This window comes from Xanthomonas sp. NCPPB 1325 (assembly GCF_041477645.2).
Classification (GTDB): domain Bacteria; phylum Pseudomonadota; class Gammaproteobacteria; order Xanthomonadales; family Xanthomonadaceae; genus Xanthomonas; species Xanthomonas cannabis.
Genome location: NZ_CM192985.1, coordinates 3378447 through 3609132, shown reverse-complemented (window position 1 = coordinate 3609132; position 230686 = coordinate 3378447). Strand labels below are relative to the sequence as shown.

General features: G+C 66.0%; 191 protein-coding genes, 6 pseudogenes and 1 riboswitch (2 of these 198 only partly in view). Of the genes and pseudogenes, 80 read left to right on the top strand and 117 right to left on the bottom strand.

Features of this window, described 5'->3' with window-relative positions:
* The 7 genes from ACCQ10_RS15410 to pqqA form a co-directional block, all read right to left on the bottom strand.
* A protein-coding gene (locus ACCQ10_RS15410; RefSeq protein WP_372361173.1) for a PhoPQ-activated pathogenicity-related family protein crosses the window boundary here: on the bottom strand, positions 1-1106 show its 5' portion. The gene continues 385 nt to the left of window position 1, outside the view; 1106 of the gene's 1491 nt are visible here — the first part of the coding sequence; its start codon is at positions 1104-1106; the stop codon falls past the left edge of the window.
* 212 nt (positions 1107-1318) lie between these two features.
* Positions 1319-1831 carry a hypothetical protein gene (locus tag ACCQ10_RS15405; protein WP_372361172.1) on the bottom strand — a complete coding sequence of 171 codons (513 nt, stop codon included), beginning with the start codon at positions 1829-1831 and terminating at the stop codon, positions 1319-1321.
* Positions 1832-1894: 63 nt separating this feature from the next.
* Complete coding sequence (gene pqqE, locus ACCQ10_RS15400; RefSeq protein WP_184438763.1) at positions 1895-3022, bottom strand: pyrroloquinoline quinone biosynthesis protein PqqE; 1128 nt, start codon at positions 3020-3022, stop codon at positions 1895-1897.
* Complete coding sequence (pqqD, locus tag ACCQ10_RS15395) at positions 3019-3408, bottom strand: pyrroloquinoline quinone biosynthesis peptide chaperone PqqD (RefSeq protein WP_506191962.1); 390 nt, start codon at positions 3406-3408, stop codon at positions 3019-3021. The genes pqqE and pqqD overlap by 4 nt, the downstream gene beginning before the upstream one ends.
* Entirely contained in the window at positions 3294-4046 is a 753-nt protein-coding gene (pqqC, locus tag ACCQ10_RS15390; protein WP_372361170.1) for a pyrroloquinoline-quinone synthase PqqC, read from the bottom strand. Before pqqC ends, pqqD begins: the two co-directional genes overlap by 115 nt.
* A complete protein-coding gene (gene pqqB / locus ACCQ10_RS15385; RefSeq protein WP_372361169.1) occupies positions 4043-4942 on the bottom strand; it encodes a pyrroloquinoline quinone biosynthesis protein PqqB in 900 nt (299 codons plus the stop codon). The genes pqqC and pqqB overlap by 4 nt, the downstream gene beginning before the upstream one ends.
* Positions 4943-5025: 83 nt before the next feature.
* Positions 5026-5106 (bottom strand): pyrroloquinoline quinone precursor peptide PqqA, encoded by an 81-nt coding sequence (gene pqqA, locus ACCQ10_RS15380; protein ID WP_002812057.1) that lies wholly within the window; start codon positions 5104-5106, stop codon positions 5026-5028.
* Between the two features lie 315 nt (positions 5107-5421).
* Here pqqA and ACCQ10_RS15375 point away from each other — a divergent pair, with 315 nt between their 5' ends.
* Positions 5422-7581, top strand: a complete 2160-nt coding sequence (locus tag ACCQ10_RS15375) for a RelA/SpoT family protein (RefSeq protein WP_372361168.1) — start codon at positions 5422-5424, stop codon at positions 7579-7581.
* A gap of 350 nt (positions 7582-7931) precedes the next feature.
* The gene (locus tag ACCQ10_RS15370) at positions 7932-9446 is read left to right on the top strand and encodes a hypothetical protein (protein ID WP_372361167.1); all 1515 of its coding nucleotides are present in this window, start codon (positions 7932-7934) and stop codon (positions 9444-9446) included.
* A 78-nt stretch (positions 9447-9524) separates the two neighbouring features.
* Here the strand turns inward: ACCQ10_RS15370 and ACCQ10_RS15365 are convergent, their stop codons facing one another.
* Positions 9525-11627, bottom strand: coding sequence for a glycosyltransferase (locus ACCQ10_RS15365; RefSeq protein WP_372361166.1), 2103 nt, complete (start codon positions 11625-11627; stop codon positions 9525-9527).
* A gap of 231 nt (positions 11628-11858) precedes the next feature.
* Between ACCQ10_RS15365 and mrcB the strand changes: the two genes are divergently transcribed.
* The 5 genes and pseudogenes from mrcB to ACCQ10_RS15340 all read left to right on the top strand — a co-directional run.
* Positions 11859-14303, top strand: a complete 2445-nt coding sequence (gene mrcB, locus ACCQ10_RS15360; protein WP_372361165.1) for a penicillin-binding protein 1B — start codon at positions 11859-11861, stop codon at positions 14301-14303.
* Between the two features lie 13 nt (positions 14304-14316).
* Positions 14317-14841 (top strand): tetratricopeptide repeat protein, encoded by a 525-nt coding sequence (locus tag ACCQ10_RS15355; RefSeq protein ID WP_372361164.1) that lies wholly within the window; start codon positions 14317-14319, stop codon positions 14839-14841.
* 435 nt (positions 14842-15276) lie between these two features.
* Positions 15277-17274, top strand: a complete 1998-nt coding sequence (gene yoaA, locus ACCQ10_RS15350; RefSeq protein WP_372361163.1) for a DNA repair helicase YoaA — start codon at positions 15277-15279, stop codon at positions 17272-17274.
* Between the two features lie 316 nt (positions 17275-17590).
* Positions 17591-18310 (top strand): tRNA (adenosine(37)-N6)-threonylcarbamoyltransferase complex dimerization subunit type 1 TsaB, encoded by a 720-nt coding sequence (tsaB, locus tag ACCQ10_RS15345; protein WP_372361162.1) that lies wholly within the window; start codon positions 17591-17593, stop codon positions 18308-18310.
* A 35-nt stretch (positions 18311-18345) separates the two neighbouring features.
* Positions 18346-18521 (top strand): annotated as a pseudogene (locus tag ACCQ10_RS15340) (ADP-ribosylglycohydrolase family protein); the annotation flags it as partial.
* Between the two features lies 1 nt (position 18522).
* Here the strand turns inward: ACCQ10_RS15340 and ACCQ10_RS15335 are convergent.
* Together ACCQ10_RS15335 and gshB are read right to left on the bottom strand one after the other, a co-directional pair.
* Positions 18523-19398: an energy transducer TonB gene (locus ACCQ10_RS15335; RefSeq protein WP_166749097.1), complete on the bottom strand. Its 876-nt coding sequence runs from the start codon at positions 19396-19398 to the stop codon at positions 18523-18525.
* Positions 19395-20345 carry a glutathione synthase gene (gene gshB, locus ACCQ10_RS15330; RefSeq protein WP_039413878.1) on the bottom strand — a complete coding sequence of 317 codons (951 nt, stop codon included), beginning with the start codon at positions 20343-20345 and terminating at the stop codon, positions 19395-19397. Before gshB ends, ACCQ10_RS15335 begins: the two co-directional genes overlap by 4 nt.
* 237 nt (positions 20346-20582) lie before the next feature.
* On the opposite strand from gshB, the gene pilG reads away from it, so the two are divergent.
* From pilG to ACCQ10_RS15285, 9 genes and pseudogenes are all read left to right on the top strand, one after another.
* Complete coding sequence (pilG, locus tag ACCQ10_RS15325) at positions 20583-20984, top strand: twitching motility response regulator PilG (RefSeq protein ID WP_005913706.1); 402 nt, start codon at positions 20583-20585, stop codon at positions 20982-20984.
* Positions 20985-21001: 17 nt separating this feature from the next.
* A complete protein-coding gene (locus tag ACCQ10_RS15320; RefSeq protein ID WP_039413898.1) occupies positions 21002-21364 on the top strand; it encodes a response regulator in 363 nt (120 codons plus the stop codon).
* The gene (locus ACCQ10_RS15315; protein ID WP_039413900.1) at positions 21364-21894 is read left to right on the top strand and encodes a chemotaxis protein CheW; all 531 of its coding nucleotides are present in this window, start codon (positions 21364-21366) and stop codon (positions 21892-21894) included. Before ACCQ10_RS15320 ends, ACCQ10_RS15315 begins: the two co-directional genes overlap by 1 nt.
* A gap of 39 nt (positions 21895-21933) precedes the next feature.
* On the top strand, positions 21934-23970 hold the full coding sequence (locus ACCQ10_RS15310) for a methyl-accepting chemotaxis protein (RefSeq protein WP_372361161.1): 2037 nt from the start codon (positions 21934-21936) through the stop codon (positions 23968-23970).
* A 113-nt stretch (positions 23971-24083) separates the two neighbouring features.
* A pseudogene (locus ACCQ10_RS15305) lies at positions 24084-28383 on the top strand (Hpt domain-containing protein); the annotation flags it as partial.
* Between the two features lie 65 nt (positions 28384-28448).
* A pseudogene (locus tag ACCQ10_RS15300) lies at positions 28449-31295 on the top strand (hybrid sensor histidine kinase/response regulator); the annotation flags it as partial.
* A 7-nt stretch (positions 31296-31302) separates the two neighbouring features.
* Entirely contained in the window at positions 31303-32490 is a 1188-nt protein-coding gene (locus ACCQ10_RS15295; RefSeq protein ID WP_372363140.1) for a chemotaxis protein CheB, read from the top strand.
* A gap of 33 nt (positions 32491-32523) precedes the next feature.
* Positions 32524-33003, top strand: coding sequence for a chemotaxis protein CheW (locus ACCQ10_RS15290; RefSeq protein WP_184556662.1), 480 nt, complete (start codon positions 32524-32526; stop codon positions 33001-33003).
* Between the two features lie 444 nt (positions 33004-33447).
* Entirely contained in the window at positions 33448-34020 is a 573-nt protein-coding gene (locus ACCQ10_RS15285; protein ID WP_372361160.1) for a GNAT family N-acetyltransferase, read from the top strand.
* A 436-nt stretch (positions 34021-34456) separates the two neighbouring features.
* Here the strand turns inward: ACCQ10_RS15285 and ACCQ10_RS15280 are convergent, their stop codons facing one another.
* Genes ACCQ10_RS15280 through ACCQ10_RS15270 form a run of 3 tightly spaced genes read right to left on the bottom strand, consistent with a single transcriptional unit; the run spans position 34457 to position 38321 of the window.
* On the bottom strand, positions 34457-36223 hold the full coding sequence (locus ACCQ10_RS15280) for a hypothetical protein (RefSeq protein ID WP_372361159.1): 1767 nt from the start codon (positions 36221-36223) through the stop codon (positions 34457-34459).
* Complete coding sequence (locus ACCQ10_RS15275; RefSeq protein ID WP_372363139.1) at positions 36220-36792, bottom strand: sigma-70 family RNA polymerase sigma factor; 573 nt, start codon at positions 36790-36792, stop codon at positions 36220-36222. The genes ACCQ10_RS15280 and ACCQ10_RS15275 overlap by 4 nt, the downstream gene beginning before the upstream one ends.
* 29 nt (positions 36793-36821) lie before the next feature.
* Positions 36822-38321 (bottom strand): vWA domain-containing protein, encoded by a 1500-nt coding sequence (locus ACCQ10_RS15270; RefSeq protein WP_372363138.1) that lies wholly within the window; start codon positions 38319-38321, stop codon positions 36822-36824.
* An 823-nt stretch (positions 38322-39144) separates the two neighbouring features.
* Between ACCQ10_RS15270 and ACCQ10_RS15265 the strand changes: the two genes are divergently transcribed.
* Positions 39145-40209 (top strand): glycosylasparaginase, encoded by a 1065-nt coding sequence (locus ACCQ10_RS15265; RefSeq protein WP_372361158.1) that lies wholly within the window; start codon positions 39145-39147, stop codon positions 40207-40209.
* Complete coding sequence (locus tag ACCQ10_RS15260) at positions 40206-40943, top strand: copper homeostasis protein CutC (protein ID WP_372361157.1); 738 nt, start codon at positions 40206-40208, stop codon at positions 40941-40943. Before ACCQ10_RS15265 ends, ACCQ10_RS15260 begins: the two co-directional genes overlap by 4 nt.
* A 43-nt stretch (positions 40944-40986) precedes the next feature.
* On the opposite strand, the gene ACCQ10_RS15255 is transcribed toward ACCQ10_RS15260, so the two are convergent.
* From ACCQ10_RS15255 to ACCQ10_RS15195, 13 genes are all read right to left on the bottom strand, one after another.
* Positions 40987-42498, bottom strand: a complete 1512-nt coding sequence (locus ACCQ10_RS15255; RefSeq protein WP_372361156.1) for a DASS family sodium-coupled anion symporter — start codon at positions 42496-42498, stop codon at positions 40987-40989.
* 164 nt (positions 42499-42662) lie between these two features.
* Positions 42663-43058, bottom strand: a complete 396-nt coding sequence (gene atpC / locus ACCQ10_RS15250) for an ATP synthase F1 subunit epsilon (protein ID WP_372361155.1) — start codon at positions 43056-43058, stop codon at positions 42663-42665.
* Between the two features lie 334 nt (positions 43059-43392).
* Positions 43393-44496 (bottom strand): sialidase family protein, encoded by a 1104-nt coding sequence (locus ACCQ10_RS15245; protein ID WP_372361154.1) that lies wholly within the window; start codon positions 44494-44496, stop codon positions 43393-43395.
* Positions 44497-44931: 435 nt separating this feature from the next.
* Positions 44932-45132: a hypothetical protein gene (locus tag ACCQ10_RS15240; RefSeq protein ID WP_372361153.1), complete on the bottom strand. Its 201-nt coding sequence runs from the start codon at positions 45130-45132 to the stop codon at positions 44932-44934.
* A 318-nt stretch (positions 45133-45450) separates the two neighbouring features.
* Positions 45451-47286: a glycoside hydrolase family 35 protein gene (locus ACCQ10_RS15235; RefSeq protein WP_372361152.1), complete on the bottom strand. Its 1836-nt coding sequence runs from the start codon at positions 47284-47286 to the stop codon at positions 45451-45453.
* A 300-nt stretch (positions 47287-47586) separates the two neighbouring features.
* A complete protein-coding gene (locus ACCQ10_RS15230; protein ID WP_372361151.1) occupies positions 47587-49929 on the bottom strand; it encodes a GH92 family glycosyl hydrolase in 2343 nt (780 codons plus the stop codon).
* Positions 49930-50065: 136 nt separating this feature from the next.
* Positions 50066-51529 (bottom strand): glycoside hydrolase family 125 protein, encoded by a 1464-nt coding sequence (locus tag ACCQ10_RS15225; protein WP_372361150.1) that lies wholly within the window; start codon positions 51527-51529, stop codon positions 50066-50068.
* A gap of 483 nt (positions 51530-52012) precedes the next feature.
* Positions 52013-54673 (bottom strand): glycoside hydrolase family 3 C-terminal domain-containing protein, encoded by a 2661-nt coding sequence (locus ACCQ10_RS15220; protein WP_372361149.1) that lies wholly within the window; start codon positions 54671-54673, stop codon positions 52013-52015.
* A 444-nt stretch (positions 54674-55117) separates the two neighbouring features.
* Positions 55118-57820, bottom strand: a complete 2703-nt coding sequence (locus ACCQ10_RS15215; RefSeq protein WP_372361148.1) for a beta-mannosidase — start codon at positions 57818-57820, stop codon at positions 55118-55120.
* A 21-nt stretch (positions 57821-57841) separates the two neighbouring features.
* Positions 57842-60277 (bottom strand): family 20 glycosylhydrolase, encoded by a 2436-nt coding sequence (locus tag ACCQ10_RS15210; RefSeq protein ID WP_372363137.1) that lies wholly within the window; start codon positions 60275-60277, stop codon positions 57842-57844.
* A gap of 261 nt (positions 60278-60538) precedes the next feature.
* Complete coding sequence (locus ACCQ10_RS15205) at positions 60539-61606, bottom strand: glycosyl hydrolase family 18 protein (RefSeq protein WP_372361147.1); 1068 nt, start codon at positions 61604-61606, stop codon at positions 60539-60541.
* Between the two features lie 3 nt (positions 61607-61609).
* Positions 61610-63295 carry an alpha-L-fucosidase gene (locus ACCQ10_RS15200; protein ID WP_372361146.1) on the bottom strand — a complete coding sequence of 562 codons (1686 nt, stop codon included), beginning with the start codon at positions 63293-63295 and terminating at the stop codon, positions 61610-61612.
* A 206-nt stretch (positions 63296-63501) separates the two neighbouring features.
* Complete coding sequence (locus ACCQ10_RS15195; RefSeq protein WP_372361145.1) at positions 63502-66180, bottom strand: TonB-dependent receptor; 2679 nt, start codon at positions 66178-66180, stop codon at positions 63502-63504.
* Between the two features lie 716 nt (positions 66181-66896).
* On the opposite strand from ACCQ10_RS15195, the gene ACCQ10_RS15190 reads away from it, so the two are divergent.
* Entirely contained in the window at positions 66897-67895 is a 999-nt protein-coding gene (locus ACCQ10_RS15190) for a glucokinase family protein (protein ID WP_372363136.1), read from the top strand.
* Between the two features lie 369 nt (positions 67896-68264).
* Here the strand turns inward: ACCQ10_RS15190 and ACCQ10_RS15185 are convergent, their stop codons facing one another.
* Positions 68265-68999: a 16S rRNA (uracil(1498)-N(3))-methyltransferase gene (locus ACCQ10_RS15185; protein WP_372361144.1), complete on the bottom strand. Its 735-nt coding sequence runs from the start codon at positions 68997-68999 to the stop codon at positions 68265-68267.
* Positions 68990-70408 carry an adenosylmethionine--8-amino-7-oxononanoate transaminase gene (bioA, locus tag ACCQ10_RS15180; protein ID WP_372361143.1) on the bottom strand — a complete coding sequence of 473 codons (1419 nt, stop codon included), beginning with the start codon at positions 70406-70408 and terminating at the stop codon, positions 68990-68992. The genes ACCQ10_RS15185 and bioA overlap by 10 nt, the downstream gene beginning before the upstream one ends.
* Positions 70409-70449: 41 nt before the next feature.
* Here bioA and nudE point away from each other — a divergent pair, with 41 nt between their 5' ends.
* From nudE to gcvH, 8 genes are all read left to right on the top strand, one after another.
* Positions 70450-70998, top strand: coding sequence for an ADP compounds hydrolase NudE (gene nudE, locus ACCQ10_RS15175; protein WP_039408877.1), 549 nt, complete (start codon positions 70450-70452; stop codon positions 70996-70998).
* Positions 70995-71795: a 3'(2'),5'-bisphosphate nucleotidase CysQ gene (cysQ, locus tag ACCQ10_RS15170; protein ID WP_372361142.1), complete on the top strand. Its 801-nt coding sequence runs from the start codon at positions 70995-70997 to the stop codon at positions 71793-71795. Before nudE ends, cysQ begins: the two co-directional genes overlap by 4 nt.
* 310 nt (positions 71796-72105) lie before the next feature.
* On the top strand, positions 72106-72963 hold the full coding sequence (gene mazG / locus ACCQ10_RS15165; RefSeq protein WP_372361141.1) for a nucleoside triphosphate pyrophosphohydrolase: 858 nt from the start codon (positions 72106-72108) through the stop codon (positions 72961-72963).
* Positions 72960-73295: a YnfA family protein gene (locus ACCQ10_RS15160; RefSeq protein WP_104579833.1), complete on the top strand. Its 336-nt coding sequence runs from the start codon at positions 72960-72962 to the stop codon at positions 73293-73295. The genes mazG and ACCQ10_RS15160 overlap by 4 nt, the downstream gene beginning before the upstream one ends.
* A 131-nt stretch (positions 73296-73426) precedes the next feature.
* Positions 73427-74392 (top strand): SPFH domain-containing protein, encoded by a 966-nt coding sequence (locus ACCQ10_RS15155; protein ID WP_372361140.1) that lies wholly within the window; start codon positions 73427-73429, stop codon positions 74390-74392.
* A 3-nt stretch (positions 74393-74395) separates the two neighbouring features.
* The gene (locus ACCQ10_RS15150) at positions 74396-74830 is read left to right on the top strand and encodes an NfeD family protein (RefSeq protein WP_039408890.1); all 435 of its coding nucleotides are present in this window, start codon (positions 74396-74398) and stop codon (positions 74828-74830) included.
* Between the two features lie 155 nt (positions 74831-74985).
* The gene (gene gcvT / locus ACCQ10_RS15145; protein ID WP_228333976.1) at positions 74986-76095 is read left to right on the top strand and encodes a glycine cleavage system aminomethyltransferase GcvT; all 1110 of its coding nucleotides are present in this window, start codon (positions 74986-74988) and stop codon (positions 76093-76095) included.
* Between the two features lie 149 nt (positions 76096-76244).
* Positions 76245-76640, top strand: a complete 396-nt coding sequence (gene gcvH, locus ACCQ10_RS15140) for a glycine cleavage system protein GcvH (protein ID WP_104579830.1) — start codon at positions 76245-76247, stop codon at positions 76638-76640.
* A 433-nt stretch (positions 76641-77073) separates the two neighbouring features.
* Here the strand turns inward: gcvH and ACCQ10_RS15135 are convergent, their stop codons facing one another.
* Positions 77074-77412: a hypothetical protein gene (locus tag ACCQ10_RS15135; protein ID WP_372361139.1), complete on the bottom strand. Its 339-nt coding sequence runs from the start codon at positions 77410-77412 to the stop codon at positions 77074-77076.
* A 223-nt stretch (positions 77413-77635) separates the two neighbouring features.
* On the opposite strand from ACCQ10_RS15135, the gene ACCQ10_RS15130 reads away from it, so the two are divergent.
* Positions 77636-78103, top strand: a complete 468-nt coding sequence (locus ACCQ10_RS15130; RefSeq protein WP_039408902.1) for a hypothetical protein — start codon at positions 77636-77638, stop codon at positions 78101-78103.
* A gap of 778 nt (positions 78104-78881) precedes the next feature.
* Here the strand turns inward: ACCQ10_RS15130 and ACCQ10_RS15125 are convergent.
* Complete coding sequence (locus ACCQ10_RS15125) at positions 78882-80261, bottom strand: serine hydrolase domain-containing protein (RefSeq protein ID WP_506191961.1); 1380 nt, start codon at positions 80259-80261, stop codon at positions 78882-78884.
* Between the two features lie 330 nt (positions 80262-80591).
* Between ACCQ10_RS15125 and ACCQ10_RS15120 the strand changes: the two genes are divergently transcribed.
* Positions 80592-81962, top strand: a complete 1371-nt coding sequence (locus tag ACCQ10_RS15120) for an NTP/NDP exchange transporter (RefSeq protein WP_372361138.1) — start codon at positions 80592-80594, stop codon at positions 81960-81962.
* A gap of 395 nt (positions 81963-82357) precedes the next feature.
* Positions 82358-82711 (top strand): DUF1304 domain-containing protein, encoded by a 354-nt coding sequence (locus ACCQ10_RS15115; protein WP_372361137.1) that lies wholly within the window; start codon positions 82358-82360, stop codon positions 82709-82711.
* 322 nt (positions 82712-83033) lie between these two features.
* Here the strand turns inward: ACCQ10_RS15115 and ACCQ10_RS15110 are convergent, their stop codons facing one another.
* Both ACCQ10_RS15110 and ACCQ10_RS15105 read right to left on the bottom strand, forming a co-directional pair.
* On the bottom strand, positions 83034-85508 hold the full coding sequence (locus ACCQ10_RS15110) for an acyl-CoA dehydrogenase (protein ID WP_039565375.1): 2475 nt from the start codon (positions 85506-85508) through the stop codon (positions 83034-83036).
* Positions 85505-86428 carry an alpha/beta fold hydrolase gene (locus ACCQ10_RS15105; RefSeq protein ID WP_372361136.1) on the bottom strand — a complete coding sequence of 308 codons (924 nt, stop codon included), beginning with the start codon at positions 86426-86428 and terminating at the stop codon, positions 85505-85507. Before ACCQ10_RS15105 ends, ACCQ10_RS15110 begins: the two co-directional genes overlap by 4 nt.
* Before the next feature lie 136 nt (positions 86429-86564).
* Between ACCQ10_RS15105 and ACCQ10_RS15100 the strand changes: the two genes are divergently transcribed.
* From ACCQ10_RS15100 to ACCQ10_RS15090, 3 genes are all read left to right on the top strand, one after another.
* Positions 86565-87173, top strand: a complete 609-nt coding sequence (locus tag ACCQ10_RS15100; protein ID WP_039413419.1) for a TetR/AcrR family transcriptional regulator — start codon at positions 86565-86567, stop codon at positions 87171-87173.
* A gap of 315 nt (positions 87174-87488) precedes the next feature.
* Positions 87489-90449, top strand: coding sequence for a TonB-dependent receptor domain-containing protein (locus ACCQ10_RS15095; protein ID WP_372361135.1), 2961 nt, complete (start codon positions 87489-87491; stop codon positions 90447-90449).
* Between the two features lie 210 nt (positions 90450-90659).
* Positions 90660-92456: a tetratricopeptide repeat-containing sulfotransferase family protein gene (locus ACCQ10_RS15090; protein ID WP_372361134.1), complete on the top strand. Its 1797-nt coding sequence runs from the start codon at positions 90660-90662 to the stop codon at positions 92454-92456.
* Here ACCQ10_RS15090 and ACCQ10_RS15085 read toward each other — a convergent pair.
* From ACCQ10_RS15085 to hslO, 4 genes are all read right to left on the bottom strand, one after another.
* Positions 92436-93098 (bottom strand): 2OG-Fe(II) oxygenase, encoded by a 663-nt coding sequence (locus ACCQ10_RS15085; RefSeq protein WP_372361133.1) that lies wholly within the window; start codon positions 93096-93098, stop codon positions 92436-92438. The genes ACCQ10_RS15090 and ACCQ10_RS15085 overlap by 21 nt on opposite strands.
* Positions 93052-95979 carry a TonB-dependent receptor domain-containing protein gene (locus tag ACCQ10_RS15080; RefSeq protein WP_372361132.1) on the bottom strand — a complete coding sequence of 976 codons (2928 nt, stop codon included), beginning with the start codon at positions 95977-95979 and terminating at the stop codon, positions 93052-93054. Before ACCQ10_RS15080 ends, ACCQ10_RS15085 begins: the two co-directional genes overlap by 47 nt.
* A gap of 193 nt (positions 95980-96172) precedes the next feature.
* A complete protein-coding gene (locus ACCQ10_RS15075; protein WP_047697435.1) occupies positions 96173-97009 on the bottom strand; it encodes an XOO1806 family protein in 837 nt (278 codons plus the stop codon).
* 152 nt (positions 97010-97161) lie between these two features.
* Positions 97162-98052 carry an Hsp33 family molecular chaperone HslO gene (hslO, locus tag ACCQ10_RS15070; protein ID WP_372361131.1) on the bottom strand — a complete coding sequence of 297 codons (891 nt, stop codon included), beginning with the start codon at positions 98050-98052 and terminating at the stop codon, positions 97162-97164.
* A gap of 75 nt (positions 98053-98127) precedes the next feature.
* Between hslO and mtgA the strand changes: the two genes are divergently transcribed.
* Genes mtgA through ACCQ10_RS15055 form a run of 3 tightly spaced genes read left to right on the top strand, consistent with a single transcriptional unit; the run spans position 98128 to position 100302 of the window.
* Positions 98128-98865 (top strand): monofunctional biosynthetic peptidoglycan transglycosylase, encoded by a 738-nt coding sequence (mtgA, locus tag ACCQ10_RS15065; protein WP_184556597.1) that lies wholly within the window; start codon positions 98128-98130, stop codon positions 98863-98865.
* Positions 98866-98867: 2 nt separating this feature from the next.
* Positions 98868-99914 (top strand): glycosyltransferase family 2 protein, encoded by a 1047-nt coding sequence (locus tag ACCQ10_RS15060; RefSeq protein WP_372361130.1) that lies wholly within the window; start codon positions 98868-98870, stop codon positions 99912-99914.
* Positions 99874-100302 (top strand): CBS domain-containing protein, encoded by a 429-nt coding sequence (locus ACCQ10_RS15055; RefSeq protein WP_104579822.1) that lies wholly within the window; start codon positions 99874-99876, stop codon positions 100300-100302. Before ACCQ10_RS15060 ends, ACCQ10_RS15055 begins: the two co-directional genes overlap by 41 nt.
* A 162-nt stretch (positions 100303-100464) precedes the next feature.
* On the opposite strand, the gene ACCQ10_RS15050 is transcribed toward ACCQ10_RS15055, so the two are convergent.
* The 4 genes from ACCQ10_RS15050 to ACCQ10_RS15035 form a co-directional block, all read right to left on the bottom strand.
* On the bottom strand, positions 100465-102411 hold the full coding sequence (locus ACCQ10_RS15050) for an AsmA family protein (RefSeq protein ID WP_372363134.1): 1947 nt from the start codon (positions 102409-102411) through the stop codon (positions 100465-100467).
* Between the two features lie 63 nt (positions 102412-102474).
* On the bottom strand, positions 102475-103119 hold the full coding sequence (trhA, locus tag ACCQ10_RS15045) for a PAQR family membrane homeostasis protein TrhA (protein WP_039413436.1): 645 nt from the start codon (positions 103117-103119) through the stop codon (positions 102475-102477).
* A gap of 75 nt (positions 103120-103194) precedes the next feature.
* Entirely contained in the window at positions 103195-104799 is a 1605-nt protein-coding gene (locus ACCQ10_RS15040) for a peptide chain release factor 3 (protein WP_184374892.1), read from the bottom strand.
* A gap of 127 nt (positions 104800-104926) precedes the next feature.
* Positions 104927-105823 carry a M23 family metallopeptidase gene (locus tag ACCQ10_RS15035; RefSeq protein WP_372361129.1) on the bottom strand — a complete coding sequence of 299 codons (897 nt, stop codon included), beginning with the start codon at positions 105821-105823 and terminating at the stop codon, positions 104927-104929.
* Between the two features lie 129 nt (positions 105824-105952).
* Positions 105953-106073: riboswitch (SAM riboswitch) on the top strand.
* A 71-nt stretch (positions 106074-106144) separates the two neighbouring features.
* Between ACCQ10_RS15035 and metX the strand changes: the two genes are divergently transcribed.
* Genes metX through ACCQ10_RS15020 form a run of 3 tightly spaced genes read left to right on the top strand, consistent with a single transcriptional unit; the run spans position 106145 to position 109475 of the window.
* The gene (gene metX, locus ACCQ10_RS15030; protein ID WP_123137288.1) at positions 106145-107176 is read left to right on the top strand and encodes a homoserine O-succinyltransferase MetX; all 1032 of its coding nucleotides are present in this window, start codon (positions 106145-106147) and stop codon (positions 107174-107176) included.
* Positions 107173-108390: an O-succinylhomoserine (thiol)-lyase gene (locus tag ACCQ10_RS15025; RefSeq protein WP_372361128.1), complete on the top strand. Its 1218-nt coding sequence runs from the start codon at positions 107173-107175 to the stop codon at positions 108388-108390. The genes metX and ACCQ10_RS15025 overlap by 4 nt, the downstream gene beginning before the upstream one ends.
* Entirely contained in the window at positions 108387-109475 is a 1089-nt protein-coding gene (locus ACCQ10_RS15020; RefSeq protein WP_372361127.1) for a homoserine dehydrogenase family protein, read from the top strand. The genes ACCQ10_RS15025 and ACCQ10_RS15020 overlap by 4 nt, the downstream gene beginning before the upstream one ends.
* Before the next feature lie 199 nt (positions 109476-109674).
* Here ACCQ10_RS15020 and ACCQ10_RS15015 read toward each other — a convergent pair whose 3' ends face one another.
* Entirely contained in the window at positions 109675-110682 is a 1008-nt protein-coding gene (locus tag ACCQ10_RS15015; protein WP_372361126.1) for an alpha/beta fold hydrolase, read from the bottom strand.
* A gap of 505 nt (positions 110683-111187) precedes the next feature.
* On the bottom strand, positions 111188-112570 hold the full coding sequence (locus ACCQ10_RS15010) for an L-serine ammonia-lyase (RefSeq protein WP_228314183.1): 1383 nt from the start codon (positions 112568-112570) through the stop codon (positions 111188-111190).
* Between the two features lie 86 nt (positions 112571-112656).
* On the opposite strand from ACCQ10_RS15010, the gene ACCQ10_RS15005 reads away from it, so the two are divergent.
* Complete coding sequence (locus ACCQ10_RS15005; RefSeq protein WP_184374896.1) at positions 112657-112890, top strand: glutaredoxin family protein; 234 nt, start codon at positions 112657-112659, stop codon at positions 112888-112890.
* 94 nt (positions 112891-112984) lie between these two features.
* On the opposite strand, the gene ACCQ10_RS15000 is transcribed toward ACCQ10_RS15005, so the two are convergent.
* From ACCQ10_RS15000 to ACCQ10_RS14985, 4 genes are all read right to left on the bottom strand, one after another.
* Positions 112985-113560, bottom strand: coding sequence for an excalibur calcium-binding domain-containing protein (locus ACCQ10_RS15000; RefSeq protein WP_372361125.1), 576 nt, complete (start codon positions 113558-113560; stop codon positions 112985-112987).
* Between the two features lie 130 nt (positions 113561-113690).
* Positions 113691-114260, bottom strand: coding sequence for a YceI family protein (locus ACCQ10_RS14995; protein WP_184438857.1), 570 nt, complete (start codon positions 114258-114260; stop codon positions 113691-113693).
* Between the two features lie 9 nt (positions 114261-114269).
* Positions 114270-114833 carry a cytochrome b gene (locus ACCQ10_RS14990; RefSeq protein ID WP_184367173.1) on the bottom strand — a complete coding sequence of 188 codons (564 nt, stop codon included), beginning with the start codon at positions 114831-114833 and terminating at the stop codon, positions 114270-114272.
* Positions 114830-115486: a YceI family protein gene (locus ACCQ10_RS14985; protein WP_372361124.1), complete on the bottom strand. Its 657-nt coding sequence runs from the start codon at positions 115484-115486 to the stop codon at positions 114830-114832. Before ACCQ10_RS14985 ends, ACCQ10_RS14990 begins: the two co-directional genes overlap by 4 nt.
* A gap of 96 nt (positions 115487-115582) precedes the next feature.
* On the opposite strand from ACCQ10_RS14985, the gene ACCQ10_RS14980 reads away from it, so the two are divergent.
* From ACCQ10_RS14980 to ACCQ10_RS14965, 4 genes are all read left to right on the top strand, one after another.
* Entirely contained in the window at positions 115583-119152 is a 3570-nt protein-coding gene (locus ACCQ10_RS14980; RefSeq protein WP_372363133.1) for a hybrid sensor histidine kinase/response regulator, read from the top strand.
* Positions 119153-119236: 84 nt separating this feature from the next.
* Complete coding sequence (locus ACCQ10_RS14975; protein WP_372361123.1) at positions 119237-119446, top strand: hypothetical protein; 210 nt, start codon at positions 119237-119239, stop codon at positions 119444-119446.
* A 109-nt stretch (positions 119447-119555) separates the two neighbouring features.
* Positions 119556-123173: a hybrid sensor histidine kinase/response regulator gene (locus ACCQ10_RS14970; RefSeq protein WP_372361122.1), complete on the top strand. Its 3618-nt coding sequence runs from the start codon at positions 119556-119558 to the stop codon at positions 123171-123173.
* A gap of 377 nt (positions 123174-123550) precedes the next feature.
* The gene (locus ACCQ10_RS14965) at positions 123551-127045 is read left to right on the top strand and encodes a hybrid sensor histidine kinase/response regulator (protein WP_372361121.1); all 3495 of its coding nucleotides are present in this window, start codon (positions 123551-123553) and stop codon (positions 127043-127045) included.
* 240 nt (positions 127046-127285) lie between these two features.
* Here ACCQ10_RS14965 and mdtD read toward each other — a convergent pair whose 3' ends face one another.
* Entirely contained in the window at positions 127286-128713 is a 1428-nt protein-coding gene (mdtD, locus tag ACCQ10_RS14960) for a multidrug transporter subunit MdtD (protein ID WP_372361120.1), read from the bottom strand.
* A 439-nt stretch (positions 128714-129152) separates the two neighbouring features.
* On the opposite strand from mdtD, the gene ACCQ10_RS14955 reads away from it, so the two are divergent.
* Entirely contained in the window at positions 129153-130691 is a 1539-nt protein-coding gene (locus ACCQ10_RS14955; protein WP_372361119.1) for a helix-turn-helix domain-containing protein, read from the top strand.
* Here ACCQ10_RS14955 and ACCQ10_RS14950 read toward each other — a convergent pair.
* Genes ACCQ10_RS14950 through ACCQ10_RS14925 form a run of 6 tightly spaced genes read right to left on the bottom strand, consistent with a single transcriptional unit; the run spans position 130688 to position 136397 of the window.
* Positions 130688-132472 (bottom strand): hypothetical protein, encoded by a 1785-nt coding sequence (locus ACCQ10_RS14950; protein ID WP_372361118.1) that lies wholly within the window; start codon positions 132470-132472, stop codon positions 130688-130690. The genes ACCQ10_RS14955 and ACCQ10_RS14950 overlap by 4 nt on opposite strands.
* A 40-nt stretch (positions 132473-132512) precedes the next feature.
* Positions 132513-133199, bottom strand: coding sequence for a glycoside hydrolase domain-containing protein (locus ACCQ10_RS14945; RefSeq protein WP_372361117.1), 687 nt, complete (start codon positions 133197-133199; stop codon positions 132513-132515).
* Positions 133200-133255: 56 nt separating this feature from the next.
* Positions 133256-134311, bottom strand: coding sequence for an NUDIX domain-containing protein (locus ACCQ10_RS14940; RefSeq protein ID WP_372361116.1), 1056 nt, complete (start codon positions 134309-134311; stop codon positions 133256-133258).
* A gap of 4 nt (positions 134312-134315) precedes the next feature.
* Entirely contained in the window at positions 134316-134963 is a 648-nt protein-coding gene (locus ACCQ10_RS14935; protein WP_372361115.1) for a hypothetical protein, read from the bottom strand.
* Entirely contained in the window at positions 134960-136030 is a 1071-nt protein-coding gene (locus ACCQ10_RS14930; protein WP_372361114.1) for a hypothetical protein, read from the bottom strand. The genes ACCQ10_RS14935 and ACCQ10_RS14930 overlap by 4 nt, the downstream gene beginning before the upstream one ends.
* A gap of 19 nt (positions 136031-136049) precedes the next feature.
* Entirely contained in the window at positions 136050-136397 is a 348-nt protein-coding gene (locus ACCQ10_RS14925) for a hypothetical protein (protein ID WP_372361113.1), read from the bottom strand.
* 95 nt (positions 136398-136492) lie between these two features.
* Between ACCQ10_RS14925 and ACCQ10_RS14920 the strand changes: the two genes are divergently transcribed.
* Complete coding sequence (locus tag ACCQ10_RS14920; protein WP_349776353.1) at positions 136493-136708, top strand: hypothetical protein; 216 nt, start codon at positions 136493-136495, stop codon at positions 136706-136708.
* A 262-nt stretch (positions 136709-136970) separates the two neighbouring features.
* On the opposite strand, the pseudogene ACCQ10_RS14915 reads toward ACCQ10_RS14920, so the two are convergent.
* The 11 genes and pseudogenes from ACCQ10_RS14915 to ACCQ10_RS14865 all read right to left on the bottom strand — a co-directional run.
* Positions 136971-137132: pseudogene (locus ACCQ10_RS14915) on the bottom strand (RebB family R body protein); the annotation flags it as partial.
* Entirely contained in the window at positions 137129-137374 is a 246-nt protein-coding gene (locus tag ACCQ10_RS14910) for a RebB family R body protein (RefSeq protein WP_039414362.1), read from the bottom strand. The gene ACCQ10_RS14910 and the pseudogene ACCQ10_RS14915, both read right to left, overlap by 4 nt.
* A 22-nt stretch (positions 137375-137396) precedes the next feature.
* Positions 137397-137732 carry a hypothetical protein gene (locus ACCQ10_RS14905; protein WP_039414365.1) on the bottom strand — a complete coding sequence of 112 codons (336 nt, stop codon included), beginning with the start codon at positions 137730-137732 and terminating at the stop codon, positions 137397-137399.
* Between the two features lie 106 nt (positions 137733-137838).
* Positions 137839-138117, bottom strand: a complete 279-nt coding sequence (locus tag ACCQ10_RS14900; protein ID WP_022973268.1) for a RebB family R body protein — start codon at positions 138115-138117, stop codon at positions 137839-137841.
* Positions 138118-138169: 52 nt separating this feature from the next.
* Positions 138170-138436 carry a RebB family R body protein gene (locus ACCQ10_RS14895; protein WP_039414371.1) on the bottom strand — a complete coding sequence of 89 codons (267 nt, stop codon included), beginning with the start codon at positions 138434-138436 and terminating at the stop codon, positions 138170-138172.
* A gap of 30 nt (positions 138437-138466) precedes the next feature.
* Complete coding sequence (locus ACCQ10_RS14890) at positions 138467-138736, bottom strand: RebB family R body protein (protein WP_022973269.1); 270 nt, start codon at positions 138734-138736, stop codon at positions 138467-138469.
* Between the two features lie 35 nt (positions 138737-138771).
* Positions 138772-139059 (bottom strand): RebB family R body protein, encoded by a 288-nt coding sequence (locus ACCQ10_RS14885; RefSeq protein ID WP_039414376.1) that lies wholly within the window; start codon positions 139057-139059, stop codon positions 138772-138774.
* Positions 139060-139881: 822 nt separating this feature from the next.
* On the bottom strand, positions 139882-140946 hold the full coding sequence (gene hemE, locus ACCQ10_RS14880) for a uroporphyrinogen decarboxylase (RefSeq protein WP_372361112.1): 1065 nt from the start codon (positions 140944-140946) through the stop codon (positions 139882-139884).
* Between the two features lie 14 nt (positions 140947-140960).
* Positions 140961-141212: a WGR domain-containing protein gene (locus ACCQ10_RS14875; protein WP_039414382.1), complete on the bottom strand. Its 252-nt coding sequence runs from the start codon at positions 141210-141212 to the stop codon at positions 140961-140963.
* Positions 141213-141443: 231 nt separating this feature from the next.
* The gene (gene aroB / locus ACCQ10_RS14870) at positions 141444-142556 is read right to left on the bottom strand and encodes a 3-dehydroquinate synthase (RefSeq protein WP_372361111.1); all 1113 of its coding nucleotides are present in this window, start codon (positions 142554-142556) and stop codon (positions 141444-141446) included.
* On the bottom strand, positions 142553-143095 hold the full coding sequence (locus ACCQ10_RS14865) for a shikimate kinase (protein ID WP_372361110.1): 543 nt from the start codon (positions 143093-143095) through the stop codon (positions 142553-142555). The genes aroB and ACCQ10_RS14865 overlap by 4 nt, the downstream gene beginning before the upstream one ends.
* A 217-nt stretch (positions 143096-143312) precedes the next feature.
* On the opposite strand from ACCQ10_RS14865, the gene pdxH reads away from it, so the two are divergent.
* From pdxH to ACCQ10_RS14825, 8 genes are all read left to right on the top strand, one after another.
* Positions 143313-143912: a pyridoxamine 5'-phosphate oxidase gene (gene pdxH, locus ACCQ10_RS14860; RefSeq protein ID WP_184556528.1), complete on the top strand. Its 600-nt coding sequence runs from the start codon at positions 143313-143315 to the stop codon at positions 143910-143912.
* 306 nt (positions 143913-144218) lie between these two features.
* Positions 144219-144635, top strand: a complete 417-nt coding sequence (locus ACCQ10_RS14855; RefSeq protein ID WP_039414395.1) for a YjfI family protein — start codon at positions 144219-144221, stop codon at positions 144633-144635.
* A gap of 12 nt (positions 144636-144647) precedes the next feature.
* Positions 144648-145421: a PspA/IM30 family protein gene (locus ACCQ10_RS14850; protein ID WP_039414398.1), complete on the top strand. Its 774-nt coding sequence runs from the start codon at positions 144648-144650 to the stop codon at positions 145419-145421.
* Between the two features lie 27 nt (positions 145422-145448).
* On the top strand, positions 145449-146528 hold the full coding sequence (locus ACCQ10_RS14845; RefSeq protein WP_372361109.1) for a potassium channel family protein: 1080 nt from the start codon (positions 145449-145451) through the stop codon (positions 146526-146528).
* Positions 146525-147202 (top strand): YjfK family protein, encoded by a 678-nt coding sequence (locus tag ACCQ10_RS14840; RefSeq protein WP_204243605.1) that lies wholly within the window; start codon positions 146525-146527, stop codon positions 147200-147202. Before ACCQ10_RS14845 ends, ACCQ10_RS14840 begins: the two co-directional genes overlap by 4 nt.
* A gap of 34 nt (positions 147203-147236) precedes the next feature.
* Positions 147237-147641 (top strand): DUF350 domain-containing protein, encoded by a 405-nt coding sequence (locus ACCQ10_RS14835; protein ID WP_372361108.1) that lies wholly within the window; start codon positions 147237-147239, stop codon positions 147639-147641.
* Between the two features lie 13 nt (positions 147642-147654).
* On the top strand, positions 147655-148230 hold the full coding sequence (locus ACCQ10_RS14830) for a DUF1190 domain-containing protein (RefSeq protein ID WP_039414410.1): 576 nt from the start codon (positions 147655-147657) through the stop codon (positions 148228-148230).
* Between the two features lies 1 nt (position 148231).
* Complete coding sequence (locus tag ACCQ10_RS14825; protein WP_372361107.1) at positions 148232-149398, top strand: glutathionylspermidine synthase family protein; 1167 nt, start codon at positions 148232-148234, stop codon at positions 149396-149398.
* 530 nt (positions 149399-149928) lie between these two features.
* Here the strand turns inward: ACCQ10_RS14825 and ACCQ10_RS14820 are convergent.
* Positions 149929-151297: pseudogene (locus tag ACCQ10_RS14820) on the bottom strand (MFS transporter).
* A 98-nt stretch (positions 151298-151395) separates the two neighbouring features.
* Here ACCQ10_RS14820 and soxR point away from each other — a divergent pair.
* The 6 genes from soxR (at position 151396) to ACCQ10_RS14790 (ending at position 161932) form a co-directional block, all read left to right on the top strand.
* Positions 151396-151842: a redox-sensitive transcriptional activator SoxR gene (gene soxR / locus ACCQ10_RS14815; protein ID WP_372361106.1), complete on the top strand. Its 447-nt coding sequence runs from the start codon at positions 151396-151398 to the stop codon at positions 151840-151842.
* 394 nt (positions 151843-152236) lie between these two features.
* The gene (locus ACCQ10_RS14810; protein ID WP_372361105.1) at positions 152237-154216 is read left to right on the top strand and encodes a M1 family metallopeptidase; all 1980 of its coding nucleotides are present in this window, start codon (positions 152237-152239) and stop codon (positions 154214-154216) included.
* A gap of 749 nt (positions 154217-154965) precedes the next feature.
* Positions 154966-158121, top strand: a complete 3156-nt coding sequence (locus tag ACCQ10_RS14805; protein WP_039409335.1) for a TonB-dependent receptor — start codon at positions 154966-154968, stop codon at positions 158119-158121.
* 307 nt (positions 158122-158428) lie between these two features.
* A complete protein-coding gene (locus tag ACCQ10_RS14800) occupies positions 158429-159187 on the top strand; it encodes a SapC family protein (protein ID WP_372361104.1) in 759 nt (252 codons plus the stop codon).
* Between the two features lie 4 nt (positions 159188-159191).
* Positions 159192-160238, top strand: coding sequence for a cupin-like domain-containing protein (locus ACCQ10_RS14795; protein ID WP_372363132.1), 1047 nt, complete (start codon positions 159192-159194; stop codon positions 160236-160238).
* Positions 160239-160414: 176 nt separating this feature from the next.
* On the top strand, positions 160415-161932 hold the full coding sequence (locus tag ACCQ10_RS14790) for a tryptophan halogenase family protein (RefSeq protein ID WP_372361103.1): 1518 nt from the start codon (positions 160415-160417) through the stop codon (positions 161930-161932).
* A 48-nt stretch (positions 161933-161980) separates the two neighbouring features.
* On the opposite strand, the gene ACCQ10_RS14785 is transcribed toward ACCQ10_RS14790, so the two are convergent.
* From ACCQ10_RS14785 to ACCQ10_RS14770, 4 genes are all read right to left on the bottom strand, one after another.
* Positions 161981-162988: an MBL fold metallo-hydrolase gene (locus ACCQ10_RS14785; RefSeq protein WP_372361102.1), complete on the bottom strand. Its 1008-nt coding sequence runs from the start codon at positions 162986-162988 to the stop codon at positions 161981-161983.
* A gap of 224 nt (positions 162989-163212) precedes the next feature.
* Positions 163213-163614: a hypothetical protein gene (locus ACCQ10_RS14780; RefSeq protein WP_039409344.1), complete on the bottom strand. Its 402-nt coding sequence runs from the start codon at positions 163612-163614 to the stop codon at positions 163213-163215.
* A 197-nt stretch (positions 163615-163811) separates the two neighbouring features.
* A complete protein-coding gene (locus ACCQ10_RS14775) occupies positions 163812-165209 on the bottom strand; it encodes a trypsin-like serine peptidase (protein WP_372361101.1) in 1398 nt (465 codons plus the stop codon).
* A 465-nt stretch (positions 165210-165674) separates the two neighbouring features.
* A complete protein-coding gene (locus ACCQ10_RS14770) occupies positions 165675-167057 on the bottom strand; it encodes an APC family permease (RefSeq protein WP_372361100.1) in 1383 nt (460 codons plus the stop codon).
* 184 nt (positions 167058-167241) lie between these two features.
* On the opposite strand from ACCQ10_RS14770, the gene ACCQ10_RS14765 reads away from it, so the two are divergent.
* The 6 genes from ACCQ10_RS14765 to cydB all read left to right on the top strand — a co-directional run bounded on the left by ACCQ10_RS14765 (position 167242) and on the right by cydB (position 175822).
* Positions 167242-168006: a LuxR family transcriptional regulator gene (locus ACCQ10_RS14765; protein ID WP_372361099.1), complete on the top strand. Its 765-nt coding sequence runs from the start codon at positions 167242-167244 to the stop codon at positions 168004-168006.
* Between the two features lie 408 nt (positions 168007-168414).
* Positions 168415-169356 carry a proline iminopeptidase-family hydrolase gene (locus tag ACCQ10_RS14760; RefSeq protein ID WP_179454343.1) on the top strand — a complete coding sequence of 314 codons (942 nt, stop codon included), beginning with the start codon at positions 168415-168417 and terminating at the stop codon, positions 169354-169356.
* 910 nt (positions 169357-170266) lie between these two features.
* Positions 170267-171328, top strand: coding sequence for a pectate lyase family protein (locus ACCQ10_RS14755; protein WP_039409313.1), 1062 nt, complete (start codon positions 170267-170269; stop codon positions 171326-171328).
* A 276-nt stretch (positions 171329-171604) separates the two neighbouring features.
* A complete protein-coding gene (locus ACCQ10_RS14750; protein WP_372361098.1) occupies positions 171605-172993 on the top strand; it encodes an amino acid permease in 1389 nt (462 codons plus the stop codon).
* 412 nt (positions 172994-173405) lie between these two features.
* Positions 173406-174806 carry a cytochrome ubiquinol oxidase subunit I gene (locus tag ACCQ10_RS14745; RefSeq protein ID WP_372361097.1) on the top strand — a complete coding sequence of 467 codons (1401 nt, stop codon included), beginning with the start codon at positions 173406-173408 and terminating at the stop codon, positions 174804-174806.
* Positions 174806-175822 (top strand): cytochrome d ubiquinol oxidase subunit II, encoded by a 1017-nt coding sequence (gene cydB, locus ACCQ10_RS14740; protein ID WP_047693860.1) that lies wholly within the window; start codon positions 174806-174808, stop codon positions 175820-175822. The genes ACCQ10_RS14745 and cydB overlap by 1 nt, the downstream gene beginning before the upstream one ends.
* Before the next feature lie 147 nt (positions 175823-175969).
* On the opposite strand, the gene ACCQ10_RS14735 is transcribed toward cydB, so the two are convergent.
* From ACCQ10_RS14735 to ACCQ10_RS14715, 5 genes are all read right to left on the bottom strand, one after another.
* Positions 175970-176707: a carboxylesterase family protein gene (locus tag ACCQ10_RS14735; protein ID WP_372363131.1), complete on the bottom strand. Its 738-nt coding sequence runs from the start codon at positions 176705-176707 to the stop codon at positions 175970-175972.
* A gap of 175 nt (positions 176708-176882) precedes the next feature.
* Positions 176883-178244, bottom strand: a complete 1362-nt coding sequence (gene mgtE / locus ACCQ10_RS14730; protein ID WP_039409298.1) for a magnesium transporter — start codon at positions 178242-178244, stop codon at positions 176883-176885.
* Positions 178245-178545: 301 nt separating this feature from the next.
* Positions 178546-180285 (bottom strand): phosphoenolpyruvate--protein phosphotransferase, encoded by a 1740-nt coding sequence (ptsP, locus tag ACCQ10_RS14725; RefSeq protein ID WP_372361096.1) that lies wholly within the window; start codon positions 180283-180285, stop codon positions 178546-178548.
* A gap of 58 nt (positions 180286-180343) precedes the next feature.
* Positions 180344-180613 carry an HPr family phosphocarrier protein gene (locus ACCQ10_RS14720; protein WP_039409292.1) on the bottom strand — a complete coding sequence of 90 codons (270 nt, stop codon included), beginning with the start codon at positions 180611-180613 and terminating at the stop codon, positions 180344-180346.
* Positions 180606-180929, bottom strand: a complete 324-nt coding sequence (locus ACCQ10_RS14715) for a PTS sugar transporter subunit IIA (protein WP_355508476.1) — start codon at positions 180927-180929, stop codon at positions 180606-180608. The genes ACCQ10_RS14720 and ACCQ10_RS14715 overlap by 8 nt, the downstream gene beginning before the upstream one ends.
* Here ACCQ10_RS14715 and ACCQ10_RS14710 point away from each other — a divergent pair.
* A pseudogene (locus tag ACCQ10_RS14710) lies at positions 180813-181070 on the top strand (hypothetical protein); the annotation flags it as partial. The gene ACCQ10_RS14715 and the pseudogene ACCQ10_RS14710 overlap by 117 nt on opposite strands.
* Here ACCQ10_RS14710 and ACCQ10_RS14705 read toward each other — a convergent pair.
* The 11 genes from ACCQ10_RS14705 to ACCQ10_RS14655 form a co-directional block, all read right to left on the bottom strand.
* Entirely contained in the window at positions 181008-181277 is a 270-nt protein-coding gene (locus ACCQ10_RS14705; protein ID WP_372361095.1) for a hypothetical protein, read from the bottom strand. The pseudogene ACCQ10_RS14710 and the gene ACCQ10_RS14705 overlap by 63 nt on opposite strands.
* A 206-nt stretch (positions 181278-181483) precedes the next feature.
* The gene (gene rapZ / locus ACCQ10_RS14700; protein ID WP_039409288.1) at positions 181484-182356 is read right to left on the bottom strand and encodes an RNase adapter RapZ; all 873 of its coding nucleotides are present in this window, start codon (positions 182354-182356) and stop codon (positions 181484-181486) included.
* Positions 182353-183303, bottom strand: coding sequence for an HPr(Ser) kinase/phosphatase (hprK, locus tag ACCQ10_RS14695; RefSeq protein WP_005993219.1), 951 nt, complete (start codon positions 183301-183303; stop codon positions 182353-182355). Before hprK ends, rapZ begins: the two co-directional genes overlap by 4 nt.
* Complete coding sequence (locus ACCQ10_RS14690) at positions 183300-183758, bottom strand: PTS sugar transporter subunit IIA (protein WP_372361094.1); 459 nt, start codon at positions 183756-183758, stop codon at positions 183300-183302. The genes hprK and ACCQ10_RS14690 overlap by 4 nt, the downstream gene beginning before the upstream one ends.
* A 21-nt stretch (positions 183759-183779) precedes the next feature.
* Positions 183780-184097: a ribosome hibernation-promoting factor, HPF/YfiA family gene (hpf, locus tag ACCQ10_RS14685; RefSeq protein WP_005913379.1), complete on the bottom strand. Its 318-nt coding sequence runs from the start codon at positions 184095-184097 to the stop codon at positions 183780-183782.
* A gap of 87 nt (positions 184098-184184) precedes the next feature.
* Positions 184185-185624 carry an RNA polymerase factor sigma-54 gene (locus ACCQ10_RS14680; RefSeq protein WP_506191960.1) on the bottom strand — a complete coding sequence of 480 codons (1440 nt, stop codon included), beginning with the start codon at positions 185622-185624 and terminating at the stop codon, positions 184185-184187.
* Positions 185625-185664: 40 nt separating this feature from the next.
* Positions 185665-186384 (bottom strand): LPS export ABC transporter ATP-binding protein, encoded by a 720-nt coding sequence (gene lptB / locus ACCQ10_RS14675; protein WP_039409264.1) that lies wholly within the window; start codon positions 186382-186384, stop codon positions 185665-185667.
* Positions 186384-186938 carry a lipopolysaccharide transport periplasmic protein LptA gene (gene lptA, locus ACCQ10_RS14670; RefSeq protein ID WP_081422339.1) on the bottom strand — a complete coding sequence of 185 codons (555 nt, stop codon included), beginning with the start codon at positions 186936-186938 and terminating at the stop codon, positions 186384-186386. The genes lptB and lptA overlap by 1 nt, the downstream gene beginning before the upstream one ends.
* Positions 186916-187491 carry an LPS export ABC transporter periplasmic protein LptC gene (gene lptC / locus ACCQ10_RS14665; protein WP_184438913.1) on the bottom strand — a complete coding sequence of 192 codons (576 nt, stop codon included), beginning with the start codon at positions 187489-187491 and terminating at the stop codon, positions 186916-186918. The genes lptA and lptC overlap by 23 nt, the downstream gene beginning before the upstream one ends.
* Positions 187488-188036, bottom strand: a complete 549-nt coding sequence (locus tag ACCQ10_RS14660; protein WP_039409257.1) for a KdsC family phosphatase — start codon at positions 188034-188036, stop codon at positions 187488-187490. Before ACCQ10_RS14660 ends, lptC begins: the two co-directional genes overlap by 4 nt.
* Positions 188037-188084: 48 nt before the next feature.
* Positions 188085-189086, bottom strand: a complete 1002-nt coding sequence (locus tag ACCQ10_RS14655; protein ID WP_166751921.1) for a KpsF/GutQ family sugar-phosphate isomerase — start codon at positions 189084-189086, stop codon at positions 188085-188087.
* A 53-nt stretch (positions 189087-189139) separates the two neighbouring features.
* On the opposite strand from ACCQ10_RS14655, the gene ACCQ10_RS14650 reads away from it, so the two are divergent.
* From ACCQ10_RS14650 to ACCQ10_RS14640, 3 genes are all read left to right on the top strand, one after another.
* Positions 189140-189367, top strand: a complete 228-nt coding sequence (locus ACCQ10_RS14650) for a BolA family protein (RefSeq protein ID WP_046964476.1) — start codon at positions 189140-189142, stop codon at positions 189365-189367.
* A 233-nt stretch (positions 189368-189600) separates the two neighbouring features.
* Positions 189601-190875, top strand: a complete 1275-nt coding sequence (gene murA / locus ACCQ10_RS14645; protein WP_047693843.1) for a UDP-N-acetylglucosamine 1-carboxyvinyltransferase — start codon at positions 189601-189603, stop codon at positions 190873-190875.
* Positions 190872-191195 (top strand): hypothetical protein, encoded by a 324-nt coding sequence (locus tag ACCQ10_RS14640; protein WP_047693841.1) that lies wholly within the window; start codon positions 190872-190874, stop codon positions 191193-191195. Before murA ends, ACCQ10_RS14640 begins: the two co-directional genes overlap by 4 nt.
* A 542-nt stretch (positions 191196-191737) precedes the next feature.
* Here ACCQ10_RS14640 and ACCQ10_RS14635 read toward each other — a convergent pair.
* The 6 genes from ACCQ10_RS14635 to purM form a co-directional block, all read right to left on the bottom strand.
* Positions 191738-192424 (bottom strand): DUF3108 domain-containing protein, encoded by a 687-nt coding sequence (locus ACCQ10_RS14635; protein ID WP_372361092.1) that lies wholly within the window; start codon positions 192422-192424, stop codon positions 191738-191740.
* A gap of 2 nt (positions 192425-192426) precedes the next feature.
* Positions 192427-193254: a DUF3108 domain-containing protein gene (locus ACCQ10_RS14630; RefSeq protein ID WP_372361091.1), complete on the bottom strand. Its 828-nt coding sequence runs from the start codon at positions 193252-193254 to the stop codon at positions 192427-192429.
* Between the two features lie 64 nt (positions 193255-193318).
* Positions 193319-193987, bottom strand: a complete 669-nt coding sequence (purN, locus tag ACCQ10_RS14625) for a phosphoribosylglycinamide formyltransferase (RefSeq protein WP_372361090.1) — start codon at positions 193985-193987, stop codon at positions 193319-193321.
* The gene (locus ACCQ10_RS14620) at positions 193974-194591 is read right to left on the bottom strand and encodes a DUF2238 domain-containing protein (protein WP_372361089.1); all 618 of its coding nucleotides are present in this window, start codon (positions 194589-194591) and stop codon (positions 193974-193976) included. The genes purN and ACCQ10_RS14620 overlap by 14 nt, the downstream gene beginning before the upstream one ends.
* A gap of 22 nt (positions 194592-194613) precedes the next feature.
* Complete coding sequence (locus ACCQ10_RS14615; RefSeq protein WP_372361088.1) at positions 194614-195072, bottom strand: hypothetical protein; 459 nt, start codon at positions 195070-195072, stop codon at positions 194614-194616.
* 13 nt (positions 195073-195085) lie between these two features.
* Positions 195086-196219 (bottom strand): phosphoribosylformylglycinamidine cyclo-ligase, encoded by a 1134-nt coding sequence (purM, locus tag ACCQ10_RS14610; protein WP_202902997.1) that lies wholly within the window; start codon positions 196217-196219, stop codon positions 195086-195088.
* Between the two features lie 22 nt (positions 196220-196241).
* On the opposite strand from purM, the gene ACCQ10_RS14605 reads away from it, so the two are divergent.
* From ACCQ10_RS14605 to hda, 3 genes are read left to right on the top strand one after another with little or no spacing between them, the layout of a single operon-like run.
* Entirely contained in the window at positions 196242-197354 is a 1113-nt protein-coding gene (locus tag ACCQ10_RS14605; protein ID WP_372361087.1) for a DUF2066 domain-containing protein, read from the top strand.
* Entirely contained in the window at positions 197351-198517 is a 1167-nt protein-coding gene (locus tag ACCQ10_RS14600; protein WP_039404666.1) for an AI-2E family transporter, read from the top strand. The genes ACCQ10_RS14605 and ACCQ10_RS14600 overlap by 4 nt, the downstream gene beginning before the upstream one ends.
* Positions 198514-199215, top strand: coding sequence for a DnaA regulatory inactivator Hda (hda, locus tag ACCQ10_RS14595; protein WP_372361086.1), 702 nt, complete (start codon positions 198514-198516; stop codon positions 199213-199215). The genes ACCQ10_RS14600 and hda overlap by 4 nt, the downstream gene beginning before the upstream one ends.
* Before the next feature lie 392 nt (positions 199216-199607).
* Here hda and murU read toward each other — a convergent pair whose 3' ends face one another.
* The 4 genes from murU to ACCQ10_RS14575 form a co-directional block, all read right to left on the bottom strand.
* Positions 199608-200318 carry an N-acetylmuramate alpha-1-phosphate uridylyltransferase MurU gene (murU, locus tag ACCQ10_RS14590; RefSeq protein ID WP_372361085.1) on the bottom strand — a complete coding sequence of 237 codons (711 nt, stop codon included), beginning with the start codon at positions 200316-200318 and terminating at the stop codon, positions 199608-199610.
* Positions 200315-201334 carry an aminoglycoside phosphotransferase family protein gene (locus tag ACCQ10_RS14585; protein WP_372361084.1) on the bottom strand — a complete coding sequence of 340 codons (1020 nt, stop codon included), beginning with the start codon at positions 201332-201334 and terminating at the stop codon, positions 200315-200317. Before ACCQ10_RS14585 ends, murU begins: the two co-directional genes overlap by 4 nt.
* 47 nt (positions 201335-201381) lie before the next feature.
* Positions 201382-201654 carry a GlsB/YeaQ/YmgE family stress response membrane protein gene (locus tag ACCQ10_RS14580; RefSeq protein ID WP_039404677.1) on the bottom strand — a complete coding sequence of 91 codons (273 nt, stop codon included), beginning with the start codon at positions 201652-201654 and terminating at the stop codon, positions 201382-201384.
* Positions 201655-202167: 513 nt separating this feature from the next.
* Positions 202168-203661, bottom strand: a complete 1494-nt coding sequence (locus tag ACCQ10_RS14575) for a M20 family metallopeptidase (protein WP_372361083.1) — start codon at positions 203659-203661, stop codon at positions 202168-202170.
* Between the two features lie 157 nt (positions 203662-203818).
* Here ACCQ10_RS14575 and ACCQ10_RS14570 point away from each other — a divergent pair, with 157 nt between their 5' ends.
* Together ACCQ10_RS14570 and ACCQ10_RS14565 are read left to right on the top strand one after the other, a co-directional pair.
* On the top strand, positions 203819-204193 hold the full coding sequence (locus tag ACCQ10_RS14570) for a ComEA family DNA-binding protein (RefSeq protein ID WP_005993268.1): 375 nt from the start codon (positions 203819-203821) through the stop codon (positions 204191-204193).
* 314 nt (positions 204194-204507) lie between these two features.
* Positions 204508-205239 (top strand): HutD/Ves family protein, encoded by a 732-nt coding sequence (locus ACCQ10_RS14565; protein WP_372361082.1) that lies wholly within the window; start codon positions 204508-204510, stop codon positions 205237-205239.
* Positions 205240-205248: 9 nt separating this feature from the next.
* On the opposite strand, the gene ACCQ10_RS14560 is transcribed toward ACCQ10_RS14565, so the two are convergent.
* The 15 genes from ACCQ10_RS14560 to ACCQ10_RS14490 form a co-directional block, all read right to left on the bottom strand.
* Positions 205249-206904: a sulfite reductase subunit alpha gene (locus ACCQ10_RS14560; protein ID WP_372361081.1), complete on the bottom strand. Its 1656-nt coding sequence runs from the start codon at positions 206902-206904 to the stop codon at positions 205249-205251.
* Positions 206901-207875: an FAD:protein FMN transferase gene (locus tag ACCQ10_RS14555; protein ID WP_372361080.1), complete on the bottom strand. Its 975-nt coding sequence runs from the start codon at positions 207873-207875 to the stop codon at positions 206901-206903. The genes ACCQ10_RS14560 and ACCQ10_RS14555 overlap by 4 nt, the downstream gene beginning before the upstream one ends.
* Before the next feature lie 360 nt (positions 207876-208235).
* On the bottom strand, positions 208236-209039 hold the full coding sequence (locus tag ACCQ10_RS14550; RefSeq protein ID WP_104579797.1) for a DUF4198 domain-containing protein: 804 nt from the start codon (positions 209037-209039) through the stop codon (positions 208236-208238).
* A gap of 160 nt (positions 209040-209199) precedes the next feature.
* A complete protein-coding gene (locus tag ACCQ10_RS14545; RefSeq protein WP_184387912.1) occupies positions 209200-209715 on the bottom strand; it encodes a DUF2271 domain-containing protein in 516 nt (171 codons plus the stop codon).
* Between the two features lie 21 nt (positions 209716-209736).
* A complete protein-coding gene (locus ACCQ10_RS14540) occupies positions 209737-210375 on the bottom strand; it encodes a PepSY-associated TM helix domain-containing protein (RefSeq protein WP_372361079.1) in 639 nt (212 codons plus the stop codon).
* Between the two features lie 6 nt (positions 210376-210381).
* Entirely contained in the window at positions 210382-211140 is a 759-nt protein-coding gene (locus ACCQ10_RS14535) for a tetratricopeptide repeat protein (protein ID WP_372361078.1), read from the bottom strand.
* Positions 211133-211819 (bottom strand): Fe2+-dependent dioxygenase, encoded by a 687-nt coding sequence (locus ACCQ10_RS14530; RefSeq protein WP_372361077.1) that lies wholly within the window; start codon positions 211817-211819, stop codon positions 211133-211135. Before ACCQ10_RS14530 ends, ACCQ10_RS14535 begins: the two co-directional genes overlap by 8 nt.
* 46 nt (positions 211820-211865) lie before the next feature.
* Entirely contained in the window at positions 211866-214184 is a 2319-nt protein-coding gene (locus ACCQ10_RS14525) for a TonB-dependent receptor (protein WP_372361076.1), read from the bottom strand.
* Between the two features lie 336 nt (positions 214185-214520).
* Positions 214521-214850, bottom strand: coding sequence for a non-heme iron oxygenase ferredoxin subunit (locus ACCQ10_RS14520; protein ID WP_039404706.1), 330 nt, complete (start codon positions 214848-214850; stop codon positions 214521-214523).
* Positions 214847-215386 carry a GNAT family N-acetyltransferase gene (locus ACCQ10_RS14515; protein ID WP_372361075.1) on the bottom strand — a complete coding sequence of 180 codons (540 nt, stop codon included), beginning with the start codon at positions 215384-215386 and terminating at the stop codon, positions 214847-214849. The genes ACCQ10_RS14520 and ACCQ10_RS14515 overlap by 4 nt, the downstream gene beginning before the upstream one ends.
* A gap of 325 nt (positions 215387-215711) precedes the next feature.
* Complete coding sequence (locus tag ACCQ10_RS14510) at positions 215712-216956, bottom strand: cysteine desulfurase (protein WP_372361074.1); 1245 nt, start codon at positions 216954-216956, stop codon at positions 215712-215714.
* Positions 216953-218215 (bottom strand): Fe-S cluster assembly protein SufD, encoded by a 1263-nt coding sequence (gene sufD / locus ACCQ10_RS14505; protein ID WP_372361073.1) that lies wholly within the window; start codon positions 218213-218215, stop codon positions 216953-216955. Before sufD ends, ACCQ10_RS14510 begins: the two co-directional genes overlap by 4 nt.
* Entirely contained in the window at positions 218215-218979 is a 765-nt protein-coding gene (gene sufC / locus ACCQ10_RS14500) for a Fe-S cluster assembly ATPase SufC (RefSeq protein ID WP_166751907.1), read from the bottom strand. The genes sufD and sufC overlap by 1 nt, the downstream gene beginning before the upstream one ends.
* A gap of 156 nt (positions 218980-219135) precedes the next feature.
* Positions 219136-220593 carry a Fe-S cluster assembly protein SufB gene (gene sufB / locus ACCQ10_RS14495; RefSeq protein WP_047693797.1) on the bottom strand — a complete coding sequence of 486 codons (1458 nt, stop codon included), beginning with the start codon at positions 220591-220593 and terminating at the stop codon, positions 219136-219138.
* A 15-nt stretch (positions 220594-220608) separates the two neighbouring features.
* The gene (locus ACCQ10_RS14490) at positions 220609-221067 is read right to left on the bottom strand and encodes an SUF system Fe-S cluster assembly regulator (protein WP_039404723.1); all 459 of its coding nucleotides are present in this window, start codon (positions 221065-221067) and stop codon (positions 220609-220611) included.
* A 171-nt stretch (positions 221068-221238) separates the two neighbouring features.
* Here ACCQ10_RS14490 and ACCQ10_RS14485 point away from each other — a divergent pair, with 171 nt between their 5' ends.
* Both ACCQ10_RS14485 and ACCQ10_RS14480 read left to right on the top strand, forming a co-directional pair.
* Positions 221239-221706, top strand: a complete 468-nt coding sequence (locus ACCQ10_RS14485) for an SET domain-containing protein (protein WP_039404726.1) — start codon at positions 221239-221241, stop codon at positions 221704-221706.
* A gap of 104 nt (positions 221707-221810) precedes the next feature.
* The gene (locus tag ACCQ10_RS14480; RefSeq protein ID WP_372361072.1) at positions 221811-222353 is read left to right on the top strand and encodes a type 1 glutamine amidotransferase domain-containing protein; all 543 of its coding nucleotides are present in this window, start codon (positions 221811-221813) and stop codon (positions 222351-222353) included.
* A gap of 128 nt (positions 222354-222481) precedes the next feature.
* Here the strand turns inward: ACCQ10_RS14480 and ACCQ10_RS14475 are convergent, their stop codons facing one another.
* The 7 genes from ACCQ10_RS14475 to ACCQ10_RS14445 form a co-directional block, all read right to left on the bottom strand.
* Positions 222482-223078: a YceB family lipoprotein gene (locus ACCQ10_RS14475; RefSeq protein WP_166745298.1), complete on the bottom strand. Its 597-nt coding sequence runs from the start codon at positions 223076-223078 to the stop codon at positions 222482-222484.
* Between the two features lie 55 nt (positions 223079-223133).
* Positions 223134-223655: a hypothetical protein gene (locus ACCQ10_RS14470; RefSeq protein ID WP_372361071.1), complete on the bottom strand. Its 522-nt coding sequence runs from the start codon at positions 223653-223655 to the stop codon at positions 223134-223136.
* 78 nt (positions 223656-223733) lie between these two features.
* Positions 223734-224036: a DUF3861 family protein gene (locus tag ACCQ10_RS14465; protein WP_184438957.1), complete on the bottom strand. Its 303-nt coding sequence runs from the start codon at positions 224034-224036 to the stop codon at positions 223734-223736.
* A gap of 91 nt (positions 224037-224127) precedes the next feature.
* Entirely contained in the window at positions 224128-224730 is a 603-nt protein-coding gene (locus tag ACCQ10_RS14460; RefSeq protein WP_052210287.1) for a M23 family metallopeptidase, read from the bottom strand.
* A gap of 132 nt (positions 224731-224862) precedes the next feature.
* The gene (locus ACCQ10_RS14455; RefSeq protein ID WP_039404742.1) at positions 224863-225282 is read right to left on the bottom strand and encodes an HU family DNA-binding protein; all 420 of its coding nucleotides are present in this window, start codon (positions 225280-225282) and stop codon (positions 224863-224865) included.
* 555 nt (positions 225283-225837) lie between these two features.
* A complete protein-coding gene (gene proC, locus ACCQ10_RS14450) occupies positions 225838-226692 on the bottom strand; it encodes a pyrroline-5-carboxylate reductase (RefSeq protein WP_104579947.1) in 855 nt (284 codons plus the stop codon).
* A gap of 42 nt (positions 226693-226734) precedes the next feature.
* Positions 226735-227427 carry a YggS family pyridoxal phosphate-dependent enzyme gene (locus tag ACCQ10_RS14445; protein WP_184384946.1) on the bottom strand — a complete coding sequence of 231 codons (693 nt, stop codon included), beginning with the start codon at positions 227425-227427 and terminating at the stop codon, positions 226735-226737.
* A gap of 326 nt (positions 227428-227753) precedes the next feature.
* Between ACCQ10_RS14445 and ACCQ10_RS14440 the strand changes: the two genes are divergently transcribed.
* The 3 genes from ACCQ10_RS14440 to ACCQ10_RS14430 all read left to right on the top strand — a co-directional run.
* Complete coding sequence (locus tag ACCQ10_RS14440; RefSeq protein ID WP_104543511.1) at positions 227754-228791, top strand: type IV pilus twitching motility protein PilT; 1038 nt, start codon at positions 227754-227756, stop codon at positions 228789-228791.
* 160 nt (positions 228792-228951) lie between these two features.
* Positions 228952-230082 (top strand): PilT/PilU family type 4a pilus ATPase, encoded by a 1131-nt coding sequence (locus ACCQ10_RS14435; RefSeq protein ID WP_005990431.1) that lies wholly within the window; start codon positions 228952-228954, stop codon positions 230080-230082.
* A gap of 311 nt (positions 230083-230393) precedes the next feature.
* Positions 230394-230686, top strand: partial view of a YitT family protein gene (locus ACCQ10_RS14430; protein WP_039566430.1) — the beginning only. Its footprint extends 382 nt past the window's final position; only the first 293 of its 675 coding nucleotides appear in the window; the start codon lies at positions 230394-230396; the stop codon falls past the right edge of the window.

The window sequence follows — 230686 nt, the reverse complement described above, 5'->3', positions numbered from 1 at the left end:
TGCTGCAGCCGCGTCACGAAGGGCACCAAGGTGTCGACGACCGCGGCACGGATGCCGTTGTGCGCGCTGTTGGGCACCACACGCAAGGCCTTGCTGCCAGGCAGCGCCGCATAGAAGAACTGCGTATTGTCGGGCAGGAAAAAATCATCGCCGCTGGCGTTGACGATGTATTTGGGCACCGACAGCCGCTTGCGGTACGGCGAGTGCAGGTAGCTCAGCGGGTCCTGCAGTTGCACCAGCTGCGCAAACGCCGGCGTCTGCAGCTGCGTGGTGATGCCTTGCCGGGCGTAGGCATTGAATGCAATCGGCCAGTTGCCCCCGTATGTCCGGTACATGTGGTCCAGCACCGCCGGCATGTTGAGGATGTCGATCACGAACGGCACCACGGCTTCGACGCGCGGGTCGGCGATCGTGGCATGCCAGCTGGCCCAGCCGCGCTTGGACGCACCGGCAAGGATGAAGCGGTGGATCTTCAGCGGCGCCAGCTCACGCTCGGCCAGGCTCATGGTGCGTGCGATCGCCGCGGCCATGGGCACATGCAGCGGCATGGTCTTGCGTTGCTGTGGCGCCTTGAGAAACAGCGACCAGGTGTAGGCGACGCTGTCGTCCTCGCGCCGTGGCGCGGCGTCGCCCTGATAGCGCAAGGCCTGATTGGGAATGTCGCTCAATGCGATGACCACGGTGCGGCTGCGTTGCGCCAGCGCAGCCAGCGCCTCCGGCGGCAACTCGCTGGCCGGCTGCGCCGCGCCGCCGTCTGCCGGGTGACGCGTGCCGTTGGTGGAGATCAGCACCGCGCGGGTCGGCAAGGTATCGGACGGCACATAGATCGCCACATCGTGCTGCCAGACGGTCGGCGTGACACGCGCCTCGGGCGACCAGGTCTGCGAGGTGAGCAGGTAGTCGCGCCGTTCCACGCCAGCAACGCGGCTGGTGCCCACCCGCGTGTAGACCAGCGGCTGCTGTTCCACCGCGTCGTGATAGCAGACCAGGGCCTGATCAAACCCGATCTCCGGCGAGGTGGCGCATCGCTCGGCCGCGGTAGAGGCCAACGCCGGGCAGGAGAGCAGGGCCAGCAGGGCAAGACCGCAACGTGTCATCAAGCGCATCGGTGTCCTCCGGAAGCGGTGCAACGCGCCAGCGCAGTCATGGGCAGGTCGAGCGGAAAGCACATGGCGCGCCGGGACGTGATGGCAAGTCTTGCACGTTACGGACGTCCGGGTCGCGGTGCCAAGGCCGCCAGCGGGGTGGGACGAAGGCCACGCTGCCGTTGCACGGCAGGAGGCACCCATGCCGCGCAGTTACCAGTGCTTACTTGTGCTTACTTGATTCGCCGTACCTTGGCCGGTGTGTTGTAGCCCTCGATCTGCAGATACCAGACGCCGACCAGGCCGGGCTTGATCCTGACCTTGGGTGCGTCCTTGCGCACGCCGGACAGGCTGGCGGCATCGGTCTGTTCCCAGTCCTGACCGTTGGCCAGCGTGTAGACGCGGCCCTTGGAGAAGCCCTTGAACTCGCCGACGATGCTGCTTTCGATCGGCTCCTTGCTGCCGAAATCGAAGAAGCCGCGGTTCTTGACGATGACTTCCTGGCGGCCGGCCTCCTTGGCCTGCTCGACCACCACGGCCGCTTCCTTGGCCACCTTGCCCTGCAGCCAGTCGTTGAGCGCGGCCAGTTCGCTGGCGTCGAGCTTGTCCAGGCCGGCGGCCTTGAACTGCTCGGCGCTCATCTGCGACTGCAGATCGCCCTGGACGGCACGCTGCGCCAGGGCCGGGGTGGCAGACAACGCAAGGGTCAGGTAGACCAGCAGGGGAATGCGGCGCGCAAGCGACATGGAAGCCATCCAGGAAGAAAGAGGTGGCTAGTGTAGACGCTGTTCTGCGCCGGCCACCGCAGGTCAGTCCGTGCTGCCTGCAGTGGCGGGTTGTGCACGCGCGGGGCGGGCCGGCCGGCGATAGACGAAGTCCGGCGCTGGCGCGGCGGCTTCGCGTTCGGCGGTGGCACGCACCTGCGCGTGGGTGGGCGAGCGTTCGCACACCGGGTCCAGCGTGGCGGCATCGCCGCTGAGCGCCAGCGCCTGGCAACGGCAGCCGCCCCAGTCGATCTCGCGCTTCGGACAGCCCTGGCAGACCTCGGGCATCCACGCGGTGCCACGGAAGCGCACGAACGCCTCGCCGTTGTTCCAGATATCGGCCAGCGAGCGCTCGCGCAGATTGTCGAAGCGCATGCCGTCGATGGTCTCGGCGGCATGGCAGGGCAGCACGTCCCCGCGCGGGGAGATGTTGACGAAGCGCTGGCCCCAGCCGCCCATGCAGGGTTTGGGCTGGCGCGCGTAGTAGTCGGGGGTGACGAAGTCGATCGCCAGGCGGTCGCCGAGTTCGCGGCGTGCGGTTTCCACTGCCTCGATGGTGGCCATCAACTGCTCGCGGCTGGGCATCAGCGCCGCACGATTGCGCAGGCCCCAGCCGTAGTACTGGGTATGGGCAACTTCGATACGCTCGGCCTGCCATTCCAGCGCGAGCGCGATCATGCCGGGCACGCGCTCGGCGTTATGCCGGTGCAGCACCGCGTTGAGGGTCAGCGGCAGGCCACGCACACGCACGGCGCTGGCGAACTCGCGTTTCTTCGCCAGGCTGTTGCGATAGCCGGCAATGCGGTCGGCGCCGGCCGGGTCGACGTCCTGCACGCTCAGTTGCACGTGCTCCAGCCCGGCGGCCTGCAGCTGGTCCAGCATCGGCTCGCCGCCCGCCACGCCGGAGGTGATCAGGTTGCTGTACAGCCCGAGCGCGCGCGCATGCGCCACCAGTTCGGGCAGGTCCTTGCGCAGCATCGGCTCGCCTCCGGAAAAATGCGCCTGCAGTACGCCCATGTCGGCGGCCTGCTGCAGCAGCGAGCGCCAGCCGGCGGTGTCCATCTCCTCGCGCAGTGCGGCCAGTGCAATCGGGTTGGAGCAATACGGGCACGCCAGCGGGCAGCGATGGGTCAGCTCCAGCAGCACCGACAACGGCGGCGGTGCGCTGTTCATGGCCGCAGCAGACGCTTCTGATGCAAGGTGGTCGTCAGCTCGATCACATCGGCTTCGATCTCGGTGGCGTCGGCGTCGAACTCGGCGGCCAGCTCCACTGCAATCTGCGCCAGCGACCGGACGCCATCGAAGCGCTGCGCCACCACCAGGGCGATCTCGTCCAGCTCGACCACGCGTTCGGGTGCGAGCAGCACCCATTGGTCGCGTGCGCGGTCATGCTGCAGACGTACGCCTGCGCGCAGGACCGGCTGGCTGTCGCGCGTGATGCTGCTCACGCGGCGGCCCGGGTAGCGTCGCGCGCCGGCACGAAGGCGTCCGGCCACACGATGCCGGGCGCAACATAGGCCACGTGCAAGGCATCCAGCTGCGCCCAGAGCACCGAGCATTTGAAATGCAGCGCGTCCTTGACCAGCTGTTGTTTCTCGATGGTGTCGGCGTGCTGCTTGACGTAGTCCAGCGCGAAATCCGAATCGCGCGGCGCTTCGGTCAGGCGATGCTCGAAGTAGGCCAGCGCCTCGGCCGAGACGAAGTCGTAATGCGTGAGCATGCCGGCCACGCGCTGGCCGATGATGTTGGGCGCGAACAATTCCGTCAGCGACGATGCGATGGCCTCGAGAAGGCTCTTTTCGCGCACGAAGTGCAGATACGCCTGCACCGCAAAGCGGGTGCCGGGCAGCAGTGCACGCCCCGATTCCACCAACTGGCGGTCCAGGCCGAGGGCATCGGTCAGATGCAGCCAGCGGGCGATGCCGCCATCGGCCGCGCTATTGCCGTCGTGATCGAGGATGCGCTGGCGCCAGATGCGCCGCAGCGCCGGGTCTTCCATGCGCGCCAGGATCGCAGCGTCCTTCAATGGAATGCAGCGTTGGTACTCGAAGCGGTTCAAGGCCCACGCCTGCACCTGGCCGCGATCGAGCTGGCCGTCGTGCAGCAGCGCGTGGAAGGGGTGCTGGTCGTGATACAGGCGTGCTCCGATGGCACGCAGGTCTGCTTCCAGCTGGTCGGGGGTGAGCAGGGCGGTCACAGCGTGATCTCCAGGCCGTCGTGGGCGACATCCCAGCCGCTGGCACGCGCGCTGGCGTACTCCGGGGAGTGGATATCGAGCACGGGATTGGTGGTGTTGAGATGGATGAAGATCTTGCGCGCCACGTTCAGCGCTTCGAACGCGGCGATGGTGCCCGCGGGTCCGTCGATGCTGAGATGGCCCATGCGCTGGCCGGTCTTCTGGCTGACGCCCAGCTGCACCATTTCATCGTCGCGCCACAGCGTGCCGTCGAAGAACACGAGTTCGGCGCCTTGCAGGCGCGCGCGCAGTGCATCGGTCATGGCGGCGCAGCCGGGAATGTAGTGCACCCGGTGCCGGCCATCGTCGATGGTGAGCCCGAGGGTTTCCTCGTTGGAGCCGGCCAGGTCGCCGCCACTGCGCGATTCCATGAACAACGGCACCTTGCCCGGCACCGAGAACGGTGTGAGCTGCAGGCCGAGCAGCGGTAAGGGTGTATCGAGCGCGAAGGGCGTGCGCGTGACGTAGTGCGGGTTGACTGCGTCGAAGATCGGATTCTGTGCCAGCAGGTCGAGCACGCGGCTGCTGGCATGCAACGAGAATGGTTGGCTCTCGCGCATCGACAGTAGCCCGGCGATGTGGTCGATTTCGCCGCTGGTCAGCAGCACTGCCTCGATCGGCGAGTGACGCAGCCCCTGCTGTGGCCATAGCGCGGGCGTGGCAAGGATCTGCTGGCGGAAATCAGGAGAGGCGTTGATCAGCACCCAGCGCTGGCCATCTGCACTGACGGCGATGCTGGCCTGGGTACGACGTTGGGCACCGTCTGCTTGTTGCCACGCCCGTTGGCTGGCGGGTGTGTGGCAATTCCACTGCGGGTGCCCACCGCCGGCCGCCGATCCCAGAACAATGATGCGCATGGAGAACTGTTACCTAATCTGCCGGCAACTGCCGGACATGCATCAAGAAGGAAGGGCGGCAGGTGTGTGTGAAACGGGCCGGATCAAAACTCGCCGGAGACGTAGCAGTTGATTTCGGCGCCACAGTTGACTTCACGAACGACAGGCTTCTTCCAGGTCTTCATCGGCTACCTCGCAGTTGGGTGAGTGACGTCGCCGCTGCGCACGGCAGCGGCGACGTGCAGGGAGCATAGGCAGCCGATTTGGGCGAGTTGTAAAGAGCACGTAAAAAGCGGCGGATGCGGCGCAGATGGACCGTGATGGCGCCTGCCGCATTGCGCCGAGCAGTTGCGAATCAAGACGTTGGCGCGTGAACCGACCATAAGCACGGCGGTCGTGCGGCAACGCACGGGCACCGAAATTTCGCGTTGTGGAGAAGGTGACGCGCACGTTACCGTAGCTGTCAGCCCCTTGTTGTTGCCGCCACCGTGTCCACCGTTGTGACCAGTTCCTCATTTGAACGCCTGCAGGCAGTGCTGCAGCGCCCGGCTGTCGCCTCGATCGCACCCGCCCTGCGGGACGCGCTTGCGCAGGCCTGGCAGGACATGCCGCCCGCGCCAGCCGACAGCGTGCCGTGGTCGCTGCTCGGCGACACGCTGGAGGCGCTGGCCCTGCTGGCGGCCGACGAGGCCACCCTGATTGCGGCGCTACTGTTCGACCTGCCGGCGTTGCGCGGCACCGTTGCCGCCCTGCCGTGGCAACCGGCGGAGCGGCGCGTGGCGGTGGAGGGCCTGCTCGATGGCCTGGATGCGGCCGACCAGGTCTGGGCGCTGCATGCCGGGCGCGAGGCCGGGCGCAACAGCGAGGGCCTGCGCCGCTTGTTGCTGTCGATCATCCACGACCTGCGGGTGGTGCCGATCCTGCTGGCCCGGCAGTTGGCGCGCATGCGCGTGGCCGACCGGCTCAACGAGGAACAGCGTCGCGCGCTGGCCCAGCTCACCCGCGACATCCATGCCCCGCTGGCGAACCGGCTGGGCATCTGGCAGGTGAAGTGGGAACTGGAAGATCTGGCGTTCCGTCACCTGGAGCCGGAGACCTACCGCCGCATCGCCCGCGAAGTGGATGAAACCCGCGTTGCACGCGAGCGCTATATCGAAGCGGTCAAGCGCAGCCTGTCCAGCGCGTTGGCCGGGCAGGGGCTGCGGGCCGAGGTGAGCGGGCGGCCGAAGCACATCTACAGCATCTGGCGGAAGATGCAGAAAAAGCGCTTGTCCTTCGACCAGTTGTATGACGTGCGCGCAGTACGCGTGATGGTGGACGACGTGGCGGCCTGCTACGCGGCCTTGGGTGCGGTGCATTCGCTGTGGGCACCGGTGCCCAGCGAGTTCGACGATTACATCGCCCGTCCCAAGGCCAACGACTACCGCTCGCTGCACACCGCCGTGGTCGGCCCGGAAGGGCGCACCATCGAAATCCAGATCCGTACCTTCGAGATGCATGCCCAGGCCGAACTTGGCGTGGCCGCGCATTGGAAATACAAGGAAGGCGGCAAGGGCGCCGAAAAGGCCTTCGACCGCAAGATCCTGTGGATGCGCCAGTTGCTGGAGCAGGTGCAGGAAGGCGAGCACGGCGAGCTGGCCGGTGCGCTGGATGCCGAGCTGATCGAAGACCGCGTGTACGCGCTGACCCCCAAGGGCGAGGTGATCGATCTGCCACAGGGCGCCACGCCGCTGGACTTTGCGTATCACGTGCACACCATGGTGGGGCATCGCTGCCGCGGCGCGCGCGTCAACGACCGCATCGTGCCGCTGACCTATCGGCTGCGCAGCGGCGACCGCGTGGAGATCATGACCGCCAAGGAAGCCGACCCGCGCCGCGACTGGCTGCTGGCGTCCAACGGCTTTCTGGCCAGCGGGCGGTCGCGCGACAAGGTGCGTGCGTGGTTCCACAAGCTCGACCGCGCGCGCAACGTGCAGGCCGGCAAGGATCTGCTCGATCGCGAGCTCAAGCGGCTGGGCCTGCAGCATGCCGATCTGGGCGTGGCGGCACGCAAATTCCACGCCGAGAACATCGACGAGTTGTATATCCAGGTGGCGCTGGGCGATACCGGCCCCAACCAGGTCAGCCGCGCGTTGCTGGAAGCCGAGCGCGCCGCGTCGCAACCGCCGGTGCCGGCGCCGCCACGCCCGACTGCGCGTCGCGATGGATTGGGCAAGTCCAAATTCACCGTGCAGGGCGTGGGCAACCTGCTGGTGCAGCTGGCGCGCTGCTGCCAGCCGGTGGCCGGCGAGCCGATTGCCGGCTACCTCACCCGCGGCCGCGGCATCACCGTCCACCGCACCGATTGTGCGGCATTGGCGCGGCTGGCCGCCGCCCACCCGCAACGCGTGTTGCCGGTGGAGTGGGGCAAGGCCGGCAGCGGCTACGAGGTGGATGTGCAGGTGCGTGCGGTGGACCGCCGTTGGCTGCTCAAGGACATCACCAACCTGATCGCGCAGGAAGACGCCCACGTGCTGGAGATCAACAGCGACAACGTGCGCGACACCGGCAGGGCGCAGTTGCGGCTGCGGCTCAAGGTCAGCGACTACGACCAGTTGTCGGCCCTGCTCGGCAAGCTGGACGCCTTGCCCGGCGTCAACGAGGTCCGGCGCCTGGGCTGAGGCTGGGTAACAAGGCAGTGGCGTTCGCTTGACGGGCGCCGCACAGACGAGCAGCGTCATCGTCACAGCGCATGCCGTGGCATCCATCGATGGTCAGCAAGCGGACGATGGAGGTCATGCAGTGCAAGTCGCTGCGCCGCCATGCTGTCCGTGTCGCGACCGTTTATCCGTGGATCTGCAAAGCCCATCAGCCGATCAGCCATGTTTGCCTGACGATTCCCGATTCCCGATTCCCGATTCCCGATTCCCGATTCCCGATTCCCGAAACGCACATCGTCTTCGCAGCAGGCAGCTACCATAGTCGGGTGAACGCGTCCCCGTCAGGTCGCGCCAAGGATGGACGCCACCGCATGTTTCCGCTGCCGCGCTGGGCCAGGTCGCCCCGCCTCTGGGCGCCGTTGCGCAGCCGCGCGCTGTGGCGCGTGGTGTTAGCGCTGTCCGCCTGCCTGCTCCTCAGCGTCATCGTGCTGCGCAAGCCGCTTGCCGACTGGCTGTGGCCGGATACGCGCATCCAGCAGCTGCTGCAACGCGGCGATGCGGCCTTGCTGCGCGGCCGGCTCAGCGCAGCCGACGGCACCGGGGCGCGCGAATTGTTCAACGCTGCGCTCGCGCTGGACAGCGATCGCACCGAGGCGCGGACCGGTCTGGCGCGTACCGGTGCCGCCGCCGTGGTGCAGGCACGTGCGGCCATCGCGGCCGGCGATGCGCCCGGCGCGCAGCGCGCGCTGACACTGGCAGGTGCGCTGGAGGTGCCGCAGGCGCAGACCGCCCCGGTCGCGCTGCGTCTGCGCGACCTGCAGGCGCGCCGTGCCGGGCTCGATGCCTTGCTCGCACAGGCGGTGGTCGCCCAGCAACAGGGGCGCCTGGATGGAACCCCCGACAGCGCGCTGCCGCTTTACCAGCGCATCCTGACCCTGGCCCCGGACCGCACCGACGCGCTGGAAGGACGCGAAGATGCCCTGACCGATCTGCTGGCGCAGGCGCGCCATGCGCTGGCACGCGACGCACTTGCCGATGCCGCCGCCCTGCTGGCCGCTGCCAAGCGCTACGACGCCGGGCATGCCGACCTGCCGCTGACCGAGGGGCACTATCACCGTTTGCTCGAACAGCGCCGTCAACGTGCTCAGACCTTGCTGCGCCGCGGCCGGTTGGCCCCGGCAGCGCGCGATTTTGCCGCGGTGCTGGCCGCCGAGCCGGCAGATGCCGGGGCGCAGCGCGGGCTCGAACGAGTGGCCGGCGAATACGCCGCGCAGGCGGGTCGCCAGGCTGCGGATTTCCATTTCGATGAGGCCTTGCAGTCGCTGCAACAGGCGCAGGCCCTGGTGCCGGGCGCTGCATCGATCGCGCAGGCCGAGCAGGCGATCGCGCGTGCGCGCGATGCGCAACGCGGCCCGCAGACCGGTCTGTCGCGCGCAGTGCGCGAGCGCCGCCTGCGCGTATTGCTGCAACGCGTGGCCGACGCCGAAGCACGCCAGCAGTGGATGACGCCGCCCGGGGCCAGTGCATACGATGCCGTGCGCGCGGCACAGGCGCTGGCGCCGCGCGATCCACGCGTGGTGCAGGCGGCCGCGCGGGTGGTGCCTGCCAGCCAACGCTGCTTCGAAGACGAACTGCGCAACAACCGCCTGCGCGCGGCGCGCGGATGTCTGGATGCCTGGCAGGCGCTGACGCCCAACGGCGACGCGCTGGCCGGCGCACGTCGGCGCCTGGCGCAACGCTGGGTTGCGGTCGGCAGCGAGCGGCTGGGGCAGGAGGATGCAGCGTTCGCCCGACGTGCCCAGGACCAGGCGCATCAGCTGGATCCAGGCTTGCCGGAGCTGGCCGAGTTCACGCGACGGGTGCGGGCGGTGGCCGAGCAGCGCTGAGGCGTGCATCGGTGGGGAGTGAGTGAAGGTCGGCCGCAGAGCCCCGGCCGGCCAGGCGACACGCGCGACACCGCCCAGTCAAGGCGCGATAAACAACGCGCGCACCGTGTCGCGTGCGGCCTCCAGCGAGAAATGCCGGGCCACGTTGCGCAAGCCGTTGTCCGCCAGGCGCTGCCATAACGCCGCATCCTGATACAGCCGCACGATGGCGCTGGCGAACGCGTCGGCGTCGTCGGCCACGCAGACATCTTCGCCGTCGCGCAGGTGCATGCCTTCCACTGCACAGGTGGTGCCGACCACCGGTTGGCCGTGCGCCATGCTCAGGTTGATCTTGCCCTTGACGCCTGCGCCAAAGCGCAGCGGTGCCACCGACAGGCGCGCGCTGTCCATGAACGGCACCAGGTCCGGCACATGCCCGTGCAACTGCACTCCCGGGCACTCGTCGGCCAGCAGCTTGAGCGCTTCGGGCAGGTCGGCGCCGATGCAATGAAAGACCACGCCGGGCAGTTGCGCGCGGACCTGCGGGAAGATGGCGCTGATGAACCACTGCACCGCGTCCACGTTCGGCGCGTGACGGAACCCTCCGACGAACACCAGGTCGCGGCGTTGTTCGAAACGATGGCCGCTGCCGGCGACATCATGCAGGTTGGAGAGCAGGGCGGTGCGGATCTGCGGTGCGTCCGCGCGCAGCTGCGCCTGTTCGGCGGCAGACACCAGCAGGGTGACATCGGTGGCAGCCATGATCTCCAGTTCGCGCACCCGGGTGCGCTCTGCGCTGCGCAGCAGGTTGGCATCGCCGGCAAGCTCGGCGCCGCGGCGTTCGCGCAGGTAATGCAGGTCGACGGTATCGAACAGGGTGCGTGCCTGGGGCGCGTATTGCTTGAGCAACGGCAGGCAGGCATGCGCCACGTGATGACGCACCAGCAGCACCACCGCAAACCGCGACCCATGCGTGCGCAACCAGCTGCCGATACCCTCCAGGAACGGCGCGTACCAGACCTCCACGCCCAGCTGCTGCAGCGCCTGGGTGTGGCGTCCGGCATGTTCGCGGCGGGTCGGCACGAACACCACGTGCGCGCCTTCTTCGCAGAGCAGACGGATCAGGTTGAACTGCCGCAACGAGCCGGAGTCGCGGTCCGGCTGCGGCACGCATTCGTCTAGGATCAGTACCTGGCGCTGCCCGCGATGCAGCTGCGCGGGGCCGGGCACGCGGCCGACCGGCAACTGCCGGGTCAGCACCTGCTGCCATTTGTCCGCAAAGACCGCCTGATTGCGGACCTGGTAGGCCTTGACCCCGGTACGGGTGTCGGTGCCGTTGCTGGTGCCTTCGTCATGCACCACCACGCTGGCCGGTTGCACCAGCACCTGATGCCCGGCGGCGCGTACGGCGAAAGCCAGGTCGGTGTCTTCGTAGTAGGCCGGCATGTAGCGGCGATCCAGCCCGCCCAGTGTCTGCAACAGCGCGCGTGGCAGGGCAATCGCCGCACCCGAGCAGTAGTCCATCGCGCGCACATAGGCGTAGCGCGGGTCCTCGGCCGATTCGAAGCGGCCGTAGCTCCAGGCGCTGCCATCGGCGAACACCACGCCACCGGATTCCTGCAGGCGTCCGTCCGGGTACACGAGTTGCGCGCCGACCAGCCCGGCAGCCGGGTGCTGGTCGAACGTGGCGATCAGCCGGTCCAGCCAGCCGGGCTGTGGGATGGTGTCGTTGTTGAGCAACACCACGTAATCGCCGCGCGCAAGGCCAATGCCATCGTTGCAGGCTGCGATGAAACCGCCGTTGCTGGCGCGCAGGTGATAGTGCAGGCCCTCGATCTGCGGCAACTGCACTGCGGTGGCATCGCTGCTGCCATCGTCCACCACGATGATCTCGATGGCGAGCCGTGGCGGGTGCGCGGCAAGCGCGCGCAGGCAGGCCAGCGTATGGACGATGTGGTTGTACACAGGAATCACCACCGTCACCCGTGGTGCGGCGCTGTGCGGTACCGCAAATACGTCGAACGGCGTGGCGTCCGGCAACCAGAGCGGGGTGCCGAGCGCGACCGGCGGCGCCTGCGTGTGCACGCGAATGCGCTGCCAGGTGGCGCGCCACCCGCGGGTGCGCATGCTCGCCACGCTGCGGTGGATCAGGCCAAGCACGCGATTGAACAGGTAGCGCGCATCGGCCAGGGACATCGACATTCCGTTGGAACTCCAGCGTAGAGACGGGTGACACAGGGCGAGCCGTCGCCGGATGGGGCAAGGCGGGCCTGAGCGCGCAGTGTACCGAGCGGGCCATGCCGCGCCGAGCATCGCCGGACCACAGCGCAAGGTGTCGGCGTTTGTTAGCCGCGCTTAAGTCGCCAGGCCCGGTGAACCGCAACCATGACACCGCTGCGCTAGACTCGCCGGACTCTACATTCTCGCATTCCCGTGCCCCGACGCTACGACCACGACGATTCCGACGATTTCCAGGACGACACCGACGAGCAAGGCTCCCGCTGGCAGCGCAGACTGATTGTTTGGGGCTTTGCCGGCATCGCGCTGGCGCTCGGTTTCCTGATTCCTTACACGGTGTATCTGAACAAGCAGGTCAGCCAACGGTTCGGCGAACTGCGCTGGCAGATCCCGACCCGCGTTTACGGGCGGCCGTTGGTACTGGCGCCCGGCAATGCGCTGGATGCGGCCACCTTGAAGACCGAGCTGGATGCGGCGTCGTACCGCGACGACGGCCAGGCCAAGCTGGCTGGCACCTATCAGCAGGACGGCAGCCGCTTCACCATCGCCAGCCGCGGCTATGTCGACGTGGACGGACGTGTGCCCGCGCGGCGTGTCGAGGTGGCGCTGTCCGGTGGCCGCGTGGCCAGCCTGCGCGATGCCGGCGACCGCAAGGCGCTCAAGAGCGCACGTCTGGACCCGGCACGCATCGCCACGCTGTACGGACAGAAGCAGGAAGAGCGCCGCCTGGTGCGCATGGAGGAAGTGCCGGAGTTGCTGGTGACCGGCCTGCAGGCGGTGGAAGACCGCGACTTCAACAGCCATCACGGCATCGATCTCAGCGGCATGGTGCGTGCGGCCTGGATCATGCTGCGCTCCGGCGGCCAGGTGCGGCAGGGCGCCAGCACCCTGACCCAGCAGCTGGCCCGCAGCGGCCTGCTCGGCATCGGCAAGGAGCAGACCCTCACCCGCAAGTTCAACGAGATCCTGTACGCGGTGATCATGGAGGCGCGCTACGACAAGCGCACCATCCTGGAGGCCTATCTCAATCAGGTCTACCTGGGCCAGCGTGGCGGGCAAGCCATCCACGGGGTGTCGTCGGGCGCGGAGCTGTGGTTCGGTCGTGAGTTGAATTCGATGACCACCGAGCAGATCGCCCTGCTGATCGGGCTGGTCAAGGGGCCGTCGTATTACGACCCGCGCCGCAACCCGGAACGCGCGCTGGACCGGCGTAATTTCGTACTGGGCAAGCTGCACGAAAACAGCCTGATCAACGATGCCGAGTACAAGCGCGCGCTGGCCGCACCGTTGGGCGTGCCGCAGGAGCCGGGCCTGGTCGCGGCCAACCGCTTCCCGGCCTATGTAGATCTGGTGCGCCGCCAGCTGGCGCACGACTACCCGGAAGGCGTGCTGCAGGGCGCCGGCATGAGCGTGCTCACCGGTATGTCGCCGTCTGCGCAGGCGTATGCCGAAGGCGCGGTGACCGGCACCATCAAGCGCCTGGACAACAAGAAGCGCCCGCCCTTGCAGGCCGGCCTGGTGCTGACCGATGTGCACAACGGTGACGTGCTGGCGGTGGTCGGCAGCCGCGACGTGGCCAAGCCCGGGTTCAATCGCGCGGTGGAAGCGCAGCGTCAGGTCGGCTCGCTGCTCAAGCCGTTCGTCTACCTGCTGGCCCTGGCCTCGCCGGATCGCTGGGCGCTCTCCAGCTGGGTCGACGACTCGCCGGTGACCGTGCAGCTCAGCCGCGGCAAGACCTGGTCGCCGGGCAATTCCGACAACCGCAGCCACGGCACGGTACGGCTGATCGATGCACTGGCGCATTCCTACAACCAGGCCACGGTGCGGGTGGGCATGCAGGTCGGTGCCGACCGCATCGCCCAGCTGATCCAGGTGCTGGCCGGGATCAAGGCCGACCCCAATCCGTCGCTGATCCTGGGCGCTACCGACCAGAGCCCGTACGGCATGGCGCAGCTGTACCAGTTCCTGGCCGCCGGCGGCGAGATCCAGCCGCTGCATGCGGTGCGTGGCGTGCTCGACCCGCAGGGCAAGCTGCTCAAGCGCTATGACAAGACCCCGGCACCGGCACAGGAAGGCGATTCGGTGGCGGCCAACCTGATCAGCATCGCGCTGCAGCAGGTGGTCAGCGGCGGCACCGCGCGTCAGTTGCTGAGCGACGGGCTGGGGCGGCTGTCGCCGGCCGGCAAGACCGGTACCTCCAACGATGGCCGCGACAGCTGGTATGCCGGCTACACCGGCGATCATCTGGCGGTGATCTGGATGGGCAACGACCAGAACGAGCAGACCGGCCTGTACGGCGCTACCGGTGCGATGCGGGTGTGGTCGAGCATCTTCGCGCGCCTGCCCAGCGCGCCGCTCAAGGTCAGCGGCAAGGGGCTGGACTGGCAGCCGGTCGATGCCGCCGGGACCGGCGTGACCGACGCTGGCTGCCCCGGCGCGCGGCAGTTCCCGTTCGTGGTTGGCTTCACGCCCGCGTATGCTCCCTGCGCCGGCAATGCGCCGTCGATCGAGGGCGTTCCCGGTGAGGCCACCGCGCCCGCCGAGCAATCCAGCGGTGGCGGCTGGCGCCGCTTCTTCGGTCTGGAGAAGAAGCCCGAAGAACCCGCCCCCGCACCTGCCACGGCCCCACCCGCGCATTGACTGGAGTGACCCCATGATCCGAATCCACCGCTTGCTTGCCCTGGTTGGCGTGTTGACCGCAGTCACCGCCTGCGTCAGCGCGCCGCCGCCTCCGCCGCCGGCCCCGGTGGACCCGACCACCCCGACCCAGCGGTTGTTGCTGATCGAACGCGAGGCCGGTATGGACGACACCGAACTGTCGGTGCAGCCGCTGCGCGACCCGCAGGTGGACGATCTGCGCGAGACCGCCAAGAGCAAGCGCCAGGCCGGCGATCTGCCCGGCGCGGCAGCCGCGCTGGATCAGGCGCTGGGACTGGTGTCCGGCGACCCGGCGATCCTGCAGGAGCGCGCGGAAGTGTCCGTGCTGCAGGCCGACTGGCCTGCCGCCGAGCGCTTCGCCAAGCAGGCGATCGCGCTTGGCTCCAAGACCGGCCCGCTGTGCCGTCGCCATTGGGCCACCATCGAGCAGTCGCGGCTGGCACGGGGCGAAAAGGAAAATGCAGCCTCCGCCAAGGCGCAGATCGCCGGCTGCACCGTGCCGGGCGTCAAGCGTTACTGAGTGCGCACGCTCGCGGTCATGCTGCCAGCAGCGCGACCGGCTCGGTCGGCTGCCTCCTGCGGGTGGGCAGCGTCGGTTCGTGGGCCAGCCTGCGCAGCACAACGCAAGACGAGCGCCCTCGGCCTCCTTGGTCCTGGTCTGAAATGCCTGGATGGGGCGGGGCATCTGTAGCAACGAAGGTGCAACAGCCTGTCGGACCACGCGGATGACGCAAGCGCCATCGCGTGGTCCGGCATCGAAAGGCGCCTGAACCTTGCTGGCAATCATCGCCCGCTGTCGCTGGCATGGCGCAATCACGAAGCCGATGCGCCCCGCGTCCACCGTAGTCTCCTCGCTGCGATGACGTGTTTGCCGGCTGCTGCAAGCCGGACCCAGGCAGCATCACTGCGCACGCGCTAGGCTGTCGTGCTTCCTGTCCGCTCTTCGTTCGGTCCCATGTCCCAACTTGTCACTGCCAGCATCGAGGCGCTCAGCGAGGGCGGGGCGCTGGCGCGTCAGCTCGATGCGTTTGCGCCGCGCACGGCGCAGTTACGCCTGACCGGCGCCATTGCCGAGGCCTTCGAGCAGCGCGATGTATTGCTGGCCGAGGCCGGCACCGGCACCGGCAAGACATACGCGTATCTGGTGCCTGCGCTGTTGTCCGGGCTCAAGACCATCGTCTCCACCGGTACGCGTGCGCTGCAGGATCAGCTGTTCCATCGCGATCTGCCGCGCGTGCGTGCCGCACTGGGTGTCGGGCTGCGCAGTGCGTTGTTGAAGGGCCGCGCCAATTATCTGTGCAAGTACCGCACCCAGCAGGCGCGGGGTGAGCCGCGCTTTGCCACGCCCGAGCAGGTATCGCAGTTCCAGCGCATCGTGGCCTGGAGCGGGCGCACCCAGTACGGCGACATGGCCGAGCTCGAAGCCTTGCCGGACGACTCGCCGCTGCTGCCGATGGTGACCTCCACCGTCGACAACTGCCTGGGCACCGAATGCCCGTTCTACGGCGAGTGCTTCGTGGTGCAGGCCCGTCAGCGCGCGCAGGCGGCCGATCTGGTGGTGGTCAACCACCATCTGCTGCTGGCCGATCTGGCGCTCAAACAGGAAGGTTTCGGCGAAATCCTGCCGGGCGCGCAAGCCTTCGTCATCGACGAGGCGCACCAACTGCCAGAGCTGGCGGCCAATTTCTTCGGCGAAAGTTTCGGCATGCGGCCGTGGCAGGAGCTGGCGCGCGATTGCATGGTGGAAGCGCGGCTGGTGGCCGGCGCGCAAGCCAGCCTGCAGGCACCGATCCTGGCGCTGGACGAGGCCTTGCGCGCGCTGCGTGCCGGCATGGAGGGGCTGCCGCCACGTGGCACGCAATGGCGTGCACTGGCCAAGCCGCAGGTGCGCGAAGGCTTCGATGCGGTGCTGTCGGCCCTGGCGCGGTTGGGAGAGGCGCTGCTGCCGCTGCGCCAGGCGTCGCCGGGTTTCGATGGCTGCACGGCGCGTGCGCAGGAGGCCTTGAACCGGTTGTCGCGCTGGCTGGGCGAGGATGTGCCGATCCCCGATTTTGCGCAGGATCCGCCGGAAGAGACGGTCGACAACGATGTGCTCTGGTACGAACTGAGTCCGCGCGGATTCCGTTGCCAGCGCACACCGCTGGACGTCTCCGGCCCGCTGCGCGAACACCGTGAAAAATCGCACGCGGCGTGGGTGTTCACCTCGGCCACGCTGGCGGTGGGCGGGGAGTTCGACCACATTGCGCTAGGGCTGGGCCTGAGCGACCCGGTGACCCTGCTGCAGCCCAGTCCCTTCGACTGGGCGCGCCAGGCGCTGTGCTATCTGCCGCCGAATCTGCCCGACCCGGCCGCGCGTGGTTTTGGCACTGCCTTGATCGCGGCACTGACGCCGGTGCTGGAAGCATCCAACGGCCGTGCGTTCTTGTTGTTCGCCTCGCATCGCGCGCTGCGCGAAGCGGCCGAGGCCTTGCGTGGCGCGCCGTGGCCGTTGTTCGTGCAGGGCGAAGCGCCGCGCGCAACCTTGCTGCAGCGCTTCCGCGATTCCGGCAACGGCGTGCTGCTGGGCTCGGCCAGTTTCCGCGAGGGCGTGGACGTGGTCGGCGATGCCTTGAGCGTGGTGGTGATCGACAAGCTGCCGTTCGCCGCACCGGACGATCCGGTGTTCGAAGCGCGCCTGGATGCGATCCGCCGCGACGGCGGCAACCCGTTCCGCGACGAGCAACTGCCGCAGGCGGTGATCGCGCTCAAGCAGGGTGTGGGCCGCTTGATTCGCAGCGAAACCGACCGCGGCGTGCTGGTGCTGTGCGACCCGCGGCTGGTGAACAAGAGCTACGGACGCACCTTCATGAAGTCGCTGCCGCCGTTTGCGCGCACGCGCGAGATTGCCGACGTGCAGGCGTTTTTTGAGCCGCAAGGGGCGGGACCGGGGACTGGGGACCAGGAACCCGGATAAACGCAGGGCGCGCTGGTGGTGGCCGTCGCATGTGTCGGGTTGCTGGGTTGCCGGCGCGGTGCGATCTGCAAGCCGCGACTCGCCGGGAACCCGGCTAGGCACAGAGCGAAGTACGCAGAGGCAGCCGCGAATGCCGCATCGATGTGCAATGGCCGTCGCGGATGTCGCGTTGCCGGTGGGCCGCGCAGTCGCTTGCGCACAAGTACCGCATGGATCGGTTGGCACGCGCGGGCACGGTCCCGGCCCCTCGAATCGATCAGTTAAACTTTGCCCCTTTCCGGGTTCCCAGTCCCGGGTCCCCGGTTCCGGCTCTCCCATGAACATCCTCGCATTCGAAACGTCCACCGAAGCCTGCTCCGTTGCGCTACATGTGGATGGCCGCGTGATCGAGCGTTTTGAACTGGCGCCACGCCGCCATGCCGAACTGGCACTGCCGTGGGCCGAGCAGCTGTTGGCCGAGGCAGGTATCGCGCGCCGCCAGCTCGATGCGATTGCAGTGGGCCGTGGTCCCGGTGCGTTCACCGGCGTGCGTCTGGCGATCGGCATCGCGCAAGGCATCGCCCTGGCGCTGGATCTGCCAGTGCTGGCCATCTCCACGCTGCAGGTGCTGGCGTTGCGCGCGCCGGCCGATGCACCCCATGTGCTGGCCTGCATCGACGCGCGCATGGGCGAGGTGTATGCCGGCGTGTTTGCGCGCAGCGGCGACACCTTGCTGGAACTGGCGCCGGAAGTGGTGTGCGCACCGGACGCGCTCGTGCTGCCCGACAGCGCCGCGCGCATGGCCGGTGTCGGCACCGGTTTCGCCGCGGCCGACGCACTGCTGCAACAGCGTTTTGCGGCCTGCCTGACCAGTGTCGATGCCACCGCGCTGCCACGTGCGGCCGATCTGCTCACGCTCGCGGTGCCGGCGTTGCGGCGCGGCGAAGGCGTGGCGCCGGAGCGGGTGGAGCCGGCTTACCTGCGCGACAACGTCGCACTCACCCTGGTCGAGCAACAGGCCGCCCGCGCCGCCAAGGCGGCCGGCGCGACGCCATGACCGACGCTGCATAACGCAGCCGTTTTCGCAGGTGCCTGCTCGGCCTGGCACTCGGCGATGCGCTGGGCACCACGCTGGAATCTGCGCGCCGGGTAGCTTCACGCCGATCGACGGCATGCGCGGCGGCGGCCCGTTCGCATTGCGCGCCGGGCAGCACCGTCACCCCATCCGCAGCGCGGCACCGTGCGCGTACCGATCAGGCGCGCACCGCCTCAACGGTCGTCGTGTAGCTCGCCACCGGGCAGGAACAGCCAGGTGCGGGTGACTTCCAGGATGTCCACGTCGTCCTTGGTCGTGGGAAGCGGCGGGAACGGCTGTGCCAGCTGCACCACGCGCAAGGCGGCATCGTCCAGCGCCGGCACGCCGCTGGAGATCAGCACGCGGCTGCTTTCCACGCTGCCGTCGCGGCGCACGCCCACGCTGATCACCACCTTGCCGCCCAGCCGGCGGCGCCGCGCCTCGTCGGGGTAGTTCAGGTTGCCCACGCGCTCGGCACGGTCCACCCAGGCGCGCAGATAGTTGGCGTAGGCGTATTCGCGGGTACTGGCAGAGACGAACTTGCGGTTCGGGCGCTTGGCGTACTGCTCGGAGCGTAGATGCACTTCGGCAGCCAGCCGGGCCATTTCTGCATCGCGCTGCACGCGTTGCGCATCGGCCGGGGTGAGCGGGTCGGTCTGCGGATTCGGTTGCGGGTTCGGCACCGTCTGTTCGCCGCGGCGGCTGCTCACCACCCGGGTCTGGGTCGGCTCCGGCGCGTTCACGCTGGTGGCGCGTTGCGCCTGAGGGGCCAGGCCAGTGCGGTCCTGCGGCACCACGCCTGGCTGGCTGTCGCGTGGGCGCTGCGCGGTGGCGTGGTCGCCGCCGCCCTGCTGGTTGGCCTGGGCCAGGAAGTCGGCCTGCTTGGGCGTCAGCGGCGTGCTGGTCTGGCTGAAGATCACATCCAGGGTCGGTACCAGCGGCGCGTCCTCGCTGACCGCAAAGCCCACGCCCAGGATCAGCGCGCCGTGCAGCAGCAACGAGATCACCAGCGTGGTGGTCAGCCGCCGGCGTTCGTCCATGGAAGCAGGCAGGGCCGCCGCCGTGCTCATTGCGCGGCGCCGGCCTCGATGGCGTCGAACAGCAGCCCGGCGATGTTCAGGCCGAACTGCGCATCCAGCTCGCGCACGCAGGTGGGGCTGGTGACGTTGACCTCGGTGAGGTAATCGCCGATCACGTCCAGGCCGACGAAGCGCATGCCGCGGCGGCGCATTTCCGGGCCGACCTGCGCGGCGATCCAGCGGTCGCGCTCGGACAGCGGGCGGCCTTCGCCGCGTCCGCCGGCGGCCAGGTTGCCGCGGAACTCGTCGCCCTGCGGAATCCGTGCCAGGCAATAGTCCACCGGCACGCCGTCCACCAGCAGGATGCGCTTGTCGCCGGCAGTGATGTCGGGGATGAAGCGCTGCGCCAGGGTCAGCTTGCGGTTGCCGTCGGTCAGCGTTTCCAGGATCACGTTGAGGTTGGGATCGCCGGTGCCGCTGCGGAAGATCGAGCGCCCGCCCATGCCGTCCAGCGGCTTGAGCACTGCCTGGCCGTGCTCCAGCACGAAGGCCTTGAGCGCGGCCGCGTCGCGGCTGACCAGGGTCGGCGGGCAGCACTGCGGAAACAGCAGCGCGGCCAGCTTCTCGTTGTAGTCGCGCAGGCCCTGCGGGTCGTTGACGATCTGCGCGCCGGCGCGCTGCGCCACGCTCAGCACCTGGGTGTCGTAGACGAACTCCGCATCCACCGGCGGGTCCTTGCGCATCAGCACTACCTGGCCGGGGCCGAATGCCAGCTCGGCGAACTCGCCCAGGGTGAACCAGCTGGTCGTGTCCTCGCGCACGCTCAGCGGCGCAACCTGCGCCACCGCGCGGCCTTCGCGCAGGCTGAGTCCGCCGGGGCGCACGTAATGCAGGCGATGCCCACGACGCTGGGCTTCCAGCAGCATGGCGAAGGTGGTGTCTTTTACGATCTTGATGGAGGCGATGGGATCCATCACCACAACGACGTCGAGCGACATGGGGCTAAACCTTTCGAACAGGCTGCCGATGGTAACTTCAAGCGGTGGGCGATGGCGTGCCTGGGCGGTCGCAGATGCGCGACTCGTCGGTTTGGACGCGCCCAGACGTGGTCGGAACGTCCGCCTGGCGGGGCCCCGGCAATGCGCCCTTGACAGTCGATGCGGGTCTTGGGATATACATGCAGTTTCGTAGCGACGTCGGAAGGGATGAAGCGTCGCGCGCCCGGGGATATTTGCATGAGTGAAAACATTGCTGCGGGTGGGGAACTCGCAGGACTGAAGGTGATGGTGATCGATGATTCGAAAACCATTCGCCGCACCGCCGAAACGCTGCTGAAGCGGGAAGGGTGTGAAGTAGTGACAGCAACGGATGGTTTCGAGGCACTGGCCAAAATTGCGGACCAGCAACCTCAGATCATTTTTGTCGACATCATGATGCCGCGCCTGGATGGGTACCAGACGTGCGCGTTGATCAAGGGCAACCAGCTCTTCAAGTCGACGCCGGTCATCATGTTGTCGTCCAAGGATGGCCTGTTCGACAAGGCACGCGGCCGCATCGTCGGTTCCGAGCAATATCTGACCAAGCCGTTCACCCGTGAAGAACTACTGAGCGCGATCCGCACGTACGTCCACGCCTGACCAGGGGGAAAGGCAACATGGCTCGAATTATATTGATCGAGGACTCGCCCACCGATCGGGCAGTCTTCAGTCAATGGCTGGAAAAAGCTGGCCATACGGTCGTCGCCACCGACAACGCCGAAGCGGGACTTGAGCTGGTTCGCAGCCAGGCGCCCGATCTGGTGCTGATGGATGTGGTGCTGCCCGGCATGAGCGGCTTCCAGGCAACGCGTGCGTTGGCACGCGACCAGGCCACCAAGGACATCCCGGTGCTGCTGGTCAGCACCAAGGGCATGGAAACCGACAAGGCCTGGGGGCTGCGACAAGGTGCCAGCGACTACATCGTCAAGCCGCCGCGCGAAGACGATCTGATCGCGCGCATCAAACAACTGGTGCGTTGATGCGTTCTCCATTCGATATTCTCGAAGACTACGAGCGTCGTAGTCTTGCGCACGCCACGCCGCTGCCGGAACGTCAGTTCTCGGCCGATATCTGGCGTGGTGTCGGCTATCGCGTCGGTACCCGGCGCCTGGTCTCGGACTTCCGCGAGGTAGCGGAAATCGTGCCGATGCCGCCGGTCACCCCGGTGCCGGGCGCACAGCCCTGGCTGCTGGGCGTGGGCAACCTGCGCGGCAATCTGTTTCCGGTGATCGATTTAAAGCAGTTCCTGGAGGGCCGTCGCACGGTGCTGCAGGAAGGCCAGCGCGTGCTGATCATGCGTCAGAGCGGCGGCGACGTCGCGCTGACCATCGATGAGCTCTACGGCCAGCGCAGTTTCGAACAGGCGCAGGCAGTCGAGCCCGGCGAGCTGGCCCAGGGCCGCTACGCCCACTTCATCGAGCGTGCCTTCCGCAACGAGACGCAGGACTGGGGTGTGTTCTCCCTGGCATTGCTGTCGCGCACTCCTGAATTCCGGCAGGCCGCGGCCTAAGCCGCGACCCCGCCACGTCATACAGATCGAGGTCGAACCATGAGTACCGCCCCGGACGCCCGCAAGACCAACAAGCTCGGCAGCGTCAGCACCAGCTTCTGGCTTGGCTTGCTGGTGTTGTCGATGATCGTGTTTGGCGCCAACACCGGCGTCGCCACCTGGCAGGGCAGCCGCCTGGCCGGTGCCGGCACCGGCGCGGCCGACCTGCAGGTGCTCTCGCAGCAGCTGGCCAACCAGGGCCGCGAAGCGGTGTCCGGCGACGCCAAGGCATTCGCCGCGTTCAAGGAGACCAAGGGCCGCATCGACAGCACGGTGAGCGAACTCGATGGCCGCTACGGCCAGGAAGGTTCGGTGGCCAGCGCGATGGCGCAGCTCAAGGCGACCTGGGTGCCGCTGAGCAAGAACGCCGATCAGGTCATCGCCAGCGAACCAGCGGTGCTCGGCCTGGCCGGCAACGCCGAACGCTTCTCCGGCAGCGTGCCGCAGCTGCAGGCGCAGTTGAACGAAGTGGTGCGCGCGATGACCGTCAGCGGCGCGCCCGCCGCGCAGATCTACAACACGCTGCAGCAGGTCGTGGTCGCCGGCACCATGGCGCGCCGGGTGACCGAAATGCGCGCCGGTGGCGCCAATGCGGCCGCCTCGGGCGACGCGCTGGCGCGTGACTCGGTGGTGTTCACGCAGATGCTGGACGGCCTGCGCGCAGGCAACGAAGAACTCGGCATCGCTGCGGTGCGCAATCCGGCCGCGCTGGCGGCGCTGGAGCAGTCGCAGGCGCAGTGGGCGACGATGAAGAAGGACATCGACGCCATCCTCGCCAGCTCGCGCAACCTGTTTGCCGCGCAGTCGTCGGCGGCCGCACTGACCGCCGGCTCCAACAAGATGCTCGACGACAGCAAGAAGCTGTTCGATGCGTTTTCGGCGTTCGGTTCGGTGCGCGACACCCGCCTGTTCCCGAATTTCTGGCTGGGCGTGGTGTCCGGCCTGGTCGCCTTGCTGGCCATCATCGGCTTCGTATGGAGCTCGGTGCGGGTGCGCACCCGCGAGCAGGACGTGCGCTACCAGGCGCAGGTGGAATTCAACAGCCGCAACCAGCAGGCGATCATGCGGTTGCTGGACGAAATCAGCTCGCTCGGTGAGGGTGACCTGACCGTCAAGGCCTCGGTGACCGAGGACATGACCGGCGCGATTGCAGACGCCATCAACTACGCCGTGGACGAACTGCGCCACCTGGTGACCACCATCAACGACACCTCCGCCAAGGTGGCCGTGTCGACCCAGGAAACCCAGGCCACCGCGATGCAGCTGGCCGAAGCGGCCGGCCAGCAGGCCAACCAGATCACCACCGCCTCCGAGCGCATCAGCGAAATCGCTGCCAGCATCGAACAGGTCTCGCGCAACTCCACCGAATCGGCCGAAGTGGCGCAGCGCTCGGTGGTCATCGCTGCCGAGGGTGCCGGCGTGGTGCGCGAGACGATCCAGGGCATGGACCAGATCCGTGACCAGATCCAGGAAACCTCCAAGCGCATCAAGCGCCTGGGCGAATCCTCGCAGGAGATCGGCTCGATCGTGGAACTGATCAACGACATTTCCGAGCAGACCAACATCCTGGCGCTCAACGCCGCGGTGCAGGCCGCCTCCGCAGGCGAGGCCGGTCGCGGTTTCGCGGTGGTGGCCGACGAAGTGCAACGCCTGGCAGAGCGCACCTCGAGTGCGACCCGACGCATCGAAGGCCTGGTGCAGACCATTCAGGCCGATACCAACGAAGCGGTCAGCTCGATGGAGCAGACCACCTCCGAAGTGGTGTCCGGTGCGCGCCTGGCCGAAGACGCCGGCACGGCGCTGACCGAAATCGAGCGCGTGTCCAACGCCTTGAACAACCTGATTAAGAACATCTCCATCGCGGCGCACCAGCAGTCGGCCGCGGCGACGGACATCACTCAGACCATGGGCGTGATCCGACAGATCACCAGCCAGACATCGCAGGGTGCGGAGCAGACGGCCGAGTCGATCGGCAACCTGGCCGAGCTTGCTGCCGATCTGCGCCGTTCGGTCGCCGACTTCAAGCTGCCGGCGTGACCACGACGCGGAACGGGAAAGGATCAGCAGATGGCGCGTAGTCGCATTACGTCGATGCAGGAAGTGACCGGTGACCGCAGCAGCGGTGAGCCGGCCGTTGTCAGGGGGCTGCAATGAGCGCGCTTCGCGATGCGATGAGCCACGCCGCACTGGGCTGGGTCAAGCCGGAGCTGGACGAGACCTTGCGCCAGGCGCGCAACGAGATCGAATACTTCGCCGAAGAACCGTCCGATACCAGTCGGATGCGCTTCTGCGCGGGCTATCTGCACCAGGTGCAGGGCACGCTGCGCATGGTGGAGCTGTATGCGCCGGCCATGGTGGCCGAAGAGCTGGAACTGCTGGCCCAGGCCGTGCAGGTCGGCGAGGTCGCCGACCGCGACGAAGCCTGCGCCATGCTGATGCGCGGCACCGTGCTGCTGCCCGATTATCTGGAGCGCCTGCAGAACGGCCACCGCGACATTCCGATCGTGCTGCTGCCGCTGCTCAATGAAATCCGCGCGACCCGTGGCCAGCCCGGTCTGAGTGAAAGCGTGTTGTTCGCGTTCGACCCGCAGGCCGGTGTTGCCACCGAAGCCGAGCTGGATCACGCCCGCGGCAGCCTTTCCGGGCGTAACCGCGAGCTGCTCGACACCGTCGGCAGCGCGGTCAAGGAAGAACTGCTGCGCGTCAAGGACGCGCTGGACCTGCATCTGCGCACTGGTGGCGACATCGCCGAGCTGCAGACCCAGGTCAAGGATCTGGGCAGCGTTGCCGACACGCTGGGCATGATGGGCCTGGGCGTTGCGCGCAATGTCGTCGTGCAGCAGCGCGACGCGTTGGCGCGCGTGGTCGACGGCCAGGTGCAGATGGACGAAGGCGTGCTGCTGGATATCGCCGGCGCGCTGCTGTACGTGGATGCGTCGCTGGACGATCAGGTCGCCAGCCTTGGCGCCGATCTCGGCGATGGCAACGAAGCCAGCAACAGTGCCACCTCCTCGGAAGTGCGCCGCACCGTGGACGTGCTGGCGCAGGAAGCGATCGCCAACTTCGGTGCGGCGCGCGAACATTTCGTCGCCTTTATCGAAACCAATTGGGACCACGCGCGCCTGGCCGATGTGCCGCATCTGCTGGGCGAAGTCGGTGGCGCACTGCGCATCCTCGAATTGCCGCAGGCCGCCGATTACCTGGAAGGCGTGCGGCGCTATGTCGATCTGGAGTTGATCGGCAAGCAGCGCGTGCCCAGCGGCCGTCAGCTGGACACCCTGGCCGATGCGATGGCCAGCCTGGAGTACTACCTGGAAGCCCTGCGCGAGCGCCGTCCCGGCCGCGAGGAGATTCTGGACATCACCCGCAACAGCCTGGAAACGCTGCGGTATTGGCCGCTGCCGTCCGGGCAGCCGTCCGAATTGCCGGTCGGCACCGACCAGCCCGGCAGCGTTGCCGCATTGCAGCCGCTGGCAGCATTGCCTGCTGCGCACGCCGGCACGCCGGCTGCGGCGGCCAACGATGCGGTGCCCGCCGCATCGCTGGAATGGGCCAATGAAACCGTGGTCGAGACGCCGTTTGCCGCCAGTGTCGTGCACAACACCGGCGCAGCGGCCACCGATACGGTGTTCTCGTTCGACCCTGTCGCTGCGGAAGAAACTCGCTCCGGTCAAGGGCACGTGCCGTTTACGGTCGCACCGCTGGAATTGTCCGACGACGACGGTGCGCAGGCGCCGGGCGACTGGCACCTGGAGACCACCGGGCAGACTGCGCCGATTGCAAGCTCCGCCTTCGACCCGGTCTCGGCCGAGCAGGACAGCCACGTCGCGAGCGAGGCCGCGCAGGTCAGCTACACCGTGGACCTGAGTGCGCTGGAACAGGAGCAGGCCGCTGTCTCCGTGCCGGCCGACGAGGCACCGCTGCAGATCACGCACATCGATCTGCCGGGCGATGCCGACCAGGCCGACGCGCCGCTGGACTTCATTGCCGACAACCAGGCGCGTCGCGCGCAGGTCAGCATCGACGATGCGTTCTCACCGCCGCCGAGCCCGCCGGTTGCACCGCCGGAACACGACGACCCGTTCGTCGAGTCCACCCCTGAGGCAGACGAAGCACCGGCCGAAGCGAGCGCCGGGCAGACGCCCGCGCGGGTGCAGCAGGCCACGGTCAGCGAGTTCGAGCTGGACGATGCCTCGGCCGCGTTCCTGGCCCAGCTCGACGCCGCTGCTGCGCAATTCGATGTGGAGCGGCCGCAGGATGCGCCCGTGCGCAAAGACCAGGCTGCGGAGGTCGCGGTCGGCGAGCCGGCTCCGGTGGCGGCCGATGCCGGCATTTTCGGTGGCTTCGGCGACAGCGATATCGATGACGACATCCGTGATGTCTTCCTTGAAGAGTTCGACGAGGAACTGGTCAACCTCGGGCAGTTGCTGCCCATCTGGCGCGCCGCCCCGAACAGCCTGGACAACCTGCGTCCGATCCGTCGCGTTTTCCATACGCTGAAGGGCAGTGGGCGACTGGTCGGTGCCAGCGTGCTCGGCGAGTTCAGCTGGAAGATCGAGAGCATGCTCAACCGCGTGCTCGACAATTCGCGCCCGGCCAGCCCGGCGGTCGTGGCGATGGTGGAACTGGCCTACGAGGTGCTGCCGCAGTTCAATGCCGCGCTGCGCGACCAGGGCCGCATCAGCGCGGATCTGCCTGAAATCCAGGCCATTGCCGAGCGCGTTGCAGCCGGCGAAGAGGTCTATTACGTGCCCGCACCGGCCACGCCGGCCGTGCCCGAGATCGCCGCGATCTCTGCACAGACCAGTGCGGTTGCGGCCAGCGGTGGCACGCCGGCCTCGGTGGACAGTGTGCTGCGCGAGATCCTCGAAGCCGAGGTGGCCACGCATCTGGACACGGTCAATGCCTGGCTGCAGGCCACCCGCGTCGCGCCGCAACTGGCGACCGAAGAATTGCTGCGCGCCGTGCACACCATGAGTGGCGCGTTTGCGATGACCGATGTGCCGGAAATCACCCTGGTGACCACGCCGGCCGAAAGCTACGTCAAGCGCCTGCTTGCTGCATCGGCCACACCGTCGTCCGAAGGCATCGACGCGATCGCAGCCACCGCCGCAGCCATCGCCACCACGGTCACTGCACTGCGCGCCGACGCGCCGTTGATCCCGTCGTTTGCGCCGTTGACCGAACGCCTGCGCGCCCTGGTCGAGACGTTGCCGGAAGCGCAGTGGCCGCCGCAGGCGTTCCTGGAAGAGCTCGACGACCTCGACGCGACCAGCGATGCGGCTGCCGGGCACGCTGCGCCGGTCGAACTGACCGGCGTGGAAGATCTGTCGCAGTACCTGGATTCCAGCGCGCTGCTGCCCGAGACCGCCGCACCGACGCCCGATGCCGAAGACGCGCAGCCGCAGTCGGCCGATGCGCCGATCGCAGTGGACGAACTGGCCGAGGCTGAAGCCGAGCACGATTCGGCCCTTGCATTGGACGCGCCTGCACCGCACGCCGTCGACGATGCCGGGCACGCTGCGCCACACGAACACGAACACGAACACGAACACGTCGACGCGACTGCCGACGCTGCCCACGCAGCGAGCGATGATGCGCTGCTACCGGTTGCCGATTCCGGGCAGCTTGCCGATGCGCTGCATGGCGATGCCGCGCAGCACGAGCAGCCAGACCAGGCCGTAGCGCAGGGTGCCGACGCACACGACACGCCGGCCGACGAGCCGCTGGTCGAGGCCGACGCCTGGGATGCGACCGAGCTGCAACATGCGCAGACCGCGCCGCACGATCAAGCACCGGGCGAGCACGCTGCAGAGGCGCCGAACGAGGCAGTTAATGGCGTGTCCAGCGAGCACGACACTGATGCGATCAGCGCGCGGGCAGACAGCGTTGCGGTAGACGAGCTGGCCGACGCAGAAGCTGCGTTGGGACGGGCGCAGACGCTGGCCACGGCAGATGCCGATGCCGAGCAGTCAACGGATGCGCAGGCCGCGCACGCGCAGACGCACGACGAGCACGTAGCAGCACGCCCGGACGATGCGGTCGAGACCATCGAAGCATTGGAAGCCGTGCACGCCGACGTTGCGTTGGACGCACAGCCGCAGGCAACCACCGCAGAAGACTGGACGCCGGAAACCGCGGCGCTGGACAGCGTGCCGTCCGACCAGGACGTGCACGCACAGGCCGACACGCAGGAATTGTCTGGCGAACAGCCGGCGGACGAGGCCTTGCAGCACAGCGACGCAGCACTGCCACATGCTGGTGAAACGCTTGCGGGCGAACCGCCGCATTCTGCGGACCTCGCGCAGTCTGACGAGCATGCAGCGGCGGCAGAACACGCGTCGACTCAGCACGCGGATGCGGACCAGGACGCGTCTTCGGACGCGCAGCAGTCCGCAGGCGCGCAGGTGCAGGCGGAGCAGCACGTCGATGCCGGCGAGCAGTCGCAGCCGGACACGTCTTCGCACGAACATGCGGCCGAAGGCGAGCAGACTGCCGCGCACCAGCACACCGACGCCGAGCAGTCCGAAGCACGGCACATCGAGGCCGAGCAGGCCGACGCGGAGCTTGCGCACGCCGAGTACGCACAGACTGCGCAGGCCGACGCCGACGCCGACGCCCTGCCTGATCACACCATCGAATCGGTGCAGGCGTTCGAAATGGCGCATGCGGCCGACCAGGTCGAAGAGACAGGCGATCCGCAATCGGACACCGCGCCGGACCTGCACGACGCATGGGCTGTCAGCGCCGACGCTGCAGCACATGCCGACGCGGATGTCGCCGGGGACGTGGTTGCCGCGACCGGGCATGCAGCACATGCCGATCACACGGATGCCGGCGTCCACACCGACGCCGATCAGCATGCCGGCGCCGACGACGCTGCAGACCAGCACGCAGCCGCCAGCGCGCACGAGCCAACCGACCACAGCGCCGTCGTGCCGGAAGACACCGCCGCCGCCTTCAGCGCACCGGTGGAAGATGCCGCACGCGTGGAGACCGCAGCCAACGACGTGGGCGCTGCGTTCGATATCGGCCCGCTCAACTTCGATCAGCTCGATGGCGAATTGGTCGACATCTTTGTCGAAGAAGGCCGCGATCTGCTGGACCATTGCGATGGTCTGATCGCCCGCATGCGCGAAGTGCCCGAAGACCGCGACGTCCTCAACGGACTGCAGCGCGATCTGCACACGCTCAAGGGCGGCGCGCGCATGGCCGGCATCAATGCCATCGGCGACCTGGGCCATGCGATCGAATCGCTGCTGGAAGCGGTGGCGGCCAACCGCACCGACATCGACCGCGATGACGTGCGCCTGTTCGAGCGTGGCTTCGACCGTCTGCATCAGCTGCTGACCCGTACCGGCATGCACCGCGCGGTGGCGATGCCGACCGACCTGGTGGAAGCCTTCGAAACCCGTACCCGTGGCCGTGATGCGGCCCCGCCCAGCGACGCCGATGTCCGCGCGATCGCCAAGGCGTCGGTGGAGCCGGCACCGTTGTCGGCTCCGATCCCGGTCGAAGGCCAGGCCGAAGAAGAGCTGATGCCGCGTACCCAGCAGGAACAGGTGCGCGTGCGCGCCGACCTGCTCGATCGCCTGGTCAACCACGCCGGCGAAGTGGCGATCTACCGCTCGCGTCTGGAACAGCAGATGGGGGCGTTCCGTGGTGCCATGGGCGAACTGGATCGCACCAACGCCCGTCTGCGCGACCAGCTGCGTCGTCTGGACCTGGAAACCGAAGCGCAGATCGTGGCGCGTTACCAGCGCGAGCAGGATCAGGGCGATCGTACCTTCGATCCGCTGGAACTGGATCGCTTCTCCACCCTGCAGCAGCTCAGCCGTGCGCTGAACGAGTCGGCAGCCGACCTGGGCGGTTTGCAGGGCGTGCTGGAAGATCTCTCGCGTCAGTACGACGGCCTGCTGCAACAGCAGTCGCGCGTCAGCTCCGAGCTGCAGGACGGCCTGATGCGTGCGCGCATGGTGCCCTTCGATGGCCTGGTGCCGCGTCTGCGCCGTGTGGTGCGCCAGGCGGCCAGCGACACCGGCAAGCAGGTGCATCTGGTGCTGGAAGGCACCCAGGGCGAACTCGATCGCAACGTGCTCGATCGCATGGTCGCGCCGTTGGAACACATGCTGCGCAACTCGGTCGCGCATGGGCTGGAAAGCCCGGAACAACGTCGCGACGCGGGCAAGCCGGAAGAAGGCAGCATCGCGATCCGCCTGCGCCGCGAAGGCTCGGAAATCGTGCTGGAAGTGGCCGACGACGGCGCCGGGCTGGACCGCGAGGCGATCCGTCGCCGCGGCGAGCAGCGCGGCCTGATCGAACCCGGGCAGGAGCTCAGCGATGTCGAACTGGATGCATTGATCTTTGCCTCCGGCTTCAGCACCTCCGAGCAGGTCAGCCAGCTGGCGGGCCGTGGCGTGGGCATGGATGTGGTGCGCAACGAAGTGCGTCAGCTGGGCGGCTCGGTGGATATCCACTCGGTGCGTGGCCAGGGCGTCACCTTCACCTTGCGCCTGCCGCAGACGCTGGCGGTCACCCAGGCGGTGTTCGTGCGCATCGGCGAGACCACCTTTGCGGTGCCGGTGGCGTCGGTCAGCGGTATCGGCCGTATCTCGCGCACCCGCTACGAGTCGGGCGAGGGCGGTTATCACTACGCTGGCGAGGAGTACGTGCTGCACGATCTCGGCTCGCTGGTCGGCCAGGCCGCCGCGCGTGCCGATGGGCAGGCGCAGGTGCCGTTGCTGCTGGTGCGTGCGGGCGATCTGCGCGCGGCGGTGGCGATCGACCAGGTGCTGGGCAACCGCGAAATCGTGGTCAAGCCGGTGGGCCTGCAGATTGCGTCGGTGCCGGGCATCTACGGCGCCACCATCACCGGCGATGGCCGCGTGGTGGTGATCCTGGACGTGGCACCGCTGGTGCGTCGCTACCTCAGCCAGCCGGCGCGTCCGGCGCTGGAAAGCCCCGCCGAAGCGCAGCGGCAGGTGCCGTTGGTGATGGTGGTCGACGACTCGCTGACCATGCGCAAGGTCACCAGCCGCGTGCTGGAACGCCACAACCTGGACGTCACCACCGCCCGCGACGGTGTCGAGGCACTGGAATTGCTCGAAGAGCGCGTGCCCGACCTGATGCTGCTGGATATCGAAATGCCGCGCATGGACGGCTACGAGCTGGCGACCGCGATGCGCGCCGATCCGCGCTTCAAGGCGGTGCCGATCGTGATGATCACCTCGCGCAGTGGCGAGAAGCACCGCCAGCGCGCCTTCGAGATCGGCGTGCAGCGTTACCTGGGCAAGCCTTACCAAGAGTTGGATCTGATGCGAAACGTGTATGACCTGCTGGGGATCGCCCGTGTCCGAGACTAATGGCGCAATGGGAACTCCGGTTGCCCTGCTGGGCCGGCCCGGTCAGGCGCGCGAGCGCCTGCGCGAAGCGCTCGGCCTGGCCGGTGCGCAGGTGGTGCTGGAAGACGAACCGTCTGCAGTCGACGTGCAGATGCTGCGCGACGCCGAGCCGGTGGCGGTGCTGGTTGCACTGGAGCCGTCCATCGAAGATGCGCTTGAAGCGCTGGAGCCGGCCTTCAACATGCCCGGCGTGACGGTGATCTTCGACGAAGCCGAGCTCACCGTGCGGCGCGAGGGCTGGGAAGCGCAGCGCTGGGTGCGCCATCTGGCTGCCAAGCTGCACGGCCACGCCGACGTGCTGCCGCCGGGCACCGAAAGCGAACCCTCGCTGCAGCCCGAGCCGGGCCTGGCGCTGGAACCACGCCAGCATTCGGACCTGCAGCTGGATCAGCATCTGGAAGCTGCCGCGCACGCATTCGAGAACATGCCGGGCGATGCGTTGTTTGCGCGCACGGCCGCGCAGGCCGGGACCCCGGCCGCCGCCGACACGCCCGGCCTGACGCTGGGCGATTCCAGTACCTGGGGCCTGGTGGACGACGTCACCGTGGTGGTGCGCCCGCGCGCCGAGCTGGACGTTGCAGCCTTGTCGACCGGCGGATTGTCGCTGGTGGACCTGGAACACAGCGGCGAGGTGACCGGCGCGGTGCTGGTGATGGCCGGGATCGGCGGACCGGATGCGATCCGTCGCCTGCTGGCCGCGTTGCCGCCGCAGTTTCCACGCGCGGTGCTGGTGCGCATGACCCTCGATGGTGGCCAGTACGGCAACCTGGTGCGCCAGATGGGGCGCGTGTCGGCGCTGCCGGTGGAGCTGGGCGAACCGGGCCAGGTGGTCGCCCCGGGCAAGGTCTATGTGCTGTCCGACGACGTCGGTGTGCAGCAGCACGCCGGCGCGCTGGCCTTCGTGGCGCACAGCGATGCTGCCGGGCTGATTGCCGCGCTGCCGCCCGGCGACAGTGCGGTGCTGCTGCTCAGCGGCGCCAACGAGGCGCTGGTGGACGCATCGTTGGCATTGGCCGGGCAGGGCGGCTGGCTGGCGGGTCAGTCCGCCGATGGCTGCTACGACCCGGCCGCTGCCGCGCGCCTGGCCCGGCAAGGCATTCTGACCGGCGATCCCGCGCAGTTGGCGCAGGCGTTGGCACAGCGTTGGCCGGCGTAAGCCGGGCGCTCCCTTTCAGATCGGAAACCTGCAATGAGCTACGCCAACAATGACGAAATCCGCGGCGTCCTGATTCAGGCCGGCACCGAACGCGTGCTGCTGCCCAACGCCACGGTGGCCGAGGTGATGTCGCGCGTGGCGGTCGAAGCGCTGCCGGACATGCCGCGCTGGGTGGTCGGGCGTATCGATTGGTACGGCTGGAAGGTGCCGCTGCTGTCGTTCGCGCGCTTCAGCGGCCTGGGCGATGAACCCACTGCGGTCAACAACAAGGTGATCGTGCTGAAGGCGCTGGGCGGCAATCCTGCGCTGCCGTATTTCGCCTTGCTGACGGCTTCGTTTCCGCAGCTGATCTCGGTGCCGCGCGACGGCCTGCTGGCCGACGCCTCGGAAGAGGCGCTGCCGGACGGCGTGCACATGCGCGTGCTGCTTGGCGAGCAAAGCGCGTTGCTGCCGAACCTGGATGCCATCGAGTGGCAGGTGGCGCAGGCGCTTGGATCGGCTGCTGCCGCCTAAGAGCGTCCAACAAGACCACGGCGCTCGCCGCCATGCGGGCGCGGCCGGCGCGTGGAGTGGGCATGGACCACGCGTACACGGCGGTCCTGTGCGGCGTGCGCAGGTGGCTGGCGACGGCTGGATGGGTTGTGTCGGCCGCTTCAGGGTGGCAGGCAACAGCTCCGCACCGCAGCTGCCAAGCCTGCGCAAACGCGGCCCGCAGCGGGCACGGCTCATCTGCACGGCGCGTCTGACGCACCGCCCTCGTGCCGCGCTGGCCGGTGCCGACCAGGCGTTGCCAGCCACCCCGTTTGAAATCCGGATCGTTACGGCGGGTGCATGCCGGCGCGCAGGCGTGTGCCCGGGTAGCCGGCGCAATGGCCGTGTCGTGGCCGCATCTACGGCGGGCTGGTTGGTGGATGCCGGGCGTCGTGGAGCAGACAGTCAACACTGCAGGGGACGGCCATGAGCCTGCCCGCTTTTCGGCCGGTGTGCCGCGACGATGGCGTGGTGCTCTCCGACCTGTCCGGTGTGGATCCGCTCACCGTGGCCGGGTATCACGCACGCAACCGGGCGCACCTGGTCGAGGCGATGCCGTTGCGGCCGCCTGCGTTCTACACCGCCGACGGGTGGCGCCGGATATGCAGTGCGTACCGCATGTCGGTGCCCGGCGAGCGCGAGTTGCAACTTGTCCTGCAGGCCGGGCAGGAAGTGATCGGCACGGTGGGGTTCACCCAGATCCAGCGGGGCGCATTTCAGGCCTGCCATCTCGGTTACGGGCTGGATGCCGGCTGGCAGGGGCGCGGTGTGATGCAGTGGGCGGCAACGCAGGGCATCGCTTTCGTGTTCGGCCCGCTGGGGCTGCACCGGGTCATGGCGCAATACGTGCCGGACAATGTGCGTAGCGCCCAGGTACTGGCGCGGCTGGGCTTCCAGATCGAAGGCCGCGCGCGTCGTTACCTGCAGTTGAACGGCGTCTGGCGCGACCATGTGCTGACCAGCCTGTTGCGCGAGGATGCGGAGGGTGGCGAGGGCTGATGCGCGGTGCGCATCGTGCGACCGGTAGATCGCGCCGATGGCGCAGCTCCACAAGAATCGTAGAGGAAGTGCTGATTTGCGTTTCGCGTGTGCCGCGTGCGCTTGGGCAACTGCTTGGCTTTGATGACGAGGTGGCGCAGCGTGCCCGCGCAAGGTTGCGCGCAGGTCCGGCGGAGGTGCGTCGACGGCAGTCCAGACGGTACGCTGCATCGTGATTCGGGCGCTGCATCCTGCGGGTCCCGCATCTCGGTATGGTCGAACATAGACAGCCTGGTTGCAGCGATGCTGCGCGCGACATCTACCAACTCGGGGTCACTGCGTCGCAAGAACTGGATACGGCAGCGCTCCACGCATCGGTAGACGCATCGCGCTTAACTGCGCCACATTCGAGCAGCGCGCATCCGCCCGTACCTGCGGCCGGCCGGATCAGGCGCGCTTATGGTTGCGCCGTGCTGATCACTTCGATGCGGACCCGGTCTGGCGGCAGGCGTGGTTCACGGATGACGTCCACCGGCGTGGACCAGTCGTGTTGTCGAGCCGCCGCGCGCAGTCGATCGAGCCACTGCCTGAAGGCAGTGGCCTCCGGTTCGCCTGCCCAGATGCGCAGCCGCGCGGGTGCACCAGGGTGGGTATGCAGATACTGGTCGATCCACGCATCCGGCGGCGCCGATAGTGCCACCAGCTGTATCGATGTGCCCGGCGTGGAGACGCCGCTCTCAGTAGCGGCTGTCGTGGAGGTGCCCGCTGGCGCCGCCGGCTTGGCAGCAGCGGATGCTTTTGCATCTTCCGGAGCGCCCGGCTGCGCCGCAGCCTCCTTCGGCACCGGCATGCGCTCGTGCGGCGCCGGCAGCGACAAGCGCCGCGCGTCCTGCAGTGCCTGCGGTGTGGTCGCGCCGTGCTGCGCGGAGGACACTGGGGTATTGGGGTCCAGTGCCTGGGAGCGTTGCACATCGATGGCCGCTGCCGCATTGCTCCGCGTGCGAATCGGCATCGGGGCTGCCTGGGGCAACGCAGTACGCGGCGACGCCAGCGTGCCATCGGTCATCGACGCAGGCGCAACACCGTCGGTAGTTGAAGACTGCCTCTGCTCGACCGTGGTGCTGGCGATCGGCGCTGGCGGTGCCGGCAGCGCTGGCGGCGCCAACGCAGCTTCAGGTGGCGGTGCAATCGGCGCGGGCGCGGCAGCAGGCGCGGCAGGCGCTTCGCGCGCGATGCCGATGGGCGCCGCGCGCGAAGCGGGTGCAGGCATCGGGGGGGATTCCGCAACCGCTGCGGGTGCAGGCATCGGCGGCGGTGCAGGCATCGGGGAGGCAGGCGGCGAGGGCGCAGGTTGGGGCATGCGCTCAACCGCCTCCCCCTGGTCTGGTGGCGCGGGCAGGCGCTGGCCCGTCGCAGGCTGCTTGCCGTCGGCCGCCGTCGCCGTTGCTCCGGTGTCGGCTTCGACTTGTGCTGAAGCCGGCGCTGGCTCGTACGCGTCGGCCGGGGGCTGCTGCGGCGCAGTTGCCTGCCAGCGCAGGCCGACACCGACCACCAGCGTGACCGAGGCGGCCAGTGCCACTGCCGGCATCCAGCGCTGGCGGCGCGCGCGACCCGGGGCATGGCCGTGCAGCGCAGTTTGGGGCGGCGCGGTGCCACCGGGCGCCGCCGCTGGCGAGGTGAACGACGGCGTCGCCGCGGCCTGCGGCGGAGCCAGCGAAGCCGTGCGGGGCGCGCTATCGGACGACGCGCGATTCGCCGCCTGCTGTACACCGGCTGGCGCAGTGTCGTCGCCGGCCGGTGTCTGGTCACCAACGCGGCCCTGCAACACCGGCGCCACAGGCACCGCGGCCGTGGGTGGCGACGGCGTGTGCTGCTGCAGCCACGCACGCGTGGTGTCGTGCAACGGGGCGCCCAGTGCCTGCGCTGCGTCTTCGCCGTCGCTCATGCGTGCGTGAATGGCTGCACGCTGTGCAGCCTGCGCCTGCTCGGCCTGCGCGGCTGCGGCAGCGAAGACGGCGTTCATCGATGCGGGCGGTTCGAACTGCAGGGTGCCGGGATCTTGCGCTGATCCAGATCCAGCGGCGCTGCGTGCACGGTCGGCATGCCTGGCGGCTTGCGCAAACCATGCCTGCATGCTGGCCGGCGGTGCATGGGCGGGCAGGGCACGCAGCAGCGTGGCCATGCCGTCTTCGCCCGCGATGAAACGTTCGACGACCGGCTTCATTGCGCAGCGTCCAGGCTCAGGCGCAGCTTGGCAAACGCATAGCGCAGCCGGCTCTTGACGGTTTCGAAGCCTTCGCCGACCACCTGCGCGATGTCTTCGACGGACAGGCCGGCGAAGAAGCGCAGCACGATCACCTCGCGTTGCGCGTCGGGCAGCGCCATCACCGCGGTGCGCACGCGCTGTTGCTGCTGGCCGAGCATCGCCATCTGTTCGGTGGACAGGTCCTCGTCGGGCAGTTGAAGGTGGCTGTCCTCCAGCGGCACCGAGGTGGTGGTGTCGGCGCGACGGCGCGTATCGATCCAGGCATTGCGCGCGATCTGGAATAGGAAACTGGTGAATGCGGATGCGCCGGGGCGGTAATCGCTGCAACGGGTCATCAGCTTGACCCAGGTTCTCTGCGCAAGGTCTTCGGCCTCGCTCAGATTGCCTTCGCACAACCAGGCCAGAAAGTTGAACAGGGCGCGGTTGTGGCGCGTGAACAACTCGGTTGCCGGTTGTTCGACAAAGCCATTGGCGACGAGGAGCATGAGCTCCTCGTCGGGAAGATGCGCAAGATCGGCCGGTTGCATGCGCGCAGTATAGGCAAGCGCCGCGCGCATCAGTCGGTGGTGGCGACTGGCCGGGTGCTCAGCGCGTTGGCCTGCTGCACCATCTGCAGGAAGTCGGCGCGATAGCCGAAGCGGTCCTCGCCCAGACTGCTGGCGGCCAGTGCGCGTACCTGCGGGTAATCCCAGCCACGCAGTTGCTTGCCACCACGCAGACGCTGCCCGAACCCGGCCACCGCTGCAGAAAACCGGAAGTCATCGCTGGTGGCGCTCAGTGCCCGGCGTTGATCGCGGCGGACCACCGTGTCCAGCAGCCGGCTGCGCTGCGCATCGGGCAGTTTGTAGCGCAGTTTGACGTGCGCCAGCTCGCCATTGAGGGCGCGCGCCTGCGGACGTGCCGCGGCGCTTGCATAGCGCAACGGGTCCACCGATGCGTTGCCGTTGGTGGGGGTGATTTCGTACAAGGCGGTGACGGTATGGCCGGCGCCGATGTCGCCTGCATCGACCTGGTCGTTATTGAAATCCTCATCGCGCAGCGCACGGTTTTCATAGCCGATCAGGCGGTATTCCTTGACGGTTGCAGGGTTGAATTCCACCTGGATCTTGACGTCGCGGGCGATGGTGGCCAGCGTGGCGCCCAGCTCGTGAGTGAGCATCTTGCGCGCTTCCAGCGGTGTGTCGATGTAGGCATAGGCACCGTCGCCGGCATCGGCCAGCTGCTCCATCAGCGTGTCGTTGTAGTTGCCGGTACCGAAGCCGAGCGTGGACAGGGCGACGCCGGAGCGGCGCTTTTCGGCGACCATGCCCTTGAGCTGATCGAAATCGGTGACGCCCACGTTGAAGTCGCCATCGGTGGCGAGCAGGATGCGGTTGATGCCGCCACGCAGAAAACTTTGCTGCGCAGCTTTGTAAGCGAGTTCGATGCCGCTGGCGCCTGCGGTGCCGCCGCCCGATTGCAGGGCGTCGATGGCTTCGACGATCCGGGCTTGCTGGTCGCCCGGCGTGGGCGGCAGCACCACCGCGGTGTTGCCGGCGTAGGTCACCAGGGTGATGCGATCTTTGGCACGCAACTGACGCACCAGCAGTTTGAGCGAGGCCTGCAGCAGCGGCAGCTTGTCCGGCGCGTCCATCGAGCCGGAGACGTCGACCAGAAAGACCAGGTTGGCCGGCGGCAGATTCGCGGTGGCGATGTCGCGGCCGGCGATGCCGACGCGCAGCAACAGGCTGTCTTTATTCCACGATGTGGTCGCCAGTTCGGTGCGCACGGCGAACGGTTGGCCATCGGTAGGCGCCGGGTCGTCGTAGCGGAAGTAGTTGATCAGTTCTTCCACGCGCACCGCATCCACCGGCGGCAGGCTGCCAGCGCTGAGGAAGCGCCGCACATTGCTGTAGCTGCCGGTATCCACGTCGATGCTGAAGGTGGAAATGGGCTGTTGGGCGGCCTGCACGATGGCGTTGTCGTCGATGTGCTGGTAGCGCTCACGGTCTTCGGCAGGTGCCGGGATCACCGGTGGCATCGGCATGCGGTTATCCAGTACCGGGCGATGCGCCATCAACGTGGCGGCGGGTGCCTGACGTGACAGGCTGCTGCTGAGCGGCGCAGGCATCGCTGGCATCGCAAGGACGGGCGGCTGCGGCGGGCTGGGGGCTGATGGCGTTTCCAGGACATGTGCAGGGGCGGGTGCTGCGAGCTGCGCTTGCGGCCTGACCTCCGGGAGCGAGTCGATCTGGTCGAGTTGCTGCGGTTGCGCGGGCTGTGGCAAGGATTCGGCGCGTGACGGCTCGTCGATCGCTGCAGTGGGTTCGTGCGAGCAGGCGCTCAGCAACAAGGCGAGCGCGATCAGGCTATGACGTGGCATGGGAAATCCTTTGCGTGACGAAGTGGGATGAGTGAACTACCGGGCAGCCCGAGGTCGCCGTGCACTGCGCCTCTGTCAGTGAAACGGGCCAGCGCAGCGAATGGGGTTAACCGGACGAAAGATTTTTTCGCCGGCCCTGCATGCGCTGCGGCAGGGCAGCTGGACCGTTGCCGGTAACCGTGTCATGACCGGCCTCACTCCCTTCTCCCACCGGGAGAAGGTGGCGCGCAGCGCCGGATGAGGGTGCGGCGAAGAGGACAGCGTCGGCTGCCTCATCTGCGCGGCCAGGCGCGATTCGGCATCGCTGCGCACGGCCCCCTCCGTTGCCGGCCGCGTGTTCGATCCACGCATCGAACACGCGGCGGCCCAGGCAGGCTCGGCCCAGTCACGCAACAGTTGTGCGCGGATCCGCACACGACAGCGCCGCAATACGGTTTATCCGCACGCCACGCTGCCGCATGATGGAAGGCTGGTGCCGCACTGCGCGGCCGTTCGTTTCCATCATGGAGTTGCCCGGATGATCCAACGTCGTCACTTCCTCAAGAGCGCCACGCTGGGCGCGATCGCTTCCGGGCTGGCCGGCTGGGGCGCACGCGCGCAGGCCGCAGTGGGCGCGACGCCGGGTGTGCGGCCGTCAGCGCTGCCGCGTGGTGCGGCGCGGGTGATTTCCACCTGGGACTTTGGCGTTGCCGCCAATCAGGAGGCCTGGAAGATTCTCGGCAGCAGCGGCATGGCGCTGGATGCGGTGGAAGCCGGTGTGCGGGTGCCAGAAGCGGACCCGACCAATCCCACCGTCGGCCTGGGCGGCTATCCGGACCGCGACGGGCGGGTGACGCTGGACGCCTGCATCATGGATCACCTGGGCAATTGCGGCGCGGTGGCATCGCTGGAAGATGTGGTGCACGCCATTTCGGTGGCGCGCGCGGTGATGGAGAAAACGCCGCACGTGATGCTGGTGGGCGATGGTGCGCGTCAGTTCGCGCTGGAGCAGGGCTTCCCGAAAACCAGGCTGCTCACCCCAAGCTCGGAAGCCGCCTGGAAGGAATGGCTGAAGACGTCCAAGTATTCGCCGGAAGCCAATGTCGAAAACCGCGCCTGGCGCGATGCCAAGTTGCCCGGCGGCAAGGACAACCACGACACCATCGGCATGCTGGCGCTGGATACGCACGGCAACCTGTCCGGTGCCTGCACCACCAGCGGCATGGCGTGGAAGATGCACGGCCGGGTCGGCGACAGCCCGATCATTGGTGCGGGTTTGTACGTGGACAACGAGGTGGGTGGTGCGACCTCCACCGGCGTGGGCGAGGAAGTGATCCGCAATGTCGGCAGTTTTGCGGTGGTGGAAATGATGCGGCAAGGCAGGTCACCGGCCGACGCATGCCGCGAGGTGGTGATGCGGTTGATCCGCCGCAAGCCGGAGCTGACGCGCACCTTGCAGGTCGGCTTTCTGGCGATGAACAAGCGTGGCGAGGTGGGAGCATTCGCCATCCAGAAAGGCTTCAGCTACGCGGTGTGCGATGCGCAGCGGCAGGATCTGCTGGTGCCCGGTGAAAGCCACTACACCCAGGAGCCCGCGGCATGAGCGCGGCCGGCCTGGAGGTGGCTGCCGATTCCATCGGTTCGGCAGTGGCAGCGCAACAAGGCGGCGCGATGCGCGTGGAACTCTGCGGCGGCCTGGACGGCGGTGGGCTGACGCCCTCATTCGGCACGTTGGCGGTGGTGCGCGAGCGCCTGCAGATTCCGTTGTATGTGCTGATCCGTCCGCGCGTGGGCGATTTTGTGTTCAACGCCGACGAGGTGGAAGTGATGCGCCGCGATGTGGAGCAATGCGTGCGCATCGGCTGCGACGGCGTGGTGCTGGGGGCGCTGGATCGTGATGGCCAGGTCGATCTGGCCACGATGCGCGTGTTGATCGCCGCGGCGGGCACGCTGGGCGTGACCTTTCATCGCGCGATCGATGTCAGTGCGGACCCGGCGCGTGCGCTGGAGGATGCGATCTTGCTGGGCTGCGAGCGTGTGCTGACTTCCGGTGCGCGTCCCAGCGCCGTGGAGGGGGGGGACGTCATCGCCGCGCTGGTGCAGCAGGCGGCCGGCCGCATCGGCATCATGCCGGGTGCCGGCGTGTCCGAACACAACATCGCTGCCTTGCGGACCCGGACCGGCGCCTGCGAATTCCACGCCTCCGCACGCGGGGCGGTCGCGGCGCAGGTGCCTGGGCCGCATCCTCATATCACCGATCTCGGCGGCGACTATCAGCGCACCGACGTGGCGCGCGTGCGGCGGATGGTGGAGCTACTGCGGCAGCCGGGGGATTAGAGCGTCCCCGCCACGCACCCGCCGCAGCAGGCCGGTCTTGCCTCTACCAGATGCCCAGCAGCTTCCACCATGCATTGCCTACCGTTGCGTAGATCACCAGCTCGACCACGCACATGGTCAGGCCGACGCGCCACCACATGCCAAGCGGGACGTAGCCGCTGCCGAAGATGATGGGGGAGGTGCCGGTGGCGTAATGCGTGAGCGTCATCATGATCGTCGAGCCGGCCACCATCATCAGCAGGAACGGGATCAGATAGGCAGGGGGCACCAGCGCGGCGCCAACTGTCAGAAACGCAAGCAGCATTGCGCTGATATGCGCGGTGGTGCTTGCAAAGAAATAATGGGAGAACACGAACAGCAGGACCAGCACCGTCGCTGCGGTCTCCCATCCCATGCCCGAGGCCTGGATACCGTCGCGCAGCAAAGCGGAAAACCAGGCGATGACGCCGGTTTTGTTCAGTTGCTCGGCCAGCATCACCAGGGCACCGAACCAGATCAGGGTATCCCACGCGCTTTTCTCGGCGAGCACGTCGTCCCAGTCGATGGTCCCGGTAATGAGCAGCACGAACAGGCCTGCGAAGGCCACGACGGTGGGGTCCAGGGTCAACGCCGGTCCGAACAGCATGGCCGGTACGTTTGCCCACAGGGTGAGCAGCAGCAGGAAGGTCGCGATCATGACCCGCTCCTTGCCCGACATCGGGCCCATGCGCGTGAGCTCGGTCTTGGCATATACGACGGCATCGGGCGTGGATGTGACTTCCGGCGGCGCAATATGCAGCAACAACAACGGCATGAGTGCGAGGCAGAGCAGGCCCGGCAGTGCCATGCACAATGCCCACGTTGTCCATGACAGGTGGAAGGTCTGGTTGGTGACTTTCGCCACATAGTCGACCACCAGCGGATTGGGCGCCGTTGCGGTCAGAAACATGCCGGAGGTGATGGTGTTGGCGTGCATGTTCACCAGCGACAGATATGTACCCATCTTCCGTTCGGTCCCTTGCGCCGGCTCGGAGCCAAATGCGGTCGCAATGGATTTCATGATGGGGTGGACGATGCCGCCGCCCCGGGCGGTATTGCTTGGCGTAAAGGGCGCCAGGATCAATTCGCATGCAGCTAGTCCATAGCCGATGCCCAACGTCCTGCGCCCGAGCAGCGAGATGAAGATCAGGCCGATCCGGTTTCCCAATCCCGTCTTCTTCAACCCTCTTGAGATCAGCACCGCCACCACGATCAGCCAGATCAGCGGGTTGGACAGGCTGGCCAGTGCGTCGGCGATCGCCCCCTTCGACGACTCCGAGGTGACCTCGGACAGCGCGATGATCGTCATGGCCATCATCGCCATGACACCAATGGGCATCACCTTGAGCACGATCGCAACGATGGTGGTCAGGAAGATCGCCAACAGTGACCAGCCGTTCTCGCTCAGCCCCTGCGGTGTGGGGATCAGCAGCAAGGTGATCAAGACTCCCGTGGTCGCCACCGCAGGTGCGATGCGAAACGGGACAACACCCGAAAAATACTGCACGGCAGCCTGCAGACGCCGGGGGATTTTCATATGCGGTTCCTCATGGAGTATCACGGGATGCACGCCTGTCCGCGAGGCCCCGCCATAGCGTCTGGTCTGCGCGGATCGGCGCATCGCGCACGACCGCAACGCGTCGGTCGCATGCCGTCAGGCGGTCTGTCATCGTGGAATGAATGCCGGGTCCGCCGATTGCTTCAGGCAGTCCGCTCGCCGGTTGCCCTGCCCGCAAGGGCACCGGCCATCGGTGATTGATCCATCGACGCTGCCACTGCCAGGCGGCCCTGCGCGATGGTCTGCGATGGAGCGGCAAGTTCCGCGATGACCGTGACCTTGTCTGGCTGCACTTCCACCAGTCCTCCAGACACGTAGATCCAGAACGCCTGCGCGTCGGGCAGGCGGATCATGGTCATGCCTTCTTGCAGGGTTGCCAGCATGGGCGCATGCCCGGCCATGACACCGAAGCGGCCGGCCGTACCGGGGAGCTCCACTTGCCGGGCCTGGCCCGCCCACACGGCGCCCCCCAGGCTGACGATTTCGACGGCCAGCGTCGGCCTGTCCTGCGAAACAGGAGGATGAGGGACTGTCGACATGTTCGATCCTGCGTGGAGGGGAATTCCAAGCTACGTCGCCGGATCGCAGCCCGCATTGATCGAACGCAAGTCGGTGGCCTTGCGCATGCCTTGTCGTGCGAGGGGGCTTGCCGAACCCGATCCGGACTGCGGCAGCCGGCTTGCCCATCCTTTGGTCTGCCGTCGCGTGGCCTGCGTGGCGAAGGCGTCGCGGGTGCGCGTGATGGATCGGGCAGTGCCGTGTTGCTGGCCCAGCCGGGCCACGCATGACCAACATTCCCCACGGCATGCACGCCTGCAGGCGGCACCTACGAGCGATCAGGGCATCGCGTGTGCCGCGATCACGCAGGCGCGATCACCGGCGTAGCGGCGGTGCAGCGCCGTTGGCAGCGCTGGCATTGTCGCCAGAGCCCAGCCGTGCCGGATCGATCACCACATGCCTGATGCGCTGGCGTTTCCAGGTGTAGCTGATGTGCACCAGGCCATCGCGGGTCTGGATCACTGCGGGATACGAGAATTCGTCCTTGGCGCTGTCTTCCAGCGTCAGCACGCGCCGCCATTGCAGGCCGTCGTCAGAGACGGCCACGGCCAGGGTGCCGCGTCCCTCCCACCAGTCCTTGCCGGCAACTGCCGGGTTGTAGACCAGCAGGGAGCGGCCATCGCGCAGCAACACCGCATCGGTGCCGGAATTGGGGTTTTGCACATCGAGCAACTGCATTGGCTGCCAGTGCATGCCGCCATCGTCGGAGAACGTGCTGAACAGCTTGTTCTGCTGGCTGCGGCCCAGCGCCTGCACGCGGCCATTCGCATGCAGCAACAGGCTGGGCTGGATCGCGCCGATCAGCGCCGGGTCGTTGAGCGGCATGCCGCGTTGCCAGTGCGCGCCATCGTCGTCGCTCCATTCCAGATGTGCGCGCCAGCCGCGGTCTTCGCTGCTGCTGGGTGCCAGGATGCGCCCGCCGGGCAGTTGCACCGGCTTGTTCTTGATCGGCCCGAGGATGCCGTCGGGCAGGCGCTGCGGAGACGACCAGTGCGCACCGTCGTCGGTGGAGGTCATGCGCAGGCCCCACCACTGGCGCGGGTTGGGGCCGAGTTTGTAATACAGCTGCACCGGCCCGCTGGCCGACTGGAACAGCACCGGGTTCCAGGCCGGCACAGTCGCGCCACCGGTGCCGGCACGCGCGCCGTCGGCGATGCGGCGGGGTGACTGCCAGTGCTGCGCGTCGCGCTGGCTGAGCCAGATGCAGACGTCCGCTGCGCCTTCATGCGCGCCGCCGAACCAGGCGGCCAACAGGTGGCCGTCGCGGGTTTCCAACAACGTGGAGGCATGCGCCTGCGGTGTGGCTGCGGGGTCGGCGATGAACTCGCTGAGCACGATTGGCGACAGCGGCGCCTGCGCCTGCGCAGTGCATGCGGCAAGGCTGGCAACAGCGCTGATCAGCAGGCATGGCAGACGCATCGTGGTCGAGTCCTGTGCGGATGTGAAGCCTCTTATCATCCACCAAAGATCGCGTGTAGTGAGCATCCCCGGAGCAGGTGGTCGCCGACCACGGCGCACGCCACGATCGCATGACACCCGCTCATTCCGCTGCGCTGCTGGTGGCACGCGGCAATGGCGTGCGTCGCCGTCAGCGTCGGAATGAAAACTCCATTGCATGAAGCGCGCAGGCAGGGCGATGCCCCGGGCAGTCGTCGCCGGTCGCTCTCGATTGCGGTGAGGTGACTCGCGCGGCCGTCACCGTGGCTGGACGTGCTGGCCGTCAGCACGCTGGGCCATCGTCAACGCCTGTCTGCACGCGCCGTGTTCAAGCACGGCGTTCGTGCGTGGGCGTGTGCCGCCCACGCACCGCCCGCCACAGGCCTGGCCTGCGGCGTCAGTGATCGAGACGACTGCTCAGGCGTTGCTGTCGTCGCGCACTTGCGGCGGCAACAGTGTCTGCGGCTTCCTGGCCGACTGGGTCTGGCACAGGAAGGTCATCATGTGCGCCGCTTCGGTGCTGCCCATCGGCTTGCTGTGGACCTGCTCTGCGAACGCGTGCTGGGTGTGCTCCGGGCCTGCGGGAACGGATTCTTGCGTAACGGTGGACGAGGACATGCAACGCTCCTGGAACCTGCAATCAAGCCGTCCACGTAGCAACCAGAGCGCCCCCGTAACGGTGTCAGCCGGTGATCTTGCCTGGAATCTGCGCCGTCCGATACCTGGTGGTACGGGCGGCGCAGCGGCACCGGACGTTCTGTTAACGGCGGGTGCGACGCGGTCTGAAGGCCGCGTCGGGCGCTGCTGTTGCGGCAGTTGCCTGGCGTTGGGGGTGGCGTGGGTGCCTGGGTACGCCGGCTGCTGCGCGTGCGCCGGGTTTCACCACTAGCCAACCACCGATAGCCGCAGACCTTTAGCGCGCGATTTCGCCGGGCTTTAGTCCTTCGGTTTGATCCACACCTGCTGCTTCACGCCGCGCACGACCGGCTTGACCGTGCTGTCCAGGTCGAACACCACCACGGTGTTGTCGCCCTTGCGCTGGAACGGCGCAGGGAAATACAGCGCGGTCTGCGGGCCGATGGCCCAGTGGCGGCCGAGGTTGACGCCGTTGGCCCAGGCGAAACCCTTGCCGAAGGCGCGCATGTCCAGGTAGGTGTCGGTGGGCGTGCCGATGCGCAGCGTGCCGCGATGGAAGGCCGGGCCTTGCACCGGCTTGCGGGTCCAGCCGCGGATGCTGTCGGGGGCGCGCATCGGCAGCGGGAAGGCCTGCCAGCCAGTGAGTGGCTGGTTGTTTAACAGCACCGGGTCGACCAGGCCGGCGCGGCCGTCGGCCATGCGCGGTCCGTAGTTGATGCGGCCGCTGTTTTCGACCAGGACATCGAGGGTGTGTTGGCCGGCCGGAATATCCACGTCGGTGGACACCTGCTGCAGCCGGCGTTCGACGCTGCCGACCGGTTGTTGATCCACATACACGCGCGCCACGTCGCGCACGTCGCCCAGATACAGCGGGCCCTTGCGCGGGCCAGTGATCGTGGTGCGGTAGAGGATGTAGCCGTAATCCTGGCCGAAGTGCTCCATCGGCTGCGGGGTGTCGATGGCGATCGGGGCGGGCAAGTTGTCCCACAGCGAGGCGGATTCGCGCAGCGGGGTTTCCGGCAGGGCGGCCATGGCGATCGGCGCGGGCAATGCGGGCGGTTGTACGCCGGTGACGCGGGTGATGGCGTCGCGCATCAGCGCGAACTTGGGCGTGGGCTGCCCGGCCTCGTCGAGGATGGCGTCGTAGTCGTAGCTGGTGGTCTGCGGCGCGTAGTGATCGCTGGGATTGCCCTGGAAATTGGCGCCATTCATGAAGCCGAAGCTGGTGCCGCCGATGAACATGTAGAGGTTGGCCGAGTGGCCCTGGCGCAGGATCCATTCCAGTTCTTCGGTCTGTTGCCTGGCATCGGTTGCCGCATGCGGCTTGCCCCAATGGTCGAACCAGCCGGCCCAGTATTCGCCCACCATGCGCGGTTGCTCGGGGCGGAACTTGATCAGCTTGTCGAATGCGCTCTTGGCTTCGCCTGGCGCAAAATTCACCACGGCCAGGGTGTCGGGCAAGGTGCCGTTGGCGAGCATGTCGGCGCCATCGGAGGTGAACAGCAACGCCTTGTCGAAGCCGGCCTTGACGTACATGGCGCGGTTGTCGGCCATGTAGGCGTGGTCGTCGTCGTAGGAGCCGTATTCGTTCTCCACCTGCACGGCGATGATCGGGCCGCCGTTGTGGTTGAGCAGCGGCTGCACCTGTTTGGCTACTGCGTCCAGATAGGCCTGGCTGGCGGCGAGGAAGCGCGGGTCGCGGCTGCGCACGCGGATATTGTCCTTGCCGAACAACCAGGCCGGGTAGCCGCCGGCTTCCCACTCCGCGCAGGCGTAGGGGCCCGGGCGCAGGATGACGTTGAGGCCTTGCGCGGCGGCCTCGCGCACGAACGCGGCGACATCGTTGTTGGCGTCGAAATCGAACTGGCCTTGTTGCGGCTCCACCAGGTTCCAGAACACGTAGGTCTCCACGGTGTTCAGGCCCAGGGCGCGCGCCTTCAGCAGGCGGTCTTTCCAGTAGGCACGCGGAATGCGCTGGAAATGGATGGCGCCGGAGAGGATCTGATACGGCTTGCCGTCGCGCACGAACTGCGTGCCCTGCGTGCCGAAGGCGGGCCAGGATTCGGGCGTTGCAGCAGCGGCGGGCAGCGCGAGCGCCAGGGCCAGGACCAGGGGAGCAAGAGTGGTGCGCAGCATGGAGGTCTCGATGTAGGTGGGGCCGGTGGTGCGGGTGGATGGAGGCGCTGGTGTTTGCGTTCTGCCCTCATCCGCCCTGCGGGCACCTTCTCCCGCTTGCGGGAGAAGGAAAGGCAATGCCCCGCTTGCGGGAGAAGGAAAGGCAATGCCCCGCTTGCGGGAGAAGGAAAGGCAATGCCCCGCTTGCGGGAGAAGGGAGAGCAATGCCCCGCTTGCGGGGGAAGGGAGAGCAATGCCCGCTTGCGGGAGAAGGACGCGCAATGCCTGCTTGCGGGAGCACGCGGCAGTTGTGCAATTACGTTACGCAAACGACGGTGGCAGATCCTTCTTGTCTGCGCCGAAGGCCGGGTTCGGCTTGGGTCCCATCGCAAATTCCAGCGTGCCACCGGCAGCCAGCTCGGTGTGGCGCAGCCAGGCGCGGGTAAGCGGCTTGCCGTTCCAGGTCAGCGATTGCACGTACACGTTCTGCGCGCCGTTGTTGTTGGCCACGATGCGCAGGGTGCGACCGTTGCCCACATCCAGCGTGGCGCGCTTGAACAGCGGGCTGCCCACGATGTAGTTGCCGCTGACCGGATCCACCGCATACAGGCCGAGCGCGCTGAGCACGAACCACGCACTCATCTGCCCGCAATCTTCATTGCCAGACAGGCCGTTACGCGCGTCGTGGTACTGCTCGCGCAGCAAGCGGCGCACCATCGCCTGGGTCTTGTACGGTTGCCCGGCATAGGCGAACAGATACGCCACGTGGTGACTGGGCTCATTGCCGTGCGCGTACTGGCCGACCAGGCCGTCGATGTCCGGCGGTGCATCGGCGGGCAATTCGGAGCTGGTGGAAAACAGCTCGTCCAGCTTGGCGACAAAGCCATCGCGGCCGCCGTACAAGTCCATGTAGCCGTACAGGTCGTGCTGATTGAGGAAGGTGGCCTGCCAGGCATTGGACTCGGTGAAATCGCGCCACTTGGCGATATGCCCCATGCCACGCGGGTCGAACGGTGTGGCCCAGCTGCCGTCGGCAAGCCGCGCCTGCACGAAGCCGCTGTCGCGATTGAAGACATTGCGGTAATTGCGCGAGCGTTCGCGCAATGCGCGTGCATCGTCGCTGGCGCCTGCGGCTTGCGCCAGGTGTGCGCAGGCCCAGTCGTCGTAGGCATATTCGAGCGTGCGGCTGACCGCTTCGTCCACCTTGTCGGCCGGGATATAACCGAGTTTTCGGTATTCGCCCAGGCCGTGCGTGGTGTCGTCCATCGCACGTTTGCGGTACGCGGGCCACGCGGCCTTGTAGTCGATGCCGGTGAAGCCCTTGGCATGCGCTTCGGCCAGGACCACGGCCGAGTGGTAGCCGATCATGCAGCCGGTTTCCACGCCTTGCAGCGGCCAGATGCCCACGCCGTCCGGGCATTCGTTGGCGCCGCGCACCAGGCATTGCACCAGGTCGGGCACGCGCTCTGGCTGCACCAGCGTGAGCAGCGGATGCGCGGCGCGGTAGGTGTCCCACAATGAGTAGGTGCTGTAGTTGTGGTAGCCGGCAGGCGCGGTGTGGATCTGCAGGTCCATGCCGCGGTAGCGGCCATCCACGTCGGAAAACAGCGTGGGCGCCAGCAGGCTGTGATACAGGCCGGTGTAGAAGATGCGCCGTTGCGCGTCGTCGTCGCTGTCGATGCGCACGCGGGCCAGTTCTTTTTCCCAGGCGGCCACGGCTTGCGCATGCACGCGGGCGAAGTCGAAGTCGGGCAATTCGGCGTCGAGGTTGGCCAATGCGTTGTCGGCACTGACCGCGGAAATGCCGACCTTGATCAGCAGCGGTGCGTCGGATGCATCGGGGAAGTGCAGTGCGGCCTTGAGATGCGTGCCGTCGCTGCTGCGCGCATCGGCAGCCAGCGGTTGGTCTTCGTTGTACAGCTGCACGCGCGCGAACGGGCGCGAGACGCGCAGCGCGAAGTAGATGTAACGCCCCTTGGCCCATTGATACACGCGACGCCCACCGGTGAGGGTCTGTGCGTCGACCACACGCAGCTGCGCATCGCTGACGCGGGTGGGAATGCCCGGTTTGTCCTGCATGCCGTGGCACAGGTCCAGCAGCACGTGGGCCGGCTTGCCCTTGGGGAAGTGGTAACGGTGCAGGCCTGCGCGCGCGGTGGCGGTGAGCTCGGCATGCACGCCGCTGTCCTTGAGGCGCACGCGGTAGTACCCGGGCGATGCGGCTTCATCGGCATGGTCGTAGCGCGAGCGGTAGCCGGCGTCCGGATTGTCGAGCGGGCCGGGCACCAGCCTGACCTCGCCGGTGGCGGGCACCAGCAGGAAGTCCAGCATGTCGCCGATGCCGGTGCCGGACAGATGCGTGTGCGAGAAACCCATGATCGAGCCGTCGGACTCGTGATAGCCCGAACACGAATCCCACACCGCGTTGTAGGTGTCCGGGCTCAGCTGCACCATGCCGAACGGCAGCGTGGCGCCGGGGAAGGTGTGGCCGTGGCCACCGGTACCGATGAACACATCCACATGGCGGGTGAGGTCGGCGCGGGTGCGCGTGTCGGCCGGTAGCGCGTAGTTGCCGGCGCGCGCGCGGGCCATGCCGGGCAGGCCGACGCTGCCGAACAGGGCGGCAGCGATGGCGCCTTGGAGAAAACCGCGTCGTGTTGCCATGTGTGTGGTCTCTGATGTCGCGAAGTGGGTGCGCCGTCCCCTCATCCGCCCTTCGGGCACCTTCTCCCGACGGGAGAAGGGAAGATCAAGCGCTGCGCGGTGACGCATGCGAAGGGCGGTCGAGCCCTTCGCAACATCAGGCGCTACGCAGCAGCTGGGGTTTGCGTTGATGCAGGTCGATGATCAGTTCGCCGAACAAGGTGTTGGCCCAGGCGAACCAGTCGCGGGTGAAGGCGCTCGGGGTGTCCTTGTCGAACGCCTCGTGCATGAAGCCGGTGCCGGCGTGTGTGGTTTTCAGCCATTGCAGGCATTGGCGCAGCTGTGCGTCGTCGTCGCTGACCAGCGCGTACTGCACGATGGACATCGGCCAGATGGTGCCCATGCCGCTGTGCGGGCTGCCGACGCCTTCTGCGGCGGTACCGCGCGAGAAATACGGGTTGCGCTCGCTCCAGGCCAGCTGGCGGGTGCGCAGGAACACCGGGTCGGCGCGATCGCAGCAGCCCAGGTAGGCCAGGCTGAGCAGGCCGGGGGCGTTGGCGTCGTCGATGAAGAGCTGGTTGCCGAAGCCGTCCACTTCGAATGCCCAGTACGCCTGCCCATCGCTGTCGCGCAGCTGCCCGAACCGGCGGGTGGCGGTTTCCACTTCATCGGCCAGTGCGGTGCAGTCGGCGGCGAAAGCCGTGTCGCGATGCAATGCCGTGCTCATCGCGGCCAATTGCCGCAGCGAGGTCACCGCAAACAGATTGGCCGGCACGAACAGCGGAAACACGCAGGCATCGTCGGACGGGCGGAACATCGAGTGGATCATGCCGTTGGGTTTGGTCGGCTGGCCGTAGCCTTCCAGCACCAGGGTTTCGGTGGCCAGCGGGGAGGGGCGCTGGAACACGTACGGGCCGCGGTTGTCCTTGCGCTGCTGCTCGCGGAAGGTGCGCACCACCACGTGCATCGCTTCGCGCCAGTCGTCGTCGAACGGTGCGGCATCGCCGGTGGCGCGCCAGTATTCGTGCGCGATGCGGATCGGGTAGCACAGCGAATCCACTTCCCACTTGCGCTCGCCCACGCCGGGTTTCATCTCGGTGATGTCGTTGAGCGACCACTTCAGGCGCTGGGTCTGGCCATCGGGGAGGAAGGCGTTGGCGTAGGGGTCGAGCTTGATGCACGCGGCCTGGCGCTGGATTAGGCCATGGAACATGCGCCGCAACGCTGGGTCGCGCTTGGCCAGCGGCACGTACGGGTGCACCTGCGCAGATGAATCGCGCAGCCACATCGCATGGATGTCGCCGGTGATGACGAAGGTGTCCGGCTTGCCGTTGCGGGTGCCGGTTTCCACGGTGGTGTCGAGCGTGTTGGGGTAGCAGTTCTCGAACAGCCAGGCCAGTTCCGGGTCGGCGATCTGCGTCTTGATCTGCACGATCTGTTGCTCGACCGCCTTGCTGACGAAGCGGCGCTGCGCCTTGGGCGGGCGCTTGCTGACGAAGGCGCCGCCGGCAGTGGACGCACGTGCAACAGGCGCGGCCGCGAACGCGGGCAGGGCGCTGGCCAGCAAACCGGCACCGGCGCTGGCGCCGAGCAGCTGAAGGATGTCGCGGCGGGTATGCATGACCTCAAGACTCCATGGGTTCGACCGGCGATCCGCACGACCCTCATCCCTGCGCTGGCGGCCGCCACACGGCAGCCGGAGCGATGAGACCTATGCATGACCAATTCCCGATGACCATACAACGTGTTCGCCGAATGTGCATAGTGCGCCCGCACAATTCGTTGCCGTATGCGGGCCGTTTCGATGGTGGAGTGGCGGGCTGGTCCGCGGCCTGCCACTCTGCACGCAGGCTGCGAACCATCTTCGGGAACGCCCGCCGGGCGCCACGGCCTCCGCCCTGCAGCCCGCACGTCGGCACTCGCTCCGGCCGCCTTGCAGCGGGCATCGTCAGTACCGATCAACACGCGACAGGGGGGCGTAGGCATGCACGGCGCTGCCTCCAGCAGGCGTGGTGCGCCGTCGACACTTCACCGACGTCCGCGTACCTGATGTCCACCTGCGCCGGTATGGCCGGCGACTGCATGTGTCCGCTCGATGCGGCGCTTACTTCGGCAACGGCGAACGCCCTGAGATCGAGAACGCCGCCGCATCGCCGGCTACGCCGGTGCCCGGCTGCCCGCCGCCGACAAACAGCGTGTAGTTGCCGGCTTCCACCGCGCGTTGTCCGGTGCGGTCCACATCGCTCAGGGCACGCGCATCCAGCGTGAAGGTGAGTTCGCGTTGTTCGCCCGGTTTGAGGTGCACACGTTGGAAGCCGACCAGGCTGCGCAGCGGCGACTGCGGGCGGTCCGGGTATTGCAGGTACACCTGCGCCACTTCATCGCCGGCACGCGCACCGGTATTGCGCACGGTGGTGGTCACCTGCAGCGTGCTGCCGGCCTGCAGCGTGGTGGTGGACAGGCGCGGCGCCGCATACGCAAAGCTGGTGTAGCTCAGCCCGTAGCCGAACGGAAACAGCGGCTCGCCCTTGAAGTAGCGATAGGTGCGGCCCTTCATGTCGTAGCTGACGTACGCCGGCAGATCCTTGGTGGAGCGGTAGAACGTCACCGGCAGGCGCCCGCCGGGGTTGTCGTCGCCGGCCAGCGCACGGGCAATCGCGGTGCCGCCGGACTGGCCCGGGTACCACGCGGCCAGGATCGCATCGGCGTGGGTCTTGGCCCAGTTCACCGCCACGGCGCTGCCGCTCATCAACACCACCACCAGCGGCTTGCCGGAGGCCTTTGCGCGTTCCAGCAGGGCTTGCTGCGGGGCGGGCAGGGCGATGTCGTTGCGGTCGCCGCCGTCGAAGCCGGGCACATCGATGCGCAACTCTTCGCCTTCCACATCCGGCGACAGGCCGACAAAGGCCACCACCGCGTCGGCCTGTGCCACGGCCTGCTCGGCTTCGGCCAGTTGCGCCGCGGCAGGGGCCAGCCATTCCAGGCGCACGCCCTGGTCCTGGCCGCGGTGCTCCATTTCCAGGCGGATCTTGCGCGGGCGGGTGTCGTCGAAATGCAGCACGGTTTCCACGCTGCGGCCGTCGGCGTTATGCATGCCGGCCGGCACGTGCTTGTCTTCGGCATTGCCGGCAACCACCAGCTTGTCGTCGATGTACAGCCGCACCGGGTCGTGGCCGCTGCAATCGAAGCAGCGCGCCACGCGCACCGCCAGGGTGTAATCGCCGGCACCGGGCGGCAGCAGTTCGCCGCTCCAGCGCACGGCGTAACGATTCGCCGGTACGCCCTTGGCCGGGGCGACCTGGTCCCAGTTGAAGCTCACCACGCGGTCCTGCCGCACCACGCGTGCCGCGCCGCTCATGTCCACGTTGTCGAAATATTCGCCACGCAGCCCCGGTTTGCCGTCGCTGCGCAGTGCGGTCTCCGGAATCATGCCCGGCACGCCGGCAGCCAACGGCGCGCCTTGCGCGTAGCGCACCTGCTGGGTGCCGAAGCGCTCGCGCAGGCCGAGCAGTGGCGTCACCGGCGCAGCGGAGGTGCCCTGGTAGTTGGCCTCCAGCGCGGCCAATGCATCGGCATTGGGGCCGACCACCGCCAGCCGCGTGCCGGCTTTCAGCGGCAGCGTGGCATCGGCGTTCTTCAGCAACACGATCGATTCGGCGGCCGCCTGCAGGGCCAACGCACGGTTGGCGCGGTTGTCGATGTCCTTGGCACCCAGCCGCGCGTACGGATCCTTGCGCGGGGCTTCCAGTTCGCCCAGCCGATAGCGTGCGGAAAACAGGCGTACTAGCGATTGATCCAGCAGCGCCTCGTCCACTTCGCCGCGTTCGATGGCGGTCCCGAGGTCGCGATAGGCATGCCCGCAGTTGAGATCGTGCCCGGCCTTGAGCGCTGCGGCGGACGAGCCGGCATTGTCGGGGCGGAAGTAATGGAACTGGGTCATGTCGTCCACCGCATCGCAGTCGGACACCACAAAGCCCTTGAAGCCCCAATCCCCACGCACGCGGCCGTTGAGCAGCCAGTCGGCCGCGCACGCCGGGGTGCCATGCAGCGAGTTGTACGCACACATCACCGAGCCGGCCTGGCCCTCGACCAGCGCCGCGCGGAAGGCCGGCGTGTAAGTCGCTTCCACATCGCGCGGCGAGACATCCACATCGAACCCATGCCGGCCCGGCTCCGGGCCGCTGTGCACGGCGATGTGCTTGGGCGTGGCGATCGTGCGCGGATGGTCGAGATCATCGCCCTGCAAACCGCGGATGAAACCGACCGCCAGTTGCCCGGTGAGGAAGGGATCCTCGCCGTAGGTTTCCATGCCACGGCCCCAACGCGGGTCACGGAAGATGTTGATATTGGGCGACCAGATGGTCAGCCCGGCGTAACGCGGGTGGTCCTTGCCCGGGGCGCCAGCCTGGTTGAATTTGGCGCGCGCCTCGGTGGAGACCACGGTGCCCACCTGCTGCATCAGTGTGGTGTTCCAGCTCGCCGCCAGGCCAATGGCCTGCGGAAACACCGTGGCATAGCCATTACGCGCGATGCCATGCAGGCCTTCGCTCCACCATTCGTAGGCGGGGATGCCCAGGCGTGGAATCGCCGGTGCATCGTTCATGGCCTGGGCGACCTTTTCGTCGCGGCTCATCTGCGCCACCAGCGCGGCGGCGCGCTGTTCGGGCGTGCTGCCGCGGTCGGCGGGCGCGGCAAGTGCGAGACAGGGCAGGCCAAGGCTCAGGCTCAGTGCCATGGCAAGACGCGAGACAAACACGGATGACATCGATCTACTCCTGCGCAGCGGTGAGATCCGCCGGGCGTTGTTCTGTGAGCGCCGCAAGGGGCTGCGGCAGGGTGGGGGATGCGGCGCGGCGGTGTCATGCGCGCCGTTGGGTGGGTGGCTGTTGCTGGCGGCGGTGCGCCCTCATCCGCCCCTGCGGGGCACCTTCTCCCGCCAGCGGGAGAAGGACATCCAGCGCGAGACGAGGCACGCGAGCGAGGAGGAAGGCAGGCATCCGAGGCACGCGAGCGAGGCGCAAGCCATGTATCTGATGGCACGCAAGCGAGGAGGAAGGCACGCATCCGCGGACACACAAACGAGAAGCAAGGCACGCATCCGAGCGCACGCATGGCAGGACATCGCGTCCTTCTCCCGCCTGGCGGGAGAAGGTGCCCGAAGGGCGGATGAGGGCCATTCCGTTCCTCATGATGAGGGACATCCCCTCCCTCATTTCGCCGCCGCTGCCTCCGGTGGCTCCGGCGGCGCACCGGCCAGCGTCGATGCCAGATCGCGTACCTGCAATGCAGCCTGCAGCTGCGCCATCGGCAGCTTGCTGGCCACGCGCACGGTCAGCGGTTCGCCCGGCAGCAGGTCGAAGGCGTTATCGGCCACGGTCACCTCCAGGTCGCCGAACGACAGCCACGCCTCGCGCGCCAGCGTGTCGCTGGTCAGGGTCAGCGCGTAGCCATCGCCATCGGCGCGCCATTGGCTGTCGATCTTCGCAGTCGGCAAGGCCAGCTGCTTGGCTGGCGCGAAAAACACCACTTCGCGCGACAGCAGCGTGTCGCCCTCCAGCAACTCGAACACCGCATAGCTGCGCTTGGGGTCGGCCTTGCCCAGCAGTTGCGCATCGCTGAAGTCGCCTACCTGCAGGCTGCTCAGCGGCTTGATCGTGGCCTTCTGCTCACGCTTGCTCAGCACCTTGCCGTCCATGCCCATCACCCGCATGCGCCAGCGCGCATCCAAGGCCGTGGTGCGGTCGGACACCAGCGAGACCTTGGTCTGGCCCTTGTCGTTGCGCAGCGCAGCGATCATTTCCGGCGCGTAGAAGCGGCGCGCGTGGTACTGCAGCGCCTTCCAGCGGCCGTAGTAATCCACGCTGGACCACGACGCGCCCGGCCACACGTCGTTGAGCTGCCAGTACAGCGAGCCCATCGACTGCGGGCGCGCGGCGCGCAGATGCGAGGCGGCCAGGTTGATGCCTTCGGCCTGCATCAACTGGCTCAGGTAGACGAAGCTTTCGAAATCCTTGGGCTCGCCAAACTCGCGGCGGATGTACAGCATCAGCCGCTTGTTGCCGTTGCCCTTGTCGAACTTCTGGTGCGCGCGCATCACCGGCGATTCCGGGTCCATGTCGGCCGCATCGGCGAACACGCGCACGGTACGCATGTCCGGGAACGACTGCAGTCCGTATTCGGACATGAAACGCGGGGTCACGTTGAGGTATTCGGTGACCGGCAGGGCAGGGCCGCCCCACACCTTCCAGTAATGCATGTCGCCATCATTGGTCTGGTCGGCAGCGCCATCGAAGTTGGTGCCCGGCGAGGTGGCCCAGTACGGCACGTCGCTGTCGTAGGTGGCCACCACTTCGCGGAACACGGTGCCGAACAAGGTCGTCATGCCGCGTTCCACCCGGGCGCGTTCTTCCGGGTCCAGCGATTGCTTGAACTTGACCCGGTCACCCCAGTTTTCCCAACCGGTCTGTACTTCATTGTTGCCACACCACAGCACCACGCTGGGGTGGTCGCGCAGCCGCTTGACCTGTTCGATCGCCTCCTGCCGCGTGTTCTCGCGGAACTCCACGTCATACGGCGGCACCGCGCCACCGAACATGAAGTCCTGCCAGATCATGATGCCCAGCTCGTCGGCCACCTCGTAGAAGTGATCGTCCTGGTAATGCCCGCCGCCCCACATGCGCAGCATGTTCATGTTGGCATCGCGCGCGTCCTGCAGGGTGCTGCGCATGCGCTCGGCGGTGACGCGCGAGGGGAAGGCGTCCAGCGGGATCAGGTTGGCGCCCTTGGCGAAGATCGGGATGCCGTTGATCACGATCTCCATGCTCTTGCCCCACTGGTCCTTCTCGCGGCGCAGCTCCACCGAGCGCAGGCCGGTCACGCGTTTGATCTGTTGGCTGTCGCCATCGGCGTCGCGCACGTTGGCGACAAAGGTGTAGCGGTCCTGCGCGCCGTAGCCGGCCGGGAACCAGCGCTTGGGCTTGGCGATGCGCACCGACAGATCGATGCGGTTCTGGCCCGGGTCGACCACCGCGTCCTGGGTGAACTGGCCGACTTTTTGCCCATCCGGGCCCAGCACATCCAGCGTCACCTGCACCGGGCCGCTGCGGCCGGCCTGCAGTTCCAGTTGCGCCTGCAACTGCGCGGCGTCGGCGTCCACGCGTTGCTGGGCGATATGCAGCCCGTCCACGCGCACTGCATCCCACGCTTCCACGCGCACGTCCTTCCAGATGCCGGCATTGACCATGCGCGGGCCCCAGTCCCAGCCGTAGCTATACGGCGCCTTGCGCACATAGGTCGAACTATGGCGGCCATCGGGCTCATCGCCGAACGCCGAATCGTAGGCGCCCGGCAACGCATACGGCTGCTTGGCCAGCCACGGCTGGATCTTCTTGATCGGCGAAAGGAACTTGATTTCCAGCAAGTTATCGCCGCGCTTGAGCAGCGGTTTGGCGTCCACGCGCCACTGCCGGAACATGTTGTCGGCACTGAGCAGCTTCTTGCCATTGAGGGTGACCTCGGCCAGCGTATCCAGGCCGTCGAACACCAGTTCCACATGCTCGCGCTTGAGCATCGCCGCATCCACATTGAAGCGGGTCTGGTACTGCCAATCGCTTAAGCCCGCCCACTGGATCTTGCCTTCGTTGTCGCGCAGGAACGGGTCGGGCACCACCTTGGCGGCGATCAGATCGGTCTGCACCACGCCCGGTACCTGCGCCGGCATCCAGCTGGCGGCCTTGGGGTAGGTCTTGGCCTGTTCCTGCCCCGGCACCAGGCGCACCTGCCAGCCGCTGTCCAGGGTCACGGCCGTGGGCGGTGCCGCCCAGGCCTGTGAGATCGCGAAGGCCAGGGCAAGCCCGAGCCGGGCGGGCGTGAGCATGGACGAGGCGGGGGCAGTGCGGTGCGACAGGGGCATGGGTGGATCTCCTTGGATGGGTCAGCGCGTGGCGGCGGGGGGCGCCTGCGCGGTGGTTTCAATCAGTTGAACGGCGCCGATGGCATACAACGGGCCGCGAATGGGCGCGGTGAAGCGCAGGCAGAGATCGTGGACGCCGGTGCGCGCAGGCAGTGGGGCTTCCAGGGTGAATTGCTCGCCCAGGGTGTCGCTGCGCGGCAGTTGCACGCTGGCGATCAGCTCGCCCTCGCAGCCCTGGCGCACTTCCAGCTCGCCGCCGCGGGTGTTGGCCGGGTACTGCACCAGCTTGGATTGCTCGTGCGCCAGACCGAAGTTGTTGGGCAGGCGCGCGGCGTCGATGCGGATGGCGCCGATACCATCCAGGCGCGCCTGCGGATACATGCGGCAGGCATGGAACAGGTCGACGTTGTAGACCGGCGTGTCGGCGCCGGTCATCTCCGGCAGCAGCGGCAGGCGCAGGCCGAGTGCGCCCTGTGCGACGCAATGGCGCAGTCCCTGCGTGTCCACGCGCAACAGTGAGGTGCGATCGAAGCTGCGGCTGCGCGTCGCCGCCAGCGGCATGCCATCGGCGGTGAACGCAGTGGCCTTGACCGTGGTGGGCAATTGAATCGCAAAGGGTGCCTGGTAGCGCGGCGATGCAGGCGTCGGGGCGCTGCCGTCGACGGTGTAGTGGAGCACGCCGGCGCCGGTCTGCGTGCTCAGCGCCACCTTGGCCGGGCCGCCGGCCAGCACCGGGTTGGGGCCGTTTTCCAGGGCGATCTCCGCGGCGAAGGCACCGTCGCTGTAGTCGATGCCCAGCGCCTTATAGCGCTGCAGCTGTGCCGGCAGGCGCGCCAGAAAGCTGCTCCAATCGCGCGCTGCCACCGGCGACCAGGTCATCTCTGCTACCGCGGACAGACGCGGAAACAATGCGTGATCCACATGCCAGCGCGAGGGGATGTATTCGGACCACAACGCGCTCTGCGCGCCCAGCACGTGCCTGGCCTGGTCGGCGGTGAGATCGGCCGGCACCGGGTCGAACGCGTAGACCTTGGACAACGGCAGCACCGTCAGGCGACCGTTCGGTTCGTCGCTGCGCGTGGTCTGCAAATTGTCCAGATACAGCCAGTCGCCCGGTGCCAGCACCACATCGTGGCCTTGTCTGGCCGCGGTCACCGCACCCTCGACGCCGCGCCACGACATCACCGACGCACTCGCCGGCACGCCGCCTTCCAGAATTTCATCCCAGCCGATCATGCGCCGGCCGTGCCGGGTGAGGTAGGCGGCCAGCTGTTCGTTGAACCAGCCTTGCATTGCGTGGGCGTCCTTGACCCCGAGCTTGCGCATCTGCGCGCGCACCGCGGGTGAGGCTTCCCACTGATCCTTCACCGCCTCATCGCCGCCGATGTGGATGTAGGTCGAGGGGAACAACGTCAACACTTCATCCAGCACATTGGTGATGAAGGTCAGGCTGCGTTCGCTGGTGTTGAACAGATACGGGTTGACGCCCCAGTCCACGCCCACCTGAGTGCGCACACCGGGCACGCCCACTTCTTCCGGATAGGCGGCAACGGCTGCCTGCGCATGGCCGGGCATGTCCAGCTCGGGCAGCACGGTGATGTGCAGGCGTGCGGCATACGCGACGATTTCGCTGATCTGTTCCTGCGTGTAGAAGCCACCGGAGCGCTCCGGCGTGCCGTGCCGGCCGGCACCCGGCGGCGTGCGCCAGGCACCGACCTCGGTGAGCTTGGGGTACCGCTTGATCTCGATGCGCCAGCCCTGGTCGTCGGTCAGATGCCAATGCAGCACGTTGAGCTTGTGCACGGCCATCGCATCGAGCACATGCTTGACCGTGTCGACATCGTGGAAGTGACGGGCCACGTCCAGATGCTGGCCACGCCAACCGAAACGTGGCCAGTCGCGGATGGCGACCGCGGGCACGGCCACCGCGCCCTTGCGTGCATCCGGGGTCATCAACTGCCAGGCGCTGATGGCGCCATGGAACAGGCCGGCACCGTCGCGCGCGTCGATACGGATGCCATTGGCATCCACGTCCAGGCTATAGCCTTCCGGGTGTGTCACCGTGGCCTGCGCGTTGCGTTGCAGACGGATGCTGGCGGGCGAGGGCGTTGCTTCTGCACGCACTTCCAGTGCGAGCCCACGCGTATGCTTGAGCAGGCCGGCAAGATGCTCGGCACTGCGCCGCGTGTCGGCATCGCCAGCGGGGATCGAAATCAACGTGCCGGCGCCGACGGTAAAACTGCCGGCACTGCGCGTGGCCTCCACCGGTGCGGGAATCAGCGGCAACGGTGCCGTGGCGGACGCCGGTGCCACCGCAGCGCCCGCGCTTGCCACCGCCGGCGCCGTGCCTACCTCGCGCTTGCCGCATCCGGCCAGCGCCAGTACGGCCAGCGACAACGCAAGCAACCGCAACGGTAATGTCGTGAGTGACGGCAGGTACGCTGCTCGCCTGTCCATCAACAGCGCCTTCGACAACAGCATGCGCGGCGTACGGCTGAGGTTGGACATCATGCAATCACATCCCAGGATGACGGAGAGCGTGTGGCCGCACCGTTGCATGCGCGCAGCCAAGTGGAACGACACCATATCGCATCGACAGCCTTGCTCGATCCGCCGAAGACATCGAAGCGCGGCAGCCCTGCACAGTAGCAAAGCCGCCGCGGATCACGCAGGGACTGGCGCACGCTTCATCGCCGCGCGCCCGCCTGCAGTCGTTGATCAACGCTGCGCAGTCGGCAGCTCGTCCCACACCTTGGGGTCTTCGGCGCCCAGCACCCAGCAGCTGAAACCTTCCAGGCCGTACTGCTTGGTCAGCTCGTAACGCGCCTTGAAGCTGCGTGCGTCCGGGCGGAACACCCACTCACGCATGTCGTCGCGATAGAAATAGAACCACGACTCCTGTTCGACCGGATCCCACTGCACGGTGGCGTTCTGTTCGATCGCCAGCGGGAAGGATTCGTCGGCATCGATGTAGGTTGCAGAAATATTCGACGCTTCGGTGCCGTCTTCCTTCACCGGGTTGCCGGTGTACCAGCGGTAGCCGTAGGTGGCGATGCCCAGCGACAGCTTTTCCTTCGGCACCTGGGTAATGGCGTAATCCAGGTGCTTCTTCATCCACACCATGCCATCGACCGGGCCGGGCGTGGTCCAGCGGGTGTGCTGGTCGTAGGTCATGATGCTGACCAGATCCGCAGCCTGGCCCAGCGCCTTGAGGTCGTAGGCACCGCGCCAGTATTCCCACATCCACTTGGAGAACTGGCCACCTTCGGCATGGCCCGGTGCGTTAGGGACCACCGCCACCGACATCTTGAAACCGGCCTTGTGCAGCGCGTCTGCGGTCTGCTTCACCATCAAGGTGTAGGCATCGCGATCGGTCCAAGCGATGTTTTCGAAATCGAACTGGAAGCCGTAGTACTTGTGCTGCTTGCCGTGGATCAGCAGCGATTCGATCATGCGCTTCTTGGCGGCTTCGTCGTGCATCAGCTTGTGAAAGCCGTCGCGACCGGTGGTCATCGACAGGATCGGCATCACCCGCAGCTTGTGCTGCTTGGCGATGTCGTACAGGTACATATTGGGCGTGCCGTTGACCAAGCCGTTCTGGTCAACGCCGTACCAGGTGGGCACCACCACGTCGATCTTGTCGACGTTGGCAATGAACGAGTTGGTCGATTTCTGCGTGTTCATCAGATAGAACAACGCCGTGGGATTCTTGGCCAGGGCCGGGGCGCAGGCAAACGCCAGCGCAAGCAACATCCAGGTCAATCGCTTACTCATGAAAGACAGCATCCGTCAGGGAGTGGGGGAAGAAAGGTCGATGCGGAACACATACGCGCTCTCGCCGACCGGCTTTACGGGAAGGCGCAGATGCAGGCCATCGGCGCGTTGTTCGAACGGGATCTTCTTGCCGTTGGCCAGCAAGGTCACTGCGCGCACGCCATCGGCAGCGTTGAGCGAGCGGATCACCGCCTCGCCATCGGTCGGCCAGCCGAGCTCGATCGCATACAGCGCGCCGTTGCGGGTGGTGAAGCGGAAATCTTCTGCCGTGTACGGTTTGGTCTTGACGTCCTGGAAGGTTCCGCCCACCACTTCGGTGGGGCCTTCGCCATACACACGCCACGGCGTGCTGTCGTAGATCGCGCTGCCGTTGGTCTTGAGCCAGCGACCGATCGCCAGCAGGATGCCGCGCTCGGTGTCCGGGATCGAGCCGTCGGCGCGCGGGCCGATGTTGAGCATCAGGTTGCCGTTCTTGGCCACCACATCGGCCAGCATGTGGATGATGAAGGTGGGCGACTTGTAGGTGTCGTTTTCGATGTAGCCCCACGAGGCATTGCTCACCGAGGTGTCGGTCTGCCAGTGCGTGGGGTGGATGCCGGTGAGCTGGCCGCGCTCGATATCCAGCGTGCCGGCGCCTTCCGGAAAGGCGCCGAGCTTGTAGTTCACCACCACGCCGCGGTCGGCCTCGGTGCGCGCCGCGCCCTGGTTGTAGTAGTACGCCAGCATGGTCGGCAGGCTGCGGCGGAAGGTGGGGTGGGCAATCCACCAATCGAAATAGATCAGGTCCGGCTGATAGGTGTCGATCAACTCGGTGGTGCGCGCCAGCCAGTCGTCCAGCCAGGCCTGCGACACTGGCGTCCAGTCGTTGGCCACATCGGCATCGTCCTTGCCCGGCAGGCGCACCTGCGCCGGGCCGTACAGCGCGGCATAGCGTGGGTCGTTGACGTCTGAGTCGAACTTGCGCCCGCCATCGAAGAACCAGTTGTGTTCGGCGCGATGCGACGACAAGCCGAAGTGCAGCCCTTGTGCGCGGATGGCGGTGGACAGCTCGCCCAGCAGGTCGCGCTTGGGCCCCATTTTCATCGCGGTCCAGTCGGACAGCTTGGAGTCGTACAGCGCGAAGCCGTCATGGTGCTCGGCCACCGGCACCACATAGCGCGCGCCGGATTCGCGGAACAGCTTGGCCCAGCCATTGGGGTCGAACTTGGGCGCGGTGAACTTGGGGATCAGATCCTTGTAGCCGCTACTGGCCTGCGGCCCGTAGGTGGCCACGTGATGCGCGAATTCCTTGGAGTCTTGCAGATACATGTTGCGCGAATACCACTCGCTGCCGAACGCCGGCACCGAGAACACACCCCAATGGATGAAGATGCCGAACTTGGCATTGTCGTACCACGCCGGCGATTGATACCCCTTCAGCGCGGCCCAGTCGGGGCGGAACGGGCCCTTGCGTGCACCGGCCTCGGCTTCGCGCACCAGGCGTCCGCGTTCGGGCGCGTACTTGGCGGTGGCATCGAGCCACTGCTGGTCGATCACCTCGGGGCTGAGCGTGGTGGCGGTCGGTGCGGTGGGCGATTGCGCGGCACTCGCATGCACGGCGGGCAACGCGAGCAGCAGACCGAGCGCGAGCGCTAGACTCCTGGGTGCAGCTCCGGCGTGGCGGCGGGATGGAGCCGCAAACACGCGGCTATCGGTCGTCATGGGAACTGCACTCCTGTAAGCGAAACGCGTCGGTCATGTTGCAACCGTGCGTGGATGGCAAAAGCGGGCCTGGCCATGCTCCCTCAATCGCGAAGGGGCGTGGCCAGTACCACTCCTTGTTACAACATCGCGCTGTGCGCTGCATGCAACGCACAGCTCAAAAAAAGCGCGCCACCGTGGAGGGTCGGTGGCGCGCCGGTGCTACATCAGAACTTGAAGTTGAGCTGGGCTTGATAGCCGCGGCCGTTCTTGTAGAACGCCGTGGGGGTATCACGCGTGTTGCTGAAGACCCGGTAGGTGGAATCCAGCAGGTTGGTGGCGCCGAAGGTGATGCCCACGTAGTCGGTGATCTGGTACGAGGCGTTCAGATCCAGCTGCTTGTAGGCATCGGCAAAGTCACGCGATTCCAGGCGGCCGATCTGGGTGAAGTACTTGGAGCGGTAGCTGTAGTTCACACGCACGGTCCAGTCGCCGTGTTCCCAGTACGGGATCACGTTGTAGGTGTCGCGCGACAGGTACGGCAGGTTCAGACCGGAGCTGGAGTCGGACTCGGCGAACGTGTAGTTGGCCTGCAACCCGAAGCCCAGACCGAAGGTCTGCTGGTAGTTGACCGCCACGCCCTTGACCTTGGCGTCAGACACGTTCACCGGCGTGGTCACCTGGTACAGGCCAGCAATGGCCGGCGGTGCCGGGTTCAGCTGCTGGGTAACCGTGGTGTTGACGATGTAGGAGCTGATGTCGCGATAGAACACTTCACCGGACAACATGCTGGACGGCGCGAAGTACCACTCGGCAGCCACATCGTAGTTGGTGGATTCGTACGGCTTCAGATCCGGGTTGCCGCCGTTGGCAGTCAGGTTGCCGTTGCCGCTGTTGACGGTGAAGGTACCGGCCAGATCGGCGTAGCGCGGACGTGCGATGACCTTGGCCGCCGAGAAGCGCAGCACGGTGTCGTCGGTGATGTCGTAGGCGATGTTGAAGCTCGGCAGCGCCTTGCGGTAGTCGTTGGTCTCGGCAACGCGCTGGAAGCTGGTGCCGCCGTCGTTGCTCTGCCAGAACTGCGACTTGTCGGTGGTGTCCACCAGACGCACGCCGACGTTGCCGCGCCACTGGCCCGACTCGAAGTTCAACTGCGTATAGACGTTCTGGGTGATTTCCTTGACGTCGAACGAGGCGCCGAAGTCGGTGCGGTATGCGCCCTGCGGCTGCGACAGCAGGTAGCTGCGCACGGCACCCAGGTTGGCGGTCGGCCAGGTGGTCAGATCGCCGCTGGCGCCCAGGCCATCGTACAGGCTGCTCGGCGTGGTGCCCGGATTGAACTGCGTCAGCGATACCGGGTCGGTGGTATTGATGCGGTTACCGCGCGCGTCCACACCGTTGTTGTGGTTGATGTACTTGTAGCCGAACTGCAGTTTGGTGAACGGGCCCCATTCCAGATCGCGCGAAGCGTCCCACTGGAAGTACTTCTCATCGTCCTTGCTCTTCTGGTAAGCGATACCGCCGGCCTGCATGATGCCGGTGGTGGTGCCCGGGATATTGCCTTCCTGGCCCGGCGCGAGACCTGCAGGGTTACCCGGCAATGCCCAGTTGGAGGCGCCGCCGTTGTCGTAGTTGACCGAGGTGTTGCGGCCGTCGAACGCGTAGTTGTACCCGCCGTCCTGCATCAGGTACTTCATCAGGTATTCGGGGTTCTTGCCGCCGGTGGCTTCGGTGTAACCGGCCTGGGTGGTGAACACCCACTTTTCGCCGGACCAGTCGTGACGCAGGTTCAGGCTCTTGGTGGTGACGGTGCTTTCGCGATAGTTGGCATCCAGCTGCGCATACGGCTGACCGGCGGCGCCATCGCTGACGGTGGCCGAGGTCACCACGCCGTTCTGTACGTTTGCCTGGGTGATCTTCTGGCGGTCGTCGTTACAGGCCGGGCACACATAACGCGCCTGGCTGAAGTTGTTGTACTTGCCCTTGATGTACAGACCGGTCAGGTTGAACTCGTTCTGCTCGTCGGGCTTCCACTGCAACGCGCCCTGCAGGCCACTGCGCTCACGGGTCTGCTGGAAGAACGCGCTGCTGATGCCGGCGGGCACACGTGCGGTAGCCACATCGCTGCCGTCGCCGGTGATGGTCGCGGTCGGCGGAATGCCGGCACCGGTGGTGTAACCGAAGTATTCGATACCGGCGCGTGCCAGGTCCTGCTTGTCGTGCGTGGCGGAGATCAACGCGCCGAATGTTTCGTCGTCGTTCTTCCAGCTCCACAGCGCCGACCCGCGCGGATTGCCTTCTTCCGAACGGTCGTTGTAGTTGTAGCCGATCGAGCCGCGGATGGTGTTCTTGGGCAGGTCCAGCGGCTTGCGGGTATGCACGATCACGGTGCCGCCGATCGAGCCTTCGTCGATGCGTGCCTCGGGGGTCTTGTAGACCTCCATCAGGCCGATGATTTCCGGCGACAGCAGGGTGTAGTTGAAGGTACGGCCGCTGGTGTCGGTCGGGTTGCCGCCCCAGTCACCGGACGCGATGGTCTGGCCGTTGAGCAGCACGCGGTTCAACGCCGGGTCGGTGCCGTTGATGCTGACCTTTTCGCCTTCGCCGAACTGGCGGTCGACGCTGATGCCTGGCAGGTGGGACAGCGATTCGGCCGCATTGATGTCCGGGAACTTGCCAATGTCTTCGGCGCTGATCGCATCGACGATGGAGTTGGCCGAGCGCTTGACCGCCTGGCTCTTTTCCAGCGATGCGCGATAGCCGGTGACGGTGATGGTGTCCAGCTCGGTGGTGGCCGAGGATGCGCCCGCAGGCGCCTGTTGTTCTTGTCCGGCAGCCATTGCAGAGCCGGAGCAGTACAGAGCGGCGGTGATACAGAGTGCTAACGTCGTGGTGCGGCTGTGCATGGCTAAACCTCGTTGGTTAGTGCTGTGAGCGCGCGCCGTGGAAAGGCATCGCGCTCGGCGTGGCCGGCAAAACAACACGCCCTGACCGATCGCGGTGATCGCAACTCCGTGCTCGGCAACGGCAGCGGGCGGTGTCGATTCGCGTGGTAGAGGAGGTGTCCCCCGTGTGGTGAAGCGGTGGAGCGAACGCGATATCGGCGAGCCCGGCGTCTGATGACGCAGAACCCGCGAACCTGGAATCAGCAGGGAAGGGAAGAGCCGTTCTTCAGTACCGAACAGTCCATGGCCCCTCCTGCCAGAACCCCGATTTGGACCGAGTCTCGCGTAGCGCTGACAGCGTTGTCAACACGTCGTCACAGATCTCTGATGCAGCTGCGATTGCGCTGCAACGCAGCATTTTTGCGACGCGATCGTCGACGTAGTCGACCAAGTACCTGTGCCCGTGCGTCTGGCGTACCGGGTCGATTGGCGCTTTCAATGCTGGAAACGTTTTGTGTCGCAGCGTCTGGCGAAATTTGTGCCGGAATCGTTGCCATGCGTGCGGATTTTTCGCGGATGATGGGGGCGGCCCTGGATCGCCTTGATTGTGGGCTCCACGGTTGCGTTACACAGCAATTACTGACAACGTTGTCTACCCGCTGCCGTTCGTCGGACAACGGGACCTGACGCCAGCCCGCTGCCACTTAACAGGAGAATGCGTGAGCGCAAGCAGCCCAATGGAAGCGGTGGCCTTTCCGCACCCCGACACCTTCGTTGCCGCAGACGTGGGAGGGACGCATGTGCGCCTGGCGCTGGTCTGCGAAAGCGCCGATGCGGGCAAGCCGGTCACGGTGCTGGACTACCGCAAGTACCGCTGCGCCGACTACCCGGGCCTGGCCGACATCATGTCCGCGTTCTTTGCCGAACTGGGATGTGCGCCGGTGCAGCGCGGCGTGATCGCCAGTGCCGGATACGCGCTCGAAGACGGCAGCGTGATCACGGCCAACCTGCCGTGGGTGCTGGCACCGGAACAGATCCGTCGCCAGCTCGGCATGCAGGTGCTTCATCTGGTCAACGATTTCGAGGCGGTCGCCTACGCGGCCAACTACATGACCGGCAGTCAGGTGATGCAGCTCTCCGGCCCGGCGCAGGGCGCGCCCGGCCCGGCGCTGGTGCTGGGCCCGGGCACCGGCCTGGGCGCGGCGGTGTGGATCCCCAATGGCGACCATCCGGTGGTGTTGCCGACCGAGGCCGGCCACGCGGCGCTCGCCGCCGCCAGCGATCTGGAAGTGGCCCTGCTGCAGGAACTGCGGCGCACCCGCACGCATGTCGGCACCGAGACGTTGTTGTCCGGCCCGGGGCTGCTGAATCTCTATCACGCACTGGCCGGGTTGCGCGGCGAGCGGGCCACCCATGCCGGCCCGGCCGATGTCACCGCCGCTGCGCTGGCCGGCAACGACGTGCTCGCGCGCGACGCGCTGCAGGCGTTCTGCGGCTTCATGGGCAGCGTGGTCGGCGACATGATGCTGCTGTATGGCATTCGCAGCGGCGTGTATCTGGCTGGCGGATTCCTGCCGCAGATCGCCGACTTCATCGCCGCCAGCGACTTCGTCACCCGCCTGCTCGACAAAGGCACGTTGCGCCCGGCGCTGGAGCAGGTGCCGGTGCGCATCGTCGAACACGGCCAGCTCGGCGTCATCGGCGCGGCCAGCTGGCTTCTCCAGCACGCTCGCTAGGCCAGAACTCCCGGATCGCATCCACGCCGCAGGAGCGCCTGCGGCCGCAGGGGCCTTATCGACAAACACCGGGACGATCGGAAACATCGCTCCGCGGGAAGGCCCATCGCGCCCGGGTGCGTTCCTACGCCTTACCGCAGCGCTGCCTGCTTCGGGCTGTCCCACGGACCTACAAACTCGCGACCGCAAAGGCTTCGTAGGAGCGCCCTTGGGCGCGAGAGGCCTTGCCGACAAACACCAGGACGATCGGAAACGTCGCTCCGCGGGAAGGCGCCGTCGCGCCCGGGTGCGCTCCTACGCCTTACCGCAGCGCTGCCTGCGTCGGGCTGTCCCACGCCCTACAAACGATCCATCCGCCACGTCGGCGCCCTACAGATCCCCGAACCGCGACTGCAATGCGGCAATGGCGGCCAGCCCGGCGGTTTCGGTGCGCAGGATGCGCGGCCCCAGGCGCAGGCCGGTGAACCCGGCGTCGGCCAGCGTCGCCCGATCGCGCGGTGACCAGCCGCCTTCCGGCCCGATCGCCACGATGACGTCCCGCTGCGTGCCCGCGCTCAAGGTGCCCAGGCGATGCTCGCCCTGCGGGTCCAGGGTCAGCCGCAGCGCCTGCGGGTCGCTGGCCACTGCCGCCTCCTGCAGGCCGGTCGGTGCTGCCAGCGCCGGGACGCGCGCCCGGCCGGATTGCTCACAGGCAGACACCACCACACTGCGCCAGTGCGCCACGCGTTTTTCCAGGCGCGCCGCATCCAGCTTCACCTCGGTGCGTTCGGCGTTCACCGGCACGATGGCTGCGACGCCCAGCTCGGTGGCTTTCTGCAGGATCAGATCCATCTTTTCGCCGCGGGCGATGCCCTGGATCAGGGTGATGCGCAGCGGCGATTCGTTCGCCAGCGGCTCGGCACGTTCCACCATCGCGCGTGCCTCGCGCTTGCCGGCCACGGTGATGCGTGCGTGGTAGTCGCTGCCATCGCCATTGAACAGGATGCAGGCATCGCCCTCGCGCAGCCTTAGCACGCGCAGCAGGTGGTTGGCCGATTCCTCGGGCAATGTCACTTCTTGGTCGCACTGCAGCGGCAGCGCAACATGGGAGCGGGTCACGCGCATGCGACGGCCTCCTCGATGGCCTGGCGCGTGGTTGCCGCCAGCAAGGCAAGCTGCGCCTCGTCCACGCAGTACGGCGGCATCCAGTACAGCACGTCGCCCAGGGGCCGCAGCACCACCCCGCGTTCCAGCGCGGCGCGATACGCCTTCAGGCCGACGCGCGCGGCCGCGGGGAAGGGCGTGCGCTTGTCGCCGCCACGGGTGAGTTCGAAGGCGACGATCATGCCGGCCTGGCGCACGTCGGCCACCGCGCGGTGTTCGCCGATCTGCGCGGCCAGGGTGCTCATGTGCGCGGCGGTGTGCTGGTTGCGCGCAATCACGTCGTCGTCTGCGAAGATCTGCAAGGTCGCCAACGCGGCCGCGCAGGTCAGTGGATTCCCTGTGTAGCTGTGTGAATGCAGGAAGGCGCGTTCGCGCGAATCGTCCAGGAAGGCGTCGTACAACTGCTGGGTGGCCAGCACCGCCGCCAACGGCAGGAAGCCGCCGGTCAGGCCCTTGGACAGGCACAGCAGATCGGGCATCACGCCGGCCTGCTCGCAGGCGAACAAGGTGCCGGTACGGCCGAAGCCGGTCGCAATCTCGTCGGCAATCAGGAATGCGCCGTGCGCATCGCACAAGGCGCGTGCGCGGCGCAGATACGCCGGGTGATACATGCGCATGCCGCCGGCACATTGCACGCGCGGTTCCAGGATCAGCGCGCAGATCTCGCCGGGCGCTTGCTCGAACAGTGCCTGCAGCGCATCGGCGGCCTGCAGCGCGTACGCTTCCGCACTTTGCCCGGGCTCGGCCAGGTAGGCATCGGGCGAGGGGGCGAAGGTCGCTTCCAGCAACAGCGGCGCATACACGCGCCGGTAGAGCGGAATGTCGCCCACCGACAACGCGCCGATGGTCTCGCCGTGGTAGCCGTTTTCCAGCGCGATGAACCGCGTGCGGCGATGCTCGCCACGGTTGTGGAAGTAATGGAAGGCCATCTTCAAGGCCACTTCCACGCCAGCCGAGCCGTTGTCGGCGTAGAACACCTTGGACAACGGTGCGCGGTCGGGCTGGCGTGGCGCAATGGCCAGCAAGCGCTCGGCCAACTGCACCGCCGGTGCGTGCGTGAAGCCGGCCAGCATCACCTGCTCCAGCGTGCCGGCCTGTTGCGCGATGGCCGCACCGATGCGTGGCTCGGCGTGGCCGAACAGGTTGGTCCACCAACTGCTGACCGCGTCCAGATAGCGGCGGCCATCGTGGCCGACCAGCCACGCGCCGCTGCCGCTTGCGATCGGCACCAGAGGAAGCGTGTGCGGATGCTCGCGCATCTGCGTGCACGGGTGCCACACCACCGCAAGATCGCGTTGCCGCCACTGTTGGGCAGCTTCGGAGGCTGCAGGGTCTGCTAGGATTTCGGGCTCATGAACATGTCGATGCATCTGCCTATTCTATCGGTCCGCTCCGCGGCTGCGTGCCACGCATGAGCCCGCGTCTGCCGACCATCCACAAGATCACCGATCTGGGGGACGGGCCGTTCCGTCGCCAGCAGCTGGATCTGGAGTTTTCCAACGGGCAACGCCGCCTGTACGAGCGCCAACTCAGCCAGGGTCATGGCGCGGTCGTGGTGGTGCCGATGCTCGACGAGACGACGGTGCTGCTGGTGCGCGAATACGCGGCCGGTGTGCATCGCTACGAGCTGGGCCTGGTCAAGGGGCGCATCGATGCCGGCGAGACCCCGGAGCAGGCCGCCGACCGCGAGCTCAAGGAAGAAGCCGGCTATGGCGCGCGCCAGGTCCAGGTGCTGCGCGCGATGACGCTTGCTCCTACTTATATGAGTCACCAATCCTGGCTGGTGCTGGCGCGCGATCTCTACCCGGAGCGCCTGGTGGGTGACGAACCGGAAGAGATGGAAGTCGTGCCCTGGCCTCTGGCGCGTCTGGACGAGTTGATGCTGCGCGAGGATTTCTCGGAGGGGCGCTCGCTGGCGGCATTGTTCATCGCGCGCGAGTGGCTGGAGCGCAACCGGTGATCCGCATCCCGATGGAATTGCGCGAAACCGTGATCGCCATCGCCCGTGAGGCCGGCGAGGCAATCATGCAGGTGTACGCGCAGGATTTCGCGGTCGAGATCAAGGACGATGCCAGCCCGCTGACCCAGGCCGACCTGGCTGCCAACCGCGTCATCGTCGACGGCCTGCGCCGAGTCACACCCGACGTGCCGGTGCTCTCGGAAGAGTCTGCGCATGTCGCCTGGGAAACACGGCAGTACTGGACCAGCTATTGGTTGGTCGATCCGCTCGACGGCACGCGTGAGTTCGTCAAACGCAACGGCGAGTTCAGCGTCAACATCGCACTGATCCACATGGGCGCGCCGGTGCTCGGCGTGGTCCAGGCGCCGGTCGATGGCCGGGTCTGGTACGCCGCGCGCGGCGAGAATGCCTACCGCCGCGACGGCGATCGCGACGAGATGCTGCAGACCCGCACCCCGGCCGCCACGCCATTGCGGGTGGCGGCCAGCCGCTCGCATCGCGACGCGCACACCGCCGCCGCGCTGGAGCGCATGGGCGAGATCGACGTGGTCGCGCAAGGGTCGTCGTTGAAGTTCTGCCGCATTGCCGAAGGCGACCTGGATGTCTATCCGCGCTTCGGCCCCACCTCCGAGTGGGACACGGCGGCCGGCCAGTGCGTGCTGCACGCCGCCGGTGGCGTGCTGCTGGCGGGCGGCTCCGGCAAACCGTTCCGCTACAACCGTCGCGACACGCTGCTCAATGGCGACTTCATCGCGATGGGCGATCCCAATCTGCCCTGGCGCGATTGGCTGACGTAAGCGTGCCCGGCGACGGCCGGCAGCGTCGGTGTGCCGGTCTGTTAACGCATGCGCGTTCGTCGTGGCACGCCCCACACGCACGCCGAGCGCTCGGGTGCGGCCCGTATCGCGTTTGTGCTGCGTGCCTGCGATGCTGCCCGCGCACCGACGGATACGTCAGCCCCGTATCGGCCGACAGGTACACTGCGGCAGCCTTGCGCGCCTGAGGTTCATCCGCTGCACGCATGCGCGATCGCCACGCAGCTGCCGCATTGCGCATGGAGCATCGCGGCGGCGCTGTGCGCCTGCCCACCGTTTTCAGGAAGACACCATGTCCCAGACTCCGCCCACCGGCGACATCCAACGCCTGCTGCAGCTGATGGCACGCCTGCGCGATCGCGAGCACGGCTGTCCCTGGGGTGTGGAGCAGACCTTTGCCAGCATCGCTCCGTACACCATCGAAGAAGCCTATGAAGTGGCTGACGCGATCGATCGCAACGACCTGCCGGGGTTGCGCGACGAGCTGGGCGACCTGCTGCTGCAGGTGGTGTTCCATGCGCAGATGGCGTCCGAGCAGGGCGCGTTCGGGTTTGCCGAGGTGGTCGCCACGCTCAGCGACAAGCTGGTGCGTCGCCACCCGCACGTCTTCGCAGCGCAGGCGGCCGACGACGCCCAGGCGGTGAGCGCCAACTGGGAACAGATCAAGCGCCAGGAGCGCCGCGCCGCCGGGCATCAGGACGAGTCGGCGCTTGCCGGCATCGCGCGCGGTCTGCCGGAGTGGCAGCGCTCCACCAAGCTGCAGTCGCGCGCGGCGCGGGTCGGCTTCGACTGGCCGGGCCCGGCGCCGGTGCTGGATAAATTGCAGGAAGAACTCGACGAGTTGCGCGTGGAATTCGCGCGTGGCCCGGTGGCCGACAATCAGGCGCGTCTGGAAGACGAACTCGGCGACGTGCTGTTCGTCTGCGCCAATCTTGCGCGGCATGCCAAGGTGGACGTGGGCGCGGCACTTCGGCACGCCAACCTGAAGTTCGAACGCCGCTTCCGCGCAATGGAAGCGCTGGCGCATGCGCAGGGCACCGGACTGGACGCGCTGCCGCTGGGCGCGCAGGAAGCATTGTGGCAACAGGTCAAGCGGGACGAAGCGGCTGCAGCCCCCATGCCCGATTCCGACCCTGTGGCACGCCGATGAACTCCGCGCTGGGCACGCTGCTGCTGTTCGTCGCCACCGCCGTGGCCGAGCTGGTGGGCTGCTACCTTCCTTATCTATGGCTGCGCAAGAGCGGCAGTGCGTGGTTGCTGCTGCCCACCGCACTGAGCCTTGCGCTGTTCGTGTGGCTGTTGAGCCTGCATCCCACTGCCAGCGGGCGTACCTACGCAGCCTATGGCGGGGTCTACATCGCCAGTGCGCTGCTGTGGTTGTGGTGGGTGGACCGCATTACGCCCACGCGCTGGGACCTGCTCGGTGCCGGCTGCTGCCTGCTGGGCATGGCGGTCATCATGTTCGCGCCACGCAACGCCTGAGCCGGGTAGGCGCTGGTCGCGCACGCCGGCCGACGTGGCGCCGCGTAGCCTTGTCCGTTGCCGCCAGTGTGGCGTGTGCAGCGGGTGCATACTTCGCGCAGGACCGACTCGTCACTGCAAAGGGGCTGCACATGTTTCCAACTTCGTTTCTGGCCATCGCCGTTCTGGTTGCCGGCGTCATCGTGTTGTTCAAGACCGTGCGCATGGTGCCGCAGGGATTCCAGTGGACGGTGGAGCGCTTCGGCCGCTACACCCACACCATGAGTCCCGGGCTGCACTTCCTGGTGCCGGTGGTCTACGGCGTGGGCCGCAAGATCAACATGATGGAACAGGTGCTGGATGTGCCCAGCCAGGACGTCATCACCAAGGACAACGCCGTGGTGCGCGTGGACGGGGTGGTGTTCTTCCAGGTCCTGGATGCGGCCAAGGCCGCCTATGAGGTCTCCAACCTGGAAATCGCCACGATCGCGCTGGTGCAGACCAATATCCGTACCGTCATCGGTTCGATGGACCTGGACGAATCGCTGAGCCAGCGCGAAACCATCAATGCCCAGTTGTTGAGCGTCGTCGACCATGCCACCAATCCTTGGGGCATCAAGGTCACTCGTATCGAGATCCGCGATATCCAGCCGCCGCGCGACCTGATCGATTCGATGGCGCGGCAGATGAAGGCCGAGCGCGAAAAGCGTGCGCAGATTCTCGAAGCCGAAGGCTCGCGGCAGTCGGAAATCCTGCGCGCCGACGGCGAGAAGCAGGCCGCCGTGCTCGAAGCCGAAGGCCGCAAGGAAGCCGCCTTCCGCGATGCCGAAGCACGCGAGCGGCTGGCCGAGGCCGAAGCCCGCGCCACCCAGGTGGTGTCCGATGCGATCGCCAACGGTAGCGTGCAGGCGATCAATTACTTTGTTGCACAAAAATATGTGGAGGCGTTCAAGGCGCTGGCCACCGCACCCAACCAGAAGTTCGTGCTGATGCCGATGGAATCCAGCGGCATCATCGGCTCGATCGCCGGCATCGCCGACCTGGCGAAGGAAGCGCTGGCCAAGCCCGATACCCCCGGCGTACGCGTGCCGCCGATGCCGCCGCGCGCGGGAGTCTGAGCCATGCGTTGGGATGTGGTGGTATGGGCGGTGCTTGCGCTGCTGTTGATCGCCGCCGAGACCTTGGTGCCGGGTGCATTCCTGTTGTGGATGGGCATCGCCGCGGCAGCAGTGTGCCTGCTGGTGCTCGCAATGCCGGGCATGTCGCTGCTGGTGCAGATCGTGGCGTTCGTGTTGCTCAGCTTCGTGTCGGTGCAGGTCTATCGCAGCTGGTTTCGCGGCAAGGGGCGGCAGAGCGATCGGCCCTTGCTCAACCGGCGCGCCGAGCAATTGATCGGCCGTCGCGTGCTGCTCGATCAGCCCATCCACGATGGCCGCGGTCGCGCCAAGGTCGACGACGCGTTCTGGGTGGTCAGCGGTCCGGAGCTGCCGGCCGGCGCACCGGTGCGTATCGTCGGCGTGGATGGCATGACCTTGCTGGTGGAAGCGGCCGGCTGATGCGTGTGCAGATGTCGCGTGCTGCTCCGGATGCTGCAGTGCGGGGTGGCAGTGTCAGGCGTGCGCGCCCTGGATTCCGGCTGTGCGTATGCACGGCTTGCCCGCAAGTGCGGCCGGGCAGCGATAATGAGCGTCTTTCCCTTGGACCGGCGCTCATGACCCAGAAGACCATCCTCAACGACACCCATCGTGCGCTCGGCGCCAAGATGGTCGATTTCGGCGGTTGGGACATGCCGATCCATTACGGCTCGCAGCTGGACGAGCACCATCAGGTGCGTCGCGACGCCGGCATGTTCGATGTCAGCCACATGACCGTGGTCGACCTGCACGGTGCACGCGTGCGTGAGTTCCTGCGCTACCTGCTGGCCAACTCGGTGGACAAGCTCAAGGTCGCCGGCAAGGCGCTGTACACCTGCATGCTCAATCCGCAGGGCGGAGTGATCGACGACCTCATCGTCTATTACATGCGCGAAGACTTCTTCCGCCTGGTGGTCAACGCCGCCACCCGCGAGAAGGACCTGCAGTGGATCGGCGAGCAGGCGGCCCGCTTCGAAGTGCGCGTGGAAGAGCGCGGCGACTTCGCGATGATCGCGGTGCAAGGCCCCAACGCCCGCGCCAAGGTCATCGACCTGCTCGATCCTGCCGACACCGCCGCGGCGAGCAAGCTCAGCCGTTTTGCCGCATTGCAGACCCGATCGCGCGATGGCATCGAACTGTTCCTGGCACGCACCGGATACACCGGCGAAGACGGTTTCGAGATCGTGCTGCCGCAGGATGCTGCAGTGACGTTCTGGAATGCGCTGCTCGCGCAGGGCGTCAAGCCGGCCGGCCTAGGAGCACGTGACACCCTGCGGCTGGAGGCTGGCATGAACCTGTATGGCCAGGACATGGACGACGCGGTCACTCCGTATGAGGCCGCACTGGCCTGGACGATCACGCTCGACGAAGGGCGCGACTTCATCGGCCGTGCCGTGCTCGAATCGCAGAAGGCGCAAGGTGCGCCGCGCCAGATGATCGGCGTGGTGATGGATGAGAAAGGCGTGCTGCGGCACGGCCAGACCGTGCTCACCGCTGCCGGTCAGGGCGAAATCCTGTCGGGCACGTTCTCGCCGACGCTGGGCAAGGCAATTGCCTTTGCACGCGTGCCGGCCGGCAGCATCGACCAGCTACGCGTGGACATCCGTGGCAAGCAGGTGCCGTTGCGCGCAGTGAAGTTTCCGTTCGTGCGCGACGGCCAGGCGCAGCCCGGCGTCCTGGGCGAGTGAGCCCGACGATGTCGGCCGTCGCTGGCCGGCATCATGCAATCGCATGCAACCCAGCCATACCGCCGCGCGTGCACCTGTCTTGTCGCGCGGTCTAAACTAACCACCTGTCCCGACCCCATTCCCTGACCCAACTTTCCCGGAGCACACCCATGAGCGAGATTCCTGGCGACCTCAAGTTCCTCAAATCCCACGAGTGGGCCCGCGTCGAGAGCAACGGCCGCGTGACCGTCGGTATCTCCGATCACGCACAGGGCTTGCTGGGCGATCTGGTCTACGTCGAACTGCCGGGCGTCGGCGACACCGTGCAGGCCGGCAACGGCGCCGCGGTCGTCGAGTCGGTCAAGGCGGCGTCCGATGTCTACAGCCCGGTCAGCGGGACCGTGGTCGAGGTCAACAGCGCGCTGGGCGACAAGCCGGAAACCATCAACGAAGACGCCTACGGCGAAGGCTGGATCTTCGTCGTCGAACTCGACGACAAGGACCAGCTCAACGAACTGTTGTCGCCCGACGACTATGCCGAGCTGCTCGAAGACGACGATCACTGAGGCGATCTCGCCTGCTGCACTCCGATGGCCGCTCCTGGAGCGGCCATTTTTTTGCGCGATGCGGGAAATGCCGATGCGCGAGCATGACCGGGTGGGCGCTTGGATAGTCGCCTGTGCGTGTGCTCGATCGGCCATGTGCATCAAGCGCCGACGGCAACGCGACCACGTCGGATGGCGGCATCCATGGCGCGGCAATCCGATGCGAACACCGGCGAACACGCGCGTCGGATTTCTGACGTGAGTCACCCGTGAGGATCTGGCGTGCGCCTGGTGAAAAGTTGCCCGTGGCAACGCGCGTCGACCAAGCGAACCAGCGCGCGCTGCATGTGGCGACCAACGTGCAACGACACGCATGCGGCGATCAAACGACGCAATAAGTTTGCGCATTTGGGCGTGCGCGACACCGGAAGTGGAGTCGCCGGGCAAAAAATTTTCAGCTGGCGGACAGGCGGCGAACACTGCCACGACGTGCAGTGCACTGTCGTGGCATCGGGGCGGCGCACGACACGCGTCGTTGCAGCGATTTAGAAAAACAGCAGAAAAGAAGTGCTTTTTTGATGGCAGCGACGCAGCGGTGCGCGCGTTGGCGTTGCGCCGTGCCGCGCGCGTGGTGCGCTTGCCGGACGTCGATGCCAGGCATGGCGATGGCGAACTGAAAAAAAAATGCAAAAGAGTGTTGACAGTAAAAAAAAGCGTGATTAGGTTTCGCCCAGCAGACATTGCTGCGAAAGAGAGTGAGCAGAATCGACATCAAGCCGACACGCTTGTTCAAGACGTCCACCGAAGCACGATCACTGGTGGAGTCGGGTCCGCTTCTCTCCAGAAAAGCAGTTGTCGTTTCGATCACGCACCCGTGTCGCCGTTCGATGCGGGTGTTTCTGTATCCGTCCCGTCACGCATCATCTGCGGACGGTTCCCGACGACGGCATGCCGGCGCGGGGTTTGGTTCAACTGGGCGTTTCATCTCCATAGTTCACTGACGAGGAGCCAATTACATGGCCATTAAAAAAGCTGCGAAAAAGAAACCCACCGCCAAGAAGGCAGTGAAGAAGACCGCCGCCAAGAAGGCGACCAAGAAGGTCGCGAAGAAGGCAACCGCCAAGAAGGCAGTGAAGAAGACCGCCGCCAAGAAGGCCGTCAAGAAGACTGCGAAGAAGGCAACCGCCAAGAAGGCAGTGAAGAAGACTGCCAAGAAGGCAACCAAGAAGACTGCCGCCAAGAAGGCAGTGAAGAAGACCGCAAAGAAGGCGACCAAGAAGACTGCCGCCAAGAAGGCCGTCAAAAAGACCGCCAAGAAGGCTGCGAAAAAGGCCGTAGCGAAGAAGGCGACCAAGAAGTCCGCCACCAAGAAATCCGCTACCAAGAAGCCTGCAGTGAAGAAGGTCGCCAAGAAGAAGCCGGCCGCTCGCAAGAAGAAGGCCGCTCCGGTCGCGCTGCCCGCCACCCCGGCACCGCTGATCTGATCTGCAACACCCGATCGCCGTAAACATCGAGCTCTCTCCCCGACGCCCAGCGGGGAGGGAGCTTTTTTATTGCACGGCCGTCCGGGCCGGGCGCGAGGCCGTGATCGCGCAGTGACCGTAGTCGGCACGACGGTCGGTCATGCGGTGGTGGTGCAGGGCAGGGCAGGCGTGGTGCGCGCGAGCCTTGCGTTGGTTTGCGCCGGCAGGGAGGCTTTGCAGCGCCGTGCAGCCATGGCTCTTCCAGCAGTCACGACATCTGCCAGCGTAAGTCCCTCGGTCTTAGCCGGCACGCAAGCCGGAGCGGCAGGCGGGCAGGGTTCGTCGTTTGCGGCTGCCAAGTGCTCTCTCGCGACACTCTGTGCGCACGACGGCCGGTGCGCGCGAAGCAGCAAGCAAAGGCCCAGCGTGGCCAGCGTCGAGGTTCTTGGATTCAACTGAGCACGCACGTCCGATCCGACATGTGGACGGACCCAGCGCATCGTTCTCGACGGCAGCACAGCGGTCCCGCAACATCCATCGCGCGGAACGCTTGCGTGTGCAATGGACTGCCCGGAGCAGAACGACGGCGCGGCGGTCAACGTTCGAAGGGGAGTCCACGCCCGCGATCCCGACCATGCAGATCGACATCGGCCAGACTTCCCAAGGCGCCCTCGGGCTCAGCGTGCAACCAGGCGTAGCGCGGCAACAGTCAGAAACAACGCAGGCGGCCGAAGCCGCCTGTGTCTGAGCCTGCAGCGCGCTGCCGCTGCAGGGATGCAGTGCCGGCGCGGCAGGCGGCTCAGCGCGGCGATGCCACCGACTTGCCGGACGAGGTGCCCTTGCCGGCCGGGTCGGGCTTTTCGGCCAGCATGTTCTCGCTGCCGAAATCGCCGTCCACATCGATATCCAGCCAACGCTTGGCCGGCAGGCCGAGCGCGCGATCGAGGATGGTGGGCAGCATGCCTGAGGGCAGGCCGCTTTCGCCGTTCCACATGATGGCGATGCCGAGGTCGCGCTCGGGCAACAGCGCCACCAGTCCGCGATAGCCCTGCACCGCACCGGCATGGAACACCACCTGATGGCCCGCGTAGTCGAACACACGCCAGCCCAGCGCATAGCTGGCTGCATCCACGCGCTCGTGACGCCAGCCCGAGCGCATTTCGCCCGGCGTGGAGATCAGCGGTGCGTGCAAGGTGGCCAGCAGGGGCGCCGGCAGCACGTCGGTGCGATGGCCGGTGTGCGCGAGCAGCCACTGCGCCATGTCGCTGGCGCTGGCGTTGACACCGGCGGCAGGCGCCAGCCGGTAGTAGGTGGGCTTGGGCGTCAGCGATACCCAGCCGTTGCGGCTGCGCACATGCGGCCGCGCCCAGCGCGGGCTGGCCTGGATGCCGGCCAGGCCCATGCTGGCATCGTTCATGCCCAGCGGCTTGAAGATGCGCCGCTCCACCGATTGCTCGTAGAAGCTGCCCGAGGCGGCGAACACCACATCGCCGACCAGGCTGAAGGCCACGTTCTGATAGGCGTAGCAATCGCCCGGCGCGCAGCGCAGCGGTGCGGTCGCCAGCTTGTGGCTGAGCGAGTAGTAATCGACGTTGGATTCGATATCGCGGTCGTAGGCATTGCGGGTCAGGCCGACGCGATGGCTGAGCACTTCGGCCACCGTCAGCTGACGGGTCGCGAGGTTGTCGCTGAGCTGGAAGCCGGGCACGTAGTCGACCACCTTGCTGTCCCAGCGCAACACGCCGTCGTTGACCAGCAGGCCGGTCATGGTGCCGGCAAAGGCCTTGGACAGGGAGGCAAGACGGAACACGGTGTGCGCATCGACCGGCTGCGGATGATTGACGTCGGTGACGCCGTAACCGCGCGCGCTGAGCACCTTGCCGCCCTGCACGATGGCCATGGCCATACCTGGCAAGCGATTGCCGTAGGTCAGCTGGTCGGCCATCGATTCGAAGGCCGCCACATCGAAGCCGGCGGCCGGCGCCAACACCTTGCTGGCGGGCAGCGAAGCGCGATACGGGAGCGGGGCAGTGGGCGACTGCACCACGGTTGCCGGCTGCAGGGTCGAGGCGGTGGGCGCAGGCGTCTGTGCCGTAGAAGAAAGGGCCAGAGGCAACAACGCCCCGAGCAGCCCGATGGCCAACGGACGGAACCGTCGGTGCCTGCGCATTACTGTCATGGTTTTCCCGCCTGATCCACTGCCTCCGGCGATTCTAGCGCCGCGCTTCGCAATAGCACAAACTGCCGGAAGATGAATGGGCATCATATTGATCCTATTGACGATTTGGGTTCAGAAATCGAGCCGATCGCAGAGCGTTGGCGATCGGCGTGGCCGCTGAGTTGAAGGTTGCAAGCCACGTGCCGCACGAGTCATCCACGGGCATGGCCGCGGACGGCCAGCGCCGCTGGTGGTGCAGCGCGGCATCGGCTAACGTGCGCGCTACTTCTAGTCGGGTACCACCGCCACCATGGTCTTGCTGTCGGGTTCGTTCGCGCAGGCGCTGACACCATGACCGCTCCGTCTGCGCCGCGCTCTGCGGTTGGCCGTCTGGGCGCAGCGCTGCGCAACTCGCCGCCGCTGGCGTGGTCGTTCCTGTATTTCTTCTGCCTGCTCAGCGGGTATTACGTGCTGCGCCCGGTGCGCGAGGCGATGGGCGCCTCGGCGGACCTGCAGGCGATCTTCCCCGCCGGCATGATTGCTTTCTTCGCCGCGCACGGCATGCCGCTCAAGGATCTGGCCCTGCAGGTGTTGTTCACCTGCACCTTCCTGATCATGTTGTTGCTGCAGCCAATCTACGGCGCGTTGGTCAGCCGGTTCCCGCGTCGGGTGTTCCTGCCGACGGTGTACGGCTTCTTCATCGCCACCCTGTTGCTGTTCTACGTGCTGTTCAACAGTGACGTGCCCGGGCGCGGCATGGCGTTTTTCCTCTGGGTGACCGTGTTCAACCTGTTTGCGGTGGCGGTGTTCTGGAGCTTCATGGCCGATGTCTTCAGCAATGCCGAGGCGCGCAGCTACTACGGTTACATCGGCGCGGCCGGCACGCTGGGTGCGTTTCTCGGGCCGATCCTGACCCGCACCCTGGTCGAGCGCATCGGCATCGCGCATCTCATGCTGGTGTCGGCCGGCTTCCTGTCGGTCTGCGTGGTCTGCGTGCTGCGCCTGCGGCTGTGGGCGGTGGCGCGCGAACAGGAGCTTCGGCTCGATTCCGGCGAAGTGCCGATGGGCGGCGATGTCTTTGGCGGGCTCAAGTTGATCGTACGCGAACCGCTGCTGCGCTGGCTGGCGCTGATGACCTTGTTCGGCGTGGGCGTCGGTACCTTGCTGTACAACGAGCAGGCTGCGCTGGTGCGGCGCCTGTACACGGATGCGGCAGCGAGCACCGCGTATTACGCCGGCATCGACCTGGCCGTCAATGCACTTACGCTGGTGCTGCAATTACTGGTAACCCGCGCGCTGCTGTCGCGCTTCGGCATTGCGCCGGCGCTGCTGATTCCCGGAGTCGCCATCACCCTGGGCTATGCGGTGCTCGCCGCGTCGCCGCTGCCGATGATGATCGCGATCGTGCAGGTGATCACCCGCTCCAGCGAGTTTGCGTTGGCCAAGCCTGCGCGTGAAACGCTCTACACGCGCGTGCATCGCGAATGGCGCTACAAGGCCGGCGCGGCAATCGATACTGTGGTCTACCGCGGCGGCGACCTGAGCTTTGTCTGGATCCACAAGCTGGTATCGGCCCTGGGCTCGAGCGCCGTCTTCGTCGTCGGCCTGCTGGCCGCCGCCGGCATGACGCTGGGCGCGTTCGGGCTGCTGCGTGAGGCACGCAAGCTGCCGGCAGAGCGCGATGGCGGGGCGGGTGAGCGCGTGGCGGCATCGCCGGGCTGACCAATATCGGGTCGTGCAGGTGAGTGCCGTTGCATCTGTCGGCTCCGGTCAGGGTGCCGTCGACAGGGCGCTGAGGCTGTGCGGTTGATGGGGCTCGACGTGCCGCCTGCCGTCTCCATGCCTTGACCCCCAGGCCGTGCTGCCGGGGGCAAACGACTGACAACGCGCGGGCGCCGATCATGCTTCGGGGGCTAGCTCGGAGTGCCGCCCGCGCCGCTTCTTAGCGGCTGCAGGCCTGCGCCCACGGCCATCGATCGATGGCCCAGGCAACCTGGTCATTACGCGCGGGTTTGCCGAGCTGGTGACGCCATCCGGTCACCAGGCATCTGGCGTCTTGCCAGACAGCCGCAACGCCATCGCGGCTATGCTTGCCGCACGTCCATCAGATCTTCGCCATGTCCCTGCTCGCGATCGTTGCCGGTGTCCTTGTCGGCTTGCTGCATGTCTACATCCTGGTGCTGGAGATGGCGCTGTGGACGCACCCACTGGGCCTGAAGACCTTCCGCAACACGTTGGAGAATGCCCGGGCCACACGCGTACTGGCGGCCAACCAGGGGCTCTACAACGGCTTTCTGGCCGCCGGTCTGCTCTGGGGCGCACTGGCGGCACGCACCGATGTGCTGAGCTTCTTCCTGGGCTGCGTGATCGTGGCGGGTTGCTATGGTGCCTACAGCGTCAATCGCCGCATTTTTTTCGTGCAGGCCCTGCCTGCGTTGATCGCACTATGCCTGGTGTGGCTGCCGTACTGAGGCATGTTCGGGAGCCAGTCGCCTCGTGCAGGCGCGAGCCTGACCGCGATCAGGCATGACCAGCGATCTCCCACACTGGCATTTTCGGCGGCGGGTCGTCTCCCGTAGGAGCGGGTCTGACCGGGACAGCGTGCTACCAGCGGCCTCGCTTAGGCGTATAGCAACACTGCCTCATCGTGGGGCAAGCCCGCCTCTGTGTTTCGAATGGCCAGACACCTGACCACTTGCGGCCCACGGCTGCAGCCGGCGCGTAGCGCGCCGCCCTACAAACGACAACGGCGGGCCAGAAGCCCGCCGTTGTCCGCATCACCTGGCCGTGCTGTTATGCCGCTTCGCGCGGCTGCTGCATCTGCGGCTTGTCGTAGAAGCTGGCCGCACGCAACTCATGCGGATCAAAGTCGTCGACGGTGATCGTGTCCATCATGATCTCGCGCAATTCTTCCAGCAACTTGCGCTCTTCCAGGGTGATCACCCCCTCGGCCACTGCTTCGTCGAGCTGCGCGGTGAAGTCCAGCGCCTCGATACCCTTGGTCTTGAGCGCCTTGAGGAACTTGCGCTCCACCGGCTCGGCCATCACTGCCTTGGTCAGGTAGCTGGCGATGCGGCCGCCCGGGTTGTTGGCGCACGGGGTCAGGAACACGCCCTGCGCCAGACGGTCGCGCGCCTCGTTCGGCGCCATCAGGATCGAGGCGACGCGGTGGCCCAGACGGTCACCCGGCGCCTCGGCACGACGGCCCAGCGGGAAGATCAACACCCACATCAACCAGCCCACCGGGCGGATCGGGAAGTTACGCAGCGCCGCAGACAAGGCGGTTTCGATCTTGTGCACGCTGTCGTGGAAGGCCCAGGCCAGCAGCGGCTGGTCGGTGGCCGGCGCGCCCTCGTCGTGATAGCGCTTGAGCATCGCACTGGTCAGGTAGATGTGGCTCAGTACATCGCCCAGGCGGCCGGACAAGGACTCCTTGAACTTCAACTTGCCGCCCAGCATCAGCATCGACACGTCGGCCATCAATGCCAGATTGGCCGAGTAACGGTCCAGCTTGCGGAAGAAGCGGCGGGTGTAGGCATCGCCCGGCGCCGCGCCGATGCGCGCACCGGTGATGCCAAACCAGAACGAACGCACTGCATTGGAAATACCGAAGCGGATGTGGCCAAACAGGCTCTGGTCGAAGGCCTCCAGACCACGACGCGTGTCCGGATCCTGCGCCGCCTGCATTTCCTTCATCACCCACGGATGGCACAGGATCGCACCCTGGCCGAAGATCAGCAGGCTACGGGTCATGATGTTGGCGCCTTCCACGGTCACGCCGATCGGCGCAGCCTGCCAGGCACGGCCAGCGAAGTTGCGCGGCCCCAGGATGATGCCCTTGCCGCCGATCACGTCCATCATGTCGCTGACCACTTCGCGGCCCATGGTGGTGCAGTGATACTTGGCGATCGCCGACGGCACCGACGGCACATCGCCGCGATCCACTGCCGCGGCGGTCGCCTGCGACAACGCACTGATCGCGTACGCCTTGCCGCCAATACGCGCCAGCGCCTCTTCCACGCCCTCGAAACGGCCGACCGACAGGCCGAACTGCTTGCGGATGCGCGCATACGCACCGGTGACCACGGCCGCCGCCTTGCTGCCGCCGCTGGCGGTAGAGGGCAGGGTGATCGAACGGCCCACCGCCAGGCACTCGTTGAGCATGTTCCAGCCCTTGCCGACCATCTCCACGCCGCCAATCAACTGGCTGAGCGGAATGAACACTTCTTCGCCGTGGATCGGGCCGTTCTGGAATGGCGAGTTGAGCGGGAAGTGGCGACGGCCGATTTCCACCCCGGGCGTTTCGCGCGGCAGCAATGCCAGCGTGATGCCGATGTCCTTCTTGTCGCCGATCAGGCCTTCCGGATCATAGGCACGGAACGCCAGACCGATCAGCGAAGCGACCGGCGCCAGGGTGATGTAGCGCTTGTCGAAGGTGAGCTTGACGCCGAGCACGTTGGCGCCATTCCACTCGCCCTTGCACACGATGCCGTAGTCCGGAATCGAGGTGGCATCGGAACCGGCGAACGGGCCGGTCAGGCCGAAGCACGGCACTTCCGCACCGACCGCAAGGCGCGGAAGGTAATAGTCCTTCTGCTCCGGCGTGCCGTAATGCAGCAGCAGCTCGCCCGGCCCGAGCGAGTTGGGCACGCCGACGGTGGAACTCACCACGCTGGAGATCGAGGACAGCTTCTGGATCACCTTGTGGTGCGCCAGCGCACTGAAGCCCAGGCCACCGTATTGCTTGGGGATGATCATGCCGAAGAACTTGTTCTTCTTGATGAAGTCCCACAGCTCCGGCGGCAGGTCGGCGTGGACGTGGGTGATCTCCCAGTCGTTGACCATCTTGCACAGCTCTTCCACCGGGCCATCCAGGAAGGCCTGCTCTTCGGCGGTGAGCTGCGGCTTGGGATAGTTGAGCAGCTTCTGCCAATCCGGATCACCGGTGAACAGCTCGCCTTCGAAACCCACCGAGCCGGTTTCCAGCGCGATGCGTTCGGTCTGCGACAGCGGCGGCAGCACCTTGCGGAAGAACGCCATCAACGGCGTGGTCAGCAGCGGCTTGCGCAGGAAGGGCAACAGCACCGGAGCGGCCACTAGTACCACCAGGGCGGCGGCGACGATGGTCGCGGTGAGATTGGCACCCAGCAACCAGCACCCCACCAGCACGCAGGCGCTGATCGCAACCCAGGTGGCAAGGCGCATGCGGTGATAGGCAGCGATACCCGCCGCCAGGATGACGAGGAGGAACGGTGCAACGATGCTCATGGTCTTGCTCCAGTGACATGCTCGGTGATGTTGGACGCTGCAATGGTGCCAACCGAGGGCAGTGCGTCCAGATAATGCAACACGGTGGCGGTAAACGTGGCGTTGTCGTCGCCGGCCAGCATGTGTGTGGCATCGGCCAGTTGCACATGCTGCGCGTGCGGCGCAATCGACAAGAATTCGGTGATGTTGGCCGGCGTCACCAGATCGCTGCGTCCGCCGCTGATCAGCAGCATCGGGCACCGCACCTGTGCGGCGGCTTCCAGCAAGGCCGGTTGCTGCAGCTGTGGATCCTGCCCCGCCAGTTCGTCGACCAGGCGCGGGTCCCAGTGCCACTGCCAACGGCCATCGTCGCGTTGGCGCAGCAGGCCCTGCAGCTGGCTTGCCGTCTTGCGCGGGCGATGCGGCAGGTAGGTGGCGATGGCATCGGCAGCGGAATCGAGCGAGGCAAACCCGTCCGGATGCGCGGTCATGAAGCGCAGAATGCGCTCCACGCCGGTGGTGTCCCAGCGCGGGGTGATATCCACCAACACGATCGCCCGGAACAGGCCCGGCCAGCGTGCCTCCGCAAGCAGGCCGAACAGACCGCCCATGGAGGCAGCCACCAATACCGGCGGTTCGGGTTGCTCACCCGCCAACACGATCAGGTCGTCGGTGAACTGGGTGGCGGAGTAGGGCAGGGCAGCGTCATTGAAGCTCGAATCGCCATGCCCGCGTGCGTCGTACGACAGCGCACGGTAGCCAGCGTGCGCCAGCGCTGCTGCGGTCGCCTCCCATGCATGCCGGGTCTGTCCGAACCCATGCGCGAGCAATACCGTCTGCCGGTATTCGGCGCCTTGCACGGACACCGCCAGCGCTGCGTCGGCAACGCTGACAGGCGACACGGGCGCAGGGTGTGCAAGCGTAGCGGGGACGGTGACCATACCTAATGGTATGGATGCCGCCTGTTCCCTGTCAATACTCCTTGGTATGGACGGTTAAGCCGTTGAATCGTGGCGATTGTGTGGCGTTTTTGTGATGCATACTGCAACTGACTCAGGCGTATGGTTAAATCGCGCCATGAACGACATTACCGACGCCAGCCCCACCACGCCCCGCGCCAGTTCCGGTCGCGGCAACCGCCTCAGCGCGGACGATTGGGCGCAGGCCGCGCTGGACCTGATCGCCGAACAAGGCGTGGGCGCAGTTGCGGTGGAGCCGTTGGCACGCCGTCTCGGCGTCACCAAAGGCAGCTTCTATTGGCATTTCCCCTCGCGGGACGCCCTGCTGCAAGCCGCCCTGGAGCGCTGGGAGATCTTCGAACAAAAGGAAGTGTTCGGTAGCCTGGAAGACGTACCCGACCCCAGCGCCCGCTTGCGCGCGTTGTTTCAATTGGTCGCGCACGAAGTTAAACCGCATGTCATCTATAGCGAACTGCTCAAGGCGCTCGATCACCCGGCCGTGCGCCCGGTCATCGACCGCGTCTCGCAACGCCGCCTCGATTATCTGATCGCCTCGTTCCGCCAGGCAGGCCTGTCCCGCACCGACGCCCAACACCGCGCCCGCCTTGCCTACGCCGCCTACGTCGGCTTCCTGCAACTATCGCTGCAGCTGCAACAACCCAAACAGGCACGCGAAGAATTCGAATCCTACGTCGAGCATGTGATTCAGACGTTGATTCCGGGGTGAATTCTGCGATGCGCCCTAGGCGCGCTCTGCGGTTACGCCTTGTACGGTAGCAGGCCGAAATTGCCTTAGCCCGCCACTTGGTGCGTAGGACAACATCGTTAACGGCCGCCCTTGCTGCATCTTAAGTGGTCTCTAAAAGTATCCAGGTCTTGCATTTGGCGTGAAATTTCACGGTAAGACAATTTTCTGTTAACGCATCTTTAATTTTTCCAACTTGATAGCTACTATCGGCTACACCTTCGTTTTGGGCTCGCTTTTCGATCCCTCGAACGGTTGTTCATCACGCCACTACCAAGATCTTGGAGAGAGAGCTCAATGATTTACAAGACCAGCAAGCTTCGCGACGCGATTTCGTTCGCCATCGCGGTTGGTGCTTCTGCCTCGGCACTGCCTTCGATCGCTATCGCCCAGGACTCGGGCGCGACGAATCTTGATCGCATCGAAGTGACCGGCTCGCGTATCCGCCAAGTGGATACTGAAACCGCTCAGCCGATTCTCACCGTCAGCCGCGCTGACATCGAAAAGCAGGGCTTTTCATCGGTCGCCGACATCCTGCAGAACATCAGCGCAGTCGGCACGCCGCCAATCAGTCGCGCGTCGCCGCTGTCCTCCGGCGAAGCGGTCGGTGGTACTTACATTAGCCTGCGTGACCTGGGTGCAGCGCGTACGCTCGTCCTGGTCAACGGCAAGCGTCTGGGCATCACGACTGACGGTCTACAGGATATCTCCACCGTTCCTGTCTCCTCGATCGATCGCATTGAGGTTCTGAAGGATGGCGCTTCGTCGATCTACGGCTCCGACGCGATCGCTGGTGTCATCAACATCATCACCCGCACCAATTTCGATGGCGCGACGGGCAGCGTTTACTACGGTCAGTACTCGCAGGGCGATGGCGAGACAACCAATGCCGACTTTGTAATGGGTGTCACCGGCGAACGTGGAACGCTGACCGTTGGTATCGAGTATGCCAAGGAAAACAAGGTTGCTGCTTCTGATCGTCCGTACTCGGAATTCCCGCGTTCGTCTAATCATCCGGACTTCGGTTGGACCGCGGTCGGTGAGTTCGGCGGCTTCGTCAGCCGCCCGGCTGACGCGCTTCCCAATGTCCGTTACCCGGCTGCCACCGCAACCAATCCGAACCGCGAAGTACGTGTCCTGGTGCGCGACGGCGGCAATCCGGACAATCCGGCCGACTACCGCGCTCAGAACACCGATCAGAACGTTACCCAGGACAAGACCAACACTAACCGCTGGACCGATCTGCGTACTCCGCAAGAGCGCCGTTCGCTGTTCGTGGATGGCTCTTACGATCTGACGGACAACGTCCGTTTCCGTACCAACGTGCTGTACAGCAATCGCGATTCCGAGCGGCAGATTGCGGGTTACCCGTACCAGGCTCTCGCGTTCGGTTCGCCGATGTCGGTGGATAGCGCGTTCAATCCGCTCAATCGTGAAATCCCAAACTGGTGGCGTCGTACGACCGAAGTGCCGCGCACCACGCGTGCCGAGCTGACCACCTATCGCTTCTCGGGCGCATTCGACGGTTCGTTCAACGTCGGCGACCGCATCTTCGATTGGGATGTGGGTTACCTCTACAACAACAATAAGCTGGTGCAAAGCGGTTACGGTGATCTCAACCTGACCTCGTTGCGCGCCGCTGTTGGTCCGTCCTTCATCAATGCATCCGGCATCGCGCAGTGCGGTTCCGCGGCCGCCCCGATTGCATTGGCGCAGTGTGTTCCGTTCAATCCGTTCATTGCCGCCGGTCTGTCCGGTCCGGGCGCACTGACGGGCAATCAAGCCCTGCAGGACTTCCTGATCCCCACCACGCACGCAACTGCTGACACCAAGACCAAGGTCATCTCGGCCAACTTGTCGGGTAGCTTGTTCACCCTGCCTGCTGGCGATCTCGGCTTTGCCGTGGGTGCTGAGCAGCGTAAGGAAGAAGGCGAGTTCAGCCCGGACGCGCTGGCCCAGTCGGGCAATACCTCTGGTCTGGCCAACTTCCCCACCGGCGGCAGCTACAAGGTTGAGGAGGTGTACGCCGAGCTCAACGTGCCGATCCTGGCTGATCTGCCGTTCGCACAGGAGCTGAGCCTGAGCCTGGCATCCCGTTACTCTGATTACAATACGTTCGGCGACACCGTGAACAGCAAGTTCGGCTTCAAGTGGAAGCCGCTCCAGTCGTTGCTGGTCCGCGGTACCTGGGCCGAGGGATTCCGTGCGCCGACCATCTCCGACCTTTACGGTGGCGGTTCGCAGAGCTTCGATTCGTACACCGATCCTTGCGACGTCCAGTTCGGTGCTTCCCGCACCAGCGCCGCTGTCCGCGCCCGCTGCGCCGCCGCATTGCCCGTCAATGCAGCGACCTTCCGTCAGCAGGCACAAGGTTTCGTGCCGACCACCGCAGCCTCGTCGCAAACGCCTCTGGCCTTCCTGTCAGGTTCCAATGACCAGCTGACTCCGGAAACCTCGACCTCCAAGACACTGGGTTTTGTCTGGAGTCCGGGTTTCGTTAATGGCCTGAACGTCTCGCTTGACTGGTGGCAAATCCGTGTCGAGAACACCATCATCGGCGACACTGCCAATCTGATCCTAAACGACTGCTACATCAACGGTATCGCTGAGCGCTGCAGTGCCTTCACCCGCGATCCCGTCACCGGCATCGTCAACACTTTGAACCGGACCTCAATCAACGCGGGTTACCGTGAAGTTGAGGGTTACGATCTAGATCTGGGTTATCGCCTGGCTACTGACACTGCCGGCACCTTCGGCGTCAAGTGGACGACCACCTACACCAGCCGCGATGAGTTGGTGACCACGCGTAATTCCGTCACCAATCCGAACCCGTTCACTGGCGTGGGCTGGGCAGGGACCACCACGGGTACCCACTTCCGCGTCCGTTCCAATGTCGCCTTCAACTGGGACAAGGGCGATTTCGGCGCAAGCTGGACGGTGCGCTACTTCTCCGGTCTTAAGGAGAGCTGCTTGAGTGCGTCCCTGTTCCCTGAAGAGTGCAGCGATCCCAACTACCGTGCCCCAAACAATCAGGGCGTCTCGGTTGGTAATCCGACCAATGAGCGTGGTGCGACCGTCTTCAACGACGTTCAGGTCCGCTGGAATGCGCCGTGGAACGCCACGATCGCGGCGGGTGCCAACAACGTGTTCGACCGTGTTGGTCCGACCCTGTACAGCCAACCGAGCTCCAACGTTTCTTACTTCGGCGGGTTCGACATCGGGCGCTTCCTGTACATGCGTTACACCCAGCGTTTCTGATAATTAGAGCTAAGATGTGAGTGCTGCTACGCCCCCAGATCGGGGGCGTAGCTGTTTTTGGTCCTGACTGCCTGTCAGGGCAGTGCTGCCACGGACGTGCTAACTCTTTGGATGAGGCTTGTAGTAGGTGTGCATCACACGCTAACTTCGCAGGGGCGTCATTCTGACGGTAATGAAGGCTCCATACGCGTGAGATCATTTGGAAAGTTAATGCGGTTACCTGAGCACTCCGAGAAAGTGCAGGCTTGGATTCGAGCTGGTGCAGTCCAGGACTATCTCAATGTCTCCGCCTGGTCGCAATTTGCCGAACATTTGCGTGGTAGCGGCTTGCTGCATGACGCGTGCCACGCGTATTGGCACTTAGCCAGACTCCAGATCGGTGAATTTGCGCACTTGATAAATCTCGGAAACTTACTGATCGAGCTAGCGGATTTTAACGGGTCATTAGATGCGTTCGACGAGGCGATAAGCCGGGGCGCCGGCCGTGAAGTCGCTTGCCACCTAGGTAGGGGCCTGGCCCTGCTTTACCTGCAGCGATATGACGCAGCGGAGAATAGTTTGAAAATTGCGTGGGAGCAGGAGCCCAGAGCGTGCGATGTTTCCCTGGCATATGCGCAGTGCTTGATGGAACTGGAGCGATTTGACGAAATTGAAGCTTGCATCGCGCCACTTGACGAAGAGGAAATGTCGCGCGACCAGCGTGAAGCGTTTGCTTGGTTGCTTGCAAACTGTGGTGACGAGTGGCGTGCAATACGGTTGTACCAAGACTTGGTGGACGACACGCCAGCAACGATAGAGTTGCGGATACAACTGGTTCTTGTATTGGAGAGACTTAATCGGCTTGACGAAGCCGACAGCTATTTGCAGCATGATTTTGTGGCCAGTAGCGAGATTTCGCCAGCCAAGGCACTTGCGATGGGGCGAATGCTGAGGCGCCGCAAGAATTATGCGGATGCGGAGAGGTGTCTGGTCGCGGGCGTTGAAGTCGCTGGAGATGGAGCGATTGGAGCCTTGCTGGAATTTGAGCGAGCCAAAAATGCGGACGCGAGCTGCTGCTTCGATGAGGCGATAAGTGCGTTAGGTCGGGCGCATTCGCGTGCCGTTACTGCGTACCGTCAGCGTTTTCCGGATCAAACTGTTGATAGTGCGCTGGGATGGTTAAGTGAGTCACTGGTTTCTCCAGCTCCTTCAAGCTGGAGAAGTTCGTCAAAGTTAGATTGCTTCAAGGATCCTACATTTCTGATCGGTTTTCCGCGATCAGGTACCACATTATTGGAGCGAATATTGGATTCGCACCCGAGCTTGGCGGTACTAGATGAGCGCCCGGCACTGGAGGATGCGATCGCTTGCTTGGGAACAGGTGGCCACATGCAGCTTGATGCATCATTAGATAGACTAGCCGAATCCCAGCTCAAACGGGCGCGAAGTGCTTACTACGCGGTCGCATCGCGATATGTGTCGCTACAGCACGCTATCGTAGATAAGTATCCACTAAATTTGACGAGGGTCCCGTACATTGCTCGTCTCTTTCCGCGTGCCAAGTATCTCCTTCTTCTGCGAGATCCCCACGACTGCGTGTTGAGTTGCTATATGCAAGCGTTTGGCATGCGGGGAGGCGCATTGTCGTTCGCCACCCTGGAGTCAGCTGCGGAAACGTATGTCAAAGTGATGTCTTACTGGGAACGCCATAAGATCTTGACTGATGCTCAAGTCCACGTGTTGCGCTATGAGGATCTTGTTCGTGACATGGCTGCGCACATCGTGCCATTACTGGCTTTTCTGAACTGTGAGTGGGATGGGGCAATGACTAACTTTCATGAGCTGGCCAAGTCAAGAGTCACGCGGATCAATACTCCGAGTTATTCGCAGGTGATCGAGCCAATTCACAACCAAGCAATCGGGCGCTGGCAAAACTATCGGCATCACTTCTCTCAGCGAACACTGGATCTACTAGCCCCTTGGCGTCAACGCTATGGGTATAGTGCGTTAGCGCTGGGGGAAGCGTAAATAAGTCGAAAGAATATATTTGTCTCCGCTTAGCGGGGGGCGCCCTTGGTGGGCATACATCCAGTAAGGCGGGAACATCAGAAGTCTCCCTGCTCGCGGTTCGACTCCATAATTCAGTCCGGGAAACCAGGTTTCTCCGCCTTCAGAGACGTCATTGAGATACCACAGAAAGACAAGATATCGGTCGCATACGCCGTTTACCGAGTCGAAGTGCGTCTGAAACCGCTCGTCATTACCTGAACGATATCGCTTGAGAATCAATGGGCTGAGAAGCGAGCTATCCGGGACTGCGATGTCCAAATTCACGTCAGCATTGTAGCGTTTGAGTTCTTGGCTAATGCGGGAGCGGAAGAAGCCAAGAAATGCGTTGTCGGACAGTTTGGAAATGTCCAACTCTGTCCATGCGCTCGCTTCTAAGCCGGCGCGCACGCCTCGGCCGTTTCTTTCCTGGAATTCTTCAAGCGCATCGAACGAGTTTACAAGCTTGCTGCAAAGCTGCGCGGGCAGGCTTTGGTCGTAGGTTCTGACGAAGTACTGAAGCTGATCTTGAGACGAAGGTGCCGCAAATGCGGCACCTTCGTCTCCTTTTTTCAGATCAGAATCTTGCAGTCCAACGCATCCAGTAGTACCTGCCGATGGCATCATAGGTCCGCAAGTCAGTGGAGGCATTAAAGCCCGAATAAACCAGTGGGGGTTGGCGATCTGCCAAGTTCCGTACGCCAATTTGGATCGTGCTGTTGTTTAGCGACTCGATTCGATATCCAAGCTGGAAATCGGTCTGAGTATATGACGGAACTTGGCGCTTAGCTACGTAGCCTTCGGTTCCAACTTCAGCGACATCAGGTGCCTCATTGACGTGATGGACATATCGCGTAGTCAAGCTTACGTTGAGATTGCCGAGGGTCCACGTCAGATCGTTGAGTGCACGCCAGCGTGCAATGTTACCAAAGCCCGACGACGCAGAGTCTACAAATGTGCCGGCAAGGCCCTTGCTTTCAGGGATGCCCGGAAACGCGCCGACATCGCTAGTCGGGTCCCCTGAAAGAAGGCGAACATCATACTGGCGGATGTAAGTCGTATCGAGATTCCAGGACAGCTTGCCCCACGCAGCTTCCTGGGTAGCGTAACGGAAACCAAGGTCAACGCCGCTTGTCCGCAATTCGCCGAAGTTGCCGATCACATTCGTCATCTGAGCAACGTCACCCGCCTCGTCGCGAATAAAGGTGTCGCAGTAGCGTCCGAACTGATAGCACTGATTCAACATCACCGTCTCTGGAAGATTGGTGATGAACTGATCAAGGCTAACGCGCCAATAGTCCGCAGTAACGCTAAATCCTTCGAGCCAACTAGGACTATAGACGAAGCCGTAAGTAAATACGTCGCCCTCTTCCGGCTGGAGATTAGGATTGGAAACCTGGAACGAAGTGACCTGATTGTTGCTTTGACGGAAAGAGCCGTCTGGAGCAACGCCTGAACAAGCCCGCGGGTCAGCGGTTGCTTGTCCGGAGTAACCGTTACACGGGTCGACGTAACTGTTTGCACTGGGTGCTGTCGGCGAGAACAGGTCGCCAATCGTAGGTGCCCTGAAGACGTCTGCATAAGTGCCGCGGATCAGTAGGTCCGAAAACGGCTTCCATTCCAGGCCGATCTTTGAATTGGTCGTGCCACCGAAATTCGAGTAATCCGAATAGCGCGTGCCAACCGTGAGATTAAGCTTTTCCGCAAGAGGTACATCGGCTAGCAGCGGAATCAGGGCTTCAGCATAAATTTCGTTGACATCGAACTTCCCGGAGATATCGCCAAACGTACAGGCTTCCTGGGTGGTCAGGCAGACCGTTTCGCCCGGTGGAATGATTGTCAAGAAATCGCTTGTCGAGCTTGCCGACTCTTCGCGTCGTTCAACGCCAACGGCCAGTGAGACCGTTCCTGCCGGAATCTCGAACAGGTCGCCAGTCGCATTGGCATTGAAAACTTTAAGCGTATTTTCATTGGTGTTGGTGATTGTCGGATTGATCAGGCTGAGCGCTGTCAGCTGCGCTTGACCAGTAGCGGTGGTTGCATCCGGTGCTGGGCCGAGGAAATTGACAGGTAAGCAGCCATTGATCGCGGTAGCCGGATTGCCAGGTGTCCGCACACAGATGGGGTTCCCAGTTGCAGGGTCGATCATGGAAGGCCCGAGTGCCGACGCAAGGCCGGGACTGAATAAGTAGCCCTTCACGGAAGACGACTGCGGAGAACGGCCGTATCCGTAAGATGCGTCCCAACTCCAACTGCTGTCGCCAAATGCACCCCGCAGGCCGCCCGTGATTTGATACGTTTCGGTCACGAACCGCGTAGTGCGCGTCGGGATAAAATCTCGGAGGCGCAGGCGCGCGTCAGTGATGTCGACCCCAAAAGGGTTATAGATGCTATCGGCGCTGATTTGTACATTGTCGACGGCCGGCCTGCCGTCAAAAGGCAGTGGAGCGAGCGCAAATGAGGATTCAGTGCGCAGCCAAGAACCGAGCACAAAAGCTTCAACATTGTCGCTGAGCTTGTATGTGCCGTTCATGAAAAGACTGGTCCGCTCCTGCGGGGTCAGCGTCAGATTTCCGTCCGCCTGATAGTTGTACACGTCAGTCTGAGGATCGAAACAGCGGAAGTCTGAAGGGGCCGATCCAGGTCGTCCTTCGATTCGGGTAAGCGTGACATTTGCGCCTGTGCCGCAATTCGGATCCGTCAGATTGACGCCTGCGGCGTTGGTGCGCGGCACCACGTACCGCCCCGTCAAGATGCGGCTCGTACCACCGATGCCTTTTTCGCCGGCATAAAGTTGATAGGGCTGGCTGGAGTAGACGCGATCAGCTGCACGTACCTCATTGGCCTTGTCGTAGCTGGCACCAAGCATCAAGCTGCCGCGGTCACTTGTCATACCGAAGACAGCATCGTAACGCTCCGTCTCGGCGTCACCTCGCGATGAAGTTCCGTAATAGGCGCTTGCTTCGACTCCATCAAAGTTCTTGCGAAGAATGAAGTTGACCACACCACCGATAGCATCTGACCCGTAGATCGCCGATGCGCCGTCTTTGAGTACTTCAACGCGCTCAATTAGACCCAACGGAATAGAGTTGATGTCAACCGCTCCGTTAGCATTGCTAACTGTTCCAATCCATCGCCGACCGTCAACAAGAACGAGCGAACGGTTGACGCCCAGGCCGCGTAGATCGACTGTAGCTGCGCCGGCGCCGCCTCCATTGTTCACTTGCGGGTTAGTGGCCGCGCCCGCAATCGCAGGGGTGCGCTGAAGAAACTCGCCAACTGTTGCCGCGCCGGAGCTTTGGATAGTCTGGCGATCAATCACGAATACCGGACTCGACGTCTCTAAGTCGGCACGCTTGATGCGTGAGCCAGTGACCTCGATCTTATCCAGGTTCGTTGTTGCGTTGGCGGAGGCATCCTGGGCAAAAGATGCGGGGGAATACGCACTTCCGACGACAAGGGCAAGTACAACGGCGTCACGCAGCTTGCTTGACGTGTACTTCATGGGCTCTCTCTCCGAATAACGATGTTGGGTAGGCCTGGCAGGTGGGTCCGAATGAGCGGTCCCAAAAACGCCAGGGTGAACCGATGGTATATGGCCGGTACAAAGAATTAAAGTCCCGTTAACCTTGTGATGTCGCACAAACAAAAACGCCACCGCAGATGACGGTGGCGTGATTTTCACCAATTAAGGATCCTTACAAATCCTGCTCGTACCTGACGTACGGGATGGTACCGTCGCTGTTGCTGTCGTTGTTCGGGGCAAAGGGGTTCTTGCCGCGGGAGATCACGTTCTCCGCACCGACGGTCAGCTGGCCGCTCCAGGGGGTGCGCCAGGTCAGGCCTAGGCCAAGGCCTTCCCATTTTTCCGGTTGGCCGGGGACGTCGACCACGCGGCCGATCACGTTCGCGCTGAAAGCCCCATAGCCACCGCCCACGCTGAGGGTCTTGCTGTCCCACTGGTCGGCAATCGCCGGGGAGACGTCGGCCAGCGGAACCAGACGGGCGCGCGCATAGGTGCCGCCGATAGAGACGAAGCCTTCGCGGCCGATGTTCTTCTGGCCGAAGACGGTCAGGTCGTTCTGTTCGACCCGGGTCAACGGAGCCTTGCCTGCGCCGACCAGCCAGGCGGGCAGGGTGTCGCGACCGGTGCCTGCAGTGACCCCAACCCGGCCACCGGCACGGTTGAAGCCCAACGTCCCGGAAACGCGACGCGCGGCAGCGGCGCTGTCTTCTTCTTCGTCGCCGATCCCGGCGAGCAGGCAGTGGCTGGCCAGCCCGCTGATGTTGGTGCCACGGCTGCTATTGCACAGCAGGCCGAGCGAATCGCCCGAGGTCAGCCCGAACGCAGCGTCCAGCGAGTTACGGCCGAAATGCCAGCGCGCACCGGCTTTTTGCTCGCCTGTGGGCTCCAGGTACAGAAAGGCTTCCACCTTGCCGCTGCCCTTGTTCCACACCGGCAGGATCGTACTTTCGCGGAGCTGCTGGGACGTCGACTGCGCATGCACACCCGTGGCTGCCGCAAGGGCAACCAGCAGAGCGAGCGGAAGGCGCAGAAGGTGTCGCATACCAGAGATCAGACCCAGGGGCAGTTGTTAAGTTCCCGAGAGCGGGCAGGGAAGATGCTAGGGTGTTTATGATTATTTAACAAGTAGTCACGCTCCCCAGAACGCGCCCGCGATGCTCTCTACTGCAACCGTTCCGGCGCCTGCTGGGAGGGCTGCGCTGCGCTGAAAAGTACGTCCAGTTCGGTCAACGGAAAGTGATACTCACGGCCGCAGAACTCGCAGCGCACCTCTACCTCGCCGGTGTCTTCGGCGGCGGCGCGCGCTTCGGCTTCGCCCAGCGATTGCAGCATCGAAGCCACCCGTTCGCGTGAGCAGGAACAGCCAAAGCTGAGCGGCCTGTCGCCCAGCAGCTGGACGTCCTCTTCGTGGAACAGGCGATGCAGCAGGTCCTCACCGGCCACCGACAGCAGTTCCGGCGCGCCGAGAGTGTCGAACAGGGCGCCGATGCGGGTCCAGCCATCGTTGTCGCCTTCGTCGCCGGGCAGTTTCTGCAGCAGCAGACCGGCAGCCTGATCCGGGCCGGCCGCCAGCAGCAGGCGTGTTGGCAGCTGCTCGGACTGCTGGAAGTAGGTTTCGAAGGCTTCGGCCAGATCGGGGGCCTGCAGGCCGACCAGACTCTGGTAGCGCTGCGGCTCGCGCGGGTCCAGGCCGGGGTTCTCGATGGTGATGGCCAACAGTGCGCTCTCGCCCAGCCCGCGCAGGTCGGTGGGAGCATCCGCGCCATCGGCCAACTGCACGATGCCGCGCAAGGTGCCGGCAGCGGTGCATTCGGCAAACAGGGTGCGCAGGGTGTCGTTGCCGCGCAATTGCACCGACAGCCGCCCGTCGACCTTGGTATGGCCGGTAAACAGCGCCGACGCCACCGCCGCTTCGCCTAGCAGCTGGCGTGCCGCCGGGGGGTACTCGGCGGCGCCCTGGATGTCGTGCCAGGCCTGGGTCAGACGCACATGGACACCGCGCACGCCGGCGGCGGGCAGCAGGAAGCGGGAAAGCTGATCGTGATCGGTCATGGAGACATCGGACGTAAGGGACGCTGGTTGCCGGATAATGCGGCAGGCATCGGGATTGAAGGTCGAAGCACACTAATGGGGACGGATGCATTGGATGGCAAGCAGGGCGCGCCCGGGCGGCGCAGGCGCTGGCTGCGCTGGATACTGGCGGCACCGCTGCTGTTTGCGGCGGCCAGCGTGCTGCAGGTGCTGGTGCTGCGGGTGGTGGATCCGCCGGTCAGCAGCATGATGGTGGGCCGCTATCTGGAGGCGTGGGGCGACGGCGACTGGAGTTTTTCGCTGCACCAGCAATGGCGCGACTACGAGAAGATCGCCGCCAGCCTGCCGATTTCGGTGGTGGCTGCAGAAGACCAGCAGTTTCCGATCCACCACGGTTTCGATCTGCAGGCCATCGAGAAGGCGCGCGATCACAACGCGCGCGGCGGGCGGGTGCGTGGTGCCAGCACGATCAGCCAGCAGGTCGCCAAGAACGTGTTTCTGTGGCAAGGCCGCAGCTGGGTGAGAAAGGGGCTGGAGGCCTGGTACACGGTGCTGATCGAACTGCTCTGGCCCAAGCAACGCATTCTGGAGATGTACCTCAACGTGGCCGAGTTTGGCGACGGGGTCTACGGCGCACAGGCAGCTGCGCGGCAGTTCTGGGGCAAGGATGCCGCCGGCCTGTCGGCCGCCGAGTCGGCGCGTCTGGCAGCGGTGCTGCCTTCGCCCCGTCGCTATGACGCACGCCGCCCGGGTGCCTATGTGCAGCGGCGCACGGCCTGGATCCAGCGTCAGGCGCGCCAGCTGGGCGGCGCTGCGTATCTGCAGGCGCCGTGAGCATGCACAACATCGACGCAGCCCAGCCGCCGGATGCCGCCGCGCGCCTGACGGTGGTGATCGCGGCCTATAACGAAGAGGCCAGCATTCCGTTGCTGCATCCGCGGCTGTGCGCCGTGCTGGCGGGCCTGCAGGACCTGCAGACCCATGTGCTGTATGTCGATGACGGCAGTACCGATGGCACCTGGGACGTCGTGCAGGCGCTTGCTCAGGCCGATACGCAGGTGAGCGTGGTGCGGCTGTCGCGTAATTTCGGCAAAGAAGTGGCGGTCTCTGCCGGTCTGGACCATGTGTTGCCGGGCGCGGTGGTGCTGCTCGATGCCGATGGCCAGGACCCGCCGGAATTGATCCCCGAATTCGTCGCGCTATGGCGCGCCGGATACGACAACATCTTCGGGACGCGGGTGTTCCGCGAAGGCGAGGGCTGGCTCAAGCGCAGCGCAGCGCACGCGTTTTACCGGGTGATCCGGCGCCTGTCGCGCACGCCTATTCCAGCCGATACCGGCGATTTCCGCTTGCTGTCGCCGCGTGTGGTGCAGGCCCTGCAGCAGCTCCGCGAACGCCACCGGTTCATGAAGGGACTGTTCGGCTGGGTGGGATTCCGTCAGGTGGCATTACCGTACCGGCGCGCGCCGCGGCTGTCGGGGCGCAGCAAATTCACCGTGTGGCGGTTGTGGAATTTCGCGCTCGACGGCATCACCAGTTTTTCCACCGTGCCGCTCCGCGCCGCCACCTATCTCGGGCTGCTGACGGCGCTGGCGGCCTTTGTGTTCGGGGCGTGGGTGGTGGTCAAGGCGGCGCTGATGGGCGACCCGGTGGCCGGCTGGCCCACCATGATGTCGGTGATCCTGTTCCTGGGCGGGATCCAGCTGATTGCGCTGGGGTTGATCGGCGAATACCTGGGGCGCTTGTATGACGAAGCCAAGCAGCGCCCGCTGTACCTGGTCGATACCCACCAAGGCGCGGTGGGAGTAGGCTGCGACGACCAGACCAAGCGCGGAGCGGGCCATGCAGACCGTACGACAGCTGTTGGGGACCAAGCAGGTTGAGGTATTTGCCGTCGCGGCCGATGCCGCGGTGATCGATGCGATCCGGCTGATGGCCGAGAAAGGCATCGGTGCGGTGCTGGTGATGGACGGGCAGCGCCTCGTCGGCATCGTGTCCGAGCGCGATTACGCGCGCAAGGTGGTGCTGCGCGATCGGTCGTCATCGACCACCAGCGTTGCCGAAATCATGAGCACTGAAGTGGTGACGGTTTCGCCATCGGACTCGGTGGAGCGTTGCATGCAGCTGATGACCGACGGGCGCTTCCGGCATCTGCCGGTGGTCGAAAACGGCCGCGTGCAGGGCGTTGTCTCGATCGGCGATCTGGTCAAGGCGGTGATCGAGACCCAGCAGCGCGATATCGATCAATTGCAGCGTTATATCGCCAGCTGATCCCGCTGCGTTGTCGCGGTCGAAGCAGCTTGAACGCGTGAGGCGTGCTGCTGATTGCGGCGCATTTGACGGCGGCAGCATGGCACCAGGCGTTGCCTGCATCGCCTAGTTGCAGGCATGTGTTGTGCCGTCAGCGACTGTACCGTCCTCGTTTGCTCGCTGTTACTGCGCGTACTTGCCGCCGCAATCGCTGTCCTGCCCCGGGCCGGGCTCGAAGGTCGCCAGCAGCGCCGCCGGTGGCGCGATGCTGCCCAGCGCCACGGCAATGGCGCCGCGGACGCCAAGTGCCTTGAAATCCGGGCGGAAGCTGGGGTCTTTGAAGGTGCCCGCAATGCGCAGCGGCGAGCGCAGGCTCAGGATACTGCGGTCCTTGGGGCGCGGGCGCAGCAGCAGGTCGAGCGTCTCGTTCTTGAGGCTGATGGTGCCTTCGCCGACGATGATGGTGTCGGTGCTGTCGAAGGCCAATGCGCGCGATTGCATCAGGCCGTCCTGCACGCCGAAGTCGCCGAAGATGCAGCGCACCGGGATCTGGCGGTCCTTGGTGACCAGGTATTTCAGCGATTCGGCAATGTCCAGGCCCGCCAGTTCCATGATCAGGTTGCCCACATGGCCGCGTCCCATGCCAACGCCGATCGAGCCGTCGGCAGTACCGAGCATCGCAGCGATCGAGTTGCCGCGACCGCGCAGGTCCAGCTCGCCGCCGATCGCACCGGAGGCCTGCTTGGCGAGCGTGGCATCGGGGAACAACTGGTCCAGGCGGATGCCACGAATGCCGGCTTTCAGCTGGGTCGTAATGACCTCGTTGCGCGCATCCATGCGGATGGTGGAGCGGATGTCACCACCGGCAACGCCGAAGTTGAGCGGGTCCAGCTGCAACAAACCGTCCTTCAGCTTCAGCGTCGCATCCATGTCGTCCAGTGGCCAGGAGGGCGCATTGATGCGCTGCGCGCGCCAACGCACCTGCGCATCCATCGCGCGCAGCTTGGACAGGTCGTAGGGCGTGGCGGGCAGGACGCGCGCGCTGGCGGCCAGTTGCGCGGCCTGCTTCTTTTGCTCGGCATTGGCCGACTCGTTGGCACCGGTCTTGGGCGGTGCACCGACGAAACCGGCCAGATCGTCGAAATCCAGTCGCTTGGATGCCAGGTCGGCGCGCAGCAGTGGACGCTTGTTGCGCAGGTCCACTTCAGCAGTGCCGGACAGGTCGCTGTCGCCAGCGGTGCCGGTGAACTTTTCGTAGCGCCACACGTCGCCATCGCGGCGCAGCCGGCCGTCGAGGGTGTAGGGCGGTGTGGACGGCATGGCCACGCCGGTCAGGGGGTACAGGTCTTCCATGTCCTGGCCGCTGAGCGCCATCTGCAGATCGAACACCCGGAACTGGAACGGATTGGTCAAGGTGCCGCGCACATGCGTACGGGTGGCGCCGGCGCTGCCGCGCAGATCGATGCGGAAGGGGTGTTCGCTCTGGCTCAGCTCCAGCGGCGAGGCGGTATCGCCCTTCAACGTAAACGGGTAGCCCTTCCAGCGGCCCTTGCCATCGATGCCGATCGGTGCGGCGCGCTGGTCGCTGCGAGGCGGTGCAAGGCTGTTGATTGCCACGTCGATGTCCGAGCGGTTGGCATCGTCGACGTATTGCAGCCGCCCGTTGTTGACCAACAGACGGCCCAGGCGCGGCATGCTGCCGCCGCCATCGTTCTGGTCGAACACCCAATTGCCCGGATGCGCGTCGTTGCCGGCTTCCAGCAGGACGGACGGCTGCTCGAGGCGAATCTCCGGCAGGCGCACCTTGCCGCGTAGCAGCGGCCATAGCTCGACATCGATCTCGGCAGCATTCACTTCGGCCATTGCGCCACGCTTGGACCAGGATGCATTGCCCAGCCGCATGCGCTCGCCGCGGACGGTGGTGGTGCGGCCCAGGTCCACATCCAGGTGCCCCAGCCGAAACTCGCGACCGGTCTTGGCGCTGACCACGCGCTCGACCGGGCCGCGGAGCCAGTTCCAGTCGAACACCAGCACAAAGATCACGATGATGGCGGCAACGATGCCGGACCCGATCAGCCAGCGGCGGCGACGCGGTGAGCGGGAGGCGTGGGCAGCAGCGGCAGGGGTCACGTTGTTCACGTGCGCATGGTTGGCGATGCCTCGTGCACGGGGCGCGAACGCGCCACGCCGCCATCACACCACTTGTTCGATCACCGCAACGAAGTGGCAGGCGCTACCGGCAAGCACGAACAGGTGCCAGATGGCATGGAAGTAGCGCTGCGTATCGCGTTGATAAAAGTACGTGCCAAGGGTGTAGAAGAGCCCGCCGGCCAGCAGCCAGCACAGCGACCAGGTGTCGACCGAGGCAAGCAGGGGCTGGATCGCCACGATGATCAGCCAGCCCATCGCCAGATACAGGATGGTCGACAGCAACCGGAAGCGCCCGGTAAAAAACAGCTTGAAGATCACGCCTGCCGCGGCAATCGTCCAGATCGCGGCGAACAGGCCCCAGCCCCAGGGGCCGCGCAGATTGATCAGCGTAAACGGGGTGTAGGTGCCGGCGATCAACAGATAGATCGCGCAGTGATCGAGCACCTGCAGACGCGCCTTGGCGCCTGGATGCGGAATGGCATGGAACAGCGTGGAGGCGACGTAGAGCAGCACCAGCGTGGCACTGAACACGATGGAGGTGGCCAATTGCCAGCCATCGCCATAGATGGCGGCCAGGGTGATCAGCACCGAGCCGCCTGCCAGGGCGGCGATGGCACCCAGGCCGTGGGTCACGGCACTGGCAATTTCGTCGCGCAGGTCGGTCGAGGGGGAAGCGTCTGCATTCATGCCAAAAAGGTACCGCAACTGCGCGCAATTCGCATTGCAGGCAGTAGCGTACGCTTGCGAAAGTTCAAGCGTGGGTCAATCGACTGCCTTGGCATGCGCATGTTCGCGGGTGGCCGAGAAGCGCACGTCCGGTGCGCGTTCCTGCGCGAGCTGTAGGTTGACGCGGGTCGGTGCCAGGTAGACCAGCTCGCCGGCGGCATCGATGGCCAGGTTGCCGGCATTCTTTTCGCGGAATTCCTCCAGCTTCTTGGCATTGTCGCAATGCACCCAGCGTGCGGTGGTGACGCTCACCGGCTCGAAGATCGCATCCACGCCGTATTCGTCCTTGAGGCGGTAGGCCACCACGTCGAACTGCAGCACGCCCACGGCGCCGAGAATCAGGTCGTTGCTCATCAATGGGCGGAAGAACTGGGTGGCGCCTTCTTCGGACAGCTGCGCCAGGCCCTTCTGCAATTGCTTGAGCTTGAGCGGATCACGCAGGCGCGCGCGGCGGAACAGTTCCGGCGCGAAGTTCGGGATGCCGGTGAACGACAGCGATTCGCCTTCGGTGAAGGTGTCGCCGATGGAAATGGTGCCGTGGTTGTGGATGCCGATGACATCGCCCGGCCAGGCTTCGGCAGCGATCTCGCGGTCGGAAGCCATGAAGGTCAGCGCGTTGGCGAGTTTGAGGTCCTTGCCGCTGCGCACGTGCAGGGCTTTCATGCCGGCGGTGAACTTGCCCGAGCACACGCGCATGAACGCCACGCGGTCGCGGTGCTGCGGGTCCATGTTGGCCTGGATCTTGAACACGAAGCCGCTGAGCCTGGCCTCGGTCGCTTCGACGCGGCGGCCGGTGGTGTCGCGTGCCTGCGGCGGCGGCGCGTGTTCGACGAAGAAGTCCAGCAGCGGCTGCACACCGAAGTTGTTGACACCCGAGCCGAAGAACACCGGCGTCTGCTGACCGGCGCGATAGGCCTCCAGGTCGAACGGATTGCTTGCGCCCTGCACCAGCTCCAGCTCATCGCGCAGCTCGGCCAGCATCTGCTCGCCGATCTTTTCGGCCAGGCCGGGTGCATCCAGCGACGGAAAGATGGTCGAGTCCTGACGGGTGAAATTGCGCCCCTGTTCGTACAGATGCACTTCGCCCGTGATCAGATGAACCACGCCCTTGAGGCGCTGGCCCATGCCGATCGGCCAGGTGACCGGCGCGCACTGGATGCCGAGCACGGTTTCCACTTCATCCAGCAGCTCGATCGGGTTCTTGCCCTCGCGATCGAGCTTGTTGATGAAGGTCATGATGGGGGTGTCGCGCAGGCGGCAGACTTCCATCAGCTTGATGGTGCGTTCTTCCACGCCCTTGGCCACGTCGATCACCATCAGCGCCGAGTCCACCGCGGTGAGCACGCGGTAGGTGTCCTCGCCGAAGTCGGCATGGCCGGGGGTGTCGAGCAGGTTGACGATCTTGCCCTCGTACGGGAACTGCATCACCGAGGAGGTCACCGAGATGCCGCGCTCCTTTTCCAGCGCCATCCAGTCCGAGGTGGCGTGGCGGGCGGCCTTGCGGCCCTTCACCGAGCCGGCCATCTGGATCGCGCCGCCGAACAGCAGCAGCTTTTCGGTCAGCGTGGTCTTGCCGGCGTCGGGATGGGAAATGATGGCGAAGGTGCGGCGGCGCGCGGCTTCGTTGGAGACTTCGGACATGGGCTGGGCGCGCCCGGTCGGACGCCTGCGGAAACTGAGGAAGCCGGTGATTATAGCGGCTTCGGCGGGCAGGCCCTGCCGGGTGATCTGCCGAGGCCGGGTGAGTCGCCGCCCGGTGCAAGGCCGCTCAGGGGGCGGGGGAGGGAAACTGCAGTTCGCCTTGCGGGCCCAGCATGCGGAACGGCACCGACACCAGCTGCAGGTCTGCGTTGCGTTGCACCGAAAAGTGCAGGTGCGCACCGGTGCTATAGCCGGTATTGCCGGAGGTACCCAGCCGCTGGCCGCTGCCGACGCGCTGGCCGGCGCGCACCTCCACCCCGTTCGGAGCCAGATGGGCGTACAGCGCCATGCTGCCGTCGGCGTGCAGCACCCGCACCAGGTTGCCGCCGCCGGCACGCGGGTCGTGCGCATGGCCCTCGCTCACGTCCTGGCGCACCTCCATGATCACGCCCTCGCGCGCCGCCAGTACCGGCGTGCCCTGCGGCAGGGCGAAGTCCACGGCGTACCAGTTGGGCAGATCCGCGTGGCTGAACTGGCCGCCAAACCCCTGATCCACCAGGATCTGCACGTCGCGGAACGGCAGTTGGTAGTGCACCGGTTGGGGCTGGGCGCGCGGATCGCCGGGCACGAGGTCCAGCTTGAGGCCCAGCCCGTCCAGCGTGCGTTGGTTGCTGGCCGGATACAGCCGCGTGAGCAGGCGACGCTCGCGTGCGGCCAGCGACAGGGTCTGCGGCAGCTGCGGCACGGCGCGATAGTCGTCGGTGGGTGGCGCACTCAGGCGCACTTGCGCCGGCCCGTCCAGCGGATTGGTCACCCACGCCAGATAGACCGGCGCCTGCCATTCCAGCTGCAGGGCCGGGCCGGCGCCGGTCGGGGCAGGGATGGCGGCAGGCGGGTTCATGGTCGCATCGCTGCCCCAATGCCAGCGCTGCTGCGCCTGGACAGGCAGTGCAGCGCTCAGCAAGGCGGCCAGCCACACCGCCATACGCACGGGAGAACACGGGTAAGAAACGCGGTGAGGCACGCGATCGGCTTGGACGAGTGGGCGCGCAAGTATGCCGCCCATCACAGTGCCCGGTGGTATCGGATGAAAATATATCTTTCCATCCGCATGAAGAGATTGACATCGCACAAGGCCGGTGGCATCTTTGCCCCACCATCGAGACCGGCGGAGGGACAGGCCCTTTGATGCCGGGGCAGCCAGCGGAGCGCGCAAGCGCCCGCGTTTGGTGCCAAATCCTGCGGGGACCTCCGCGTCCGCCGAAAGATGGTTCGACTCGTGCCTTCCGCACGTCGAACGCGAGCTCCCGCGAAGCTCGATGGCCGATCCACCCCGGATATCGCCATGAGCCTCGTGACCACAGCATCGCCAACTACCACTGATTATCCAGATACCCACGCCGCCGAGATCGACGGCCCGCTCGCTGTGCGCGGCGACATCGCCGTGTCCTTGCCGATGCGCCATGCCGGCATGCGCGAGGTGCGCCTGCGCTACGAGTTGATCGGTGCCGCCACTGCGCCGGTGGTGTTCGTGGCCGGCGGCATCTCGGCGCACCGGCATCTGGCCGCCAGCGAGGTCTTTGCGGAGAAGGGCTGGGTGGAGGGTCTGGTGGGCGCGGGCCGTGCACTGGACCCGGCGCGGCGCCGGTTGCTGGCATTCGATTTCCTTGGCGCCGATGGCACGCTGGATGCGCCGATCGATACCGCCGACCAGGCCGACGCGATTGCCGCGTTGCTGGATGCGCTGGGTATCGCGCGTCTGCACGGCTTTGTCGGGTATTCGTACGGTGCGCTGGTCGGCCTGCAGTTTGCCACCCGTCATTCCGGCCGCGTGGGCACCTTGATTGCAGTGAGCGGTGCGCATCGTGCGCATCCGTATGCGGCGGCCTGGCGCGCATTGCAGCGTCGCGCGGTGGCGCTCGGCCAGCTGCAGTGCGCGGAGCATCACGGGCTGGCGCTGGCACGGCAGTTCGCCATGCTCAGCTACCGCACGCCGGAAGAATTCAGCGAACGCTTCGACGCGCCGCCGGAAGTGATCAATGGCCGTGTGCGTGTGGCGGCCGAAGATTATCTGGATGCCGCCGGCGCACAGTACGTGGCGCGCACGCCTGTCACCGCTTACCTGCGCCTGTCCGAATCGATCGACCTGCACCGCATCGAGCCGGCGCAGGTGCGCGTGCCCACCGTCGTGGTGGCGGTGGAAGGCGACCGTCTGGTGCCGCTGGCCGACCTGGTCAGCCTGGTCGAAGGCCTGGGCCCGCGCGGCAGCCTGCGCGTGCTGCGTTCGCCGTATGGGCATGACGCCTTCCTGAAAGAAATCGATCGCATCGACGCGATCCTCACTACTGCCCTTCGCAGCACCGGAGAAACCGCATGAGCTTTCGTGACCCTGCCGCCGCCCCTTGTACCGCCGCTACCGCCGCCGTGCGCGCAGGCATCGACCGCGATACCGCCTACGGTGCGGTGACCCCGCCGATCGTGCTGTCGTCGAACTTCTCCTTCGACGGGTTCGGCAACAAGCGCCAGTACGACTACACCCGCAGTGGCAATCCCACTCGCGACCTGCTTGGCGAAGCGCTGGCCGAACTGGAAGGCGGCGCGGGCGGGGTGATCACCTCCACCGGCATGGGCGCGATCAACCTGGTGCTCAACGCGGTGCTGCAGCCCGGCGACACGCTGGTGGTGCCACACGATGCCTATGGCGGCAGCTGGCGCCTGTTCAATGCGCTGGCCAAGAAAGGCCACTTCGCGCTGATCACCGCCGACCTCACCGATCCGCGTTCGCTGGCCGATGCGTTGGCGCGATCGCCCAAGCTGGTGCTGATCGAAACCCCGTCCAATCCGCTGCTGCGCATCACCGATCTGCGCTTTGTCATCGAAGCGGCGAAGAAGGTCGGTGCGTTGACCGTGGTGGACAACACCTTCCTGTCGCCGGCGCTGCAGAAGCCGCTGGAATTCGGTGCCGACCTGGTGCTGCATTCCACCACCAAGTACATCAACGGCCATAGCGACGTGGTGGGTGGCGCGGTGGTGGCACGCGATGCCGAGCTGCATCAGCAGCTGGTGTGGTGGGCCAACGCGCTGGGCCTGACCGGCTCGCCGTTCGATGCCTTTCTCACCTTGCGCGGCCTGCGCACACTGGACGCGCGGCTGCGCGTGCACCAGGAAAACGCCGATGCGATCGCTGCATTGCTGGATGGGCACGCGGTGGTCAACCAGGTGTATTTCCCGGGACTTGCGGCGCATCCGGGCCATGCGCTGGCCGCGCGCCAGCAGAAGGGCTTTGGCGCGATGATGAGTTTCGAATTGAACGGTGGCGAAGCGGCGGTGCGCGCGTTTGTCGATGGTTTGCGCTACTTCACCCTGGCCGAGTCGCTAGGCGGGGTGGAAAGCCTGATCGCGCATCCGGCCTCGATGACGCACGCGGCGATGACCGCCGAAGCGCGCGCTGCGGCCGGAATTTCCGATGGGTTGCTGCGGTTGTCGATCGGCATCGAATCGGCCGAAGACCTGCTGATCGATCTACGCGCCGGTCTGGCGCGCGCCGAGGCCACCCTGACCACCGACACCCGCAAACAGGTCGACGCGTGAGCAGCGTGCTGCCCGAGTCGCGTCGTGCATCGGCCGCATCGGTGACCCCGACCCCACGCCTGGCCCTGTTGGGCACCGGCACCGTGGGCCGTGCCTTCGTGACGCGCTACACCGCGTTGCAGCAGCGGCAGCTCCGGCTGCCGCGCTTCGACTGGCTGGCCAATTCGCGCATTGCCCACGACTGTGGCGTAAGTGCGGAGCAGGCACTGCAGCAGGCCAATGCCGCCCCGCGCGGGCAGGCGGTGTTGCAACCCTGGGCAGAAACGGCGGCGCTGCGCGCCGGCGATGTGCTGGTGGACGCGACCGCCAGCGACGTGGTGGCCGACTGGCATGTGGAATGGCTGGGCCGCGGCGTCCACGTGGTCACCGCCAACAAGTTGGGCCAGGGCACGGCGTTGGCGCGGGCGCAGGCGCTGCAGGCCGCGCGCCATGCCAGCGGCGCGCATTACGGCGACAGCGCCACCGTGGGCGCCGGCCTGCCGGTGTTGAGCAGCGTGCGTGCGCTGGTGGCGGGCGGCGACCATATCCATGCGATCGAAGGTGTGTTGTCGGGATCGTTGGCATGGCTGTTTCACCGGTACGACGGCAGTGGTGCGTTTTCCGGCTGCGTACGTGAAGCGGTGGCAGACGGCTACACCGAGCCGGATCCGCGCATCGACCTGTCTGGCGAAGACGTGCGACGCAAGCTGTTGATCCTGGCACGCGCGGCCGGCTGGCAGCTGGAGGCCGAGCAGGTGCATGTGGAGTCGCTGGTGCCTGCCAGCATCGCTAACGTGCCGTTGGGCGAACTGCATGCGCACGTGGAGGCGCTGGATGCCGGGCTTGGTGCGCGCTGGCAGCAGGCGCATGCCGCAGGGCGCTGCCTACGCTTTGTCGGCCGGGTGGACGCGCATGGCGCAAGCGTGGGCCTGCGCGAGCTGGCGCTGGATCACCCGCTGGCAGGTGGTGCCGGCACCGACAATCGTGTCGCCATCAGCAGCGATCGCTATCGCGCGCAGCCGTTGCTGATCCAGGGACCGGGCGCGGGTGCCGAGGTAACGGCGGCTGCGTTGCTGGATGACGTGTTGCGGATCGTGGCCGGGTAGTTGGTTGAGAAAGCGGGGCGGCGCCGGCTTTCCGTGGGGGACGTCGTCGGTGCGCATGCGGTCGATGGCGTCATTTGCTGCGCGGATGACCTGGTTGCACGCCGCGATTGCAAGCGTCTCCAGCAGCAGCTCGCCGATGCGCGAGCTGTTGCTTTCAAGGATGCGTTGGCCATGCAAGTGGTGTTGCCGTCGGTGCTGCTTACCGCGTCACCGCCTTGAGTAACGCGGCATTGAAGCGTGTGGGGTCCTGCACCTGCGGCGAATGTCCCAGGTCGGCGAACTCCACCAGTGTCGCATTCGGAATTGCGGCCGCCGCGCGCTTGCCCAGCGTGGTGTAATCACCAACGCGCGCCTTGACCTGCGGCGGTGCGGTGTCCTTGCCGATGGCGGTACGGTCCTTGAGGCCGATGAACAGCGTGGTCGGCACCGCCAGTTTCGGCAGTTCGTAGACTACCGGTTGGTTGAACACCATGTCGTAGGTCAGTGCCTGATTCCAGGCAACGGCCTGCTTGCCGCTGCCCAGCGACATGCCGGCCTGCATGCGCGCCCAGCGTTCGAATTCCGGCTTCCATTGGCCGGCGTAGTACACGTCCATCTGGTACTTCTTGATCCGCTCGAAGCTGGTTTTCAGTTCGTTGTCGTACCAGGCGTCGACGCTGCGCCAGGGGATGCCTTCGGCTTTCCAGTCTTCCAGGCCGATGGGGTCGACCAGCGCCAGATGTTCGGTGGCTTGCGGGTACATCAGCGCATAGCGAATCGCCAGCATGCCGCCCATCGAATGGCCGACCACCACTGCATGTTCGATGCCGAGCTTGGTCAACAGCGCATGCGTGTTGTCGGCCAGTTGCGCAAACGAGAACTGATAGGCCGCCGGTTTGCTGGATTTGCAGAAACCGATCTGGTCCGGTGCGATCACGCGGTAGCCGGCCTTGCTCAGGGCCGCGATGGTGGTTTCCCAGGTGGCGGCGCAGAAATTCTTGCCATGCAGCAGCACCGCGGTGCGGCCATTGGGTGTGCCGGTTGGCGCAACATCCAGGTAGGCCATTTCCAGCGGCTGCTGTTGCGAGGTGAATGCGTAGGTCTTGACCGGGTGCGGATAGTCGAAGCCTTCCAGGCGCGGGCCATAACTGGCTTCCTGCGCCATCAGCGGGCTGCAGGCCAGGGCGAGCGTGAGGGTGCAAGCGCGCTTTTGCATCGTGATCTCCATCCGAATCCAGCCTGTGACGGTACAGCCGGAGATGTGGTGGGGACGTACAGCCGGGCGACGTTTGGCGGGCGCTGCCGGCGCGTTGCTGGCGATGGCGTGGGTGACCAGTGCAGGCGCCGATGCCTGTTGCCCTCATCCGCGCTTCGCGCACCTTCTCCCGCGTGCGGGAGAAGGGGAGTGCACCGGTTCGCGCCAAGTGCTGCCTCATTGGTGCTTTGCGCCCTCTGCCGACTGCGGGAGAAGGGGAGTGCATCGGTTCGCGCGAGGTGCAGTCCTCGTTGGCGCTTTGCGCCATCTGCGGACTGCGGGAAGAGGGCGGTGCATCGGTTCGCGTCAGGTGTTTTCGTGATTCGAGCTGTGCGCCCCTCTCCTGCTTGCGAGACAAGGGCCTTTACATCAACGCGCGCCTGGCAAACCTTTTGCCTGGAGATCGGCGCGCATCTGTCTGGTGGATTGTTTCGACACTCCAAGCGCTCACTGGGTGCCACTCTCGCCCACGACCGACTCAGCATTCGATGACGTTTACCGCCAGGCCGCCGCGGCTGGTTTCCTTGTACTTGTCCTGCATGTCGCGGCCGGTGTCGCGCATGGTCTTGATGACCTTGTCCAGCGACACCTTGTGCTTGCCGTCGCCGCGCATGGCCATGCGGCTGGCGTTGATGGCCTTCACCGCGCCCATTGCGTTGCGCTCGATGCACGGGATCTGCACCAGCCCGCCGATCGGGTCGCAGGTCAGGCCGAGGTTGTGCTCCATGCCGATTTCGGCGGCATTTTCGATCTGCCCCGGGTTGCCGCCGAGTGCGGCAACCAGGCCACCGGCGGCCATTGAGCAGGCCACGCCCACTTCGCCCTGGCAGCCCACTTCGGCGCCGGAAATCGAGGCGTTTTCCTTGTAGAGGATGCCGATGGCCGCGGCGGTGAGCAGGAAATCGAAAATGCGTTGCTCGGAGGCGCCGGCGCAGAACCGGTCGAAGTAATGCAGGACGGATGGAATGATGCCGGCCGCGCCGTTGGTGGGCGCGGTGACCACGCGCCCGCCGGCCGCGTTTTCTTCGTTGACCGCGAGCGCATACAGGTTGACCCAGTCCAGCGTGGTCAACGGATCGCGCATGGCCGCTTCGGGTTTGGACGAGAGTTCGCGGTATAGCGCCGGTGCGCGGCGCGAGACGTTCAGGCCGCCCGGTAGCGTGCCTTCCTCGCGGATGCCGCGCGCCACGCAGGACTGCATCGCACTCCACAACTCGCGCAGGCCTGCACGAATCTCGTCCTCGCTGCGCCAGCTTTTTTCGTTCTCGAACATCAGCTCGGCGATGCTCAGGCCGCTGCGTGCGCACTGCGCGAGCAATTCGTCGCCACTGAGGAATGGGTAGGGCAGCGGCGTCTCGTCGGCCACGATGCGGTCGTCGGCAGCGTCGTCCTGATTGACAACAAAACCGCCACCCACCGAGTAGTAATCGCGCGTGGCGATCACCGCCTCATTGGCGTCGTAGGCGGTAAAGCGCATGCCGTTGGTGTGGTACGGCAGCTTCTGCCGCTTGTTCATCGGCAGGTCGCGCTTTTCGTCGAAGCCGATCGCGTGCTGGCCCATCAGCGTGATGCGCTTGCTGCTGCGGATGCGCTCCAGCGTGGCGGGGATGATGTCCGGGTCGATCAGGTTCGGGCGATGGCCTTCCAGTCCGAGCAGCACCGCCTTGTCGGTGCCATGGCCGCGGCCGGTCAGGGCCAGCGAGCCGAACACTTCGGCACGGATGCGCACCACGTCCTGCAGGCGCCCGGCATCGAGCAACCACCGGTGCACGAAGCGCTCGGCGGCACGCATCGGCCCCACGGTGTGAGAGGAACTCGGACCGATGCCGATCTTGAACAGGTCGAACGTGCTGACAGCCATGCGTGCCGGAGAGGTGAGCGTAAAGCCGGCTATTCTAGTCGCTCGACGATTGCGGCACGGCTGCAGCGCAACATGAGACCTGTCCGGTGGCTCTGACCCTGTACCAGCGCGACGATTGCCATCTATGCGACCAGGCGGTGGAAGTGCTGGCGCAGGCGCGCGCGGGCGAGTTCGGCAGCGTGTTCATCGACGACGATGTGGCGCTGGAGTCCGCTTACGGTGCGCGGGTGCCGGTGCTGCGCGATGCCCGCGGACGCGAGCTGGCGTGGCCGTTCGATGTACCCACGCTACGTGCGTGGCTGCAGGGCACCGGCAGCTGAGCCAGCCGATCCGGCGCCGCAACGATCTGCAGGCGGCAGCGCAAGGGGCGACGACGAAGCTGGGTGCCGGCGAGGCCGGCCAGGTCCGCTCGCGTCAGCGGCACCACTGGTCTTCGCAAGGCACGCCATCGCCGTCGCCATCCATCCGGGTGTCGGGGCAATGCTGCAGTACGTACCTGGCATCGGCGCAGGAGGTCATCTGCGAGCAATGCGTGCGCCCTGCGCAGCTGAACTGCGGCGATGCCGCAGCGGCGGTCGCTGGCGTGCGTGACGGTGCGGGTGTCTGGTCGGCGACCGCTGTCGGTGCAACCAGGTTGGCCAGCCGATCGCGCTGCTGATAGGCCACTGCGCCGCCACCGACCAGCAGCATGAGCAGCAGCGCCTTGCCCAGGCTCAGCCCTTGTGCGGGATTGGCGGGCGAGGCCGCGCGTGGCACGGAGCGGACGGGTCCGGCGCCATGCCCAGCGGCGCGCATGATGCGCACTGCGCGTCGGCGGCCGTCGGGACCCGGTTCCGTTTCGAACGAGATCAACTCGCCCACCCGCGGCGGCTCCGGGCTGCGTGGGAATGCGGAGACATGCACGAACACGTCATCCCCGGCGTGGGCGGGCGTGATGAAGCCGAACCCACGGTCGGTATTCCAGCGGGTCAAGGTTCCGTGGGTGCGCATCGTCGGCGTCCTGAAGTGGTGGCCGAGTCTAGCTGTCTTGCGGTGTCATCCGACGCACGGGCAGAAAAAAGCGGCGGACCCGACAAGTGGCCCGCCGCTCAATGGCCGCGTCCGGTTGCGGCCTGCGGCGTTACTTCGCCTTCAACACGACCTTGGTGCTGATCGCGGTCTCGTTGGGGATGGTCTTGGTGTCGGCCCAGTCGCCGCCGCCCACGCCGAAGTCCAGCCGCTTGACCACCGCCTTGCCGGCCAGCACCGGCTGCGCGCCGGGGGTCCAGGTGAAGGTGAGCGTGACCGGCTTGCTGACGCCACGCAGTTCCAGGGTGCCGTCGGCGGCGTACTGGTTGCCGCCCAGGGCGCGGAACTTGTCGGCGCGATAGCGTGCGGTGGCGAACTTGGCGACATTGAAGAAATCCGGCCCCTGCAGGGTCGAGTCGCGGTCGTTGTTGCCGCTGATCGCGCCGGCCAGCGGAATGCGCACATCGAGCTTGGCACCGGCAAGATTGGCCGGATCGAAACTCAGCGTGGTGTCGAAGCCGGGAAATTTGCCGGTAAACACTTCCCCGTCGTACTTGCTGGCGAACACCAGGGTCGAGCCGGGGGCCTGGACATAGTCGGCCGCCAGCACCGGCACGCTGGCGAAGGTGGCAACCAGCGACGCGGCGACCAGCACGGGAGAGGCGAACAGCTTGGACGTCATGGGAATTCCTCAGGATTTGGGGGAGAGCCAACCGCGTGGCAGCATCCGCACCAGGGTGGCATCGCGCTGGAACAGATGGTGGTACAGCGCAGCGCCGGCATGCGCCAGCACCACGGCAATCAGCAGCCAGAAGCCCCACTCGTGGATGGCGTGGGAGGTGGCGCGCAGCTGCTCGTCCGGCGCGCTGAGCTTGGGCACCGGGAACAGGCCGAACCACCGGAACGGACGCAGGCCGCTGCTGGAGTCGTATAGCCACCCGGACAGCGGCAGGGCGAAGATCATGGCGTACAGCAGCCAGTGGGTCAGCCCGGCGATGCGCTCCTGCCAGCGCGGCGTGCCTGCCACCGGTGGCGGCGCCCCCGCGTGGAGCCGCCAGCCCAGCCGTACGATCACCAGTGCCAGCACGGTCAGTCCGAGCGACTTGTGCGCGGTGTAGACCCAGAAATACTTCGGCGTCTTGGGCAGCTCGCCCATGGTCAGGCCAACGATGCCCAGGACCAGGATCAGACCTGCGATCAACCAGTGCAGGGTCTGGCTGATGCCGCCCCAGCGTTCGATGTTCTTCAGGCTCATGTGCCGGATTCCTGGCTGGCGGGCGGTGCTGGGGAGGTGGCCGGCGGTGGCGCCGCGTCGTCGTCGGCGCGTCCTTCGCGGACGGCTTCGGCTTCGATGCGCAGTTCGACCGTGTCGCCGATCATCGATTTCCACGCATCCACGCCGAACGCGGCACGGCTCAGCGTGGCCGTGGCCGAGAACCCGGCGGTGCGGCGGAACGGTGGCAGCGGGTGGCGTTTGAGCGCATTGAGGGTGACGTCCAGGGTCACGGGGCGAGTGACGCCGCGCAAGGTCAGGTTGCCGGTGACCCTGGCACGGTTCTCGCCGCTGGTTTCCACGTGCGTGGAGACGAAATGTGCGTCGGGGAACCGCCCGGCATCGAGTAGGTTGCGTGCCAGGGTGGCCTGGTTCCATTTGGCATCGCCCAGGTCGGCGCGCTGCAGCGGCACGGTGACGTCCAGCCGCGCCGACGCCCAGTCTTCGGGGTCGAACACCAGCGTGCCGCTGCTACCGGACACGGTGCCCAACGCCTTGGAAAACCCGGCATGTTCGACCGCGAACAGCACCCGGGTGTGCACCGGGTCCAGTGCATAACGCACCGGCGCGGCGGTAGCGGCCAGGCTGGTCAATGCCAGGGCGGGAAGGAGCAGCAGGCGGGCAAGAGGCGTCATGGGCGGATTCTAGACACATCCCGGCGGCACGCGCGCGGCTTGCGCTTGCAACGATCCATTGCGAGCATGCCGGCTGGACGAGGAAGGGATTCCTGCATGCGTGGTGTGTTGCTGCTGCTGGTCTTGCTGCTGGGTGTCTTGCCGTGCTCGGCCAAGATCCCGGAAGTGCCGTGGTTCCGCATCGTCGGTCCAAGCGAGGGGCTCCCCTCCACCATGATGGTGGCCGTCGCCCAGGATCGTGCCGGCTATCTCTGGTTGGCGACCCTGGATGGCCTGGTGCGCTACGACGGCGCAGGATTCAGAACCTGGCGTCACGACCCGGCCGATTCCGGGTCGCTGCCCTGCAACGCGGTCCAGGCGCTGCACATCGATGCGCACGACAGGATCTGGGTCGGATGCGGCAAGACGCTGAGTGTCATGAACGCGGATCGCAGCCGTTTTCAGCACTACCCTGCCGCGACCTATCCCCTGTTGAAAGGGGGGGAGATCTACAGCATCGCGTCCTTCGATGGCGATCTGTGGGCGGGGACCACTACCGGCGCGCTGGTTCGCATCGCGGCAAGCGGGGCGATGTCCTCGGTGGACCTCGGCAGCGTGGAGGGCAGCCTCGATCAGGCCATGGTGATGAACCTGGCGGTGGATGCGCAGCATCGCTTGTGGATTGGGACGAGCGGCGGTCTGGCGTACTACGACGGGAAGACCTTGCATCGCGAATACGTGCCGGGCGAGTCCAATCGGCAGGCCACCATTTTCGGCTTGCAGTGGACCGGGAATCATTTGGTGCTGGGAAGCGAATCAGGGCTGCACATCAGAGGGCCGGGTGACCAGTGGCTGCCACTGTCCTGGGGAACGATGTTCGGCAGCGGCAACGAGTTCTGGGGGGCCGTTGCCGCGCCAGACGGCGAGTTCTGGCTGGGAAGCGGACGGGGTTTGTGGCGCACGCGCGGCAACCGCCCACCTGTGCCTGTCCTGAGTGGCGAAGGGTCCTTGTCCCGTCGTAACGTCATCGGCCTGTTCGGCGCTGCCGACGGTGGGCTGTGGGTTCCGATACACGGTGCCGGCCTTGGGTATCTTCCTGCAGATTGGAAGCGAAGCGCGGTGCTCACGCCGGCCTCGCCCAATGGCGATGCCATTTATTGCAATCTCGCGCCCGCGACACGCTCTGGGGGCCTCTGGCAAGTCGATGCGGATGGGCGCCTGCTGCGCGCGGACCCCGGGACGGGCGACAAGTATCAGACCGGTCTGCAGTCGCCGCATCTCAAAGGCATGGAGCTGGTGTCGGCCCTGGAGGATCGGCTGCAGCGGGTGTGGCTGGGCAACCTGACCTTCGGTCTGTCACGAATGGACCTGGTTACCGGAGAGTTCAAGCACTGGCCGTCGGATGGTCCCGATCCGGCATCGGGCCTGTCTGCGGCCGAGTGGATCACCGAACAAGGTGACACCGTGTGGATGACCTTCATCGACATGCTGCAGCAACGCGATCTGCGCAGCGGACGGATCTTGCAGCGCATTACCGCCCAGGATCCGCATGGCCTGACCGACGTTGCCGTGCAGCAACTGCAGCAGGGACCCGACGGGCGCGTGTGGGCGGCTGGCGAGGGCGGCATGTTCGCCTGGGACGAGGCCTCGACGCGTTTTGTGCCCGTGGCGGGTCTGCAGGGAACACCGATCCAGGCGTTTGCGACCCAATCGCCGAGCAGCGTGTGGGTATATCGCGCCTCCGGTGCGGAACAGTGGCAGAAAAGGGGCGCGCGCTGGACGCGCGTGCGCCATATCGGCGGAGCCGAAGGACTGACCGGCTTCGACGCCTCGGCGATGCAAATCGACCCGAGCGGTCGGGTCTGGGTTTCCAGTTTGCAAGGGTTGTGGCGAATCGACCCTTCGGTGACGCCGGCGCGTGTGCGTAACATCGGGACGCGCGATGGATTGACCAGCCAGGAGTTCATCCAGCATTGCCTGCTGATGTCGGGCGACACCTTGATTGGCGCGACCGCCGATGGCTCCACCGTTCTTTTGGATACGGCGATGCCGGATGTCGCACCGGTCGTTCCCGCACTGCAGTTGGAGCACGTCAGCGTGCTACGAAACGGTGCACGTATCGCATTGCCGATGGATCGCCCGTTTCAACTGGGTCCTGGCGACCGCCAGTTGCAAGTGGTGATGCGCCTGTTGTCGTACAGGGACCCACTGTCCAATCGCTATCGCAGCTTTCTGAAAGGCTTCGATACCGACTGGCAGACCTCGGGCAACGCGGGGCTTCGCGAGTTTGCCAGCCTGCCCGCCGGGAACTATCAGCTCATGCTGCAGGGGCTGGACCCCCTGGGCAACCGCTCGCAGGTGCAATCGCTGCGGTTTACGGTGTTGCCGCCCTGGTGGCGCAGCGAGGTGGGCATTGCGTTGATCTGCATGCTGGGTTTGTTGCTCGGTGCGCTGCTGGCCGCGGCCTATCGGCATCGCGTGCGCATGCGCGCGCAATGGCAGCTGGCGCAGCACAAGCGCGAGCTGGCCGAGCAGGCCTCGCTGGCCAAGACGCGGTTCCTGGCCACCTTGGGCCATGAGGTCCGCACCCCGATGACCGGGGTGCTGGGGATGAGCGAGCTGCTCTTGCAGACGCCGCTGGACGCGCGCCAGCAGGGCTATGCCGGGGCGATCCAGTCCGCTGGCAAGCATTTGCTGCGATTGGTCAACGATGCCCTGGACCTGGCCCGCATCGAGGCCGGCAAGCTGCCGCTGGATTACCGCGATTTCGATCTGCGGCAGTTGATCCGGCAGGTGGTGGAGCTGGTGCGCCCCAGTGCCGAGCAGAAGCAGCTGGCGTTCGAGTGCGACCTGGACGACGCGCTGCCGCCGGCCCTGCACGGTGATGCCAGCCGGGTGCAGCAGATCCTGCTCAACCTGTTGTTCAACGCGGTCAAATTCACCGAGCGTGGCAGCGTGCGCCTGCGCGTGCTGGCGGTGCCACACAGTCCTGGCCAGGGGATTCGGGTCGAGGTGCGCGACACCGGCCCCGGCATGAGCGCCGAGCAGCGCGGGCGGCTGTTTCAGCGATTCGAGCAGGCCGAAGGCGCATTGACCCTGGCCCGGCATGGCGGCAGCGGGTTGGGCTTGGCGATCTGCCGTGAGTTGGCGGCGGCCATGGGCGGTGCGGTGAGCGTCAGCAGCGAACTGGGGCAGGGCGCGTGTTTCGTGGTGGAGCTGCCACTGCGTTGGGTGGGCGCATTGCCGGTGGCGGCAGCGGCGTCGGCACGTGCGGTGCCGGCCAGCGAGCAGGCACCGTTGCACCTGCTGCTGGTCGAAGACGACCCGACCGTGGCGCAGGTGATGATCGGCCTGCTGCAGACGCGCGGGCACCAGGTGACCCATGTGCTGCACGGTCTGGCCGCGTTGGCCGAGGTGAGTACGCGCAGCTTCGACGCCGGCCTGTGCGACCTGGACCTGCCCGGCATCGATGGCGCGGCGCTGGTGGCGCAGTTGCGCGCGCGCGGAGTGCGCTTTCCGATCGTGGCCGTCACCGCGCGTGCCGATGCCGATGCGGAGCCGCAGGCGATGGCGGCCGGGTGCAATGGCTTCCTGCGCAAGCCGGTGACCGGTGAGTTGCTGGCCACTGCATTGGCACGCGCGCTCGCCGACGCCGAGGAGGCGCAGGGCGGCGGCACTCACGGTTAGAACGCCAGAGACGGCAGAGCAGGTACAGTGAAGTCCGGCGCGGGAGTACGCGCAACCGTGCGAATGGCCGGGACAGGGATGACGATGAAGAATGGAGTGCTGTTCGTGCTTGCTGCGATGGTGCTGTTGATCGGCATGGATGCGGCGGCGGTGACCCAGATCGAGACGCCACGCATGCGCCGGTTCGGCCCGGCCGAGGGGCTGCCGTCGCGCATGGTGCTGGCGCTGACGCAGGACCGGCAAGGGGCCCCAACGCGGGCCATGCGGGGCCCTGCATCGCGACCGTACATCTAGCCGGTCGCGGTGCTGCGTGTGCTGCGCGTGCGACGCACCGGCGAGGCGGTCGCGTGTTGCCAGCATGGTGCGCTGTCCGCACTATGGGCCCAAAGGAAACAACAACCGCATGTCGCCCCCCAACTGCCTTCCCTGTCGCGTGCTGCCGGCCTCGCTGATGACGCGATGCATGCTGCTGTTGTGCCTGGTGGCGGTGTGCGCATGGCCGGTACGTGCATTGGGCGGTGTCCCGGTATTGCCGCAGCCGCGTCAATTGACGGTGGCCGACGGTCTGCCGTCCAACGTGGTGTATGGCTTCGACGAGGATGCCAACGGCTATTTGTGGCTGGCCAGCAGCGATGGATTGGCGCGCTATGACGGCCGCAACTTCCGCATCTGGCGAATCGAAGATGGGCTGCGCGACAACCAGGTGTGGGCAGTGCACGTCGACAGGCACAACCGCGTCTGGGTCGGCACCGGGATGGCGGGCCTGGCCATGCTGGACCCGTCGCGGCACCGGTTCACCTTCTACGACGGCACGCGCTACCCCGCACTGCGCGGCGCAGCGATCTGGAACATCAAGTCCACCGACGACGGCAGCATCTGGTTCGGAACCGAAAGCAACGGGTTGTATCGGCTGCGGCCGGACGGGGCGCTGGACCACTTCGTGCATCGCGCCGACGATCCACGCAGCTTGCCCGACAACGCCATCTACCGGCTCGAGGTCGACAGCCGCGGCGTGCTGTGGGTGGGAACCGCTGACGGCGCTGCGCACTGGACCGGCACGGATTTCGAGCGGCAGGCGGTTCCGCGCGGCACGTCGCAGATCATCACCCGGCTCACTGCCGACACCGACGGCAGCGTGTGGATAGGAACCGGTGACGACCAGCTGTTTCGACGCGACGCCGAGGGCTCCCTGCATCCGCATCAGTGGAAGGTGTCCGCCAAATTTCCGGTGCTAGGGCTGCTGCTGCGTGACCACGACGGCAGTTACTGGCTCGATACCATGGATGGGCTTGGCCACGCCATCGGCAAGGAGGTGAGCAACGTGCCGTTGTACAGCCTGGCGGCGCATGGTCGCATCCGTCCCAACTGGGAGTCGGCCTATCAGGATCGCGAAGGTGGCGTGTGGTTCGCCAGTCCCAACGGCGGGCTCTGGCATTTACCCTCGAACTGGCGCCGATTCGCGGTGGTGTTCAATTCCAAGGAGGACGGCAACCACGGCGGCAACCTGGCTATCCAGGCCGCAGCCAAATCCAGCGATGGGCAGTTCTGGCTGGTAGGAACCTCCGGCGTGCTCGAGCGGGTCGATCCTGCGGTGGGCAAGATGGAGCGCGTGTTGCCGACCTTGGGAGTGAGCAGTTGGTCCTACAGCGTGCTCGAAGATCGCAAGGGCCGGGTCTGGGTTGGCCATTTTGGAGAACTGGTCCGGTACGACCCGTCCAGCGGCGCGCTACGGCGTTGGAAGATGGCCGACGAGCAATCGCAGGGCGACGACCAGGATGAAACACTGGATGTAGCGATGGAAGCGCTGCAGCAGACCGCCGATGGACACATCTGGGTGCGCACCACGACCGGGCTGCAGGAACGCGACGAGGAGGGACGCGTGCTGCGCCGATTGCGGCGCGGCAGCCACGGCCTGGACTACGATGTGGTGGTGCACGATCTGCAGAACGGTCCCGACGGCGTGCTGTGGCTGGCTGGAAGTCAGGGCCTGCAGCGCTGGAATGCGGCCAGCGACCGCTTCGAGGCGATCGTCGGTGCGCCTGAAGAGCAGATCTTTACCTTTCGCTTCAGCGACAGTGGGGTTGCCTGGCTGGCCGGCCTGGGCAAGCTGCAGCGTTACCTGTGGAAGGACGGCCGCCTGCAGCACCTGGATACGATCGGTGCCGAGCAGCAGTTTCCGGCGCTGGCGCCGCAAGGTCTGGTGATCGATGCCGACGGAGTGGCCTGGTTGTCGAGCATGCGTGGCCTGATCCGCGTCGATCCGGCCACACGTGGCGTGCGGATCTTCGGCGTGCATGACGGGTTGCCCAACCCGCAGTTCGTGGCGCGCTCGCTGGTGCAATCTTCCAAGGGCATGATTGTCGGTGCCACCCCCGACGGGTTGGTGATCTTCGATCCCCGCGAGCTCAAGCCCAACGAGCACCGCGTTCCGCTGGTGATCGAGCGGGTAGGGCTGCGACGCGGCGAGAGCGGGCTGGATGTCAGTCATGTCCAGCCGTTGCTGGTGCAGGACGGCGATCGCGACCTGCATATCGTGGCGCGCCTGCTGAGCTTTGCCGATTCAGAATCCAATAGCTACCGCTTCCGCCTCAGCGGCTACGACCCGGACTGGATCGACGTCGGTCCCAGCGGTGAGCGCCTGTTCTCACGCCTGCCCGCCGGGGACTACACGCTGGAAGTGCAGGGACGCACCGCCGATGGCATCTGGTCGGAAAGTCAGACACTGCGCTTCCGCGTCATGCCGCCGTGGTGGCTCTCGCCCTGGGGTCTGACAGCGCTGGGGTTGCTTCTGCTCTGCATCATCGCAGCCGCGGTGTTGCTCTACCGCCGTCGCCTGCGCCGCCTGAACGCGTGGCAATTGGCGGTGCACAAGCAGGAACTGGCCGAGCAGGCATCGCTGGCCAAGACGCGCTTCCTGGCCACGCTGGGCCACGAAGTGCGCACGCCGATGACCGGCGTGCTGGGCATGAGCGAATTGCTGCTCAAGACCACGCTGGATACCAAGCAACGCAGCTACACCGAATCCATCCGCCGTGCCGGCGCGCACCTGCTGCGGTTGGTCAACGACGCGCTGGATCTGGCACGCATCGAATCCGGGCGGCTGGAGCTGGATTTGCAGCCGTTCTCGGTACGCCAGCTGGTCGCCGAGGTCGAAGGCCTGATGGCACCGCTGGCGCAGGAGCGCGGGCTGCGTTTCAGCCTGGAGGTAGGTTTGCTGGGCGACATCACCGCCAGCGGCGACCCCACCCGCATCCGGCAGATCCTGCTCAACCTGCTCAACAACGCGATCAAGTTCACCGAGCGCGGCGTGGTAGGGCTCAAGCTGACCACGTTGGGCTCGTACCAGGGCTTGCGCTTCGAAGTGGCCGATACCGGCCCCGGCATCAATGCCGACCAGAAGGCGCGTTTGTTCCAGCGCTTCGAGCAGGGCGATGGTGCCAAGACCACCTCGCGCTATGGCGGCAGCGGCCTGGGCCTGGCGATCTGCCAGGAACTGGCGCTGGCGATGGGCGGGCATATCGAAGTGATCAGCCGGCTCGGGTCTGGCACGCGATTCGTCGTGGACCTTCCACTGCGCTGGGTGGCCTCCAATGCACCGCTGGGCGGCGAAGTGCCGCGCGCCAGCGCTGCGGTCGCCCCGCAGCGCATCCTGCTGGTGGAAGACGACCCCACGATTGCCGAGGTTATCGTTGGTTTGCTGCGCTCGCAGGGGCACTCGGTGGTGCACGCACCGCACAGCCTGGCTGCGCTCACCGAGGCCGCCGACAACACCTTCGACCTGGCGCTGCTGGATCTGGATCTGCCCGGATTGGACGGGTTTGCACTGGCGCGGCAACTGCGCGTGTTCGGTTACCAGATGCCGTTGATCGCGGTGACCGCACGCTCGGACGAGGCGGCCGAACCTGCGGCCAGGGAGGCAGGGTTCGAGAGTTTCCTGCGCAAGCCGCTGACCGGTGACATGCTGGCCGACACCATTGCAGACACTTTACGAAAGGCGCGGCCGTACGATGGCGCCCGCTAGTCCACCCCCGCACGACAGCGCTGCGGGAAGCCTGCGGCGTGGTGAGTGAGTGACGCGACGGTTTTAGCATCGATGCGAGGTGGCGATTATTTCGCCAGGCATCGGCCTTGTTCAGGGAGCAGTCGCCTTGCACACCTGGCGGCGGAGCGTTGCGGCACTGACCAAGTGCAGCGGTCAGCCCTGTGCGGGCCGCCGCGAAACAGAGGGATGAGTCGCACACGCGCATGCGCGGGCTTGCCCGTACCGCGCGTGGCCCGCACTATGCGCCGACTTGTCGTGAAACTCTTCCGGTGCGCCTTCCATCCCGCTTCGCCTATCGGCTGCATGCTGCGCTTTGCTTGTGCCTGTGGCTGATTGTGCTTCCGGCACAGGCGCGCATGCCGGCCACACCGGCGCCCGTCCAGCTGACGGTTGCCGACGGGCTGCCGTCCGACACGGTCAATGACTTCGCCGAGGACAAGCAGGGCTATCTGTGGCTAGCCAGCGATGACGGGTTGGCCAGATTCGATGGCCGCAACTACCGCATCTGGCGAATGGAAGATGGCCTGCCCAGCAACGTGGTCTGGGCCGTCCATGTGGATGCCAAGGACCGGGTGTGGATGGGTTTCGAGGATGGCGGCGTCGGCTTCCTGGAAGCAACCACACGCACCTTCAAGCGGCTGGAAGATCCGCAGTTTCCGGAACTGCGCGATGCCATGGTGTGGGCATTGGCGCAGACACCGAACGGCGACCTCTGGATCGGGACCGGCAAGCAGGGGGTGTACCGCTATCGGGCAGACGGGCGCATGCAGCATTTTGCCGCCACCGGTGCCGATCCCAACAGCTTGCCGTCCGACAGCATCGTCAATTTCGAGGTCGCGTCCGATACGCTGTGGATCGGCACCTGGGGCGGACTTGTGCGGTGGGACGGCGAACGCATGCAGCGCGTGCCGCTTCCGGTCGCGGACCAGTCCGTCAACAGGCTCTACCTGGAATCGGGCGGAAGGGTGCTATGGGTCGCCGATCTGCTGGGCAACACGTTTCGGCTGGACACCGCCACGCACGCCACATCGCGTCCGTGGCAGATCGCTGCCACCGGGCCGCAGGTAAGAGGTGTCTTGCTGCGCGACAGGCGCGGGCGTTACTGGTTGGACACCGATGCTGGTCTGAGCATCAGCAGTGGCGACGCGCCCATCAAAAAAGTGCCGATCTACAGTGCCTCGGCGCACGGGCTGGTCAATCGGAACTGGATCGCCTCCTATCAGGACCGGGAAGGGGGGCTGTGGTTTGCCAGCCTCGAGGGCGGGCTGTGGCATCTGCCGCCGCGGTGGGACACCTTCGCGGTGTTCTCGCATCATGAGGATGATCCGCAGTCGCTCTCCAATCCGTCGATCGCTGCCATAGCGCCTTCGGCGTTGGGCGGTGTCTGGATGGTGGGGACGCGAGGCGTGCTGGAGTACTTCGATCCGCTGAGCGGAAAGGTGACGCGGCATCTGGCCAGGATCGATCCAAGGCGCGTCCCCGATACCGTCTTCGAAAGCAGGCAGGGGATGGTCTGGATCGGCGTACAGGAAAGCCTGGTGCGCTACGACCCGCGCACGCGGCAGGTCAAGCGTTGGCCGCTGCTGCAGAATATCGATCCCACGGTCGACCCCGACAATGCGGGCAGGCCGGGCAAGATGGCCGAAGATGCACAGGGACGCATCTGGGTGGCGCTGATGACGCAGGGCATCCAGCTGTGGAGCGACGCAGGGCAACTGCTCAGGACGATCGACTACGGAACCCATGGGCTGAAGGCGCTGACCGTGCTGGACATGCGGATCGGGCCCGATGGACAGGTCTGGCTGAGCAACAAGGCTGGCCTGTGGCGCTGGGACCCGAAGGCGGACCGCTTCGTTGCGGTGCCCGGCGCGGCTACCCTGCCCACGTATGTGTTCCGCCTGGGAGATGGCGGCATCGTCTGGGTGGGGCTGGCCGGCGAATTGCGGCGGTATCTATGGGATGGCGCCCAGCTCAAGCACCTGGATACCGCAGGAAGGGAGCAGGAGTTCCCGAAGGTGGCACCGACCGGCATGGTGATCGACGCCGGTGGGGTGGCCTGGGTGTCCAGTCACCGTGGGCTGATTCGCGTCGACCCTGCCAGCAGGCTGGTACGCGTGTACGACGTACACGACGGTTTGCCCAGCTCGCCCATGCAGATCGCCACGCTGGTGCAGGCCCGCACCGGCCAGATACTGGGTGGCACCTCCGATGGGGTCGTGGTGTTCGATCCGTCCACGATGCGGCCGAACGCACGCCGGCCGCAGTTGCTGATCGAACGTGTGGGCCTGCGGCGTGGCGAACGCAGCCTGGATGTCACCGGCACCACGCCGCTGCAGATGCAGGATGGCGACCGCGACCTGCACATCGTCGCGCGCATGCCCACCTTCACCAATCCCGAGTCCACCAGCTACCGCTTTCGCTTGAGCGGCTACGACCCGGACTGGATCGATGTCGGCTCCAGCGGCGAGCGGCTGTTTTCGCGCCTGCCCGCCGGACACTACACGCTGGAAGTGCAGGGGCGTACCGCCGACGGCATCTGGTCGGAAAGCCAGCAGCTGCGGTTTCAGGTGTTGCCGGCGTGGTGGTGGTCGCCCTGGGGCATGACCCTGTTTGGCCTGCTCGCGCTCAGCATTGTGATCGCCGCCGTGCTGCTCTACCGCCGTCGCCTGCGCCGCTTGAACGCGTGGCAATTGGCGGTGCACAAGCAGGAACTGGCCGAGCAGGCATCGCTGGCCAAGACGCGCTTCCTGGCGACACTGGGCCACGAAGTGCGCACGCCGATGACCGGCGTGCTGGGCATGAGCGAATTGCTGCTCAAGACCCCGCTGGATACCAAGCAACGCAGCTACACCGAATCCATCCGCCGTGCCGGCGCGCACCTGCTGCGGCTGGTCAACGACGCGCTGGATCTGGCACGCATCGAATCCGGGCGGCTGGAGCTGGATTTGCAGCCGTTCTCGGTACGCCAGCTGGTCGCCGAGGTCGAAGGCCTGATGGCACCGCTGGCGCAGGAGCGCGGGCTGCGTTTCAGCCTGGAAGTGGGTTTGCTGGGCGACATCACCGCCAGCGGCGACCCCACCCGCATCCGGCAGATATTGCTCAACCTGCTCAACAACGCGATCAAGTTCACCGAGCGCGGCGTGGTGGGACTCAAGCTGACCACGTTGGGCTCGTACCAGGGCTTGCGCTTCGAAGTGGCCGACACCGGCCCCGGCATCAATGCCGACCAGAAGGCGCGTCTGTTCCAGCGCTTCGAACAAGGCGATGGTGCCAAGACCACCTCGCGCTATGGCGGCAGTGGCCTGGGCCTGGCGATCTGCCAGGAACTGGCGCTGGCGATGGGTGGGCATATCGAGGTAATCAGCCGTCTTGGGCTGGGCACCCGCTTCGTGGTCGACCTGCCGCTGCGCTGGGTGGCCTCCAATGCCACCCCGAGCGGCGAGGTGACGCGCGCCAGCGCACTGGTCCCGCCACAACGCATCCTGCTGGTGGAGGACGACCTGACCATCGCCGAGGTCATCGTCGGCTTGCTGCGCTCGCAGGGGCATTCGGTGGTGCATGCACCGCATGGCCTGGCCGCGCTCACCGAGGCCGCGGACAACGCCTTCGACCTGGCCCTGCTAGATCTGGATCTGCCCGGATTGGACGGCTTCGCGCTGGCGCAGCAACTGCGCGTGTTCGGTTACGAGATGCCGTTGATTGCGGTGACCGCGCGCTCGGATGAGGCGGCCGAACCCGCGGCCAGGGAGGCCGGCTTCGATAGTTTCCTGCGCAAGCCGCTGACTGGCGACTTGCTCGCCGACACCATTGCCGAGGCGCTGCGGCGTGTGCGTACGCGCGACGAGATCTAGTTGGCCGCTCAACGATTGACAACGGCGGTGATGCAACGCGGCAGCGTCCTGTTGATGGGTGATAGGCCATGGGTGGCGAGCGATGGGCGAGCCGGCATCGGTGCAGGCCGGCGTTGATTGCACCGGGTCTTGAACAAGCCGTCGGCCATCCTCGTGCAAGGCCGTGACCACTGCGCCAGTCGGGCAGTGACTTGCGAACACACCGCGTCCCGCTGCCCGCACCAGCCACGGTGGCGGTGTCTACTCGGCCACTGCCTCCACGTCCCTGGGATGCGGCCGGGTCTCGGCCAGCTGCCAGAAGATCAGCGTAGAGGTCAGGGTGATGCCGCCCACGCACAGGAAGGTGGCATGCAGCGCGGCGGTGGCGCCGTGCGTATCGCCCAGATGCGTGTTGAACGCGGCCAGCAGGCTGCCGGCTGCTGCGGCGCCGAATCCGGTCGCCAACATCATCACCATCGACAACAAGCTGTTGCCGGGGCTGGCCTGCTCGCGGTCCAGGTCGCGCAGGGTCACGGTATTCATGACGGTAAACTGCAACGAATTGACCCCGCCAAAGCAGGCCAGTTGCAGCAGGCGCAGCCACAGCGGCTGGCCGGGCTCGATCAGTGCAAAGCTGGCCATCGCCAGGCCTACCAGCACGGTGTTGACCATCAGCGTGTTGCGGTAGCCGAAGCGCCCCACCAGTTTCACCGCGGCGCGTTTGGCGGCCATGCCGGCCAGCGCTACCGGCACCATCATCAGCCCGGCGCGCATCGGGCTCATCCCCATGCCGACCTGCAGCAACAACGGGATCAGAAACGGCATCGAGCCACTGCCGATGCGTGCGAACAGGTTGCCGAGGATGCCGATGCGGTAGCTTGCCACCTTGAACAACGCCAACGGAAACAAGGCATTGGCGGCCGTACCGGCATGCAGCCAGTAACCGGCAAGCGCGGCCAGCCCTCCGATCGCCAGCAACATCACGAAGGCATGGCGCATGCCCGGTTCGGCGATGCCATCCAGCGCCAGCGACAACGCCACCATGCCAAACGCCAGCATCAGATAGCCGACCAGATCGAAGCGCCGGCGTGCATCGCCGTAATGGTCCGGCATGATCTTCAATGCAGCGATAAAGCCGATGATGCCGATCGGCAGGTTGATCAGAAACACCCAATGCCACGAGGCGACTTCGACCAGCCAGCCGCCCAAGGTCGGGCCGATCAACGGGCCGATCAGCGCGGGGATCGCGATAAAGCTCATTGCACGCAGGAAGTCTTCGCGCGCCACCGTCTTGAGTACCGCCAACCGCCCGACCGGCAGCAACATCGCCCCGCCGATGCCTTGCACCACGCGTGCGGCCACCAACTGCGGCAGCTGTTGCGCAGCGGCGCATAGCAGCGAGCCCAAGGTGAACACGATGATCGCGGCAAGAAAGGTCCGCCGCGTGCCGAAGCGGTCGGCAATCCAGCCCGAGGCCGGGATGAACATCGCTACCGCCAGCGCATAGCTGAACACCACCGACTGCATCTGCAGCGGGCTTTCACGCAGGCTGCGCGCCATCGACGGCAACGCCGTGTTGACGATGGTCGCATCCAGCATCTGCATGAAGATCGCCAGCGACACCAGCCACAGCAACGGCTTGACCTCGGCGTAGGCGCGCACGGCAGGGGCGGAAGAGGGCATGGGCATCGCTATCGGGAGGGCAGCGCATTATCTCCGCGCGCGCGTGCAGAGCGTTGCAACACGCTGTACTGCCGCGCTGCTTGAGTCCGCCGCAGCGCGCCTGGCCCCATTCGCGGCGAGTGAGACGCACCTCACTCAATCCAATTGCGGGCAAGCCGGATGCCACGAATCGTCGGGAACGGACGGCGGGCGCGTGCTAATGCCAGATCTGGCTTGCACCAAGTGGTTGCGTTGCTGGCGAAATCTTTTTGCGCCTGTCGCCGGACCTGTCACCGCAAGCGAGCGTCGTCTCACATGAGGGGGAACGACCGAGTGCGGGCGAGGGGAGCGTTCGATCAAGAGCCGAATGCACGCTTGGAGCTTTTGCCGACGGTCTGGTCAGGGATGGCGCGACTTGGGTCTGGCCGCCTTTCGAGCGCGCCAGTCGATCAGGTCGAAAACATCCATGGAAAAGCAAATCTTCAATGTCGTACAGCGCGCCTATGTTCCGGGCGATCCCTTGGAGGACGTGCTGGCAAGGATCGCTGCGGAGTTTTCGCACAGCGCGATTACGAACGGCGCGGTATGTGAGTTTGTCGCGGTGGAGAATGGCAGCCCACCGGTCGCGGATCAGCTAGACGCACGACCCACGACGACGCAGTGTTTTCCTGTCCAGCACGCCCGGCAGGTGCTTGGCACACTGAACGTAACGTCGGCCCAAGGCGGAATGACCCAGCAGGCGATGCTGCTGTGCCAGCAGATCGCAAGGTGGTGTGCGTACCTGATCAAGCGCGACGTCGCGCGGGCGTTGGCGCAAGACCGGTTCGGCCGAGCGCTGTCGCTTGTGGGCGTGAGCGAAGAGGTCTGGAAGATCGACGAATTCGTCGAACAAGCGGCATGCAGTCGTCTGCCGGTCATCCTGCGCGGCGAGTTCGGTACTGAAACGGAGCATGCGGCGGTCCTGCTGCATGCCACTGCGCCCTGGCAGAAAGGGCCGTTCGTTGCGATCGATTGCGCTGCTCCCGACGACGCACCGGCAGCATGGCTCGAGCGCGCGGACGGGGGAACGCTGTTCCTGCAGGGAGTGGACGAGCTCGACGACGCATTGCAGCGCCAGTTGGCCGGGCAACTTCGGGGCCGCTGCAGTACCTGGTCTGCGTTGGGCGGCGAGGCCTTGCCCCGAATAGTCGCGTCCACGACCGCCGATCTATCGCGCCGCGTGCGGGCCGGGCGCTTTTCGCGGGCGCTGCTCTCGCAGCTGGATGTCCTGTCGTTCGAACTCGCCCCGTTGCGTAAGCGGCGGGCGGATATCGGCTTTCATGTCGAGTGCGTTCTGGATCGGAATGGATTGGATCACGGTCAGCTGGTTACCGCGTCGTTGATGGAAATGCTGACGCACTACGCATGGCCCGAGAACCTTCAGGAACTGGAACGGGTGGTGCTGCGACTGGCGGTCATGACCGCTGGCGGGCCCGTCGGCATTGCCGATATCCAGCGCCATGCGCCGCGTCTGCTGGAAGGTCGGGCACAAGAAGCGCAGCGCGATGCGCGCGCCACGATGCCGCAACAGGCGGATCCTCCCGGCCAGCCAACGCCGCCGGAAACCCCGGTCGACTGGATCGATGGCCTTCCGCATCGCCCCGGCCAACGCCTCGCCAGCCTGCACGACGCACTGCGGCGCGCCCTGGTGCATCTGGGCGAACACTACGCCGAGCCGCTGACCCTGGGCGACCTAGCCCGGCAAGCGCACGTCAGCCAGTCGCATCTGGGCTTTTTGTTCCGCGACGAACTCGGCACCCCATTCAAACCGATGCTGCAGCAGCTCCGCATCGAAAAGGCCAAGGAGCTTTTGCACCGGCAACCGAAACTGCGCATCACCGAAGTGGCGCTGAAGGTCGGTTTCGGCGACCTGAGCCATTTCGAGAAGAGCTTCCGGCGGTTGGTGGGAGTGAGTCCGCGTGAGTTCCGTAACGCCCGCAGCCAAGTCGGAGCATCAACGATCTAGGCCTGAGCTAGTAGTGTTTTGATGGTTTCGTGCTGTTTGGACAGCAGGTCAAGCAGCACGAACTCTCCGATCAGTGCCGCCGCCGCCTTACGCTGACCGTCGATGTCTAGCAGCGATGCATATGCATTGGCGGGATCGGACGCGCTGGAATAGAAGGGTGCCTGCGCATCGGTGGCGGTGGTGAGGGTCAAAAACGCGATAGCTGTTTTTGCGAACGGCGGTTTTTTGTGTTTGACGAACACCACCAGCGTGCACTCGTAGCTGAGCCCTCCCACCCGTGGCGTGTTGTGTGGTTGGGCCAGGACCTGGACGTCCTCGCCGAGCCAGCCTCCGACGGCTTGGCCGAATGCGGCAATGTCCAGCGCACGTAGCTGTTTGTGGGTCACCCGTGCCACCGCCGCCATGTCCACGCCGGAAAAGCGCAGTTGGTCGATCGCCAGATAAGGACTCTGGGCGAGGATGCTCATCAACCGCAGATCATCGCTGAAAGCGGCCGAAAGCACGACCGGCCCAGTGAAGGATGCCGACAGCAGCGTGAGCAGGGTGCCGGCGCCATAGCGTGCGGCCAGAATGCGTGTGCGCGTGGCATCGGTCGGTTGCCCGTTGACGTAGTCCGGTGCGGCTCCCAACGTGCGTGCGCGCACCGACGCCATCAACGCGTTCACCAGCGCGGCGGCGTCGTCACCAGCCTGCCCGACGTGTCTGCCCGCCATTCCAGCGAGCACGTCTTGAAAATGCGGTAGCTGTGCTCTGGACGCGTACCAGGCATGGATGGCGGCCACACGTTCGCGCCGCTTGGCTTCCTTATGCGCGCCCAGTGCGAGCGGGTCGCTGGCGATCTCGCATAACATCAGCAGATTCTCGCGCAGATGATAATCCAGGTCAGGTAACGGCAATTGCCAGCGCTCCTGCGCGCCGCCAGCAGTGGCGATGGTCAGGTGTCCGTTTTCAATCTCCGACCAGATCGCGATCGCTTCGATCGTGTCGCGGCGCGGCAGGCTCACGTCGATCAATTCCATCAGGATGCCGCGTGGACTGGCAGGTTCCGTCACAATTCGGTCGACATAGGTTTCCATGAGGTTGGCGTGCCAGGTGTAACCCAGGCGATAGAGCACGAATGGCTTGATCCCGTCGTTCAGCACGATGCCCGGCGGGGATGGTGTATCGCGCTCGCCGATCTTGGCGATCTCCACGCCGTTATAGGCGGACAGGCCGGTGCGGTCACGCTCGAAGACCCGACGTAATGTCTGCGGCGCGTCACAGGTGACCAGACACCTCACGTCGACCGCGTTCGGACTCCACTGCGCACGTGGAATGGGGTAAAGCTGTTCTGACAGCGGAGATTCGAGTGCCGTCAGCAGACTGAGCTCGAAGGCGATGAGGACGCCGGCACTCTTCATTTCATCGACGACGATGTCCTCGATTTCCGCATGCAGCGCATCCTGCACGGATGTAGGAAGCCAGGGGTCGATCGCGACCTGCGTGTCCCAATCCGAGCTTCCCGAATCGAACAGGTGCTGGTCGTGCCCTTGCAACAGGTCCATGCATGCTGTGAATGCATTGCCGCCTTTGATATAGAAACGTGCCAGCGGCTGCTCGCCGCGCAACATGAATCGCTCGCGGACCTCGATGCATAGACCTGCGATTCGATCCTGGATGGCGCCCAAGGCCTGGATCACCGCAGAGCGCACGTTGGGATAGCGCGCCGCGTCGTTGATCCGTTTGGTCAACTCGCCGCTGATCGCACGGCGCAGTTGTTCTTGTTCGGGAGATTCCTTCATGGCGTGGCCTCGGCTCGCGACGGGTGGAGGGTGCGTTTGCTCAGGGAGCACTTGGATCTGCGGCGTCGGAGTAAGTGAGGTCGACCCGCAGACCATCGCAGGGCGTTCCCGGCAGCGACAGCACCGCGTTCTGTTCGCACTGCCAGAGCGCGGCATGCGCATAACCGCAGCCGGCCGGACTGGATGCAGTCAGCGTCTGGATGTCGCCGGCGTAGGTGTGGGTGTTGGCGTTGGCGACGCGCCAAGCCCAGATTTGCAGCGCCGGCCCCGGCGCCAGTGCGTCAACCAGGCTGGCGGCCAGCACGTGCGAGCAATACAGGCCCGGCGCATAGCCGGCATCGACCAGTGCGGCGATCCAGGCGCGGATGTAGGCGATTCCATCGGGACTGGGGGAGCTGCCGTCTTCCCAGTCCAGATAGACAGTCGCCCCAAAGGGAAAGCCCTCTTGATCGGCCAGGGCGGCCGCGTTTGCGCCGTCTAGGCTGCCCTGTGCTGCAGTCACGGTATGCGAGCCCGGTCCGGTGGTCTGCTGGCCCAGGTAGACCGGCGCCAGCCCCCACCCATTGGCGACCAGTGTTGGCCGCCATCCCATCCACCCGGTGTCGGCATGGCTGGGCGCCGGCGCCAGGTAATAGCCGCACCATGCCAGTGCGGTATGTGCCTTCAACCATGCGAGCGCGGGTAGTCCTGGAAAGCGGGCGGTGTCGAAGCCGAGGTGGAACGTCATGGTGAAACTCCGCGTCTATAGAGTGGTGGTGGAGCAAGAAATCCAGTAGCGAGCAATCAACGAAGGGATTGCAGATGCAGTGCGATCAGCTCGTACCAATCGATGGCCTGGCGTCTGCCTCGCTGCCAGCCTCTGTCATGCCTGCTCGGAGAGGGCGCGTCGGGCGGTGACGGATAGGCAATGCCGGCCTTGGCGTAGGCCGCTTCTTCGATAGCGGAGCGCGTCAAGAATTGATAGGCGCCAAGATGTTTGGCCAGTTGCGATTTATTGACGCGTTGCACACACGCAAGCTCCCAATCACAGACCCCACTGCCGTTTGGTCGATTGACCCCGACGCGTGGAATAGTCGCCTGATTGATGGATGTCACGATGGCATCCAGATCAAGTTTGGTAAAGAAGCACGCCAGCCAGAACGACTGACCTTGTGTGTCGGTCAATTCGACGGGTGGATCGCCTGGGAAGTGACTCACATTGTCGAGCGAGAAACCGGTCTCCTCGGCAAATTCGCGCCGCGCCGCTGCCTCGGCAGATTCGCCGCCGTGGATGCCGCCACCGGGCAACGCCCATTGACCCGCTTGGTTGACGATGCATGGTGGCTGGGAGACTGCCCAACTGCCGATGTCAGACGCGATCGAGTTGGCCTGCGCGCGCGGCGTATTCCATTGCAGGGGATTGTCGACGGCAGCGGCGATGCTGGATGCAAGCGCATCGGTATCGCATCTGATGCTCGGAGCGAGCGCAACGCCGTTGCCACGTGCAATCGTCACATCAATGAGGTTTCTGATGGCGAACAGCGTGTTGTCGGCGATCATTTTTCCGTCGGGACTGGTGATGCACGCGTCCCTTGCGATCTTGAGAGCACTTGCTGCATCGGGAAAGACAGCGATGCCGTCAGAAAAAACTCCATTTGCCGCTTGATAGGCCGCACTTAGCCCGGCATGGGCGGTGTTCCAGTTCTGCACTGGATTTGCATTGATCTCGCAGACCACCGTCAGTGCTTCCACTGCCAGCACCGGTGCCGCATATTCCGCCCACCACCGATTGAGTATGCGTTTGCGCGCGATCAGATAATGTCCGGCCCCGTCCGACACCGCCGCATAGACCTGTGGCATGCCATCAGCTCCGATCTGGTGTCGATTGGGGCGACCCATTGGGTGACAGCGAGTCGGGTATGCCGGCGCTCATCGCCTGCTCGGCCTGCTGCTGCGCAGCGGCGACCGCAGCGGCGGCAGCCTGGTCGGCCTGCTGCAGTGCCTGATTTGCGCTGTCGACCGCCTGATTATTGCCGGCCGCGGCAGTTGCCGCGGTTGCGGCCTGCATTGCTGCCTGCACTGCCATGTCGCTAGCCGCCATCGCTTGATCGATCTGAGCTTGCGCCGCTTTCAGCGCGGCTTCGATCTGCGACGATCCTGACGATTGCGCTGTGGTGGCTGGTGTCTGGTTCGGAGACGTGGGCGTGGGCTGGGTATCGTCGGACATGCTGGTGTCTCCTGAAGTGGAAGTGGAAGTGGAATGGAGCGCCGTGAGGTCATCGGTACGCGATGGCTGCATCGGCGCAGCGCGTGGTGCGGTTTCGGTTGGGCGCTGCGCTGCAAGCGTGCGCAGCATCTCGCCCAGTGCCTTTTCGGCTTGCGACATGCCCTGGCGTGCTGCCGCCAGGGCGGCTGCACGACCTGCATGCACCGCGTCGCGGGCCGCGTCGGCGGCGCTGACGACAGGCGGCGCCTGTTCGGTGGCCGCGGGGAGCGCGCTTGATGCGTTCACTCTGAGTCCTCCGTCTTCGCAACCTGCGACGTGCTACTGGACGCCGGCGCCGCACCGAAATCGCGCAGCGAGATGACGCCGCCGTTGACCTGCAGCAGCGCAGCCAGGGTGTCGTTGTGCATGGCGAATACGCAGCTGTTGCCATCCTGGCCCAGCACGCCGCGGCTGGGCCGGTTGGCGGCCAGGAAGGCCTGCGCGGATTGCAGGTAAAGGCGGATCGCGTCGCTCGCCGCCTGGTCGCCGCCGTCGCCTCGGTAGCGGGTGTGTTGGACGATCTGCTGGGCGGCCAGCGATAGTCGCGCGAAGCCGATCTGGCGCCCACGCGCCAGCCATTCCGCAACGCTGCGTTCGACCTCGTTGGGCGAAGGCAACCCCTGCACCTGTGGGCAATCCAGGGTGGTGAACAACTGCGGCAGCAGCGCCTGCAGTGCCGACGCTGCTGCATGTGCGCGCTCGTCCGCTGCGACGATGTTGGCGGTGCAGGCCAGGTAGAAGCGGTAGTAGTCGCAGAATTCCAGCGGCGTGCGGGCCTGCTCGACGGCGAATGCCGCTGCCTCCTGCTGCAGTGACGGCGTCACGTTGGCCGGTGGCGGGTCGGCGGCCAGTTGGCGGAGTGCCAGGCTTTCTTCCAGATCCAACGACTGGAACACCGCGGCGCCATCGACCTTCAGCTGCGTCAGCAGGCTACGGCCTGCGGCCAGGTCGCTTGCGGTGTACAGGGCATTGTCGCGGAAGATCCGCTGCAGCTGCGCCTTGACCACCGAACCGGTGTCGCCGGCTTCGGCCTGTGCCAGCGTGCCCAGGTCGGTGGGGCTCAAGGTCATCAGCTTGACCGGGCTGACCTTCAATTCCAGCTGCGGCAACAAGGCCAGGCGCGAGCCGTGCAGGCCTTGCTGCACCTCGTGGAGCAAGCTGCTCTCGTCGGGAAAGTCGTAGCGCACACCGGGCGACTGGATCGCCCAGGCCAGCCATTGCGTGCCTCCATCGATGAAGGCCAGGCACTGCCTGCCCAGCGTCGAGAGCATCGTCGGCATCGAGATCAGGCGGCCTGCGATCAAAACGGACATTGCATGACTCCTTGAGAGGTCAACCAGCGGGGAAGTTCTTCAGCACCAGGCCGGCCGCCGAGCCGATCCTGGCGAAGTCGTCGGTGGCGCCCTGCATCAGCGCCTGCGCCTGGGTGAGCGCGGTGACGTATTTGGCATCGCCGGTGGCCAGGTACTGCGCCATCGCCACGCCGACGGCGGTGGTGGCGATCGTGGAGACATTGCGCAGCGCATCGGTGGCGTCCTGCACCGCGATGGCGGTGGACTGCGCTACCGATTGATACGCCTTTCCGGCGCCGCTGGTCAGCACGACCTGCGGGCTCATGGAGGCCATCTGGGTCTGGTTGATCACATCGATGACCTGGGCATTGACCTTGCTCGGTTCCATCTCGGCTCCCGTGGATTGATCGGCGGCCTGGCAATGAGGCCTGGTGGTGGAACGGGCCTCTACGCAGGCCGCTTATGGCGGAGGCGGCGCTGTAGATGCAGGTGCAGGTGCAGGCACAGATGCAGATGCAGGTGCAGCAGGAGCAGCAGGTGCAGGTGCAGAAGGGGGTGCGCCAGCAGCTGCGGCTGCGGGTGGAACTGGGGGTGGAGCAGCAGGAGCATCAGCAGTGGCAGGATCATTGGGGCCGGCGCCGGGAGCGGGGGGAGTGGCGGGCAGCGGCGGCGGAACGCTCAGCGCATGCACTTCCATGAGGTCGGCGGTCGCCGTCGCCGCATCTGCTGAGGCGCCCTGCGCTTGCGTCTTCAGCACGTCGACGGCCACCTTGGCTTCCGCCGCTGCGGCGGCGATCAGTGCGGCCGGCGGGGGCGGTACGGGGGGCGGGCCGGGCAATGGTGCGACTGTCGGTGGAGGGCCTGGAGGCGCGGGCGGTGGCGGCGGCGGAACCGGGAACGGTGCCGAGATCATCTTGGCGCAGGCCGCAGTGATCGCAGCGGCATTGATCATGCCGGCGCCCTGCTGCCGGTTGACGGCGTTGTGCATCGCCATGCCCAGCGTTTCCAGCATCACGGCATCGAGCATGCCGAGCGCCTGTGCGGGTGCCTGACCGGTGGTCAGCGTCACGATGTTGCTCACCGCGTCGACGATCTGGCTGTTCACGGTACTGTCGTCGATCATGATGAAGTCGCTCCCTTCTGGATGATCAAGGCAAGGATCTGGGTGAGTGCGGCATCGGCGAGCACCTGTCCGCGTTGCTGATTGGCGACGGCGTTTTCCATTGCCAACGCGATGGAATCCGACAACGCCAGGTAGGTGGCCCCCATCGCGAAGGCCGGCGCTTGCCCGATGGCCAACGCCGCACCGGTTGCGGCAGGGCCGACCAGGCTGGCGACGCTTGCGGCACGCGCGCTTGGCTGCATGACGGGGCACTAGCCCTGCGTTCTAGGCCAACGACGGCCTGCGCTGTTCAATGCCAGCCGACGCCGAGAACAGCACGGTGTTTTGTGGCTCGTGCTTGCCTGCGTATTGCAGGGCAACGCCATTGCGCACGGATTCCAGGAAGGCAAAATTGCCGTGCGGCACATCGATCACGCCGTCCAGCTTCTGGCGATACACCAGCGGCTGCACACCGGGAATCAGCGGGAGAATTCCGTCGAACTCGACGTTCATCACTGCCTTCTGGTGCGGCGCGAACGTCGCCACGATGGTGCGGCCCCTGATCAGTCTGACGAAGACGTCCAGGGTGTTGGACGTGGGGATATGACGTAGTTGCAGCATGGGGCGTCCTTTCTCGATTCGGCCGGCGAACTGCGTGTGAGTTTTATGGGTCTGGCATATCGAACCAGGCGCCGCTCACCCTGTGGCAGCGGCGCCTGGCTGCCGATTACCGGAGCCCGGCGCTCAGGATTTCCCGGGTGGCGACGCCATCGGACGCGGTATCGATCGAGTACAGGGTGGACACGCCCTGGGTGGTCGATGCCTGCATCGTCACGTAGGACTGCTGCTGGTTGTTGGTGGCGTTGTGCGCGGCGTTGGACAGCGCCTGGCTGGTGGCGACGAACAGGTTGCCCATTGCAATCGCCGGCGCATCGCCGAGGACCTTGGTGTTGACCTGGGAAACGGAATCGGTGATCTGGCTGTTGACGGCGGTCGGAAAGGCCATGGTGATAGCTCCTTGAGGTAGTGAAAGAACGAAGACGCTGCGGCGTTAGCGGTTAGCCGAGAATCTTCTTGGTGGCGGCACCGGTGGTGCCGGTATCGAGCGAATACAGCAGCGAAACGCCCATGGTGGTCGCTGCCTGTGCGGTGACATACATCTGTTGTTGCGCGAGCGTGGCGTTGTGGGCCGCGTTTGCCAGCGCCTGCGCGGTGGCCTGGTACAGATTGCCCATGGCTGCGGCGGGCGAGCTTCCCAGCACCTGCAGGTTGGCCTGGGTAACCGAGTCGGTGATCTGGTCGTTGACGGCGGTGGGAAATGCCATTGGTGGATGTCCTTGGCGTTAGCCGGGCCTTCAGACGCCCAGGATCTGCTTGGTAACGACGCCGGTGGTCGCGGTATCGATGGAGTACAACGTGGCCACTCCCATCGTGGTAGCCGATTGCGCAGTGACATAGCTCTGCTGCTGCGCGTTGGTTGCGTTGTGGGCAGCATTGGCCAACGCTTGCGCAGTTGCCTGATACAGATTGCCCATTGCAATCGCCGGCGCGTCGCCAAGGACCTTGGTATTTACCTGGGTAACGGAATCGGTGATCTGATTATTGACTGCGGTTGGAAATGCCATTGCTTGCTCCTTATGTGCCAGAAATCACGATTGGCTTAGCCCAGGCCCTTCACGCCAGTGCTCAGAACCTGCTTGGTCGCCACTCCGGTGGTGGCGGTATCGATGGAGTACAGGGTGGCGACCCCCATCGTGGTTGAAGACTGCGCGGTGACATAGCTCTGCTGCTGCGCATTGGTCGCGTTATGGGCGGCATTGGCCAGCGCTTGTGCAGTGGCCTGGTAAAGATTGCCCATGGCGATGGCAGGGGCATCGCCCAGCACCTTGGTATTGGCTTGTGTGACGGAGTCGGTGATCTGGTCGTTGACGGCAGTTGGAAAGGCCATGCTTTTCTCCCTGATGTACGGATGATTGAAGCGCTGGAACAAACGTGACGGTGTCGAGGTTGTGCAGGCGGCCTGCCTGGCTGGAGATGTGTTGCAGTGGCATCGCATCACCGTGGAGCAACAGTAGATCGCCGTGCCTTCGAAGAATTGGCGCAAACGACGGCAATGCCGGGTTTATCGACGTGAAGCCGAACTGGCTTGAGAGCGGCATGCGAGGGGGTGATGCGATCTGGAACGCGGTGCGGTGAATTCATCGGCAAATCGCAACCGGGTTTGCAAAAACACCCAGCAAAATGCGCGAGGACGTGCATCGGCTGGGCCGGCTGCCAGCGGGCTCAGCGTTGCGCTGTCCTGCGCCAGCCGCTCTACGTGCGCTGGTGAGGGATCAGACCAATCGGCTGTGACGCTGCAGACGCAGCGCATCGACTGACAGCATGAGCGCCGTCACAAATCGGTATGCGTGTGCAGAGGCCGGCTGCGGGCTGCCTGCCCTGGCCTGCGGTATCGCCGGGCATGCGCGTGTGGGCAGCGCTTGGCATGGGTTGGATGCCACGACCGACGCCGCAGCGTCGGCGGGAGTGAGTCCAGGAGGCTGACGCATCGGCGTTGATGCGCGGTATTACGACGACCCGATGCTGGTGTTGAAGTCAGCGTTCCGACGCGGGCGGTGTCGGCCCGTCAGCGCGTACTTAGGCGCATGCTGGTCGAGTTTCCATAGCGTGAGCCGACGCCGTTTGCACTGCTCGGCCAGCACACGAACGTGTTCTGGCCTGATTTTGCGGCAACCGACAGCACGCGCGGTGCCGTCGGTTGCAGGGCCCGTCAGCGCTTGCTCAAGCTCTGCACTGCCTCGACCAGCACGCCTACGTGTTCCGGATTCATGTCTGGCGACATGCCGTGGCCAAGGTTGAAGACGTGGCCTTCGCGCGAGCCGCCGCTGCCCTGGGCGTAGCTGTCCAGGGTCTTGCCGACCTCGGCGCGGATCGCGTTGGGCGAGCCGTACAGGGTGGCCGGGTCCAGGTTGCCCTGCACGGCGACGCGGCCGCCGGCGCGCTGCGCGGCATCGGCCAGCGAGATGGTCCAGTCCACGCCCACCGCTTCGGCGCCGCTGGCGGCCAGATCGGCCACATAGGCGCCGTTGCCCTTGCCGAACAGCACCAGCGGGGTGCGCTCGGCGCCATCGCCGCGTTCCAGTTCACGCGCGATGCGGGTGAGGTAGGGCAGCGAGAATTCGCGGTACATCGCCGGCGACAGCACGCCGCCCCAGGTGTCGAACACCTGCAATGCCTGCGCACCGGCCGCACGCTGCGCGGCCAGGTAGGCGATGACCGCATCGGTGACGGTGCCGAGCAGGTGGTGCAGCAGCTCCGGCGCGTTGAAGGCCATGGCCTTGATGCGCGCGTACTCCTTGCTGCCGCCGCCTTCGATCATGTAGCAGGCCAGCGTCCACGGGCTGCCGGAGAAGCCGATCAGCGGCACGGACCCGTCCAGCTCGCGGCGGATCACGCGCACCGCGTCCATCACGTAGCGCAGTTCGGTTTCCATGTCCGGCACGCCCAGGCGGTGGATCGCGGCGGCATCGCGCACCGGGTGACGGAACTTGGGGCCTTCGCCTTCGACGAAGTACAGCTCCAGGCCCATCGCATCGGGGATGGTCAGGATGTCGGAGAACAGGATTGCCGCATCCAGCGGGAAGCGCTGCAGCGGCTGCAGGGTCACTTCGCAGGCGATGTCCGGGTTCTTGGCCATGCCCAGGAAGCTGCCGGCGCGCGCGCGGGTGGCGCGGTACTCCGGCAAGTAGCGGCCGGCCTGGCGCATCAACCATACGGGGGTGCGGTCCACGGGCTGGCGGTTGAGGGCGCGCAGCAGACGATCGTTCTTGAGCATGGGAAGGTGTGTCCTCAGCGCGGCGCGTCGGCGCCGCCGGTGATGAGTTGGAAGCCGCGCTTGAGCTGGGTGTCGCGGGCCTTTTCGAAGGCCCGGTCTGCCTCGTCCTGCAGCAGGTACTGGTCGCGCCGGAGTTGCGTGCGTCCACCGATCTGGCCGCTCTCGCGCAGCAGTTCCCAGCCACCGAACAGATCCGGTTGCAGGGTCAGCTGGACATAGCGGAGCGGCTCGTTGCCGCCGGAGTCGTGTTGCAGGAGGATGCGCATGTCACCGATTGTAGCCGGGCGCTGCTGAAGGCTGGGGGGCAGCAGGCGCGCCGGGTTGCGCCGGGAGCGCTGGCAAGCAGGGATTGCGTAGGAGCGCACCTGGGCGCGATGGGGATTTGCTGGCAAGCCCCGTCGCGCCCGGGTGCGCTCCTACAAGGAGCGGGCGTGGGGGCGGTCGACGGCAGTTGCGTGCGGCCATGCAGCGTTGCGTGCCTGCCTGGCCGGCGGGCCTCAGCCGGCCAGGATCTCCAGCACCGCAGCCTCGTCCACGTCCTGCACCACTTCGGCCTTGCCGATGCCGCGCCAGAGCACCAGGCGCAGGCGGCCGGCGACGTTCTTCTTGTCCAGCCGCATGCGGCCCAACAGGGCGTGCGGCGCCAGGCCGGGCGGGATCTCGGTCGGTAGCTCGAACTCCTGCAGCAGGGCGCGCAGCGCCTCGGTGTCCTGCACATCGCTCATGCCCAGCGCGGCCGACAGGCGCGCGGCCAGCACCATGCCCACCGCGACTGCTTCGCCATGGTTGAGGTTGTCGTTGCCGGGCGCGCCGTAGCCTTGTTCGGTCTCGATCGCATGGCCGAAGGTGTGGCCCAGGTTGAGCAGGGCGCGCTCGCCCTTTTCCAGCGGGTCGCGCGCCACGATGTCGGCCTTGTGCTCGCAACTGCGTGCGATCGCCTGTGCGAGGGCGTCGGCGTCGCCTTCCAGCAACGCCCGGCGTTCGGCATGCAGCCACTGGAAGAACAGCGGGTCGCGGATGGCGCCGTACTTGATCACCTCGGCCAGCCCGGCGCGCAGCTCGCGCGCGGGCAGGGTGTGCAGGGTGTCGGTATCGGCAATCACCGCGCGTGGCGGGTGGAAGGCGCCGACCAGGTTCTTGCCCTGCGGGATATCCACCGCGGTCTTGCCGCCGACCGACGAATCCACCATCGCCAGCAGGCTGGTGGGCAGCTGCACGCAGTCCACCCCGCGCATCCAGCAGGCCGCGGCGAAGCCGGCCAGGTCGCCGACCACGCCGCCACCGAGTGCGAACACACAGGCGTCGCGGGTGGCGCCGAGCTCGGCCAGTGCGGCAATCGCAGCGGCAAAGTTGTCCAGCGTCTTGGAGGCTTCGCCGGCGGCGATCACCAGCTCGCCCAGCTGCAGGTCCGGGCGCGCCTGCAGCAGCGCGCTGCGCACGCCGGCGGCGTAGTGCGGTGCCACCTGGGTGTCGCTGAGCACCAGTACGTGGCGGCCGCGCACATGGCTGGCCAGGCGTGCACCGTCGGCCAGCAGGCCGGGCGCGATGGTGATGGTGTAAGGCTGTGCACCGTCGACATCGACGCTGCGGCTGGAGCGGGGGAGTGTCATGCAGGGGTACTCGACATGCGCCATTGTGCGGCCAGGCGCAGCACCAGCTGCGCGGTGGCTTCGGCGGGGGAAAAGTGATCGGTTTCCAGGGTGAGGTCGGCCACGTCCTGGTACAGCGGGGTGCGATGCGCGGCCATCGTGTGCAGCACCTGCTCGCGGTCGGCGCGTTGCAGCAGCGGGCGGTTGCGGTCGCGCGCCAGGCGGGTCAGTTGCGCCGGCACGCTCACGTGCAGATACACCACGAATCCGCGCGCGCGAATACGCTCGCGGTTGAGCGGATCCAGCACCGCGCCGCCACCGGTGGAAATGAGTTTGTTGTCCTGCTGCAGCAGCGCCTGCAGGGTCTGCGCCTCATGCTCGCGAAAGCGTGCTTCGCCGTGTTGCTCGAAGATGGCCGCGATGCTGCTGCCCACGTAGTCGACGATGGCCTGATCCACATCGACGAAATCCAGCCCGAAGCGCTCGGCCAGGCGTCGGCCGATACAGCTTTTTCCGGCGCCCATCGGGCCGACCATCACGAGATTGGGAGCGGGGTTCATGCGCAGGGATCCTAGCATTCACGCTTGCGCACCGGGCCGGTTGGCGCGCGCCGAATCCATCGCGGCCGCCAGCACGCCGCGCGGTGCGGTGGCCCTGCAACGCCGCATGTCGTGCGCCCGTGCCCTGGGCCAGCCACGCCGGCTGCGACAGCCGGGCGTAGGACAAGTGCCGGCGATGCGCCCACAATGGACGCCCCTCCTGCCGCCACGCACCGCCATGCCCGATCTGTACGCAGAAGCCCTTGCCACCTTTACCGCGCTGTATGCCGAGGCGCAGGACAGCGCCGAGCTGGAAGCCAGCGCCATGACCGTGGCCACCGCCACCGTGGATGGGCGGCCGAGCGCGCGCACTGTGCTGCTCAAGGCCTTCGATGCGCGCGGATTCGTGTTCTACACGCACCTGGACAGCGCCAAGGGGCGCGACCTGCAGACGCATCCGCAGGCGGCGCTGCTGTTCCTGTGGCGCAGCCTGCGCGAGGCCGGCATCCAGGTGCGCATCGAGGGCGGCGTGCAGCTGGTCAGCGCAGACGAAGCCGATGCCTACTTCGCGTCACGCCCGCGCATGAGCCAGATCGGCGCCTGGGCGTCGCTGCAATCGCAGACGCTCGGCTCGCGCGCCGAGTTCGACGCGGCGATCGCCAAGGTCGAGGCCACCTTCGACGGTCGGCAGGTGCCACGGCCGGATGGCTGGGGCGGCTTCCGGGTGGTGCCGCAGGCGTTCGAGTTCTGGTATGGCGCCAGGTTCCGCCTGCACGAGCGTTGGCGGTACGAGGCCGATGCGGCCAGCCACTGGACCAAGCGGATGCTCTACCCATAACGCCCGCCCGACGCGGCGGCGCGCACGCTGGCGGCCGCATCGTTGGCGCGGCGGTGCCGGGGCCGCTGCCGCACCCAATGCGTCCGCCTGGCAGGGCCGGCACGCGCGGCGGCGTGTGCAGCGGGCATGCGGCGCAGCGCTGTGCGGCATGCGCCGGAACGGGGCGCACCCGGGCGGTGCCGGCGGTCGAACGCCGGCACTTGATGCCGCCTGACCGGTGCCGAACGGCACGTTCTGCCGGTCGCGAACAGTCTGTAGTATGTCCGCCCATTGCTTGACCACCGTTTCCAAAGGACAGGACATCGTATGACGCAGTACACCACTGTCGAATTGCACGGCCTGTTGGCCGAGCGCTACCGCGGCCAGCCGATCGAGGTCGAACTCATCGACGGGCTCGAGCCGGCGATCAACCTCACCCTGGCCGACCACGGCGACATGCAGATCCAGGTGGCCGCCTCGGGCTCGCAGGTATTCGTGTCCACGCTGCTGGCCAATGCCGACCAGGTCAACGACCGCGCCGCGTTCAACGACGCCTGCCTGCGGCTCAACCCGCTCAATCCCCTGTCCAACCTGGGCCTGGTGCAGGTCGACGGCAAGGACAGCTACGTGGTCTTCGGTGAGCTGTCGGCGTCGTCCACGCTCGACCAGATCGACGAGGAAATCCAGACCCTGGCGGCCAATACGCTGGATGCCGCCGAATCTCTCAAGCCGTTCTTTTCCTAAAGGCGTGTTGTCATGAGTATTTTTTCCAAACTGATCACGCTGCTGCGTGGCACCGCACACGAGACCGGCCAGAAGGCGGTCGATGCCAATGCATTGCGCATCCTGGACCAGGAAATGCGCGATGCCGGCGCCCAGCTCACGCGCTCGCGCGAAGAGCTGACCAAGCTGATGGCGCAAAGCAAGCTGGCCCAGCAGAAGATCGACGCGCGCGCCGGCAAGATGGCCGAGTACACGCGCTATATCGAAGGTGCGCTGGCCAAGAACGATGAAGCGCTGGCGCACGACGTGGCGGTCAAGCTGGCCGCGCTGGAAAGCGAAGACGCCGGCGACAAGGCCTCCAAGGCATCGCTGGACCAGTCGGTGGTGACGCTCAAGGCCACCATCCAGAAGACCGAGAACCAGCTGCGCGGCATGCGCCAGCAGATCGACACGGTCAAGGCCACCGATGCGGTGCAGAAGGCGCAGGCGGCGATTGCCGCGCGGCATTCCGGCGCCAGCAGCAAGATGGGCTCGGCACTGGAATCGCTGGAGCGCATCAAGGCGCGTCAGGCCGAAACCTCGGCGCGCATCGAATCGGCCGAAGAACTCGAAGCGTCCAGCGGCGATGGCGATCTGAATCGGCGTCTGGCCGCGGCCGGACTGATGGAAGGCGAGTCCAACGCGGCCGCCGTGCTGGCGCGCTTCAAGAAGCCCGCCGCGCAACTGGGCCACGACACCACCAGCGGGACGGCCCCATTGATCGGCCAGGTGCGCGACGTGCAGCAGGTTCCGCGTAGCGACAGCTGACCGCAGCGCCACGGCACAGGACGCGCCATGATCATTGTCGGCCGGGTGTACCGGGTCTTGCGGCGGCATGTGCGCCGCGTCAGCTGGGGCATGGTGGCGCTTGCGCTGCTGGCCCACATGGGCCTGAGCTGGGCACTGTTGCGGTTGGCCGGCGAGCACAAGCTCGTCGGCCTGGACGCGTTTCCGTATTACTACATGACCACCGCCACCACGATCGGCTACGGCGACCTGTCGCCGGGCTCGGTGCCCGGGCGCTATATCGCCGCGTTCGTGTTGATGCCGGGCGCGGTGGCGTTGTTTGCCACGGTGCTGGCCAAGACCAGTGCGGTGCTCATCACCTTCTGGAGGCGTCACTACATGGGCAAGATGGCCTACGACGCGTTGCGCGGGCACACCATCCTGATCGGCTGGCAGGGCGCCGCGTCCAGCCGCCTGCTGGACCTGCTGCTGTCCGATACCGCCACCGACGATGAAGGCGTGGTGCTGATCGCCGAAGGCATCACCGAAAACCCGATGCCCGACCACATGCGCTTCGTGGCGGCCGAGTCGTATACCCACACCGAGGTCTATCTGCGTGCCGGCATCGCGGGCGCCGCGCGGGTGATCGTCAACCCGCCGTCCGACGACCAGACCCTGGCTGCGGTCTTTGCGTTGATGGCGCATGCGCCGGCTGCGCATGTGGTGGCGCATTTCGATTCGGCCAGCGCCGCACGCCTGGTCAACTGCCATTACCCGGCCATCGAGTGCACGCGCCCGATGACCGCCGAGATCCTGGCCCGCGCCGCGCAGGACCCGGGCAGTGCCGCAATCACCGCCGAGCTGCTGTCGGTGGACGATGGCCCCACCCAGTTCAGCCTGGCCGTGCCCGGTACTGTCGAGACGCTGGACTACAGCCGGCTCGCGGCCGAGTTCAGCCAGCGTGGCGCCCTGCTGCTGGGCCTGCGCGCGCCCGACGGCGCGCTGCGCTTGAACCCGCCAGCACGCACTGCTGTCGCCGCCGGTGCCATGCTGTACTACCTGGCCGAGCAGCGTGTGCCTGCACAGGCCATTGCGTGGGCCGCGCTGCGCGCCGAATCCCCCATTTCCGCATCGCCACGAGGTGTCTGACGATGAGTTTTTTCAGCAAGTTGTTTGGCCAACCGCAACCGCCGCCACTGCCGACCTCCGGCACCGGTGCGATCGGGCATGCGCTGCCGTTGGGCCTGCGCGTGGGGGGGCAGGTCGAGATCGATACCACGCTGTACCGCATGGCGCCGGACGCCATGACCGCCGAGCTGCCGGGCGGGCATCAGGGCATTCCATGCTACGGCCACGTCAATCTGGGCGATGGGTATTCGCTGCACCGCTTCTATCTGGATGACGATGCGTTCCTGCAGGTCACCACCGTGGGCGGCGATCTGGAAGCGATGAAGGCGTTCGTGTATTGCGAGACGGTGAACCCGCCCAGCAAGCAGGCGTTTCAGGAGTTCGTGATGCAGCATCCGCACCTGGGCGCGGCGCAGATCGACTACGCCGGCAAGCGTTGGCACCGCGCCACACAATCCACCGACGACACTGCGCGCATCCCGCCGATCGCCTATGACGAAGTGCTGTACCGCTACCAGCCGCCGCGTCGCGATGGCGACCTGACCCACTACGCCATGCTCTATAGCCGCGAGGTGCCCGAGCTGCAGCGCGAGGAGTTTCTGCTGGTCACCGGCGAAGATTCCGGCCCCAACGAATTCTGCGTGACCTACGCAGTCGGCATCGATGTCACCGTCGCCGATCTGGATATCACCTGAGCGTGCGCTCGCCCTTCACTCAACCGGTCCTGTCATGAACCCGATCAACCTGCAGAGTTTTCTCGCGTTTCTTTCGTATTTCGGCACCGGCCTGGGCGTGTTGATCGTCTCTGTGGTACTGGTGACCCTGGTGACGCCGCACAAGGACTTCACCCTGCTGCGACAGGGCAATGTAGCCGCCGCCACGTCGCTGGCCGGCAACCTGATCGGCGTGGCACTGCCGCTGCATTCGGCCATCACCCACTCGGTGAGCCTGGCCGATGCCTTGATCTGGGGCCTGGTGGCCTGCGGCATCCAGGTGGTGGCGTATCTGCTGGCCAATCTGGTCGCCGGGCGCATCTCGCGCCAGATCACCGACAACGTCACCGCTGCGGGCATCTTTTCTGCGGGCGTGTCGATCGCCGTGGGCCTGATCAACGCCGCGGCGATCACGCCGTAACGGAGCCTGCGCCATGAAGCGATCACGCAATCTCAAATTGACCCTGATGGCCGCCTTGCCGGCGGCCCTGGTCACCGGCTGCGGCTCGGAGCCGGAAACCGGCGTGGTGTTGCAGTCGGCGTCCGACTGCTACCAGGTCAAGCAGGAACAGAGCGACATCCAGCAATGCCTCAAGGCGTATGACGAGGCGGTGACCAAGCATCAGCAGGCCGCGCCGCGCTTCAACACGCGCTACGAGTGCGATGAGCAGTTTGGTAGTTGCACGGCCGTCCAGAACCCGCAGGGTCAGCAGAGCTGGATTCCGCCGATGGGCGGGTTCTTGCTGGGCTATGCGCTGGGCAACATGACCGGCGGTGGCGGCTATCGCTATGGCGGTGCGATTCCGCTGTATCGCGATTACCGCAGCGGCGGCTTCTACAAGCCCAACGGCGATCTGGCCAGCAACCGCATCGGCACCGTGCGCGGGCGCAGCGGTGCGATCGACATGCCGACGCGCGCCATCACCGTATCGCGCTCGGGCTTTGGCTCCAGCGCGGCGGCACGCAGTTCGTTCGGCAGCGGCGGGCGCAGCTCCGGGTTCGGCGGCTGACATGCAACGCATCCTGATCCCCGAACGCGCGGACTGGCGCACGCAGGCCGAATCGCTGGGCTTCCACTTCCACACCATCGACGGCGCGCCGTATTGGGACGAAAGCGCCTACTACGCGTTTTCATTGCAGCAGATCGAAGAGGACATCGAAGCGCCCACCCAGGACCTGCACGACATGGCGATGCAGCTGGTGGACGAGGTGGTGGGCTCCGAGCAGCTGCTGACCCAGCTGGCCATTCCGCCGTTTTACTGGGACTGGATCGCCACCTCCTGGAAGAACCGCGACCCGCACCTGTACGGGCGCATGGATCTGGCCTATTCGGGCAATGGCCCGGCCAAGTTGTACGAGCTCAATTACGACACGCCGACCTCGCTGTATGAGGCCGCGTATTTCCAGTGGCTGTGGCTGGAACAGCAGATCGCCAGCGGTGTGCTGCCAAACGGTACCGATCAGTACAACCTGATCCAGGACCTGCTATGCGAGACGCTGGGCGCGCTGGCGGTGGATGGCGCCATTGGGGCGCAGATGCATTTCGCCGCGGTCCGCGATTCGCTGGAAGACCGCGCCACCGTGCGTTACCTGCGCGATTGCGCGCATCAGGTCGGCATCGCGACGGAAGAAGTGGCCATCGAAGACATCGGCCTGAGTGCAGAGGGCTGGTTCACCGATGAGCAGGACCGGGTGATCCAGACCTTGTTCAAGCTGTATCCGCTGGAATTCATGATGGAAGAACGCTTCGGCCCGGCGTTGATCGCCAACCGCGTGCGGCTGATCGAACCGGCATGGAAATCGGTGCTGAGCAACAAGGGCATCCTGCCGCTGCTGTGGGAGCGCCACCAAGGGCATCCGAACCTGCTGGCGGCGCGTTTTGCGCAGGCCGGCGAAGCGCCGGCTGCAGGGTGGGTGCGCAAGCCGCTGCTGTCGCGCGAGGGCGCCAACATCGCGCTGGTCACGGCACAGGGCGACGCCGCGCAGACCGACGGCCCGTATGTGGATGGCCCGGCGATCCTGCAGGCGCACCATCCGTTGCCGGTGTTCGATGGCCGCCATGCGCTAGTGGGCAGTTGGGTGGTGGCCGATCGCCCGGCCGGGCTGGGCATGCGCGACGACGATGGCCCGATCACCCGCGACACCTCCCGCTTCGTGCCGCACGTCATCGTCGATTGACCGGCAGCGGCGCGGGCATCGCCACTGCCAGGTGGCGGTGTGACGTGCGTGATCCACCGTCTTGTATGGTGCACCGGACCCCGGTGTGCCGGAGGTTGGCGAGGACTGCTGCCAGCGCATGTCACCCAGCGGCGCAGGCCGTGCGGATCGTGCGTGACACAGGCGCCGGCGTTGCGCAAGGCCTCGGTTGGCTGCAGGGCGCTGCATCTTTTCCACACCCCCTGTGGATGGAACTTGCACAAGGCTGTGGACAACTGCGTGCAGGCCCCGGCCTGCAACGCTGTCAAGATGGGTGGCGAAAAAATGACCAGTCGTTCGCAGGGAACGATCGGCCGTGGTTTTCGCAGCGATCCCGGCAGAATCGGCAAAGTCCTGCGAGGCGCAACCGGGATCGCAGCGGTGCGCTGCGCCAGCCAGGCATGGCGGCTCTGCAAGCTGCGCGCGCTGTTTCCCTCCGGCCCGCCGCACACTGCCACCATCTCCACACGCGTGGGCACGGCCATACACCACGTGCAGCAGCGCTGTGGTGATCACACCCGCCGCGCCACCACGAAGCTCGCTACCGCCAGTAGCCAGGCCAGTGCGAAGACGCTGAGATAAGCAGCCGGCGTTGCCGAAGCCAGCAACGCGGCAAACAGCGCGCCGGCCAGGGCCAGCATGCCGGCCACCGCGATCGCCTCGCTCAACTGCAGCGCCGAGCTGTTGGCGCCTTGCTGCGCGGGCGGCGACAACGACAGCGTCAGCACCGACAGGCTGGGATACAGCAGCCCCATGCCCAGGCCGGTCAACGCCCAGCCGGCCACCGCCACCGGCACCGGAATCACCGGCCAGACCGCGCCCGCGCTGATCGCGATGCCGAGCATCATCAGCAAGGCACCGGTCTTGAGCAGGCGCGGGCGCGACCAGCCGGCGCGGCTATGGCCCTGGTACCACGAGCCGCTGAACCACCCCAACGCGCCCACGCTCAATGCGATCCCGGCCAGCAGCGGCGACAGCCCGCGCTCGCGCGACAGCAGCAGCGGCAGGAACGCCTCGAAGCCGAAGAACGCCGCCGCCGCGATGCCGCGCAGTGCGATCACGCTGGGCAGTCCGCGTGCCAGCGTCAGCGTGCCGGCGGGCAGCAGGCGCCAGGCACATGCCACGGTGAGCACCAGCGCCGGCACCATCGCCACCAGCGCCGGCAGGCCATGCAGCTGGCCGCCCAGGTACACGCCCAGCGCGCCCAGTGCCGCGCCGATGGCCCAGCCCAGCAGTGCGCCGGACTGGCTGGACCGCGCGCCGGACCAGCGCCGCCCACGCAGCGCCGGCCACAGCATCAACCCGGCCGGAATCGCCAGCAGCGGCACCGAGAGGAATACCCAGCCAGCCGATGTGTTGCACGATCAACCCGCTGATGCCCGGGCCGATCAACGACGGCACCACCCAGCCGGCAGAGAACGCGGCAAACACGCGTGGCCGCAATGCTTCCGGATACAGCCGCCCGACAATCACGTACAGGGCCACCGAATACGCACCGGCGCCCAGCCCCTGCAGCAGGCGCCCGGCGATCAGCCAGTGCATGTCCGGCGCCAGGCCGGCGATCAACAGGCCGATCACAAAGCACAGCAGGCCGCTGCCCAGGGCAGCGGCGGGGCCGTGGCGGTCGCTCCAGCGGCCGGCCGCGGTCATGCCCACCACGCTGGTGGCCAGCGTCCCGCCGAAGGCCAGGGCGTAGAGCGGCAACCCGTTCAACTCGCGCGCCACGGTCGGCATGGCGGCGGCGACGGCCAACGATTCGAACGCGTTGAGCGAGACCAGCGCAACCATGCCCAGCGTGGCAGCGCGATAAGGGGCTGCCAGGATCGAGGTGGGCGGCGCGTCGTCGCGGGGGGCGGCGGGCAAGGCGGTATCGGTGGGCATCGAACATCCAGAGCGAGTGAGCATGGGCGTGACCCGAAGCGCTTGCGTCGGTCACGGCCGCGCAGCATCCTGCCTCAACCAAGGTTGAGGTCAAGGCAATGCAACGTGAGTTGTCCGTGGGCGAAGTGGCCAGGCGCAGCGGTGTGGCGGTGTCGGCGCTGCATTTCTATGAGCGCAAGGGGCTGATCCGCAGCCTGCGGACCGCGGGCAATCAGCGCCGTTATGCGCGCGATGTGCTGCGGCGGATTGCGGTGATCCGTGTTGCGCAACGGCTGGGCGTGCCGCTGCAGCAGGTGCTGGACGCGTTTTCGGTGCTGCCCGATCAGCGTACGCCCACGCGGGCGGAATGGGCGCGCATGTCCGCGCGCTGGCGCGGCCAGCTGGATGCGCGCATCAGCGAGCTGCAGGCCTTGCGCGACCAGCTCACCGATTGCATCGGCTGTGGCTGCCTGTCGCTGCGCCGCTGTCGCTTGAGCAATCCCGACGATGCACTGGGCGACGATGGCGATGGCGCGTTACGACTGGGCAGCCTGACGCGGGGCTAGCCGGGCGCGCGGCAGCGTGGTGCTGCCGTGCGGCAGGAGCGATGGCAGCAATCGGCACGCCTGCCTACTGTGTCTGCCCGCGCTGCGCATGTCTTCCATCGACCTCAGCACTGCGCGCACCTCGTCCGCATCGGTGTGGTGATGAGCCGATGATCGGGCGGTCGCGTGTCGACCACCGCCGTCGATCGCGGCGATGCCAGGCGATGGCCGCCTGCATCAAGCGCCTGAAGGGCGCTGGCGCCGTCATCGACGCGCCTTGGCGCCCCATCGCGCGCGGGTTCCCCGCGTCATGCCCGTGCCGCCACCTCGCATGCCGCCAACCGGGACCAATGGCAGTGCCGTGCCCGGCGAGCGGCGCCGTAGGATGGGTATCCCCCCGTCGCAGGACCCGAGCATGTTCCCCACCATGCGCCGTTTGCTCACCGTTGCCGTATCGCTGGCGTGTGCCAGCGCACCCCCGCTTGCGGTTGCCGCCGCGCCGTCAGGCACGTTCGACCCGCTGGCGTTGTTCGCACCGCTGCAATTGCCGGATGCGCCCACCGCCTACCGCAGCGGCAGTGGCGTGCCGGGGCCGCTGTTCTGGCAGAACCGCGCCGATTACCAGCTGGAGGCCACCATCGACCCGGCCAGCCACACGCTCACGGGCGAGGCCGCCATCCACTACACCAACCACAGCCCGGACGCGCTGGACGTGCTGTGGTTGCAGCTGGACCAGAACATGTATCGCGCCGACGCACGCGCGGCCGCCAGCCGTCCTTCGCGGCGCACCGAGTTCAGCGATGGCATGCAGATCGCCGGTGTGGAGATCGACACCGGCGGCGGTCGCACGGCCGCGCACTTCATCGTCGACGACACCCGCATGCGGGTGGATCTGCCGCAACCGCTGGCCGGGCAGGGCAAGGCACTGACCCTGCATATCCGCTACCGCTATCGCATTCCCGGCACCTGGGGCGGGCGCACTGCCTACAGTGCCAGCAAGCACGGCGAGATCTACGAGATGGCGCAGTGGTACCCGCGCATGGCGGTCTACGACGACCTGCGCGGTTGGGATACGCAACCGTACCTGGGCTCGGAGTTCTATCTGGAATACGGCAACTTCGATTATGCGGTGACCGTGCCGGACGGGTTTGTGGTGGCCGGCTCCGGTGCGTTGACCAATCCGGAGCAGGTGCTCAGCCGCGCCCAGCAACAGCGCCTGCAGCAGGCCCGCAACAGCGACCGCACGGTGCTGATCCGCACGCCATCGGAGGTGGCCGCGCAGGCCGTTCCACCGGCAGGCAAGGGCACGCGCACCTGGCGCTTCCATATGGAGCACACCCGCGACGTGGCGTTTGCCGCATCGCCGGCGTTCGTCTGGGATGCGGCGCGCATCAACCTGCCGGACGGCAAGCAATCGCTGGCGATGTCGGTGTATCCGGTGGAAGGCGTGGGCGCGGACAAGTGGAACCGCTCCACCGAGTACGTCAAGGGCGCGATCGAACATTTCTCGCAGTGGTATCCCTATCCGTGGCCGGCGGCGATCAACCTGGGCGGTTACGGTGCGGGCATGGAATATCCGGGCATCGTCTTCGATGGCTTCGAAGATGGCGGCAAGGACCTGTTCTGGATTACCGCGCACGAGATCGGCCACACCTGGTTCCCGATGATCGTGGGCTCCAACGAACGCCGGCACGCGTTCATGGACGAAGGCTTCAATACCTTCATCGACGTGTATGCATCGGACGCCTTCAACAAGGGCGAGTACGCGCCCAAACGCGATTCGGAATATGCACCCAAGGGCGGTAACCCGGTGGAGGAGATCCTGCCGTTGCTGGCCGACCGCAAGGCACCGACCTTGATGGATATCGCCGATGCCACCAGCGAAACCTACCGCCACCCGCTGACCTACTTCAAGGGCGCGCTGGGCCTGGTGTTGTTGCGCGAGCAGATCCTGGGCCCGGAACGGTTCGACCCGGCGTTTCGCAAATACATCGCCACCTGGGCCTACAAGCATCCGACCCCGTCGGACTTCTTCCGGCTGATGGAAAGCGAAAGCGGCGAAGACCTGAGCTGGTGGTGGCGCGGCTGGTATTTCAACAACTGGCAGCTGGACATGGGCATCGCCAGGGCACAGTACATCGATCACGACCCGGCCAAGGGATTGCAACTCACCCTGCGCAGCCGGCAGCCCCTGGTGATGCCGGTCACCGTGCGCGTGGATCTGGCCGATGGCAGCCATCTGGACCGTCGCGTGCCGGTGGAGAGCTGGCTGCAGACCACCACACCGACGCTGACGCTGCCCACCACCCAGAAGGTCCTGCACGTCACCCTGGATCCGGATCACGCAGTGCCCGATGCCGATCGCAGCGACGATCGCGTGGATGTGATCGGCTGATCGTCGCCAGCAGGCGTTGCCGGCAGGGACAGGCGTTGCCGATCCCGGTCGGCAACGCCTGTTGCCACTAGGCGCTGCACGCACCCCGTGGCCCGCAATCGATTGCGACGTGGCTGCCGTTCTTGCCAATGCGATGGACCACGCTGCGCCGTTGCGCGCCTGCGCCTGTCGCTGGCGATGGCATCGCGTCCATCGCGTGCGCGCCACCTCCGCCATGCGGAACGCGGGCGTCGCTGCCGCAGGCCTTTTCGACATTTGCGCAGTCGCCGCGTCGCGCTGCGCTAACGCCGTTGCAGTGTGCAAAGTTCGCCGTGTCTGTCGACGGTTTTTGCGCAATCCGTTGATAACGCTTACAGCCGCGCCGCCATTGAAAGCGGCTTGCGGACTCAAGCGGCTGCCGTATCGGCTGTAACCGTGCAGGCCAATCACTATGCTGCAACGCACGGTGACAAGGCCTTTATCGCCTGACTAGGCTGCGCGGCGTGTTAGCGCTATCACTGGCTGACATGCAGTGCAGGGCATGCATCGCGGATGCGCCGCCGACACCGTGGGGTGGGTGACGCCCGCAGCATGCACCGCACAACGCAGGGCGACGATCGAAGGGGCGATCGCCGGCATGCGCGTCAGGGGACCTTATTCAAAGCAGTACTGTTCGCCACTGCCCCGTCGGGCAGTGGTCATGACACTGCCGTGTCGCAGGCCGCAACATCGGCCGTAGGCGGTTGGACTCCACTCCCGAGGACACATCGATGCGTCGTACGTTGAACAGCTTCAAGTCGAAGGCCATGTTCACCTTCGTTGGTGGCCTGTTGGTCATCAATCCCGCGTTTGCGCAGGATGTCGCTCCGCCGACGCCCGCGCCGCAGTCCAGCAGCGATGCCGCCACCACGCTCGACACCGTCAACGTCACCGGCATCCGCAGCAGCCTGGATCAGTCGATGGGCATCAAGCGCGATGCCGCCGGTGTGGTGGATGCGATCAGCGCCGAAGACATCGGCAAGTTTCCGGACACCAACCTGGCCGAGTCGTTGCAACGCATCACCGGTATCTCGATCGAACGCCGCGATGGCGAAGGCGCGCAGGTCACCGCGCGCGGCTTTGGGCCGCAGTTCAATACCGTCACCCTCAACGGCCGCCTGATCCCCGGCGCCGACGCATTCGGCGCGCCCGGGCAGACCCCGATCGGCGGCGTGGACGTGGGCACGCGCGCGTTCAACTTCGCCCAGCTCGCCTCCGAAGCCATCACCGGCATCGAGGTGTTCAAGACCAGCCGCGCCACCGCCCCCAGCGGCGGTATCGGCGCGACGATCAACATCCAGACCGACAAGCCGTTCAATCACGAAGGCGTGGTGGCCAATGCAGGCGCCAAGATGGTGTCCGACCGCTCGCAGCCGTTCGGCGACTCGCTCACCCCGGAAGTGTCGGGCATCTTCAGCTACACCAACCCGGACAAGACCTTCGGCATCGGCTTGAGCGCCAGTTATCAGAAGCGTCACGGCGGTTCGGTGCAGGCCACCGAAAACCGCTGGAACATCCAGCGCTGGACCGGCACCGACCCGGCATTGCGTCCGGACACCGTGGTGACCAACGCACCGGCGATCGGCCAGCTCTACGGCATGCCCAACGACATCCGTTACGCGTTTGCCGATTTCCAGCGCGAGCGCATGAACGGCCAGGCGGTGATGCAGTTCGCACCGACCGACAGCCTGACGCTGACCCTGGACTACACCTATTCGGCCAACGAAATCCGCGAAGAACGCGGCGAGCAGGGCATCTGGCTGCAACGCGCCAACAGCTTCACCAACCTCACTTTCGATACGGGCCAGACCGTGGCCACGCCGGTGTATCTGCGCGATGTGCCCAACGGTGCCAAGGACTTCGGCATGGAGCAGCAGCGCAACGAGCAGAAGTACACGCTCGGCTCGCTCGGCTTCAATGCGGACTGGCAGGTGAGCGACCGCTTCCAGCTGACCTTCGATGCGCACAACTCCAAGACCCAGAGCCTGCCCAACGATCCGGTCACCGGAGGCAGCGCGACCTATTTCAGCTTTGCCGGAACCAACAACTGCGTCAACGGTCCTTCGTGCGGCGGCCAGTGGGGGCAGGAGCTGTGGTTCAACAATTCGCTGCCGATCGGCGCGCGCACGTGGTACCCCACCGTCGCCGATTCGCTGGCCGGCACCAATGGCGTGGTCAATCCGGATTTCACGCCCAACAATCTCGGCTCGCAGGTGCAACGCATCTACTATCAAAAGCAGGTCACCGAAACCAAGGAAGGCCGCCTGGACGGCAAGTTCGATTTCGATGACGGGCGCTTCCAGTTCGGCGTGAGCTCGTCCAACACCACCATGCACCGCCTGACCAGCGACAACTACTCCACGCTGGGCGACTGGGGCGTGGCCAATGCCGGCAACGAGCCGGGCATGGTTGCGTTGCTGCAGCCGGTGAGCATCGTGGGCATGTTCGACGACTTCAACGCCAACGGCGCCGCGCGCAATGCCTGGCGCGGCGACGCCAGCCAGCTGGCGTTGTGGGGTGGCAGCCAGTACGGCGCGCAGACGCGCTACAACCCGCTGTACAGCGCCAACAACCAGGTCGAAGAAAAGACCCGTGCCGCCTACGTGCAACTGGAGTTGACCGGCGATATCGCCGGCATGACCGCCAACACCCGCCTGGGCCTGCGTTACGAGCGCACCGATGTGGAATCCACCTCGCAGGTTGCCACGCCCACGGCGCTGCAATGGCAGGCCAACAACGACTTCCAGCTGCTGCGCTCCACGGAGCAGCAGCCCTTCAGCGAGAAGACCAGCTACAACTACATCCTGCCGAATCTGGATTTCAGCCTGGACATCACCGACCAGCTGAAGGGCCGTGCGTCGTTTGGCCAGACCATTGCGCGCGCACCGTACAACAACCTGCTCGCCGGGCCGACGCCCAATACGCCGGCCGGCTCGATCCTGATCAACCCGTCCAACCGCGCCAGCGGCGATTCGCAGACGCCGACGCTGGACCCGCTGGAATCGGACAACCTCGACCTGGCGCTGGAATGGTATTTCGCCGATGCCAGTTACGTGTCGGCGACCTTCTGGAACAAGCGCGTCAGCAACTTCATCGGCACCACCGTCTCGCGCGAGACCCTGTACGGGCTGACCGACCCCACCTCGGGCCCGGATGCGCAGGCGGCACTGGCCTTCCTGCAAAGCGGTGCCTGCGCCGCGCAGGTCGGCGCAGCCGGCAACGACGTGGCGGCGGCCTGCTCGGCCAACGACACCTCGCTGTTCGCCGCCACGGCCCTGCTGCGCAACGCCGCGGCCACCGGTGGCCTGGGCGCCTACAACGGCAGCTCTGCGCAGAGCCTCGCCCTGGAAAACGCCTACGACCTGGTCGGCACTGCGGCCGACCCGCTGTATCAGTTCGACGTGTCGCGGCCGATCAACCAGAACAAGGCCAACATCCACGGCTGGGAACTGGGCGGGCAGTACTTCTTCGGCAGCACCGGCTTCGGCATCTATGCCAACTACACCATCGTCGAAGGCGATGTGGCCTTCGACAACAACGTCATCGACCGCGACCAGTTCGCGTTGCTGGGCCTGAGCGATACCGCCAACGTGATGCTGATGTTCGAGAAGTACGGCTGGAGCGCACGCCTGGCCTGGAACTGGCGCGACGAGTACCTGATTGCGGCCAACCAGGATGCCTCCAACCGCAACCCGTACTACGTCGAGGCGTACCAGCAGTTCGATCTGAGCGTCAGCTATGCGCTCAACAAGCAGCTGTCGGTGGGCTTTGAGGCGATCAACCTCACCGGCGAAGACGTGCGTTGGCATGGTCGGTCGGAGAAGCAGATCGTGCGTCTGATCGATCAGCAGCCGCGCTACACCCTGGGTGTGCGTTACGCGTTCTGACGCCGCGTCGCAGGCACGTACCGGCAGCTCCGGGCGGCCGTCCTGTTCGGGTGGCGGCCGCGACCGGGTGACTGCGGCGGGGGTTCGCCAGCCTGTGTTCGTCGTGCAGCCGCAGTCGTGTGGCTGCACGGCGGATGCAAGCAGCGCCAACGCGATGCGCGGGCATTGGCTCGCGCATCGCGCATGTTGCCCTGCGGCTTGCCGGCCTCCCGGTTTTTGGCAATGCTCGGCGTTCGCAGGCGCGCCGGGCGTGCGATCGATCCCTTTCCCACTGCAGTGCGCCGATGGATGCCTGCCGGAGTACCAGATGACGCGATACGCCGTACTCAACAACGTGACGCATCACGACCTGCGCGTCATCCTGCGCTTCGGCCCCGAGTTCGGCGATGCCATTGGCCTGGTGCCCGCGTTCGTGACCGAATACGCCGACCTGCAGCGCGAGTACCCGCTGTTTTTCCGCAGGGACCCCGCCGGCAGCGGCTACCAGTCCGTGGCCTTGCTGGGATTTACCCAGGACGAAAACCTGTTCCTGCAGGAAGGACGCTGGAACGCCAGCTATCTGCCCGGCATCGTGGCCAAGGGCCCGTTTCTGATCGGCTTCCAGGAGCAGCGCATCGACGGTGCGCTGGTGCAGGAGCCGGTGATCCACATCGACCTGGAACATCCGCGCGTCAGCCGCAGCGAAGGCGAGGCGGTGTTCCTGCCACAGGGCGGCCATAGCCCGTACCTGGACCACATCATCGGCGTGCTGCGCGGCATCCGCGAGGGCGTGGATGCCGGGCAGGCCATGGCCGCGGCGTTCGATGCGCTGGGTCTGATCCAGCCGGTGCGCCTGGACGTGGCGCTGGACGCGACCCACGCCGCGCAGCTGGACGGCCTGTTTGCCATCGACCGCGAGCAGCTTGCCGCGCTCGATGCGCAGGCGCTGCACCAGCTGCACCAGGCCGGCTATCTGGAGGGTGCGTTCCTGATGCTGGCATCGCAGTACAACCTGCGCCGGCTGATGGCCGAGAAGCAGCGCCGTCTGCAGCAGGCGCATGCCGCGCCTGCTGCTGCATACGCCTGATCGCATGGCCGTCGCTGTCTTGCATCCGCCCGCTGCAGCGATCGCCGGCATTGCCGAGCGCAACGACTGCCGGCCCGACGCCTTGCCGCTAGCCGCGCTCTGCGCAGCAGCCGAGCCGGTGGTATTGCGTGGCCTCGCACGCGACTGGTCGCTGGTGCAGGCCGGCCTGCGCAGCCCGGAGCAGGCCATGGCGCAGCTGCGCGCGCACGATGACGGACGCACGTTGCAGTACTCCTACGGCGGACCGGAGATTGCCGGCCGGCCGTTCTACACTGACGACTGCAGCGCACTGAACTTCGAAGTACGGCGCGGCAGCATCAGCGCCTTGCTGGATGCGATTGCCGCGCATCGCGATGACCCGCAGCCGCCGACGTACTACCTGGCCTCGCTGCCCATCGACGCTCACCTGCCCGGCCTGCGCGCGCACAACGACCTAGCGGTTGCCGCTGGCGGCATCGCCGTGCAGCCGAGCATCTGGATCGGCAATCGCGTCATTGCCTCCTGCCATTACGACGCGCCCGACAACTTGGCCTGCTGCGCGGTGGGGCGGCGCCGCTTCACCCTGTTTCCGCCCGAGCAGGTCGCCAACCTGTACCCGGGGCCGCTCGAGCCCACGCCCGGCGGCCAGGTGGTGAGCATGGTGGATGTCGCCAACCCGGATCTGCAGCGCTACCCACGCTTCGCGCAGGCGCTGGCGCATGCGCGCACCACGGTGCTGGAACCGGGCGATGCCCTGTTCATTCCCGGCATGTGGTGGCATCACGTGCAATCGCTGCAGCCATTCAATGTGCTGGTCAATTACTGGTGGAGCAGCGCGCCCGCGCAGCTGCCCGCCGCGATGCCGGCGCTGTACCACGCCCTGTGGGCCATCCGCGACCGCCCGGCCGCGGAAAAGGACGCATGGCGCGCGCTGTTCGATTATTACGTGTTCGGGCCTGCGGAACGTGCCGGTGCGCATCTGCCCGAGCAGGCGCGGCAGGCGCTGGGCCCCATCGATCCGATCCTGGCGCGCCAATTGCGCGCCATGCTGATCGGCAGGCTCAACCGCTGACGGGCCGTTTCGTCCTGCATGCAGGCGGTGGGGCAATCAGTGGTACTGCCGGGAGAGCAGGCGGCACCGCAAGCGCGTGCGGGACCCGGCGTCAGCGGCCTGCGCACCGGCTGCTGCAGCCGCCTTGATGGCCTGCATCGCCTCAGCCACCTCTTATCCATCCACGGGAGTTCGCAGTGACCCAGGCTCAAATTCGCAAGGTCGTCATCGCCGGCGGCGGTACCGCCGGCTGGATCGCTGCATGTGCGCTGTCGCATCAGTTCCGCAACCTGCTCGACATCACCCTGATCGAGTCCGAGCAGATCGGCACCGTCGGCGTGGGCGAATCGACGGTGCCGCCGATCCGTACCTTCCATCGCTTCCTGCAGATCGACGAACAGGAATTCCTGCGCGAGGTGGCCGGCACCTTCAAGTTGTCGATCTCTTTCGAACATTGGCTGCGCCAGGGCGAGCGGTACATCCACCCGTTCGGCATCACCGGGCAGAGCACCCTGGTGTGCGCATTCCATCATCTGTGGCTGGAAAGCCAGCGCCGCGGCATGCGCGGCAGCTTTGGCGACTACTGCCTGGAGACCGTGGCATCGCGCGTGGACCGGTTTGCGTTGCCGCGCGAGCCGGCGGTCAATTACGCCTATCACCTGGATGCGGCGCTGTACGCGCGCTTCCTGCGTACCCGCAGCGAGGCCTGCGGCGTGCAGCGGATCGAAGGCAGGATCCAGCAGGTGACGCAACATCCGGACAGTGGCGATGTCGCCAGCCTGGTGCTGGAAGACGGCCAGGCCATTGCTGGCGATTTATTCATCGACTGCAGCGGGTTCCGGGGGCTGTTGATCGAGCAGACGCTGCACACCGGCTACGAAGACTGGAGCCATTGGCTGCCGTGCGACCGCGCCGTGGCGGTGCAGACCGAAGCGCTCGGCCCGCCAGTGCCGTACACCCGCGCCATTGCGCACCAAGCCGGCTGGCGCTGGCATATCCCGTTGCAGCACCGGGTCGGCAACGGCCTGGTGTTCTCCAGCCGCCACCTGTCCGACGACGAGGCCCACGCCAAGCTGCTGCGCGATGTTGCCGCCCCGGCGGTGAAAGACCCCTGGATGGTGCCGTTCCGCACCGGCCGCCGGCTCAAGGCCTGGAACAAGAACGTGGTGTCGCTGGGCCTGGCCAGCGGCTTCATCGAGCCGCTGGAGTCGACCAGCATCCACCTCACCATCTCTGCGGTGGTGCGGCTGCTGACGCTGTTTCCGGCAGAGGGCATCGCGCCATCGCAGGTGCAGTTGTTCAACGACGTCAGCCGCGCCGAGATGGAGCATGTGCGCGACTTCGTCACCTTGCACTACCACGCCACCCGGCGCGACGAGCCGCTATGGCAGCAATGCCGGGAGATGGAACTGCCCGAGTCGCTGGCACTGCGCCTGTGCGCGTGGCGCGAACGGGCGCATGCCTGGCAGGCCGCAGATGAACTGTTCCGCGTCGATTCCTGGACGCATGTGCTCATGGGTCAGGGCCTGATGCCGGAACAGCACCACCCGCTGACGCGCGCGTTTTCCGACCGGGATCTGCAAGGCCTGCTCAACGGCATCGCACAGCCGATCCGGCATGCGGTGGATCAGTTCCCTTCGCAGCAGGCCTTCATCGAACGCTATTGCCAGGCCAGGCCGGAGGTCTGGGGAGCGCGCAAGCCGGCCATCGCCTAGCCCGCGTCGTGCAGCGCGTGGCCTGCCGATTGCCAGGCCACCGTTGCGCTACAGCCGCATCAGGTCGGTGCCCACCACGATCGGCCCGCTGTAGTGCTTGCGCGCGCCTTCGCTCCACATCGCATCGGTGATGGTCGGGTCGCCGCCGGGCACGAAGTGCGTGAGCACCAGCTGCCGTGCACGGGCGGCCGCGGCGATCTTTCCGACCTCTTCGCTGGTGGAATGGCTCTTGAGCAGATGGTCGAGCAAGCTGGGCGCGTTGTCGTTGGTCTTGAGCATCCTTTCCAGTGCGGGCAGGTACATCACCTCGTGCACCAGGATGTCGGTGTCCTCGGCAAACGCCGCCAGCGCAGGCAGGTAACGCGTGTCGCCGGAGAACACCACCGTGCGGTCGCGCGCGGCGAAGCGGTAGGCAAAGGCCGGCTTGAGCGTGTAATGGTCCACCAGGGTGGCGGTCACGGTGACCTGGTCGTTCTGCAACACCGTGCCGGGCTGGTCGAACTCGTGCACATGGATGAGCTGCTTGAACGGTGGGCGGCCTTCCTCGCGGATGCGCGCGTCGATGTCGATGGCGTTCATCTCGACAAACGCATCCACCATCCTGGCGATTCCCGGCGGCCCGTAGAGATGCACCGGTGTCTGCAGGCCGCTGGCCCAGGCCAGCCACACCACGTTGAGCAGATCGGCGTTGTGATCGGAATGATGGTGGGTGAGAAAGACATCGCGCAATGCCGGCAGCCGGATGCCGGCCTTGGCCAATTGCTGCGCCACGCCATTGCCGCAATCGATGAGGTAGGGCTGCCCGTCGATTACCAGCGCATTGGCCGCCGCTGCGCGCAGTGGCGATGGTGTTGGCCCGCCCTTGGTGCCCAACAACACCAGCACGCTGCCCTTGGCCGGAAACGGCGTGGGGGCTGCCGCACCTCCGCTGGCACGCGCGTGGCTGGCGCCGGATGTGGACGCCGCCGCGAGCGGGCTGATGGCGGTCAACAGTCCTGCGGACAGTGTCAGCTGCAGCACCGCGCGACGGGAGCAATGCGGTAGAGGCTCGGACATGACAATTCCCTGGGCGCCGGAGGGGGGAGTGTGCCGGGAGTGGTGCCGCGCCGCCATCGCGGTGCGCCCGCCTGGGCAGCAGCGTGGCCGGTGCCGATACAGCAGATGCAACACGCCGCGGGCGCAAGCGGGCGGGCGTGGGTGATGCGGGCCGGCGGGCGGTCTGGCTGCAGCAGCGCGGGCCAGCGGCACCTTGCGCTGCGCGGTGCACCACGGCGACCCGCTCACAGCTGGCGAGCGATGAAGTCGGCCAGTGCGGGTGAGCGGTAGAAGCCCATGCAACGCGCAAAGATGGCGTTGAACGGGCCGCGGCGTGCTTCGTCCTTCATCGGCACTTCGCTGCGATCGAACTCTGCGGTGCTGGCATCCACGAATCGTTGCAGGCGATCGGTCGCCCCGGCCTTGGCATTGTCCATTGCGTAGGTGGTCAGCAGGTACGAGCGGTCGCGCAACTGGTCCTGCGCATACTTGCCGCTGCGCACGTAGTTGTTGTCCAGGCAGCGCTGCAACGCATAGGCCTTGACCTCGTCCGGGTTGGCCGGTTTGCCTGCGGCCAGTGCGTTGCCCAATGTCAGTGTTGCCAGTGCAGCGATCCACACCACGTGGCGATGACGATGAAACGGCATGGAGCATCTCTCCGCGAACAAACCCCAAGTCTGCCCGAACCGCGCAGTGACGACGCTGCAGGTCCGGGATGCCCCGCTGGCTACCGTTGGCAATGGGGCCCCAGGATGCATCGTGCTCGCGTGCTGACATGCGCCAGCCAGGGTGCATGTGGACCAACGTGGCAGGCGACAGGGCGCCTGCCACGCATCGCGCGCGCTTACTGCCCGAAGAAGGTGGAGATCGACGAGTACACGTCCGAGAAGCGCGAGTAGTAATCAGGATCGGTCTGCGCGGTGCAGTACGAATAGCCGCCATACAGGCCGCCGCGCAGCTGATACGCACCGCCGCTGGCGATGGTGAACAGACCCGAGCCGGACGAGCCGCCTTCGGTGACACCATCGTTCCAGACAACGCGATAGAACGGGCTCTGGCCGTCGATGGACGTGTTCAACCCGGTGACCGTGCCCAGTGAATACTTCTTGACGTCGCCGGAGGGGTGGTGGATGCCCACGATCGAGGTCCCGGTCGCGCCGATCGCCGCGCTGTTCCAGGCTGCGTAGAACGCGCCGCTGGGCGGTGCGGTCTTCAGCTCCAGCAGCGCGGTATCGCGCGTGGTGTTGGCATGGCGCAGGAATGCGCCGCCGGTCAGCGTGGTGGCCTGCGAACTGGCGGTGTTGCCGTTGCAGCTGGCCGCGTCGTAGAACCAGTAGGTCTGTAGCGTATTGGCCACGGTCTGGGTGCTGATGCAATGCGCGGCGGTCCAGAACAGGTTGCGCTTGGGCGTATTGGTGTTGTTGAGCAGGGTGCCGGTGCACAGGAACGAACCCTGGCTGGTGGTGAACACCATGCGCGCCACCGCTTTGGCGGCGCTGGTGAAGCCCGTGGTGGGGTTGGCGCGGCACACGATGTCGTTCTGGCAGGAGTCGCTCTCGCCAATGGCAATGGTCATCATGTCGCGCGGGCTGGCGGTGGGGCTGATGTCCAGATGCGACAGCTGCGGAATGCTCAGGCTGAAGTTTTCCGGATACAGGCCGGCCGGCAATGACAGCTCCACCAGCAGGTGTTCGCCGCTCACGGTCGGCGACCAGCCGATGGCATCGCCGGTGCCGGTGAAGCTGGCGCCGGATTGCTCGAACACGCGGCCATCGTCGCCGGCAAAGCGCAGCGTCACCCGGGACGGATCACCCGGCGTTGCACCGGCGCCGCGCAAGACCAGTGCCGCGCGCAGCGAGGCGGCCTGTGCAGAGCCCAGCTTCAGGGTTGCCACGCGTGAGCCGTCGCCGGCCATCTGCCAATCGAGCTTGGCCAGGTTCACCAGCGGCTGTGCAACCGCGCGCGAAAAGCCGATCTGCAGCGGCTGGCCGTGCTTGACCTGCGCGATGCGTCGTTCACGCACGCTGCCGAGTTCCTTGCTGCTGGGCGCGGCCAGCTGCGCCACCTGTGTGGGCAGGATGCCGCCGCGCAGGCTTGCCGACTGCAGCGTGGCTGCGCCGAGCTTGGCGGCCTGCGGCGCAGTGCTGACCGGTGCGGCATCCATCTCGGTGGGCGGCGCGGCCAGTGCGGCGCTGGAAACGGCAGAGAGCAGCGCGAGATACAACGCATTCTTGCGAATCATGGGTAGTCCTTCTCGTCAGGGAACGGCAGGCGGCGGCGGGGGCCGGCAGCTGCGGCGCCATCGGTGGCGCGGAACGAGACTAGCGAATGTTTGCAGCTGAATATGTGCTGAAAATCTCGTTCGGAGATCGACAGTCGATAAAAATAGCATCGCGTTTGCATGCAGCGAACGGGCGCAGCGCACACGCTGTGCGCGTGGCACTCAAGCGAGTAGGGCGCACGCGCATCGGCCTGGCGCGTGGCTGCTCCAGCGAAAGTGGATCATCATGCTTGCAAGGCGATGCAGTGCGCCTGCACTTGCACACGCATGGTGTCGTGTCATGCAGCAGGACGCCCGCAGCAGCAAACGCAGGCTGAGCGTAGGCAACGGCACGATGGTTTGGCCGGCGCTCCTGCGCATCGGGCGTGCGCAAGGCACGGCACCACGCCAGTGAGCCGGTGCATCAGTGCCGCAGCGCAGCGGCCGTTATTCCAGCGCGTCGCTGGCGCGGAATTCGGTCGAGCGACCGCTGATTTTCAGAAAGGCCAGAACCGTCACCCCCACCGCCATCCACGCGGTGCCGCCAAGTTGCGCGTGAGGGTCGGCGTTGATCAGTACGTACGCCAGGATCACGATACCGATCAACGGCACCGCCCCGTGCAGCACACGCCTGCCTTGCCGACGAAAGTGCCAGAGCACCGCGACGTGCAGCAGCACGAATGCGGTCAACGCGCCGACATTGCACAACGACGACAGCAACGCGATCTGGCCGACGAACACTTCGCCCAAGACCATGCTCAGTGCCGCCACCAACATGATGGCGCGCTGCGGTACGCCGGTGCGGGGGTGGATATAGCGCAGGAACGCCGGCAACTGGCGGTCGCGCGCCATCGCAAACAACAACCGCGAGGTTGCCGCCTGCGCCACCAATGAGTTGGCGATCGCGGCACTGATGGCCACTGTCAGCGCGATGACGATCTGTAGCCATGGCCCGGCAACCAGCCGTCCGATCTCGAAGAACGCATCGTTGGACGCCTGTATGCTGGGATAGCGCTGCAGGTGGGGCTGCAGCAGCGCGGCCAGCCAGGTCTGCAGCACGAACAGGCCCGCGACCAATACCAGCGCCAGCAGCGTGGCACGGCCGACCACGCGATGGCCACCGCGGGCTTCCTCCGACAAGGTGGAAATCGCATCGAAGCCGAGAAACGACACCACCGCCACCGATAACGCGCTGAAGATCAGTTGCGGCGAAAAGGCCTGCGGGTTGTAGAACGGGCGCAGATTCCAGTGCGCGCCGTTGACACCACGCTGGATGGCCAGCGTGGCCAGCACCACGAAAATCGCCAGCACCACCAGCTGCGCCAACAGGAAAAACCGGTTGGCGCGCGCGGTGGTTTCGATGCCGCGCAGGTTGACCACGGTATTGAGCACGACGAAGAACGCGATCCAGGCCGGCTGCGGCACCGCCGGCAGTACAGTGTGCATCGCATTGGCACCGACCACGTAGAGCAGCGTCGGCACCAGCAGGTAATCCAGCAGGATCGCCCAGCCGGCCAGAAAGCCCATGCCGCTGTGCAAGCCTCGGCCGACATAGGCGTACACCGAGCCGGCCACCGGAAACGCCTGCGACATCTGCTGATAACTCAACGCGGTGAACAGCATCGCCACGAAGCCGACCAGGTACGTCAGCGGCACCATGCCCGCGCTGATGTCGAACACCCCGCCGAAGATCGAGAACGGCGCCGTCGGCACCATGAACACCAGGCCGTAGATCAGCAGATCCTTCAGCGTGAGCTGGCGTTTGAGTTCCTGGGCGTAGCCGAAGCGTTCCAGCGTGGCCGCATCGTCGCGGCGGGGTGAGTCGGTCATGCAGATGTCCGCTAGGAGAGGGCCGTTGGGTGCAGGCGAGGGCACGGCAATGTCGCTGCGGCACTGCAGCCGTGTGACCGGCATTGTGACGATAATGTGGCCGGCAAGCCCATCCATTGGTAAAAATGCTAGGTTTTCCGTGCTGGATGTCATCCAGTGGCGTCACTCGCTTCGAAGGACCCCCATGTTCGACACGCTGGCCAGCCTGGGCCGTGACCTGCAGGCACTGCACACGCTCAACGCCTGTCTGGACCGGGTGTTCAGCGACGTCTGCGCGCTAGGTTTCCAGTCGCTGGTGTACGACTACGCGCCAGTGCCGCTCAGCATGGAAGGCGCGCTGATCACCCCGACGGTGTTCATGCAGCGCAATGCGCCGGGCGACATGCAGCACGTATGGTGCGAACACGGCTACTACCAGCATGACCCGGTCCAGCAGCGTGCCACGCGACGTACCACGCCGTTCGTGTGGTCGTATCGCACCGATGGCGACAGGGACGGGGTTGAATACGTTGGCGCGCAGCACCGCCAGGTCACCCGTTATCTGTGCGATAGCGGGATGGCAACCGGTGTCACCGTGCCACTGCACCTGCCCGGCGGCGCATTTGCGACCTTCAGCGGTGCGGTGGATGCGGTGGCCGCCGAAGCGCCACGCCTGGCAGAGGCGCAGCTGTCGCCGTTCCTGTTGCTGGCCCATGCCTTCCAGGCGCGCGCGCAGGAGTTGCTGGACCCGCAGGAGCGCCGCTGCCACCACATCGCACTGACCCGGCGCGAGCGCGAGTGCCTGCAGTATTCGGCTAAGGGGCTGACTGCCAAGAGCATCGCCGCTGCGCTCAATCGCTCCACGGCGACGGTGAACCTGCATCTGAACTCGGCTGCGCGCAAGCTGGGCGCGCGCAACCGCGTCGAGGCGGTGGTACGCGGCATGCACTATCGGTTGCTGGAGCCCTGAGCGGATGAGCGGATGCGTACGGCGTTCGGCTGAACGCGGCCGCGCAAGGTCCACTGATTGATGCACGCGAGCGTGCGCAGCGCAGCTGGCCTGCGGTGGCCCACGTGCGCAGCGCCAGCCCAGCTGCCGTGTGGCGAGCGGCAGCTGGCGCGAGGCGCATATCCGCACTCGTAGAGCACCACGCGGCGATTGTTGTTTATGCAGAACGCACGCTGGCCGATCGACGCACGCAATCGCCAGTCTGCATCGCCGCTCCCGGCTCCGGTCTCTGTAGCCTGCCCACCGGGCGCGTGCCCGCCTGACTGCGAGGGTGGCACGACCGCACAAACCTGTGAGATTTGCCAGTTAACGCGGACCGTGCCGCTCGTTAGGCTCGGCGCTCATCATTGCCGTCAGCAGGCGCAGGTCATGCAGTCCACCGAAGGTTATGTCGAATTTCGCGGCTATCGCACCTGGTACCGCATCACCGGTGACCTGCGCAGCGATGCCTGTCCATTGGTGATCGCGCACGGTGGGCCCGGCTGCACGCATGACTATGTCGACAGCTTCAAGGACCTGGCCGCCGGCGGCCGCGCGGTGATTCATTACGACCAGCTCGGCAACGGCCGTTCGACGCACCTGCCCAATGCCGACCCGGGCTTCTGGAGCGTGGGGCTGTTTCTGGATGAATTACAGACGCTGATCGACCATCTGGGGCTGTCGCAATACGCCTTGCTGGGCCAGTCGTGGGGCGGCATGCTGGCCGCCGAACATGCGGTGCGTCGTCCCCGTGGGCTGCGTGCATTGGTGATCGCCAATTCGCCGGCATCGATGGGCCTGTGGCGTGCGGCGGCCCTGCGCCTGCGCGCCGGCTTGCCGGAGCAGGTCCAGGCCGCGCTGGACGAACATGAAGCCGCCGGCACGCTGGATCACCCGGCCTACCGCGCGGCCAGCCAGGTGTTTTACGCGCAGCATGTGTGCCGCATCGTCCCGTGGCCCGACGAGGTGGCGCGCACCTTTGCCGCCATCGATGCCGACCCGACGGTGTACCACGCCATGAACGGCCCGACCGAATTCCACGTGGTGGGCAGCCTGCGCAACTGGAGCATCATCGAGCGCCTGCATCGCATCACGGTGCCGACGCTGGTGCTGTCGGGCAGGTATGACGAGGCCACGCCGGAAACCGTCGAACCGTATGCGCGCCTGATTCCCGATGCGCGCTGGCATGTATTCGCCAACTCCAGCCACATGCCGCATGTGGAAGAACGCATCGCCTGCATGCGCCTGGTAGGTGATTTCCTTGAGGACCATACGCCCTGGCCGGGTGGCGAACTTGCCCACGTGCCGGCGCTGGCCAGTCGCGCGGTGTGAGTGGCTGCGCCAACCATTGGCGTGCCTGTTGGTGGGCAGCACGGTAAACGGCGCCGTCGGCGTCGGTGCGCGGCCGCAAACATGGCGTTGGCATCCAACCTGTGTCGCTGGCATCTGGTGTCAACCGCGTGGTGCGCCTGACACAAGTGCATCAGTCAGCGGCGGATCGGCGGCCTTGGGCGTCCGCTGGTTGCGCTGCGCTTGACGCTGCAGTGATCACGCCACCTGCAACGCGCGCACCTTTACCGATCAGGATTCCAGTCCGGGTACCACCCGGCCTCTGGCGGTCGGGCCGTATCCGGGCTGCCTGATGCTGCGGCCTGCGCCCCAGCGGCTGTGTGCATGATTGAACGCGGTTCGGATCGAGCGCCGGCCGTCCGCGTCCCTCGTCCGGTGCAGCCTCATGCCGACAGCTCCACAGCGGTGGTGCCGGACCCATGCTGTCGCGCGCGCCTGTCGCAAAAAAGCGGTCCTTCTGCATCGTCACCGATTGGATCTGGTGATGTCGAACGCAGCCACGCCGGCTGCATGGCACATCCATCGACGTGCGTGCTGGTGAAAGGTTGCGCGGCAGTGCAGCACCGCGGTGTGCTCCGGCCGTGTTGCCAGCTGCGCCAGCTTCAGCAGTTGATGATGCTGCAGTCGCATCTGCACTGCCGATAAGCGCTGCCGTCAATCGCTCGCGTTACCGCAGCCGTTGCTGCAGCGGTGTCCTGTCCTGCCTGTCCCTCGCTGTCTCTTTTGCATGTCCTGCAAAGAGAACACCGTGGTGCGTCAAACTTTCAAAGATGGATAATTGTTTTATGTTTTAAATCGCGCGAAGAATGCGGCCCCCACGCCCGCTTTGTCGTTGTCGTCGCCACTGCGCAGACGGCACGCATCGCTTATCGACTTCTTTGGGAGAGGCTGCATGATTAGCAAGATGCTCCAGGGCGCACTCGCGCTTGCGCTGTCCACGTGCGCAGCAGGCGCCATCGCCGGCCCGGTCGGGTACGGTGCCGCCACCACCGGCGGCGGCAACAAGACACCGGTCAATGTCGCTACCTTCGAGGCGATGCAGGCGGCCATCGACAGTTACTCCGGCAGCGGCGGGCTGGTACTCAACTACACCGGCAAGTTCGACTTCGGCACCATCAAGGACGTCTGTGCGCAGTGGAAGCTGCCAGCCAAGACCGTGCAGATCAAGAACAAGAGCGATGTCACCATCAAGGGTGCGAACGGCTCGGCAGCGAACTTCGGCTTGCGCGTGGTGGGCAACGCGCACAACGTGATCATCCAGAACATGACCATCGGCCTGCTGCAAGGGGGCGAAGATGCCGATTCGATTTCCCTGGAAGGCAACTCCAGCGGCGAGCCGTCCAGGATCTGGGTCGACCACAACACCGTGTTCGCCTCGTTGACCAAGTGCTCGGGCGCCGGGGATGCCTCCTTCGATGGCGGCATCGACATGAAGAAGGGCGTGCACCACGTCACCGTGTCCTACAACTACGTCTACAACTATCAAAAGGTCGCGCTCAACGGTTACAGCGACAGCGACACCAAGAACTCGGCCGCACGTACCACCTACCACCACAACCGCTTCGAAAACGTCGAGTCGCGCGTGCCGCTGCAGCGCCGCGGCTTGAGCCACATCTACAACAACTACTTCAACAACGTGTTCACGTCCGGCATCAACGTGCGCATGGGCGGCGTGGCCAAGATCGAGTCGAACTACTTCGAGAACATCAAGAACCCGGTCACTTCGCGCGACAGCAGCGAGATCGGCTACTGGGACCTGATCAACAACTACGTCGGCAGCGGCATCACCTGGGGCACCCCGGACGGCAGCAAGCCGTACGCCAATGCCACCAACTGGGTCAGCTCCAAGGTGTTCCCGGAATCGCTGGGCTACATCTACACCGTCACCCCGGCCGCACAGGTCAAGGCCAAGGTGATTGCCACCGCCGGCGCAGGCAAGAATCTGGCGGAGTAACGTTCGCGCGGTACTGCAGTGACAGATCCCCGGCCTGCCCGGGGATTTGTCTGTGCAACGCCGCCGTCCGCCGTGCCCTGACCGGGAACAGGTCATGGGCGCGTAGCGCGTGCCGGTGAGGCGCCGGTTCCCGATTCCGCGTGGTTCCGGTCGGGACGTCGCTGCAAGCTGCAGTGCAGCAGCGCCCCTCACCCCGGTCGCTGGCATGCCGTCAAGAGGCGCGGCAGGCGCCGCGACGCGGTATCGTGTCGCGCTGCCACTTCTCAAATGCCGTCCATGTCGCTTCCGAACGATCCTGTTGCCCAGAACGCTTCGACCGCCGCGCCTGCCCTGCGGCATGCGCTCAAACCCCGGCAATTGATGATGATGGGCCTGGGCACGGCGATCGGCGCCGGGCTGTTTCTGGGTTCGGGGGTCGGCATCCATGCGGCGGGCCCTGCGGTACTGGTGTCCTACCTGATTGCCGGGGCGCTGGTGATCATCGTGATGAATGCGCTGGGCGAGATGGCGGCCGCCAAGCCGGCCAGCGGCGCTTTTTCGGTCTATGCGGCCGATGCGATGGGCCCGACCGCCGGCGCCACGGTGGGCTGGCTGTGGTGGTTGCAGATCGTGGTGGTGATCGCGGCAGAAGCGGTTGGCGCAGCGGGCTTGCTGGCGACCGTATGGCCGTCCCTGCCGGTGCCACTGCTGGCCTCGCTGTTCATGGCCACGTTCACCGCGATCAATCTGTTGGGCGTGCGCAATTTTGGTGAGTTCGAATTCTGGTTCGCCATCCTCAAGGTCGTGGCGATCGTGGTGTTCCTGCTGATCGGCGTGGCCTTGCTGGCGGGCTGGTTACCCGGTGTGACCTCGCCGGGGCTGTCCAATTTCACCCAGAACGGTGGATTTGCGCCCAAGGGCCTGGCGGGCGTGGGTGCGGCCTTGCTGGTGGTGGTGTTCGCGTTCGGCGGCACCGAGATCGTGGCCGTGGCGGCCGCGGAGACGGCCGACCCGGGGCGCAGCCTGGCACGCACGATTCGCACCGTGGCCTGGCGCATCCTGGTGTTCTACATCGGCTCGATCAGCGTGATCGTGGCGGTGGTGCCGTGGACCAGCACGGCGCTGAGCTCGCCGTTTGCGGCGGTGCTGGACGTGGCGCGCATCCCTGGTGCGGCCACCGCCATCACCCTGGTGGCCGTGGTGGCGCTGCTGTCGGCGCTCAATGCCAACCTGTACGGCGCCTCGCGCATGATCTTCTCGCTGGCGCAGCGCGGCGAAGCGCCGCGCCTGCTCGCCAGGACCAGTGGCGAGCAGGTGCCGCTGGTGGCGGTGATCGCCAGTGTGCTGTTCGGCTTTGCCGCAGCCGCGCTGGAAATGCTGTATCCGAACAAGGTGCTGCCGATGCTGCTCAACATCGTCGGCGCCACCTGCCTGCTGGTATGGACGATTTCGCTGGTGTCGCAACTGATCCTGCGCGCGCGCGCCGATCGCGACGGCATCGCGCTGCCGTTCCGCATGCGCGGCTATCCGGCTCTGACGGTGCTGGCCCTGGTGATTCTGGCCGTGCTCTTCGTGCTGCTGGCCAGCTCGCCCGAAACCCGCGCGCAGTTCCTGTCGATGGTGGCCTTGACGGCCGGCATCGCGGTCGTCAGCGAGCTCGCACGACGGATGCGACGCCAGCGCTAGTCAGGCGCTTCGCGTGGTGGGAGCGTGCTTGACCGCGATCGAGCGTCACCGGTAGAGCGCTTCGCGCGCAAGCGCGCGTCCACCAGAGCCAGGCGCGCGGCTGCTTGGCGCGGGGGGAAGCAGACGTGCGCATTGCACGATGCGGATAGCGCCGGGCTGAGCGCGACGGACACGACGTCGCGCTTTTCGTCTTCGCCAGGAAGAGAGCTGGCGAGCAACCGAAAGCACGCGTACGGGTGCGCAAGCGCGACGCTTTGACGCAGATGCGACGCCGTGTCGCATCGGGAACGGGCGCGACCGTCCCTATCATGCTGGTGCAGCGCAGGCGGTCGCGATCGGCCACCGCAGCGAGTTCCGGCGATCGATCTGCAATCGGCGCGCTGATGCTATCCACTTTCCTGGAGGGCTCTCCATGGACGCTCTGCTGTTGTCGCGGATCCAGTTCGGGTTCGTCATCGCGTTCCACGTGCTGTTTCCGGCATTCACCATCGGGCTCTCCAGCCTGCTGGCATTTCTGGAATGGCGCTGGCTGCGTACCCGCCGACCGGTGTGGCGCGAGCTGTATTTTTTCTGGCAGAAGATCTTCGCCGTGTCGTTCGGCATGGGCGTGGTCAGCGGCATCGTGATGGCGTTCCAGTTCGGCGCCAACTGGCCGGAGCTGAGCCGCATTGCCGGCGGAGTGATCGGCCCGCTGTTGAGCTACGAAGTGCTCACCGCGTTCTTTCTCGAAGCCAGCTTCCTGGGCGTGATGATGTTCGGGTGGGGGCGCGTGTCCGAGCGCCTGCATTTCTTCGCCACCTGCATGGTGGCGCTGGGCACCTTGATCTCCACGTTCTGGATTCTTTCCTCCAACAGCTGGTTGCAGACGCCGGCCGGCTACGAAGTGATCAACGGCATCGTGCATCCGGCGGACTGGGTGAAGATCATCTTCAATCCGTCGTTTCCGTACCGCTTGGCGCATATGGCGCTGGGCTCGTTCATCACCACCTGCTTCGCGGTGGGCGCGGTGGGGGCGTGGTACCTGCATCGCGGCGTGCATCGCGACGCCGGGCTGCGCATGCTCAAGCTGGCGGTGGCGTTTGCCGCCATCACCGTGCCGCTGCAGATCTTCGTCGGCGACATGCACGGCTTGAACACGCTCAAGCACCAGCCCATGAAAATTGCGGCAATGGAAGCGCACTGGCACGCCGAAGAAGCGGGCGAGGGCGTCCCGCTGGTGGTGTTTGCGCTGCCCAATGCGCAGGCCGAGCGCAACGACTACGAGCTGGCGATTCCGCGCCTGGGCAGTGTGATTCTCACCCATAGCCTGGACGGCAGCATCGCACCGCTGACGTCGGTGCCGGCGAGCGAGCGCCCGCCGGTGACGCCGGTGTTCTTCGCCTTCCGCATCATGGTCGGGATCGGTTCGTTGATGCTGCTGGTGGCCTGGGTGTCGGCCTTCGCCTGGTGGCGCGGCAAGCTGGTGCAGTGGCGCTGGTTGCTGGCGACCTGGCGCTGGATGTTGCCAAGCGGCTTCATCGCGCTGATTTCGGGCTGGTTCGTCACCGAGATCGGGCGGCAGCCGTATGTGGTCTACGGGCTGCTGCGCACCGCCGATGCGGTCGGCCCGCAGTCGGCCTGGATGACCGCGATCTCGTTGGCGGTGTATGTGGCCGGGTACGCATTCGTGTTCGGCTGGGGCATCTGGTACCTGGTCAAGATCGGCAAGCAGGGCCCCACGCCGCACGCCGACGCACCGCACCTGGACCATGGCGAACACACGCCGGCGCGCCCGCTGTCGGCGGCCGATGCACCAATCGACGGAGCTGCATGATGGACATGACGACCGTGTTGCCGGTGGCGTGGTTTGCGGTGATCGGCTTCGGCGTGCTGATGTACGTGGTGCTGGACGGCTTCGTGCTTGGCATCGGCATCCTGGCGCCGTTTCGCCGCGACGAGCAGCAGCTGGACCTGATGATGAACACCGCCGCGCCGATCTGGGACGGCAACGAAACCTGGCTGGTGCTGGGCGGGGCAGGGCTGCTGGCGGCGTTTCCGAAGGCGTACGCGGTGATCCTGTCGGCGCTGTACCTGCCGGTGTTGCTGATGGTGATGGCACTGGTATTCCGCGGCGTGGCGTTCGAGTTCCGCTTCAAGGCGCAGCGGTCGCGGCGGTTGTGGAGCAATGCCTTTGCGGGTGGCTCGATCCTGGCCGCCTTCGCTCAGGGTGTGATCCTCGGCGCGCTGGTGCAGGGCTTGCCGATCGAGAACGACCGCTATGTCGGCGGCATCTGGGGCTGGTTCAGCCCGTTCGCGATGCTGACCGGCGCGGCGTTGGTGTTCGGCTATGCCTTGCTCGGCAGCACCTGGCTGATCCTCAAGACCGAAGGCCACGTGCAACAGCTCGCGCGTCAGCTCACCCGGCCGTTGACCATCAGCGTGCTGGTCTTCATCGGCCTGGTCAGCGCCTGGCTGCCGTCGTTGCAGTCGCATGTGATGGAGCGCTGGTTCGCCGGCGCGCATTACCTGTGGTTGCTGCCGGTGCCGGTGCTGGTGGCCGTGGTGGGGTATGCGCTGTGGCGCTCATGCGATGCCGGGCGTGCGGACACGCCGCCGTTCCTGCTGGCCATGGGCCTGTTCGTGCTCGGCTTCCTGGGCCTGGTGCTGGGCATGTGGCCGTACCTGGTGCCGCCGGTCTACACCCTCTGGCAGGCCGCCGCGCCGCCGTCATCGCAGCTGTTCGCCATGGTGGGGCTGGTCATGCTGCTGCCGCTGGTGCTGGGCTACACGGTGTGGTCGTATCGCGTGTTCCGCGGCAAGATCACCGCCGACACCGGCTACCACCATTGATGGCCTGCGCTCGACGCCGTGCGTGCGGGCCGTGCGCATCCCTGGGCACAGGCGCCGCGCACACCACGGGGCGGAGCGGTTTGCATGCGCGGCGGCGCAGGGTGATCGGCCAGCGCGGGCCTGCGCCAGGCTCACATGCAGCGGTGTTCAGCGCAGCCGCTGCGCGAACATCCAAGTCCACATGGCCGGGTCGGCGTAGGTCGTGTCCCACACGTTGTGGCTGCCTTCGGGATATTCGCTGTAGCGCAGGTTGGCGCCGATGCCCTTGGCCGCGCGATACAGGGCGCGGTCGTCGTGCGGCGGCACGGCGGTGTCCTTGGCGCCATGGAAGGTCCAGATCGGCACGTGCCTGAGCTGGCTGACTGCCGCCGTGTACGGGTCGGCTTCCTTGAGCACCAGGCTGACGTACAGCGTGCGGCGCTCATCGCGCGGCGCCTTGAGCGCGCCGCAGATCGGCACGATTGCGGCAAACCGCTGCGGCTGCATCAGCCCGATTTCCCAAGCGCCATAGCCGCCCATCGAAATGCCGGTGAGGTAGGTGCGTTGCGGGTCGGCAACGAACTCGGTGCTGGCCGCATCCAGTGCAGCGATCGCCATGCGCGCGTTGATGCCCAGCCATTCTTCGTTTTCGGGCACCTGCGGCAACACCACCAGCGCAGGGAAGTCGGCGCCGTGTTCGCTCAGGTACGGGCCCAGGCCCACCTCGGCCTGGTCGCGGCCGTTGTCGCCGCGTTCGCCCGAGCCGTGCAGGAACAACACGATCGGCCGCGGTTGCGGCGCCCTGGCCGCCGGCACGAACACCTGGTAGCGATACAGCCGGCCCTCCAGCTGCAAGGTGCGGGTGACGAAGTGGCCGTGCCGGCCGTCATGCCGGCGCTCAGCCATGCTGAAGCAGCCGGCAAGCACCAGCGCCAGGATTCCCACCACCAGGCAACGAACGATCACGCACTACTCCCCATCGATCACAGTGCTGCAGTATCACCGCATGCACCCGCACTGGCACGTCGCGCTGCGGCGATCGGAGTGTAGCCGTCACGCGCATGGGCTCACGTGCCTGCGCTCACGGCAGCAGCACCAAGGTGGCCAGGCCGAGAAAGCTCAGGAAGCCCATCACATCGGTCAGGGTGGTCAGGATCACGCCACCGGCCAATGCCGGATCGAAGCCCAGGCGTTTGAGCGTCACCGGCACCAGCACGCCGCCGAACGCAGCGGTAAGCATGTTCGCGGTCAGCGCAGTGCCGATCACCAGCGACAGCATCGGTTGCCGGAACCAGGCCAGCACGATCAATCCAAGCCCCACGCCCAGGCACAGGCCGTTGATCAATGCGACGGTGAGTTCCTTCTTGAGCAGGGTCATCACGTTGGACGAGCCGATCTGGCCCAGCGCCAGGCCGCGAACCATCAGTGCCAGGACCTGGGTGCCGGCGTTGCCGCCCATGCCGGCCACGATCGGCATCAGCGCCGCCAGCGCCACCAGTTTTTCGATGGTGCCCTCGAAGCGGCTGACCACGCTGGAGGCCAGGAACGCGGTGCACAGATTGATGCCCAGCCAGATCAGGCGGCGGCGGAACGCACGCCGCGCCGGGCTGAACATGTCCTCGTCTTCGTCCAGACCGGCCGCGCTCATGGCCTGGTGTTCGGCCTGCTCGCGGATGATGTCGACCACGTCATCGATGGTGATGCGGCCAAGCAGGATGTTGTTGTCGTCCACCACCGGCGCAGAGATCCAGTCGTGGTCGGAGAAGCGCCGCGCGACTTCTTCGGCGCCATCGCCCACATCGATGGCCGGCTGCTCGTCGTCGATCAGCCGGTTGACCGGCGTGCTGTCTTCGTGGGTCACCAGCGCGGCCAGCGGTACGCGGCCCAGGTACTGGTGGCGCCGGCTCACCACATACAGGTGATCGGTGTGGTCGGGCAGCTCGCCGCGCAGGCGCAGGTAGCGCAGCACCACATCGACATTGACGTCGGCGCGCACCGTGACTACGTCCGGGTTCATCAGGCGGCCGGCGGTGTCTTCCGGATACGACAGCACCTGCTCCAGCCGTTCGCGGTTCTCGCGGTCCATCGACTTGAGCACTTCGTCGATGACGGTGTCGGGCAGATCCTCGACCAGGTTGGCCAGATCGTCGATGTCCAGGTCTTCGACCGCGGCCACGATCTCGTCCGGGTCCATGTCGGCCAGCAGGCTTTCGCGGACTTCGTCGCCGACGTGCAGCAGCACCTCGCCATCGTCCTCCGGGTCGACCAGCCCCCACACCACTTCACGCTTGCCGGGCGGCAGAGACTCGAGCAGGTTGCCGATCTCCGCCGGCGCCAGCGTATTGACCAGCCGGCGCACTGGTCCCAGGCGCCCGCTGTCCAGCGCGTCGGACAGCAATCGCAGCTGGCGCGCAGTCTTGTCGTGGCGGACGGCTTCGGCCATGCGCGGCTCCCCGGAAGAGTGGACGCGCCGTCAGTGGAAGACGCGGTGCTGGGTCAGCACGGTATTATCGCTTGCGCATGGTGACGAAACATACAGTGCCGGCGCGTTTGCGGACGGTCGATCGGGCGCGGCCGGCTTGCTGGTGTGCTTGGCAAACGCTGCGTGCAGCCACGACGAACCCGAGTTGGCTGTCAGCATTGACCGGTGATTGATTGCCAGGTCGATGATCGGCGCAGCGCCCACATCCGCGCTGCGGGTACCTTCCCCCGCACGCAGGAGAAGGACGTGCAGCAGCGCTGGTCTAGCTGCTCTTGCAGCTGCCGCCCTGTGCGATGACGGCCAGCCACTTCTCGATGCTCTTGCGGTCGCGCGCGCGCAGCAATTTCTCGCCATGCACGCGCAGCTCGCCCAGATGGATGTCGCGTACCGCGCGGCGCACTTCCAGCAAGGTGGCCGGATGCAGGCTGAATTCCGTTAGTCCCAACGCCAGCAACATCGGCACAAAACGCGGGTCGCCGGCGATTTCACCGCATACCGCCACCGGCTTGCCGTAGGCGCGCCCGGTGGCGATGACCTGCGCAATCAGCCGCAGCACCGCCGGGTGCAGCGGCGAATACAGCTCGCCCAGGGCTTCGTTGTTGCGATCCACCGCCAGCAGGTACTGCACCAGATCGTTGGTGCCGATCGACAGGAAATCGATGTCGTCGATGAAGCAGTCCAGCGCCAATGCCGCCGCCGGCACTTCGATCATCGCGCCCAGCGGGATGTGCTCGGCAATCTCGTGGCCCTCATCGCGCAGCTGCGCGGCGAGTTTTTTCAGTTGCTTGCGCAGCAACTGGATTTCTTCGCGGCCGCTGACCATCGGCACCAGGATGCGCACCTGCCCGTAGCCGGACGCACGCAGGATCGCGCGCAGCTGCGCCTGCGCCACTGCAGGGCGGGCCAGCGACAGCCGCACGCCGCGCAGGCCCAGCGCCGGGTTGTCCTCGTCGCTCAGGGTCAGCCCGGTGCGGTCGGCCTTGTCGGCGCCCAGGTCCAGCGTGCGGATGGTGACCGGGCGGTCGCTCATGCCCAGTACCGTGTCGCGATAGGTCTGGAACTGTTCGTCTTCGTCCGGCAGCTCGTTGCGCTGCAGGAACAGGAATTCGGTGCGATACAGCCCCAGCCCGCTGGCGCCCAGCGCATGCGCACGCGCGACGTCTTCCAGCGATTCTGCATTGGCCAGCAGGGTGATATCGACGTTGTCGCGGGTGCGCGTGGGCTTGGAGCGCAGCCGCCCGAGTTCGCGTTGCTCCTTGGCCAGCGCGCGCAGACGCTCGCGGTAATCGCGCAGATGCTCGGGGGTGGGGTCGACGATCACCTGGCCGGAGCCGGCATCGACGATCAACACATCGCCATCGTCGATGCGCTGGACGGCGTCGCTGACTCCCACCACCAGCGGCAGGTGCAGGCTGCGCGCCAGGATCGCGCTATGCGACAGCGCGCTACCGGCGGTGGTGACGATGCCAACCACGCCCTGGGCCTGCAGCTGTGCCAGTTCGGACGGCGCCACGTTGTCGCAGACCAGGATCTCGCCGGCCACGCCTTTGAGGTCGGGGGCACGCTTGTGCAGGAATGCATGGATGCGGCCAATGACGTGATCCAGGTCGTCCATGCGGCTCTTGAGGTAGGCATCCTCCATGCCGTCGAACACCGCTGCCAGGCGGTCGCGTTGCACGCGCAAGGCATAGTCGGCGCTATAGCGGTGCGTGCGGATCAGCTCGTCCAGCCCCTGCAGCAGCTCCGGGTCGTCCAGCAGCAAGGCATGCAGCTCGAGAAATTCGCCCACCTCGCGCGCCAGCGCGCCATGCAGGCGGTCGCGCAGTTGCTGCATCTCGACCCGTGCGGATTCGATGGCCGTGTGCAGGCGCTGCAACTGCGTTTCCACCTGGTTGGCAGGCACGCGTTGTTCGGCTACTTCCAGGGTGTGGCTCTGGCGCACGCGCGCACGCCCGAGTGCATTGCCGCGCGAGGCGCCGTGTCCGCGCAAACGCAGGCTCATGCGCGTGCCTGGCGCGCTGGCGCCGTGTCGGCTGCAACCGCACCGACGCCGCGCATGCTCAGCTGTCCTCGTCGAAACGACGCTCGAACAACTCCACCAGCGCCTGCAAGGCCTGCGCTTCGTCTTCGCCATCCAGCCGCACCACCACGCTGGTGCCTTGCCCGGCGGCGAGCAGCATCACGCCCATGATGCTCTTGGCATTCACTTCGCGGCCCTTGGCCGCCAGCGTGGCGTTGCTGCGATAGGACGACAGCGTCTGCACCAGCTTGGCGGTTGCCCGCGCATGCAGTCCGAGTCGGTTGGACACAATGAGTTCGCGTTCAAGCATCGTCGATGATCGCTCCGTTGCGGGTACCGGCCGCCGCAGTGGCGGGCAGCTCCTGCAAACCTTGTTCGGGGTAATTCATCACCCGCAGCAGCATCGGCAGGCTCAACGCGGACACGCGGCGAACCGGCGTGCCCAGCTTGGCCAACCGGCTGGCGAGATTGCTGGGGCTGGCGCCATACAGGTCGGTCATGACCAGCACGCCGTCGCCGCCGTCGACCCGGCGCATCGCCGCCGAGGCCTGGGGCAACAACGCGTCCAGGTCTGCATCAAACGGCACATCGAACGCTTCGGTCTTCAGCGGCAAATGCCGCAACAGCCCCGTCGCCACGTTCAACAACGCCGCGCCGATGCCGGGATGGGTAATGAGGAGAATGCCACAGGCCATGCCGAAACGTTAACAGGTCAGCATGACCGCGCGATAGCGTTTGCCCGCACCGATGTGTTGCGAACTGAATAGCCGTTTAGAACCGCTGCAGCGACTCCGCTGCACCGATACCGTCAGCGCGTCGCGACGTGCGGCACTGCTCAGCGACATGCACAGCGCCAGCAATGTGGCCAACTGCACAAGCGAACGCTGCTGTTGTCGCGGCGACGGGCAGGGTGTGGTCATGTCCGGTACGACGCCGCCAAGTTCGTCGTGCAGTGTTGCGTGGGGCTTGAACAAACACGGCACGCGGCGTTGGGACGTCGCTGAGTCAGTCGCATCGGATGCGACGTTGTCGCCCGGCATAGCGCCCATCAGCCGCAAGCCATCCGCACGCAATCGCACCCCACACTAAGGCACTGCAAAAAGCACCCTCTCACATGGGTGCAGCACACACAGTTCGCAGAATGCCGCTGTAACGATTCCCGATTCCCGATTCCCGAAGTTCAATCCTGCTCGCGATGAAACGTCGCCACTTCCGGCCAACCCTGCTCGCGCGCATGCCGGGCCATGCGTTCGGCCATGTAGACCGAGCGGTGCTTGCCACCGGTGCAGCCGAAGGCGATGGTCACGTAGCTGCGGGTGTCGTTGCGCAGGCGCGGCAGCCAGGTGTCGAGCAGGTCCACGATCTGCGCGCTGTAACGCTGCACATCGGCTTCCTTGTCCAGATACTCGCGCACCGCGGCATCGCGGCCGGTGAGCGGGCGCAGCTCCGGGTCCCAGTGCGGATTGGGCAGCACGCGCGCATCGAACACGAAGTCGGCTTCGGCGGGCACGCCGCGCTTGTAGGCGAACGATTCGAACAACAGCGACAGGCGATCGTTGGAGCCGAGCGCAAACTCGGTCACCACACGGCGACGCAGCTGATGCACGTTGAGCGTACTGGTGTCGATGATGGCATCGGCCTGCAGCCGCAGCGGTTCGGTCAACTGGCGCTCGCGGGTGATCGCTTCCGGCAAGGCCAGGCCAAGATGGCTCAAGGGATGGCGGCGCCGCGTGTCGGCGTAGCGCTTGATCAACGCCTCGTCGCTGGCCTCGAAAAACAGCAGCCGCGCCTCGATGCCGTATTCCTGCGCGGCCTGGCGCCATTGCGCCAGCTGGGTCAGGTCGCTGCGGCTACGTACGTCGATGCCCACCGCCAGCCGCTGGTCGCCGAGCGGGTTGCCACGCAGGCGGCTCTTGACGAAGTCCGGCAGCAACTCCACCGGCAGGTTGTCCGAGCAGTAATAGTCCAGATCCTCGAAGGTCTTCAGCGCGACCGATTTGCCCGAGCCGGACAGCCCGCTCACGATCATCAGCGTGGAGGGCGCGATACTCATGGCGTGCGTCGCTCAAGCAGGTTGCTGTGGCGGGCGATGAACATCGCCGCCGGGTCGATGCCCTTGGTGCGCAGGATATGCAGCCGGGTGGCCGCCTCGGTGAGCACGGCCAGGTTGCGGCCGGGCATCACCGGCAGGGTGATCAACGGCACGTCCAGATCCAGTACGTGGCGGCTGCCGGAATCGCCGGTCAGGCGCTCGTAACCGGACGGCGTGGGCTCGGTCATCGGCCGGGTCAGGTGCACGATCAAGCGCAGGTACTTGTTCTTCTTCACCGCGGTGTCGCCGAACATGTCGCGCACGTTCAACACGCCCAGGCCGCGCACTTCCAGCAGGTCCTGCAGCAGTTCCGGGCAGGTGCCGTCGAGCACGTCGGGGGCGATCTGGGTGAACTCCGGCGCGTCGTCGGCCACCAGCCGGTGACCACGGCTGAGCAGTTCCAGCGCCAGCTCGCTCTTGCCCGAGCCGGCTTCACCGGTGATCAGCACGCCGATCGAATAGATCTCCATGAACACGCCATGCAACGTGACCCGCGGCGCCAACGTGCGCGCCAGGTGGTAGGACAGGTGGTTGAGCAGTTCGTGGCCGCGCTTGGGCGAGATCCACAGCGGCGTATTGGATTCGTCGGCCGCCGCGCGCAGGTCTTCCGGGCAGGACTGGTTCTTGCTGATCGCCAGCGCCAGCGGCTGTACCTGGATGATCTTCTCGATGGTTTCCCAGCGCTGCCGCGCATCCAGCGAATCCAGCCAGGCCAGTTCCTCGGTGCCCAGGATCTGCACCTTGTTGGGGTAGATCACGTTGAGATACCCGGCCAGCGACGGGCGCCGCGCATTGTTGCTGCCGGCCTGGATCTCGCGGTGCTCGCCCTTCTGGCCGGCGACCCAGCGCAGCGCCAGCTTGTCGCGCTGCTGGTCGAACAACTCGCGTGCGGTGATGCTGGTATTCATGCCGCGCTGGCCTGTGGTGGCGGGACCTCGGTCAGCAACGCGAGCAGGGCATCGGCATTGGGCGCTGCGCGCAATTGCTGGCGGAAGTCGGCATCGGAAAAGCGCTCGGCCAGTTCCGACAACAGCATCAGATGCTGGTGGGTGTAGTGCGCAGGCACGGCCATCGCAAAGATCAGATCCACCGGCTCGTCGCCGCCAAAGGCCACCGGCGTGTCCAGCCGCAGCAAGGCGCCGCGGGGTTCGGTCAGATTGGGGCAGCGCCCATGCGGAATGGCGATGCCGTGGCCGATGGCGGTACTGCCCAGGGCCTCGCGCTCGCACAGGTTGGCGTAGAGCTCGTCTGCGCCGGCCTGGCGGCAGGACAGCAGATCGGCGGCGGTGTGCAGGACGGTGTCGCGATCGGCGGCCGGCGACACCACGGTGCGCACGGCCGCCATCAGATCGGTTAAAGGCATGAGGGCATCAAGCGGGAAGCGTCATGCGGGATTGTCGCGCACCTCGCGTGCATGGTGGTTACATTTCTTTTCTTTGTGCTTGAGCACCAGGCGGTCGAGCTTGTCGACCAGCAGGTCGATGGCGGCGTACATGGTGGAGCCGCTGGCATCTGCGTGCAGCGTGCGACCGGGAAGGTTGACGGTGGCGACCACGTGGTGGTCCGGCTTGCGAACGGCCAGCTGCGTTCGGACTTCACAGTGCTGGTCGAAATGGCGCTGCAGTCGCTGCAGCTTGCTTGCCACGTACTCCCGCAGGGCGGGGGTCACTTCAAGCTGGTGGCCATACGTCTCGATGCGCATCGGATACCTCCATTGGTCGGTGGGCCAATGAACCGTTCCGGTGATCCGACAAACCCGGCGCAGGCCGGCGTTGCGGTGGTTGCAACGTCAGGCGATGCGGACGCGTTCGTGGGAGGCGGAAATGTTCATGGCCTCACGATACTTCGCAACGGTGCGCCGCGCCACTGGTACGCCGGAGGTTTTCAGCAGATCGGCCAACTTGGCGTCGGAGAGCGGCTTGCGCGGGTTTTCCGCCTCGATCAGGCGCCGGATCATGGCCTGGATGGCGGTGCTGGAGGCCTCGCCGCCGCTGTCGGTGTCGATGCCGGAGGCAAAGAACGAGCGCAACGGGATGGTGCCGCGCGGGGTGCGCACGTACTTGCGCGCAATGGCGCGGGAAATGGTCGACTCGTGCAGGCCGAGCTCGCCGGCGATCTCGCGCAGGGTCAACGGCCGCAGCGCCTGCGCACCGAATTCCAGGAACCCGGCCTGGTGGTGCAGCAGGCAGCGCACCACCCGCAGCAAGGTCTCGCCACGTGCTTCCAGGCTCTTGAGCAGCCAGCGCGCTTCCTGCAGCTGCCCGCGCAGGTAGCCGGCGTCGGACTCGCCGCAGCTGCGGATCAGGTTCTCATAGCCGCGGTGGATGGTGACCTTGGGTTGCGCACGGCCGGCCAAGGAGGCGCGCCAGACCCCGCGCTGGCGCCAGATCACGCAGTCGGGCACCACATAGGTGTCCTGCGCCAGTTCGCCGATCTGCTTGCCCGGGCGCGGGTCCAGCGAGCGCACCAGCTGCACCGCCTGCTCGACATCGGCGGTGGAGCGTTTGAGTTCGTGTGCCAGCCCGGCCACCCCGCTGCGCGGCAGCCGTTCCAGCGGGCCGGCGACGATCTGCTGGGCCAGCTCGCGCCCGGGGGTGGCGGGGTCAAGCACGGCCAACTGCAACGCCAGGCATTCGCCCAGGGTACGTGCACCCACACCGACCGGGTCGAAGCGCTGGATCTGGTGCAACACGGTGAGCACTTCGGCCTCGTCCACCGCCGCGCCCAGTGCCAGCGTCTCCAGAATGGCCGACAGCGGCTCGCGCAGATAGCCGTCCTCGTCCAGCGCGTCGATCAGCATCGCGCCGATCTGGCGATCGCGCGGCGACAACGGCGACAGGTGCAGCTGCCATAACAGATGGTCGGCCAGCGTCTCGGACTCGGCCACACGTTCGGCGGCGTCACCGGACTCGTCGTCGTCGAAACTGCCGCCGCTGCCCGAGCCGGTCCACTGCAGTTCGTCCTGCGACCAATCGTCGTCGCGCTCGGCAGGTGCGGCTTCTTCGCGTTGGGGTTCTTCGGTGGAGGCGGACGGCGAAGATTCCACCGCGGTGCTGCCGGCCGCATGCGCGGCTTCGTCGGCCCATTCCAGCAGCGGATTGGTTTCCACTGCTTCGGCGATTTCCACTTCCAGCTCGGTGGTGGACATCTGCAATAGCTTGATCGCCTGACGCAACTGCGGCGTCATGACCAACTGCTGTCCTAGCGATGTCTGGAGCCGGGCTTTCATGCGGGCACTGACTGAAAAAAGCGTTGGCGCGGCGACGCGCTCAAAGGCGGAAAGTTTCCCCCAGATACACGCGACGGACGTCGGGATTGGCCAGCAGCGCGTCCGGTGCCCCCTGCGCCAGCACGCCCCCCTCGGCGAGGATATACGCGCGGTCACAGATTCCCAAGGTCTCGCGCACGTTGTGATCGGTGATCAGCACGCCGATGCCGCGTTCCTTGAGGTGGATGATGATGCGCTGGATCTCGCCGACCGAAATCGGATCGACGCCGGCGAATGGTTCGTCCAGCAGCATCATGCGCGGCTTGGCCGCCAGCGCACGCGCGATCTCGCACCGACGACGCTCGCCGCCGGACAGGCTCGCACCGAGCTGATCGGCGACGTGGGTGATCTGCAATTCGTCCAGCAGCGAAACCAGCTCCTTCTCGCGGCCGGCGTTGTCCAGCTCCTCGCGCAGTTCCAGCACCAGGCGGATGTTGTCGGCCACGGTGAGCTTGCGGAAGATCGACGGCTCCTGCGGCAGGTAGCCCACGCCGAGTTTGGCGCGTGCATACATCGGCTCGGCAGTGAGGTCGCGGCCGTCCAGCTCGATGCGCCCGGCATCGGCCTCGACCAGACCCACGATCATGTAGAAGCAGGTGGTCTTGCCCGCGCCGTTGGGGCCGAGCAGGCCGACCACTTCGCCGGCTTCCAGCGTCAGGCCGAACTCCTTGACCACTTCGCGCTGCTTGTACTTCTTGCGCAGACCGGTGGCGACCAGCATTACTTCTTCCCCTGCGGCTTGGCTGCGGGCTTGGCGGCCGGCGCCGGCGTGGCCGCGGCAGGCGCAGCGGTCTTCGGCTGGATGATGGTGCGCACGCGGCTGCCATCGCCACCGCTCTGCATGTTGCCGGTCTTGGTGTTGTAGACCATGCGCTGGCCGGCGTTGGTGCCCTTGGGCGAGTCGACCTTGTAGTTGCCGGTCAGGACGATGACTTCGTTGGCGACCTGGTATTCGATGTTGTCGGCCTGGCCGTTCATCATCGCGCCGTCGTCCATCTGCTGCTTGAGCGTGGCCTGCTTGCCGGTGAGCACCACGCGGTCGGTCTGGCCGTTCTTCTGGAAGATGTCGGCGGTGTCGGCATGGATTTCCAGCGTGCCCTGGGTGATCACCACATTGCCGCTGAAACGGCACTTGCCGCTGTCGTCGAGCATGTTGCAATCGTTGGCATTGGAGTCGATCGCCATCGGCTGATTGCGATCGCTGGTCTTGGCCATGGCCATCGCGGGCAACAGCAGCGCGGCAAACGCCAGTTTAGCGGGCAGCATTCGGTTCATAGCGGGTCTTGACCTGAGAAAGGAGCTTGTACTGGCGTGATTTGAGATCGGCCTCGAAGCCGACCCCGCTCTGCATGATACCCGGCCGGCTCATGCTCACCGGCGCGGCGGTCTTGGCGAGATTCTGCTGCGGGAACACGTCCAGGCTTTCGGTGCGGAAAGTGGTTGGCGGGGTAGTGCCGGTGGTGGGGCTGTCGCCTTCGACACTGCCGCGCAGGCGCAGTTCGTCGCCCTTGGGGCTGACCCAGCCGGTCTTGGCGCGCAGCGTCCACGGCTGGTTGGCGTTGTCGGGCAGCAGGAACACCGGCGTGGTGATGTCCGAGGTCTGGTCGGCGCGGTTGCGGTGCATTTCCGGCGCGCGCAGCGTCATCGATTCCTTGCCGGTCTGCTTGTCCAGCGCGATCAGCTCGAAATCGCGCAGCACGTAGTCCGCCTTCGACTCGTCCACTGCCGCCGCGACCGGGCGCGCGCGCTGCTGCCATGCCGACCAGCCGGAGATCACGGCGGCGGCGAACAGCACCACGCCCAGGGTGGTTCTCCAGTTCCAGTTCATGCGGAAAACCTTTCGATGATGTCCTCGACCTGGCCCTGCGCGGCCAGCACCACGTCGCAGACCTCACGGGCCGCGCCTTCGCCGCCACGCGCGCGGGTGTGCCACTGCACGCGCTCGGCAATCCAGGGGTGTGCGTTGGCCGGGGCCACCGGCAGGCCGACCGCCAGCAGGGCGGGCAGATCGGGCAGGTCATCGCCCATGAACAGCACCTGGTCCAGCGACAGGCCATGTTCCTGGCACAGCGCCAGAACCGCCAGGCGCTTGTTCCTGACCCCGATCTGCACATGCAGGCCCAGATCCTGGCCGCGTTTTTCCGCCGACAGGCTGGCGCGCGCAGTGATCAGTGCCACATGGATGCCGGCATGCTCGAGTTGCTTGAGACCCTGGCCGTCCAGCACGTTGAACGCCTTGCTCTCATTGCCGGCGTGGTCGTAGTACAGGCGCCCGTCGGTCAGGGTGCCGTCGACGTCGAAACAGGCCAGGCGGATCCGCGCGGCGCGGTCGATCAGGTCGGCGGGAAGGTGCTGCAAGGGAGAGTAGGGCATCGGCACGAATCGGTAAGAACGGGGTCCGGCGGTTGAAAACTGAACCTGTTAAACCACCTTGGCGCGCAACAGGTCGTGAATGTTCAATGCGCCGACCGCGCGCTGTTGTGCGTCCACCACGATCAGGCCGTTGATCTTGTAGTCCTCCATCAGCCGCGCGGCCTCGGCGGCGAGCTGGTCGGCGCCGATGGTGCGCGGGTTGCGCGTCATCACCTCGGCGATGCCGGCATTGCGCACATCGATATCGCTGTCCAGGGCGCGGCGCAGATCGCCGTCGGTGAACAGGCCGATCAGCCGGTCCTGGCCATCGACCACGGCGGTCATGCCGAGGCGCTTGCGGCTCATTTCCATCAACGCCTCGCTCAGGCTGGCGTCCTCGCGCACGCGCGGCAGGTCGTCGCCGGCGTGCATCACGTCGGTGATATGCAGCAGCAGCCGCCGGCCCAGGCTGCCGGCCGGATGCGAGCGCGCAAAGTCGTCGGCGGTGAAGCCGCGGGCATCGAGCAGTGCCACGGCCAGCGCATCGCCCATGGCCAGCGAGGCGGTGGTGCTGGAGGTTGGGGCCAGGTGCAGCGGGCAGGCTTCGGCGGAGACGCTGACATCCAGGTGCACGTCGGCGGCCTGCGCCAGGGTGGAACCTGCGCGCCCGGTCATGGCGATGATCGGGTTGCCCTGGCGCTTGAGCACCGGCAGCAGCATGCGCACTTCGTCCGATTCGCCTGAATACGACAGCGCCAGCACGATGTCTGCCTCGGTGATCATGCCCAGGTCGCCGTGGCCGGCCTCGCCAGGATGTACGAAGAACGCCGGGGTGCCGGTCGATGCCAGGGTGGCGGCGATCTTGCGTGCGATATGTCCGGACTTGCCCATGCCGGTAGCCACCACGCGCCCGCGCGAGGCCAGCACCAGCCGGCAGGCGGCGGCAAAGTCGCTGCCGATCCGCTCGCCCACGCTGGCCAGTGCGTCCTGCTCGATCTGGAGCACGCGCTGGCCGCTGGCGACCAGGCTGGCGTCGCTGACGGTGGCGATGGGCAGGGGCGAGACAGCCATGCAGGACTCGGGTGAAGAGTAGAATGTGCGCTCATTTTATGAGGAAACGCCCTTTGGACGCCGAAACCATCCGTAAACTCATCGAATCCGGCTTGCCTGAAGCCCGCGTCGACGTGCACGGCGACGATGGCGTGCACTTCGAGGCCACCGTGGTCAGCCCCGCATTTGCGGGCAAGGCCCCGCTGGCGCGCCACCGCATGGTCTACGCGACCCTGGGCGAGCTGATGGGCGGGGCGATCCACGCGCTGCAGCTCAAGACGCTGACGCCCGAGGAAGGCTGAGCCCGGCAACCGCGTTCGCCGCCAGGCGGCCCGGGCCGGGACGAGGATCGGCATGCAGCTGCATCCTCGGCTCCCTGGCTTGGTTCCACGATCACCGCGTGTCGGTGTCCAGCGCGTCCAGGCAATGCCCATCGTGGCGCTCGGTCTCCCGGTCTCAGCGCCGTTCGCCTGAAGGCCGTCCGGCCGCACCTCCTTCCCCCGACATACCCTTACTTCGGACTTCTCAGATTCCCATGGCAAAAATCGTAGTGACCGGCGGCCAAGCGCTGCACGGCGAAGTCAATATTTCCGGCGCCAAGAACGCCGTGCTGCCGATCCTGTGCGCCACCCTGCTGGCCGACGCGCCGGTAGAAATCAGCAACGTGCCGCACCTGCACGACGTGATCACCACGGTGAAGCTGCTCGGTGAGCTGGGCGCCGAGGTCACCATCGACGAAGGCACGCTGGCCAAGGGCCGCTCGATCCTGGTCGACCCGCGTTCGGTGACCCATCAGGTCGCCCCGTACGAGCTGGTCAAGACCATGCGCGCTTCGATCCTGGTGCTGGGTCCGCTGCTGGCGCGCTACGGCACCGCCGAAGTCTCGCTGCCCGGCGGCTGCGCGATCGGCTCGCGCCCGGTGGATCAGCACATCAAGGGCCTGCAGGCGCTGGGTGCCGACATCAGCGTGGAGAACGGCTACATCAAGGCCACCAGTAACGGGCGCCTCAAGGGCGGCCGCTACGTCTTCGACATGGTCAGCGTCACCGGCACCGAAAACGTGCTGATGGCGGCCGTGCTGGCCGAAGGCACCACGGTGCTGGAAAACGCGGCGATGGAGCCGGAAGTGACCGACCTGGCCGATTGCCTGATCGCGCTCGGTGCGCAGATCGAAGGCGCCGGTACCCCGCGCATCGTGGTGCAGGGCGTCGAGCGTCTGGGCGGCGGGCACCATGCGGTGCTGCCGGACCGCATCGAAACCGGCACCTTCCTGGTGGCCGCGGCGATGACCGGCGGCAGCGTCACCGTGCGCCGCGCACGCCCGGACACCCTGGATGCGGTGCTGGACAAGCTCACCGAAGCTGGCGCCAGCATCACCACCACCGCCGACAGCATCACCCTGGACATGCACGGCAAGCGCCCGCGTGCGGTCAACCTGACCACCGCGCCATACCCGGCGTTTCCCACCGACATGCAGGCGCAATTCATGGCGCTCAACTGCGTGGCAGACGGCGTAGGCGTGATCAACGAAACCATCTTCGAAAACCGCTTCATGCACGTCAACGAGCTGCTGCGCCTGGGCGCGGACATCCAGGTCGAAGGCCATACCGCCATCGTGCGCGGTGCCGAACGCCTGAGCGGCGCGCCGGTGATGGCGACCGATCTGCGCGCGTCGGCATCGTTGATCCTGGCCGGCCTGGTGGCCGACGGCGACACCACCATCGATCGCATCTACCACCTGGACCGTGGCTACGAAAACATCGAGGAGAAGCTGGGGGCGCTGGGCGCGACCATCCGGCGCAGCGCATGATCCTGCGCGGACGCTTCACCACCCGGCGCAAGATCCTGCTGGGCGTGATCGTGCTGATCCTGGCGTGGCTGGCCTATGCATGGAGCGTGGGCATGGCCATCACCCAGGGCGTCGAGTTCAAGGACATGGACTGGAACGGCGACGGCACCGCCAGCCGCAACGAGATCGCGCAATCGTTCTATGCGGTGGCGGTCAAAAAGACTGTCGAAGGCAAGCGCCATTGCGACCTATTTTATTGGCGCGGCACGGATGAGCAGATCCGGGTGGACTGCCGCACCGTATTTACGACCGGCGACGACAAGGCTGCCGGCAAGCCTTGAGAAGCGCTCGGCCTTGGTTGAAAGAGTGATTGCGGAGCCGCTGATCTGCGGCTCCGCTGGATGGCCCTTGCCCCGCCCACCATTGCAGGACACGCTGTAAGTACGTCCTTGTAGCCCTGGCGCGACATCCATGCCGCTCAGGGTCCCGCAATGGTGCGCGGGCAAGGACCAGTCGAGATGGCTGGTGTGCAAGGTTTCAATAAGCAGCCAGCGAACCGCGCGACTTGGTGTTGTCGCTTTTCACCCAAACCACCAGCCAACTATCTGGTGCGGTGTCCTTACCGATTGCGGGACCGTTGGCGGCATGGATGCCGCCACCGAGCCCCCATGGATGGGTTAACGGCGTGTCCCGCGAGCGGTGAGGGCACCGCGCACTCGACGCTGCGCCTTTGCTGCAGGGCCCTTGCCCGCCCACCATCGCGGGACGCGCTGCAAGTACGTCCGTGTAAGCTCTGGCGCGGCATCCATGCCGCTCAAGGCCAAGGTCCCGCGACGGTGGGCGGGCAAGGACCAGTCGAAATGGTCGGATAAGCGCAGAGCGCTCAGCGCAGCAGCGCCTTGATGGTCAGGTCCAGCGCGTCCTGGCCCTTTTCCTTCTGCAGCAGGCGCGCCGGTACCGGCAGGTCCTTGACCACCCAGGCGATCAGTTCCTTGTCGCCGTCCACGCGCGAGACCTTGGTGGCCTGTTCCTGCTTGCCGTTGACGGTGATGGTTTCCTTGCCGACCACCTTGTAGCTCATCGGCTTGATGCGGCCTTCGTCCACCATGCGGTAGTTGAGCGGCTTGCCGGCGGCCAGATCGCGGGTGATTGCCAGGTTGATCAGCAATGCGTCCATATCGCCAGGCTGTAGCTTGACCGGACCGCGACGGTCCGGCTTGATGTCGCCGCCCCAGGTGGCCTGGCTGGTTTTCCAGTCGTAATTGGCGGTGACGTTGCGGCGCTTGACCATCATCGACGAGGTGTCGTTGCTGCTCACCGGGCGCAGTTGGCCGTTGGCCTCTTCGAATACCGTGCTCTGGGTCAGGTTGGCCAGCTGGTTCTGGATGGTGAGCGTGTAGCGCCACTGGTTGGAACCGGCCGCGGCCAGGGTCATGGTGCCGTTGGCCTGCATGCCCATGTAATTGGCCGAGTAGTCGGCCTGGAAGGGCTGCACGGCAAACGCCGGCAGGCTGGCCACGGCCAGGGCGGCGGCGGCGATCAATGCGCTGGGGCGGAAAGAGAATGTCATGGTCAGGCTCCTTGGTATTCGACCAGGCGGAGATCGACCTGATCCTCACCTTTGTCACGTTGCAGGATGCGCACCGGGGTCGGAACCCCGTTGGCGATCCAGAGGATGGTTTCGTTGTCGCCGCCGTTGACGCGATACACGCGCAACGCGTCGTAGCTCAGGTCGCCGACCTGCACCACCTCGGTGGTGTCGGCGGCGCGGTAGTCGTACTTGCGCACCTTGCCCACATCGACATAGCGATAGTTCAGGCTGCGGCCGGGCTGCGCGTCGCGCATCAGCGACAGGTTCAAGGAGAGCGCGCTCTGGTCGCCGTGCTGCAGCGGAATCGGTTGTTGGCGTTCCTTCTTCAGATCGCCATCCCATTGCGCGGTGCCGGCCTGCCAGTTGTAGACGCCGGTGACCTTCTTGCCGAAGAACACCGCCTTGCGCACGGTGCTCTGGCTCAGCGGCACGTAGGTGTCACCGTCGACACGGAACACCGTGCTCTGCTCCAGGTTCAGGCCCAGGATGCTGGCGAAGCCTTTACGGCCGCGTACCGACATGTCGATGCGCCACTGGCTGCCATCGCCGTGGCTGACCTGCATCGTGGCGTCGCCCGCTTCCTTGCCGCGATAGAACGCCTGATAGGTCGCCACGAACGGCTCCAGCGGTGGCGGCGTCCAGGTGCCGGCGGGCAGGGTGGCGGCAGATGCCGGTGCCGCCGCAGCAGGGGGCACTGGCGTTGGCTGGGCGGGCGCGGGGACTTGCGTGGCCTGTTGCGCGCGGCCGGGGCCGGCCTGGGTGAGCAGGACGGTGGTCAACAGCGCGGCGGCGATCGGAAGGACGTTCATGCGCTGATTGGGGCACAGGGCCCACGAGGATGTCCGAGGCAGGATGAGGGGGGCGTCTGCGCATTCAGACGAATGCGGTGTCAGCGGACTCTAGTCGTAGTGGCGTAAACAGGCACTGACCGTCGAGGTGGACCGCATCGCCGTGGATCTGCACACGCCCACTGGCCAGCAGGTCGAGGGTGGCAAGCAGCAGCGGATGCTCGCGGGCCAGGACACGCGCAGCCAGCTGGTCGGCACCGTCCCCAGGCAGCACCGGCACGCGGGCCTGTGCGATCACGCTGCCGGCATCCAGCTCGGGCACCACCAGATGCACGCTGGCGCCATGTTCGGCATCGCCGGCTTCCAGCGCGCGCGCATGGGTGTGCAGGCCGCGATACTTGGGCAGCAGCGACGGGTGGATATTGAGCATGCGGCCGGCAAAGCGGCGCACCAGCGGCTCGCCGAGGATGCGCATGTAGCCGGCGCAGACGATCCAGTCCGGCTGCACGGCGGCGATCGCATCGCCCAGCGCCGCATCGAACGCATCCCTGTCGGCAAACGCGCGCGGGCTGGCGCTCCAGCGCCGTGCCGCGTCCACCTTCTGCAAGGCCGGCGCCTGCGGGCGATCGGAGAACACCCCGACCACGGTTGCGTGCAGGCGCCCGCTGGCGATGGCATCGAGCATGGCCTGCAGGTTGCTGCCGCGGCCGGAGGCCAGTACGGCCAGGCGGAGCGGGGCGTCAGTTGCGTGCATTGAACAATGTCCTCACCACGGGGTAGGCCGCCAGGCTGCCCAGGGTGGCCAGCAGCATGTCGGTATGCGCGTCCCAGGGATCGCCCTGCTGGCCGTTGTAGGCTTCGGCGGCCTGCGGCGACAGCAGCAGCGCAATGCCCCATTCGAACCACTCGTAAATCAGGCTGACGCACATGATGCTCATCACCGTCAGCGCGAAGGCCTGCCGACGCGTCAATCGCGGCCATCGCCGCACCGCCAGCTGCATCACGGCCGGGGTAAAGCACAGCCCGAACAGCAGATGGATCAGCCGGTCGAAATGATTGCGCGTCCAGCCGAACGTCGCAGCAGGCGACCAGTGCAGCAGCTGCCGGCTCCAGTGTTCGTAGGGCACGTTGGAATACAGCCAGCGTGCGCCGATGCAGTGCATGCAGATGAACACGCAGATCGCTGTAAAGACGCCGGTGTCCATCGGGCAGCGACGGTCGACACCCACCAGCGCAATCAGCCCGGCCACGGTCAACGTACTGTGCAGCGCCTGCTCGAGCGGCCACGGCGGGGCGATCCAGCTTGCTGCAAACACTGCCAGCGTGGCGACCAACGCGGCCAGCTTCGGACGGCGCATGGCGCGTGGGCTCGCCTTCATTTCAACCTGCGGCAGATGCAGCGCCGAACAGTGCCTTGACCTGGGGGCGCAGCAAGGTGACCAGCGTGAAGACTCCAAGCACGGTCCCGAACGGCATGAAGCTGCAGGAGATGCCCGCCACGATCAGACAGAGCAGATGCCACCGGCGCTGGGCGATGCAGCGCCCGGCATAGGCCATGAACCCAGCCAGGGTCAGGCCGCCGGTGATCAGGGCGGCGGCGAACACCACGAAGATCCAGCCAAACAGGCGCATCTCGGCAGGTGCGGGTTCCCCATTGCTGCCCTGCATCGGCAACTGCCCGGTGACAATGGCCAGCCCCATGACCAGATGGATCAGCGGGAACATCGAAAACAGCCCGGTGATGCCGGCCAGCACGTAATGAAAGATCGACAGCAGCTTGAGATGCTGCAGGTCGTCGGCGCTGGCCGACGGAGCGGCCAGGGGCGGGGAAGCGTCCATGCGAGGTTCCTGGTCAGCCGATCTGTACGCGTTCGTCGCCGCGCGCGGCGACCACCTGGCCGATCCGCCAGTGGGCGAGCGACTGGCCATCCAGCGCCTGTTCCAGCGCCGCCGCCTGATCAGGGGATGCGACCAGCACGAACCCGATCCCGCAGTTGAAGGTGCGCCACATTTCGGCATCGGCCACCGCGCCTTCGCGCTGCAGCCAGGCGAAGACCGGCGGCAGCGTCCACGCCTTGGCATCGATCTCCAGGCCCAGGCCATCCGGAATCACGCGAATGATGTTTTCGGTCAGCCCGCCGCCGGTGATGTGTGCCATGGCGTGGATCGATTCGCCATGCGACTTCAGCAGTGCCAGCACCGGCTTGACGTACAGCGCGGTGGGCGCCATCAATGCATCGATCAACCTGGTGCCATCGTCCAGCACGTGCTCGGCCGGCGCGCCGGCGCGTTCGTAGATCTTGCGGATCAACGAATAGCCGTTGGAATGCGGGCCGGAGGACGCGATGCCGATCAGCACGTCGCCGGCGCGTACCTGTGCGCCGTCCAGCAACTGCGACTTTTCCACCGCACCGACGGTGAAGCCGGCCAGGTCGTATTCGCCGGGCGGGTACATGTCGGGCATTTCGGCGGTTTCGCCGCCGATCAAGGCGCAACCGGACAGCTCGCAACCGCGTGCAATGCCGCCCACCACCGCAGCCGCAGTGTCCACATCCAGCTTGCCGGTGGCGAAGTAGTCCAGGAAGAACAGCGGTTCGGCGCCCTGCACCAGCACGTCGTTGACGCACATGCCGACCAGGTCGATGCCGATGGTGTCGTGGCGGCCCAGTTGCTGTGCCAGCTTGAGCTTGGTGCCTACGCCGTCGGTGCCGGACACCAGCACCGGCTCCTTGTACTTGCCGGACAGGTCGAACAGCGCGCCAAAGCCGCCCAGGCCACCCATCACCTCCGGCCGGAAGCTGCGCTTGACCAGCGGCTTGATGCGTTCGACCAGGGCGTTGCCGGCATCGATGTCGACGCCTGCGTCGCGGTAGGTCATGGGCGAGGGAGTAGAAGGCGTTGGGCTGGTCACGGGCGTGGGTGGCTCGGCAGTAAAGGCGGCGATTTTAACAGCCACGTTGGCGCTAGCGCCCCATTCGGGCAACAATTCACCCGGATACGCCTACGCCATGGAACCGTCGATGCGCCGCAGTCTCGCTTTCTTTCTCGCCCTCGTGGTCGCCATGCCCGCCGTTCCGGCCTTTGCGCAGGCCGATCTGCGTACCGAAGGCGACGTCGCCAAAGCGCAGAGCGCCTACGATGCCGAAGTGCCGGTCAACAGCCAGAGCGAATCCGATCGCCCCGGTGCCCTGGCGCGCGCGCTGGGCGCGGTGCTGGGCAAGGTCTCCGGCGATCGCGCGGTGATGAGCCGCCCGGGGGTGCCGCAGGCGCTGCGCAATGCGCCCAATTACGTCGAGCATTACGACTACCGCCAGGATCAGGGCACTTCGCGCTCCGGTGCGCCGACCTTCCGCACCACCCTGGTGGCACGGTTTCGGCAGTCCGATGTCGATGGACTGATCGCGGCACTGGGCCTGCCGGTCTGGCCGCTGCCGCGGCCCAAGCCGGTGCTGTGGCTGGCCATCGATGACGGCAGCGGTCCGCGCCTGGTCGGGGTTGCCCAGGCCAACGCCGCCCGCAGCGTGCTCGACCGCGCCATCGAGCGTGGCTACCGGCTCGGCCTGCCCGGCGGCGCCGCTGCCGAGCAGGTACTGGCCGGCGCGATCTGGCGCAAGGACACCGCCGCGGTGTCGCGCGCCTCGGCCAAGTACAGCCCGCCGATGCAACTGATCGGCAAGCTCTACCGCAATGCCGCCGGCTGGACTGCCGACTGGGTGTTCTTGGACAACGGCAACGTGTTGTCCAGCTGGACCAGCAGCGATGGCGATGCGCGGCGTGCGATGGCGGCCGGTGCCGACGGCGCGGCCGATGCACTGGTCAAGCGCTATGCCAAGCGCGTGGACTCGGGGGTGCCGGGCGTGTACCGCGCGGTGATCACCGGCATCCATAGCGCCGACGACTACCTGCGGGTTGCCGCTGCGCTGCAGGGCGTGTCGGTGGTGCGCAGCATCCGCCCGGTCAGCGCCAATGGCGACCGCATGGAAGTGGATCTGGAATTGCTCACGGGCATTTCCGGGCTCAACCGTATGCTCGGCGACAATAGTCCCCTGGTCTCGGTGTCGGTCCCGACCGAGGGCCCGATCATCCTCAAAAACGAGCATGCCGAGTACCGCCTGAAATGACTTTGACTCCCGAAGCCGAGATCGCCTTATTCCTGCGTCGCCTCAAATGGGCGGCGGTGATCGTCGGGGTGCTGTGGGTGATCTCGCTGCTGGCGCCGATCCTGACGCCCTTCGTGCTGGCCCTGCTGCTTGCGTGGCTGGGCGACCCGCTGGTGGACCGCATCGAGCGCGCCGGGCGTTCGCGCAATGTGGCGGTGGCCCTGGTGTTCGTGCTGGCGACGCTGCTGTTCGTGCTGGCGCTGATGATTCTGGTACCGATGATCGAACGCCAGATCATGACCCTGATCGATGCATTGCCGCAGATGCGCGCCTGGGCGATCAGTACCGCCATCCCGTGGCTGGAAGCCAAGACCGGCGTGGAGCTGATGGGCTGGCTGGACCCGGAGCGGCTGATCGACTGGATCCGCAGCCATTGGGAACAGGCCGGCGGTGCCGCCAAGACCTTCTTCGGCTACGTGTCGCGCTCGGGCTTTGCGATGGTGACCTGGGTGATCAACCTGGCATTGCTGCCGATCCTGGCGTTCTACTTCCTGCGTGACTGGGACCGGCTGGTCGAGCGCGTGGCGGCGGTGATACCGCGTGCCTACATCGGCACGGTGAGCCGGTTGGCGCTCGAATCCAACGACGTACTGGGCGGCTTCATTCGCGGCCAGTTCCTGGTGATGTTGGCGTTGGGCGCGATCTATGCCACCGGCCTGTCCATCATCGGGCTCAACCTGGGGTTGTTGATCGGCATCATCGCCGGTTTCATCAGCTTCATTCCGTACCTGGGCGCGACCACCGGCATCGTGCTCGCGCTGCTGGCGGCCATCGTGCAGGCGCAGGGCCTGGACCTGAAGCTGCTGATCGGCGTGGGCGTGGTGTTCACCGTTGGCCAGTTGCTGGAAAGCTACGTGCTCACCCCGCGCATCGTCGGCGACAAGATCGGCCTGCATCCGGTGGCAGTGATCTTTGCGGTGATGGCTGGCGGCCAGTTGTTCGGCTTCCTCGGCATGTTGCTGGCATTGCCGGTGGCGGCGGTGGCCAATGTGCTGCTGCGCTATGCGCATGAGCAGTACACCCGCAGCGACCTGTATGCAGGCGAGCGGGCCGGCATCGTGCTGCAGTCCACGCCCGAGCGCAGCATCATCATCGACCCGAGCAAGGATGCAGATCGGTCGTGAGCGTGCCGCAGTTGCCATTGGCGTTGCGCGCGCCATCCGACCAGCGTTTCGACAGTTACATCGCCGCGCCCGACGGCCTGCTTTCGCAGTTGCAGGCGCTGGCCGCCGGGCAGGTGAGCGACTGGCTGTACCTGGCCGGTCCCGCCGGTACCGGCAAGACGCATCTGGCACTGGCGGTGTGCGCTGCGGCCGAGCAGGCCGGGCGCGCAACGGCGTATCTGCCCCTGCACGCGGCCGCTGGACGGCTGCGCGATGCGCTCGAAGCGTTGGAAGGGCGCAGCCTGGTCGCACTGGATGGCGTGGACAGCATTGCCGGGCAGCGCGACGACGAAGTGGCGCTGTTCGATTTCCACAACCGTGCGCGCGCGGCCGGCATCAGCCTGCTCTACACCGCCCGGCAGATGCCCGATGGCCTGGCCCTGGTCCTGCCGGACCTGCGCTCGCGCCTGTCGCAATGCATCCGCATCGGCTTGCCGGTACTCGACGATGCCGCGCGCGCGGCGGTGCTGCGCGACCGCGCGCAGCGGCGCGGCCTGGCTCTGGACGAGGCGGCGATCGATTGGCTGCTGACCCATAGCGAGCGCGAACTGGCCGGCCTGGTGGCTTTGCTGGATCGGCTGGATCGCGAATCGCTGGCCGCCAAGCGCCGCATCACGGTGCCGTTCCTGCGGCGGGTGCTTGAGGATCGTGGGGCTTAGAGCAGTCGGCAGGATGACTGCGCTCGTTGTCCGGGAGGCGCGGTGTGCCTTGCTCTTCCTAACCGCGCGTCTATCTGCAGCGCCCAGGCTGTCGGAGCACAACGCCTAGAGCTTACAGAGCGTAGGGTCTGGGACTCTGCTGCAAGGCCCTTGCTCGCCCATCATCGCGGGACACGCCGCAAGTACGTGCTTGTGGGCTCTGGCGCGGCATCCATGCCGCTCAAGGTCCCGCGACGGTGGGCGGGCAAGGACCCGTCGGCATGGTCGGTGCGCATGGATAAGAGTAGGTGCTACGGCCCTCGGGCTGGCTGCAAGGCCCGTCGAGATGATCGATGTGGGTGATTCACGCAATGCGCAGTGCGCGGTCGGACGTTGTAGCGGTGTGGTTGCGATCAGCCGCAGTCACGCAATAACTGCGCATCCAGGTCCGCCAGCCGCTGCGGCGTGCCGACATCGGTCCAGCGCCCGGCATGGTGGATGCCATCGACCAAGCCTCCTGCCATCTGCGCGCGCAGAATCGGCGCCAGCGCAAACCGCGGCGCCGTGCTGCCCTGTGCTGGCAGCGGGCCAATCACTGATGGCCAATCGCGTAGCAACGCCGGCCGATAGACCCCGATGCCGGCGTAGGTATGCGTAGCAGGGAGATCGGCGCGTACCTTGCCATCGGCGTCCAGCCCGAAATCCGCACGCGCTGCATATGCAGGTTGGTCGACCAGCACCAGCTGCGCCAATCCCTCCGGCGCACGCGACAGGTGGGCAAAATCGAAATCGGTCCAGATGTCGCCATTGACCAGCAGAAATGGTGCATCGCCCAGCAGCGGCAGCGCATGCAGCATGCCGCCGCCGGTTTCCAGTGGCGTCGCACCTTCGTAGGAATAGGTCAGCCGTAGACCGAACGCGCTGCCGTCGCCCAATACCTGGGGAAACTGCTCGGCCAGCCACGAGGTGTTGATCACCACCTCGTCCACGCCCAGTGCCGCCAATTTGCGTAAATGCCACACGATCAACGGCGTGCCGCCGACGGATAGCAGCGGCTTGGGCGTGCGCTCGGTGAGCGGGCGCATGCGCTCGCCGAATCCTGCAGCAAAGATCAGCGCTTTCATGCCGTGACCTGCTGCACGCGTGCTGCCAGTGCGGGCTTGATCACCTCGTCCAGCAGGCCAAGCAACGGCGCAAGCTCGGTGTAGCGGGGCAGTACCTCGTCCAGATACCTGATGAAACGCGGCACGTTCTCCAGATACCAATGCTTGCCATCGCGATGGCTCAGCCGCGAAAAAATACCCAGATTCTTCAAATGCCGTTGCACGCCCATCCAGTCCGCATCGCGCAGAAACTGCGCCAGCGGCGGTACCGGCAATCCGGCCGCACCTGCGCGCGCATGGTAGCGCTGCAGCCAGCCGTCCACGCGGGCAATCGGCCAGCTCACCGAGGTGTCTTTGAACAGGCTGATCGGGTCGTAGGCGATCGGGCCGATCACGCAATCCTGAAAGTCCAGCACTGCCGGGCCATCGGCCACCGGCATCAGATTGCGCGGCATGAAATCGCGATGGGTGAACACGCGTGGCTGCGCCAGGGCGTTGTCCATCAAACGGCGCTGCACCAACTGCAGTTGCTCGGCATGGCCACAGTCCAGCTGCACGCCGAGATGGCGTCCCAGAAACCAGTCCTCGAACAGTCCCGCATCGCGTTGCAGCAGCGCCTCGCCGAACACTCCGCTGTCGGCAGGCGGCGGAATCTGCTGCAGCAACAGCAACTGCGCGATGGCACCATCGATCAGGTCATCGGCGTTGGTGTCGGTCAACACCTGCGCCAACGTCGGCACGCCCAGATCCTCCAGCAGCAGGAATCCGCTCTCCAACTCCTGCGCCAGCACCTGGGGCACGCGCACGCCGTGCTCACGCAGCACGCCGTGCATGCGCAACCACGGCGCTACATTTTCCAGCGCTGGTGGCGCGTCCATCACGATGCGATCGACGCCACTGCCCTGCGTGCGCCAGTAACTGCGAAACCCGGCATCCATGGACGCACGCTGCAGCGTGATGTGTGGATCGTTGAGGGCCTGGCGCGCCCAGTGCAGGCGCAGCGCGTCGCGCGCAGTGTCCGAAGGTGATGACGTCATGTGTTCTGAGCTGTCGTGTCGTGGTGGGTCAGGCGCGCGGGCAGCGCTCAGCGTTTGCTGCCGCTGAACAACCGCAGCAGCGCGAGGATGGCGATGGCACCGAGCAATGCGCCAAGGAAACCGGCCGGCTCGCCTGCGCGGTACCACCCCATGTAGCGCCCAAACCAGCTGGCAACCACTGCACCGGCGATCCCGAGCACGATGGTCAGCAGGCAGCCCAGGCGCTGGGTACCGGGCGTGATGAAACGCGCCAGCAGCCCGACCACAAAACCGACCAGCAGGATGTAGAGCCAGCTATCGCTACCAAACAGATTGTTCATCGCAGCACCGCGAGTGGACGGGATCGGCAGCCTAGCATTTCGGATGTCGCCACCTGGCGCAGGGGGTGCAGGAGCGACCACGCCGATGCATCGGCTTCAGAGAGCATAGTGATCGGCTTCTGCCGCTGTGCGCTTTTGATTTCGTGCGAAGCCATCTCTCCGGCCAGCCGCTTCCCAGGAGATATGTCCGCTGAAAAATGTCGCGGATGAAGTTTGCAAACCTAACGGCATCGCAGGCGACGCTTCAGGGGAAAACAACGGCTCTGCATCAGCCAGCCACTGCCAAATCCTCCCCGACGAGCAGATCCTAAGCCCCTCTCCCATCGGGAAAGGGGGTTGGGGTGAGGGGTACGGAGCCAGGCGACGCGTGACGTCAGGCAGCCAAGTCGCACCAGGAGCCTGCTCGCCAACCAGCCAGCCAGACCACCACCACGCAAGCACCCGCACGAATCGCCACTCAGCTTTCCCATCGACCGATGCAAGCCAACCGCATGCATCGGTTCAACCGCTAACTCAACAGCAACCGTGACCCCCATGCCGGGTGCCGCTATCGGCCGCCACCGGCGAGCCACTGGTTTCGCCACGCAGACAGGCCGCGTGATGGTCGGCGATCACCTTCGATACGCAGGCGGTAACGCGCTTGCCCATCGGGATGTGCAGGAACTCGTTCGGACCGTGTGCGTTGGAGTGGGGCCCCAGCACGCCGGTGATCATGAACTGCGCACCGGGGAACTTCTCGCCCAGCATGCCCATGAACGGAATCGAGCCGCCTTCGCCCATGTACATCGCCGGCTTGTGGAAAAACGCCTGGCTGGCGTCGTCGATGGCCTTTTCCAGCCACGGCGCCATGGCCGGTGCATTCCAGCCGGACGAGGCCTTCTCCAGCTCCAGCGTCACTTGGCCGCCGTTGGGCGGATCACGCAGCAGCGCTTCCTTGAGCAACTCGCCGCAGGCCTTGCCGTCGGCCGTCGGCGGCAGCCGCAGCGACAGCTTCACCGCCGTCTGCGGACGCAGCACGTTGCCGGCCGAGGCTAGCGGCGGCATGCCGTCCACACCGGTGATCGACAGCGCCGGGCGCCAGGTGCGGTTCAACACCAGCTCGGTGAGGTCCTCATGCATCGGCACCAGACCATCCACCATCGGGAATTTGTCGAAAATGGCGGTATCCAGCGTTGCCGCTGCAGCCTTGGCCTGGGTCAGTCGTTCCGCCGGCACCTCGACATGCAGGCCGTCCAGCAGGATGCGGCCGCTGGTTTCGTCTTCGATACGCGAGAGCAACTGACGCAACAGCCGGAAGCTGGACGGCACCACGCCGGACGCGTCGCCGGAGTGCACGCCTTCTTCCAGTACCTTCACCGTGAGGTTGCCGCCGGTCAGGCCGCGCAACGAGGTAGTGCACCACAGCTGCTCGTAATTGCCGCAGCCCGAGTCCAGGCAGACCACCAGCGACGGCTTGCCGATGCGCTGTGCTAGGTGGTCCACGTAGGCCGGCAGGTCGTAGCTGCCGGACTCTTCGCAAGCCTCGATCAACACCACGCAACGCGCGTGCGGCAGGCCCTGCGTGCGCAGTGCCAGGATGGCCGCCAGCGAGCCGTAGATTGCGTAGCCGTCGTCGGCGCCACCGCGGCCGTACAACTTGTCGTCGCGCAGCACCGGCTCCCAGGGGCCAAGGTCGGCATCCCAGCCGGTCATTTCCGGCTGCTTGTCCAGGTGCCCGTACAGCAACACGGTGTCGTCGCCCGATTCCGGGCCGGTGGCCGGGATCTCGATGAAGATCAACGGCGTGCGGCCTTCCAGACGCACTACCTCGACCTGCATACCGTCGATCGCCTGTGCCCTCGCCCAGCTTTCCATCAGGGTGACGGCCTGCTCCATGTATCCGTTGGCCACCCAATCGGTGTCGAACATCGGCGACTTGTTGGGGATACGGATGTAATCGACCAGCTGCGGGACGATCTCGCGGTCCCAGGTGTCGCTGATGAATTGGTCGATCTTGGCGCTGTCCATGGAGGCTCCGAATGCGTGACGTAGCAGCACATTCTACGCCGGTGACATGGGGTAGGGATTTCCCTACAAGGCGGCGCGCAGTTCACCGGCTGTGTGAAAAGTTCGTTGGCGATAGGATTGCTGCATGTGGCGCGGGACACTGGCTCCGCCGGCAGGAATGCTGGCTAGGACCATCACCCAAGCCACAAGGAGCGTTGCAATGAAGTCATTTACCGTAGTCCTGAAGTCCCTGCTACTGGCGTTGCTGTTGTCCTCGAATGCGTACGCGCTTGAGAAGGTCGATATCAACACCGCGTCTGCTGAGGAATTGGACAAGGTGCTGACGAATGTCGGGCGATCAAAAGCTGAGGCAATCGTCGAGCACCGTCAGGCAAACGGTCCCTTCAAAAGTGCCGAGGAACTGGCACTGGTCAAGGGCATCGGACTCAAGACGGTCGAACGGAATCGCGACCTGATCGAAGTAGGAGCCACGATGGCTCCCGCCAAGAAGGCTGCCAAGGGGGCGGCGGTGAAACCGGTGGGACGGCGTTAAGGGGAAGGGATCCGAGATACGGTTCGACGCGAGGATGCGTGGCCGCAACCTAACTGGACAGGATGTCTGGGGGATGGCTGGAAGCCGACAAGGACGTGGAATCGCCCGGTGTTGCACTTGGATGTGCAGCCGGGCGTTTTTCGTTGGGGCAGGCTGAACTGGCGGCTCCGCGGAAACTGGTCCACTCCATGAGCGGGGGCCGGGCCGGGCCGGGCAGGGCGGGGCAGGCAGGGCATGGCAGCGGCGATGTCTGCTTGCCTGGCCGCCGAGGGCGGGTGACGCTGTGACGGCAGGGCTTGGGGCACAATGCGCCGATGCAGCTGACAGACCTGAGCAGCCGGGTGATTCCGGCCACCGACTACCGCCGCGAGCGCTGGCGCAATCAATTGGGGTGGACGCGCGAGATCCTGCGGCTTGGGGACGCCGAGCACTGGGCGCTACGCCTGTCGATCGCCGAGATCGAGCAGGACGCGGTGTTTTCTGCGTTTCCGGGCGTCGACCGCGAACTGGTGCTGCTGCACGGTAACGGCATGCGGCTGCAGTTTGGCAACGGCGAGCACGCCGCCGATGGTGATGCCGGCCATGGCGATGCTGCAGATGCAGATGCAGGCAGAGATACAGGTCAGAGCGGCGACCTTCTGATCAACGCGGCTGCTGGCGTGGTCTCCTCTCGTGCGGCCCGTCGTGTGGCGTTGCTGCCGCCTTACCAGCGCGTCCGATTTGCAGGCGAAGAGACGGTGAGTGCCGAACTGCTCGACGGGCCGACCCAGGACTTCAACCTGATGTGGCGGCGCGATCTGTTGCGGACCGAGCTGCTGCATCGGCCCCTGGTCGGCACCATGCTGTTTTTCGCCGAGCCTTCCAGCGCCTGGGCGATCCATTTGCTGACCGTTCAGGCCAGTTTTGGCCGCGATAGTGCGCTGCCGCCGTTGGCGGCCGGAGATACCGCCTGGCTGAGCGCCGCGACACGCAGTCGCTACGTTCTGGATGGCGGTGGCGAGTTGCTGGCGATTCGGGTGAGCCCGTATCCGGGAGCGGCCGAGTAGGCCACAGGCTCAGTACACGTCGCGGCGGTAGCGGCCGCTGTCCAGCAGCGCCTGTCTGAGTTCGGCTCCTAAAACGGTGTCGAGTGCGCGATCGACCTCGGGTGCCATGCCGCGCAGGCTGCCGCAGAGATAGAGGCAGGCGCCGCGGTCGACCCAGTGGCGCAAGGTATCGGCAGCGGCGGTGAGTACGTGTTGTACGTAGCGCAGCGCGGCGTCCTGGTCGCGCGAGTACACCAGATCGAGACGGGCGATCCAGCCCTCACGGCACCACTGCTGCAATTCTTCGGCGTAGAGCGCGTCGTATGCGGCATTGCGTTCGCCAAAGATCAACCAGTTGTCGCGCGCGCCCGCGGCAATGCGTGCGACCAGATGCGCGCGCAACCCGGCGATGCCGGTGCCATTGCCGATCAGCAGCATGGGGTGCTCCGGTGCAGGTGGATGAAAGCCCGGATTGCTGCGCACACGCAACGCGATGCGCGCACCGATCGGCGCATGCAGGCAAAGCCAGCCGCTGCCGACACCTGGGCGTCCATCGGCCTGCCGGTGTTCGCGGATCAGCAGTTCGGCGTGTCCTTCCTCGGGGATCGATGCCAGCGAATACTCGCGATGCGGCAACGCAACCAGGTTGTGCACCAACACGTCGAGGTCTGCATTGAATATCGCGGCATCGGCATCGGCATCGGCATCGGCATCAGCCTCAGCCTCAGCCTCAGCATCGTCAGTCAAGCGCGCGCCGCTGAGCCAGTCGCGCAGCGGGCGGCCGTCGATCATCCGCGCGCCGTCGCATCGGTGCTGCTGCAACCAGGCCTCCACCTGCTCCGGCGGATTTTGCGGGGCGATCTCGGCGATGTCGCCAGCCTGCCAGTGCGGCAGCGGTCCCTCGCAGGGCGTGAGCCGAAGCCGATGGACCGCTGCGCCGGCACTGCCAGGATTGACGTGGCAACGGTCGCGTAGCTGCCAGGCGGCATACGTCGGCAGGCTCCAGTTCGGCTGCGCATCGAGCGCGGGTGTGAGTGCTGCCAGATGGTGCTGCCACCGTTTCAGCGCATGCGGGTCGGCATTGTCGACCTCGATGCGTTCGAACAGACGGATGCCGCCACGCGCCTGCAGGCGATGATCGAGGCGACGACCGAACGCGCAGAACTGCGCGTATCGCCGATCGCCCAGCGCCAGCACCGCGTACTGCACGGCTGCCAGATCCTGCCCGTCGTCGCTGAGCCAGTCGCGCTCCGCTACCTGTGCGTGATCCGGCGCATCGCCCTCGCCGGTGGTGCTGACGATGCACAGCAACCGCGGCACGCGCGCCAGTTGCTCCGCACTGACCGCCTCCAGCGGCAACGCGTGGGCGCCAATGCCTGCCAACTGGAATGCCGCTGCGCTGCGTTCGGCAAGCTCGCGTGCGAACCCGGTCTGGCTTGCCCACGCGATCAGCAGGCTGCTGCCGCGTCCGGGCGGCGCACCGGTCCGCCTGCGGCGGCGGAGGAAGATGGCGGTGCACAATCCTGCATAGCTCGCCACGCCAAGGCCGGCCCACTGCCAGCGATGCGGAGTGGGCGCGCTCCACCATGTGCCAGCATGCAGGCTGGCAAACCATGCACCCAGTGCGGCCAGGGCGAGCAGCAGCGCGCCATTGCCAAACCAGATGCGGGCAGGTGCGCCGCTCATGACGCCGCCAGGTGCTGCTCGAACGCGGGGCTCATCGCTTCGCTCAGGGCGCCGTCCTGTCGGGTCAGAAAGCGTACGGCCAGGTTGGCGTTGCGTGCGTAGGCCAGCCCGGCATCGGCGCCGAGGACGGTCATCGCAGTGGCCCATGCATCGGCATGCATCGCATCGTACGCGAGCACGGTCACGGCAGCGGGCGCATGCGCGATCGGGGAACCCGTGCGCGGGTCCAGCGTGTGCGTGTAGCGCGTTCCGTCGGAGTCGAAACGGTGCCAGCGATCGCCGGAAGTGGCCACGGCCAGTCCGTCCAGGGCGACTACGCGGGGCGGCAGTGCAGCGCCAGCCTCTTCATCGGGCGCGGATTCGACCAGCACGCGCCAGGCGCTGCCATCGGGCTTGCGTCCATAGCCGAACAACTCGCCGCCGACCTCGATCAGGGCGCTGGCGATATCGGCCTTGATCAGCGCGTGGTGCACACAGTCCACGCCGAATCCCTTTGCGATGCCGGACAGGTCCAGCGCCACGGCACCTGGCTGTAGCAGCCGCTGGCCATCCAGCTCCAGTCGCTGCCACCCGCAACGCATGCTGGCCAATGCGATCTGCTCGGGGGAGGGCACGCGTCGCCGGCCGCCGGAAGGGCCAAAACCCCACAGCTCGACCAGCGGCCCGATGGTCGGGTCGAACGCGCCACCGCTGGCCTGCGCGATCTGCAGTGCGGCGTGCAGCACGCGCTGGAAATCCTCGGGCAAGGGATGCCAGCCTCCCGCAGCAGCGCGGTTGTAGCGGCTGATGTCCGAGCCCGCTTCCCAGGTGCTCATCTGCGCCACCACCCGGTCGAGCGCAGTCTGGATGCCTGCATGCAGGGGATGCAGGTCGCGCGTGCGTGGCGCCACCAGCTTCACGCTCCAGGTGGTGCCCATGCTGCGGCCGCCCAGGGTGGCAAGCGTTGCGTCTGCGGGAGTCGGTGAGTTCATACGTGGACTGGTGGGCGGGCGCTGCGGCAGGAACGCCATGGTGAGGTGCGGCGCAGCCGATTGCATCCGCATGCTGGCGGTTCGGCGATCGATGCCCTCTGCTGTGCGCATCATCCCGGCATCCTGGCGTGGACCGTTGCGACGCGGACGGTAGCGCGGGGCGATGGCTCCCTCGTGCACGGTCCTGGTATGTCACCAGAACCATTGCGCGCGCTGCCGTCACTGCGGCCAAGAAAGCTAGCAAGCAGTCGCCAGTTGGGCATCGGCGCTGCCCAGGAGCCGAAAGTGCACGACGACAGACAGATGCCGAGCACCGACCGCGTCTGCCGGATGGGTACGCAGCAATGGCGTCAGCCGCTCTTATTGCGGCAGCACTTCCAGCGTCGCCACATAGCCCAGGCGACGCTGCTTGGCCTGCGGCAGCGAGGTCCTGGTGTCTTCGCTGGTGGTCTCCAGCCAGTACATGCCCGCTTCCGGCCAGGTCACGCTGAAGTTGCCCTTGGCGTCGGTCTTGAGCTTGATTTCATGTTGCGCATCGCGATAGCGGGTGCCGCCACGCACGATTTCGATCTCGAGGCCGGCTGCCGGCTTGCCATCCAGCTGCAGGGTGAACTGCGCCGCTTCGCCGGCCACCAGGTCGTTGGGGTGGGTGACCGGTAGCAGCTCGATGCCCTTGCCGGTGGGCTTGAATACGGTGGTGGTGGGAGCGCCGCGGGTGACGAAGGTCTCCACGCGGTTGAGCGATTGCGAGACCTGCAGCTCCTGCGCATTTTTCGGCACTTCGGTGGCGAAGCTGGCTTCGTTGCCACGCCAGCGCTTGGGCTTGCCGTCTTCCTTCCAGCTGGCGAACAGGCCGGCGTTGACGATGCCGAGCTTGTAGGTGCCCGGCTGGGTGAGTTGCAGGTCGAACACGCTGCGGTATTTGCCGGTTGCCGGATTTTCCGGCTTGAGCGTGCTGCCGTCCGGCGCAGTGATGCTCAGGTTGTCCAGGCGCAGCGGCACGTGATTGAAGTAGAACAGGTCGTTGGAGACCGCCGCATCGACGGTGATCCACGGGGCTTCCCCGGCCAGCACGGTCTGCGACGGCAGCAGCCAGGCCTTGTGGGCCAGCGCGCTGACAGGAAGTGCTGCAAGCATGGCGATCAGGGCGAGCGAACGTGTCATGACAACTCCTTGAAGACGATAAGTTCGATGGGGCGCGTGGTTGAGCAGCGCGCTGAGGCGCTGCGGGGGCAATAGGCCGGCGAGGTAGAGCGTGTTTGCTGCGAGGAAACCGCGTGTGTCCTGCGCGCCGCTGCATGCCTGGCCGCGGCGCGCTCGCGCATCACGGTTTGGCAGTCAGGCTGACCGTGCCCAGCTCGCTGCTGCCGCCGGCCTTGGCGGATTGCGCAGACGTGGCCGGCCAGGTGAAAGGCACCTTGACCAACTCACGCCCGCCCACTTCGCGCGCGGCCTCCACCACCAGCGTGTATTGACCGGCCGGCAGCGCCTTCAGCGCGCCCTTGGTGTCGGAGAACGACATTGCGTGCGCGCCGGCCGGGCGGGTCGGGCCGGTCACGCCATCGACCGGCACGGTCAGGGTGCGGCCGCTCTTGCGCCACCACTGGCGCAGGTCCGGCAGCCACTTGGTGCCGTGGCCTTCGGCGGTGTCCTTGGACTGGTACCAGACCGCCAGGTTGGCCGCGACTTTCTGATCGGCACCTTCCAGCCAGATCGCCACGTAAGGGCGGTGATATTCGGCGACATTGAGCTTGGGGATTTCGACGTTGATGTCGAGCGTGGCCGCATACGCCGGCATGGCGAGCAGGCCGCTCAGGGCGATGGTCAGGGTGGCGCGCATGATCGTCTCCGGTAACGAGGGTCAGTGGATCAACAGCAAGGCAAGCAGTAGCGGCACCAGCAAACCGAGGCCGACCAGCGGCCAGGTCATACTGCGCTGACGGGCATGCAGGTGCAGCAGGAACAGGCCGGTGATGCAGAACACCAGGCAGGCGATGGCGAACACGTCGATGAACCAGCCCCAGGCCGGCCCCGCGTTACGGCCCTTGTGCAGGTCGTTGAGGTAGGCGATCGCGCCACGCGTGGTGGATTCGTATTCGATCGCGCCGGTGTGGCGGTCCAGACTCAACCAGGCATCGCCGCCTGGGCGGGGCAGGGCCACGTACACCTCGTCCGCGGACCACTCGCCGCTGCGCGCGCCGATGCCGGTGTCCAGCTCGCGCTCCAGCCAATGCGCCACGCGTGGCGGCAGTGGTGCGTCGCCCTCTTGCCTGTCGCCCAGGGTGGTCAGCAGCGCAGGCGGCAGGGTCAGTGCGCGCTGCTCGGTCGATGGGCTGGCTTCGATGCGTGCAGCGTGATTCAGGGTCAGCCCGGTGAGCGTAAACAGCAGCATGCCGATCAGGCACAACGCCGAACTGATCCAGTGCCACTGATGCAGCATGCGCAGCCAGAACCCGCGGCGTTGCTGGGCGTTGGCGACGGCGTCGTTCGAAGTGGACATGCGGGTCTATGCCACGTCCGCAGGAGCGGACGGCTGCAGGTGCGCCTGCCGCAGGGCCACCTGGCCCAGCAGTGCGCGCAGGCGCGGCTGCGGTGCATTGGCCAGCACCGGCGTGAGCTGGCGCAGGAAGCCGGCGTGTCCCCCGGCGATGGCGCGACGCATCCACTGTTCGGCCAGATCCAGTTCGCCACTGTCTGCCAGCAAGGTGGCATAGCTTGCCTGGCCTCGGAAATCGCCGGCTTCGGCGGAGCGGCGATACCAGTGGCGCGCGGCCAGCGGATCGGGGCTGCAGGCCAGGCCCTGGTCGAGATAACGCGCCAGAAAGTTCATCGACTTGGCGTGGCCACGCTCGGCCGCGCGGCGATACAGCGCCAGGGCCTGCGCGTGGTCCTGCGCCACACCCCGCCCGGAGGCGTACAGATGCGCCAGGTTGTACATGCCCCACACCAGGTCGTGCTCGGCGGCGCGGCGGTACCACAAGGCCGCCAGCATCTCGTTGGCGGCAGTGCCAAATCCCAGCTCATGGCAGCGGCCCAGTTGATTCATCGCCTCCGGATGCCCGCCATTGGCGGCCACTTCGTACCACAGCATTGCCAGGGCCGGGTCTGCGGCGATGCCGCGCCCTTCGGCATAGATCTGGGCGAGCAGCAGTTGCGCGTCCGGATCGTGACCGGCCGCGGCCCTGCGCAGCAACGCAATGGCCTGGTCCGGCTGCGTGAGCAGCAGGCCGATCCACTGCGCAGGGTCCAGCGCAGGCTCAGACATCGGCCCATTGCCGCAGCAGGTTGTGATAGACGCCGGTGAGCTGGACCAGCGACGGATGGCCGGGCGTGTCTTGTGTGAGGCGCCTGATCGAGACATCCAGTTCGAACAACAGGCGGCGCTGCGCATCGTCGCGCAGCATGCTCTGGGTCCAGAAGAACGATGCCACCCGCGTACCGCGTGTCACGGGCATCACCTTGTGCAGGCTGGTGCCGGGGTAGATCACCAGGTGCCCGGCCGGCAACTTGACCGACTGGGTGCCGTAGGTGTCTTCGATCAGCAGCTCGCCACCGTCGTAACTATCCGGGTCGCTGAGAAACAGCGTGCCCGACACATCGGTACGTACCGGTTCGGCGCCACCGCGACTGCGGTCGTACCGCACCGCGTTGTCGACGTGATAGCCGAACGACTGCCCGCCGCTGTAGCGGTTGAACAACGGCGGATAGATCCGCCGTGGCAATGCCGCCGAAAAGAACGTGCTGCTGCGCGCCAGTGCGTCCAGCACCAGCGCACTGGCGTCGCGCGCCACCGCGCTGTCTTCGGGCAGCTGCGCATTGTCCTTGGCCTGTGCCGATTGATGGCCGGCGGTGATGCGGCCGTCTGCCCAATCGGCCGCGTCCAGTCGCGCGCGCAACGTGTGCAGCTGCGCGGGCGTCAACACATCGGGAATGGGCAGCAACATGCGGTGTTCTCCACGCCATCCGTACCAGCCGGACGGCGTGCCAGGGTCAGAAACTGAAGGTGGCGTTCAACACCGCCGAGCGGCCGTCGCCCGGCAATGCCCAGCCGTTTCCGGCGGTGACGGTGCCGGCGGCATTGACGGTCAGGTTGTTGCGCACGCTGGTGTAGTACTCCTTGTCGAACAGGTTGTTGACGTTCAACTGCAGGCTGAGCCAGTCGTTGACGCGCAGGCCGACCATCGCCCGGTGCACCCAGTAATCGTCTGTCTTGATGTAGGCCGCGCCCGACGCATTGTTCGGATAGAAGCCGCCCTGATAGGTGACGCCATAACCAAAGGTCCACTGGTTGAGCGAATAGGTGGTCCAGATGTTGCCGGCATTGCGCGGGGTCTGCACCAGTTCGCGTCCGGCGACCGGATCGCCGGTGAGGCTGGCGGTGCGATTGGACACGCTCTGCAGCACTTCGCTGTCCAGGAAGGTGTAATTGGCGAAGATCGACCAGCGGTCGGTCAGGTAGCCGGCCGCACCCAGCGCGATGCCGTCCACACGTGCCTTGCCGTCCAGCACCTGCTCGGGAATCAGCGGGTCGCCGCTGTTGACCTTGTAGTTCTCACGTTCGTTGCGGAACACCGCCGCGGTCAGCGCCAGGCGCTCATCGAGTACGTCCCATTTACCGCCGAGTTCGATGTTGACCGCCGTTTCCGGGGCGACATTGCAGTTGGCACCGGCGGTGGCGCTGGCGATCGGCGTGCACGAGCCGTTGACCGAGGCCTTGGAGGGCGTCTTGCTGTTGGCGTAGGACAGATACAGGCTGGCGTTATCGGCCGGCTTGAACACCAGGCCGGCGCGGTAGGAGAACAGGTCTTCTTCGTTGCCGGCCGGGAAACCTGCGGCAACGCCGGTGATGCCACCGGCGGCATTGACGGTGTAGGTGGTGCTATCGCCTTCGTTGTGCTCGTAGCGCCCGCCGACATTGAGCATCCACTGCTCGTTGAACTGCAGCGTATCGAACAGGTAGATCGCCTGGTTGGTCAGGCTGCCCTTGCTGTGAGCGGTGCGGAAATAGTTCTGCGGGCCGGTCCAGATGTTGTACGGATTGTCGAAGCTCTGCAGCGGGTAGGTGATACCGGTGGTGGAGCCGTTGGCATTGCGGAAGGTCGTACCGCTGTCCAGCTCGAAGTCTTCCTTGCTGAAGGCCACGCCGGCGACGATGCGATGCTCGATGGCGCCGGTACGCAGCGTGGCGGTCAGATCGGTCTGGCTGTGCGCGATGAAATTCTCGGTCTCGCGCACCAGGCCACGCGGGCCGCTGTTCGGATTCCAGGTGGCGGGCGGCTGGCCGACGCAGGCGCGACCTGTGTACGGGTCGGTGCCATCGGGCAGGCACCAGGTTCCCTGCAGTGCGGTGGCATTGAGGCTCTGGTCCACCCGCTGCAGACGCGCCAGGCTGCGCAGTTTGAGGGTGTCGCCAAAATCCATGTCCAGCACGCCGGTGAGCATGTCCACGTCGATCTCCTGACGCGAGGTATTGCGATAGCCGTAATAGGTTTCGCGGTCCACGCCCGGCAGCGGGCCGTCGTTGAACGGGCTGAGCGCAAACGGCACGCCGTACTGCGGCAGGTTGTTGTCGTGCTGGTGCAGGTAGCTCAGGGTGAAGCGGGTGTCCGAGCCCAGGCCGAAGGCCACCGACGGCGCAAAGCCCCAGCGATGACGGAATTCTTCGTCGCGGCCAGGCACGTCCTGGGTGTGGCCCATCGCGTTCAGTCGCACGGCGGTGCCGTTGTCGAAGTCGTGGTTGCTATCGACGGTGAGGCGGCCGTAGCGGTCGCTGCCGCCACCGATCAGCACGTTGGTGAAGTCGCCCTGGCCGGCCGTCTTGGTCACCAGATTGATGTTGCCGCCGACCGAGCCGGCACCGGACATGGCCGAATTGGCGCCGTTGATCAGCTCCACCGCTTCCAGGTTGAAGGTATCGCTGCGGCTGTATTGCGCGCTGTCGCGCACGCCGTCGGTGGTGATGTCGCTGCTTGCCGTGAAGCCGCGCAGGTTGATGCTGTCGCCATAGCCGCCGCCGCCTTCGCCCGCACCGAAGGTGATGCCGGGCAGGGTGCTCAGCACATCGCGCAAGGACAGCAGATTCTGCTGGTCCATGGTCTGCTTGGTGACCACGGTGATGGTCTGCGGCGTATCGCGCAGCGCTTCGGTGTACTTGGGCGAGGACGGCTTCTGCGCACGTTCCTGCTGCACCCGGATGGCATCCAGATCCACCGCACCCGGAGGGGCGGGCGCATCGCCGGGCTGGGCAAACGCAGGAGCGGACAGGGTCAACAGCACGGCCGAGGTGAGCGGGGAAATCCTGGGAGTCATGAGATGTCTCGAAAAGGAAAGCGATGCTCCGGCCTGGCGATGGCTCGGCGGATGCGGGAAGGGTCGAACGCCGCCGCTAGCCCACCGCGACCCGCCGGCTGCCACCACGCGCGCGGCGGCGCGGCGCTAAAAAGCGCAGGCCGGCAACAGGCGGATCAGAGGTGTCGGGCAGGGCAGGGCGCATGGGATCGCAGGCAGGTCAGATGTTAAGAAGACCTGAAGGGCTGCGATCTTAAATGCAAATCATTCTTCTTTGCAATCTTCGCCGATCGACGGCGCACGTTGCCCGTCGATGGCGGGCGCTAGCGTGGGGTTGCGGGCTGGGCGATGTTCGCCTCAGCGGTCGTCGCGGGTCCAGATGCCGTCGTGCTCGCGCTTGACCGGAAACTTGGGCACGGCGGTGTACGCGGGTGCACACAGTGGGCGGCCATCGCGGATATCGAAGCGCGCACTATGCAGCTGGCACTCGATGGTACCGGCCACCGGGTCGAAGCTGCCGGGCGACAGCTCGTAGTCTTCATGGCTGCAGCGGTCTTCCAGCGCGTACAGCTCGCCGTCGAGGTTGAACACCACGATGGGTGCGTCGGTCACTTCATCCCACACGGTTTGCAGTTCGCCGGGCAGCAAGGCTGCGCTGGCGCAGACAAAGGTCCAGGTCTCGCTCACGGGGATGCGCCGTCCAGCGGTTTTTCCAGCACTTCGAAGCGCAGATCCTGACGCAGCGGCACGCCGAAGCGTTTGTCGCCATACGGAAATGGCTTGAGGATGCCGGTGCGGCGATAGCCGCGGCGCTCATAAAAGGCAATGAGTTCGTTGCGCACATCGATCACGGTCATGCGCATGACCGGCAGTTGCCATTCGGTGGCAGCGATGCGCTCGCCCTCGGCCAGCAATGTCTTGCCGAGACCGCTGCCCTGCAGTGTCGGGTCGACCGCGAACATGCCGAAATACCCGGCGCCCGCATCGTCGGCGATGTGGGCACACGCCACCAGCCGGCCATCCTGCTCGACCAGCAACACCAGGCTGCGTTCACGCAGGATGTCCTGTCGCAGCACTGCAGGATCGATACGTGCGCCATCGAGAATGTCGGCCTCCGTGGTCCAGCCCACGCGGCTGCTGTCGCCGCGATAGGCCGAGGTCACCAACTGGACAAGGGCGTCGATGTCATCAACGGTGGCGGTGCGGAAAGTGGTGGTCTGCATGGGGGCAGTTTAGCGGGAATCGGGAATGGGTGATTCGGGATTCGGGGTTCGCAGGTGCTTGGTCGGTTGCATGTAGACATGTATGGCAGCCCCGCAATGCACGCAGGATCTGCTGGGCCATCCGCAACCAGTCCAGGCAATGGCAGAGGAAGCAAAAGTAAGCCCCTCTCCCCCTGGAGAGGGGTTGGGGTGAGGGTACGGAGCGAAGCGCTCGTGCAGTCGAACAACGCCAGGCTTCGCACGTACCCTCATCCGCCCCTTCGGGGCACCTTCTCCCGATGGGAGAAGGAACCGCAACGGCGCACAGAAGTGACGGGTCTACTACTCACCCAAGCAACGTCCGCACCTTCTTCAATGCCGCAACAAAGCGCTCGATCTCGTCGTGCGTGTTGTAGAACGCCAGCGAGGCGCGGCAGGTGGCCGCAACACCGTAGTACTGCAGCAGCGGATGCGCGCAGTGCTGGCCGGAGCGGACTGCTACGCCTTCCAGGTCGAGCAGGGTGGCCAGGTCGTGCGAATGTGCGCCGTCGATCAGGAACGACACCACGGCCGCCTTGTCCGGCGTGGTGCCGAAGATACGCAGGCCGTCGATCCGGTGCAGCTCTTCGGTGAAGTGCGCCAGCAGTTCGGCTTCGCGCGCTTCCACGTGGTCCAGACCGATCGACTCCAGATAATCCACGGCCGCGCCCAGGCCGATGAAACCGGCGATGTTGGGTGTGCCGGCTTCGAACTTGTGCGGGGCATCGTTGAAAACGGTGTTCTCGAAGCTCACTTCCTTGATCATCTCGCCGCCGCCCAGAAATGGCGGCATGGCCTGCAGATGTTCGCGGCGTGCCCACAACGCGCCGGTACCGGTTGGGCCGCACATCTTGTGGCCGGTGATGGCATAGAAATCGCAGCCGATGCCCGCCACATCGATACGCCGATGCGGCGCCGCCTGCGAGCCGTCCACCACGCTGACGATGCCGCGCTTGCGTGCCTCGCGGCAGATCTCGCGCACCGGATTGACCGTGCCCAGTACATTGGACACATGGGTGATCGCCAGCAGCTTGACCTCGGGGGTCATCGCCTTGCGCAAGGCGTCCAGATCCAGCGCGCCATCGGGGGTGATTTCGGCCACACGGATGGTCGCGCCGGTGCGCTGGGCCACCAGCTGCCACGGCACGATGTTGGCATGGTGTTCCATGCGCGAGATCAGGATCACATCGCCGGCGCCCAGTCGCGGCAAGGCCCAGGAATAAGCGACCAGATTGATCGCGAAGGTCGTGCCGCTGCACAGCACCAGCTCGTCGGCGCGCACGTTGAGAAAGCGCGCCAGCTTGCTGCGGGCGCCCTCGAACGCGTCGGTGGCTTCGCTGCCCAGCGCGTGCACCGCGCGGCTGACGTTGGCGTTCTGACGGCGATAGAACTCATCGGTGGCCGCGATGACCTGCAGCGGCTTCTGCCCGGTGTTGGCGTTGTCGAAGTAGATCAGCGGCTTGCCGTGCACCTGCCGCATCAGCAGCGGGAAGTCAGAACGGACGCGCTCCCACTCCGGGGCGCTACCCGCAGCGACGGCAGGCGCGTTCATGCCACACCCGCCGAATTCAGGGCGCGGTCCAGCTGCAAGGCCAGCACGGCGCTCAACGCCGTGGGCAGCACCCGTAGCGGCTCGTGGCAAAACGCGGCGCTGAGCAGGCGCTGTGCCTCGGCCTGCGGCAGGCCGCGGGAGCGCAGATAGAACAAGGCGTTTTCGTCGAGCTGGCCGACCGTGGCGCCATGCGCAGCCTGCACTTCATCGGCGTCGATCACCAGCACCGGCTGGGTGTCGATCTCGGCGTTGGCAGACAGCAACAGGTTCTTGTTGGACAGCCGCGCGTCGGTGCCGTCGGCGCCGGGCCGGATATGGATGCCGCCATGAAACACCAGGCGGCTGCGGTCGGCACCGACACCCCGCCACACCAGCTCGCAGGCGGTATCTCGGGCGATATGGTCGATGCCCAGGCGCGTATCGACATGGCGGCGGCCGTTGCCCAGCAACACGCCGTTGGCGGTGAGCCGTGCATTGTTGCCTTCCAGGCGCACGTTGAGCTCGTGCCGCGACAGGCCGGCGCCCAGTTCCAGATCCACGCGCTGGTAGCGTGCATCGCGTGCGAGCACGGCATCGGTGCGCAGCAGCGAGGTCGCTTGCGCGCTGTCGGCTTGCACGCGGGCATGCGACAGCGCCGCGTCCTGACCCAGGTGCACATGCATCACGCTGTTGTCCAGGTGCGCCGCGTCGCCAACGTGCAGATGGTGCTCGACCACGCTCAGTGCTGCGCCGGCCCGCAGTTCGATCAGATGGCGGTGATGCCAGGACAGATCGTGCTCGCCGGCCACGCTGACAAAGACGAGGTGCAGCGGCAGCGCGATCTGCGCGCCGTCGTGCACACGCACCAGCACGCCTTCGTCGGCGAGCGCGGCATTGAGGCGGGCGAAGATCTCGTCGCTGCCCTCGAAACGACGGCCGAGCAGATGCTGCGCGTCATCGCCTGCGGCGATCGAGGCGGACAGGGTGTCCAGCTGTACACCGTCCGGCAGGCTCGCCACATCACTGAGCGCCGCCGATGGCCGTCCATTGACGAATACCAGCCGTGGCGTCGGAATGTCGTCCAGCACGGCGGCATCGACCAAGGTCGGTACCAGTGGCGCCGGGTGGAAACTGCGCCGTTCCAGCTGCCGCAGCGAGGTGTACTTCCATGCTTCGGCGCGCGGGCCGGGCAGGCCGGCCTGCAGCGCGGCATCCAGCTCGGCGCGGCGCGCATCGTCACCGCAGAAGCAGCGTGCCAGGGAGTCGAGCAGGGCGCTCATCAGGCGGCAACCTCAGGCACGACACGGTCCTTGAGGAAGTGATAACCGTGTTTTTCCAGCTCCAACGCCAACTCCGGGCCGCCGCTCTGCACGATGCGGCCTTCGGCCAGCACATGCACCACGTCCGGCTTGATGTAGTCGAGCAGGCGCTGGTAGTGGGTGATCACCAGGAACGAGCGCTCCGGCGAGCGCAATGCATTGACGCCGTCGGCCACGCTCTTGAGCGCATCGATGTCCAGGCCGGAGTCAGTCTCGTCCAGGATGGCGAGCTTGGGTTCGAGCACCGCCAGCTGGAAGATCTCGTTGCGCTTCTTTTCGCCGCCGGAGAACCCTTCGTTGACGCCGCGATGCAGCAGCTCGTCCTTCAGATGCAGTACGGCGAGCTTCTGGCGCACCAGCTTGAGGAACTGCATCGAATCCAGCTCGTCCTCGCCACGTGCCTTGCGCTGCGCATTGAGTGCGGCGCGCAGGAAGTAGGTGTTATTGACGCCGGGGATTTCCACCGGGTACTGGAAGGCCAGAAACAGGCCGGCGGCGGCGCGTTCTTCCGGCGGCAGGTCGAGCAGGTCCTTGCCTTCGAACTGCACGCTGCCGGCGCTGACCTCATAGCCGTCGCGCCCGGCCAGCACATTGCCCAGCGTGGATTTACCCGCGCCATTGGGGCCCATGATGGCGTGCACCTGGCCCGGCTGGATGTCCAGCGACAGGCCCTTGAGGATGTCTTTGCCGGCGATGCTGGCGTGGAGGTTTTGAATGTTGAGCATAGTCGTAATCCAGTGATTGAGCCCCTCTCCCGTCGGTAGAGGGTTGGGGTGAGAGGTCGGGCAAAGCGTCGTGCTGTTTGGGTGCACTTGGCTTCGCTCGCGCCCCTCATCCGGCGCTGCGCGCCACCTTCTCCCGGAGGGAGAAGGAAATAAGTGTCAGCCGACGCTGCCTTCCAGGGAGACTTCCAGCAGCTTCTTGGCTTCCACCGCGAACTCCATCGGCAGCTCGCGGAACACCTGCTTGCAGAAGCCGTCGACGATCAACGACACCGCGTCTTCCTGGCTGATGCCGCGCGCGCGGCAATAGAACAGCTGGTCGTCGCTGATCTTGGACGTGGTGGCCTCGTGCTCGACCGTGGCGCCCGGGTTCTTCACCTCGATATAGGGGAAGGTGTGCGCGCCGCACTGTTTGCCGATCAACAGTGAATCGCACTGGGTGTAGTTGCGTGCGCCATCGGCGTTGCGGTCCACCTTGACCAGGCCGCGATAGGTGTTTTGCCCGCGCCCGGCGCTGATGCCCTTGCTGACGATCTTGCTCTTGGTGCGCTTGCCGATGTGGATCATCTTGGTGCCGGTATCGGCCTGCTGACGGTGGTGCGTCAGCGCGACCGAATGGAACTCGCCCACCGAATCGTCGCCAAGCAGCACGCACGACGGGTACTTCCAGGTAATCGCCGAGCCGGTTTCGACCTGGGTCCAGGTCACCTTGCTGCGCGCACCACGGCATTCGGCACGCTTGGTCACGAAGTTGTAGATGCCGCCGACACCGTTCTCGTCACCCGGATACCAGTTCTGCACCGTCGAATACTTGATCTCGGCATCTTCCAGCGTCACCAGCTCCACCACGGCCGCATGCAGCTGGTTTTCGTCGCGCATCGGCGCGGTGCAGCCTTCCAGGTACGACACGTAGGCCTTGTCCTCGCACACGATCAAGGTGCGCTCGAACTGGCCGGTGTGGCCGGCATTGATGCGGAAATAGGTGCTCAGCTCCATCGGGCAACGCACGCCCTTGGGAATGAACACGAAGCTGCCATCGGAAAACACGGCCGAGTTCAGCGCGGCGAAGTAGTTGTCGCCCACCGGCACCACGCTGCCCAGATACTGCCGGACGATCTCAGGATGTTCCTTGATGGCCTCGGACATCGAGCAGAAGATCACGCCCTTTTCGGCCAGCTCCTTGCGGAACGTGGTGCCGACCGAGACCGAATCGAACACGGCGTCCACTGCAACACCAGCCAGCTTGGCACGCTCGTGCAGCGGTACCCCGAGCTTGTCGTAGGTGTCGAGCAGTTCCTTGGGCACCTCGTCCAGCGACGCGTACTTCGGGCCCTTGGGCGCGGAGTAATAGCTCAATGCCTGGAAATCGATCGGCGCGATGTTCAACTTCGCCCACTCCGGCATCGGCATCTTCAGCCAGTGGCGGTACGCCTCCAGCCGCCAGTCGGTCATCCATTGCGGCTCGTCCTTCTTGGCCGACAGCGCAATGATGGTGTCTTCGTCCAGGCCGGGCGGGAGCGAATCGGACTCGATCGCGGTGATGAAGCCGGCGTCGTAACGTCGACCCAGCCGTTCGAGGATCTGGGCGTTCTGCGGGGGAGCTAGTTCGGTGGCCATCGGGCTGCCTACAGGTCAGGTGGTCGCGACGCGTGCGGCGATGGAACGCCGACGGCTGTCGCCAGGGAGAGAAAGGGGCTGCAACATCTGCGCGAGCGTGACCCGACGCAAGGCGTCGCCGACCACGTCGTTGATCAGGCGCCAGTTGGAGCGCACCCCGCAGGTCTGCGCGATGCCGCACTGGCTATGGTCCTGGCTGCATTCGGTAATCGCCAACGGACCTTCCATGGCCTCGACGATTTCCACCAGGGTGATCTGGCTGGCCGCACGCGCCAGTCGGTAACCGCCATGCACGCCTCGCAGGCCTTCGACCAGACCGGCCTGCGACAACGGCTTGAGGATCTTGCTCACGGTCGGCGCTTCCAGGCCTGCCTGTTCGGCCAGTTCGCTGGCGCTGAGGACCTCGCCACACCGGGCGGCAAGCACGGTCAGCACGACAGTGGCGTAATCGGTGAGTTTGGTGACGCGCAACATGAAAGACGGAGCACCTTAAAGCGGACCGAAATTGTACTCTTTTGGCGCGGCAGGGCCAACTGCCCGGTTCAGCCCCCGGCAAGCACCCGGCGTTGCGGCAGCGGGTGCGCTTGTGCTTGGCGCATGGGCGCGCTGCGGTCACAATGAGCGGCCCCCTCACCGGACCCTTACATGTCGCGCAAAGTTGCCGCCCGCAAGTCACGTATCCACGGCAATGGCATGTTCGCCCTCGCCCCGCTCCGCAAGGGCGAGCGCATCATTCAATACAAGGGACGCCTGCGCACGCATGCCGAAGTGGATGCAGACGATACCGGCGATGTGGAAAGCGGCCACACCTTCCTGTTCACGCTCAGCGACGATTACGTGCTGGACGCCAACTACGAGGGCAACGTCGCACGCTGGATCAACCACAGCTGCAATCCCAATTGCGAAGCGGTGATCGAGGAAGCCGAAGGCGACGACCGTCGCAAGGACAAGATCTTCATCGAGGCCAAGCGCGCCATCAAGGCCGGCGAGGAACTCACCTACAACTACGGCATCACCTTGAGCGAGCGCCACACCCCGCGTCTGAAGAAGATCTGGGAATGCCGCTGCGGCTCCAAGAACTGCACGGGCACAATGCTGCAGCCCAAGCGCTGACCGCACAGGCGGACACCGCGCGCTGACGCGCCGCATACATCGGTTCACAGGTGCGCAACGGCACGCTGCCTAGGGTGCGGGCTTCTTTGAAGAGGAGCCCACACATGTCGTATTCGCTCTCTGGCAAAACCGTCGCCGTGCTGGCGACCGATGGTTTCGAACAATCCGAGCTGACGGAGCCCAAGCGCCTGCTGGAATCCTGGGGCGCCAAGGTCGATGTGATCGCGCCAGGCGACAGCGCCACGATCCGTGCCTGGAACCATACCGATTGGGGCGATTCGGTCGCCGTCGACCGGTCGCTCGCACAGGCAACGCCGAACAGCTATGACGCCCTGGTCCTGCCCGGCGGCGTGCTCAATCCCGATACGCTGCGCACCGATGCGCAGGCCATTGCCTTCATTCGCGCCTTCGCTACGGCGCACAAGCCAGTGGCCGCGATCTGCCATGGTCCATGGCTGTTGCTGGAGAGCGACCTGGTACGCGACCGCAACGTCACCTCCTGGCCGTCGGTCAAGACCGATCTGACCAATGCCGGCGCGCGTTGGCAGGATGCCGAAGTGGTGGTGGACGGGCAGCTGATCACCAGCCGCAGGCCGGACGACATTCCGGCGTTCAGCGCCGCCGTGGCCAAGGCGCTATCCGCATAAGGGTGCGCGCGTTGCCGGCGGCAGCACACATGCAAAGGCCCGGCGCTGGTGCGTCGGGCCTTTGTGTGGACGCCCGCGTTGCGCAGGGCAGATTGATCGGCACTGCACTGCACGGCGCAGCGTGGGGCCTATTTGCCGGACAGTGCCGCCGCCGGCACCAGCTGCTCGATGTTCTGGTTGAAGTTGACGGCGACCCGCCCGTTCTGGATGCCGACCGATTCCACCTGGACGGCGCCCATCACCGCCGCAATCGACGGGTCGATGCGGTAAATCGGTTCCTTGCGCGCGTAGTCCGCCAGCCAAGTGTTGAGCAGCTGGCGGGTGCTGTGGTCGAGTTTTGCGCCGGCATGGGCCGGACGGAAATCGTCGATGCTGGGCTGGTCGAGATAGAAGCCTTGCTTGGCGACGTCGTAGCGCAGCGCGCTGGTCAGGGTCACGTTGCCCACCGGCGATGGCGCCCCGCCGGCAGTGGCAACCGCCAGATCGAACGCCATCTTGAGCCGGTCGCCCGGCGGCAGTGACAGCGCGGGATTGCTGACCGTCATTTCAACCAGGCCGCCGAGCGTGTCGTGCGTCTGCGGAAAGCGGCCGCCGAGATACTGCTGCAAGTCGCTGGCCTGCACGCTGATCTGACGGCCCTGGATCTGCGGCGCCGCCCAGGCACCGGTGGCGGGAAGTGCCAAGGCAAGAGCGAGCACGGATCCGGTAAGCGAACGCAGTTTCATCGAGTGACTCCGGCAACAGGTGACACAACCTTAGTCAGCGCCGGTGAACCACGGGTTAGCGCAGCACCGGCTGTAGCGTGGCCGAGTAGATTTCCCAGCGGTCGCTGCCGGCACGTGGTTGCAAGCGGTACGCGCCGACCAATTGTTGCGTGCCGGACCGGGTGCGGACGGTGATGCGCACGGGTACCTCGATCTGTCGTGGCGGATGCTGCTGATCCAGCGGCAGCGGCGGGTCGTTCATGATGCGCATCGACTGGATGTCGCTCATACCGCGCAGGACCGCATCGTCGGGCACCGGCGCCGGGTGCCCGCCCGTCCACAGCGCATCGGCATCGGCGCGTGCCGCACCCGGCAGCGCGCCCAGGTAACGCTGCACGGTGGCGCTTGCTTCGGCGAACGCGGCGCGTGCCTGCGCATCGTCGGGATCTTCGGCGGGCGCGAGCGCTGGAGTGCCCGGCGCGGCGTGGATGGCTGCCTGCTCCATGGCATCGGCCTGGTGCGAGGATGGTGGAGTGGCCGCGGTTTCCTGCTCTGCGGTGCGCTGACAACTGCAGCCGGCAAGTGCGGCCACTGACATGACGATTGCAATCCAGCGCATGGCGCGTCCCCGTCCCCGATGCGCGCAGTGTAGCGGCGCAGTGCACCGCGCAGGTGCTCAGACGCCTGGTTGTACGCGTTGCAGGCGTTCGAGCAGGAGCTGCAGCTTTGGTCGCAACGCGTCGAGCGCGTCGCTGGGTTGGGCGCGCGGGCGGGCGGCCAGGTCCTCCAGCAGCTGCGAGCCCACCGTCAACGCGGCGCATTCGTCGCTGCTCAGGTCGCGGCGCAGGTGCAGTTCTTCGAGCAGGCGCATCCAGTCCGCCCGCGAGCGCTGTTCGAACTCGATGGTGCAGCGGTCGTCACACGGGCGTCCGTCGTTTTCGATGGGCGTGACCGTAATGCGGTAGCGTTTTCGGGACATGGTGGTCGCGTCACTCCTGGACTGACGCCACCATAGGGGCAGGCCGCCGCGCGCTCGAGAGTGCGGGCCATGACGCAGTGTTCCAGCGCGCTCAGTCGGCAGGCGGCGGTGGGGTTTGACGCAGCAGCGGCAGTGGATCGTACGCACCGTTGCGTCCATAGACACCAAAGTGCAGATGCGGCGGCGTGCCGCGCGCATTGCCGGTGGTGCCGACCATGCCCAGCTGCGTGCCAGGCTCGACCACATCGCCCACCGCCAGGCCTGCCGCCCAATCGTCCAGATGCGCGTAATAGTGCCGCTCCATCGCCGGGCCGAGCAGCCAGACCTGCTTGCCGCCCAGGCCCTGGTCGCGGATGGCGCTGACCACGCCGCGTGTGGCTGCCAGGACCGGCGTGCCACGTGGCGCAAAGATGTCCACGCCTGCATGGGTGCGATCGCGGCCGCGCGGTGCGCCAAACGTATCGGCGATGTGTCGCGCACGCACGTTCTTGACCGGGATGGCCAGGCGCTCCGGCGGTGGCATCCGCGACAACTCCCAGGTAGTGCGCAGTTGTGTTGCGATCGGCAATTGCCACGCCCAACGTGCGGCGACTGCCAGGACACACAGCACGGCGATCCACAGCAAAAAGCGGCGAAGCCGGCGTGCGGGGCTAGAGCTTGGAGTGGCTGAGGTCACGAAAGATGCTGCTTGCAGGGACGCCGGCCAGGGTAGGGGAGCGGCGATGAGCGAGGTGTGTGGTGGGTGCGGCACTGCATTGACGCCATGACGTGCGCAAAAAAAAAGACGGCCCGAAGGCCGTCCCGATGACACCGGATGTGCGCTGGATCAGAGCGCGGCGTCTTTCAGCTTCTTCAGGGGGCGAACCTTGACCTTACGGGTTGCGGCCTTGGCAGCAAAGATCTGCTCTTCCTTGGTGAAGGGGTTGATGCCCTTGCGCTTCGGCTTGGCCGGCACGTTGACCGAGGTGATCTTGAGCATGCCCGGCAGGGTGAAGCTGCCGACGCCCTTCTTGTTCAACGAGGAATGCGCAGCGGCTTCCAGCGACGCCAGCACGGCGCGCACGTCCTTCGGAGCCAGCTGGGTGGATTCGGCGATGTGGGCGACCAGGCCGGTCTTGCTCAGGGCTTCCTTGATCGGCTTCGGCGCGGCCGACGTAGCGGCCTTGGCCGGCTTCGCAGTCTTGGTGGCGGCGACCTTTTTCACTGCCTTCTTGGGGGCAGCCTTCTTAGCGGCGGTTTTTGCCATGAGGTATACGTTCCGTATTCGTTGGTGGTGTTGGGTCTGCCGACCCAGTCGGCAACGCGAAATGTAGGGCAACTGCTGCGCGCCGCCAATAGGCAAACCATGAAACAACACGAAAAAAGCGTCTTTCGACGGGGATTCGTTCACCGGCGGCGCAAAACGCCGACAGAAACGCAGTGCTCGACACGCACGGCGCACGCGTGGGTGCGGCATCTGATGCAGGGCAACAGGTGATTTGCGCAGGCAGGTGTGCGTGTTTGCGCGCATGGGGAGCACGCATCGATTGCGCTTCGGTTGGGGTTGAGTGGCATGCGCTGCAACGAGCGATGGCGAAGTGGCCTTGCGTGCGTGCTGCGCAATGTCCATTGGCATCGATTGCAAGGACGGTGCACGGCATGTGCGTTGAAGGCCCGCAACCGGCATCGATGCCGTGTCGATGCTGGATGCGCCTGACGCAACGCTGTCTTGGTGGCGGCCGGCGAGTCGCTGCCGTTGGCGTCACCGGCGGATCGCGCGGCGGCATCGCAGCGGTCGATGCCGCTGCGGCCCTGTGTGCGGCTAGTCGTTGGCAGCCGACAAGCTGCGGCCGCGCTCGGTCGCCGCTGCGATCGCTTTGGCAGTCAACGCTTCGAAACCGCCTGCCTGGAAGGTCTCGATGGCCGCTTGCGTGGTGCCGTTGGGCGAGGTCACGCGGCGGCGGAGCAGCTCCGGTGCTTCGCCCGATTCGGTGAGCATGCGCGATGCGCCGAGCAGGGTTTGCAGCACCAGCGTGCGTGCGGTGTCGGCCGGCAGGCCCTGCGCCTGCGCTGCGGCTTCCATGGCTTCGGCCAGCAGAAACACGTACGCCGGCCCGCTGCCGGAAACCGCCGTCACTGCATCCATCTGTGCTTCGTCGTCGATCCACACGGTGACGCCGGCGCTTTCCAGCAGGCCGGTCGCGTGCGCACGCTGCGCATCGGACACGCGCGCGGTGGCGTACAGACCGGTCACGCCGGCGCCAAGCAGTGCGGGCGTGTTGGGCATTGCGCGCACCACTGCCACATCGCCACCGGACCAGCGCTGCAGCTGCGTGGCGGTGATGCCAGCGGCGATCGACAGCAGCAGCGGCTGCTGTGCCTGCGCGAGGTCGGCCAGTTGTGCACACACGGCCGGCATGACCTGCGGCTTGACCGCGAGCACCCAGGTGGCTGCGCCGTCGGCCGCCGCCTCTGCGTCGGCGACCACCGCCACGCCGAAATCGCGCGACAGCGCGGCACGCAGGTCGGCGACCGGCTCGGCGACGCGGATGTCGGCTGCCGGTGTGCCTTGCCGGATCAGTCCGGCGATCAGGCTGCGTGCCATGTTGCCGCCGCCGATGAACGCGATGGGCGCGGCGTGGGCGGACGATGGCGCAGGCGAAACGGGCAGGGGCATCGTGGTCACTCCGGTCATAAGAATGGTGTGGCGTTGCGCAGATCAGGCGGCGGTGTCGGTCAGCGGCGCTCGCGTACCGAACAGCGCCGTGCCCACGCGCACCATGGTGGCACCGGCCGCGATCGCTTCGGCGAAGTCGGCGCTCATGCCCATCGACAAGGTGTCCACTTGCCGGTGCGCCTGCCGCAGCTGGGCGAACAGGGACTGCATGCGCGCAAACGCGTCGGCGCGCCGCGCCTGTTCCGGGAACGGCGCCGGGATTGCCATCAGCCCGCGTAGCTGCAGACGCGGTTGCAGCGCAATGGCCTCGGCCAGCGCGTCTATCGCCTCGGGGGCGCAGCCGTATTTGCTGTCCTCATCGTCGATATTGACCTGGATCAGCACCTTCAACGGCGCGCGGTCGTCCGGCCGGTGGCGCGCCAGCAGCGGAATCAGCTTGGGGCGATCCACCGTCTGCACCCAGTCGAAACACTGGCTGGCGACATCGGCCTTGTTGGATTGCAGGTGGCCGATGAGATGCCATTCCAGGTCCAGCTCGCGCAGGGCAGCAATCTTGGCCTGCGCTTCCTGCACGTAGTTTTCGCCGAAGGCGCGCTGCCCCTGGGCAGCCAGTGCGGCCACCGCTTCGGCGGGTTTGGTCTTGGACACCGCAAGCAGACGGACATCGGAGCGCGCATGCGCGGCTGCCGCGGCGTGGATGGCATCGAGGATCTGCTGCAGCGACGAAACCGGCACGTGGCATTCCAGAAAGGAGGGGAGCGCTAGTGTGCCGACGCGGCTGGCTTCCTTCCAGCGCGTTGCGTGCCTGGCACGTGCGCCCAGGCCGGCGCGCAGGTGTGTTCCCGCAGCCGAGGCGACGTGCGTGGCAGCGGGGTTGGCCAGGCCAGGCAAGCCGTTCGCAAGCAGGTGCCGGGCCCGCCCATGCCCGAAAGACAACGCCTTCAGCCCTGGGCGGCCGTGCCGACCTGAACCGGTGGCGGGCCGCTCCCCGCTGGCATCCAGAACGCTATACTGCCGGCCGGGGAGTACCTTCCAATCGCAGCCTAGGGGAAAAGCAGCGCATGGATATCGCTGAACTATTGGCGTTTTCTGTCAAGAACAAGGCATCGGACCTGCACCTGTCTGCAGGGCTGCCGCCGATGATCCGTGTCGATGGCGATGTCCGCCGCATCAATATTCCGGCGCTGGACCACAAGCAGGTGCATGCGCTGGTCTACGACATCATGTCGGACAAGCAGCGCCGCGATTACGAAGAATTCCTCGAGGTCGACTTTTCGTTCGAGATTCCGTCGCTGGCGCGCTTCCGCGTCAATGCGTTCAACCAGAACCGCGGTGCCGGTGCGGTGTTCCGTACCATTCCCTCCGAAGTGCTGACGCTGGAAGACCTGGGCTGCCCGCCGATCTTCCGCCAGCTGATCGACCAGCCGCAGGGCCTGATCCTGGTCACCGGCCCCACCGGGTCGGGCAAGTCGACCACGCTGGCCGGCATGATCGACTACATCAACAAGAACGAATACGGCCACATCCTCACTGTCGAGGACCCGATCGAATTCGTGCACACCTCGCAGAAGTGCCTGATCAACCAGCGCGAAGTGCACCGCGATACGCACGGCTTCAACGAGGCGCTGCGCTCGGCGTTGCGCGAAGACCCGGACATCATCCTGGTGGGCGAATTGCGTGACCTGGAGACCATCCGCCTGGCGCTCACCGCCGCGGAAACCGGCCACCTGGTGTTCGGCACCCTGCACACCAGCTCGGCGGCCAAGACCATCGACCGCATCATCGACGTGTTCCCGGCCGGCGAAAAGCCGATGGTGCGCTCGATGCTGTCCGAGTCGCTGCGCGCGGTCATTTCGCAGGCGCTGCTGAAGAAGGTGGGCGGCGGACGCACCGCCGCCTGGGAAATCATGGTCGGCACCCCGGCCATCCGTAACCTGATCCGCGAGGACAAGGTGGCGCAGATGTATTCGGCGATCCAGACCGGCCAGCAGTACGGCATGCAGACGCTGGACCAGCATCTGCAGGACCTGGTCAAGCGCAGCCTGATCACGCGCAACCAGGCGCGTGAGTACGCGAAGGACAAGCGGATATTCGAGTGAAGCCGGGATTCGGGCCCCGGGACCCGGGACCCGGTGAAGCGGCAGCGATGCACTGTGATTTTTCATCAGATTGGGCCGAAGCGGGTAAGGGGCGTGAGAACTGTGGCAGCCGCGGCTGTTCCGGGTCCCGGGCTCCGGGTCCCGGGTCCCGGAGCCTCAAATGAGCACCATTGACTTCACCTCCTTCCTCAAGCTGATGGCGCATCAGAAGGCGTCGGACCTGTTCATCACCTCCGGGATGCCGCCGGCGATCAAGGTGCACGGCAAGATCAGCCCGATCACGCAGACACCGTTGACCGCGCAACAAAGCCGCGACCTGGTGTTGAACGTGATGACGCCGTCGCAGCGCGAAGAGTTCGAAAAGACCCACGAGTGCAACTTCGCCATCGGCGTGTCCGGGGTCGGGCGTTTCCGTGTGAGCTGCTTCTACCAGCGCAACCAGGTGGGCATGGTGCTGCGCCGGATCGAGACGCGCATTCCCACCGTGGAAGAGCTGAGCCTGCCGCCGGTGATCAAGACGCTGGCGATGACAAAGCGCGGCATCATCATCTTCGTCGGCGCCACCGGTACCGGCAAATCGACCTCGCTGGCGGCGATGATCGGCTACCGCAACCAGAATTCCACCGGGCACATCATCACCATCGAGGACCCGATCGAATTCGTGCACAAGCACGAGGGCTGCATCATCACCCAGCGCGAAGTGGGCATCGATACCGACAGCTGGGAAAACGCGCTGAAAAACACCCTGCGCCAGGCGCCGGACGTGATCATGATTGGCGAGGTGCGTACCCGCGAGGGCATGGACCACGCTATCGCTTTCGCCGAAACCGGCCACCTGGTGCTGTGCACGCTGCACGCCAACAACGCCAACCAGGCGATGGACCGCATCATCAACTTCTTCCCGGAAGACCGGCGCAACCAGCTGTTGATGGATCTGTCGCTCAATCTCAAGGGCGTGGTCGCGCAGCAGCTGATTCCGACCCCGGATGGTCGCGGCCGGCGCGTGGCGATGGAGATCATGCTGGGCACGCCGCTGGTGCAGGACTACATTCGCGACGGCGAGATCCACAAGCTCAAGGAGATCATGAAGGAGTCCACCAACCTGGGCATGCGCACCTTCGATCAGAGCCTGTTCGAGCTCTACCAGGCCGGCGAGATCAGCTACGAAGACGCCTTGCGCTACGCCGATTCGCAGAACGAGGTGCGTTTGCGCATCAAGCTGTCGCAGGGCGGCGATGCCAAGACCTTGTCGCAGGGCCTGGATGGCGTGGAGATTGCCGAAGTTCGCTGAGGCAACGCGGAGGGCGTGCCGATGCGCACGCACGTCGAACGCCAGTGGCGGCCCGCTGGGGGCGCCCGCAGCACCGCCAGTGCGGTGCTGCCGCGCCGGCCCGCGCGTGATAACTGAGGGATGTGGCGCACGCCAGCGTGGTCGGCGGCCACGGTAAGCGCGCCGATCGGCGACGCTGGATGCCGCGCGCGTCGGGGCACTGCGGTTTCAGATGTAACCGCGCCAGCCGATAGTGTCTAATAACGCACCCCACTGCAGTGCCCAAGCCCGTGAGCCTTCCCGATTCCGATCTGCGTCCGGAGCAAGAACCGTTGCCCGATGACGGTGCCGTGGTCACGTCCGGCCCGCTGACGCCACCGCCGGATTCGGCTGGCACCGTCGCCGACGACCAGGCGTATCACCACTCGGTGGCCGAAGATGCCCAGGGCATGGTGCTGGCGACGCTGGTCGCGTCGCTGGGCCTGGCGATCTTTGCCAAGGGCGGGCTGATGATCGGCGGCATGGCCGGCGTGGCGTTCCTGCTGCACTACGCCCTGCACTGGAATTTCGGCCTGGTGTTCGTGCTGGTCAACCTGCCGTTCTACTGGCTGAGCGTGCGTCGCAT

Coding starts and splice junctions, on each gene's coding strand:
- ACCQ10_RS15120 (WP_372361138.1), top strand. CDS start 80,592: ATGACCGCTCCGTCTGCGCCGCGCTCTGCGGTTGGCCGTCTGGGCGCA.
- mdtD (WP_372361120.1), bottom strand. CDS start 128,713: ATGCCCATGCCCTCTTCCGCCCCTGCCGTGCGCGCCTACGCCGAGGTC.
- ACCQ10_RS14975 (WP_372361123.1), top strand. CDS start 119,237: ATGAAGAATGGAGTGCTGTTCGTGCTTGCTGCGATGGTGCTGTTGATC.
- ACCQ10_RS14940 (WP_372361116.1), bottom strand. CDS start 134,311: ATGCCACAGGTCTATGCGGCGGTGTCGGACGGGGCCGGACATTATCTG.
- trhA (WP_039413436.1), bottom strand. CDS start 103,119: ATGAATGCAGACGCTTCCCCCTCGACCGACCTGCGCGACGAAATTGCC.
- ACCQ10_RS15080 (WP_372361132.1), bottom strand. CDS start 95,979: ATGAAGTACACGTCAAGCAAGCTGCGTGACGCCGTTGTACTTGCCCTT.
- ACCQ10_RS14830 (WP_039414410.1), top strand. CDS start 147,655: ATGAAGCGATCACGCAATCTCAAATTGACCCTGATGGCCGCCTTGCCG.
- ACCQ10_RS14810 (WP_372361105.1), top strand. CDS start 152,237: ATGTTCCCCACCATGCGCCGTTTGCTCACCGTTGCCGTATCGCTGGCG.
- ACCQ10_RS15220 (WP_372361149.1), bottom strand. CDS start 54,673: ATGTCATCCGTGTTTGTCTCGCGTCTTGCCATGGCACTGAGCCTGAGC.
- ACCQ10_RS14765 (WP_372361099.1), top strand. CDS start 167,242: ATGTTCGACACGCTGGCCAGCCTGGGCCGTGACCTGCAGGCACTGCAC.
- ACCQ10_RS15025 (WP_372361128.1), top strand. CDS start 107,173: ATGAGCTTTCGTGACCCTGCCGCCGCCCCTTGTACCGCCGCTACCGCC.
- ACCQ10_RS14965 (WP_372361121.1), top strand. CDS start 123,551: ATGCCGGCCACACCGGCGCCCGTCCAGCTGACGGTTGCCGACGGGCTG.
- ACCQ10_RS14690 (WP_372361094.1), bottom strand. CDS start 183,758: ATGCCTTTAACCGATCTGATGGCGGCCGTGCGCACCGTGGTGTCGCCG.
- ACCQ10_RS15235 (WP_372361152.1), bottom strand. CDS start 47,286: ATGCTGCGCACCACTCTTGCTCCCCTGGTCCTGGCCCTGGCGCTCGCG.
- ACCQ10_RS15215 (WP_372361148.1), bottom strand. CDS start 57,820: ATGCCCCTGTCGCACCGCACTGCCCCCGCCTCGTCCATGCTCACGCCC.
- murU (WP_372361085.1), bottom strand. CDS start 200,318: ATGAAAGCGCTGATCTTTGCTGCAGGATTCGGCGAGCGCATGCGCCCG.
- hemE (WP_372361112.1), bottom strand. CDS start 140,946: ATGCTCAAGAACGATCGTCTGCTGCGCGCCCTCAACCGCCAGCCCGTG.
- ACCQ10_RS14995 (WP_184438857.1), bottom strand. CDS start 114,260: ATGACGTCCAAGCTGTTCGCCTCTCCCGTGCTGGTCGCCGCGTCGCTG.
- pqqB (WP_372361169.1), bottom strand. CDS start 4,942: ATGCGCATCATTGTTCTGGGATCGGCGGCCGGCGGTGGGCACCCGCAG.
- ACCQ10_RS15240 (WP_372361153.1), bottom strand. CDS start 45,132: ATGTCCTCGTCCACCGTTACGCAAGAATCCGTTCCCGCAGGCCCGGAG.
- soxR (WP_372361106.1), top strand. CDS start 151,396: ATGCAACGTGAGTTGTCCGTGGGCGAAGTGGCCAGGCGCAGCGGTGTG.
- ACCQ10_RS15370 (WP_372361167.1), top strand. CDS start 7,932: ATGTTTCCGCTGCCGCGCTGGGCCAGGTCGCCCCGCCTCTGGGCGCCG.
- ACCQ10_RS15185 (WP_372361144.1), bottom strand. CDS start 68,999: ATGCGCGTGACCCGCTCCCATGTTGCGCTGCCGCTGCAGTGCGACCAA.
- ACCQ10_RS15290 (WP_184556662.1), top strand. CDS start 32,524: ATGAGCTACGCCAACAATGACGAAATCCGCGGCGTCCTGATTCAGGCC.
- ACCQ10_RS14470 (WP_372361071.1), bottom strand. CDS start 223,655: ATGTCAGTGGCCGCACTTGCCGGCTGCAGTTGTCAGCGCACCGCAGAG.
- atpC (WP_372361155.1), bottom strand. CDS start 43,058: ATGTCGACAGTCCCTCATCCTCCTGTTTCGCAGGACAGGCCGACGCTG.
- ACCQ10_RS15095 (WP_372361135.1), top strand. CDS start 87,489: ATGATTTACAAGACCAGCAAGCTTCGCGACGCGATTTCGTTCGCCATC.
- ACCQ10_RS14925 (WP_372361113.1), bottom strand. CDS start 136,397: ATGGAACCGAGCAAGGTCAATGCCCAGGTCATCGATGTGATCAACCAG.
- ACCQ10_RS14970 (WP_372361122.1), top strand. CDS start 119,556: ATGTCGCCCCCCAACTGCCTTCCCTGTCGCGTGCTGCCGGCCTCGCTG.
- ACCQ10_RS15260 (WP_372361157.1), top strand. CDS start 40,206: ATGAGCGCGGCCGGCCTGGAGGTGGCTGCCGATTCCATCGGTTCGGCA.
- ACCQ10_RS14855 (WP_039414395.1), top strand. CDS start 144,219: ATGACGCAGTACACCACTGTCGAATTGCACGGCCTGTTGGCCGAGCGC.
- ACCQ10_RS15365 (WP_372361166.1), bottom strand. CDS start 11,627: ATGTCGATGTCCCTGGCCGATGCGCGCTACCTGTTCAATCGCGTGCTT.
- ACCQ10_RS14800 (WP_372361104.1), top strand. CDS start 158,429: ATGACGCGATACGCCGTACTCAACAACGTGACGCATCACGACCTGCGC.
- ACCQ10_RS14895 (WP_039414371.1), bottom strand. CDS start 138,436: ATGGCATTTCCCACCGCCGTCAACGACCAGATCACCGACTCGGTTACC.
- ACCQ10_RS14605 (WP_372361087.1), top strand. CDS start 196,242: ATGGAACCGTCGATGCGCCGCAGTCTCGCTTTCTTTCTCGCCCTCGTG.
- pdxH (WP_184556528.1), top strand. CDS start 143,313: ATGCCCGATCTGTACGCAGAAGCCCTTGCCACCTTTACCGCGCTGTAT.
- sufD (WP_372361073.1), bottom strand. CDS start 218,215: ATGAGCGCCCTGCTCGACTCCCTGGCACGCTGCTTCTGCGGTGACGAT.
- hpf (WP_005913379.1), bottom strand. CDS start 184,097: ATGCGCATCGAGACGTATGGCCACCAGCTTGAAGTGACCCCCGCCCTG.
- ACCQ10_RS14720 (WP_039409292.1), bottom strand. CDS start 180,613: ATGCTTGAACGCGAACTCATTGTGTCCAACCGACTCGGACTGCATGCG.
- ACCQ10_RS14475 (WP_166745298.1), bottom strand. CDS start 223,078: ATGAAACTGCGTTCGCTTACCGGATCCGTGCTCGCTCTTGCCTTGGCA.
- ACCQ10_RS14560 (WP_372361081.1), bottom strand. CDS start 206,904: ATGAGCGGCGCACCTGCCCGCATCTGGTTTGGCAATGGCGCGCTGCTG.
- ACCQ10_RS15225 (WP_372361150.1), bottom strand. CDS start 51,529: ATGCATACCCGCCGCGACATCCTTCAGCTGCTCGGCGCCAGCGCCGGT.
- ACCQ10_RS15085 (WP_372361133.1), bottom strand. CDS start 93,098: ATGCCATCGGCAGGTACTACTGGATGCGTTGGACTGCAAGATTCTGAT.
- gcvT (WP_228333976.1), top strand. CDS start 74,986: ATGACCCAGAAGACCATCCTCAACGACACCCATCGTGCGCTCGGCGCC.
- ACCQ10_RS14760 (WP_179454343.1), top strand. CDS start 168,415: ATGCAGTCCACCGAAGGTTATGTCGAATTTCGCGGCTATCGCACCTGG.
- hslO (WP_372361131.1), bottom strand. CDS start 98,052: ATGACCGATCACGATCAGCTTTCCCGCTTCCTGCTGCCCGCCGCCGGC.
- metX (WP_123137288.1), top strand. CDS start 106,145: ATGAGCCTCGTGACCACAGCATCGCCAACTACCACTGATTATCCAGAT.
- sufB (WP_047693797.1), bottom strand. CDS start 220,593: ATGGCCACCGAACTAGCTCCCCCGCAGAACGCCCAGATCCTCGAACGG.
- ACCQ10_RS15155 (WP_372361140.1), top strand. CDS start 73,427: ATGTTTCCAACTTCGTTTCTGGCCATCGCCGTTCTGGTTGCCGGCGTC.
- ACCQ10_RS15150 (WP_039408890.1), top strand. CDS start 74,396: ATGCGTTGGGATGTGGTGGTATGGGCGGTGCTTGCGCTGCTGTTGATC.
- ACCQ10_RS15295 (WP_372363140.1), top strand. CDS start 31,303: ATGGGAACTCCGGTTGCCCTGCTGGGCCGGCCCGGTCAGGCGCGCGAG.
- ACCQ10_RS14455 (WP_039404742.1), bottom strand. CDS start 225,282: ATGGCAAAAACCGCCGCTAAGAAGGCTGCCCCCAAGAAGGCAGTGAAA.
- ACCQ10_RS14435 (WP_005990431.1), top strand. CDS start 228,952: ATGAGCACCATTGACTTCACCTCCTTCCTCAAGCTGATGGCGCATCAG.
- bioA (WP_372361143.1), bottom strand. CDS start 70,408: ATGCATCGACATGTTCATGAGCCCGAAATCCTAGCAGACCCTGCAGCC.
- ACCQ10_RS14910 (WP_039414362.1), bottom strand. CDS start 137,374: ATGCAGCCAAGCGCGCGTGCCGCAAGCGTCGCCAGCCTGGTCGGCCCT.
- ACCQ10_RS14660 (WP_039409257.1), bottom strand. CDS start 188,036: ATGCCCTACTCTCCCTTGCAGCACCTTCCCGCCGACCTGATCGACCGC.
- ACCQ10_RS15355 (WP_372361164.1), top strand. CDS start 14,317: ATGATCCGAATCCACCGCTTGCTTGCCCTGGTTGGCGTGTTGACCGCA.
- ACCQ10_RS15160 (WP_104579833.1), top strand. CDS start 72,960: ATGAACTCCGCGCTGGGCACGCTGCTGCTGTTCGTCGCCACCGCCGTG.
- ACCQ10_RS15190 (WP_372363136.1), top strand. CDS start 66,897: ATGGAAGCGGTGGCCTTTCCGCACCCCGACACCTTCGTTGCCGCAGAC.
- ACCQ10_RS14775 (WP_372361101.1), bottom strand. CDS start 165,209: ATGATTCGCAAGAATGCGTTGTATCTCGCGCTGCTCTCTGCCGTTTCC.
- ACCQ10_RS14770 (WP_372361100.1), bottom strand. CDS start 167,057: ATGACCGACTCACCCCGCCGCGACGATGCGGCCACGCTGGAACGCTTC.
- ACCQ10_RS14655 (WP_166751921.1), bottom strand. CDS start 189,086: ATGGCTGTCTCGCCCCTGCCCATCGCCACCGTCAGCGACGCCAGCCTG.
- ACCQ10_RS14580 (WP_039404677.1), bottom strand. CDS start 201,654: ATGAACAATCTGTTTGGTAGCGATAGCTGGCTCTACATCCTGCTGGTC.
- ACCQ10_RS14620 (WP_372361089.1), bottom strand. CDS start 194,591: ATGCGCCGTCCGAAGCTGGCCGCGTTGGTCGCCACGCTGGCAGTGTTT.
- ACCQ10_RS14985 (WP_372361124.1), bottom strand. CDS start 115,486: ATGACGCCTCTTGCCCGCCTGCTGCTCCTTCCCGCCCTGGCATTGACC.
- ACCQ10_RS15000 (WP_372361125.1), bottom strand. CDS start 113,560: ATGCGCACCCACGGAACCTTGACCCGCTGGAATACCGACCGTGGGTTC.
- ACCQ10_RS15205 (WP_372361147.1), bottom strand. CDS start 61,606: ATGCTGTCTTTCATGAGTAAGCGATTGACCTGGATGTTGCTTGCGCTG.
- mtgA (WP_184556597.1), top strand. CDS start 98,128: ATGGGGACGGATGCATTGGATGGCAAGCAGGGCGCGCCCGGGCGGCGC.
- ACCQ10_RS15335 (WP_166749097.1), bottom strand. CDS start 19,398: ATGAGCACGGCGGCGGCCCTGCCTGCTTCCATGGACGAACGCCGGCGG.
- ACCQ10_RS14745 (WP_372361097.1), top strand. CDS start 173,406: ATGGACGCTCTGCTGTTGTCGCGGATCCAGTTCGGGTTCGTCATCGCG.
- ACCQ10_RS14555 (WP_372361080.1), bottom strand. CDS start 207,875: ATGAACTCACCGACTCCCGCAGACGCAACGCTTGCCACCCTGGGCGGC.
- ACCQ10_RS15275 (WP_372363139.1), bottom strand. CDS start 36,792: ATGCAACCGGCCGATCTTGCGCATCTTCCCGACGAGGAGCTCATGCTC.
- ACCQ10_RS14885 (WP_039414376.1), bottom strand. CDS start 139,059: ATGGCCTTTCCAACTGCCGTCAACGACCAGATCACCGACTCCGTCACA.
- ACCQ10_RS14550 (WP_104579797.1), bottom strand. CDS start 209,039: ATGACACGTTCGCTCGCCCTGATCGCCATGCTTGCAGCACTTCCTGTC.
- ACCQ10_RS14735 (WP_372363131.1), bottom strand. CDS start 176,707: ATGGCTGAGCGCCGGCATGACGGCCGGCACGGCCACTTCGTCACCCGC.
- yoaA (WP_372361163.1), top strand. CDS start 15,277: ATGTCCCAACTTGTCACTGCCAGCATCGAGGCGCTCAGCGAGGGCGGG.
- ACCQ10_RS15200 (WP_372361146.1), bottom strand. CDS start 63,295: ATGACGACCGATAGCCGCGTGTTTGCGGCTCCATCCCGCCGCCACGCC.
- ACCQ10_RS15280 (WP_372361159.1), bottom strand. CDS start 36,223: ATGAAGCCGGTCGTCGAACGTTTCATCGCGGGCGAAGACGGCATGGCC.
- lptC (WP_184438913.1), bottom strand. CDS start 187,491: ATGAACTGGAACTGGAGAACCACCCTGGGCGTGGTGCTGTTCGCCGCC.
- ACCQ10_RS15320 (WP_039413898.1), top strand. CDS start 21,002: ATGGCTCGAATTATATTGATCGAGGACTCGCCCACCGATCGGGCAGTC.
- ACCQ10_RS14980 (WP_372363133.1), top strand. CDS start 115,583: ATGCGTGGTGTGTTGCTGCTGCTGGTCTTGCTGCTGGGTGTCTTGCCG.
- rapZ (WP_039409288.1), bottom strand. CDS start 182,356: ATGAGTATCGCGCCCTCCACGCTGATGATCGTGAGCGGGCTGTCCGGC.
- ACCQ10_RS14510 (WP_372361074.1), bottom strand. CDS start 216,956: ATGAACGCGCCTGCCGTCGCTGCGGGTAGCGCCCCGGAGTGGGAGCGC.
- aroB (WP_372361111.1), bottom strand. CDS start 142,556: ATGACACTCCCCCGCTCCAGCCGCAGCGTCGATGTCGACGGTGCACAG.
- lptA (WP_081422339.1), bottom strand. CDS start 186,938: ATGAACCGAATGCTGCCCGCTAAACTGGCGTTTGCCGCGCTGCTGTTG.
- mgtE (WP_039409298.1), bottom strand. CDS start 178,244: ATGGCCGAAGCCGTCCGCCACGACAAGACTGCGCGCCAGCTGCGATTG.
- ACCQ10_RS15110 (WP_039565375.1), bottom strand. CDS start 85,508: ATGAGCATCGTTGCACCGTTCCTCCTCGTCATCCTGGCGGCGGGTATC.
- ACCQ10_RS14990 (WP_184367173.1), bottom strand. CDS start 114,833: ATGAGCCTGAAGAACATCGAACGCTGGGGCGGCATCAGCCAGACCCTG.
- murA (WP_047693843.1), top strand. CDS start 189,601: ATGGCAAAAATCGTAGTGACCGGCGGCCAAGCGCTGCACGGCGAAGTC.
- ACCQ10_RS15130 (WP_039408902.1), top strand. CDS start 77,636: ATGGCCATTAAAAAAGCTGCGAAAAAGAAACCCACCGCCAAGAAGGCA.
- gshB (WP_039413878.1), bottom strand. CDS start 20,345: ATGTCGCTCGACGTCGTTGTGGTGATGGATCCCATCGCCTCCATCAAG.
- ACCQ10_RS14755 (WP_039409313.1), top strand. CDS start 170,267: ATGATTAGCAAGATGCTCCAGGGCGCACTCGCGCTTGCGCTGTCCACG.
- ACCQ10_RS15285 (WP_372361160.1), top strand. CDS start 33,448: ATGAGCCTGCCCGCTTTTCGGCCGGTGTGCCGCGACGATGGCGTGGTG.
- ACCQ10_RS14585 (WP_372361084.1), bottom strand. CDS start 201,334: ATGACGTCATCACCTTCGGACACTGCGCGCGACGCGCTGCGCCTGCAC.
- ACCQ10_RS14480 (WP_372361072.1), top strand. CDS start 221,811: ATGTCGTATTCGCTCTCTGGCAAAACCGTCGCCGTGCTGGCGACCGAT.
- ACCQ10_RS15115 (WP_372361137.1), top strand. CDS start 82,358: ATGTCCCTGCTCGCGATCGTTGCCGGTGTCCTTGTCGGCTTGCTGCAT.
- ACCQ10_RS14515 (WP_372361075.1), bottom strand. CDS start 215,386: ATGCAGACCACCACTTTCCGCACCGCCACCGTTGATGACATCGACGCC.
- ACCQ10_RS14780 (WP_039409344.1), bottom strand. CDS start 163,614: ATGCCGTTTCATCGTCATCGCCACGTGGTGTGGATCGCTGCACTGGCA.
- ACCQ10_RS14525 (WP_372361076.1), bottom strand. CDS start 214,184: ATGACTCCCAGGATTTCCCCGCTCACCTCGGCCGTGCTGTTGACCCTG.
- ACCQ10_RS15090 (WP_372361134.1), top strand. CDS start 90,660: ATGCGGTTACCTGAGCACTCCGAGAAAGTGCAGGCTTGGATTCGAGCT.
- ACCQ10_RS15310 (WP_372361161.1), top strand. CDS start 21,934: ATGAGTACCGCCCCGGACGCCCGCAAGACCAACAAGCTCGGCAGCGTC.
- ACCQ10_RS14630 (WP_372361091.1), bottom strand. CDS start 193,254: ATGAACGTCCTTCCGATCGCCGCCGCGCTGTTGACCACCGTCCTGCTC.
- ACCQ10_RS15105 (WP_372361136.1), bottom strand. CDS start 86,428: ATGGTCACCGTCCCCGCTACGCTTGCACACCCTGCGCCCGTGTCGCCT.
- ACCQ10_RS15315 (WP_039413900.1), top strand. CDS start 21,364: ATGCGTTCTCCATTCGATATTCTCGAAGACTACGAGCGTCGTAGTCTT.
- sufC (WP_166751907.1), bottom strand. CDS start 218,979: ATGCTCAACATTCAAAACCTCCACGCCAGCATCGCCGGCAAAGACATC.
- ACCQ10_RS15255 (WP_372361156.1), bottom strand. CDS start 42,498: ATGAAAATCCCCCGGCGTCTGCAGGCTGCCGTGCAGTATTTTTCGGGT.
- ACCQ10_RS14865 (WP_372361110.1), bottom strand. CDS start 143,095: ATGAACCCCGCTCCCAATCTCGTGATGGTCGGCCCGATGGGCGCCGGA.
- gcvH (WP_104579830.1), top strand. CDS start 76,245: ATGAGCGAGATTCCTGGCGACCTCAAGTTCCTCAAATCCCACGAGTGG.
- ACCQ10_RS14920 (WP_349776353.1), top strand. CDS start 136,493: ATGCAGGTGCAGGTGCAGGCACAGATGCAGATGCAGGTGCAGCAGGAG.
- nudE (WP_039408877.1), top strand. CDS start 70,450: ATGAGCCCGCGTCTGCCGACCATCCACAAGATCACCGATCTGGGGGAC.
- ACCQ10_RS14485 (WP_039404726.1), top strand. CDS start 221,239: ATGTCGCGCAAAGTTGCCGCCCGCAAGTCACGTATCCACGGCAATGGC.
- ACCQ10_RS15405 (WP_372361172.1), bottom strand. CDS start 1,831: ATGTCGCTTGCGCGCCGCATTCCCCTGCTGGTCTACCTGACCCTTGCG.
- ACCQ10_RS14530 (WP_372361077.1), bottom strand. CDS start 211,819: ATGTTGCTGCCCATTCCCGATGTGTTGACGCCCGCGCAGCTGCACACG.
- ACCQ10_RS14825 (WP_372361107.1), top strand. CDS start 148,232: ATGCAACGCATCCTGATCCCCGAACGCGCGGACTGGCGCACGCAGGCC.
- ACCQ10_RS14440 (WP_104543511.1), top strand. CDS start 227,754: ATGGATATCGCTGAACTATTGGCGTTTTCTGTCAAGAACAAGGCATCG.
- ACCQ10_RS15195 (WP_372361145.1), bottom strand. CDS start 66,180: ATGCACAGCCGCACCACGACGTTAGCACTCTGTATCACCGCCGCTCTG.
- pqqA (WP_002812057.1), bottom strand. CDS start 5,106: ATGAAGACCTGGAAGAAGCCTGTCGTTCGTGAAGTCAACTGTGGCGCC.
- ACCQ10_RS14640 (WP_047693841.1), top strand. CDS start 190,872: ATGATCCTGCGCGGACGCTTCACCACCCGGCGCAAGATCCTGCTGGGC.
- ACCQ10_RS14930 (WP_372361114.1), bottom strand. CDS start 136,030: ATGTCCGTTTTGATCGCAGGCCGCCTGATCTCGATGCCGACGATGCTC.
- ACCQ10_RS15015 (WP_372361126.1), bottom strand. CDS start 110,682: ATGGAGATCACGATGCAAAAGCGCGCTTGCACCCTCACGCTCGCCCTG.
- ACCQ10_RS14950 (WP_372361118.1), bottom strand. CDS start 132,472: ATGAAGGAATCTCCCGAACAAGAACAACTGCGCCGTGCGATCAGCGGC.
- pqqE (WP_184438763.1), bottom strand. CDS start 3,022: ATGAACAGCGCACCGCCGCCGTTGTCGGTGCTGCTGGAGCTGACCCAT.
- ACCQ10_RS15040 (WP_184374892.1), bottom strand. CDS start 104,799: ATGTCCGAAGTCTCCAACGAAGCCGCGCGCCGCCGCACCTTCGCCATC.
- ACCQ10_RS14850 (WP_039414398.1), top strand. CDS start 144,648: ATGAGTATTTTTTCCAAACTGATCACGCTGCTGCGTGGCACCGCACAC.
- ACCQ10_RS14545 (WP_184387912.1), bottom strand. CDS start 209,715: ATGCGCGCCACCCTGACCATCGCCCTGAGCGGCCTGCTCGCCATGCCG.
- ACCQ10_RS14570 (WP_005993268.1), top strand. CDS start 203,819: ATGCTGGCTAGGACCATCACCCAAGCCACAAGGAGCGTTGCAATGAAG.
- ACCQ10_RS14635 (WP_372361092.1), bottom strand. CDS start 192,424: ATGACATTCTCTTTCCGCCCCAGCGCATTGATCGCCGCCGCCGCCCTG.
- ACCQ10_RS14535 (WP_372361078.1), bottom strand. CDS start 211,140: ATGTCTGAGCCTGCGCTGGACCCTGCGCAGTGGATCGGCCTGCTGCTC.
- ACCQ10_RS14875 (WP_039414382.1), bottom strand. CDS start 141,212: ATGCGCATCCTCCTGCAACACGACTCCGGCGGCAACGAGCCGCTCCGC.
- tsaB (WP_372361162.1), top strand. CDS start 17,591: ATGAACATCCTCGCATTCGAAACGTCCACCGAAGCCTGCTCCGTTGCG.
- ACCQ10_RS14615 (WP_372361088.1), bottom strand. CDS start 195,072: ATGGACGCTTCCCCGCCCCTGGCCGCTCCGTCGGCCAGCGCCGACGAC.
- ACCQ10_RS15010 (WP_228314183.1), bottom strand. CDS start 112,570: ATGGCTGTCAGCACGTTCGACCTGTTCAAGATCGGCATCGGTCCGAGT.
- ACCQ10_RS14565 (WP_372361082.1), top strand. CDS start 204,508: ATGCAGCTGACAGACCTGAGCAGCCGGGTGATTCCGGCCACCGACTAC.
- ACCQ10_RS15100 (WP_039413419.1), top strand. CDS start 86,565: ATGAACGACATTACCGACGCCAGCCCCACCACGCCCCGCGCCAGTTCC.
- ptsP (WP_372361096.1), bottom strand. CDS start 180,285: ATGAGCCTGCGTTTGCGCGGACACGGCGCCTCGCGCGGCAATGCACTC.
- ACCQ10_RS14490 (WP_039404723.1), bottom strand. CDS start 221,067: ATGTTGCGCGTCACCAAACTCACCGATTACGCCACTGTCGTGCTGACC.
- ACCQ10_RS14540 (WP_372361079.1), bottom strand. CDS start 210,375: ATGTCCACTTCGAACGACGCCGTCGCCAACGCCCAGCAACGCCGCGGG.
- ACCQ10_RS15245 (WP_372361154.1), bottom strand. CDS start 44,496: ATGCGTCTGCCATGCCTGCTGATCAGCGCTGTTGCCAGCCTTGCCGCA.
- ACCQ10_RS14905 (WP_039414365.1), bottom strand. CDS start 137,732: ATGCTGCAACTACGTCATATCCCCACGTCCAACACCCTGGACGTCTTC.
- ACCQ10_RS14575 (WP_372361083.1), bottom strand. CDS start 203,661: ATGGACAGCGCCAAGATCGACCAATTCATCAGCGACACCTGGGACCGC.
- purN (WP_372361090.1), bottom strand. CDS start 193,987: ATGCACGCAACTGACGCCCCGCTCCGCCTGGCCGTACTGGCCTCCGGC.
- ACCQ10_RS14945 (WP_372361117.1), bottom strand. CDS start 133,199: ATGACGTTCCACCTCGGCTTCGACACCGCCCGCTTTCCAGGACTACCC.
- proC (WP_104579947.1), bottom strand. CDS start 226,692: ATGCCCCTGCCCGTTTCGCCTGCGCCATCGTCCGCCCACGCCGCGCCC.
- ACCQ10_RS14785 (WP_372361102.1), bottom strand. CDS start 162,988: ATGTCCGAGCCTCTACCGCATTGCTCCCGTCGCGCGGTGCTGCAGCTG.
- ACCQ10_RS14600 (WP_039404666.1), top strand. CDS start 197,351: ATGACTTTGACTCCCGAAGCCGAGATCGCCTTATTCCTGCGTCGCCTC.
- ACCQ10_RS14835 (WP_372361108.1), top strand. CDS start 147,237: ATGAACCCGATCAACCTGCAGAGTTTTCTCGCGTTTCTTTCGTATTTC.
- ACCQ10_RS15125 (WP_506191961.1), bottom strand. CDS start 80,261: ATGACAGTAATGCGCAGGCACCGACGGTTCCGTCCGTTGGCCATCGGG.
- lptB (WP_039409264.1), bottom strand. CDS start 186,384: ATGCTGGTCGCCACCGGTCTGCGCAAGAAGTACAAGCAGCGCGAAGTG.
- ACCQ10_RS14465 (WP_184438957.1), bottom strand. CDS start 224,036: ATGTCCCGAAAACGCTACCGCATTACGGTCACGCCCATCGAAAACGAC.
- cydB (WP_047693860.1), top strand. CDS start 174,806: ATGGACATGACGACCGTGTTGCCGGTGGCGTGGTTTGCGGTGATCGGC.
- ACCQ10_RS15270 (WP_372363138.1), bottom strand. CDS start 38,321: ATGGCGCATCGCCCGGTACTGGATAACCGCATGCCGATGCCACCGGTG.
- ACCQ10_RS14795 (WP_372363132.1), top strand. CDS start 159,192: ATGGCCGTCGCTGTCTTGCATCCGCCCGCTGCAGCGATCGCCGGCATT.
- pilG (WP_005913706.1), top strand. CDS start 20,583: ATGAGTGAAAACATTGCTGCGGGTGGGGAACTCGCAGGACTGAAGGTG.
- ACCQ10_RS15055 (WP_104579822.1), top strand. CDS start 99,874: ATGCAGACCGTACGACAGCTGTTGGGGACCAAGCAGGTTGAGGTATTT.
- ACCQ10_RS14900 (WP_022973268.1), bottom strand. CDS start 138,117: ATGGCCTTTCCGACCGCCGTCAACAGCCAGATCACCGATTCCGTTTCC.
- ACCQ10_RS14750 (WP_372361098.1), top strand. CDS start 171,605: ATGTCGCTTCCGAACGATCCTGTTGCCCAGAACGCTTCGACCGCCGCG.
- ACCQ10_RS15265 (WP_372361158.1), top strand. CDS start 39,145: ATGATCCAACGTCGTCACTTCCTCAAGAGCGCCACGCTGGGCGCGATC.
- ACCQ10_RS14680 (WP_506191960.1), bottom strand. CDS start 185,624: ATGAAAGCCCGGCTCCAGACATCGCTAGGACAGCAGTTGGTCATGACG.
- mazG (WP_372361141.1), top strand. CDS start 72,106: ATGTCCCAGACTCCGCCCACCGGCGACATCCAACGCCTGCTGCAGCTG.
- ACCQ10_RS15060 (WP_372361130.1), top strand. CDS start 98,868: ATGCACAACATCGACGCAGCCCAGCCGCCGGATGCCGCCGCGCGCCTG.
- ACCQ10_RS15210 (WP_372363137.1), bottom strand. CDS start 60,277: ATGGACAGGCGAGCAGCGTACCTGCCGTCACTCACGACATTACCGTTG.
- ACCQ10_RS15230 (WP_372361151.1), bottom strand. CDS start 49,929: ATGGCAACACGACGCGGTTTTCTCCAAGGCGCCATCGCTGCCGCCCTG.
- hprK (WP_005993219.1), bottom strand. CDS start 183,303: ATGAATACCAGCATCACCGCACGCGAGTTGTTCGACCAGCAGCGCGAC.
- ACCQ10_RS14845 (WP_372361109.1), top strand. CDS start 145,449: ATGATCATTGTCGGCCGGGTGTACCGGGTCTTGCGGCGGCATGTGCGC.
- pqqD (WP_506191962.1), bottom strand. CDS start 3,408: ATGCTCGGTGCTCTGGGCGCAGCTGGATGCCTTGCACGTGGCCTATGT.
- ACCQ10_RS14890 (WP_022973269.1), bottom strand. CDS start 138,736: ATGGCATTTCCAACCGCAGTCAATAATCAGATCACCGATTCCGTTACC.
- ACCQ10_RS14805 (WP_039409335.1), top strand. CDS start 154,966: ATGCGTCGTACGTTGAACAGCTTCAAGTCGAAGGCCATGTTCACCTTC.
- ACCQ10_RS14955 (WP_372361119.1), top strand. CDS start 129,153: ATGGAAAAGCAAATCTTCAATGTCGTACAGCGCGCCTATGTTCCGGGC.